Source organism: Lysinibacillus sp. FJAT-14222, assembly GCF_001278875.1.
Taxonomy (GTDB): Bacteria; Bacillota; Bacilli; order Bacillales_A; family Planococcaceae; genus Lysinibacillus; species Lysinibacillus agricola.
The window spans coordinates 1-213,830 of sequence record NZ_LIYL01000034.1; the positions used below are offsets into that span (position 1 = coordinate 1).

Consider the following 213,830-nt stretch of genomic DNA (forward strand, 5'->3'; position numbering starts at 1 on the left):
GCCTCATCAATGGATAGGTGCAAGCGTACTTGATCCTTTTTGACCTCTAATACCTTACCCTCAATCGCTGTGCCTGATAAGGAAGGAATGTTTAGTCTTTCTTGACGAATACCTGCCTTGGACAGTAGATGATATTCATATGTAAGGACACCTTGTTGCATGCGGGCGATGGACTTTGCCACAACTAGCTCCTTCTTTTGGAGTTGGACACGGTCACCGAGTGCTAATGTTTTTTTGGACTCGATCACATAGGATACTGTATCCCGCTCCTCCATTGGTCGCTCCATGTCATTGAGCAGCGTATGTAAATACTTGGAGCGATCCTTGGTGATTGTATAGCTAGTAGCTGACAGTTTCTCTAATCGACCTTCTGGGAGACCGAACCATAGCTTAGGTTTATCGACATCTACTGCTGGTACAAGCACTGTTCGAAAATGCGAGGCCATGCGCTTTAGAAATTGCCAGTCTGTCTCCCTATATTGTAATATAAATTGCTTTAGAGGAGTAGCCTTTGATGCAGTGTCAATAACGTCTGCACCCGGATAGTTAGCGAGTACTTGCTTGAGCATGGCATTATACGTCATCTTGTCGTGCTGGAAAGAGCGAGCATTGCGTTTACAATCCAAGGTAAATGTAGATGACACCGCTTCTAACTCAATTTGGTACACGCCTCTCACCATACGAACGGCTACTTCGGATACTTGCCCCTTAAAAAGCGATCGCACACGCTGTCCATTGCGTTTTTGATAGAGTTCTATCCGATCTGAACTGCTGGCAATCTGCATACAGCGATCTTTTTTCTCCTCTGGGATGAATCCCGTAATTGATAACCTTGCATGGTCATTCATAGTTTGGGTCAAGCTGAGATCATGCAACGTCTGAACTTCATAGGGGGATACGAGTTCAAGCTCTCCGTATCCAATCACTTCCTCATACGTGTTCACATGAATACCCTTCTTTCCTCAGTGGATGATGGATTATTCTTGACCATCATCTTCTACCTTTATCGTCCCGCAATATATGCACATATTAGTAGATTGATTGATAAGCGCGGGAGAATTCTCAATCAACTGATCAGACTTTCCGTTAATCCATGGCATCGTGACCACTGGTGTACACGGCATCGGTTTCAAAACACCATTATTAGCCGCTGTTGCAGCTGCCACCGTAGGATTAGATAATGTTTGACATAAACCGAAGGGCTGAATATTGACATAGGGCTTATAATCCATCGTGTTCATCTTTGCCTTGTTTTTTGAGTAAACCCCATGGCTTACAGGCATTTTTAATATGCTTGTTTGATCACCTTGGGAGCACGATAATTTGGCACCAGCAACTACATAACTGTGCTGCTCATCACCTTTTGTCTGCATTTCATCCGCCATCGAAAACCACCCTTTCTAACAGAAACGTGCATTCACATCGCTTCACTTTGGCACACTCAAAAGCGAAAAAATACGTTACTATTTCCACTATTGAGAATTTTTATCGCGATACGTAAATGCCTAGATATCACTTAAAAACTAATCACTTTAGGTAATAATGATTTCGTCTTTTTTATCTTTGCCTTCTTCAAACAACTCTTTATGTTTTTCTTGCTATCGCTACTTACCTATGAATTTAGGGTCTCGTTCCATTTTCCTTCTGTTTGCACTTTGCGTAATCGAATACCTCGAAATGCTCGGCGCAACATACTTTCTGCTAGCTCTATATTGACAATGATATAATTCTCTTTAATACCTTCAATTTGAAAGAAGGTGTATGGTGCGGCTAAAGTCTCATCAATAACGAGCTTTTTCAGCGTTCCATCTAGATGGAATTCGGTTTGTGCTGAAAGACAGGCCACTTTTGGCGGAATGGAGAGCCAATATAACGTTTGTTTTAATTTCGGCATATCTACGAGAACAACTGGTTTAAATGGTAAGCGCGACTCATATTTCTCCACTAGCTGCTTCACTGGATCAGCTAAAAGAGCAATGGGCTTTTCGATAAAATCGATATAGTCATTTTCACTTTTATCTAAAACAGGAAATTGACGCTCGAGCTCCTCTAGCTCCTCCATTCTTTCCACTGTTAATAGTTCTTTTTTAATAATTTTTGATAGTCCAACTGGTTCTACAGCATTCGAGATACGCTCATCCTGAGATAGAATAAAATAGTTCATCTTTTAATCTCCTTTTTCACGACATCTATTTCCAAATGACACTCGCTGTTTGGAATGGATCTAGCTTCAAATATTCCCGTGCTTCCTTCGAGAACACAGCTTTTTCTAAATTGGCTCCTTCAAAATGAGCATTCTTGACGTTAGCCCCGATAAAGCAAGCACCTCGTAAATTAGCTAGTTCAAAATCAGCTCCCTCTAAATTAGCGCCGGTAAAGCGCACTGGGTGGTAGCCTGGCATTTCCCACTTCTGTCGATCAGTTAGTCCGCTTGCTCCCTGAGCTCGTTGGAACTTAGCACCTTGTAATTGACTATTGCTAAAATCCGCCTCATGGATTGTACTAAAGCTCAAATCAGCGTCCATTAGTTGACTATTCCTAAGATTGGCTCCAATAAGCAAGCAATTACGCATTTTGCTCTGTGCTAAATTCGTTTTCTGGAAAAAGGCATAGCGAATATCTAAGTCTTCATAGTTGCCACCAGATAGATTTAATTTGCTAAATACTTCATACGGATATTCATCCTCTAATTTTTGATCTAGCCAAGCCTTGATTTCTTCGATATCCTTCGAGGAGAAGTCCTCGCTATAGACAACTTCATTAACATCCATAAATTCACCTATACGAATTTCTACAACAGCATCTCGATCAAGTGCTAAATATTCTGGACATCTTATAATGTCTGGCAATGCATATCTAGCAAGGCTAATAACATATTGATGAAAATGAGATGCTTCCTTAAGCTTGATGTGCTCAATATCCGCTTGGGTAATGGCTCCCATGAATGTTTTGCTGTATAAATATAATTCCTCAGCAAATTGCTCTAAAAAGCTTAACGCCCAACTTGCATCATAGGTAGTTAAAATAGGACGCAGATCAAAGAACCATTCCTCATCTGTCCCCTCTACTAGATAGTGATGACGTCCCTCCAGTAGCTCTGTGCGTAGCATAGAAAATGTGATATGTCCTATTGGGCCTTTTTGTTGAAGAGATTGTTGCTGCTGTAGCTGATGACAAATGGTTTGAAAGGATTTTCTAAATTCCTCAGCAAGCTCATCCTTTGAAGCTTGGAAGAAATCCTCTAACGCCAAGAGATACTTCAACCGTCTTTTCTCAACTTCCGTTTCATAAAAATGCTGTAAAACTCCCTCTGCTTGCATATGTGTCTCCTTCTTTCTCTTCATTAAGAAACCCATCTATAGGGCTTTTAATTGGCCTTTACTTCTTTCCCGAAAATTTGCACACTGCCATCCATCATTATTTTACTTTCCTTGCATTTTAGTGAAATTTCTTCTTCCGCAGACAACAGAATTTTCTTGCTTGCATTGACTGAAATATCTGCCTCGGAAATAAGCTTAATTTCCTTTTTACTAAAAATTTCGATGCCGCTCGCTTCATTTAAACGGATAAAAATATCGTTATCTTGTGCTGTAATGACAATTTCCGTTGGACTCATCTTAATTTCTTTGCCAAAGGCTGTTCTGTAATATTTCGTCGAAGGATCATCTAGTTTATTGGTTGCGGTGCTGGCTAAATTTGTTCGAATCGAGCTACTAGCAATTCCCTCCTCCTCACGATGTGAAGGGAAATTCACTTGTACGAAGTCGTTAATTTCAGGCATACAGTACCAACCACTATGCCCCTCAGCCGTGTAAGGCGTTGCATAAAGGAACCAATGTGCCTTTCCTTTATCCTGTTTTTCATCAATATTTAAATGGACCTTTATATGATCCTTGGCTACCTCTAACACTTTACCGATAATGGAGACACCAGAAATTTCATCATTATATATTTCACTCTTGTTCATGCCATTCTTCGTTGAAAGTGTATAACGATGCTTAAGTAAGCCATCCTTCATTGACGTAGAGGCCTCACAAACATAGAGTGTTTGCTTATGAAATGTTACGTGGTCGCCTATGGCAAGTACCTGATCGGTTTCCACTTCATAGTACAAAAAGTCATGCTCCCCCATACCTTGATTGCCGTTATATGTATAGAGGAGATAGTCTGCTAGTTTTTTTCTTGTCGTGTAATGATAGTCTTCTAGCTTTCCTTTTGCTTTGCCAGCAGGGACACCAAAATGGAACTTTGGCTTATCAAAAGTAGCTGCAGGAACTAGTCCAGTGTTATAGCGGGAGGCAAGACGTTTTAAAAATTGCCAATCGGTTTCTCGGTACTGTAGGGTAAACTTGCCTAATTTCCCACCCTTTGTAGCCTCATCGATAATATCGAGACCAGGGTAATATGGACTCATGAGCTTGAATAGAGACGAATAGGTCAGCTCTTTATCTTGATAGGAGCGATTTTTCTTCTGAATATCGAGGAAGTAGGTGTTGGAGGCAGCCTCGACTTCGATGTAGTAAATACCCCGAATTGAATGTACCTTGACACCTAATATAACACCCTTAAATAACGGAGTAGGCGCACCTAAATGATCCAGCTGATTCACTTCAATGGCTGAATAGACCTCTGTCATTTCAACGTACTGATCTCGAACTTCCTCAGGTACGATACCCGTAAAGCGTAATGTCGCGTGCTCATTCATTTTCTTCGTGAGTGTAAGCTCTTGAATACTCACTAGTTTAAATGGCAGTACTTGAAGATTATGATAGGCAGTTACTACTCCACTCATCGTAATACTCCTCCTATCCTTCCGTTAGGAGCAAATTGCATCGTTTCCATCATCGCCCTTGCGATAGGACGCCAAGACTCGGTATCCTCCTCCATACAATTGAACGTACCGATAAGCGCTTGCCCATCAATCGATACAAAGAACATTAAATTAAAAATCTCACCATCAATAGCAGGTGTCATGACCTCGATAAAGCCAACTGTTTTGTTATCTATTTTGATAACATCTGTATCAAACCATTCTGCTGAAGGCTGTGCTTGCTCAAGAACGTCAATCATATTTTCCTGAAACTCAGCTACACCCTCATCAGGTAAAGAATGTGATGTCTTGTTGAAGGCTAAATTGATAGTAGATGATTCATCCGTATAAATAATATTTGGTCTTCGTTCTGACGGATATTTTAATGCGGCTAACTCAGCGGGCATGATCGAAAATATTTTCGGCATTCGGAACGAAATTTTCCCTTCCAGGACATGCTGATCAATGACCGGCACTTCCTGCTCGTCTATATTGACAAAGTCCTTGTAAAGGTCAATTGCTTCTAGCTCAGACTGTTCCTCCTGTAAAGGCTCCTCAGGCGGCGCTTGCTCCTCTTTTAAAGCTGCCTCCTTTTGAGCTAATTCATGTTGTTCCTGCTCTCGCATTTCATTTCTAAGAGCGATAATTTGTTCATCTAAAAATTTCAACCCATTCACCTTCCATTTCTTGAACGTTTTTTCATCAGTAGACCATCAGCTAGTCAACAATCATGCGCTTTGGTCGCCCTTGACTGTGCCCTGTCATACGACCACCGCGCTTTGATTCCACTAAAATACGGTTCAAGTATTTATGAATCTGACTATTAGAAAATGTTTGGTAATCAAGCTCTAGCCGATTACAAATATAGAAATCGATTGCATCTCGTTGAACCCGCTCCTGATTTATGCACTCTAAAGCAAAAGCTATATCATACGGATTCGCTGGGCGATTTTTTAACAGCTCTCGTGCAAAATAGTGCAAAATGATTGGATGGTAAGTGCTTTTTTGAAAACCTGCATACTGACTATGAAGATAATTAACCGTATTATATTCAGTCGCAAAATCGGAAAAATCAATATACTCTGAGCGCAGTTTGGCACCCGATTTTAATTTGAAGCGTGCTAACTCTAGCTCATTGTTTGCAAGCTCTATCGAATCATCTAGAACAATCTCTGTTGTGAGATTCCTAAAATCTAATTCATTCACTTCTTCAGCAAATCGTACTTTTAGAATCGTTTCACTTCCTGTTGCCTCATAAGGAAACTCATAGCTACTAGGCAGCGTATAGAGCTTTCCATTATGCTTGATAATGCCTTTTGTAATGATGAGGCTTGTATCTGCTACAATGATATTGGCACCCGCAATGATGCCATTAGAATAATCTTGGAAATATAAATCTAAAAATTCTCTTGGGTAATCTCGCAAATTTTCCAGCATTTCTCGCTTTAAAATGCGGCCCTTTTGAAAATGTGGATATTGATTGGCAAACAAGCTGTCACCCACCTCTTTTCTTGTTTTTCACTGTTTTACTTTAATCCATCAAAGAAATCCAGCTCAGACAAATCGGTTTCGAAGGCAAAGAATTCCTTGCTTCCGATAAACAGCTGTTCGTCTTTTCTTGCTACTGGAACTACGTGGAAGCCCCAATGGTCTTCGCCTGCAAAGACAAAGAACTTCACTTCTCCATTCGTGATGGAATCCGTCTCGTCCTGCGGAATTTTATCTTGATAGTGCATTGCAATATTGTCATAAAGAACAGGTGCATAATCCTCCTGACGATTTAAGTAAGTGTATTTATACGATGAGTGATCGTCGTTGCCTGTGAGGAAAAACTCCACCTCTTTTACACCCCATGGGCGAGAAATCGTACCGTGAATTTGATTCAATCTTTCTAAGCTACTAATCAGTAATTTTTCCTGACGATTATGTGTAAAGGCACTGACAGCATAAGGGACAACCGGTGCATGGTTCGTCACTTCTGTTTCAATCATGCCGATTTTCTTGGCATTTAAATAACGAAGCGCTCCCCTTAAACAAGCAAGCTTTAACTCTGGAACTTTACCGATATTTTCAGCCTTTTGTCTAAATTCAATGCTGCGTCCTGGTACAAATTCCTTTAAAGCCTCGCGAAATGCGTCTATTTTACAGGATTGTCCCGTCAATTTAATGATGGAATAGTCACTCAGTATGCCACTCTCATAAAATTCCTCTAAAAACTCTCGCACGATATCATAAATATCCGCCTTAATGAGATGATTGATTTCTTTAATGTTGAAAAAGACATTTGGAAAGTCGTAAACTTCCTTAAATTGATTGTTTTCTACCAACGACAGGCACCAGCGATCTACTGCTGTGACATTTAAATCACTATCGTGCTGCATATCGTTATCCGCATAAAAACGACTTCTTAATATACCTGTTTTGCGGAAAAATTCCTTCTTCATCTCTTCTGCCATTTCCCATAAGAAATAATAATTATTGCGAACACGTAGGTACTCATCACGTGTGCGATTTTCATATTCCTTAAAACGTGTAGGGATAATATATTCGGCATCTACAAAGGCTTTTTCGAATTGCTCGTACACTGCTTCAACGCCATGATCGTCTACATGTCGATAAATATCCTTACCTGGAATATCTATTAATGCATCGATATCATAATCATTTTTTCCTCGACTATAATAGTTGGCAAAAACGATTTTCATAAATTGGAAAATGCGATAGGTAATATTGTTACCACCAAAATTCGTATCTCCATTTTCATAGGTAGTATGAATATCAATTTTGTAAGAAATATGTCCGTCCTCTATTCGAAACTTACAAGAAGAAAGGTCTGTTGTTCCGCCTCCACAATCGATCACGAGCGCTTTATATTCCTTGCCATCGAGAAAACTATCATTCTCTATTTGATTGGCAATCGTATTATAAAGCACCGACATCCCTTCATCGAGAGCATGCTCAGTTTCGATTTGGTATTCGGGTAAAATCGCACGAAACATATCTAAAAATTGTGTTTTCAGCTTAACGGGACTGGAAATATGTAAATGCTTGAAACGACATTTAAATTGATGCTCCGCCATTCGAATAATATAAAGCATAAACTCTCTTAAAATTTGGCTACGTGGAACAAGTGCAGTATTCCCGTTAGCATCCATCACCTCTTCCAACTTGGCATAGTTACTAACCCATCGCTTAATACCTTGGAATTTCGTAGCCAATGATGTATAGCTATTTTTTTTCATCATTTTTAACGCTTCATAGCCGTAGTGATAGCCTACTTGGTCTGCATTTGAGCAATCTGCGACAGTCATGACCGTCGGCACTACTTCTATCCATTCGTTTTGATGAAGTGGGTCTGGAAATTGCACAAAATTGATGCTATTTAGCTGAATTCTGTTATTTAATAGATCATGACTACAAGGAGAGGTTACATAATCACTCTCTAAATAGACACCAGCCGTAGTATTTGTTGTTCCAAAATCAATGGCAAGAATGGCATTCGTTGTTTCCAGCTGTTTCATCTCTAAATCTGGTATTGGAACCTTATAGTAATGAAGATTTGTTGGCGGAAGTGGGGTCTCCTGATAATACGTCTTACAGATATACTCAGAATCTTGCTTTCTTAAAAAAATAAAGCTGTAGTTTTTATTGTTTGTCTTCCGTATACCAATTGCTTGGTCAGCAGCGAAATAGTATTGATTTGGGACTTCGTCGTCTTTAAGGATATTAAGGATGCCGCAAAGTTCCAGCTGCTCATTGACTAGCAGTACATTAGATTCAACAAGAAAACCGCCTGTTTCCACGAAATACTGATCGGGTTTATCAATCTTCATCCCGCTATATAAGCTCATTTTGGCAGGAATTTTAATGTCACCATTGTCAGACATCTGCGTTTTTAAATACTCTTGCATGGCCGCTTCTACTCGTTCAAAGCCCCCATCCTTTTTTTCTCTAATGAGAGGGTTTTCTTCAGAGCCACGGTATCTTAAAATCTTGTCGATTAACTCGTCTCTTGTCAGTGTATTAATAAGCCCAGTCACAAGCTTTTCCTTATAGCAAATATTTCTAAGCTGGAAGGTTGTCATTTCCATTAGTTCTACTCGTGTATAGGTCATATATTTCTTTTCTGTATTACGCTTATTGGCATACAGCTTATATGAATAGTTAGTTGTCATTGGAATCCCTCCTCTTCCCTATTTAGTAAAGAGCTATTCGATCTAGCTTCATCGTTTCCTCTGCATCAATAATGCCAAAATGATATTGCCAATAAACCTCCATATGAAAACCTATTGGCAGAAACATTTCTTGTACAAGCTGTACCTTTCGCTCATTCTGTGCTGTCTGCTTTTGACGGATGTATAAAAGCAGCTCATCCTGGTCCTCCGATTTCACATAAATCATGCAATTTTTAAAGAGCCTTTTCAGCGTATCCTTTAATAAGTAAATTTCTTCACCTGTCCGGTACAGTCTTAGCATGTTGAGTGCAACTATTTCTTGCTCCTTTTTCGTAAAGGCATGAATATTGTCACGCACCAATGTACCAAATACATCGGCCTTGATTTCCCTTAAGATAAAACGAATATAGAACTCTCTCTTATTCATGCCCTGCATACGATCAATTTCAGCTAAAAAATGCAATCCAGTATCTAAAAGATAATTCCTAAACTCTATATCTGAAGTATGATCAGGATGGAAAAGACCATTAAAAATTCCGTAATAGCGATAATACGGATTTACTTCAACGTGCTGGTCAACATACTGTGCATTTAATAGTTGTGGACTTAGTTCCATATAAGGTGAATAGGCTTCGGCAAGATGAAAATAAATATCCTTTTTAGAAAGTCCTTCATCCTCAGCTTTAATGAGCAAATCCCAAATATAGTTCATAGCCACACACCTACACATTCATATTCGAAGAAATGTCGTTGCACTTCTGATACGAGGAAGCTTAAAATATCGTTTGCGATAAAGTTTCTCTCCTCATTCGCCTTAAACTTTAATAGCATCGTTTTTTTATGATTATTTTCTCCTATCACTTCCGTTAAGAATGTGTTCACAGAGTGCGTAAAGCTTGTTCCTGAGAAAGAGTCCACTATTTCGACATCTACAAGCTCAAATCGAATAGCTGCCTCAAAGGAGTTAATCATACGAGTAATTTCGCCCTTCGTTTTAACAGTAGCCGTATGCTTGTTAGCGAATTTGTGTATAAAATGCTCGATTCTTCGATTTGATACAAGCTCGTAATTTAATTTTCCGATCTTTTCATCTTCCATTTTTGCAATTTTGATTAGCTGCCAAACCCCTGACTTATCCTGGGGTGAAACAATGGTTAATTCATTGTCTGAATGTTTAACGTAACGAACATTATCCTCTTCGGCCTCAACAAGATAGCCATGCTCATTTCCAATTTTACGTACGGAAAGGACATGTTCAAAATTCACCTTATCGATAGCAGGAATGGGAAACCCGACATTTTTGACCTCATGGCGTTCAATATTCCATAGCGGAACCATATTTAGGCGTTTTTTGTCCTCATACTCTTCTAAATCAACGATTATTTCAGTAATTTCAGCATCCTCATGTAAAGATGGGCAATCTACTAAATTGACATTAAAAAATTTATAGACGAATGGATGATTAATGGTTTTCCAAGGTAAGCCGTTTATTTGGAAGAGAGGATATAGCTTGTTCATCTCTTGTAAATAGGCCGTATTTTGAGTAAGGCTAACTTTAATCTCTACTTGTCCTTCTGTCGTTACTAGCTTTCCATTAAAGAGTCTCTGCTCAGCAAGCAACTGTTGAATTTGTAAGGAATCACATGCTAAAAATAAAGTGAACAGTACTGCTGGTTCATTGTATTTAAGTGATTCAAGCAGTTTTTTTATATGGATTGATTTACTTTCTAAATCAGCTGGTCGCATCGGGAATAAGCATTCATGAATAGGGTCAACATCCTCCTTAGAACTTAACGTCACAAAAATATCAAACCTATTCTCAGCATCATCTATTTCATTGAATACGCGGTCTTCAAGCCTTTTGTTCATTTCATCCTGATAGTCGATTAAATTTACAAAAACGCCACTTACAATATCCTTTAGCAGTTGACGTTGCTCTAAATCCTCTATTTTGCGTAACCGTTCAATCATGAGCTCTTTCATCAATTTATTTTCCCTCTTTCATCACTTCAGCATCAGTTGGCTCACTAGCAGCTGTCCCTTCATTCGTAGGCGGAGCTGCCTGATCAGATGGCGCTGTATCGGCAGCTGGTGCTTGAGGAGGCGGATTTAATTTATCATTGGCGTTCATAACCTTTCGCTCAAGACCTAAAACCTTCGACAGCAGCTCTGTCTCCTGATAAATTTCCTGTGCAAGTGTATAATATTCAATTGCTTTTCCAAACTCTTGGCGTGCATAGCTCTGATCTCCGCTTTTTTCTAAGCCTTCAGCCTTTAATTCCTTCTGGGCCTTTTTCAATTCAGCAATTTTAGCCTCTGTATCTTCTATTTTTGTCTTTATTTCAGGTTCGCCAGTATAGGCAATTGTCAGGGCTTTTTTTCTTGCCTTTTGATACGTTTCAAGTGCCCCATTGTAATCCTCTGCCTCAAATTGAAAATCTCCATCTTTCACAGCTTCAGCAATTTGTACAATGGTATCCATATTTGCGATTCTTTGTTCAACTACTGCTTTCCCAAAGTCTTTTATAAGCTTTCCTTCTTTTTTAGCCTTTTCATATGACTCTAGGGCATCGTTAAATTTACCTTCTTCCGCTGCTTTATCTCCACTGATAATCAGATCGGTAACTCTTAATTTTTTAGCTAGTACATTTCTATGTATTGGATCCTTCAATTTTTTGGCCGCATTTCTGCCTTCACTATATTCCAGCAGTGCCTTATCATAAGTTCCATCTTGAAAATAAAGGTTTCCGCTCTTTTCATGATCTTTCATCTCGACGGTCAATTCAGCCATTTTTTTGGCTTGCTTTGCCTGATAAAAAATCGTGCCTCCACCTACGACCAAAGCTAGCACTAATGCAGCTGCAATCATTTTGATGTATTTCATTTTTTTCTTATTTGTTTCCTGATAAACCTTATTAGCAAATATAGCTGCGATTGTGTAATTATTGACAACCTTCTTTTGCCTGCTTAGCAGTACCTCTTCTAATACATCAATGTATTTCTCAGGCTCTTTTGCATCTTCCAACGCATCTGCCATTTCAATTTCATTGACATCCTCCCAAAAGCCGGCTGTACAAAGCACTAGTACATCGTCATCCATTAACTTTATTTTCTTTGAAACAAAAGGCTGGAAATCTTTTGGTTTGCCAAGATAATTTAATAAATTAGTTCTTTCCTCGTGCTGGCTAATATCGAGCGAACGGTTCCTATCATTCACTAGCTCTTGCGCCAAGCTTTGATCCGTGCTTTTAAACGTTAAAGTCCCATTACGGAAATGATATAATCTCGAATTTCCTGCAACGGCAACAATCATCTTTGAGTAATCTGAGACGACAATGACAATACTAGCCTTCAATCTCACCCTTAAGCTTTGAGCTTGAAGAATATCTTGTGCATATTTTAAGTAATGTTTAATTCTCCGTCTGGACATGGATGGCTTTTCCATAAATTTTTCTAAAATTGCCTTTACAGCAAGCTCAGCACTACTGATTTCCTGATCTGAATCTAGCCCTTTTACAGCTACCCAGCAGGCTACATCATCCAGCTCTGTATAGGCAAAGTAATCTTTATTTTGCAAAAATGAGCCCGCTTCGGATAAAAAGCTTGTTTTAAAGTTGCTATTTTCCTTTCTCATGATTACTCCTCCTTATTTACTGACTCATTTATAGACACACGTAAAATGATTACCATGTTTTTTCTAAAATAACGATGGTTGCATTATCTTGATTTTTTAAGCGTTTTTGTTCAACGGCTTTTATCATGTCTTGAGCAATATCATAGGGAGTAGCTTGCTGAGAAAGAATTTTCTCCATTTCAACCTCTGTTAAAGTATCATAGACGCCATCACTAAATAGACATACTTTATCCCCTCTATTTAGCTGAATCGGACTTTTTCCTATATCCATATTTTTAAAGCCTTCATACCCTAAATAATTGATAAGTCTCTTTTTCAAAGGATTTTCCTGCACCTCAAGCTGAGATATTTCACCAGATATATATCGCTCAGTTAACACTGATTCAAAAATATGCTTTTGATTGATGGCCTTAAATTCTCCATTTCGAAAAATGGTAATGACACTATCTCCAACGGCTCCCCAGTGAAGAAATCCGTTATCATCAATAACGGCTGCCACTAATGTAGTACCGCCATTCGAGCCATTTAAATTTTCGACAATCATATGATTACTTGCTAAAGCGGACTCATTAAAAAATTTTTCTAGAGTATTTAGACCGCTCAGCTTTTTAAATTCTTCAATAAATGTATTGACAGCTACCGTACTTGCCATCCTACCGTTTGCTAAACCACTGATACCATCTGCTAGGACAGCAATTATCCCATCACTCGTTTCTGCTGTAGAGAAATAATCATCTTGCTCATCACGTCTGCCAATCGTTTGACCATTTCCGATTTCTATTTTGTTTTTTTCATTTTGTTGCGCAAGCATGTTTCGAATGATTAATAATGCAATGAGTACAACGATAAATATTACCGTAATTATGTATGGCAGTAGTTTCTGATCCATTTGTCATCATTCCTCACTGTTGTTGTTTTCCCATTCAAAATGAACACCACATAAGGGAATAAAAAGAAACATACTTCTGCCTAACTGAATGACATCATACGCTGCTAACTCTGTTGGTGTATAAATCGCTTCATTATTAAGATAAGCTAACCCTGATGCATCTCCAGGAAGTAGATAAAAATTCCTTTTTTTAGGATCATAAACAATGACTGCATGGTTACGCTGAGAAATCGAATTATCACCAACAATACGAATGTGCATATCCTCAGCTCGACCAATAAAGTTTTTTTCCGATAAAATTCGATAGTCTCGACCCATTTGAGGCCCTTCAATACAAACTAACCATCCCGTTACTGGATCAATTCCATCCATTTCTCCGAGATATGGCATTGTTTTATCATCTACCTCTGCTACAGCTGTTTGCTGACCACTAGGTCTTTGCTCCTGTTCCACCATTACATTGCAATATGGACAAACATTTCTATGTCTTCTAGAACTAAACATGTGACCATTTGTACATCTAATCAAACTCATTTTCGCTATCCCCCGTCTATGTACGAATTTACTTGTCTCTCTATTTCACTAAAATTCGCGTATTTGCTATGTATATCGTGTCTCCATTACCGATTGGGTAAGGGCTTTCGTGTTTTATTCTATTTTTAACGCGCTTATGAGCTTTTTTTATACCAACACCATTGACCGAATCAATATCCTCTATGTACCATACTCCAGAAACATTATTTAATACGGCATGTTCATAGTTGATAAGCGATTCATATTCTGTACCGTTTAAATCGATATCTGCCTTATTGTCAGCTGAACTTTTCCCAATAAGTAATGATGTTTGGTCACCTATCTCCCATTCATCTATTTCAACTCCTCGTTCATTGAGGAGAACTAATTTTCGAATTTGCTTGTTTGTCACATCGTAATTTTTATCTCTTGCTTCATACTTAACAGAGCCATAAATAATTGCTAGTATGACCAGCATTAGTCCAATAATTGTTTTCAAAATAAAATCCTGATTCATGACAAATACGTATAGAATGAAAAAGAAGGCGATTGTGACAATAATGATATCCATAACTTTTATAATCATTTGTTTCTTTGCGTTTTCAGTGTATGCATCCATTGAATTTTGACCATACATGGTATCACACTCCTTCATACTAGCTATGGCTTCGTTTTACTTATTAAAAAAACGTTCAAATAAATCAGTTGTATCTAGTGGATTCTTCTTTGCATTCTTGTTAAGGGCTGATGACATTTCCTTTGTTTTAGGATTAAAGCCAAAAAAATGTTCAAAATTCTTTTCAATATTGTCCATATTAAAATCTGGCTTTTTTTCAGTAGACTGTTGGCGTGAAGATTGTTTTTCATGTGTCTGTCTATCATTCCAACTTTGACCAGCTCCATCTAGTCGAGCATCATATGCCTCTCTGGAAGCTTGATCCTTCAGTACTTTGTATGCCTCTGTCACTTCTAAAAAAATCTTTTCAGATTCTTTGTTTCCACCGCTCACGTCTGGATGATGTTTTTTTGATAGTTTTCGATAAGCGAGCTTTATTTGTTCTTGCGTGGCGTCTCTACTGACACCTAAAGTTTCATAATGCGTTTTCATAGTTTTCATCCCCAGTATTAGGATTATTCAAAATTATCTAAGGAACTATAAAAGTCCCTTAGATAATGTGGTGTGTCTATCAAGCAGTAATCTTAGACAGCGTAGCCGCCTTCGATTTTCGCCAAGTCTGTTTTGTCTTTCTTTTGCTTAACGAATAAGTAGAATTCACCAATACCTTCTGTATCACCATACTTTTCTGTATAGTCAACGACAAAAGCATTTGGGAAATGAATTTTTCTTACTACTTGATCAGCAGAAACAACCTCTAAAGTTACTTTACGGTAACAATCAGCCTTTTCAGCTGGTACTAATGACCATAATCCTAATTTCATCGTATCATCAGAATTATCACCATCAGTTGCAGTAAGGATTTTACCTCTTATTTTTAAAGTTGCTCCTACATCTGTAGAACGTGCGTTAGAGTCATCTGGAGTGTCTGTTTCATACTCAACAGCCATAATGCTATCTAACCCTAGTTCAATTGCTTCTGATCCTTCTACTTTTAATACAAAACCCATTTTTAGTACCTCCTAATATTTGTTGAATCGTCTCAAAAAACTGCTTTAGGTGAAAATTATAACTAGCTGTATACATTCCTCCATGCTTCATGCAAATACATCAAGCATGAAGAAATATGTAATTTTTTCACCTTGCAATTTATGGAAGATTCTTATTTATGTTAAAAGATTTATGAATAAATCTTAAACATACTACTTAAAAAGTTTTTGATTGTATGTGTAAACTTGTTAGGCCTTAACAGCACTACTTGCCTTTGTAATCATGACTTCAAGATTCTTCACATTACCGTTAAACACTAGGTCAATCTGACATGTGCTTGTTTTTTCATCGATAATGTAGCCGATGTCATCTCCATCGTGAATAATAGAGTTTACAAAGCCTTTATCATTAAGCCATTTGCTTTTTTGACTACTTGGATTATTACTAAAGAATCGAACGATATTTTCGTGCTTAAAGTCACCTGATTGGAATCGTAGAATTCTTTCAATATACGTACTAACTTGAGTTTTGTAGACTGAATCAAATCCGTCTTCTTCCATTGCTAGACTTCTAGCTTTATACACCGTAATACGTTTAATGTCTTTATCTTGAAGCTGCGCATTTTCCGAAGAGAATACAAAGCCGAAGCTTCTGCTGTTAATAGCATCTTTAATATTATTAGTAAATCCTGAGATTTCTTTTGCCATTGTTGTAACGGCTCGAAGTGAATTATCACCAGCTTCGATATCGAAGCGTACACCAGGATAATTTCTTTGAACTTTCTTGAATGAATCTTTCAAATATTCTGGACATTGATAAGCTGAAACAATACCTGCTGCTACATAGCTGGCACCAACATAGACGCCCTCTATCCAAAGCTTTAAAATATCCTCTTTTTCTTTAGATAATCGTGCTCCATTTTCTGTTGTCTGCATTCTTGTATCAATGATCACACCTGATTTATCTTTAGGAATAATAGTGAAGTTCGGTAAACATGGTATCGCAAACTCACTATATTCTTTTCGAACAAGCACTGAGCATTTATCGATAAGACGATCAATACCTGCTGTTGCAATTCCACTGAATGTTGTTTCTTCTTCTGCCATGAAGTTGAAGAAAACTTGTACTTTATAATCTTTCACAGTATCTAGAAGGGTAGTTAACGATTCCATTGTATTGCCTTCTTGCTTAGCAACTTTATCGTTCCCTTTAAATCTAGATCTGCTTACTTTCATTTTTCCGGATGCCTCTAGTTCTAGGGCAGGGACAATTCCATACCATACCGTATCTGTAAAGTCATTTTTGGAGTTAACCGTATTTAAATACGTGCGTAATCGTGGTAGATTATTACTTTTAACGAGCATATCCAACTTTGTGTTCGTTACAAGTAACGAGGGCTGCATACCTTTGTTTTTAGTTGCATACTGATCAAAGTACATTTTTACACCTAATAGTTTTTCAACTAATGGCTTTACTGTTTTGACAAATTCATCCTTAGCATCCTTATAGAATTCTAAGTATGTATTATAGTTTTGCACCTCTGTCTCTACATCAAATTCAGCCTTCACAGCTGGCAATGGAGAGAAGGTTCTTACGACTAAATCTTTGACGTAGGAAGATGGTGATTCTGTAATCTCTTCATAATCCTCTTCAAAAACTGTGCTTAAACCATAGTTACTATTTTCTTCAATAACCATCAGTTCCGAGCTATTATTTTGAGGCGCCTCAATGATTTTTAATTCACCATTGTCACCAATAGAAAGTGTCCCAATTTGTAATTTTTCGGATTCATCTTCATCCTGATTAGCACCCAATAATAATCTTGTTTTAATATCTTCGATTGCTAAAGGGAGCATCGCCATGACATTGTTGTAATTTTTACTTGCTACTTCGAACATCAGGTTTAGCTTATCCCCTGTATCCAATTTTTTTGGATCGCCGTCATCTAATTTGTCATATTCACCGTATAGGTAATGGATTTCTTTTCTTACTTGTCGAATGTCGTCCATAACCTTTTTAGGAGAGATCATATCGAGCAGATTTTCAAATTTAAAATCTACATTCGCAATGCCCTGACTTCTTTTTGTATCGATGAGGGTGAATAACATCTTTAAAAAATCATTATTTTGGTCAATTGCTATTTCAGAAATACAGTCCTCTTGAATTCCTTCAGGTTTTTTTAATGTATACATTACCTTTTGGTTAGCAGCATTATAGAATGAATAAACCGTTGGAGAAAACTTATCTAAAAATTCGTCGAAGCTTTTGACAAGTAAATATTGATTAATCTCTTTAATCTTTTCATCACTAAGACTGTCAATCCCTTTTACATCTCCAACAAGCGTAATTAAATCCATTTTTTCCGGATTAATTTCCTCAAAGAGCATGGTTCTGTTTGTTTGACTAATAATCTCCATTCAGTCGGCTGTATGATTATACAGCCATCCCTCCTTTTATAACGAATTTCGTATAAGCATAATCATTAGTGAGCAGTAAATAGAAATTAACTATTGAGTTATAAAATGGTAATAAAAGATAAAAAATTTACAGTTGTTATAACTAAAATTGTATTCTAAGCGTCTTACTTCTACATCACTGATGACATTATGTATCACAAAAGTAACTATACAATATCTAATTTTATTGTCAATATTTTCATTAGAATATTTTGGCAAATTATATGTATGCAACTGGGTGAATGGTAAAAAATATACATTAATATTTTCGTGCTATTTTAATCAAAAATGTGTATGCATTCATTCTTTTTTATTAAAAAAACAGCTTATGGTGTATTTTTCATACCCTATAAGCTGCTTCGTAAGCTCTTACCTTTAACTGTAAAATGATAACATAGAATTACTTTACCTAAATTATTGGTTAGTTGGAATCATTTTACTTAAAATAGTTCTTTATCCTATTGACACTACCCTCAATAGTAATTACCAATTTCATATATTTTAGTGAAGAGCAGCGTTTCTTTGCTTGTACTGCCAGCCCCCACATGATGGTTTTGGATAAAAGAATACTCACCTTTTTATTATACGTTCTTACATCTCCAATTTTATCCTCTATTAACCGCTGCGATACATCAGGTGGAATAACATTTGTCAAAGAAAAATAAAATGTTGCTGCTAAACTATAAATATCAGTATATACACCTTGCTCAGATATAGTCGAATATTGCTCAAGAGGGGAATATCCTGGACTCGTAAATATTTGATAATCTTCAGCAGTTTTATAATAAATTGCGGAACCAAAATCTAGTAGATATGGATTACCTTTAGAATCAATCATAATATTATTTGGTTTAATGTCACGATGGAGTATGCCTTTTTCGTGTAAATAACACAAAGCATTCATTAATGGAAGTAATATGCTAGCGTATAAATGGTCTCTATCATTAATAGGAAAATCCTTTAAGTATTGATCTAATAAAGTTCCTTCATAATACTCCATACTTATATAAATCGACCCATTTTCCTCAAAGTGGTCAATATATTTGACGATATTATGATGATTTATTTGCTGCATAATTAACGCTTCATTTAGAGAAATGGCTTTTAATTCCTCGAATTTCTGCTTTGTTGAAGGCAAACGATTAATAACTGTTTTATTATCTAAATCCCGCAAAGCAATGTCATTTGGAAAAAACTCTTTAATGATTAGCTGATTCCCTTCATGCGTATTTTCTGCAATATAAACAAAGGATAATTTACTAGTAGCAATCACTTCTTTTATTTTATATGTATCGTTCAGAACACTGTTTGCCGGTAAGCTCAATTCAACTTGAGTCGCTTGCATTTTTAATCTATCATCCCTTTCAACACAATTTGTTCCATTTTTAGCACGAAAAATTTAATTTTTTAGACCATCACCATAACGTGTAGTTGAGTTCCGTTCCGATTGGGCGCTTTGTCGCTGACGCTTCGCTTTCGCGCAGAGCAAAGCTTCCTGGGGGCGTCCGACGAGCCGCTTCGCTCCAGGGTCTCGGGCCAACAGATGTTTTTTGCGCGAAAGCGAAGCGGCAGCAGCACCGATGTTGGTCACGAAGGCGTTATCACAGGACGTGATGTTTTTAGCCTTCGTTCCTCTATCGCTAATCCCCAAGGAGTCGCCGAGTCGTAACGAAGATCAACTTATATCAATTTCGCCTTAGCGTAATTGCCGCTGTCGCACAGATAAATTGCCACAGGTCATGGCGTTCTTAGATTGAGTTCCTCTATTTCAGTAGGTGTTTGGACACCCACTGAAAGGAAACCACATCCGCATTCATCTCACCACCTTTAGAGGTAGGAGTCTTCTACAGAATGAAGATAAATGGCACACTTTTTAATAAATGACAATCCGCAACTTTTGGCTATGTCCATTATTTTAACAAAATACAAATTAATGTAAGTATATCAATATACACCCTTATATTAAATAGTTATCTTATAGTATTTCTACATTGAATGGCGAGGTTAAGCACAATGTGAAGCCATTGCATTGTTTTTTCCTGGCATTTTGACATTCCTATTCGTAACTCTGAAGCTTCTATCCGTCGCTTTGGCTCTTCTTTCCGCCGCTTTCGGCTTTCTTTCCGTCGCTTGGACCATTCTTTCCGTCTCTTCGACTCTTCTTTCCGTCGCTCTGTTTTCTTTCTGTCGCTTTGGCTCTTCTATCCGTCGCTTTCGGCTCTCTTTCCGTCGCTTGGATCATTCTTTCCGTCTCTTCGACTCTTCTTTCCGTCGCTTTGTTTTCTATCCTTCGCCTTGGATCTTCTTTCCGTCGCTTGGACCATTCTTTCCGTCTCTTCGTCTCTTCTTTCCGTCGCTCTGTTTCCTTTCCGTCACCTTGGCTCTTCCTTCCGTCGCTTTCGGCTTTCTTTCCGTCGCTTGGACCATTCTTTCCGTCGCTTCAACTCTTCTTTCCGTCGCTCTGTTTTCTTTCCGTCACCTTGACTCTTCTTTCCGTCGCTCTCGACTTTCTTTCCGTCGCTTCAACTCTTCTTTCCGTCGCTCTGTTTTCTTTCCGTCGCCTTGGCTCTTCTTTCCGTCGCTTTCGACTTTCTTTCTGTCGCTTGGACTCTTCTTTCCGTCGCTCTGTTTCCTTTCCGTCACCTTGGCTCTTCCTTCCGTCGCTTGGACTCTTCTTTCCGTCGCCCTGTTTTCTTTCCGTCACCTTGCTAATGTCTATCAAAATTAAGATTGAAAAAAACGTCCAACAAGTATGAAAAATACTCATTGGACGCCTTATATAAATAATTATGCTTTTTGATAGCGAAGCACTGGTGTACGAGCAGCGCGTGTTTCGTCTAGACGAGTTACGACTGTTGTATGTGGTGCTTCTTGTACGATTGATGGGTTTTCTTCAGTTTCTTTTGCAATTTGAATCATTATATCGCAGAATGCATCTAATGTTTCTTTAGATTCTGTTTCTGTTGGCTCGATCATTAATGCCTCTTCCACATTTAATGGGAAGTAAGTTGTTGGTGGATGGTAGCCAAAGTCTAACAGACGTTTTGCGATATCTAAAGTACGAACGCCAAGTTTCTTTTGACGACGACCCGATAATACAAATTCATGTTTACAATGACGGTTATATGGTAGATCATAGAATGGCTCTAAGCGACGCATCATATAGTTTGCGTTTAGTACTGCGTATTCTGTTACAGCTTTTAAGCCATCTGGACCCATTGTACGGATATAAGTATATGCACGTACGTTGATACCAAAGTTACCATAGTAAGGTTTAACACGTCCGATTGATTGTGGACGCTCGTAATCGAAGTGATATGTTCCTTCTTCTGTTCTTACTAAAACTGGTTTTGGAAGGAATGGAATTAAATCTGCTTTCACACCTACTGGACCTGAACCTGGGCCACCGCCACCGTGAGGACCTGTAAATGTTTTGTGTAGATTTAAGTGTACGCAGTCAAAGCCCATATCGCCAGGACGTGCTTTACTCATAACTGCGTTTAAGTTTGCACCGTCATAGTATACTTTACCGCCAACAGAGTGAATAAGCTCTGCCATTTCGATAATGTTTTCTTCAAATAGACCAAGTGTATTTGGATTTGTTAGCATCAATGCAGCTGTGTCAGTACCAACTACTTTGCGTAAATCTTCAATATCTACTAAGCCATTTTCATCTGATTTAACAGTGATTGTTTCAAAACCTGCAACAGTTGCCGATGCTGGGTTTGTACCGTGAGCAGAGTCAGGAACAATAACTTTATTACGATGACCTTCACCATTTGCCTCATGGAAGGCACGAATCATCATTAATGCTGTCCATTCACCATGAGCGCCTGCTGCCGGTTGTAATGTCACTTCATCCATACCTGTAATTTCAACTAATGAAGTTTGTAGATCGTAAAGAAGCTCCATCGCACCTTGAGTAGTTGATTCATCCTGTAATGGGTGGACATTTGCAAAACCAGAAATTCGTGCAACAGCCTCGTTAATTTTAGGATTATATTTCATCGTACAAGAGCCTAGTGGGTAGAAGCCTGAGTCTACACCGTGGTTTCGACGAGAAAGTGCTGTATAGTGACGCATAATATCAAGCTCAGAAACCTCTGGTAATTCTGCCGCTTCAGCGCGTACTAAGTTCGTAGGAAGTAAATCTGCAAGATCAACCTCTGGTACATCAAGTGCTTCTAAGCCATAGCCTACGCGACCTTCTTTGGAAATTTCAAAAATGAGTGATTGATTTTCGTTATGCATTAAGAGCCCCCATTTCTGCAACAAGTGCATCAATTTCTTCCTTCGTGCGTAATTCTGTTACTGCGATTAGCACGTGATTTTTTAGAGAGTCATATGTTTGACCTAAAGGATATCCACCGATGATTCCTTTATCAATTAAGCCTTTATTAATTTCTTTCACACATTTATTTGTCTTCACAACGATTTCGTTAAAGTGAGCACCTTGGAAGGCTACTGTGAAGCCTGCCGCTTCAAAGGCATTTTTAGCATAGCGAGTTTTCGCGATATTTTGCGTCGCCATTTCACGAACGCCCTGTTTACCTAAAGCAGTCATTGCTACAGAAGCAGCAAGTGCAAGAAGCGCTTGGTTCGAACAAATATTAGACGTTGCTTTATCACGACGGATATGTTGTTCACGTGCTTGTAATGTTAAAACATAACCACGACGACCTTCACCATCTACTGTTTCACCAACAAGACGGCCAGGAACTTTACGCATTAGCTTCGTTGTTACTGCAAAGAAACCACAGTGTGGACCACCGAATGCTTCAGAAATACCGAAGACCTGTGCGTCACCTACACAAATATCAGCACCTAGCTTACCAGGTGGTGTTAAAATTCCTAGTGCAAGTGGGTTTGAAGATACGACAAATAAACTTTTTGCCTCATGTGCAATATCTCCAATTACTTGTAAATCCTCTACTTGACCAAAGAAGTTAGGATATTGTGTAATAACAGCTGCCGTATTGTCATCAATCAGCTCTTTTAATGCTTCTACATCTGTCACTCCATCTTTATGTGGAACTGTAACAATTTCAATGGATTGACCGTATGCATATGTAGCAACGACATCGCGATACTCAGGATGAACCGTTTCTGATACTAAAATTTTCTTACGGCGTGTATGGCCAGCTGCAAGCATACCTGCCTCAGCTAATGCTGTTCCTCCATCGTACATAGAAGAGTTTGCAAGATCCATGCCTGTAAGCTCTGCAATCATCGTTTGGAATTCAAAAATTGCTTGTAATTCCCCTTGTGAAATTTCTGGTTGATAAGGAGTATATGCTGTGTAAAACTCTGAACGAGAAATAACATGGTCCACAATAATTGGTTTATAGTGGTTGTATACGCCCGCACCTAAAAACGATACGTTTGCATTTGTATCTTTATTTTTCGCAGCAAGTACCGATAATTCTTTTAATAAAGCTGATTCTGATTTTGCATCTTTAATATCATATAGGCCTTTAAAACGTACTTTTTCTGGGATATCCTCAAATAACTCATCAACTGAGGATACACCAATTACGTCTAACATTTCTTGTTTATCTTGCTCCGTCATTGGTAAATAACGATGTTTCATAAATGTAGGTCCCTCTTTTCAACTATTATTTTGAACGTTTGTAAAACGGTGTTTCAACTGTTACTACCTTTAAGTACTTACCACGAATTTCGATTTCTAATTCTGTTCCGATAGTTGTGAATTGGCTGTCAATTAACGCGTTACCAACATTACGTTTAGAGGAAGGAAGCTGTGTACCCGTTGTCACTTCACCAATTTCTTTACCATCCTTAAACACTTTGTAGCCATGACGAGGAATGCCTTTATCGATCATTTCAATGCCCACAATTTTACGTGGCAGTCCATTTTCTTTTTGCGCCACTAATACTTCATGACCATTAAAGTCTTCTTTATTTAATTTCACAGCAAAGCCAATACCAGCCTCAAGAGGTGAAATTGTCGCTGATAGCTCTTGCCCATATAATGGAAGGCCTGCTTCAAAACGAAGTGTATCACGACAGCCTAAACCTGCTGGAACAACACCTTTGTCTTTTCCAGCCTCTAAGATTTTACTCCATAAAGCTTTAATATCCTCTGGGGAGCCGTATAATTCAAAACCATCTTCTCCTGTATAACCACTACGAGATACTAACGCTTTATGACCAGCAACTTCAACATTTTCTTGGAAACGGAAGTATTTAATGGCACTTACATCAGTAGCTGTTAATGATTGAAGAACCTCTTCTGCTAAGGGGCCTTGAAGAGCAATTTGAGCATAAGCGTCTGATTGGTTGTCAATAGTCACATCATATTGATGTTGATTTTCCATCATCCAATCATAATCTTTTTCAATATTTGACGCATTTACGCACAGTAAATAATGATTGTCTGCTAATTTATACGTTAATAAATCATCAACAACGCCACCATCTTCATAGCACATCGCATTATATTGCGCTTGACCTACTGCAATTTTAGAAATATCATTTGTCAAAAGATTTTGTAAAAAATCTTTTGACTCAGGGCCAGTTACTAAAATTTCACCCATATGTGATACATCAAATAAGCCTGCACGATTACGTACTGCATCATGTTCTTCTTTAATAGAAGAGAACTGTACTGGTAATTCCCATCCGCCGAAGTCAATAGTTTTACCACCATACTTTGCGTATTCGTCAAATAGAGGAGTACGTTTTAATTCGTTCGTCATTGTTTTTGCCCCCTTATTGTTAGTTACATTTTTACTAGTAGTAGTTCGTCTGTTTTTTTATACTAGTACAGTCAATGCTTGCCCTGTTTGTTCATCCAAATCAATAGGAGCGAACATTAAGCAAAACATTTTGACATAAAAAAAGACAGACGAACCCCTTTTCGGGATTCTCTGTCCTTGCACCTGAAAGTTACACCAGACTGGCTCGCATTATTGAAACAATGCCAATCAGTAGGCTTTCCCCTTTGGTGGCTGTTGTATTACAGCACTCTCCAGAGTTGCGTCTTGTACGAGTCCTTTTACCTGAGAGATTCATAACCCTTTGCTACTTGCTCCTTCGGTGACGTTTACACGTGCTCTCCCCGCACAATCATCCGCCCAAGATTCATCTTGGTACTATTTAGTATTCAATGAACATTAAGTTACTTATTTGTCTATATCCTAACATTAATTGTATTGAAAAGGCAATCATTTTTTAAATTATATTAAAACACGAACATTATAATCTTTTATATATATCATCGTTCGATTTTCAACCTTTTGACTTGGAATACTAAATACTCAAGAATTTGGCGAATCGTTCTACCCTCTGTTAACACTTGTATATGTCCTGCCTCACGATAGAACTTTCTTCTGTAATGATACAGCTTTTCTAGCTCTTCTTTCGTTGAACTCTGTACAATCGGTCTTTTTGGATCATGCTGTATTCTTTTGTAAATATCTTCGAATGTCGCATCTAAAAAAAACACAAGTCCACTGCGTCTCATTATTTTTCGATTTTCAGCATTGACTGCAACACCACCACCTGTTGAAATAATACAAGCTTCTTCTCTGAAATTTTTCAAAAATTCTGTTTCTATTTCTCGAAAGCGTGCTTCTCCGTATTTTTCAAAAATCTGTGAAATTGTCATACCCTGCTGTCTAACAATTTCATGATCCATATCATAATATGGCATCTTTAACAAATAGCTTAAACGTCTTCCTAACGCACTTTTCCCGCAGCCCATAAAGCCAACTAAATATATTTTTCGCATTCGAATCACCTTCTTATAACTACGATTCTACACTGTCTGACAAAATTTGTCCTAATAAATTTATCGTAGCTCGAACATTCATCTTTTCTAGCCCATCATATGTTCGAAACTGAATTTCATAAGACGTACAATACGTAAGAACAAAAGTAGTTACAAAAAATAATAATGCAATTGCGATTAAAAAAATAGTCCCTCTGTCATTTTTCAATAATTGGCACATAGAAGGTTCGCTCCTTTTTAATACCACTTGGAAGTTCAACAGTTACTGTTAACATATTTTTTTCATATTGAAACTGGCATTTATTAATACCATTTAGCATTGGTACATGCCCACCATTTACTTGATCGCGAATAATATTGCTATAACAATCAATATTATGAATGGCATCTGCTGCTTGGAAGGTTATTCTTTTTTGATCTTGTCGAATCGTAAATGATGAAATATCCTCTAAATACATATTCAAATCATAAGCAAATAGCTCCCATTTTGATTGTTCATCAGATAGTACCGTTGTTTTCATTTCAGCGAACCAAAGCATAATGAAAACAACAAGATGCGTAATAAGCACAAAAACAACTAATTGAAACACCGCTTCTAGTAATGTATAGCCCCGCTCATTCATCGACTTCACCTGTCAGCTGAATGCATTTTTTGCGCAATTCTCGTGTATTTTGAAAACTTACACATATCCCTTGCCCATTAATACCCCACTGAAAATATACATCTTCAATTGTTTTAGAGCCTTCCGTTTGCTGTAAATAGCGATATTGCTTTAAGCCTTCATAGGCGGTTTCAGCTGCAATAACCTCTAGCTTCTTGTTATAAAGAGATGTCTTCATAGTGTAGCTAATTGGTATTAATGTCGTGCATAATAACATAATAATGCACACTGATAAAATCGTTTCTACAAATGAATAACCAGATTCATTCAACTCTCGACCTCCCTCGACCTAACGTAATCACAACCTTTTTAACTCCCTGTGGCGTTTTAAAATAAATAGTCCCTGCAGTCATGACGTTTCCATTGTAGTTATATATAATTGTATGAACCGAACTCGAAACAGGCATGAACTCAACCCCTTTCGGAAAAGGTCGTTCATATAATTGTGTAAAAATATCTTTTTTAATGATATATCTCCTTGATGAACTCTCAAACTTCATCGAGATATATTCCCTTTGGTTCATACTATAAGTTTGTATATATTGAATATCTAATTGAATTTGTGTGAAAAATCGCTCAAGCTCCCTAGTTTCTGCTACTTTTAACGAAAACTTTATGACAATCGCTGACAAACACATGGCGATAAACAATACAATTAACATTTCGATAAACGTATAGCCACGCTCACTTTTTATATCCATCAGCTACCAGAACCAGTATTGGAAGAGGACTTCGCCAATCTTACCTCGCCATCATTAGTTATCATAATCTCTTCTTTATTAGGACAGGTCGTTTCATTCTTCTTCAAATAGCCTTTTGCTACCAAATCATCAATTGTTGGATACGCCATAAAATCTACGCGATATGCCTCTACCTGCCCCTGTACCATGCTAATATACGCTTTACAACCCTTCTCATCAATCGTGGCAAAATGTTTCGTAACATTTGGGATTGTGATTAAAATTAAAATCGAGATAATCAAAAGAACAATTAACATTTCGATTAATGTAAAACCAGCTTGCTGCTTTAGATGTTTCATTATTATCCTCCTAGACTAGTTCAATCATGTGATATATTGGTAATAATAAACTTACATATGCGGCAACTATGCACACTGCGATAATGATAAAGAAGGTTGGCTGCACAAATGCAAGGATTCTATGCAATAGTTGCTCTTGCTTTTCTGTCAATAATTCGCTATACAGTACCAGCTCTTTTCCTAAATAGCCACTTTGCTCTCCATGTTCAACAAATGTAGAGAAATCCTTCTGCCAAACTGTCATCAAATTAACAGCCTGTGTCAGCGTATCACCAAAAACAACCCGCTCCTTTATACATCGAGCCAGATGTTGCAGAAATGGTTGAAGTCGTTGCTCCTCTAAAATTTGTAAACTTGCCTGTAAAGAAAATCCGCTTTGTAGCAGACTTCCTAAATACGCAGCAAATTGTCTCGTCAAAGATATTCGTATATAAATCCGAATAAATGGGGTTTTTAGGATAATATTTAGCCGGTGAGCTATTGGTTGTCGCTTGAGATAAAGCTGAAAAATCGAAATGCTACAAATTATTGCAATACCTGCAACAATTAGTGCATCAGGAGAATGCAATAATATTTTTGATAAAGCAATGCTTGTCTCCTCTGTGCCGGTAGTTCGACTTGCCACCATTTTTTCTATATTAGGAAAGAATATGGTGCGAAATACTAAAAACAACAGCAACAAAAATAGCATGAGTACTACTGGATACAAGAGTAGCTTTATTAATTTTTTCTTCGTTGCCTCACTCAAAGCCATTTGCTTTGCCACACCTTTTAGCGTCTCAATCATATGCCCATTATTTTCTGCAACTGTAATGGCTACTAAATGCTGCTTTGAAAGCTGCATTGCTTCAAGAACGCCTGAAACACCGACACCTTGCCTAAGCTTTTCATCGATTAGCTTTTGTATTTCTTCATGCGCTTCAATATGATGGGGTAATAGAATGGAAATAGCCTGATGGAATAAATAACCTTCCTGCATTAACACGCTTAATCGACTAAAAAAATGGGCTTGCTCCCTTACTCGCCATTTGGTTGCCTTTTTGTAATCAAATTGAATCCTCTCAATAAACTTTCGTATTCGCATAGTTCTGCCTCTCTATTAATTCTCTTTGACCTGAAAGCGTTAAATCATGTGGTAGCTCATAGCTAGTTTTTTGCATAATTGCTTTAATGGCCATTTGAAGATGAACATCACTTAATATTTCAAACAATGCACGGCGTTCCTCCTGGACTATCGGTGATTGGAAAAGTGTTTGAGCAACAATTCCTACCACAGTTTGGCGAAGTTCTTCTATTGAAACACCTAAGTCTATAAAACGATAAAGGCAGTTTACCGAATCCTTGGCATGAATGGTCGTTACCACTAAATGACCTGTTAATGAAGCCTCGATTGCGATTTTTGCAGTCTCTTTATCACGTATTTCACCAATCATAATAATGTCAGGTGAGTGGCGTAAAATAGCCTTTAATCCTGTAGCATATGTAACGCCAGCTCGTTCGTTTACTTGAATCTGTAAAAGGTTTGCTTGGTTATTTTCTACAGGATCCTCCAATGAAATGACATGTCGATTTAGCTCTGTCGAACAGTAATGGATTAGAGAATATAAGGATGTTGACTTACCAGAGCCTGTTGCACCTGTGAAACATAAAAGTCCTTGTTGATGTTTCACTAGTTCCATTAACAAGTCTGCTGCATACTTGGAATAAGATAAGGAAGTAAGTGGGAATGCATGATTTTGTAGAAGTAATCGGATAATTAGGCTTTCTTTTAAAAATACCGAGGGAAGTGTAGAAACACGAAAGGCATATTGATCTTGTTCCATAGCTTTTTGGAAGGAGCCGCTTTGGGGTTTGCGACGCTCACTAATATCTAATGCCGATAAAAATTTAAAAAAGGAAATCATTCGTTCCGCAAGATCGTTTGGTAATTCACCTGCTTGGAGCAGCTTATCATATTTTCGAAAATAAATACGATATCGCACACTTTCTGGAACTAATAATAAATCTGATGCACCGAAATGATAGGCTTTTAGTAAAAGTTGCTCACACTTTTGTTCAACAACTGTTTCAAAATTCTGCATATTCGCACCCCTCTTCTGGTTCATTCGAATATGACCGCTCTATTCGTTATTTCCTAGTATAGATACGAACCTGCCACGAGAAAAGCCCTTTTCTTAAAATAAAAATTTGTCATAAAATTTCCTATCAAATATCGTTTTTGCTATAAAATTGTGGATAAGGTGCAAATTTTCATTAAAAATGAACATAAATACATGAAGAAATTAATATTTATGCCGAAAGGAACTGTATCTTTTTCAATAATACAATATAATAGAATCAACATGATTTTTTTCCTAACACTTGGTAGAAGAAATATTATTTGAAAAATTATTATAGAGGTGAAGCAAATGATCCATCCATTAAAAATTACTAGTACATTGGCCGATGAAACTAGATACTCTATTTATGAGTACATCCTGAAAGAGAAGAAAACTGTAACGGTCCAAAATATAGCTGATAAATTCGGCATACATCCAAACGTTGCACGTCTCCACTTAACAAAGCTCTCAGAAATTAATATTATTACAGCTGATTTCGCCAAAACTGGGAAGGGTGGCCGACCTGGTCGTGTTTATAAGGCCTCAGATAAAGGCGTATCATTAACGTTCCCAAGACGTGATGAAAATCGACTACTGAAATGGACAATCCAATTAATTCAGGAATTTGGACCATCTGCAGTAGAAAAATGCCAGAACATTAGCTACGAAGATGGTTACCAGCAAATGAAAAATTATGTAAATGCTGAGTTAAAATTAAATAATACTCTTTCCTTCGAACAAAAGCTTCAGCTATTAACTGACAACGCAGCATTAATTGGCTATATTCCGCAAGTACAGCAAACAGAGTATGGTAAAAAGGTGATATTCTCCATTTTTAATTGTCCTTTCCAAGAGCAGCTTACTACCCACTCAGAAATTGTTTGTTCTTTACATGAATCCTATTTAAAAGGACAATTGGATGCTTTATTTTCTAGCAATGAATTTGTACAAATTGAAAGCATGATACATAATTGCGATTTATGTAAATATGAAATAAACGTGACAGAAATCGATAGCTAATTTAAAAATCCATTTGTTTGTCACAAAGAAGAAGAAGTTCCAGTTTACAGATACCTTTCATATCATTTATAATGAGTAAGAGATTATTGTGTCGTGGGCAAAAGGAGGGGAAATCTTCATGGATAATATGTATAAAGTTATGGCATTCTGGACAGGTATTTTTGCAGTTATGTTCTACCTTGGTGGTATGAACGAGGTATCGCTATTATTCGTAGGTAATACAGGTTTATTCTTATTATTAGGCTTCTTAAACCTTTCAGAACGTATGTACATGTACATTTTCGGAGCATATTTAACTGTATTCTTCGCTGGCTTCACGTACTATACAACATTCATTCACGTACCTGGTGGCGGTCATTAATTAATACAAAGAAAAACGCGTGTCTCATCGAGTGTGAGACACGCTTTTTTATGTAATTTATTCATCAGAGGTAATAGCATAGTAAAATCCCCTTTGCAATTAAATAGGTTAGAATTTAGTTTATTCTATCTATCCTACATAATGCTAGGGGGATTTTTGCATTTTATTAAATTAATTTAGGCTTTAATTTATTAAATCATCGATAAAGACTATGATGATGACCAACATCCTATTGCCCAAGCGGCTCATCGGACGCCCCCAGGAAGCTTTGCTCTGCGCGAAAGCGAAGCGTCAGCGACAATGTTTTATCTGTGCGAAAGCGAAGCGTCAGCGACAAAGCGCCCAGCTGGAACGGAAATCAACCTACGTTATGCTGATGAGCCATTTTTAACTATCGACTAACCTTAAAAACCATTCAAAAAAGGATTTGTCTCCATTTCTGCACCGACCGTTGTATAATTACCATGGCCAGGGTAGATAATAATATCCTCAGGTAGTGTCAATAACTTATCATGAATGGATGTAAGTAATGTTTTTGTTGAGCCTCCAAGTAAATCTGTACGTCCAACACCTTGCTCAAATAGCGTATCTCCAACAATAGCAAAGCCATCATTTTCAAAAATATATGAAATACTACCTGGTGAGTGTCCTGGCGTAAAAATAGCTTTAAAACAAAAATTGCTTATTTCAAATAGCTGTTCTTCTTTAATAATATTTTCATCAGCCGGGGCAGCGACAATATAATCTGGTAATGCTGCGTATTTACTAGAGCCATTCTTTGTTGGATCTCCTAACCAGCTAACTTCTTTTTCATGAATCCATACCGGAACATTAAAAGCTTCACGGACAACATCCACGGCACCGATATGGTCGAAATGTGCATGTGTTAAAAAAATGGCTAATGGTTTTAGATTGTTACTACGTATAGTCTTGATGATTCGATCTGCTTCTTCTCCTGGATCAAATATTAAGCATTCCTTATTTTTATTCGATACGATATAACAATTCGTTTGGACAGGTCCAAGTGAATAACTTCGTACGTTCATCATTGTCATCACCTCAACTTCATATTATACAGCCTTTGCCACAATTTGACGATAAATGTTCATAGTTTACGCTATTTTTGTTCTCGACAAAAACAAGTAGAACGTTTACAATTAAGGAGGAATATTGTTTACGGCATTCATTTTCTGATGTCGAAAGGAGTGTCAATTTTTAATGAACTTATTAATGGTTATTTTTGGTCTAGTAGCGATTTTAGCTGTAGTTGGTACATTCCAAGCAATTAAAGAAAAGAATCTTTTAAGCGTTGTTTTCAACTTATTAAGTGCTGTTGTTTTCGGTTGGTTCGTAATTATGACAGTCGTTAATAGCGGATACCCACCAACATTACACTAAAATTTAGACAGAAAAAAGAGCAGTCTCAAACCGAGACTGCTCTTTTTCTATCTATTTTGGGTTTGAACCCTGCATCCAAGCTGTTTTTTAACTTTTCGAGCATCCATAAGAGGTTACTCTTTTTAACTAAACGATAACCTCTTTCCCTTGAGCTGTTTATTTGGCTTCTGAGCACCTAGAATTTCAATTTGATGTATATAACACTATGTTACATTCAAACATTTCCATATGCTCCTATTTAAGTGTAAAAAGAGGCTCTATAAAATAGGTAGAGGTGAATGATCCAACAATTGTGTCGTTGTATCCACAAAGCAGGAATGTTTGGTAGCCGGTCGGCAGAACATTTCCGTTAAGCTTCACATTGTGTCAGTAGAAACAAAAGCGACAGATAAAATATTGTGCCTCACTCCAACATTTCATGGAAAATCAAAAAAGAGATCTCACTGAACATGAGATCTCTCTTTTTGTTATTTGACTGTTTCTTGCTTCAAGTTACCAGACTTTTCGTCATAGAATCGAAGCAAATCGCCGTTAATGATGGTATCAGAATTTTCTAGTTCCATCGTAGCTCGATCAGCGTACGGCTGACATGGCTCACCATCAATTTCTTCACCAGTAGCTTTGTCATAACAAGCTTCACCAGCATAAACATATTTATCTGTTACAAAACGACCGTCGCGGAAAACAACGAAATCTTCATGCTCTGGTGAGAATAAGTCTGCACCCATTTGCATATCTTTTGAAGTTTCAATGCCAAGAAGGTGTAGAATTGTTGGACGTAAATCCACTTGTCCAGACACCTCTGTCATTTCTTTACCATCACCAGCCCCAGGGATATGGATGAATAAAGGTACTTCTTGTAGCATTGCATTATCAAATGGTGTAATGCTATCTTTTTCTAAATATTGAGCCATCGCTTTGTTGTGGTTTTCTGAAATACCGTAATGGTCACCATACATTACGATAATTGAGTTATCATAAACACCTTGATCTTTTAAACTTTGGAAGAAGTCTTTAAGTGCTTCATCCATATAACGAACTGTTTGGAAGTAACGATTCAATGTACCTGAGTTTGAAGTGTATTCAGGAATCATTACATCTTCAGGATCCAATGTGAATGGATAGTGGTTCGTTAATGTAATTAGACGAGAATAGAACGGTTGTGGCATATCTTTCATTAATGCAGCAGATTGCTCTACGAATGGGATATCTTTCATACCCCAGTTAACCGCTTGCCCTTCGCCAACATTATATGAATCTATATCATAGAATTTATTAATCTTTAATGATTGATACATCATGTCACGATTCCAGAATGATTTATTATTCGGGTGCATGACATTTGTAAAGTAACCATTGTCTCCAAGGCGTTCAGCCATTGAGTTATACGTATTTCCTCCATGTGTGAAGAATACCGCACCACGACCTAAGCCGAACAATGAATTTTCTAATATGAACTCTGAGTCAGAAGTTTTCCCTAATCCAGTTTGGTGATAGAAGTTACTGAAATAATACGTATCTTTATCTTTTGTTAAAGAGTCTAAGAATGGTGTAATTTCATGACCATCCATCTGGTTATTGATTACAAAGTTTTGTAAAGATTCCATTGAAACAACAATTAAATTACGATCCTTGTATTTACCAAACATTTCAGGGTTGACCGCTGCTTGATTAGAACGAATATAGTTGTTCACTTCTACTAATTCACTGCCATCCGCTAATGCACGTTGAGCAGAAGATTTAGATTGAATATAAATATCATACAAATGGTAGTTATAAGTACCAATGTTTTTCACAAGTAATTCGCGGTCAAAGCTACGTGTTAATAATTGCGGACGCTCTGTTTCTGCTAATCCTAAGTTTAAGAAAGACATGGCAATCGCTAATACAAAGAACGCACGACGGAATTCCACATTAACTTTCACTGCAGCTTTCATTCTAGGCACATATTTATTAGCTAAAATTAAAATAAGTACATCGATGAAATACAATAAATCCCAAGGGCTTACAATCGCTGCTACTGAAGTACCTAAATCACTAAAGTTACTTGTCTGGAATAATACTGGTAGCGTAATAAAGTCGTTGTAGAAACGATAGAACGCCACATTTCCATATAAAACGATTGATAAGAGAACACTGACAGTAATAATATAACGATTTTTAGCTTTTGATGATTTAAAGAATAACGCCAAACCATAAGCAAATAGCAAGAAGCTCAATGGATTAATAAACAAAATAAATTGTTGCATCGCATTTTCGATTTTCATATCAAAGCTTGTGTGATAAACAATGACCGTTTTTATCCAAGTTGCTACAATTGCTAGTATCATAAATGAATGTTTAGGCCACTTTATTGATTTCATTCCTAACATCCTCCTTACTTTCTTACAAAAAAAATAATAATTTTTAACAATTTGTTACTGAAACAAAATATATCTTAATCCTTTTTTTACAGATAATCAATAGATATATTTTAGCAAAACTTTTCACCCTGCTCGTCTATGCGCTGAATACTTATATATACGTCTTTGTTTGTAAAAAGTTTCACAAAATCATAAAAACAGTGGAAAGCCACTGTTTCTAAGAATATTACATACATGTTACATTATTTTTACAATACCCCAATTGTATTATATTTTAAACATTATTGATTATTTTCTTTTATGCGAAGTTTTGTTGTTTCTTGTCGAATTAGTAACAATGCCATTTGGTAATCTTTAATATCTAGTACATTTGCTTTATACAACTCGCGAATTTCATCCTCCATTAACATCAAATCACCAATGGGATCTCGTGTATAAATATAAGTGCCATATGTTTTCAATAATTCATAAATATCTAACATTTTGTCCATTTTAATTCGCTCCTCGTTGTGTTACACAGTCAATACGTTTTGTCGGTGTCACAATGATATCTACTGGGCAATCGTGCGCATCTGTAGGAACTTGTTCATATAGCTGCTCATCAAATAACAGCGACATAAGTTTACCCTTTTCATAGTTTAATACATAGCGATCGTAATAACCACCACCGTAGCCAATTCGATAGCCGAACTCATCAAAAACAACGCCTGGAACAAGGATGACATCCATTTCATTTGCGTCAACAAACTCACACTTTTCTGGAATTGGCTCACGCAAATGCATATAAACAGTTTCAAGCTGGGTAAACGATTCAATGGCGTAAAATGACATTTCTCTTGTTTTTGGATTACATTTAGGAACAGCTACTTTTTTACCAAGTTTCCACAGTTCTTTCATTAAATGAATTGTGTCGACTTCTGGCTTATTAGAAATAGTGATGCCGATAGTATTTGCTTCTATTATATATGGTTCCTGTAGCACTTTTTTTGCTACAGTAAAAGATTGGTCACGGTAAGCTACTTCACTCATTTTAGCAAGAATTTCTCTTACCTCGTTCCGTAAAGTTGTTTTATCCATGCTAAGCTACCTCCTAATCAATTTCGCCTTGGCGTAATTGCGTCCGGATTTTGAATTGTGCCCGGGCCTGCACGAGGGCCGACACGATGTCGGTCATTTCGGTAATGCCACAGGACGTGGCGTTTTTACCGACGCAGGTCAGTTAGCTGTTTTCGCAGGATGCGAAGGTTTTAGGCTAACATCCTTTAATCATTCCTTTGAAAATCCGTGACATCCGCCGGAGGCTTTATCGAAGATAAAATGTAGAAAGCCAAAACCACTTGTGGTTTTGGCTTAATGAGCGATTACTTAGTTTCACGGTGAAGAGTGTATTTCTTCTCGCGAGAGCAATATTTTTTAAGTTCAAGACGCTCTGGATTGTTACGCTTGTTCTTTTTTGAAATGTAGTTACGTTCGCCGCAATCTGTGCAAGCTAAAGTAATGTTTACGCGCATTATTAACCCTCCCACTCTATATCAAGAATTAAAATTTGAGCATGATTTATACGACTAACCTATTATAACACAAATTGAAAAAAAATCTACCTTCATTTCATATTAAGTTTGGCTATGGTAAAATATCTTATAATTACATAACTTAATGAGGTGAAACTAATGGATTTATCCATCATACTTATGATTATTGGGATCCTTCTAATCATTGTGTCGTTCTTTGTCAAAAATAGCTCTAAAAAAGTCGAACAAGATTTAGAAGAGCTATCTATCTCTATTTTTCAAGAAACAAATAATCTAAAACGTCGTCTAAAAATTGTCGAGGAGGAGCTGTTATTAGAGCCAGAATTCCAAGTTAAATCACCGTCAGCTCAAAATAACGCGGTACCAGATCCGAAAGTCCAACAGGTTATGCATGCTGTTCAACAGGCTGCTCAGACATCGAAAGCAGGACAAACTGCTTTAAAAGCGAAACCTATACATCAAATTATTATAAGTCAGGTGCTTGAACTAAATAAGCAGGGTCTTTCTGTAGCCGATATAAGCCTTCGCTCAAATTTAACAGAAGAGCAAGTTCGACAAGTGATTGCAAATGGAGGTCAGTAATTCATGAATAAATCCGCTATCCGTGCATTTGGCATTGCACTTTTTCTTGTCGGTGCTTTGCTAGCTTTAGCAACTCGTTTTGATCTCAATATCGGTCTACCAACTGAAGCTTCCTCAAGTGCGGAAAATACAGGGGAGCTGCAAAAACAACTTGAACAGGCAAATAAAGAAATTACTTTGTTAAAAGAACAAGCTAAGCAATCTCCAAAGGAAAAAACTCAGAAGACTGATGAATCTGAAACAAAGGCTAAAGACAATCATGAGTCGGTAGATGCCCCGGCCGATGTTACCACTATGACACTCCAAATTTACAGCGGTATTACACCATATATAGTGGCGCAAAAGCTTGAAGATGGTGGCATCATCGAAAATAGTGTTGAAATGGAACTTTTACTTGCTAACCCTAAATACGCTCGAAGCTTACAAATTGGCTCCTATGAAATCAATTCTTCGATGTCCTTAGAGGAAATTGCTAACTTGATTACAGGGAAAAAGCAATAAATTTTTGAAAATATCCCGTATAAAAATGGCTGTCACCAAAAATCGCACAACTGATTTTTGATGACAGCCTATTTTGTTTAGTTTACGAAACTAGTTCTAAAAAGGCTTGCATCATTAGACTGCCCTTTTCCGTACCAATGGATTCTGGATGAAATTGTAGTCCAAAAAGTGGGTACTCCTTATGTTGAATCGCCATAATTTCACCATCATCAGTGGAGGTTGCTAAAATATTGAAATCCTCATGTAATGTGCTTTGCTCAATGACGAGGGAATGATAGCGCATTACTTCGATTTTACCGTCTAACTGAGCAAATAAGGCTGTTTTTTCATATTGAAGCGTAGATAATTTTCCATGCATAATATTTTTAGCTTGAACGATGCTACTCCCAAAAGCCTGACCTATCGATTGGTGTCCAAGACAAATGCCTAAAATCGGAAATTTCGTATAAAGTTCTTTAACAACATCCACCGTTATCCCTGCATCAGTTGGCGTACCTGGGCCAGGCGATAAAACAATGGCTTCTGGTTGCATTTTCTTAATGTCTTCTATTGTCATTTCGTCATTACGCACTACTTTTACGTCTTTCTCAAGCATGCTTATTTGTTGAAATAAATTATATGTGAATGAATCATAATTATCGATCAATAAAATCATTGTTTCACCTCCAATAGCGCGCGAGCTTTATTGAGTGTTTCCTCGTATTCAGACAATGACACAGAATCGTACACAATACCAGCCCCTGCCTGAACATGGGCACGATGGTCCTTAATGATCATTGTACGAATGGCTAGAGCTAAATCTATATCCCCTGTCGTGGAAATATAGCCTACTGCACCTGCGTAGACACCACGCTTTACGGGCTCTAGCTCATTGATTAGCTGCATAGCACGAATTTTCGGTGCTCCTGATACTGTACCAGCAGGCAAGCATGCTTGAAGAACATCCACAACATGTACATCATCACGTAATTCGCCGATAACCTCTGATACAATATGCATAACATATTTATAGCGATCAATATTCATATATTTCACAAGCTTCACAGAACCGACTTTTGCAATTCGCCCAAGATCATTTCGGCCTAAATCCACTAACATTCGATGTTCAGCGATTTCTTTTTCATCTTTTAGTAGCGCTTCAGCAATCGCTTTATCCTGCTCCTCTGTTTTGCCTCTAGGTTTCGTTCCTGCGATAGGATTTGTCGTTACCTTTCGATCCTTTACCTTGACGAGACTTTCAGGAGATGTTCCTAAAATGGTATAGTCTCCAAAATCCATATAAAACATATATGGTGAAGGATTAGAAGTACGCAACTGACGATATAAAGCAAAAGGATTACCTGTATAGGATGAAGTGAAACGTTGTGATAAGACAATTTGGAAAATGTCACCCTTACAAATATGCTGTTTAGCGCGGTCAACCATTGCTACAAAATTTTCTTTTGCAATTATTGGCTGGAAATTTAGTTCTCCTAGTGTCATCACGTCAAACGTTGCTCCAGCATAAAGCTGCTCCTCCATTGTAGAGATAGCCAACTCCATCGCTTCAAGAGAACGCCCTTCATCAAATAAATCAATCGCTGCTAATGTAAGTTCTTGCTTCAGATGATCAAAAACAATAAATGTATCATAGAAAAAGACATGAACATCTGGCATTTCTAAATCATCATGCAAATATTCACCAATTTTTTCTGCATAAAATGCTGTTTCGTAGCCAAAGAAACCAATGGCTCCTCCAAAAAAGGCAAAAGGGTATTGTGCTTCATGGAAAGGCATAACTTGCTTTAATTTTGCTAATACATTATCGCTCGCTTTTTCCATTTCTCCGCCTTTAGTAAAAGAATAACCATCTCTATCCCCAATCAGTTCTGCAACTGGGTTAACGGCGATAAACGAGTAACGCCCACTTTCCTCATGCTTGGCAGATGATTCGAAAAGCATTTTATGCTTCCCTTCAAGTGATTGATAAACGGAAATCGGCGTCATCATATCACCCTGCAATGCCTTCATGGCAAACTTTCTAAGCTCAACTGTCATACTCTTTTCTCTCCTTCTCTACGCTCTGCTCTTCTACACCAAAATTTATCAATTATGCATTGGCGTAATGGACGCTGTCATTTCATTAGCACTTCCCTTTCGCTTATATAAACATTGCGTCCGGATTTTGAACTGTGTAAACACTATTCATTTCGCCAAAACATATAAAAAGGCCCTTCCATCACAAAAGGACGGAAAAGCCGTGGTGCCACCTTCATTGATCTTTTAATAAATTATGCTCCGGCATAATTGCGTCCACAATCGGCTTTGTACTTGCACAAAGAACTCCTTTCCGATTACATGACACCCGCTGACAGAGGTTAAAAGATCCACTCTATGCCCTATAACGTAGGCAAACGCTAATCCATACTTTATTCAGGATTAGAGCTCCGAAGTCCATTCACCATTCATTTGTACTAGTTTCCACCAGCCACTAGCTCTCTACAACAAATAATAATAGCTACTACTCTTCATCAAAGCTGATTACTAGTTTTCATTGTAAAACAAAAAAACTAACAATTCAAATTATTTTTTACTACGAAGCCATTCATCTTCAGCTGCATTAGCTAGCTCAATATTTAGCTCCTCAAATATTTGACGAATAGCAAATAAAATATCCTGTCGTACATTTAGCATCACTGCCGTATCATTTGTCGCCACAAAAAAACGCACAAGGATACGATAAGAGGTTGGATAAAATTCATCTATAAATACATGAATCATTTCTTTTTCTGTTTTGGCATGCAAATAAATTTCCTTTTGAATGGCACTTAAAGCACTGCGTAATTTTTCTTCTTCATTTTCAGCATTTACGAACAAAAATTGCTCACATTTTCGTTTTTCTCGCTTCGATAAATTATAGATTGGTCGATTTACTAAATAGGAGTTCGGGACATAGACAAGTCCTTTATCAACAGTTTGAATTAAGGTACTTCGAAGATTAATATCCTCAATTGTTCCTTCAATTTTTTGATCCTCTGTCGCTATCCAATCACCAATTTGAAATGGGTTATCTAATGCAACTGACATTCCACCAAAAACATGTGCCAATGTATCTCGAATTCCAAAGGCAATAGCTACACCAGTTAAACCGATACCCGTTAAAAAGCCATTCAAGTTAAAATCCCAGAATGAAGCGATTGTAAACATCGCCAATATCATGATAAGCACTTTTCCTATACGAAGAAAAAAAGGTAAAAGGACATTTGTTTCCTCTTCATTATTCAACGGTAATGGCTGTTTTGTATAAAAATGTAATACATCGTATACTCCTTTAAAGGCAAAAAACACCATGATGGACAACACAAAATTTTTAGTTGCTACATGTGTAAACAAAAAGATTTGTAATAGGATCGACAAGCTGAGAACAATCACTGCAGACATAAATGCATAGCGAATCGCTTTATTAAATTGTGCAAGAACTGTTGCCTGAAAGTCTCGCTGATGATTTCTCAAAAATACAACTATACGATTAATAATTTTCTTTATAACAAAATGTTGAAAAAGCCAGCCAACGACAAAAAGAGAGATGGCAATAATAACGTCCATCCACGTCGGTGCTGTAATATTCGGTAATAACCATTTCAATGAATCCATGTCATTCTCCTCTAACTACTATGTATTTCACAGAAAAGAAGCCGATCCACAATAATAACGATCAGCTCCTTTTTTTATTGAATAGCATCATCCGCAAAAAAAGCCTTTTTGGCAAACCAAAATTGCTGCTCATTAAAATTATGTTCCTGCATGGCGACAACTGAAAATTCAGCATAATACTTACGCTTCATTTCCTCTAGAATAGTTTTCGCTTGCTTTCCAACAAGATGCTGCCCATCAATAGGAGTACCTTCAGTAAAAATAATAATATCTGCTTCTGTACAATCTTGATTTTCCTGGAGTAAGCCCTTCACAAAATGTAACACAGGCAGAATTGCTGCTTCTCCCTTTGCCTTATATTCAATAAAATCCTTAAAATCGGATAAATTTAAATGACCATTTTCAAATCGATAATGTACATGAATTTGACAGTCATAAGGGACGATATATAAGTCTCGTCGTTCCCGATGTGCATTCATAAATAACGATAAAATCATACTTTTACAAAGCTCAGAATATGCCACCATACCAGTTGTTTGTTCAAGACAGATAATAAGTGGACCCGAGTCTTTTTTGTACTCTTCAAACGGAACATATAGGATATTTCCTTTTTTTGTTGTTTGATGCTTTAGCTTTTGACGCCTAGCTTCCTGGGACTTTTGCTCATAATACAAGCGCTGTTCTTTTCCATTAGCTAATCGTTCTGCTTGTTCAATAGCTGGTATATTTTCACGAATTTCATGCATGATATCTGCCAATTCGAGTGCAAATGCTGCCATATTTCGTAATGTTTCACTCTTGTAAAAATAGTCAATAAAAAAATGTTGTTCCTTGTCACTTAATTCCTCAAGATGTAAGTTTTCATATAAAAAACGTAAAAAGTCACGTTGTTCTGATGTAATTTCCAGATTAAATTTCTCTATGAGTGATTCTACAGCGTCTTTCACGAAGCAGCACCTCCTAAGCACATTTTTTTGGATAATGTCTATAGTATAACCAAAATAATTTTTTGACAATACAATAACGTTTGCCGTATTTTGACGCTATTTTGATTAACAATGTTGCTGTTACTTAATAATGTCTTGAGCAGTTTATTCGGATTAAGCGTTCTCACTTCTATTTATTCCTGTAGCTCTACTTGTATTTAATAAAGAAGAGGCGATCATAATTCGCTCTTCTCCTCATAGTGTTGGATAACAAAATGGCAAGGAAATCTTTGTGAATATTGTGGCGCTTTAAATGAGGATGATTTGCCGCCTAGGCGACTCACTTTCGCACAGATACATTGCTGAAGTTGTGTTTTATCGCTACAAGTTAGAGTGATATGCCAGAAAGATACATACTAAGTGAAGTAGTTGATCTTCGTTCCGACTGGGCGACTCCTTGGGGATTAGCGTCACAGATGACCCTGGAGCGAAGCGGATGTTTTCTGTGCGAAAGCGAAGCAGCAGCAACAATGTTTTATCTGTGCGAAAGCGAAGCGACAGCAACAATGTTTTATCTGTGCGAAAGCGAAGCGACAGCAACAATGTTTTATCTGTGCGAAAGCGAAGCGGCAGCAACAAAGCGCTCAGTCGAAACGGAAATCAACCCCTCGTTTTTGCCGAGGAGTTATACACGATTAAGATGACACCTTAATTTCATTGACAAAATAGTTATTCAACACCATGAAAAAAAGAGCCTATAATTGGCTCTTTGTTTACTAATTATTTAATTCATAATGTTTGCCTTTGACTAAGTAAAATAAGTGTTCAGCAATATTTGTTGCATGGTCAGCTGAGCGCTCTAAATATCGACAAACAAATGTTAAATGTGTGATTTGAGAAATATATGCTGGATTTTCTGCTCCTGCACGCATCAATAAAGTTATTGTCGCTCCATATAAATCATCGACATAATCATCTAGTTCCGCAATTTCCTTGGCACGAACAGTATCTTCCTCCGTAAAGGCTTTTATAATACTCTCCAACATTTCTACTGTTTTGTTACACATCGTTTGCAAATTTGTTGTAGGAAAGACAAGTGGCTCTTTTCCAATACGAATCGTCTCTTTGGCAATATTAACCGCATAGTCTCCTACTCTTTCCATATCCGATGCCGCTTTGACAAGCACCATGAGACGACGTAAATCAGTAGCTACAGGCTGTTGCTTAGCAATCATTAAAATAACATGATCATTGATTTCTTCCTCAAGTCGATTGATAACTAGATCGTCCTCAAGAATTTTTAAGGATTTCTCTAAATCCTGCTCTAATAATGCTTCAAATGCTAATTTAAGAGCGTTGATACTACTATTGGCAATTTCGATAAATTGCGCTTGGACTTCTTTTAACTCCTGCTCAAAACGTTCACGTACGACCATCTTTTGCTCCTCCTTAGCCGAAACGACCTGAAATATAATCTTCAGTACGTTGATCTGCCGGTGTTTGGAAGATAACGTCTGTCTTATCGTATTCAATGACCTCGCCACTTAGGAAAAATGCTGTACGATCGGAAATTCGCGCTGCTTGTTGCATATTATGTGTCACGATAATAATGGAATAATCTTTTTTCAGCTCTTGTACAAGCTCCTCTACTTTTAATGTAGAAATAGGATCAAGTGCAGATGTTGGCTCATCCATTAAAATAACATCTGGTTCAATCGCTAAACAACGCGCAATACAGATTCGTTGTTGCTGACCACCTGATAAACCATATGCATTTTGGTTTAAGCGATCTTTTACCTCATCCCAAATTGCCGCACCACGTAAAGATTTTTCAACTATCTCATCAAGAATTTTCTTATTTTTTATGCCATGGATACGTGGACCATAAGCAATATTGTCATAGATAGACTTCGGGAATGGATTTGGCTTCTGGAATACCATCCCAACACGAGTGCGCAATTCCTCAACAGTATAGTTTTTATCTAAAATATTGCGCTCACGATATACTATTTCCCCTGATGTTCGAACACTTGGTACAAGTTCTACCATTCGATTTAAAGTTTTTAAATAGGTAGATTTCCCACATCCTGAAGGGCCAATTATAGCTGTTACTTCATTTTCATAGATGCTTAAATTGATATCTTTTAAACCATGATGATCGCCGTACCATAAATTTAAATTACGTGTATCATATACTACTTTTTTGGCAACATCAGCAGAAGGCTTTGTAGCCGTATGAATTGGTTTGACAACAGATTTTTCCTCTTTAACACCTAGTACCATAAGGTCACCTCATTAATAACGTTTTTGGAATTTATTTCGAATAAAGATGGCAATAGAGTTCATCAGTAAAAGCACTATCATAAGTACTAAAATACCGGCTGCCGCTACATATTGAAATGCCTCTTGCGGACGTTTTGCCCAATCGTAAATTTGCATCGGTAAAGCTGTGAATTGACTTAATAAACCATTAGGTAAAAATTGTAAAATAACAGGGATTCCAATAACAACAAGTGGTGCTGTTTCACCAATCGCACGAGACATCGCTAATATACTTCCTGTTAAAATTCCCGGAATGGCTGCTGGTAGCACAACATGCAATATCGTTTGCCATTTTGTCGCACCCATACCATAAGAAGCTTCCCGTTGTTCATTCGGTACTGCACGAATAGCCTCCTGCGCCGCAACAATGATCACTGGTAAAATTAATAAACTCATTGTTAAACCGGCTGCTAAAACACTCTTCCCTAGTCCCAACATTCGAACAAAAATGGTTAACCCAAGTAAACCAAATACAATGGAAGGTACACCTGCTAAGTTAGAGATATTCATACGAATAAAGTCGTTTAGTCTATTTTTCTTTGCATATTCCTCTAAATAAATCGCAGTCCCAACACCTAAAATAATCGACACGGGAGCAACAACTACCATCAGCCAAAGTGAACCTATTAAAGCTGCTTTAATGCCCGCTTTATCTGCAAAACGTGAAGCAAAATTTGTTAAAAAATCGATTGTTAAATAGTCGGCACCTTGTGTCACAATACGGTAAAGCAAAATAGCTAGTGTTACTAATGCAAAGGTCGTTGCTAAGAAGAATAATGACTTCCAAACTTTATTGAATATAATACGCTTTGTCATTCGTTTCATAACGACCGTGTCATCAATATAGCGCATGCTAGTAAACCTCCCTGAAGCGTTTCGAAATATAGTGAGCGAGTAAATTCATCACTAAAGTAAAGATAAATAATGTGAATCCGACTGAATAAATAGAATAATAAATTGTCGTCCCATAACCAGCATCACCTGTTGCAACTTGTACAATATACGCAGTCATCGTTTGAATCGAGTCTGTCACATCTAAATCAAATTTAGGTGTAGATCCGCCTGCAAGTGATACGATCATCGTTTCACCAATTGCCCGGGAAATGGCAAGAACAATTGAAGCAATAATGCCTGATAATCCGGCTGGTAGTACTACTTTGATAGCTACTTCAAACTTTGTTGCTCCAAGAGCTAAAGCTCCTTCACGCATACTATTTGGAACAGATGACATCGCATCCTCAGAAAGTGACGTAATCATCGGTAAAATCATAATCCCGACAACAATCCCTGGACTAAGTGCATTAAAAAGTTTAAGTCCTGGAATAATTTGCTGTAACATTGGCGTTACAAATGTTAATGCAAAGAAGCCATAAACGATTGTTGGTACACCTGCTAGCACTTCTAAAATAGGCTTAACAATACGTCTTGTTTTTTCACTTGCATATTCACTTAAATATATTGCTGAAGCAATCCCGAATGGTACTGCTACAACAACAGCAATAAGTGTAACTTTCAATGTTCCAGCGATTAAAGGTAATATCCCAAATAACGGTTCCTTTCCCGAAAACGGTAGCCACTGTGTACCAAATAGGAAATCCGTGATTGAAACTCGTTTAAAGAATTCAAACGTTTCAAAAATAAGGGTGAAAACAATGCCAAATGTCGTCAATATAGAGATAAGTGCTGCAGAAAATAATAGAGCTGGCATTGCTTTTTCCACTATTTTCTTCATTTTATGATTGCGCGAATTTGCAATTAATTGTTGCACAGATGATGTCTTGTTTTCTTTTTGAGAAACCATTGGGTGCTCCTTTCAAATAAGAGAGGGAAAGAGCATACATCTCTTTCCCTCTATGCATGTCTACTTATTTTAAGCCTTCTAAAGTTTTTAAAGCTTTACTATATTCATCTTCAGGTAGACTGACATAACCAACTGCATCTGCCATGTCTCCCCCGTTTTCAAGTGTAAATTTGATGAAATCATATGCAGCTTCATTATCTTTCATAGCACTATTTTTCACATATACAAATAGTGGTCGTGAAAGAGGTGCGTATTCACCAGATTCAATTGTTTTATTTGTTGGCTCAACGCCATCTACATTCACAATGCTTAATTTATCTTTATTTTCTAAGTAGTAAGCGTAGCCAAAGAATCCGATTGCGTTTTTATCACCTGCAACGCCTTGAACTAGCATGTTATCATCCTCTGATAATGTTGCTGAGCTTGCTAGATCAGCACCGTCTAAAATAACTTCATCAAAGTAATCGTACGTACCTGAGTCAGTACCTGGTGAGTAATACACGATTTTTTCATCTGGCCAAGATGGATCGATATCAGACCATTTTTTAGCTTTACCATCTTCAACCCAAATTTTCTTTAATTGCTCAACTGTTAAATCCTTCGCCCAATCATTTTCAGGATTCACGACAACTGATATGCCATCATATGCTAAAGGAAGCTCTGTAAAAGCAATTCCTGCCTGCTCTAGTTTTGCTTTCTCTTCATCTTTTATATGACGAGATGCATTAGAAAAGTCTGTCTCACCTGCGATGAATTTTTCAAAGCCACCGCCAGTACCAGAAACACCTACCGATACTTTTACATCCGGTTGAGTCCCTGCATACTCTTCAACAACTGCTTCAATAATTGGTGCAACAGTTGATGAACCATCTCCAGCTACAGCTCCTTGCAGTTTTTCGTCAGCAGCGTCTTGTCCTGAGCTCGATGGTGCGTTTGTTTCTGTATTGTTACCATTTTGCGCAGAGTCGCTACCACATGCACCTAGCATTAAAGCTGAACCCATTACCGCTGTCATCGTTAAGTACTTCCACTTTTTCATTTCATTTGCCTCCGTCATTAACATTTTTATAGTTATTTGTCTTACAATCTTTACTATAATGACTTATTGTTGAAGTCGTATAAACGGTTCGTAAAAGAGTTGTAAATGTATGTAATGCTTTGTAAACGATTGTAAAGAGGCATTTACAATTGCAAGAATTTGCTTCCTATTGGAAAGATGCTATAATAAGCAATTGTGTCAGGAAATATTCTACGAGGAGTTTGACTTTGTGATTAAGCATGCAAAAGTACAAAATGCCGATTACTTTAAAACGTATTTAGCACTTGTTATGGAACATCGAGAATTTACTCTACAGGAAGCCATCGATTTTATGGTAGAGTCTTATTTCTGTAATAATATAGAGCTTTATGGAAAAAAACCGAAGCAACAATTTGAATTAGCTATTCAACAACTATCTGTATAATAGAAATAAAACACGGTATGAAATTGATTTTTCATACCGTGTTTTTTGTTTCGCGGGTAAAGGTGGCTGAATCGCGGGTATTTGTCTTTTTCGCGCGAGTATTCTATCTCGAATCGCGGGTATCTGAAGACTTTCCACGAGTAATACTCTGAAACTATAAAAAAACCGCTAGGCATCAAAATGCACTAGCGGTTTCTCTTATTCTTGTTCATCTTCACCAATTTTGTCTTTAGTAATAGCCGGTAAAATTGGTTGCTTCACATCACTATCAGTCACTTTTTCATCTTCATATTTTGCTTTTAATTCATAATATTTATCTACAGCACGTCGAGCAATAACGTTATTATTTGTCAAATGCGCACGCGTGGTTGTTGCCCACGGAATGACAACAGCATAGGCAATTTCAGGATTTTCATAAGGAGCAAAACCAACATGTGTAAAAGTAAGTGTTTCCGTACCATAATGCTCTTTTAAAGGTCCGAAATACACTACCTCAGCTGTTCCTGTTTTCCCTGCCGCTGTATATGGAGCATTTGCAAATTCTTGTTGAGCAGTACCTTTTGAACCTGTATAAACACGGCGTAATCCTTTTTTTACATAATCGATTTCATCTGCAGAATTATCAATCCGATTTAAAATCGTCGGTCCCATTTCTGTGACTAGTTGACCAAGCTGTTGTCCATCTTCTGTTGGTTCACGTACTTCCTTTACAACATGTGGCTGAATACGATAACCACCATTTGCTACAGTCGAAATATATTGTGCCAATTGTAATGGTGTATACGTATCATATTGTCCAATCGCTAAGTCGAGTACTTTACCACCCATCGTTGGACCAGAAGGACCTTCCACACCGCTAAATTCATTTGGTAAATCGATCCCTGTATTTACACCTAGCCCGAATTGCGCATAAGAATTTCGCATTTTCGGGAATGTTTGGTCATTTAAACGCAATGGCATCATGTAGCTATATGGTGTTTCATTAATAAGCAAAGCTGTTTTAAACATATAAACGTTTGAAGAACGTTCAAGTGCACTTAAACCATCCATTGACATATAGCCACCACTATTGAAAATTGATCTTTTTACTGGTGTTTGCAGTAAATGGATTGGTTCATCTCCTAATACAGTTTTCGGTGTAATGGCTCCTAGATTGTAACCAGTTAGTAACGTTGCTGCCTTAATTGCAGAACCAGCCTCATAAGCTGTTGTAAAGTTCCCATACGAATAATCGACAACTTCAGTTTTCCCTGTTTCAGGATCTTTTTCAATCTTCTTACCAACCATTGATAAAATATCACCTGTATTTGGGTCCATCATTACTAAAAAGGCACGATCTAATAAGTACGAGCCAGGAAGTGCTTTTAATTTAAGCAATTCTTCCTCGACAATTTTTTCTGTTTCGGCCGTTAACTCACTATCTAGTGTTAAGACTAAATCTTTACCAGGCTCACCTTCATAGGTCGTAACGGTATCAACTACCTGCCCTTTTTTATTGGTAATATTTTTAACAACTGTTTTTTGCCCTTGCAGTAATTCTTCATATTGAGCTTCAATATAACTTTCACCTACACGGTCATTTCGTGAATAATCACGAGCTAAATAATAATTCAGCTTTTCTTTTGGAATCCCTTTTGTTGGTACGGTTGTACGTCCTAAAATAGAGAGTGATGATAATTTCACACGCTTCCAGTCAGTTGTTGTGTTGACGCCAGTTAATTCAGTTAAACGCTCAGAGACACGTGCAAATTCGTCGGCTGACACATTTTCACTCTTAATAATTTGCGGTGATAAATTGTAGCCTGATGCCATCTCTCGATAGATTGCTAATACTTCTAAATCAGCATCTGTCAATTGCATTATTTCTTCGTGTGTAATGCGTTCACGTACAAGCTTATCAATCTGGGAATTGATTTGACTTGTCGTAATATTTTCTTGTGCTCTAATTTTCTTTTCCTCTGCATTTGTTACCTTTGCATAGGCAGCGTCATGATTTTTTAATATCCAAAAATCCTGTTTATCACGTAAAGTGACACGATTTGTTGGCTGCTCAATCAATTGTGCCAGCTTTTCAGCTATTTCCAGCATTTCCTCCGTTGATGTCGTCTGCATTTTCGTATACGTAATCGCATTTTCTGGTTGGTTATCCACTAGAATACGCCCGTATCGATCATACATTCGTCCTCTTGGCACACTTGTATTAACAGGTACTTCCTCTTTACGCTCTAAATCGCGTACATAATCTTCCCCTTTTACGATTTGCATATAGCCAAGCCTAAAAATTAACATCGAAAATACGATAAATATAGCAAAGAAAAGGACATTCATACGAAATGTTAAATTAGAGTGATGTTTTGCTTTAACACTCGCCGCGCGATTTTTTCCCGGTGCTTTGCGCATATGTATCCCCCTCCTCATCTAATTACAATTTAAATACACGATACTTAGTATACCATTCGAAGGTACGACAGGAAAGCATGCACTTGTGAATTTATGATTGAAAACATCATTTATTTGACGGCACTTTAAGGTGAAAAGTTTCTGTTTTTTATCGATAGTTCGAAAAAGAGTTTCTACAAATGTTGGATTGGTTGAGGCATCCTTCATCTTAAATAGTAGTATGGATACCCAATAGAACCTAAAAAGACAGCAAAAAAGGCTATGTCTCGGTGATTCATCACCTTTGACATAGCCTTTTATTAAACAATAATTATTTTGCAGCTTGGAATTTAGCTTCCACTACATCCCAGTTTACTACGTTCCAGAATGCACCGATGTAATCTGGACGACGGTTTTGGTAGTTTAAGTAGTAAGCATGCTCCCAAACGTCTAAACCTAGGATTGGAGTTTTACCTTCCATAACTGGTGAGTCTTGGTTTGGAGTAGATGTAACAGCAACTGAGTCACCATCAACGATTAACCAAGCCCAACCTGAACCGAAGCGAGTTGTAGCAGCTTTTGCAAATTCTTCTTTGAATGCATCGAAAGAACCGAATTTAGCATCGATTGCTTTTGCAACTTCGCCAACTGGAGTGTTTGAACCGCCTGGAGCGATTAGTTCCCAGAATAATGAATGGTTAGCATGTCCGCCACCGTTGTTACGTACAGCAGTTTGTTTGTCAGCTGGAAGAGCATCAATGTTTGCGATAAGATCGTTAATGTCTTTTTCAGCAAATTCAGTACCTTCTACTGCTGCGTTTAAATTTGTTACATAAGTATTGTGGTGTTTAGAATGGTGAATTTCCATTGTTTTTGCATCGATATGTGGTTCTAATGCGTCATAAGCGTAAGTTAATTGTGGTAATTCATAAGCCATTGTTAAGTTCCTCCCTAAAATAAAGAAATAATTAGTACATCCTTAGATTATCAAAATTGGTCAAACCATTCAACGAAAAATACTTCAAAATGAATATTTCAGCCTTTTGACTGAAAAACCAATATGATTACTACCCTTCCTCTTTTATCAATTATGCCTCGGCATAATTGCGTCCGGATTCGGCTTTGTGCTTGCATAAAGAACTGCTGAAAATCAAATTGCTATAAAGAACACAACAATCATGACGATTTGAATCACTGCTTTGGCAAATGTTGATGCTAAAAATCCAACGAGAGAGCCAACACCGCTTTTCACAGCTTCTCCAAATGTACGGCGCTCTACGATTAACTCTGCAATCACCGCTCCTAAAAATGGTCCAGCTAATATACCTGCAACTGGAATGACGAACGGGCCAATTAATAAACCAATGGTACTGCCCCACATCCCAGCATTTGAGCCACCGAATTTTTTAATACCAAAGGCGTTTGCTACAGTATCAGCACCAAATAAAATGACAACAAAGATAATCTCACTCGCCCAGAACCACCAGCTTAACTCTGTAAATGAGAAAAATAATCCATATACTAAAAAACCACCGAGTAAAAAAAGCACACCTGGAATGATTGGGTACACCAAGCCAATAAACGAAATGATAAAGCAGGCAATCACTAAGATCCAGCCAACAAATTCCATAAAATTCTCTCCTTTTGTCGTGCATCAGGTTAGTTAATTAGAAGACGCTGATTTCCGCTACGGGCTACTCGATTTCCTGTAGGCGAGCACCGAGCTGCTTCCTCAGCTTGGTTGTGGCTGTCGCTTCGCTTTCGCACAGATAAAACATGTTGTGGCTGTCGCTTCGCTTTCGCACAGAAAACATTCGCTCCGTGCCTTTTATCAGTCAATAATCCTAATCAACACGCCTGGTCGTGCATTGCCTTTCATACGGATTCACAAAGCTAAAAGTTTCGTTCTTTTAATGTCGAATTCCTAAAATAGAGTCAGCTATATTAACAGCATGATCTCCTATACGCTCTAAATTGCTAACGATATCTGTATAGACGATTCCTGCAGCTCCATTACATTCATTTTTATTTAAGCGTGCAATATGCTTTTGTCTTAGCTTATCTTCCATGTCATCTATCAAGCTTTCGAGCTCAGTTACTTCTTGTGCCAAGCTCAAACTTGCCGTATCCAGAGCCTCTATGCTCTTACGAACAGCTTCAATTGCTAAGCTAAACATGCCTATTAAATCTTGTCGTGCTGACTTACTTAAATTTACCTCATGATGATCTTTATATTGAAGAAGCTCTAAAATATTTTCAAAATGATCGCCTATACGTTCAATGTCTCGTACATTTGTTAAAAGTGTATGGTGTCTTACTGAGTCTGCACGAGAGAGTGGTTGCTTAGACACCATCACTAAATAATTCGTAATTTCCTTATCTAAATGATTGAGAGCCACTTCTAACTGTAAAACTGTAGGAATATGAGTAGCTTCACCTGTTTTCATATATAAAAATGTTTCTTCTAAACCATGGAGTGCATGCTCACCCATGCGTAACACTTCCTCCTTCGCTTGACCAAGTGCAATCGCCGGAGAGGAATCAATGAATGATGGATCTAAATGCTTCGTTGTCACATCAATATTTCCATCATGTCCAGGAACTAACTTCGTGACGAGTGTAGCCAATCCTGCGATAAATGGTAGCTGAATCATCATGTTAATAACATTAAATGAGCCATGCGCTATCGCTATTTGCATTTTCGCTTCTAAATGGAGTAACCCACTAATCCACTGAACATACTGCATAAATGGTGTGAAAAACACCATGAAAATGATAGTACCTATAACATTGAATAGCACATGGGCCGCCGCTGCACGTTTAGCATATATAGAAGCACCGAGTGAAGCTAAAACTGCTGTAATAGTCGTGCCTATATTTTCGCCAAATAAAATAGGTAATGCACTATCTAAACCAATTAAATGCTCAGCATACAAGCCCTGTAGCACGCCAACAGTTGCTGTTGAGCTTTGAACAAGCAATGTAAAAACGGTTCCTAGAAAAATCCCTACAATGGGCTGACTACTTAGATGAAGCGTTAATGATGTTAAATCTGCTAATTGATGAAGTGACTGCATGCTTGCACTCATTAGCTCTAATCCTAAAAATAATCCCCCAAAGCCAAATACTATTTGCCCAATATGCTGGTACGTCGCTTTCTTAAAGAAAAATAACAATCCAGCTCCAATCGCCAATAATGGATAAAAATAAATGCCGATATTAATACCAATAATAAATGCGGTTATTGTCGTGCCAATATTTGCTCCCATGATGACGCCAATTGCTTGACGCAATGTTAAAAAGCCTGCACTCACTAGCCCAACCGTAATCACTGTCGTGGCAGAGCTCGACTGGATACAAATCGTCACAATTATGCCCACTAACACACCCATTAAAGGATTTGTTGTAAAACGATTCAACCATTCACGCAGTCGATCATCTGCTGATTTTTGGAGCCCATCCCCCATAAATTTAATGGAAAATAAAAAGACTCCTAAACCACCTAAAAATTGAAACAGTATGCTTTGCCAATCTATTGTCAATTGTATTCGCTCCAATTCTTACGTCTCTACTACTCTATTCCTAATCTTTAAATGATAGTGTACAAAAAGTAAAGAAAACCTTTAACTTCTTTACATAATGTTAACATTTCATTATCGTATCCTCCGTTATTATTACTTATTTCATATCTTGTGAAAGTTGAACATGGTAAAATAGCGATTGGAGGAGATATGTTATGAAACACTCACAACTATTTATCGATAGCTTAATTCATCCCAAAAAACTAGCTGCCTATCGTTTATTACCTATCGGAAAAGTCATCCAATATACCTTTCTTCTAATTACTGTTGTTACAGTTTTCTCTTTTGGTCGTTTTACGGCTGGTATGTCTGTCGATACATTTGATATGGATAGTTTAAATGGCATAACAGAATACATAGAAGGCATTAAATGGTTATTGTATCCCGTGACATTCATCATGCTTTTTGTTTTTACAACGATGCTTATTTTTGCACAAATTGCTCTCTATGCATTGGCAGGTCTATTTATCTTAAAAATCATGAAGCGTCGCGGTGAATATCGTCATATTTGGCGTACTACAACATTTGCTATGACTTGGGCAATTCTTATAAGTATGCTTTCAGATTATCTACCGATTAACAGTACAATTATCTCTGTTTTTTCATTACTGTTAACGATGACTCTATTAATCGTAGCCTTGACAAAATATCCAAAACAACCAATCTCAAAATAATGTGCATGAATCCCCTCTCTTCTAAATATAGTGTAGAAAAGGAGGGGATTTTTTGCGTGCATTAGTGTTAACAGCTATCATCATTATTTTTGCCTTTGTCATAAAAGTAGATTTAACAGAAGGGTCATTACATCTCGCAGCCTTTTATCCGAAAAATACAGAAAACGCCCTTTGTGAAAAACAGCGAGAGCCCAATTATATCACTGTACAGACTATTCAAGGCGATACCCTTCACAGCTTATTCGCACTACATCCTGCAAAAGTACCCATGACCTTTCCTGAACGATTACAGCTATTTTATGAATTAAACCCACACTTACAATTACAGGCACTTATTCCTGGTGAAAATATTAAGCTTCCTCTGTCATTTGAATTTGAAAACAAATGTGGAAAATGAAAAGTTAGCGTTTCTTCCTTGTCCTTATTTTCTTACACTGCTAAAATAAATGTCAGTGACGGTCGAAAGTATGGCCCGAAAAGGAGAGAAAGTTAATGAGTGAAATTTGTCACCGTTCAAATACACGTCCCGTGCGTGTCGGTAACTTAACAATTGGTGGTAGTAATGAATTATTCATTCAAAGTATGTGTACAACAAAAACACATGATGTCGAAGCAACAGTAGCAGAAATTCTTCGTCTTGAGGAAGCGGGCTGTCAAATTGTTCGTGTCGCAGTACCAGATGAGCGTGCAGCGGATGCGATTGCAGAAATAAAAAAACGTATCCATATTCCATTAGTAGCTGATATTCACTTTGACTATAAATTAGCATTAAAAGCAATTGAAAATGGTATCGATAAAGTTCGTATTAACCCAGGTAATATTGGGCGTAAAGAAAAAGTAGAGGCTGTTGTTAATGCAGCTAAGGCTAAAGGTATTCCAATTCGTATCGGGGTAAACGCTGGTTCATTAGAGCGTCATATTTTAGAAAAATATGGTTACCCTACTGCAGACGGTATGGTAGAATCTGCCCTTCACCACATTAAAATTTTAGAAGACTTGGACTTCCACGATATTATCGTATCCATGAAGGCATCAGACGTAAATCTAGCGATTGAAGCCTATGAGAAAGCGTCTAAAGCTTTTAATTACCCTCTACACTTAGGGATTACAGAATCAGGTACATTATTTGCTGGTACTGTAAAATCTGCGGCTGGCCTTGGTGCAATCCTATCAAAAGGAATTGGTAATACATTACGTATTTCTCTATCTGCTGATCCTGTTGAAGAGATAAAAGTAGCACGTGAGCTATTAAAATCATTCGGTCTTGCTTCTAATATGGCAACCCTGATTTCATGCCCAACATGTGGTCGCATCGAAATTGACTTAATTTCAATTGCCAATGAAGTAGAAGAATATATTTCTAAACTTAATGTACCGTTAAAAGTAGCTGTTCTTGGCTGTGCGGTAAACGGTCCTGGTGAAGCACGCGAAGCCGATATCGGTATTGCTGGTGCTCGTGGTGAAGGTTTACTATTTATGAAAGGCAAAACAGTTCGTAAAGTGCCTGAAGAAACAATGGTAGAAGAGTTGAAAAAGGAAATCGATAAATTAGCAGCTGAAATGGCAGAAAAACGTGCGGCAGAAGAAGCAGAAAAAGCGAACGCCTAGGAGGTGCTAGCATGAAAAAGCCCCGCTTTGGTATTGATATCGATGGAACGGTGACATGTCCTAGTACACTCATTCCACATATCAATAAACAATACAATGTAAATATTACACTGGACGATGTGTGCGAATATGATTTTTTATCAGCATTTCCCCACCCTGTTGATCGTGTAGCATTTAATACATGGTTTAAAGAAAATGAGCCATTTATGTACGAAGTATCTGAAGCAGCTAAAGATGTGAAAGATATTTTAAATACGTGGAAAGAAAACTACGAACTTTATTACATCTCTGCTCGTGGTGAGAACGTATCAGATGTTACGGTAAATTGGTTTAAATCACAATCTATTCCGTACGATCATATCGAGCTCATCGGTAGTCACGATAAGGTTTCCGTTGCAAAAAGACATGGTGTTGAGGCATTTTTTGAGGATAAGCATGATAATGCGGTCATGCTTGCGGAGGAATTAAAAATACCTGTCGTATTATTTGACACTCCGTATAATCGTCTTGCTGTTCCGGACAATGTCGTACGAGTTTATAATTGGCAAGAAGCCAACCAATTTATCACCAACTATTTTAAATAAACAAAAGAGTCGTGTTCATGTATTGAACACGACTCTACTTCTTTTATATCTCAAGTATCCCCCGCAACCAACGCTCAACAAAATTTTCAAAGGTAATACCATAGTTTTCGTAAACAGCATGATACACAAAATAAGTCCCTAATCGTTCAAGTAATTCATCATTAATCTTCATCACAAACCGCTCCCTTTCTTTTATGAATTTACTAAATTTTCAGACACTTAAACTTCCAATTTCTTGAACATTCAAGTGGAGGTCGCATCGTTGCAAAACCGTCACAATCTGCCGCCATCATGCCCTTTCTTCACATTTTTCTTTTCGTTAATATAGTAGTAACAACTTGCAATACTGGAGGGACTACTTGTGAAATGGATGACAAAGGTAGCTTGTATAACATGTTTTTGTGCCTTGCTAGCTGGCTGCGGGGATCGACTATCCGAAATTAAAGAAGCGGCTACAGGCATAAATTCAGCAGCAGACTCCGCAGCTAGTGCAGTTAGTCGTGATGTACATGCTATACGAGCAATTGCCATTAACTATAAAGACACATCTTTTACGGTTAATGACCTATTTAAAACTATTTTACGTGACACACGCATGGATTATGACGCTGAAAAAAGAGAGCTTCATGTGAGAGGCACATGGCAAGCACCACTATTTTATGAGCAGACGTGGGATGATACCATGAAAAAACAACTCGCTGAAACAGGTGTAGTAACTGTTACATGTACGATAATGAACAATAAAATTGATAGCTCTTCTACAAATGTAACACTTGTATTTAATGATGAAACAATTCTAGAAATGACTGGCGAAGATGCACTTCATCACCTATACAATACATATTTACAAAAATAAACTTCGTAGCTTTTCTAACATTTAGTCGTTAGAAAAGCTATATATTTTTGAAAAAAATTATAGTGTCATATTAATTAAAGTATGGTTCTTCGGCAAAACGAGGGGTTGATTTCCGTTCCAGGTACTCCCCAAAAGGGAATCTTACAATTTTGAAATATTGTACCCTATTATTTGAAAACTATTAAACCATCACGTTATAATCAAAGTATCACGTGATGGTTCGGAGGTGTTTGTATTGGGACAGAGAAATTAAAAATTGGTGAACTTGCAGAAATAACAGGCATTACAAAAAGAACAATCGATTATTATACAAACATTGGCCTGTTGGAAGCAGAACGTTCTACATCAAATTATCGCTACTATACCCCTGCAATGATTGAACGACTTCATTTTATTGAGCAACGCAAACAGGAGGGTCTTTCACTCATAGAAATACAACATGAACTAAACATCACTCCGTATGAAGAAATCGATGTACAAATGCTGCGTTTAAAAATGCAAGACTTAGAGCAGGATGTAACTTCTCTACTTGAACAAATGAACAAACAAGACAATAAAAATATTGAAAAGATTAAAAAAAATGTTTCACCCGAAAGTGTTGCACTCATGCAATCTTTGCTTTTACTTATTCATAATTAGGAGGTGACGTTCTGTTCATACAGAACGACTATTTGGAGACCATACTTAACTTATCGATTTTTACCATTTTATTAGCTTTTACTGGTTTTTTCGTGGCAACAGAATTTGCCATTGTCAAAGTACGTTCCTCAAGGCTTGACCAATTGATTGCGGAGGGCAATAAAAGAGCCATCTCTGCAAAGCATGTTGTCAGTCATTTAGACGAATACCTATCTGCCTGTCAGCTTGGAATCACTGTAACAGCACTTGGTATCGGGATGGTCGGTGAAAAAACCTTTGAATTTATGCTACACCCTCTTTTTGCAATGATCGGCATTTCAGATAAATATATGACGATTTTCACAATTGGTAGCGCTTTTGCCATTGCAACATTTTTACACGTTGTTATCGGCGAGTTAGCACCAAAAACTGCTGCGATTCAAAAGGCTGAAACGATTACACTTCGTTTTGCCAAACCTATTATGTTGTTCTATAAAGTGATGTATCCATTTATCTGGTTCTTGAACGGTTCAGCTCGAGTATTAGTTGGCCTATTTGGTATGAAGCCTGCTTCTGAGCATGAATTATCACATACAGAGGAAGAATTACGATTACTGCTATCTGAAAGCTTTAAAAGTGGTGAAATCAATAAGACAGAGCTGAAGTTTGTGAATAATGTCTTTGAATTTGATGAACGTATCGCTCGTGAAATAATGGTTCCTCGAACAGAAATTGCTGGCATCGAAAAAAATGAATCTTTTACAAATATCATTCATTTTATAGACGCTGAAAAATATACTCGTTATCCTGTTTATGATGGTGATCGTGATAATATTTTAGGCTTCATCAACGCGAAGGAATTGTTTACACACGGTTTGCTTGAGCAGCTAACAGACGATTCTTTAGTCCTTGAAGATTTCATTAATCCTGTAATTCGAGTAATTGAAACGATTCCAATTCAAAAATTACTTGTGCGTATGCAAAAAGAGCGAATTCATATGGCTATTTTAATGGATGAATACGGCGGGACATCCGGCCTTGTTACAGTCGAGGATATTTTAGAAGAAATTGTAGGTGAGATTCGCGATGAATTTGACGATGATGAAATTGCAGAAATCCGAAAAGTAAGTGATAATCACTATATTTTAAATGCAAAAATGCTTATTGAAGATGTTGAAAATCTATTAAATGTAACACTTGATGCAGAGGAAGTTGAAACATTGGGCGGTTGGTTTTTAACAGTGAATAATGGCATTAAAGCAACTAAAAATATCGAGTTAGCCTCATATGTTTTTAGCATATATGAGCAGCAAGGCCATCAAATTCATTACATCGAGGTTCGTCCCCTTCGCAAAACTGTACCCACTGTAATAGAAGCATAATACGATTTTCTTGATAGTTTATAACAACTTTAGCTTTACAATTATCATTCAAATAGGGCTATTTTAGTTTTTCCAAATACTTTTGCCTTATTCCATTAATAGGCATATCCATATATAATGAATATATGGATATGATTCTATTTTCAGGGGGCATCACAAATGAAATTGTTTAAACTTTATCATTCGGACGGTATTCACATCATTACCGACGTCAAAAAACACAAAACTAACATTGAATTAAAAACGATTACAGGTGAAGTATTATATATTATCGTTGTAACTGATGAAAACTATACAGTGTACGATGATCGCTTTGCTGGAGCTTCAAAGCAATTAAATTCTGTAGAGGCATTTGATATTGACGGAAATTTCCGTAGTCTAGATTTTGATAATATGCGTTCACTCTTCAAAGAGGCATTTACGAAGCTACTACAAGAGATCGCAGAATGTGTCAATGATAAAGATGAGCTAGTAGATATTGATACACTACGTCATAAAGTAAGCGCTCAAATTAAAGGAATCCATTTCCGCGTTATTTCTGATACGAAAAAATACGAACTTTAAATATCTAACAGACTGTCCAATGAATAGATTTCTGGGCAGTCTGTTTTTTTTCGTTGCAATTATTAATTGCATACCTACGTTTTAACGACAAATACTTGTGAAACAGAAACGCCACTTACTACTTTCATGTATAATTGTATGTAACTATCTGAAAGAAAGGGTGTTTGGATGAACCGTGAACAATTAATCACACTTATTTCAGAAAAACTGAAATTAATCCGTACTGAAAAAGATTTAACACAGGATCAGATGAGTGATTTACTAGGAATCTCTAAAAAAACACTTGTTCAAATTGAAAAAGGACGCATTCAAACTGGCTGGACCACAACGGTTGCGGTTTGCGCATTATGCCGAGAAAGCTCAATTTTACAGCATGAGCTCGGTGGTGACCCACTTGAGGTTGTCGACTTAATCGCTAATAATGGAACGTTACATCCTAGGGAAAAAACGATGGGCGGATACATATGGTGGAAATGCCTTAGCGAGTACAATGGTTATCGCCTACAACAAAACGTCATTAGTCAACATTTTCGAATTTTAGATAAAGACAACTATCGACTACTATCAACATTTGACGAGTCAATAGCCAAGCAAGCATGGGAAGAGCTTAATGAATAATTAAATATTATCTCGCGCTTTATAGTAGAATTATTATATCCAAAATCTTCTACTTTCAGCGCGATTAATACTACAGTCCGTACCTCCTATAATGCAAAAAATATCAGGCGTGTTAATCAGGCTCATCACCATAACATGTGGTTTTCTGTTCCGACTGGGCGCTTTGTTGCTGTCGCTTCGCTTTCGCACAGATAAAACATTGTTGCTGTCGCTTCGCTTTCGCACAGGTAAAATATTGTTGCTGTCGCTTCGCTTTCGCACAGGTAAAACATTGTTGCTGTCGCTTCGCTTTCGCACAGGTAAAATATTGTTGCTGTCGCTTCGCTTTCGCACAGATAAAACATTGTTGCTGTCGCTTCGCTTTCGCACAGATAAAACATTGTTGCTGTCGCTTCGCTTTCGCACAGATAAAACATTGTTGCTGTCGCTTCGCTTTCGCACAGATAAAACATTGTTGCTGTCGCTTCGCTTTCGCACAGATAAAACATTGTTGCTGTCGCTTCGCTTTCGCACAGATAAAACATTGTTGCTGTCGCTTCGCTTTCGCACAGATAAAACATTGTTGCTGTCGCTTCGCTTTCGCACAGATAAAACATTGTTGCTGTCGCTTCGCTTTCGCACAGATAAAACATTGTTGCTGTCGCTTCGCTTTCGCACAGATAAAACATTGTTGCTGTCGCTTCGCTTTCGCACAGATAAAACATTGTTGCTGTCGCTTCGCTTTCGCACAGATAAAACATTGTTGCTGTCGCTTCGCTTTCGCACAGATAAAACATTGTTGCTGTCGCTTCGCTTTCGCACAGATAAAACATTGTTGCTGTCGCTTCGCTTTCGCACAGATAAAACATTGTTGCTGTCGCTTCGCTTTCGCACAGATAAAACATTGTTGCTGTCGCTTCGCTTTCGCACAGATAAAACATTGTTGCTGTCGCTTCGCTTTCGCACAGTTAAAATATTGTTGCTGTCGCTTCGCTTTCGCACAGATAAAACATTGTTGCTGTCGCTTCGCTTTCGCACAGAGCAAAGCTTCCTGGGGGCGTCCGATGAGCCACTTGTGCCAATACGAGGTTGGTCACGAAGGCGTTATCACAGGACGTGATGCTTTTAGACAGACGAGACCCTGCACGGAGCGAATGTTTTCTGTGCGACAGCGATACTGTTTTATCTGCACGAAAACGAATGTCAGCGGCAACGCAGCGGCTCGACGCTCTCCCGCAGGAAAGCGAGTAGTCCGTAGCGGAAATCAGAGCCTTCTAATTAATTAAAATGGATAAAAATGGTTAATTTTTACACCTGGTAGCAAATAATTCTCTCCCCTCGCTATCCAAAACTATAGACAAATGAATAAGGAAATGGATTCACCTCGTCATATGATAAAGTGTAACTAGAAACTAGTGGGATGGAGTGATAACTTTACAATCAATCTTTTGGTGTAAAGTTAGATCAGTCGAATTTTATAGAACTATTCTCTATACTTAAAATAACTGCTCTAATACTGGAAAGGATGCTATTGGATGGATCGAATACTAGCAATTAGTGATATACATGGGGAATTAGAACTTTTTGAAGGATTATTATTAAAAGCTAATTATGATACTATGCAAGATCAGCTATTTTTACTTGGCGATTATATTGATCGAGGGCATGCATCTTGTGGTGTTTTAAACTTGGTCGGAGAATTGCAAGCAAAAGGGGCACGTGTTCTACTAGGAAATCATGAAGCGATTATGCTAAAAGCCTGTCGCTCTGGCCATCCTAAGCCTTGGAATCATTGGGTGGGACTTTGCGGTGGTGATGCAACACTTGCAAGCTATGGCTATCAATTAGACGATTTTAATGAAGCCATTGAAAACGATACATTACCTAGCTTTATTCAGACCTTACCAAAGCTCGAAGAACATTTACAACTTATCGAAACATTTGATACTTACATCGAATTAGAGGATGCCATTTTTGTACATGGCGGGGTCGTTCCTGGAGTAGCTATGGCAGAGACAGATCCTATGCAATTTTTATGGATTCGCGAAGAATTTCATGCAGGTTATCAAGGAGAGAAAACTGTAATCTTTGGACATACACCTACCTACAGGCTTCACCAAAATCCAACAGATTACAATGTCTATTTTGGTGAAAATAATATAATTGGTATTGATGGTGGAGCTGTTTTTGGAGGTCAATTACACGCATTAGAATGGCCAAGTCGTCAAATAATCTCGGTGGAAAAGGAAAAGCCAACAAGTGTAGATGAACTGCCCCCCAATTGTTAGACACTAACTAACAATTGGAGGCGCGTTCAGAATAACCTGTTGGCTTTTTGTGCTGAATGAAAGCATTAATATAATTTAAAAATAACGCCTACTAAAGAGTACACAATGACTGTTGAAAATAAAATTGTCATATGGATAAGTGAGAAAACAAACATTTTTGTCGCCCACTTTGTTTGATCTTTATTACTATGATAACCGTAAATACTCATAACAAGCCATGCAATACTTAGCAATAGCGCAACAAGCATAATGCCAACACTTAAAGTGCCAAATAAGAAGCTTGATAATATCAATAAGATTAAATAAAAGTTCGTTTGATAATAAGTACGGCGCATCCCTTTTACAACTGGAAGCATTGGAACTTTGGCCGCTTCATAATCGGCATGCTTACGGATGGCAATGGCATAAAAATGAGGCATTTGCCAAATGACTAAAACAAAAAATAGCCCAAGTATCGCAGGGTGTGTAATATCAGAAGAAACCGCAGCCCAACCAATTAAAGGTGGTATTGCTCCTCCTATACTACCGATTTCTGTATTATAAATTGTGCGTCGTTTTGTCCACATTGTATAGGGTACTACATATAAAAATAATCCTAGGAAGCCAAATGCCGCAGCTAATGGTGAAGCAAGCGCCAGCACAGCTACTCCGATAACGAGCATGGCAAAAGCTAAAGTCAACGTGAATTTCGCTGACATTTCACCAGTTACGGTTGGTCGACTTTGCGTACGAGGCATAAGAGCGTCAATGTCTCGATCATACACATTATTAAATGCCCCAGCAGCACCGATAACAAGTGCAGAACCAATCGTTGCAAAAATGATTTCAGGTATATTCTCTACAAAGGACATTTTATTTTTGTACATCCCTAAAGTTAAACCAGCCCACATAGGAATTAAATTTGATTTAATAATTCCTGTTTTTATAGTCTGCGCTAAAATAGTAGAGCGTGAGGACTTTCCTAATGATTTTTCGGAAGATTGAGGATTATGCTCCGTTTTTAGATTTTGTTCCATTCATCTTAATTCCTTTTCTCTCTAAATTTCTACACGCTTTACTCGATAGAAAGCGACAAAATTTGCAATCAATTATGCCTCGGCATAATTCCGTGACATCCGCCGGAGGCTTTAACTTCTTTCAGCGGGTGTTTGGACACCTGCTGAAAGAAGTTAAACATATCAAATTATAATTTTACCTCTTTTAGATAGAGTCTGTCTCCATGTTCACATAAAGTACATGATTTTCCTTATGTCTTTGTTTTCTGCTGAATAAACATCAATTACTTGCCGTTGTCGCTTTCACGTTTGGACACCTTGGAGTTAACAATCGCATTCATCTCCCCAACTAGTCTTCTACCGAAGGAAAATAAAGATACACGTTCATACACAACATCTTCTATAATACCACCGACTGACGTGAATTTGAACCTAATTGGCTTGATTCTTTGCATATTACTATTCAAGTAAAACAATCTACTCTATACTAATATGTATGTGTTAAGTAAATGAAGGAGTGTCTATTACGTGAAATACGGATTTATCGGCCTTGGAAATATGACTACAGCCATTATTAAAGGAATGTGCAAGAGTGGAGATTTCGATCCCACTTTTATTTATGGCTATAATCGTACCAAAGCAAAAACAACAAAATTAGCAACCTCTTACGGTATTCAAGCCGCAAGCTCTATTGAAGACATTATGTCAAATTGTGACGTCATTATCCTTGGTGTCAAACCCCAAATGCTACCAGATGTTTTACCAGAAGTGAAAAAGCATTTACAAGACAATCATGTTATTGTTTCCATTGCTGCAGGAAAAAATATTACATACTTCCAAGGTAATCTATCTGAAGTTACCCCTATTATTCGTGTAATGCCAAATATTAATGCTCTTATTGGTGCCTCCACAAGCTGCTATTCAGTAAGTGAACAAGTATCAGATGTACAGCTTCAGCATGTCATTTCACTTTTTGAAACAGTTGGCACAATTATCGAGGTGCCTGAACACTTATTTTCCATTTTCACAACAATTGGTGGTGCTTCACCCGCATTTACCTATATGTATATTGACGCTTTAGCACGTGCTGCTGTACGTGAAGGGATGCCAAAAAGCATGGCACTTGATATTGCAGCAAATGCAGTACTCGGCAGTGCAAAAATGATTTTACAATCGCAAGAACATCCATGGTCACTTGTAGATCAAGTATGCTCGCCTGGCGGGACAACAATTCAAGGTGTATCCTCATTACAAAGCAACCATTTTGAAACAACGATTCACGATGCAGTAGCTGCCGTGACTAGCAAAGATCGAAACTTATCAAAATAATTATTGATTGATACACTAAAAAATAAAACGAAACCGAGACATCCTTAAATGTCTCGGTTTTCTTTTTGTTGAAAAACTAATTATATCAATGGAATTAAGGGTAATTTTAAATAAAGTATAGCTCTTCGGCAAAGCGAGGGGTTGATTTCCGTTCCGACTGAGCGCTTTGTTGTTGCTGTCGCTTCGCTTTCGCACAGATAAAACATTGTTGCTGTCGCTTCGCTTTCGCACAGATAAAACTGCTGTCGCTTCGCTTTCGCACAGATAAAGCATTTGCCGCTGACGCTTCGCTTTCGCGCAGAGCAGAGCTTCCTGGGGGCGTCCGATGAGCCGCAAGGAGTCGCTCAGTCTCCACTCCAATCAACCACTGCACAAAACATGTACTTACTGTCATGTAACTTTAATTTATAGTGATAAAAACGAAACTTTAACATCACTGTTTTGCCTGCATAAAAGCGAAGCGTCAACAACATAAACGTAGGAACGGCTCAACATAACCCCTTAGGAGAATAGCCTTGAACGGAAATCAACTCATTTTAAGGATTTCCTTGACTATTTTATTTGTCATTGAATATTATCTTGTAATTCCTGTGCTAAAAATGCAGTTAAATCACGTAAATTTTCTGGTGTAACACCGTGACCATCTGGATACTGTTTAAATGTCACAGTAGCACCAAATTGCTCAAACATTTCTTTACTTTCAGCACCCCATTGCGAAGGGATAACATAATCATATTCACCATGAGAAATAAATGCATGCAAATGATTGACTGAGCGAATTGCATATTCCTCTGTCACGAATTTTGGTGTGTAGCCGCTTAATGCCACTATTCCTGTAATTAAATTCCCCATTGCAAAGGCAAGTGATTGTGCCAAAACAGCCCCTTGGCTAAATCCAAGCACGTACACTTTATGTGGATCAATTTGATATTCGTCAATTGCCTCTAGCACAAATCGTTGTAATGCAACTAACACTTTGTCAAAAATTTCACGGTCTGGTTTACCGACCTCTTGGATGGTGAAAAAAGCATAACCAGGCTTTTGTGTAATGGGTCCACGTAAGCTAAACACATGGCATTGCTCTTTAAAATCCTGCACTAATTGTGGTAAATCCTCTTCATTACTACCCATTCCATGCAATAAAAAGATCGCTGGATATTTTTTATTTGGATCCATATTCGTTGGTTGTGTATGTTTAAATGTAAATGGTGTATTCATCGATAAAATTCCTTTCAGGTGAGCTTAGTATCACCTTATTATACTGCATAACATATTAGCTATCATTTTTAATAAACTATAGGCTCCTCACCATAACGTGGCGTTGATTTCCGTTCCGACTGGGCTTTGCCGCTGACGCTTCGCTTTCGCGCAGATAAAACATTGTTGCTGTCCCTTCGCTTTCGCACAGATAAAACATTGTTGCTTTCGCACAGAGCAAAGCTTCCTGGGGGCGTCCGATGAGCCCCAAGGAGTCGCCCAGTCTCCACTCCAATCAACTTATATACATGACATACGTTTTAACAAATGTCACCCCAACTTGTAGTGATGAGTTAAACTATATTAATTTTGTTTTATTAATAATCCCGTCCGTGTGATAAGCTATATAACCGTTAATAATGCGAATAGTTTCTTGTGGATCTGCGTTAAATAGTACTTTTGATTCCTCTGGAGTTGAGACAAGTACCGTTAATAAATCTATGCGCATTGAGTGTCCAGCAGAGCTATAAGCATAATCGTATATTATATCTTCCTCTGTCATGCCTTCTGCCTCATACTGCTTGTGGAACAATTCTTTAGCAGCATCCATTTGGTCCGCGACCTGTTGACGAACTCGCATTTGATGCATCAAAAGCTCTTCTTCAAGTGCAACGGGCTTTAACCACTCTTTCTTTTCGAGCATTTTCAAAAATTCTTTTTCCCAAGCTTGCTCATTTTCAGTAAAATACAGCATATTCATCATTAACATATCCCAAAAGTCAATTTGAGATTGTGCTGATTTACGCTGTATCGCGATTGTCTCTTTAAAGTGCTCCTCAATCTTCGTAATATTCATATTGCGCACTAAATGATTACATACATTTTCAATAAATTTATTTACCACTTCTTGTGCCATCAAAAAACCCGTCCTTTATATCACAAATCATTTCCCCACTATCATACCATGATTGTAGAATATAAAGAAACGGGCATCGTATAGGCCTTCTTTGTAGGAAGTTGAAATAACTAATGATAAATTCTTTACATAGCTTCATACTACAACAGCCTCGTCATATGATGAGGCTGTTGTAGTGTCACTTTATACTTCAAATGCAGTAATTGAATCTAAAATACTCTTTGCATCCTTATGTAGCATTTGATAGTTTTCTTGTAATATATTTGGAGGTATCGGTTTACTGAATAGGAAGCCTTGTACAGTGTCACATTTGCTTGCTACTAGATATGATAACTGGTCTATCTCTTCTATTCCTTCTGCAACTACCTTTAACCGTAGATGCTTTGCCATAGAGAGAATCATGTCTACTAATGCCTTGTCTGTGGAATCCGATTGTATTTTTTGAACAAAAGATCGATCAATTTTTAAACAATCAATTGGGAAATCCTTTAAATAAGATAATGACGAATAGCCTGTCCCAAAATCATCTACTGCGATTGTAACCCCAAGTACCTTCAATTGGTGTAAAATCGTTGTCATATGATCGATATTGATGGTCATACTTTCTGTTATCTCTAGCTGCAAATATTGTGGATCTAATTGTGTTTTCTCAAGAACATTATGAATCATTTCAACTAAATTTTGCTGAAAAAGTTGGCCTAATGACAGATTGACCGCTACTTTAATCGGTGGTAATCCTGCAGCTTCCCAACCCTTTACTTGTTTACAGGCTGTTTCTAGCACCCATTGTCCTATAGGAATAATTAATCCCGATTCCTCAGCAATTGGAATGAAGACTCCCGGCGAAATCCAACCCTTTTTTGGATGCTGCCATCTGACTAAAGCCTCTACTGACCTAATTTGGCCCGATTGTAAATCAAGTTGCGGTTGATATTCTAAAAAAAGCTCTTGATTGACTAATGCATCGTGTAAATCATTTTCTAATAAAAGTCGTTCAGTCGTTCCGCTAGATATTGAAGACTCATAAAAACGTATACGCGTTGGTATTTTATGTGCTTCATGCATAGCATATAATGCAAATCTAACAAGTTCCTCTTCCCTATTAGAATCCGTTGGAAATAAAGCAATCCCAATATTTAATTGACTATTAAGTGAAAAATGTTGTATTTGGAATGATTCTTCCATGACAAATTGAAGCTGTTGACTTAGCTTGGTTAGTTGATCTGTATTATTCACCTCATCAATAAAAACGACGAAATAATCTTCTCTCAGTAAGCATAGTAGATACTCCTCTGGTAAAACATTTTTCAGCCTTTGCGCTATTAGATTTATCATTTGGTCCGCATATGTACTGCCTAAAGATGCTTTAATAGCCGAAATTCTTTCTATACCGATAGCAAGAATTGCCTTTTGTGATTTCGATATGTATAAATCTCTTTTTAATGATTCCATCAAAAAACGTTCATTTGGTAAATTCGTAATCTCATTATGATATGCCATATAATGCATCTTTTCACGAGATTTCTCTAAATGCTCTTGTGTATCAACTAACTGCTGAAAAGGTTTTTCAATAGAAGAAAAATAAATTGCTCTAAATAAAAGGTAAAATGCACTTAACTGAAAAATATGTCCAATAAAATTTTTAATATCATAGACATCTCGATAAATGGTAAATAGATAATCACTCATAATTAAATAAATCGCACTACCAAACAATAAAAATGCAGTTTTAGGTGCTTTTTCAAAATTTTTAAGCAACAGGACCATAATAAACAAATGCATCGCTACAGCTATATATTGCAAAGTATTTTTTAAAATAGTAGGGCCTTCACCTTCTATCATAATTGGTGGCAATATAGGCGTTGGAGCATAGATGACGACAAAACAACCTATGATTATTACAAACGGCAAACTATAAATAAACCAACGATAATTTGATTTGAGTTCCTTTTCCCTTATAAAAAAAATGATGAGAAAACCAATCGATAATAGTGATCGACTAAGCATGTAAAACCATGTTGATGCATACGGCGTACTCTCAATAATGAAAAATGGCATTCCTTTATAGGAGAGTGCATGAGCCATTTCTAATAAGCTAATGGTTAAAAATAAAGCCCCTGTATAGAGAACTCTATTAGATAAAATATAGGGCGTAATTAACCATGCCTGAATAGAAATCGACATTGTCACTACAGTAATAAGCATTTCCATCATTAAATGAATTGTTACATAATTGTTCTCTCCAAATATCCCGTAAAATTTATCACTACCCAAACCAATTACGATTAATAAAATCATTGATAATAGGATGAATTGAATGCTCTGCTTCACAAATGAAAAATCCTCATTAAATTTCCACATCATAACTCCCCTTCTTAATCTCAAATAATTTCAAACTTAGGATAATTATACTACAAAATTATCACGAAGTATCGACTTTTCAACTAAAAAAAGAGTAAAAATTAGGACTAAATATTAAAAAAATTTATCATTTTGGTTTTCTTCATCCTCCTCGAATTAGTTTTCACCAATTGGGTTTTTACGGACAGTTAAATTTTACACCTTACTTCTTTGTTTTTGTTGAAATGTTGAGATGGGAATCTTACTGCCCGTTAATGCAGGATAATCAGTATCACTGCAAAAAACGCTAAATAAAGATAAAAAAGATGCCTCAGCTTTAGAGACATCTTCTATCTACTATGAAAATACATAGCTATCCATATTATCTATTGTATTTTGGATAGCCTCTTTTAATGATCGCTGATGCTCGCCACAAACAGCCAGCGCCTCCTCTAATGTTATCGCTGCATTTGCCATAAACGGTGCCATCTGTAAATCCTTCGCTAATTGAATAAGGACAAGCGCTTTATTCCATTTCCATCGTGCATTTTTTGCATCTAAATAAATAGCTTGCTCCAAATAGCCAAGGGCATCGAATGGCATCCACCCAAAGCGATGCATCGTTTGACCTGTGATCCCCCAATATAAAGCTTTATTTGGGTTTTCTTTTACTGCTTGTTTAAAACAATGGACACTCTCATTGTAATGATGTGCAAACAAAAACAATTCACCCTGTGTAAAAAATGATTGTGCCTTTTCATTTGGCGTACCTGTTTTCGCTATATCCTCTAGTTCTTTAATACGCTTAGAAAACTCTTCTTCATCTTTTATCGCACGAATTTCGACGACGGCATCTGATTCAGGATAGCTTTCATCTGCTCGTTCTGTATGCTGACTTTCCACAGACAGCCTAGGCTTTGGATAGCTAGAAAAATCATACTCTTCCAATAATTTAATATATTTATCAGCTAACGCTTTCTCTTTTTCATCTGTAACTTGCTTAGCCATCTCATAGCATTTCATTAACTCTCCGTTATAAAAATAATCATCCATAGTCATTCAATATTCCTCCAATATACAGCACCTCAGTATATTTAGTATACACTACAAAAATCAAAAAAGACTGATCAAAATAACTTTTGATACAGTCTCAGCTTTTCTTATTTTTTTAATACTATTGTATTTAAAAATGCACGTAAATCTTTTTCTGCTAATGCACCTTCAAAACGGGTAACCTCTTTGCCACCTTCGAAGCGAATAAATGTTGGTGTCGCATTAATTTTGTATTTATCCCATAAATCATTGTATTCATAAACATTTAGTTGGGCAATATCAACACCAAGCTCATCAGCAATTGGCATTAACTTAGGTGTAAAAGCTTGGCAGTGCACGCAAGTTGGACTGAAGAAATAAGCATTTACATCTTCACCGGCTTCCAATTTTTTTTCGAGCTCATCAGGAAGCATAATGTTTTGATAATTTTTGTCATCCAATTGATCAATTGTTTCTTGTTTTAGTTCTTTGTCGCCATAAGGATTATTTGCACTTGCTAACTTACTTTTGTTCGATACATTTGTTAGCACAATAATTGCTGCAAATAGCAAAACAATAACTGAGCCAATAATTAGTAGTTTTTTCACGAGAATATGTTCCTCCTTTTTCACACTAAAAAACCCTAGTTTCAGTGTATTCGCGATTGATTATAAAGTGTTTTTAAATCCTAGTAAACTAATTTGTCTTTAAAAATAAGTATTTCTATAATTCAAACATAATTTGGCCCAATTTTGGGAACATACATATATAATGCTCAATACGAATGTGGAGTGGTTAATATGAAACACACTATCCGAAATGTTTTTCAAATTTATAAAAGTGATATCCATAATATTTTAACAAACTGGGTAGTTGCTGTCATTATTGGTGGGCTAATTTTTCTACCTTCTCTTTATGCGTGGCTCAATATTTATGCCTCTATGGATCCCTATGCCCACACAGCCAACATGAAAATTGCTATTGTCAATGAAGACACAGGAACGAATGTCAGGGGTGAGGATATAAATGTTGGTAACGAGGTAGTAGACAATTTAGGTGCCAATCAAAACTTTACTTGGGAATTTACATCTCATGAAAAAGCGATTGATTATTTAAAAAACGGTGACTATTTTGCGGTTATTGTTGTCCCTAGTGATTTTTCTCAAAAACTAACCTCCATACTGTCAAATCAGCCTACTAAAGCGCATATCGATTATTATGTAAATGAAAAAATAAATCCAATTGCACCCAAAATTACAAGTAAAGGTGCTAGTGTTTTGACTCAGCAAGTTTCTAGTGAATTTATCTCAACTGTCAATGGAACACTTTTCTCTATTTTTAATACGATCGGTGTTGAGATGGAACGAGAAATTCCAGACTTTAGGAAGTTTGAAAATTATATTTTTACGATTGAACAGCATCTTCCGGATATCGAAACATTTTTAGCGAAAACTGCTAAAGATGGGAAAGAAGCCGAGACATTACTGAACCATACAATTACCCAAATTCCTGAGGTTGAAAAATTAACAAATGATGGTCTAACCACTATTCAGAAAGGTTTAACATTGATTAATGAAGCAGATACATTGTTCAACCAACTATCCCCTATCATTAAAAAGGATTTAACAGCTGTACAAAATATTACTCAACGATTTACAGAGCTATTAGGGAAGCTACAAAATGCTAATGTGGATACAGCTACCATTGCTCAAACAAAGGATACGATTAAGAAACAGCTGGATGCATCTCGCGAGAAAGTAAATAATAGCATCCAAACACTTGAAGCACTACAAAACTTAACACAAGCTGATGCTTCGTCTCGTAAACAGCTAGAAAACAAGCTGCAAACTATCCTGACGGCGCTACAACAAAGCAATGCTGAAGATGTTAAGACTTTGCTAAGTAATAAGAAAATTCTTGAACAACTTGAAGCAATACGTGGAGATTTACAAGCAAATCCTAGTTTAACTGATTATTCTTTAAGCTCGCTAACAGCATTAAATCAGCTAAATACTTTGCTAACTGACGTCTCAACTAAAGTACAGCAGTTAAATAACATGGATAGTGAAACGATAAAAAAAGATCTCGCTGATGTTCAAAGTGTTGCACAAAATGCTTCTAACAATCTGAATCAATTCCTTACTCATTATAACGATAATCTAGAACCACAAATTCATACGACCTTGTCTTCTGCCAAAAATACATTAACAAATGCATCATCTATGTTAACGAATGTGAAAAATTTTCTTCCTCAAGCAACAGATCGTTTAACAAATGCCAAAAATACGTTAGCAACAGCTAATAAGACACTTAATACAGTACAATCAGATTTCCCTACCCTAAGTACAAAAATTAAGGATCTTGCAGATAAGCTGAGAACATTAGAAAGTGAAGCAGATATTTCCGAAATCGTTCAATTATTGAAAAATGACGTTAATGCTGAGCGAGATTTCTTTGAGGAGCCTATTAAGCTTGAAGAACATAGAATGTTTCCGATTGCTAATTATGGAACAGGGATGACACCGTTTTACACTGTGCTTTCCATATGGGTTGGTTGTTTATTATTAATTTCACTTTTATCTGTAGATATTCACGATAATAATCAATACAGCATTCGCCAAATATACTTTGGACGTTTATTAACATTTGCAACTTTTTCATTTATACAAACACTCATTATTACAATAGGAGATATTGTTCTTTTAGATGGATCAATTAGTGCTCCTTATTACTTTATACCATTTGGGCTATTTATTAGCCTAGTGTTTATTACGGTTGTCTATACACTGGTATCGGTGTTTGGAAATGTTGGGAAAGCCTTAGCCATTGTCATGTTAGTGCTACAAATTGCAGGTTCTGGTGGCACATACCCGGTAGAATTACTACCTAAGTTCTTCCAAATAATAAATCCATTTTTACCTTTTACTTATGCAATTGAAATGATGCGAGAGGCAGTTGGTGGTATTATTTGGACAAAGGTTTGGGGTGATCTCGCCTTTTTATCTTGCTTCTGGCTCATTTTTATTCTATTTGGTTTCTTCTTGAAAAAATTACTAAGTGAGAAAATGGAACTTTTAATGAACAAAACGCGTGGATTAGATATATTTCATTGATTTTCACATGCGCTTCCTGTAAATGTTTAAGCGAACGATGTTATAATGGAAGTATTGTAAACATGTAGGAGGCGCATTTGTTGAAAAAACTTCTATCTATTTTTGTTTTGTCTTTATTAGTGTTAAGTGCTTGTGGTGTAGATAAACAGGTTGTTGAAAAAAATCCGAATGAAGGACAAAAAGAAGCTTCACATGAAGGACATGCACATGCTTCTGGAGATATTCAGGAGGAAACTACATCTGCTGATGTTCTTCCATCCTTTTTAGATAATCAAACAGAAAATATTCGCTTAGTGTATCAAATTGCTGGTCAATCTACAGAAATTCTTGAGTGGATGCCATGCTATTGTGGATGTGGCGAATCAGCTGGACATAAAAGCAATTTAAACTGCTTTATTGAGGAAAAGCGTGAGGATGGAACCATTGTCTGGGATGATCACGGTACTCGTTGTCTCGTTTGCCTAGAAATCGCTGTACAGTCTGCAAAAATGCATAAAGATGGCATGAGCCTCAAAGAAATTCGTCAAGCAATTGATGACACGTATAAAGAAGGCTACGCAAAACCAACACCGACTGACATGCCTGCTTAATAAACAAATGCGCTAAAGCGCTCGTTTACATCCGACAAGCGCTGGAGAGCCCGAAGCAAAAGTAAACGCTCCACCACTTTTGCCCGAGGGATCGAAGCGACCTCGAGGATGTAGCACTTTAGCCTAGACGCCGACTATGCTCTAGGTTTTACACATGCAAAAAATCTATAGTTTCCTTAATAGCAAAAAACTCATCGTTATGATGAGTTTTTTTGGTTATTTAACAAGCTGTAACACCGTTTTAAAATGTGGATGATCTGCATGTTGTAGTAGCTCGTATAAAATCATCTCTGTGCTTGTTGGTAAAATTCCAAGTGCCTTCATCTTCTCAAGCCCAATCTCTTTATTGGCCTTTGTACGAGACGACACGGCATCAACAACAACTTCGACCTCAAGTCCTTGCTCTTTTAGCTGTCGCGCTGTTTGGTAGACACAAATATGTGTTTCGATACCTGTTACGATAAATTGAGTACGACCACTCGCTTTCAATGCATCAACAAACTCTTGCTCCTGGCAAGCACTAAATGCCATTTTAGCAATAGCTTGCCCTTGAAGATGCTGAGCAATATCTAACGCAGTCCCACCTAAACGATTAGGATTTTGTTCAAGCCATAAAATGGGTATCTCCAATGCTTGCATAGCTTGTACCAGCTTTGCCACATTTTCAATCACCGCTTCACTTTCATCAACAATTGTCGCTAACTTGCCTTGTACATCGACGACAACTAAACACGCTTCTTCTGTTGTAAACATTCAAAACACCCCTTATATCCATATTCACCATTCATTATACCGAAAGTTCTTAGTTTATGTGGAAGGTTAGACATATTTCGTCCATTTTAATACCTTTTTGTTTTCGTTCAAAGTTTTTTCGTTTAGAAACATATAACCATTAATCAATGCCCTTAATGAGCCCAGACTACATCCGCGGAATGTGTCCTTCCCTAGAGGAATGTGCAGGTAAGTACATATTTGGGTAGTAGCCATTCCACATAAACAAACACGAACATTTTATAATTCAACTGATTATGGAATATGTAAATCACGAAATATTAACTCATATATCCATTCTATGTTTCGATTCGTTCGTATTTAAACCTCAAAAGCTATTATAAATTTAACTCAATTGTGTACATTTTGTTGCGAGCCTGTCATTATTCTGCTCGAATAGTGAGAATTTTATTTTTTCTCTTGAAAATTGAGTTATAATCCAGTAAAGTGCTTTTATCCCGCTTTAACGGTCAGTATTGTGCTCAATCTATAAATGCAAAAAGTTTGCTAGATGATTTTGAACTTGCCGTAAAAGCCTGATAGATTCATCAACCAATTAGTAGGAACTAAAAAACTATGAATAAGGTTTAACCTTATAAAACCAAACAAGGAGTGTACCACTTTGACACAACGTGCATACAATTTTAACGCAGGCCCATCTGCCCTACCACTAGAAGTATTAGAAAAAGCCCAACAACAATTAGTAAACTTCCGTGACTCAGGCATGTCAATTATGGAAATGAGCCATCGCAGTGCCATTTTCGATGAAGTACATAATGAAGCAATTGCTTTATTGAAAAAGCTTTATGCTATCCCGGAAAACTATGAAGTCCTTTTCCTACAAGGCGGCGCTAGTCTTCAATTTACAATGATACCGATGAACTTCCTACAGGCCGATCAAAAAGCAAGCTACGTATTATCAGGTTCATGGTCTGAAAAAGCATTCAAAGAGGCTAAATTCTTTGGTACGCCCGTAGAAGCTGCTAGTACAAAAGAAAATCAATACCGTAATATCCCAGCTTTAGCAAACATTCAATTTAACGAAGAGGATGCATATGTGCATATCACTTCAAATAATACAATTTACGGCACACAATGGAAGGAATTCCCTGAAACAAAAAATGTACCGTTAGTTGCGGATATGTCTAGTGATATTCTTTCTAAACCAATTGATGTAAGTAAATTTGGTCTTATTTATGCAGGGGCTCAAAAAAATCTTGGTCCATCTGGTGTAACAGTAGTCATTATTCGCAAAGATTTGTTAGAGAAAGCGAATAAAAACATTCCTACAATGTTAAAATATTCAACGCATGCCGATAGTAACTCTTTATACAATACACCTCCAACTTTTGGTATTTATATGTTAGGTGAAGTATTAAAATGGGTAGAATCAAAAGGCGGCGTTGCTGCAATTGCCAAGCATAACGAGTTGAAAGCAAAAGTAATTTATGATGCCATTGACAATAGCAACGGATTCTATAAAGGCCATGCAACAACTGAAAGCCGTTCTTTAATGAACATTACTTTCCGTGTTGCTGATGAAGAGCTTGAAAAACAATTCCTTGCTGAAGCAAAAGCAGCAGGATTTGTTGGACTAAATGGACACCGTTCTGTAGGCGGCTGCCGTGCTTCTACTTATAACGCTGTACCTTTAGAGGCTTGTGAAGCATTACGTGACTTTATGGTAGCTTTCCAACAAAAACATCAATAATTAGAAGAAAAAGACGAATGATTCCTTATCGTAATCATTCGTCTTTTTTATTAGATATAACCTTTAGCAACACTGGAAGCTCCTCTGCATAAAATTGACGCTATTCGTAGAGTAGCTTAGTTATTATAAAAGGGATAGTCCCAGGTGAAACTTCACTTGGAGCTACCCCTTTTTCTAGTATTGTCATTGAAAATTTACAATAGTAAAAACTCAAACGAAATTAATTTACAAAGCTTCATGCTTACAATCTGGACACTTACCATAAATCTCAAATTTATGATTTTCAATTTCATAGTCTGGCAGCTTTTCTCCAAGCATTTCCATAGGGCAGAGATTTAGCTCCTTAACATTGCCACAGTCCATACAAATAAAATGATGGTGATGATGTTCAGATTCGCAATGCATACGGAAATTCCGTTCCCCAGATAACTCAGTTTCTTCTAGTATTCCAAGCTTCACAAACGTTGCTAGGTTGCGATAGATTGTATCAAAACTCATACCTGGAAAATCTTTTTTCAAAACATCTAATAAATCTCGAGCCGTTAAATATTTATCTGTTGCTGCAAACATATCTAATATTAATTCCCGCTTATCTGTTTTTTTAAAGCCGTTCTCTTTTAAAATTTCCCACGCTCTTGAAACATTCACTGTGCTACCTCCTCTTGCTTTGCAGCCATTCTAAATACTAATTTTTTTCCTAGTATTACAAGTAACAAAATTAAGATAGAAGTGACGACAATTGTACCACCAGGTGCTAAATCTAAATAAAAAGCACTGACTAGACCGATCAACACAGCCGTTTCGCCAAAGACAATTGCATAGATGATTGTTTGCTTAAAGCCCTTTGCAAGTCGCATTGCAGCAGCTACTGGTAACGTCATCAGTGAGGACACTAGTAAAATACCTACGATACGCATACTTGCAGCAATAACAAGTGCTGTCACAATCATAAATAAGAGATGAATCCAACGTGCAGGTAAACCGCTAGCTTTTGCATATTCCTCGTCAAAAGATAAAACAAAAAGCTCCTTAAAAAATAACAACAAAAAGATAATGACAACGGCAGCAATTCCCACCACTACCCATAAATCCTGACGTGACACAGCTGACACTGAACCAAATAAATAGCTCATTAAATCCGTGCTAAAGCCACTTGCAAGTGAGATAAAAATAGCACTAATACCAATCCCACCTGACATAATAATTGGAATAGCAAGCTCTTCATAGTGCTTATATAAACGTCTAAGACGCTCAATTAAAATCGAACCACTGACAGAGGCAAGTATGCCTAAATAAATTGGATTTAGCATTGCCAAGGCTGTAACAGATTGGCTGATATATAAGCTTCCCGCTATACCTGCGAGTGTCACATGTGACAAGGCATCTGCAATAAGCGAAAGCCTGCGAACGACAATAAAAACACCTAGCAGCGGTGCCAATATGCCAATTAATAGCCCAGAGAAAAAGGCATTTTGTAAAAATTCATAGTTAAAAATTGCTTCAATCATTGCGCCTTCTCCTTCTAGTGAATCTTTCTCACAGAATGGCCATACCAAGCATCGAGCGCATCCTGAGAAATTGTATCAAATTCATTTTTGTAACCATGGAAGTGTATAGTTTGATTTAAACATGCTACATGACTGATGCGGTTCGACACTGTATCAACATCATGTGTAACAAGAATCATTGTAATTCCCTGTTCCCGATTCAATTTCGCCAGCATATCATAAAATGACTGCACATTCTCATGATCAATGCCGACAGTTGGTTCATCTAATATTAGTAGCATCGGTTCACTGACTAAGGCTCTTGCAATAAAGACACGTTGCTGTTGCCCACCGGATAATTCACCAATATTACGATTCATAAAGGCTTCCATTCCAACAGCTTTTAATGCTTCTTGTACTTTTCCTTTGGCATCTCGTCCAGGTCTTTTAAATAGTCCTATTTTTTTTGATAATCCACTTTTCACTACCTCTTGGACGGTTGCTGGAAATCCTGAATTGAAGGCATTGGATTTTTGTGACACATACCCTATCCATTCACGATGCTTGAAAGTTGAACTTGGTTCACCAAATAGCTTTATTTCTCCAGACATTGGTTTTAATAACCCTAATATAATTTTTAATAATGTAGATTTCCCTGAACCGTTCGGACCGAGAAGTGCTAAAAAATCTCCCTCTTCTACACGAAAAGAGATATTTTTTAATACTTGCGTATAGTCATATTGAAATGACACGTTTTCAATGTTAATTAATGATTTTTTCATGCATCATCGCTTCTTTCTAATTCAAAATCATTACGATTTACAAGTTGTAAGTATAAATGAAAGTACCGTTTTTGTAAAGAGAATAAAATTGCTATTCTACTGTTTAATGTTCTAATAACAAGTTTCGAACCATTTAGATGTCTCTTTTGGCTGATCATAGTCTACACAAAGATTTTTATTTGAATCACGCTGTTTGTCATAGGCATTGATTCTAACACTTTTAAAGTAAGGGTTTTCATAGCTGTCACGGCGTTCACAAGAAGGGTTTCGTTTCAAGAAACTAAACAACTTTAAAAGGGGGATTGGCTTTGAGTATTCAATTTTTGCAGCAATTAGCACAAAGTAGTGATAAGGAAGTTGTTGCAATTGCTCGTGCTGAAGGATTTGAAATTACTACTTCTGAAGTAAAAAAACTTCGGCCTTATTTAGAGCAGTTCTCATTTTCTTGGCTCTTTTTAGGTATTCCGAAAGATATACTTGTAGAGGTTGAAGCTGTTTTAGGTAGAAAGCGTTCTAGACAACTAATCGCATTGTTTACTAAATAGAAAAAAGCCCGAAAATCAGTACTTATGCTAGCTGATTTCGGGCTATTTATTTCTATCCTCTTAGAGCATCGATTAACTCAGGTTTAAACTCTCCGTTATGGAGCATCTCAATCTCATGTTTATATGGAGCCGATTTTGATTTGGCATCACTATTTAATGCGACATATGGTGTTTCTAGGATTTTAGGAATCTCCATTAATTGTGGATGATGAACAACATAGTTTAATGCGTCAAAGCCAATATGGCCGAATCCTATATTTTCGTGACGGTCTTTTCCTGCACCACGAACATTTTTTGAATCATTGATATGCAAGACTTTGATACGATCAACACCTATTAATTTATCAAACTCATTTAATACGCCATCAAAATCTTCTACAATATTGTAGCCAGCATCATGAGTATGGCATGTATCAAAGCATACTGAAAGACGCTCATTATGTGTTACGCCATCTATAATTTTAGCAAGCTCTTCAAAGGAACGACCACATTCAGTTCCCTTCCCCGCCATTGTCTCTAATGCGATTTGTACAGGATAATCCTGTGATAGCACTTCATTTAAACCTTCAATAATCTTGGCAATGCCTGCGTCTGCTCCCGCACCTACATGGGCACCTGGATGCAAAACAATTTGTGTTGCTTCCAACGCCGCAGTACGTTCGATTTCAGTCTGTAAAAAATCTACACCAAGACGGAAAGTTTCAGGCTTTTCCGTATTCGCAATATTGATAATGTATGGAGCATGGACAACAATATTTGTCATGCCATGCTCTTTCATGTGTAGTAAACCGTTCATAATATTGAGGTCAGCAATTGCCTTACGACGAGTGTTTTGTGGTGCTCCTGTATAAATCATAAAGGTATTTGCCCCATATGAAAGGGCCTCTTTACTTGATCCGAGCAGCATTTCTTTTCCGCTCATTGAAACATGTGATCCAAGTAGCATTTGAATGCCTCCTTATTTTTTACCGCGAGCTTTTAAGCGACGTTCACGTTTTTTAATTTTTTCCATTTCCCATTTCATATTACGCTTGTAGCCTGGTTTTACTTTTTTCGGCTTACGAACTAATGCTTTTGCTTTCACATCGATTTCATTTTCATGCTTCACACGATTTTTACGTGCATGGCGATCTTTTAGTTCAGACCACTCGCCATCTTTTACATCTTTTTGAACCAATGGAATGCCCATTTTTTCAATACGTACTACTGCATCCTCATCTGATGGTTCAAACAATGTAATTGCAGTTCCTTTATTTCCTGCACGCGCTGTACGTCCTACACGATGGATAAAGAATTCTAAGTCCTCTGGAATTTCATAGTTGATGACGTGTGAAATTCCTTGAATATCAATACCACGTGCTGCAAGATCTGTTGCAACGATATATTGATAGTCCAAATCACGAATTTGTTTCATCATCTTCTTACGATCACGTGGACTTAAATCACCGTGTATTTGACCACAGCGAATCCCGTTTTCATTTAAAAAGCCCGCTACGTGCTCAGCTGTTTTACGTGTATTGGTAAAAATCACAGCTAAAAACGGGTTTATCCCTTCAATAACATCCAATAAACGTTTGTTTCGTGATTTAGAACGCACTGGTACAAGAACAAAGTCAATTCCTTCTGCGACTGGGCGTTTATCATTCATTTGGATATGAACAGGTGCGTCCATATATTTTTTTAAGAAAGGCTGAAGTTTTTCTGGAATTGTTGCTGAGAATACATACATTTCAAGCTTTTCTGGCATTTGGGAGGCGAAACCATCGATTTCCTCTATAAAGCCCATATCGAAGGCTAAATCTGCCTCGTCGACAACTAAAATTGGCGCAGTATGCACAAATAACGCTTGCGCTGAAACGAGATCACGAATACGTCCTGGCGTTCCAACAACAATTTGTGGTTGCGTTTTTAACTTATCAATGGAGCGTTGTTTGTCCGTACCCCCAATAAATAGTTTCGCTTGAATAGTTGTTCCTTCTATTAATTGATTTAACGCATCAAAAATTTGCTGAGCAAGCTCACGTGTAGGTGACGTAATAACAGCTTGTACTTCCTGCTTGTCAGGATTAATGCGTTGCACAATTGGAATTAAAAAACTATGTGTTTTTCCCGTCCCTGTATGTGCTTGTCCGATTGCACTCTTCCCTTTTAGTATTAGCGGAATAATTTCCTTTTGAATCGGCGTTGGTTCTGTGAAGCCAAGTTTTACAATTGCGTCCTGCAAAAATGGCTGAAAATTATAATCAGTATATTTTGACATAATTCGTTCCTCCTAACATCTTTCCCATTGTATCATGATTCGAACTTAAGGTATATTAACGTCCTATTATCTCAAGTTTGAACATTATTTTATACTTTAATCATATCTGTAGCGAAGCACTTATCAAAGTTACTCGAAATACTGTTAATATGCAATAAAAAAAGCGCTGCAATATCGTAGAAAAAAGCTAAGTATTAGTATTTTTTATGTCAATTTATTGATAACTAATGATTTGAAGAATTACCACATGTTATGATGAAAAATGTAAGATACTATAGGAGGTTGATTTATCATGAAAGCAGCAAGATGGTATAAAGCAAAAGACATCCGTGTTGAAAACATTGAAGAACCTGTAATTGCACCTGGAAAAGTGAAAATTAAAGTACATTGGACAGGGATTTGTGGTAGTGATTTACATGAATACGCAGCTGGACCAATCTTTATTCCCGTGGAACAACCTCATTATGTAAGTAAAGATATTGCGCCAATTGTTATGGGACATGAGTTCTCAGGTGAAATAGTAGAAGTTGGCGAAGGAGTTACAAAAGTACAAGTTGGAGATCCTGTTGTTGTTGAACCAATACTTGCATGTGGCGAATGTGCTGCTTGTAAAAAAGGTAAGTACAATATTTGTAAGCATTTAGGATTCCACGGTCTTTCTGGTGGTGGCGGAGGATTCTCTGAATATACAATGGTAGATGAAAAAATGGTACACAAAATGCCAGAGGGTCTTTCCTATGAACAAGGTGCACTTGTTGAACCTGCAGCAGTAGCATTACATGCAGTTCGTCAAAGTAAACTAAAAGCTGGTGATAAAGCAGCTGTCTTTGGAGTTGGGCCAATCGGGCTTCTTGTTATCGAAGCATTGCGTGCAGCTGGAGCAGCTGAAATTTATGCAGTAGAGCTTTCAGAAGAACGTGCTGCCAAAGCTTTAGAGTTAGGCGCAACAGCAGTTATTAACCCTAAAAATGAAGATGCAGTAGCCCGCCTACATGAATTAACAGATGGTGGAGTAGATGTTGCATTTGAAGTAACAGGTGTCCCTGTAGTATTACAGCAAGCAATTGATTCTACAACATTTGAAGGTGAAACAATTATTGTCTCTATTTGGGAATCTGAGGCTTCTATTCTGCCTAACAATCTCGTACTAACAGAGCGTTCTGTAAAAGGTATTATTGCTTATCGCGATATTTTCCCTGCCGTTATGGAATTAATGAAACAAGGCTACTTCTCTGCTGAGAAACTTGTTACAAAACGTATTGTACTGGATGAAGTGGTAACAGAAGGCTTTGAAGCATTAATGAAAGAACGAAATCATATTAAAATCCTTGTAAATTCACAAGCATAATTGATTATATAGAGACAGGTAGAGAAAATAGTTTCTCTACCTGTTTTTGATTTGTTATCGCACACGTGTTAATTAACTAAAATTATACAGTTTCTGGACAATTGAGGTCTCTATGACACATCAGGATTTCTTTCCCACTGCACATTGTCTTTTAAACGAAACACTCACAAACGTAGTTGTTGTTAATGATTCCACTACAGTCCACTATCTTAAATTTTAAATTTATTGATTTCTTCCTTCACGGACACCGCTTCTTCACTTAATGACTTTGCAACTGCATTTATTTCTTGAATAGTTGCAGCTTGCTCCTCTATTGTCGATGCAATTGTTTCAGATTGCTGTGCAGCTTGAATAGCAGAAGAAGACATTTCATTGACCGATGCTGCCATTTCTTCCGTACTCGCAGAAATTTGTTGTGTAGAAGCAGACACATCCTCGATTTGAGATGCCATATCACCAATCGCTTTTAAAATTCCATCGAAGGCATTTTGCGCATTTTGAATAAATGTGACACCCTCATCCACATTCAATACAGTTACACTTACTGCCTTTTCTACTTCCATCGTTTCTTGCTGAATAAGTGCGATTACATCCACTATTTGGTTGGCAGATGCTTTAGATTCCTCTGCTAATTTGCGTACTTCATCAGCCACGACTGCGAAGCCTTTACCATGCTCTCCTGCACGAGCCGCCTCAATTGCAGCATTTAGTGCTAGAAGATTTGTTTGCTATTAACGACTTCAGCCGATTGTGTGCTTAGCTTCTTAATACGTTCATTTGTTGTATTTGAAGATTGTTGGATAGTCGACATTTGGTTTTCTGCGACATGCAACGTTTTTTCACCATCATTTGCAATAGATTGTGTGTCTACTGCCTTAGAAAGAAGCATTTGAGTAGCCTCTGCAATACGTTGAACACCTTGGGCTGTTTCATCCATTGCTATCGAACTTTCACGACCAGTAGTAGCTGCTTGATTATCACTGGTTGCCATTCCCTCTACAAGGTTTGCAATATCATGAGAAGAATGTGAAATTTCGTCTGTACTTGCTGCTAATTGTTCAGCTGCTGATGTTGTATGCTCAACATTTGCGGTCATGCTATGTATAAGTGAATGTAAATTAGACTTCATCAAATTAAAAGAATCTGCTAAATCTTTAATTTCATCCTTTGTTCTGACTTCAATATCCTTTTGACATAAATCTCCTTTAGCAATTACCTTTGCTGCTGAAGTTAGCTTATTGACAGGAACAACGATGGAACGTGCGAATACAATCCCAACTACTATACAAATAATTAAAATAATGCAGAACATCCATAAGAACCACTGCTTATTATCATCAATAAGCTTTTCAACATTTGTTAATGAATTTTGTATTTCTGTAATGTTTTCTTGCTGGAACATATCTACTTTTTCATTAATCTCAACTGATGTAGTATCAAATTTTAGCATAATTTTATTCCCTAGCTCTGGTCCACCTTGAATATAGCTATTAGCCATTTTCTGGCCAGTGCTATAATACTCATCAAACGCTACTTTAATCCCATCTAATCTTTCCTGATATTTCGGATGCAAATTTTTCAGTTGCTCCAAATCCTGATAAAAAATTTTGCTATATTTTTCTGCTTGCTCAAATCCATCATCTAAATTATTGAGTGCTCTTGTGGCTCTAATATCCGTCAAATATTGCTGAACCTGTACAACCGACAACTTCATCTCATCTGCTAGTAACGTCGTTTGAAGTGTTTTTTCTTTTATTAAATGTACTTGCTCTTGTTGGGATTTGGCATTTTGTTGTTGAAGAATCCCCATAATTAAAACTAATAATACAATAAGACCAAATGACACTATACTTCTAACTTTAATTGTCACAGTATCCCCCCTATTTTTAACCTCTGCTATTTTAGTCTAACAAAAGGATCATCACCATAACGTGTGGTTGATTTCCGTTCCGACTGGGCGCTTTGTTGCTGTCGCTTCGCTTTCGCACAGATAAAATATTGTTGCTGTCGCTTCGCTTTCGCACAGATAAAATATTGTTGCTGTCGCTTCGCTTTCGCACAGNTATTGTTGCTTTCGCTTTCGCACAGAGCAAAGCTTCCTGGGGGCGTCCGATGAGCCGCTTCACTCGCGTTGCTCTCGCTCCAAGGTCTCATCTGTGACGCTAATCCCCAAGGAGTCGCCCAGCCTCCACTCCAATCAACTTATATATATGGCATACGTTTTCATCCACAACTTTTGGTGATGAGCCTAACAAAAACATATTAACAATTTATTTACATAAATGTAATACATATTAATTTGCTAACTTCAAAAATCACCATTTTCTATGGTGCATACACAACATTATACCTTTGCAAAGAGTAGGAAAAGTGAAAAATATATGTAGTTTTTAAGAATTTTCCCTACTTATTGACTACATCTGAAATGAGTAATAATTACGTGGATATAAAGGGATACCTTCACAATCGCCTTAGTTGTTTAATTGTGTGTGTCGAACGCTAACATAACCCTCTGCATATCATATCTATAATCAGGTATGTCATCAATGTCAAACAACTATTGAAAGGAGATCGTTATGGTATTTCGACCAACTTATCCGTTCTCAATGTATCCTGGTGGCATGAGGATGCCCATGCAAATGCCCATGCAACAAATGCCAATGCAACAAATGCCGATGCAAATGCCAACACCACAGATGTCACCGCAGTCCTTTTTACCGCCTGGAGGCTTCCAAAATCAACCACGAATTCCGGGTGGTTTTCCAATGTCCAGTGGAATAGGATCATTTGGAGGACAAATGCCAATGCCCATGCAGGAGCCTTCAAAAATCGGTTCATTTTTACAGCAGGCGAATAACTTATTTAACTCAGCGAAAACATATACACCTTACATTCAACAAGCAATGCCAATGGTAAAGAATATTCCGTCACTTTTAAAATTGTATAAAGGATTTCAAGGTCTCCCTGCTGCTGGAGCTGCAGCAGGAGCTGCCGCAGGGGCTGGAGCAGTAGCAGCTGAGGCAGCAGCTAGTGAAGGAGCACGTTCTACTAAAAGCCGAAAAGCGTCGCGGCAAAATGCATCATTCACTCCTCCTGATCCACTTCCATCTAAGCCACGTATTTTCCAGCCACCTATGTAGATGAACGTTTCTTTGTATTCGCCGCCCCTGTCCGTTATAATGTAGATAGGTAAGCTTGAAAGGAGTCACAACCATGCAAGTATTAAAAATTAATCCACGTGGCTATTGCTACGGTGTTGTTGATGCGATGGTTATCGCTCGAAACGCCGCACTTGATAAAACATTACCAAGACCTATCTACATTTTAGGTATGATCGTGCATAATAAACATGTCACAGATGCCTTTGAAGAGGATGGCATCATCACATTAGATGGCGAGAATCGTTTAGAAATTATTCAACAAGTTGAAACAGGCACTGTTATTTTTACAGCGCATGGTGTTTCACCTGAAATTCGTGAAATTGCAAAGCGAAAAGGCTTAGTATCCATTGATGCTACATGTCCTGACGTTACAGTTACACACGATTTAATTCGTGAAAAATCAGCAGATGGCTATGATATTATTTATATCGGTAAAAAAGGCCATCCCGAGCCAGAGGGAGCAATTGGTGTTGCACCAAATCATGTGCATTTAGTGCAATCATCCACTGATATTGATGCATTAAATTTAACAAATGATAAATTACTAGTAACGAATCAAACGACTATGAGTCAATGGGATGTCGCTCATTTAATGGATAGTTTAAAAGAGAAATTCCCACATATTGAAGTGCATAAAGAGATTTGTTTGGCAACACAGGTACGTCAAGAGGCAGTTGCTAAGCAAGCTGGGGAAGCCGATTTACTAATTGTTGTTGGTGACCCTAAATCCAATAACTCGAATCGTTTAACGCAAGTGTCTGTTGAAGTAGCAGGGACACCATCATATCGTATTGCAGACGTTTCCGAGCTAAAAATTGAATGGTTAAAAGGAATTAATTACGTCGCTGTTACAGCAGGTGCTTCAACGCCAACGCCTATTGTAAAAGAGGTTATTTCATTCCTTGAACAATTCGATGAAAATGATGAATCAACACAAATCATTAAGCGTACAGTTACAATAGACAAAATTTTACCTAAAATTAAAACGCCAAAGCCAGTCGAAAAAATTATGCCTTACTAACTAAAAAAACCTGATTGCCTATTTTTTGACAATCAGGTTTTTTTCACTGTAGAGGAAACTATAGATTTTAAGTTGTAGATAATCAAAGGCATCGTTTTCGTCTAGGCTAAAGCGCCACATCCTCGAGGTTGCTTCGATCCCCCGGGCAAAAGTGGTAGAGCGCTTACTTTTATTTCGGACTCTCCAGCGCTTGTCGGATGTAAACGAGCGCTTTAGCGCATTTGTTCTTATTTACTAAAATAATAATTGACTGGACGACCAATACCACCATAATGCACATCCATCGTAATTTCCTCTTGTTTTTCTAAATAGTCTAAATATCTTCTTGCTGTTACGCGTGCAATGCCTACACCACTGGCAACTTCTTCTGCCGATGCTCCTTCTACAGATTGCAAATAGTGCACAACTTTCTCAAGTGTTGCACGATTAAAGCCCTTAGGTAAACTTTTTTCTGACCGTAAGACATTTGATTGCTGAACCTCATTATGCCCGCCATGATAATGGAATAACTGATCAAGCTCCCCTTGTGTTAGCTCATGCTCTGTTTGCATTTGCTTTTTGAAGCGCAAATAATTTTCAAGTGTTCCTTGCACTCGTTCAAATGAAAAAGGCTTCATAATATAATCAAAGACACCAAGATGCAGGACTTGTTTTACAGTTTCCATATCATTAGCAGCTGTTACCGTAATTACATCTATGGGTAATTTGAGTTCACGGATTTTTCGTAAGCTTGTCACTCCATCCTGCTCTGGCATGAAAATATCCATAAATACTAGTTCTGGTTTAAGCTTACGAATTTGAGCAATCCCCTCAACACCATTTGAGGCTTGTCCAATGACTTCGAATCCAGCTACCTTTTCAATAAATTGGCGATTAACCTCTCGCACCATCGGATCATCCTCTATTAATAAAACCTTCATCTGTGCCACTGTTAGCCCTCCATACACTCTGTTCTATCTCTATATGTGCAAATTTCCACCTAAGGAAGCGTCAAACTGTTCCCATAGAGTTTCTCGCTTCTACTTCAAAATCAACTATTAATATTAAATCTCTTCATCACATGGGGTTGATTTCCGTTCTGACTGGGCGCTTTGTTGCTGTCGCTTCGCTTTCGCACAGATGCTGTCGCGCAGAGCAGAGCTTCTTGGGGGTGTCTGATGAGCCGATTCACTTGCGTTCCAAGGTCTCATCTGTGACGCTAACACACAAGGAATCGCCCAGCCGTAACGAAAATCAACTTATAAAAATGGCCTTGTGGTGACGAGCCCATTAAGTATGATAAAAAGTTATTAAAAAGCTTGTTCCCTTTTTCGGTTCACTTATGACCTCTATTTCACCCTGCCCTTTTTGTACAATTTCTTTTATTAAATAAAGTCCAAAACCTCGACCTTTTTTCTCTTTTGTTGAATAGCCATTATCAAAAATATGTGCCTTTACCTCATCTGTCATGCCTATACCATTATCCGTTACTAAGATTGCCAACACATCCTCATCCTCATCAACAGAAACGTGGATAATTTTTTCTTCCATCTGTACATCCCTTAATGCATCAAAAGCATTTTCAATTAAGTTACCAAATAAAATGACGAAATCATGATGATCTAAATTGTTAGGAAATGCTGTCAGACGACTTTCTCGGTCAATCTCCAATCGAATTCCCTGTTCTTTTGCATAGGAAATTTTACTAAGCAATAATCCTGAAATATTTTCATTTTTAATCCGTTCATTTAAAAAGTTTGTAATTTCATCATGTTCTTCTTTCACTTGTGTTAAGTAAGATAGTGCCTGTTCATGATGTCCAAGCTGTAAAAGACCAGCAATTGTGTGCAATTTATTTTTATGTTCATGTGTTTGTACGCGTAATGCTTGTACAAATGCCTTAACACCTGTTAATTCCTCTGCAAGCTTTTTCACTTCTGTACGATCCTTAAACATTGCCACAGCTCCGACTGTTTTTCCATTTACTTGTATAGGAATACGATTACTCATAATACTGTGATCATTAATATAGAGCTCTCGATTGAAAATGGGTTTATCCAGCTCCAAAATTTCAGGTAATCGTGTATCAGGTAACACGTCCATAATTTTCTTCCCTATTAATGTTGACGGTTGTTTGCGAACACATAATATTTCACATGCTTTTTCATTAAATATTGTAATTGTCAATTCATTATCAATGGCAATAATTCCTTCATGCATCGCGTTAAAGGTTTCTGTTCGCTCTACGTACATTTTAGCAATTTCATGGGGCTCTAGCCCAAACATTTGCTTTTTCATATGAAGTCCCAAGGTATGAGCACCCCATGCACTAAAGAAAATAGACAACAAAATTGTCATCATTAATTCTGTTTGAATAGATTGTAGTAATTCAGCAACAGTTAAAACACTATAGCCCACTACTACTACCCCTATTTGTTTTCCTTCATTATTCATGATTGGGACGAATGCTCGTACCATATCTCCATGTTCACCATGTGCAATCGATGTATAATAATGCTCAGCAAACGCTGCGTTTAGATCACCTGACTGCGAAACTTGACCGATTTCTTCTGTATTTGGATGTGAATACTTGCGTCTTTGCATATCAAGTACAACAATATATTGTGCGCCATTTATATCACGTATTTCTTCCACTACAGGATTAATGTGTTTAGTAGCCTCGTTAAAATTATTATTTGTAATGTAGGTTTTCAGTTCAGGGAGCTGTGATACGGTTTTTGCTACAAGCAAAGCCTGATTTCCAAGCTTATCCTTCTGCTCATTCATTACAAACCCTAGCAAAAATGTACCACCTATACTAAAGGAAAGCATGAGAATAAAAAAAGTCAGAGACATGATCTTTCTCTTCATCGATAATTTTTGAAATTTCAAGATGTACGCCTCCCTCTACTATATTTTAGCTTACTCCATATGTTAGAATAACAAAAACATCAGAAAATACGAATTAATTGGGTGTAATAGATGAAAAAATTTATTATTGGAACAATAGCAACCGTTTTACTGTTAACAATAGCGATTGGCGTTCAACAAGGCTTACTACTCAGCAAGCCTCTTCCTTATGATGATGAGCAAAAAGGCTTGGACACACAAATTACGATTCATTTAAGTCACGTTGTAGCTGAGAATACGCCAAAAGGACAGGCTGCAAGTAAATTCGCCGAGCTTGTTGAGGAAAAAACAAATGGTGAGGTAAAGGTACATGTGTACCCAAACTCCTCCTTGTTTAATGATGAAAATGAGTTTCAGGCTTTGCAAAATGGAGAAGTAGAAATGATTATCCCTACTTTTTCAAAGATGACTTCCTATCTACCAAATTGGCAGGTTCTTGATTTACCCTATCTTTTTAATACGGATGATGAAGTTCATGAGGTTCTTACAGGATCGATTGGAGAACAATTGTTAAATGAGCTTGAGCCTTTTCAAATAAAGGGTCTGGGCTTTTGGCATAATGGCTTTAAACATTTAACCTCTGTCGATCATCCTATTTATTCATTTGAGGATTTAAAAGGCTTACGTGTCCGTACAATGCCAAGTAAAGCTCTTGAAAAGCAATTCGAGGCTGTTGAGGCAACACCAATCCCGATTTCCTTTAGCGAGGTTTTTACTGATTTAGAGTCACATGCCATTGATGCTCAGGAAAACACAGCGTCAAATATTTATTCTAAAGGTTTTTACAAAGTGCAGAAGCATATGACATTAACAAAGCATGGGATTTTAGGATATGCTGTTTTAATGAATGAAAAATTTTGGAAATCCTTACCTTTAAAAATTCAAAAGCAAATTATGGCCGCTATGAAAGAAACAACAGACTGGCAATTTGAGCAAGCTGTACAAATGAACGAAAAAGATTTGCAAAAACTAGAACAACAAGATAACTTTGAAATTTATACAATGAGCAATCAGGAACGCCAACGCTTTAAAGAAAAGCTAAAACCTGTCTATGATTTTTATAGAAACAATGTACAAAACAATGATGCTTTATCGGAAATTGAAAAAATAGTTTCCCCTTAAAGTAAAATTTTGATTAGTGGGGTTTTCTTCATCCCCACTGATTATTGGCTGTCGCTACAAAAACATTTGCTGAATGAAGATAAATATTTTTGTTCATTAATGATAAATCCTCATGGTCGTGGGGGTTTTTTTCTTTTGTATTATAATAGATTCTAAAATTACGAAACTACTATAAAACAGCTTAGAACCCTTGATATCACTATGTTTACTTCCCTTCCAACTAAAAATGAACAAAATGAACAATAGAAACTTTACGGTCATAAAAACTATTGTCGGAAAATTTCAGCTATGATAACCACATGAAAGCGTTCACACAATATTCATAAATAGTGTAAGGGGAGAACTTTATGCGTATAAATTTTAAAAACTTAACAGTACAAGTCCTGATTGCCATTGTACTTGGTATTATTGTCGGTGCTGTGTTCCCAGAATTCGGAGCAAAGTTAAAAATATTGGCAGATATTTTTATTAAATTAATTAAAATGTTAATAGCACCTATCATTTTCTTAACGGTTGTTATTGGAATTGGTAGTATGGGCGATGTAAAAAAAGTTGGTAAAATTGGCGGGAAGGCATTAATTTATTTTGAAATTGTCTCTACTTTCGCACTAGCAATCGGCTTAATCGTTGTCAATATTGTACAGCCTGGTAAAGGCTTTAACACAGAGGCTGCAAACGGTGCAGATGTTTCCCAATATACAGAGGCAGCAGCCGCTACAGAGCATGGCATTGGTGCATTTATTATGCAAATTATACCTGATAATGTTGTCGGGGCACTTGCCAATGGAGAGTTATTACCTGTTTTATTCTCAGCTGTTTTATTTGGCATAGCTGCTGCTGCTATTGGTGAACCAGCTAAACCAGTTATTACATTTTTCGAACAAGTAGCAGATATTTTCTTTAAAATTGTTAATATGGTCATGAAGGTTTCCCCGATTGGTGCGTTTGGTGCTATGAGCTACACAATCGGAAATTTCGGTCTTAAATCACTTGGAAACTTAGGATTTTTAATGCTATCCGTTTATATTACAATGTTTATCTTTATCGTAGTAATCATTGGCCTTATTACACGTTACTTTGGATTCAGTATTTTTAAATTTATTAAATATATTAAAGATGAAATTTTTATCGTTATTGGAACATCATCATCAGAATCTGCACTCCCTTCGATGATGCGCAAATTAGAAAACTATGGTTGCTCGAAACAAGTAGTTGGTCTTGTTGTGCCGACAGGGTATTCCTTTAACTTAGATGGTACGTCTATTTACTTATCGATGGCAGCTATTTTTATCGCACAGGCTTATGGAGTTGATTTAGATATTTGGCACCAAATTACATTGCTTGCTATTTTAATGCTGACATCAAAAGGGGCAGCCGGTGTAACAGGCTCAGGCTTCATTACGCTTGCGGCAACGTTAGCAGCATTCCCTATGATTCCAGTTGAAGGAATTGCTCTTTTAATTGGGGTCGACCGCTTTATGTCAGAGGCTCGCGCCGTTACAAACTTAATTGGTAATGGTGTAGCAACAGTTGTCGTTTCAAAAATGGAAAAAGAATTCGATCCAGAACAAGAAAAACGTGCTCTTGCAGGGGAAGTCACAACCCAACAATAACAATTTCCCCTTGACGTTATTGCGTTCGGATTTTGAATTGTGCCGATGCACAATTCAAAATCCGTGACATCCGCTGGAGGTTTATCTTCATTCAGTGGGTGTGGAACTTATCAAGAGTAAATTATTAAAAATCCATTAACATCAATGCTTTTACTATAAGGACATGTATTTAATGCATTAAAATCAAACGGTGTTAAAATAATGTAAATAAAAAGCCTAATTCCTCTCTCTTTTTTAGCGAGGAATTAGGCTTTTGATCTACAATAATTGCGTCCGATAATGGATTAACTAGGGAGTCTAAAACAAGTTTTCACAAACCTCATTGACCTATGTCTAATTATTCAATAAGCATTGTCATTTTTCTACTGATGGTTTCCATTCCAAAAATCACATAGTGGCAACTTCCAAACATTTAAATCTAGATCAAATGAATTACTCTCTTTATTTTTAATGGTCCCGCCCAAATGCTTTTGTTTTAATATTTTCCTTATCAAGAAATTCTTCTATTTTTTTCTGTTCTCTGCCATTCACTACTTTACCTTTGTCAATTATTGATTTAATGTTTACTTTTGGGAGGAGCTCATTTCACTTCCCTTGAACAGCTCGCTCTTGAACTTGTTGATTATGTTCATTGGTTCAATAACATTCGAATTCACGGAACTTTATCGCCCTTTGATTAAAGGTTGCTAGACATTCTTTTATTTAATATGAACAAGCATATAATTAGAATTAAATTAACAACTAAAACGATGATACTACCTTCAATTTTATAGATGCCACCTGATATTAATGGATTTCCTTGAAACGTACTGTTTAAGAGATTCGGATAATCACTTGCCAAAGAAACACCCCCAAATATAATCGCTCCAATTGTATTCCAAGCAAAATGAGCAATTATTGGTGCTACTATTGTGCCCGTGTATTCTAATAGTAATGTTACAAGTATACTCATTGAAACAACATTAAGCACTGGGATAATACCTGCTTCAAATGCTCCACCGTGCATTGCAGAGAATAAAATAGTAGTTAAAGCGGTTGCCACAATTACATTATATTTTTGCTTCCATAATTGATATAGATAACCTCTCATCAACAATTCTTGCATTATAACATTCAATAGTGATGCCAAAATCCAAATCCATATGTAATCAATATTGTTTTGGCCTTGTATATTTATTGTCTTTGTAAGTAAAAGGACAGATACCACGCTACCCAACCATAAGACACCTATTACAACACCTATTAGAGAATTTTTAAAGAATCTTGAAGCTATGGGGATCTTAATTTTACCCTTTTCTATTACTGAAACAAAAATAATAGAAAATAAAACTACTAAAGCAAGTGGTACGAATTCCCACCATAATCGTAATAATGCCTGATTATTTGTTTCAATATCAGGCGTAAAAGAAATTAAAATTGCCCATCCAATAAAAAAGATAACTGTTTTTAAAATTGTACTTATTAACTTTTTCATTATTGATTCCTCTCCAATTACTGTGTATATTATTGAGTTTATATATTTTGCAAAATGGCCATTTTACGGAATTTTTTTTGTTATTTTCAACAAAAAATCTCCGTCATAATGCGAATTAAGGCGATGTCTTCTGCTTGTTCTTGTGTCATAATACTAAACTTATAGTTCATGGTCCCCCCTCGTCAAACTGTTTTACAAAATTTTTGTTGAAGGGTGAAACCTGGAGTAAAGCTTCCTCGTATAGTAAGTAGATTGGAGGCTATTTATGACTACATTTACCCTTACCTACCCAAAAGCTTTCGAGAGCTTTTCAAATATTCCTATTGTGAATGAACAAGATGAGATGGTTTGTGTGCTAGAAAAAGTTGAACGTTCATCTGTTGGAAAAATAATGAATGCTGTAATGCTAGTAGCTTCACAGCAATCATTACCACATCGTTATGAAACACGTACTACTTTAGGTGCACCTCTTTTTCAAGTGCAATTTACACCATTAACAAAGGGTGTTAGCCATCAGCTTATTATGCCAGATGGAACAATCTTACCTATACAACGGAAGACGGTTCAATTACTTGAATCTTCCTACTCTTTTACAATGGATGGACTCGCTTTTCGCTTTGAAAAGGATTTTACTTCAACCGCCTATTTATATTGCAATGATGAAAAAATAGCAAGTGCTACTAATATAGAAAATGAACTAGTGCGTACTGGTGTATCTTTTAAACTCTTTAACTCGGATGATACGCTTTTTGTCGCTTTACTTGCAACTCTGTATCAGGCAATATTCTCAATGAGTAATTAAAATATCACCATAACGTGGGGTTGATTTCCGTTCCGACTGGGCGCTTTCCTGGATGGTCCAGTTTCCACTCCAATCAACATATATACATGACATATGGTTTAATAAATGTCATCTCCGATTTTGGATGATGAACCATAAAACTCCTATTGTAAGGAGTTTTTTTGATATTAAAAATTATTAAGTAGCTTATTTACTGCTTCTACCACTACTGAAGGTGCATCATTAGACTTCATCGAATAAAAAAAAGCTGGTTCCACTACTGCTAGAATCATTCAATATATTCCGGGACACGAAATAAATTCGCTTTGTTTTGACTATTTTATGCCGTCCTTCTAATAAAGGAGTACACTAAAGAGGTAGAAATACTTTACTTTCGGAGGCATTTATATGGATACTAAAGCAGCAGAAATTAAAAATTTAATGACATTAAATCTACTTGTTCAAATTTTAGAGGAACGTGGTATTATGACCGATAGGGAATTAAAAGAACGTCTCACAAATAACGTTAAGCTTTCCTCTATGGATGCAGATTTAAAAGAAAAGGTTCTTGAAGAAATCAAACATTAATGGATGACATTTCGAAAAAAGGGGCCGCTTCCTAAGTGATGAAAATACTTTAAGCGGCCCTTTTTTTATATTTGCACCTTTAATTCCTTCACACGTACAGCAGTTCCTGTAATCGAAATATTTAATTTCCCTTTTTCACTTTTTACATGTACATGCACACGTCCATCTTTTCCAAGCTCTTGACCTTGTTCTACGATAAGTGTTTTTGGCAATTGTGCTTCTCTATCAATGTAATTTGCAAAATATGCTCCCATGACACCAGAGGCAGTTCCTGTAACAACATCTTCAATTGTTCCAGAATAAGGAGATGAAAAATGTCTTGCATGCATATCAGCGTTCTTATCAAATGCCTCTAAGCAAAAAGGATGCAAGGATGCTTTTGGCATTTCTTCTAGGATAGCTGGAAAATCTGCAGTTTGCGGGGTCATTTTTTCAAAGTATGTTAAATTTTTAATAGGTATTAGCAATGTCCAAATTCCTGTACTTCCATAAACTATCGGTAAACCAGGATGTATCGCTTCTTCTGTCAGTCCAATTGATTGTGCAAGCTTTGATTTTGAACCATTAAAGGCTTCAAACTGAGGCGCTGCATGTTGCATGGTGATATAAATTTGTCTTGTTTGTTGTTCTTTTATCTCAATTGGGAGAATTCCTGCTTTCGTTTCAATGGTTAGCTTTGACTTATCCTTTAGTAAACCTTTTGTTTTTAGAGCATATATCGTTGCCATTGTTGCATGTCCACATAAATTCATCTCATGCCCTGGCGTGAAATAACGTATACGTAAATCTGCTTTATCCGATTTTAGCGCAAAGGCTGTTTCATTAAAGCCTACTTGCTTAGCAATAGCCTGCATTTCTATTTCACTATATTGATCTCCCTCTACTACGACACCTGCTGGATTCCCCTTACTAGGTATCGTACTAAACGCATCACAATGATGAACGGTAACAATTTTCATATGCTTTTCCTTTCTCTTTATAAGCTCTATAGTAAGGCAGATTCATAAAAGCTAATTCAACTAATGTGTACTACCAAGCCTTTCAAAAGGCCACAATACAAAGCCTGCTGTTCCTAAAATTGTATCCTGCGAAACAAATCCAACTTCCGAACTTCGACTGTCTATACTTCCTCGGCGATTATCCCCGAGAACGAAAAAATGGCCCTCTGGTACTGTCATTTCTCCTAATTGCTCCTCTAGGATAAAATCATATGTAAAATCACCTTTATCCAGTAATGCTTCTTTATATTCAGTTAAATAGGGCTCATCATAAGCCTTTCCATTTATATATAAAACATCATCTTTATAGGCTATATGATCTCCTGGTAAACCGATGATTCTTTTAATATAATTCTCATCTTCTTTTGCTTCAAAGACAATAATATCGAAGCGGTCATAATTGGAAATTCGTGGTCCCACTTTATTAACAATTACTTTGTCTCCATTTTCAAAAGTCGGCTCCATTGAAGCACCTTTTACAGCTATAGGAGATAGAAAAAAATAACGTATACCCATTGTAAAAATGATTGCTAGTCCAATCGTTTTAAACCATGCCCAAAATTCATTCTTAGTTTGTTTTTGTGTCACACTTTACACTCCAATCCTTCTTCTCTAGTATCCAATTCTCTTACATTAATGGATACGAATTTCCTGTAAAAAGGTTTCATAACTTCTAATAATATAGCTCATCACCATAACCTGTGTTTGATTTCCGTTCCGACTGGGCGCTTTCCTGGGGCGTCCGATGAGCCGCTTCGCTCTAGGGTCTCGGGCCAACACGAGATTGGTCACGAAGGCGTTATCACAGGATGTGATGCTTTTAGCCTTTGTTCCTCTATTGCTGATCCCCAAGGAATCGCCCAACCTTGACTCCAATCAATTTATATAAATGGCATACGTTTTAACAAATGTCATCCACAACTTTTGGTGATGAGCCAATAATATTTAGATACTCTAGTATATTTCCCCTATAATAAAAAGAATTAGCACAAAGGCTTTTTGCCACAACGCTAATACTTAGTTTATAGGACATAATACTGCGATAGGATGGTGTTTTTTTACTCTGCTTGCCTTACATCTTGTTCAGTTAAGAGACCTGTAAATTCATCTGGTGCGACTTGCTTTTTCACTTTCATAGCTATTAAATAAACAATTATTGATACAATTAACGATTGAACTGCAGGTAGTCCTATTTGGTTTACGTATTGGGTGTAGTAGCCTACTGCCACAGCTGTAACTACAGCAATCGTAGCCATCCAGTTCCAGCCCTTAATTTCTATCCATTGCTTATTACGGATAAAAAAGAAGTCAGCAAACATAACACCTGCAATTGCTGGATATAGTAATGCGGTTAAGTATAGGAAATCTGTGAAGTAATCTAGAATTCCCATCAGCGCGATAATAATCGCTATAACCGTACCAATAAATGTAAGTAAGGCTCGTCCTTTACCAGAAGTAACATTTAAAACGTTTGCTAATGCTAAGCCCATACTATAATTATTAACAAGCTGCGATGTCCAAGTAGCTAACCATAAAATGAGGAAACCCCAAACTGGGAAACCTAGATTCATCATGACATTAACGATATCAGCATCGCCTACACCAACAGACATGATTGCACCTACGATAAATAACGGGAATCCGATTAAAACGATACCACTTGGAATTAATAAATTATCTTTCCATAATGGCTTTGCATATCGTGTATAATCGGATGCAATGACCCATTGCGAGACATTAACACCAATTACAAGACTAATTGCTGCCGCTATAGTCATCGACTGCTCAGGATTCCAGGATGAAATTGTTTCCCAACCTGTATTTTTTAACGCTAAGTAAATGCCACCAACAATTAATAATAACCCTGATGGAACGGCTAAATAATCTGTCCATTTCATAGAACCGTAACCGATAATTGAAGGTGCTGCAAAAAGAAGACCTGCTATTGTTGTTACTACTGCCCAAGCTATCCAATTATGCTTATAGTCGATTCCAAACATGGCGGCCATTGCATTACCAGCAACAGCCGTTTGTAATGCCCACCATCCAAGAGAAACGACAAATATCGTTATGCCAACAATTAATTTAGCTTGAATAGTACCAAAACTTGTTTTCGCTATTACCGAAGATGGAAGTCCTGTTTTAGCCCCGATATAGCCTTGTAATGTATTGCCTAACCATTGAAAACCAAATAATGCGATGATCAAAATTAGCAGAATTTTGCTTAATCCAAAGCTTGCTGTTAAACTAGCTCCTACCATTAAAACTGGAATTGTAAACTCAAGGCCACCAAAAATCATAGTTGGTGTAATCCAATGCTGTCGGTCACTTTCTGGTATTGCTGTTAATGCTGGATCTTTACCAAGCATTGATGTTTTTTCTGTATTGACTTCATTTCCCATTTCTTAACCTCCTTACTGTATCCAATGATATTATTTTTAGTTTGTTAGATTCCTTTAATAATAGTCTGAGTTTTCAATCTATTTTATATCTAATAATGCATAAACAATCTCCACTATTTCTTCACTATCATTCATACACCAATGCGCCTCCCCAGCTGGAATAAAGGATGCCTCCCCTTGGGTAATTCGATAGCTTTTTCCTCCAGATTCTCCTGTTAGGGAACCTCTCACAATAAAGGAATACTCATTTTCATTATGTGAGGTAGTTCCCGTTAAAGGTAATCGCTCACCAGGTTTTATTTTGACGAAGCCAAACTTAATTTCACTTTCTTTATATTGATCTTGAAATAAATTTTGCTGAACAATATCTTCTTGCGTAATTTCTTTAATAATCATGGCCAGTTCTCCTTTTACTGCGCATTTCGTTTTGGCAGTTCCTCGTAACTATAGTCCATTTCATCTACTCGAACATAAAAGAATGTTTCCGCCTCCTCCTTCGAAAAATAGCCATTTTTGACATCGCGCACTACTTGTTCAGCTGGTCGATTACGCGGATCTCCATAGCCTCCACCAGTACCAGTTATTAATTGAACAACATCGTTTTTATTTAACTTATATCTGGGGTATACACCGTATGGGCCATCAATTTCACCAGATGCCTTTTTAATGTAAAACTCATTTGGTGAACCATAATTGCCATTATCAATGCCCCATGGTAAAAATTTATTGCGTCCAAATGTTACAGTCACAGCTTGATTATCTGTCATTGCTCTATAGGAACGAATAACCCCTTTACCACCGATATATTCTCCAGCACCTGCTCCATTTCTATCCTCTCTTAAACTATATTCATCAATTAAGACACCATATCGTGTTTCTGCTACTTCTATTGGTACGTTGTATGTTTCACCATCTGAAAAACAGAATTGACCAGATGCACCATCTGCATCATTTCCGCCACCCCATCCACCTACAGATGGCTCAACGATTAAAAACGGTTCTCCTGTATCATGATGTGTACCGCTTAATGTCACTGCACAAACCGATAAAAATTGACCAGCTGTTAATCGACTAGGAATGTGTGGCGCTAACGCTTTCCATACTAAATCTAAGCTACCAAGCAATGTTTCAAAGTAATTGGAAACAGGCACCGGTCTTTCGGCAGACATAATTGATCGTGGATCAACGATAATTTTTAACGGCTTAAATACACCATCATTAACATCTTGAGCTGGATTTGTAATAGCTAAAAAGATGGCACGTACAGCTGATACTAATCCAGTGTAGGAACAATTGACTGGACCCGGCACTTGTGGCGAGCTTCCTCTAAAATCACAAATAAATTCATCATCTGTAATGGTTACCTTAACTTTAATAGGAAACGGTCCATTTCCGATGCCATCAGTATCGATAAAATCCTCTGCATAAAATTCACCCTTTGGAAGCTTTGCGAGCTCTTGTTTGGCCATCGCTTCTCCATGCGCTAAATGATAGTCAATCGCTGCTAAAATAGTTGCGACTGAATGTTTATCACATAATTCTTTGACACGTTTTTCGCCTGTTCTAAGAGCAGCAACCTGCGCAAACATATCTCCTAACGACAAATCTGGAAAGCGCACATTAGAACGGATAATCTCAACAATTGCCTCGTTTAATTTACCTTCGTCATAGAGTTTAAGACATGAGAATTGAAGCCCTTCTTGGAAAATATCTACTGAGTCATTCGTAAACGAACCTGGGTCCTTACCTCCAACTTCTGTCCAATGTGCTTTATTTGCGGAAAAAGCAATCAATTTTCCTTGATAAAAAATCGGCATAACGAGTCCAACATCTGATAAATGGGATCCCCCTCCTTGGTAAGGGTCATTGATGATCATAATATCCCCTTCCTTTAACTTATCACCTGGATATTTTTTTAGCGTTTCCTTGACCATAAAAGTCAGCATACCAATGAAGCCTGTTACACCATTACCCTGTGTTAGTAAATTACCTTCCGCATCAGTTAAGCCACTCGCATAGTCTAAAACTTCATAGATGATCGGACTCATAGAAGTTCGAGCCAAAGCAACGAACATCTCATCTCCAGCAGATAACAGCGCATCTTTCACAATTTCTAGCGTAAATGGATCAATTTGCGTGTTCAATGTCGTCATTATATTTCCTCCTTTTCAATAACGATGTTTCCGTAGGCATCTACATAGAGTGACTGATTTTTATAAATCACAGTAGCGGCAGCTTTTTCTTCTACGATGACAGGACCTTTTACTTTTTCTTCAATCGGCAATAACTCACGATTATAAATATTTGTTTTCACCCATCCATCCTGCTCATAATACACAGCACGTTGTTCTAGCCATGCATCTTGTAAACTGCTTTGACGACTAATTGTCTTCAGCTTTGGCTTACTTACCTTACCAAAAGCTGTCACATGAATATTAACAATTTCCGTCTCTGCGTCTGGCAATTTAAATGTAAAATTTTTCTCGTGTAAATGATTAAAATTTGCAATCGCCTTGTCTATGGTTGCTTGATTCCACTGGCCTCCATCTACAGGCACCTTAACGGTATGCTCTTGACCTAAATAGCGCATATCGGCATAGCGTTGGAAAAATACATTGTCTTCTCCCATGCTTTCAGCTTTAAAATGTTGAATAGCATTGCTTTCAATCTCCGCCCATACTCTATTCATTTCAACTAAATCAAGTTCATGCATTCGTTTAATATATGTTTGAATATAATCGTGGCGTAAATCTGTCATAAGCATTCCCCATGCAGAAAATACGGGTGATGCAATCGGAATAATGACTTTTTTAACACCTAATTCAAGTGCTAAAGCAGGGGCATGCATCGAACCACCGCCACCAAAAGCAATCAATGTGAAATCTCGAGGGTTATGACCTTTACGAATTGAAATTAACTTTAGTGCATTTAACATATTAGAATTTGCAATTCGAATTATGCCAAGTGCTGCTTCTTCTGCAGACATGTTAAACGGATTTCCTATTTTCTCCGCAATTACATTTTTAACATTGTCGAGATTGACATTAAAATCAAAATTTTTCGGTGACAATCTACCTGTTAATAAATTAGCATCTGTTGTTGTTGGTTCTGTTCCACCTTGTCCATATGCAACTGGTCCAGGACGAGCACCTGCGGATTGTGGTCCAACTTTTAAAGAGCCTGCACTATCAATCCAAGCGATAGAACCTCCACCGTTACCAATCTCTACAATATCAACAACAGGCGTTTTAATCGGATAACCTGCATGACGATTATCTTTTTCAATATAATAATCTGTTGAAACCTTTACCTCGCCATTTTCAATTAAAGAGCACTTCGCTGTTGTACCCCCAATATCAAAGGCAATAATATTTTTTTCACCTAATATTTCACCAAGTACAGCTGCACCTAAAATGCCAGCAACCGGACCAGACTCCACCATATTTATTGGGGAACGTTTTGCATTATCAAACTTTGTTGTCCCTCCATTTGATTGCATAATATAGCTTTGTTCAATATTGACAGTATCCTGTAATTTTTGCTCAAGACGATCAATGTATGTTGTGGCAGCTGGCTGCACATAAGCATTCAATACTGCCGTATTTGTTCGTTCATATTCACGCCATTCTTGTGTAATTTCACTAGAAGCGGTTACTTGTATCTCTGGCCACAATTTCTTAATCTTTTGCACAGCCGCTTTTTCGTGCTCATTATTAACGTAAGAATGTAAAAAGGAGACAGCAATCGCCTCTACCTGTTCCTTCTTAAAGTAGTCCACTATTTCTTCAAGCTCATTAACATTTATCGCTTCTAATACTTGTCCTTTATAATTAAGCCTTTCAGTAATTTCTCTACGTAAATAACGCTCTACGAATGGCTGTGGTTTTTGGTACTTGACATTAAACAAATCTGGTCGATTTCCACGTGCAATTTCTAATACATCTCTAAAACCTTTTGTTGTAATTAACCCAGTTTTAGCTCCCTTACGCTCTGTCAATGCATTGATAATTACCGTAGTACCGTGGATAAACATTTCTAATTGTGTTTGATCAACACCACCCTTTTTAATGACATCGATAACTCCCTGCTCAAAATTTGGCGGAGTTGTATTACTTTTCTCATAGCCAAAGTTTCCTTGTCCATCCACATATACTAAATCAGTAAATGTACCTCCGATATCTGTTGCAACTCTCATTTCATACACCTAACCTTCCTTATTAATTTTTTAGAAAATTACTGGCGTTAAAACAGATAAGACAACACTTTCTTCATTCAAAGGATTTTCCCATGTATGTGGTACTTCAGAGGGATAGTGAATCGTTTCGCCCTCTCGAAGAAAATATTCCTGTCCACCTACTTTAAAAAGCACTGCACCTTTTAAGACATAATAAAATTCTTCACCGGGGTGAGTTGATTCTTGATTTTTTTCTATTTGACCTGGTGCAAGCTTTACTAGTAATGGCTCAAGATTTCTACCACTAAAATTACCATTGAGGCGCGTATACTCTACTGAAGATCCTTCTAGTTTAAAAGGTTTGCGATCATCCTCCTTTACAACATATGTATTATTTGAAACCGACTCAAAAAAATAAGTGATAGGTACTGAGAAAGCATCGGCTACTTTTTTGAGAGATGTAATAGCCAATGACGAAGAGCCTCTTTCTATTTGGGATAGAAAGCTAATCGATAAATTAGTCTTTTCGCTTAAGTTTTTTAACGTCATGCCTTGCTCGATTCTCGTTCTTTTAATGATTTGATGGATCTCTTCCATTAGTCACCTCTTTTAATCACACTGTAATTATTAAAGTATTAGTGTAATTTTTTAAATAATATCATATTGTTTTTTAAATAGAAAGAAAATTTAGATTATTTATTATGTTTTTCAACAAAATTAGACTAACTCTCTTAATTTATTGATTAAGCTAAGCGGAGATTCGATCAGCGCACCATTTATTGCCACAGTGCAAGCCTTAAGTTAGCTAGCACTTTCTCAATGTTTTTAAGACATACAATAACAACCAATGTGTTAACTGCATAAAAAAAGCAATATGCACTTTTTACTGTACATACTGCTTAAAGTTCTTATCGAATTGTTTTTAATGCTGTTGACCAAGGGATAAGCTGATCTAACATTTGATTTACTGAATCGGCTTGCACATCCTTTGGTTTAAATACCGTGCCGTTTTCGAAGTCTGTAAATAATGATAAAGCAGGATGTACGCGAACATCCGCTACTAATAATTCACCAAGAATACCACGTAAATGCTCAGCTGCTCTTGCACCACCAACAGAACCGTAAGAAACAATACCTGCCGCCTTATTATTCCATTCCTCACGTAAGTAGTCTAATGCATTTTTTAGTGCACCAGTAATGGAATGGTTATATTCTGCAACGATAAATACAAAACCATCACATGCAGCGACTTTCTGTGACCATGTAGCTGCTCCTGAAGCATCTCCACCTGGCTCACCTAAAAATGGCAATTTAAAATCTGCGATATCAATAATTTCATATTCCGCATCGCCGCGTTTTTCAGCTACTTCCTTCACCCATTCTCCCACTTGTGGACTTAAACGACCTTCACGCGTACTACCTAAAATTACCCCTATTTTCAACATATTATTCCTCCTTGTTTTATCCCTCAAAGTGTGACCGTATCATTACGTTCATCAAATTGAATAAAATCGGCTCTCTTAGCCATGTTGTACAAGAGACCGTTCCTTTATTCAATGGATAGATGATTAATTAAAACCTTTTTATTTCAATTTAATTTATCTTCAATCCAAGATAAAAATATCATGTATTTATAAAAATTGTCAATTTTTCAATTGTTTTTCCTACTAACTATTTAAACTTGCAAATATAATTATTTTATTTTTATTGGTCTTTCTAATGCTGCAAGCTCATCCTCAATCGATGCATATTGTCTTTCTACAACATATTTTGCATCTGAAATAGCCGCATTATAAATATGTGGAGCAATGTTTTCCTTGATAAAATCCAACATTCTCTCTGCTTCAAATTCTGTAATATCCTCATCACGATTATTATAGAAAAATCGTTGAATATCAGCTATTATCGTTTCCTGTTGTTCTTTTGTTAATCGAATAAACAATCCAAAACTCTCCTTCCATCCCAATTTATACTTACCTATCATAACACTCTAAAATTAATCTATGCATACACAAAAAGGCTGAATTATAGTAACAATAGCCTTTGTATAGTGTTGAAAAACAAAATGCAAAAAAAATTGGTGAATGTGAATGTTATGGCACTTTTAGTGAGGGTGATTTAATAGGACACCTTAATTTTTTTGACACAATAGTTTTTCGACAACATGAAAAGACTGAATTATAGTAAATACTATAATTCAGCCTTGTAATTTTCACTATTGACATTTAAATGAATAGTTTGTTGATAGAAAATTCTTTTCCTTTGAGACAATGGCTTCTCCACCATCTTTTTCACATTGCTCGGTCATAGTATCAATTTTTTTTGCATTCATCGTATTCGTCATGAATGTCATACCTACCCCAAACACAGCAATCAGCAAACCAATCATAATCCATAACTTGCCGGCTTTATTGCCAGCAGGTCTTTCACTCGCCACATCTATTCCCCTCTCTTATACGAATAAAAACGGTTCTGTATGAATAGTAGATTGTATAAATTCAACAGAATATTTTTTATCCTCACACATTTTTGCCATCTTTTTAGCTACTCCTGTAATCATCACTTTCTCCACATGATGACCTGGATCTACGATTTGCAGACCAATTGCCTGAGCATCTTGTGCAGTATGGAAATACATATCTCCTGTTAAAAATACATCTGCTCCAGCACGCTTTGCCGAATAGATATATTTATTTCCATCGCCACCGACAAGCGCAACTTTTTTCACCTTCGACTGTAAATCGCCAACAACTCGGACAACAGGTACATCTAGCTGCTGCTTTACAAATTGAGTAAATTCATGAAGAGTCATTTCTTGTGGTAAGAGGCCAACTCGTCCTAAGCCCATTACATTTGTTTGCTGGTCTAGGCGAATGATATCATAGGCAGGTTCTTCATACGGATGTGCGTTTAACATTGCCTTTAATACACGATTTTTTATGGATTCCGGAAATACTACTTCTAGCTTCACTTCTTCTTCCACATGTAATTCACCGATGGAGCCTACATGTGGATTTGCACCTGATAGTGCACGGAAACGTCCTTCTCCCAATGTAGTATAGCTACACGCTTCATAATCGCCAATGCGACCTGCTCCCGCCTTTGCTAATGCCTCTCGTAAATCATTGGCATTTGCAGTCGGTATAAAAATAGCTAGCTTCAACATATTTTCAGCATATGTTTCTTCTAAAATAGAACGATTTTCAAGCTGAAGAGCATCTGCTAGTAGATCGTTGACACCACCTTCAGCCACATCTAGATTCGTATGTGCTGCATAAACGGCAATATCATTTTTTATAAGCTTTTCATATAAACGCCCAGCTGGATTGTCTGTACGAATATTCGAAAGTCGTCTAAAAATCGGTGGATGATGCGCTATTATTAGCTCGCATCCTTGAGCAATAGCCTCTTCTGCTACTGCTTCATTAACATCTAATGTGACTAATACTTTACTTACAGCTTTGTTTAATGTGCCAATCGCAAGACCGATTGGGTCATTTTCCATACAGGCTAACTTTTTAGGTGACCATGATTCGAATAATTGTATAATTTCTTGACCATTTACTGTTTTCATCTCACAAAACCCCTTCCACTAAATCGAGTAGAGCGACTAACTCTGCACGTTTTTCTTCAATTTCAGGTGTTTGATCTGCCCCTTCAATGGACTGTAATACACGCTGCCAATTTTCTTTTTCACGCGACCATTTTTTAATAAATGCTGGTGATTTTCGTTGCATTAATTTCGGTCCAAATAAAATTTCCGGTTCCGTTAACGTCATTGGGCTTCTTTGCAATACAAGAATTTCATAAATTTTATCGTCTTCCTCTAAAATCTCTTCATCCTGTATTGCCCAATTATGCGCTAAAGCCCATTCGCGAATCACCTTGGCATGGATATTCGGTTGCAAAATAAGACGTGTTACCCCTTCAAGTTTTTCTGGATGTTTCTCTAAAATGGAAACAATAAGAGGTCCACCCATCCCCGCAATAGTAACTGTATCTACGTGGTCTGCTGCTTCTACTGCCGCTAAGCCATTCGCAAGTCGCACCGTAATTTTTTCTGTTAACCCTTCTTTTTGCACTTGTCCAACTGCTGATTCAAATGGCCCTTTCACAACTTCTCCTGCTATTGCATAAGAAGCAATACCTTTATGAATTAAGTAACATGGTAAATATGCATGGTCGCTGCCAATATCTGCTACAACCGCACCCGAGGGAACAAATTTTGCTACTGTTTCTAATCGTTTTGATAATTTTTGTGCGTTCATTTTTTACCGCCTACCTTAAATAGTGTCAATCCTTAGTATGTATGATGTCGTGCAAAAAAACAAATGGAGTTGCCTCAAATTTTGAGCAACTCCATCTTTCATTAACTGAATGAAGATAAAAAAAATTGTAGCTGTACCAATCACGATTAAACGCTTTCAGTACAGCTACCTTTTCATACTATTTTAGAGTAGCAATGTACTCTGCGATTGCTTTTGCTTCCGCTTCGTTTTTCATGCCAGGTGTCATTGGTGTACCTTCGATACCGTTAGTTAAAACGTCTACGATACGAGCTTCATCTAAGCCATGTAAGTTTGGCCCGACAGAACCAGTTAAGTCAGCAGCGTGACAGCCAATACAAGATTGTACTAGAGCTGAGCCGTCATCAGTAGCTTCTGTTTTTTCGCCACCGTCCTCTTTCTCAGCAGTAATTTCTTTTTTGTTCTCTGCGCCTGTTAAAGACATGAAGAAAATAAGACCAATACCAAATGCCAGAATTAAAATGTAAGGAACGACTGGATTGTTTTTCATATGTTTCCCCTCCTCATAGTAAATCTACTTCTATTATAATATAGAATCAGTCAACATCTAATATTGTACTTCATTAACCTAGAAACGAAAAGCCCTATTCGCTAAGTTTTCCTTTGTTTGTAACAAATTCGACATTTCTGTATCTATTGGATAAAATATGTCTTGCTATCCCCAGTATTTGGACCTTCTATTATCTTTTTAACAATTAAGCCTAGCTCCCGTACATGCTGTTATCTTTCCTCTCTTTTCACATTCATATACCAAGAAAATCAAAATTCCTAATTGAAATAATCAATTAGCTAAATAGGCTATACTATTATCTCGAAATATTATTATTCTATATTTTCTAACACTCATTTCATTTAATAAGGTTATTCCAAAAAGACATACTACTTTTTTAGAAAAATAAATTTCAAACTGAAGCATAAAAAAAGAATCCGTAAGCTTTTTAAAAGCAAACAGATTCCTGTCATTGTCATCAAAACTATTTTACAAAGTCTATCTTATGATAAGTTTATGATATAGTAGCCAATTAGTGCTAGTAAACCTAGGGCACCAGAGACCGTGAAATAAAGTAGCTTCATTTTTATACCTGACCAAAGCCAAACTCCACAATTTGCTGCAATCAAGCAAAACAATGCAATATTATTTCCATTAAAATATGTAGTGTAAATTCGAATAGACATACTAAATAATAAAATCGCAGCTAATAAATGGAAAACGAGTGCTAATAAATCATTTTTTCGTACCACTCGAAACGCCGTTATAAATAATATCAAAGCAGCTATTCCAACTACAGCCGTTAAAATTAACGTTAAAGAGGATATTGTAAAATAGATAGATAGAAGAGCAATCATAGCGATGCATATGCCTATAATTAAATATATCCACTTTCTCTTTTCTAAAGGTAATACAGCTTGTTTATGATGTACTGGTTCTAACTCCTCTAGATCAGCTCCCTCTGCATAAAGAGCCGCTAAAAAGTCACAGTAATGCTCCGGTAATAACTTATTTTGCTTCCAAAACAAAATCTCATTTAAGATTATTTTTTTCCGTGGATTTGTCATAGTGTTTGCTCCAAACATTGCTTAATAATGGTTGTTATTACAATTTTATCTCAAAATCTTCAAAAACACATCTGTATAAAGTAGCAAAAATAATAAGATTGTCTCATTTTCATTACTCGATATAAGCATAATTTCGAAATAATATTTACTATGTATCAATTATGCCTCGGCATAATTGCGTCCGGAATCACCTTTGCGCTTAGGTCTGCACGATGCAGGTCAGTTAGCCGTTATCGCATGGATGCGATGATTTTAGGCTAACATCCTTTATTAACTAATTTCCGATTCCGTGACATCCGCCGGAGGCTTTAACTTCTTTCAGCAGATGTCTTTTGTGCCGAAAGCGTAGCGACAGGTACAGATGTTTGGATACACGCTGAAAAGTAACTTAAATCCGCATTCATCTCACCATCTATAGAGGTGGGAGACTTCTGCTGAAAGAAGTTAAAATGGGGTTTCATCCAGTCTAAGGTAAAACTAGTATGAATGAATATAGAAATGAGAAAATGGTGGGAAGTAGTGAAAGGTCTAAGCGAGGAGATGGAATTTTTCTTTGCATGTATCCTACTGTTTTGCGCGGGTATTCACTTCTCTTCCGCGGGTAAACTACTCTTTCGCGCGGGTATTCGCTTCTCTTCCATTGCTTGCGAATATAATAGGAGCGTAAAAAAAAGAGCTTCCCGATTAGTCATTTATTTATCACTAACCAGGTAGCCCTCATTTTATTCATATTTATTCTAAGAAATCTTTTAATCGTTTGCTGCGAGAAGGGTGGCGTAGCTTTCTAAGCGCCTTTGCTTCAATTTGGCGAATACGTTCACGTGTTACACCAAATACTTTCCCTACTTCTTCTAATGTACGTGTGCGACCATCATCTAAACCGAAACGTAAGCGAAGGACGTTTTCTTCACGGTCAGTTAATGTATCTAATACATCCTCTAATTGCTCTTTTAACAATTCATATGCTGCATGGTCAGATGGAGATTGAGCTTCAGAATCCTCAATAAAGTCTCCTAAATGTGAATCATCTTCTTCTCCAATTGGTGTTTCAAGAGATACCGGTTCTTGCGCAATTTTTAAAATTTCACGTACTTTTTCAGGTGTTAAATCCATTTCTTCCCCAATTTCTTCTGGAGATGGCTCGCGACCTAAGTCCTGTAATAATTGGCGTTGTACACGAATTAATTTATTAATTGTTTCTACCATATGCACTGGAATACGGATTGTACGTGCTTGGTCTGCAATTGCACGTGTAATTGCTTGGCGAATCCACCATGTTGCATAAGTGGAGAATTTAAAGCCTTTACGGTAGTCAAATTTTTCAACTGCCTTGATAAGCCCCATATTCCCCTCTTGAATTAAATCAAGGAATAGCATACCACGGCCAACATATCGCTTCGCAATCGATACAACAAGACGTAAGTTTGCTTCTGCTAGGCGTTTACGTGCTTCCTCGTCACCTTGCTCAATACGCTCTGCTAATGCGATTTCTTGCTCGGCAGAAAGTAAATCAACTCGACCAATTTCTTTTAAATACATTCGTACAGGATCATTTATTTTAACACCTGGTGGCACACTCAAATCATTTAAATCGAAAGTCTCTTCATTTGCTTCTTCTTTCATTAAGCTTTCTTCTTCAAATTCTTCTTTTCCGATGATTTGAATGTCTTTATTCTTTTCAAGATCCTCAGCAAAGTGGAAAATCTCTTCGTTCTCCAATTCATAAGGCGCTAGTTTCTCTGAAATTTCTTTCATTGAAATTTCACCTTCTGTTTTTGCTTTTTCTTGTAGTATTTTTTTTGCTTCATCTAATGTAATTTCTACTTCTACCTCTTTTGAACGTTCTGACTTGTCCGCCATAAACCTTCCTCCTTCTAAACAACCGAATCGGATTAAATCGCCGATAACGATTTTCTTAAATGAATAATCTGTTGGGCGATTTCAAGTGCACGCGCATACTCATGCATCTTCTCCGCTTCCTTTGACTCATGCATCTTTTGTTGAATTTCTTGCTCAATTCTATATTTTTGCAGCTGACGTATTGAGTCTATGACCTCTGCCTCTGCTTGGTCGGGATCCCGTTCCGCTAAAGCCGCTTCCATTACAATCTTACGTAATTCAGAGTCATCCAATATCTCAACAAAACGCTGATAATCAGGATGACCATATTCTTCATAAAATCCTACTAAGCGAACAAAAACTGCCATATAGGCATCTCGTGCAAATGGATCTTTTTGCTCACTACGTAATACCCTGTCCACTACATCTATATTATGAAGCATATGAGCCAGTAATAAACGTTCGGCACGTTCAGCTGCGTCCATAGGCTTTTGTTGCTGAGTGACCGGCATCGAAGGCGTTGGAACAGGCATTTCTACTTTTGCAGAACGTACCTGATTTGCCTCTAGCTTTCGGAATTGAGCATAAATCGCTTCTTCCGAGATGTTTGTTTCATTCGATAGCTGTCTTATATACAGATCTCGTTCAACAGGTGATGATCTACCTACCAGTTGTTCAAGAACCTCTTGAATATATTGAAGCGTATCATTTTCAAACTGAAAGTTCTTATTTCGTCTAGCATGCATCATCATAAAAGCAATATACGCATGAGGGTTTTCCAAAATTTGTTCTTTAAATGCTTGTCCACCTAAACTACGAATGTATTCATCGGGATCTAGCTTATCTGGTAACACCGCAATATTGACTTTCATACGTTCCGTTTGAAGTAACTGTGCCGCTCTTTTTGCCGCATCAAAACCAGCATTATCACCGTCATAGCAAATCGTAATCTGCTCTACTAAGCGCTTTAGCTTTGTGATATGCTGATTCGTAAGCGAGGTGCCCATTGTTGCTACAGCATTCGTTACGCCAACAGAGGTAGCTGCTAAAACATCCATAAACCCTTCCATCAATACTACTTGACGATTTTTTCTAATGGAGGTTCGTGCTTTATCTAGGTTATATAGCACTTCACTCTTTTGAAAAATCGGTGTTTCTGGACTATTTAAATATTTTGCCTCTTCACCAGTCGATGCAAGAATTCGTCCTGAAAATGCTATAATTTTACCGTTCTCATCACGAATAGGAAACATAATACGCCCTCTAAAACGATCAAAATAGCGTTCTTCCCCTTCACGCTTGATAACTAAACCACTTTCCGCGATTTCTTGTAAGTTATAACCTTTTCTTTCAAGCAATATCGTTAATGCATCAAAGCTAGGAAGAGACCATCCAATGCTATTAGATTCTATAAGTTCCCTTGTAAATCCTCTTTCTAGCAAATAATTTAAAGGTTCTTCACCATCTTCAGTATTTAACAGTAAATGATGAAAAAAATCTGCAGCAAAAGCGTGTGCTTCTTTCATCCTTTCTTCCGCTTTAGATACCTTTTTCGCTACTTCAGGTAAACTTGGCCCAACATCTAAATGTATGCCAACACGTTCACCAAGTTTCACGACTGCGTCCGGAAAAGAAATACCTTCTATATCCATGACAAAAGTAATGGCATTACCGCCTGCACCACAACCAAAGCAATGAAAAATTTGTTTGTCTGAAGACACAGAAAAAGATGGCGTTTGTTCTCCATGAAATGGACAGAGACCAAACCAATTTCGCCCACGCTTTGTAAGTTGCATGTATTCGCTTATGACATCAACAATTTCCGATTGTGTGCGAATCTGTTCAATCACTTCTTCTGGAATCTTTCCTGCCAAATTCATCACCATCTTTAAATTACGTTCTAGAACACAATTCGCTATTCGTTTTAAAAATCCTTTATTTCTCGACAAAAAAATAGGATTTTTCTCTTTATAAATATTTTTACCACAATTTTATTATTATAAAACAAAAATTAGTTTTTATCTATACTATTTTCAAAACCGACTCAAAAAAACCGCCTCTTACAACCGAGGTGGTTTATCGAAATTAGTTTCTTATTTACAAGTCGAGATATGCTCAATAATGACATTTGCTGTTTCTTCAACAGCCTTGTTCGTCACATCAATAACCTTACAACCGATTGTACCGACAATTTTTTCAAAATGCTGAATCTCTTCTAATATACGATTATGCTGCGCATAGATAGCATCATCACTCAATCCAAGAGTCATTAATCTTTCTTTTCTAATTGAGTTTAATTTATCAGGAGAAATAATTAAACCAAAACATTTTTTTGGATCAATTTTTAATAGTTCTTCAGGTGGCTCCACTTCTGGTACTAAAGGTACATTTGCCACCTTATAGCGTTTATGTGCTAAATATTGTGATAACGGTGTTTTAGAGGTGCGTGAAACACCAACGAGCACAATATCAGCCTGTAATAGACCACGTGGATCTCTTCCATCATCATATTTTACTGCAAATTCAATAGCCTCAATTTTTTTAAAATAATCATCATCTAGTTGGTGAACGATTCCTGGTGCTTCTAATGGGATTTCTTCCATAAATGTTGCCATTGTCTTTAAAGCAGGTCCTAAAATATCGACAGCATGTATCTTTTCTTGCTCACACAGTTCGTGTAATAACGATCGCATCTCCTGTCGAACAAGCGTGTACACAATAAATGCCTGCTGTTTCGCTGCAAGGCAAACAATTTTTCGGATGAGTTCCTCTGATTGAATATGAGGAAAACGACGTATCACCGTTTTTTCCAAACCAGGTCGAAACTGGCTAATAACTGCTTTAGCTACTTGATCACCAGTTTCACCGACTGAATCAGATACAACAAAAACGCGTAGTCTTTTCATGCTGCTCTCCTTAAAAGTTAGGCATTTTGTACAAGTGATAAGAAAGCTCGTGTAATCGTTGTTTTTGTAAGACGACCAACGATTGTCAATCCACCATCCTGTGGCTCTACTACTGGTAGCGAATCAACTTCTCGTTCAATTAGTTTATTCGCTGCGACAACTAAAGAATCTGATCTCTCACAGTACGAAATATTTGGCATACGTGTCATAATGATATGTACAGGAATTTTGTTTAAATCCTGCGTGCCTATACTTGTACGTAGCAAATCCTTGCGAGAAAGTACCCCTGTCAAAAACTCATTCTTATCCACGACAAAGAGTGTTCCAACATCCTCTGAAAACATGAAGCAAATTGCGTCATAAACAGTCATTGTTTCTGGTACAACAACAGGTCCTGAATGAAAATCTTTCACTTTTAAATTGTGAATACTATCCATTAGTGTAACGGATGCTTTTTTACCTGAATAGAAATAGCCAACACGAGGTCTAGCATCTAAAAAGCCCGCCATCGTGAGTATAGCTAAATCTGGTCTTAAAGTCGCTCTTGTCAGATTGAGACGTTCTGCAATATGTTCGCCTGTAATCGGGCCGTTTTCTTTCACAATTTGTAAAATGTCTTCCTGACGTTTATTGAGTTCGATTGGACTCACCGCCTCAAATCTAATAGTGTTATACTTATGCTCAATTATTATATACTATTTTAATAATTATTGCGAAGAAAAGAACTACATGCTACAATATTGACACATACGCTTGCTCTAGATGTATTTTCGAGCGTTTTGCGTTATACAGGCGATGATGGGAAAAAAGTATCTGTTCCAATTTAAAGCGAGTAGAAGATGGTGAAAGTCTACATAGTAACAGAGAAAAGGCACTCCTTGAGCTAACTTTTTAAAAAGAGGTTTTAAACAACTCGTTTAAAACAATCAGGGTGGAACCGCGGGTTTTAGCACTCGTCCCTGGGCATTTATTGTGCCCGGAGACGGGTGCTATTTTTAATTTAGTCCGTACTAAATTAAAAAATATCTCTGGCGAATTTATATACTATCGATAGTTTGTATAAATTCGTCAAAACTCTTTATATAAACTAGAAGGAGGCTATTTTTATGGCTAACAAATCAATGGAAACAATCGTATCATTAGCGAAGCATCGCGGCTTTGTCTTTCCAGGTTCTGAAATCTATGGAGGCTTAGCAAACACTTGGGATTACGGTCCACTAGGTGTTGAATTAAAAAACAATATTAAAAAAGCATGGTGGCAAAAATTTGTCCAAGAATCAGAGCACAATGTTGGGATAGATGCTGCAATTTTAATGAATCCAAAAGCTTGGGTGGCTTCTGGTCACGTTGGCAACTTTAATGATCCAATGATTGATTGTAAGGCATGTAAAGCGCGCCATCGTGCTGACAAAATCATCGAAGACGCTGCGCTAGCTAAAGGCGATGAAATTATTGTTGATGGTATGACATTTGACCAAATGAAAGAAACGATGGTTAAGTATGACGTAGTATGTCCGGATTGTGGCAAAGCTGATTTTACAGATATTCGCCAATTCAATTTAATGTTTAAAACATTCCAAGGTGTAACAGAATCTTCTACTAACGAAATTTATTTACGCCCAGAAACAGCACAAGGTATTTTCGTGAACTTTAAAAACGTACAACGTTCTATGCGTAAACGTACACCATTCGGTATTGCACAAATTGGTAAATCATTCCGTAACGAAATTACTCCAGGTAACTTCACTTTCCGTACACGTGAATTTGAACAAATGGAACTTGAATTTTTCTGTAAGCCAGGCGAGGACCTTGAATGGCACGCATACTGGAAAGAATTTTGTAAAAATTGGTTATTAAACTTAGGCATGAACGAAGAGTCTATGCGTCTTCGCGATCATGAAGATGACGAATTGTCTCACTACTCAAATGCTACAACTGATATCGAATTTAAATTCCCATTCGGTTGGGGCGAGCTTTGGGGCGTAGCGGATCGCACAGATTACGATTTAAAACAACATATGGAGCATTCTGGTGAAGATTTCACTTACATCGATCCAGTAACAAACGAACGTTATGTTCCATATTGTATCGAGCCTTCTTTAGGTGCAGACCGTGTAACATTAGCATTCCTATGCGATGCTTATGACGAGGAAGAGCTTGAAGGCGATGATAAGCGTACAGTTTTACGCTTCCACCCTGCTCTAGCGCCATTTAAAGCTGCAGTCCTACCACTTTCTAAAAAGCTTTCAGATGAGGCTACTAATGTTTGGGCAGAGCTTCGCAAAGCATTCCCTGTTGACTTTGACGAGTCACAATCAATCGGTAAACGTTACCGTCGCCAAGATGAAATTGGTACACCATTCTGTATCACATACGACTTTGACTCACAAGAGGATGGTCAAGTAACGGTACGTCATCGCGATTCAATGTCTCAAGTTCGTATGCCAATTGCAGATGTTAAAGCATACATTGAAAAACACCTTCAATTCTAAATTATGAAGTATATAAAGAGGGAGTCGCCTTATAAGCGACTCCCTCTTGCTATGCCTTTAATGACGAAAACAAGCGCTCCTGCATCTTCTCCTCAAATGAAAACCTTTTCATACTCATACCGACTAAACTTATGAGTAATTCTTCAATATCTACAAGCGAATAAAAAAGGAATGTTCCTTCACGCATTGGGCGAACTCGTTTCCCAACTGGTAACTCATCCTCAATAAAGTAAGCGACATTTACGTCGCAATGCTCCATTAATTGTGTAATCCGCTGGTCATCATCTGGATTAATAAAGAACGGCACAATTTTGTCAATATACAAAATGCTTTGTACAAGCTTAATGAAGAAATTTTCACGAAGTGAGGTTTCTACAACTAATATAGTCGTTTGCTCATGCTGATAATCCATATATAATACATTTAGTTGCTCTTCTAATAATTTCTTAAGAATATTAATAGAATTTCTATATTTCGTCATATCCGTTTGAATTTCTTTCGTTAATAAACGTAGAATTCGAAAGGCAGGTAAGAATATTTTTAAAACAATCTCTTTTGGGTGTAAATGGTCTATTAATTTATTAAAATAGATTCTTAATTTATTTTCGTCACAGCGAATTAACTGTTCTATAAATAAGTTAAAAATTTCTTCAAAGCTGTTTGTTCGATAATCTATCATTTTCACAATTTTCACACTATAATTCAAAGGTAAAATCATAGACTTTTGTTCATCTAACAGTTTAACTTTAGGTAGCGTTGGGAATAGATCATAAACAAGCTCTACTTGAGCACTTCGATTATCAGATAACTGAACAACCGAGTTGACAGGATAAATCCCTAAGCATTCCACAAATTTGTGCATAAATTTCTCGTTATATAAATGTCGATCACGATATATAACAGCTAATGCATCTGTTGCAGCATATCCCGAATGGTACACACGTTTTGATGTCATTGCTGAATAAACATCAATTATTTGCAGTAATTGAACTCCCTCACTCATATCATCCGCACAGAGTTGATTCGGATAACCTTGACCGGCAAAGCGCTCATGATGATCTCGTGCAAAATAGGCAATCTCTTCCTCCCCATTTTCTATGAGTAGCTCATAACCTTTAGTCGTATGTGTTTTGATAATATCAAACTCATCTTCTGATAATTTTCGTTTTAGATTTAAAATTTTTTGTGGAATACATACCTTCCCAATATCATGGAACAAATAGCCCCTTGCTAGCGTTTCGATATCCGTTAAACCTAAATAACGTGCAAAAATCGTACCTAATACGAAAACATCAAATGAATGAACAAAGGAATACTCATCCCATTCTTTTAATCGCATTAATAAATCATAGCGATGTTTCTTCTCTAAAATTTTTTCAAAAACACCTCGAACATAAGCAGTATCCTGGATGCTTTTTAAAATTTGACCATAGCGCAATTCATGCACAACATTCTCTAATGTAGTCATAAAAAGTTTACTTACTGATTCTTTATACTCATCTATTACCTCATTCTTTTTGTCTATAAGTGGTGCAAATACACCCTCGTAATCCATTGTACGCTGAGCACTTAAATCATGAACAATTCGGACTGAATCAGATGGTAAATAAATAGATAATTCGTCTACTTTTCTAAGTTTAAGTAAGGCAATAATTCGCTCCGTTAAAACTAGATCTTTTTTAGCTAATAAACGATATTCAGAAAAAATATCTTCTGCTAAAATATCATTTGCTTTAACTTCTTCAATACTTAAAGTCACTTTTCTTAGCATATTTTCTGCCACATACGCAATGTTCGAGCATTATGTGACCCCCTCCTTCTTCCATAAGACTGCGTTGTTGTTCTAAAAAAATCTTTTGCTGATAGAGGCATTTTTTACATTTTATATGCATGTCAGATCTATATGAATTAGTCTAGTTTTCAATAGGTTTCAAACGTATAAGTAATACAAGAATAGTTTATCTATATCCTTTACAATATCATAGATTAAAATGCCTTTTCAACTAGTATATGGGACTCGAATGATTAGTTACTACTATGTTTATATTGAAAACATCCCAATTATTAATTATTTATACCTAATACCACCATTTAATAACAGATATTAATTTTAAATAACAAAGATATAAAGACCTATATATCCGAATATAAAAGTGTATATTTATAAAATTTTAGAAAATTTCTCTCAAAAATAATATTTCTGTAAAAAACTAAATTATTATAAATCATTAATCAATTTGTCCTAATACGATCAGCAAGAAATTAATACTACCATTAATATTTTGACAAAATAACTACTCGATTTTCACTAAGAATCATTGAAAAAATAGCGATTATTTAGCTCATCCTTATGTGGGGATTGATTTCCGTTCCGATTTTGGGCGTCCAAGAGCCGCTTGGGACAATAGGTTTTTAGTCACGAAAGCGTTATTACTGGACGTGATGCTTTTAGCCTTCGCTGCTCTACTGGCTCGCTCCGTTTATGCTAGTCAATTGATTCAGGACTATATCTTCGCTTCTTATGGCGGCATTAAGCCTGCAGAGGGTATTTTCATATGGGATGAAGAAGATTACATGATGGAGTCCAGAATTTATGGATTTCTTTTACTGAGTACATGTGAAGAACATAAATGGAAAGCTGCAAACAACACTTAAAGAAGTGAATGAAGAGGATTATGTAGAAAACTTACCGCTCAACTTATAGCCTTATCGATAATTCAGCAACACTTTCTATAATAATGGGCAATATATGGCTAACATTCACCAATGATACACAGCAACAAATGGTGGCTGCTGATGTCGACACGTATGATTTCGTGCGTAGTATTGAATTGTACCGAATTACAGATGAGTTAATGTTTTCGAGTGATGATCTATCGTTTGAGCCAGCAGCTGTAAAAGCTTCAATGAAAGAAAACAAAGTAAATGTTACATCACTAGCAGAAGGTCCCGCTATTTTACATATTACAGGTAAAAATGGTGAAACAGCATACCTATATATAAACTTTCTAAAAATCACTGATAAATGGACTACTTATTACGAATCCATGGATGATCAAGAAGAACTTTAATGTAAAATGCCAGAAGATCAATGTTAATGATCTTCTGGCATTTTTTCTTGATCAGCACTTGTTCTTAACTGTAATTCAGGCGTTCTCTCAAGCTGCTCGATAAATTTTTTTGTTTTAAAACGAATTCCTGTTTGTTCTTCGTAAATTGTTGTTATTATTTTTTTTATAAAATACTTTGTTTCTTTTTTCAATTCTAATTTCCCAATCTGGTCAATCGGCACAGTATAGAACATGCGAATAAGCTTAAGCTGGGTTGGTGTTAATCGAATGATATAAGGATCATGATGATAACAGCGATGACATAAAAAGCCTCCCTGCGTAAAAGAATATGCAAATTCACCATCTACTGAACCACAAGCAGCACAGGCATGTAATACAGGCTGCACACCTGTATAGGGTAGCATTTTCCATTCTACGAACAATGTAATGGCCTCTGGGTCATAACCTTCCTCAATTGCTTGTAATGCTTGTAGAAGTACATCAAATGCAAATGGTTCAGCTTTCCCTTCTTCTACTACACGCTCGACAAGTTCCATTATATAACTTGCATATGCCGTTGCCATTATATCCTCACGAATATGGCGCATGGAATTGAGATGCTCACCTTGTTGCAATGTCCCCATACCAGTATGTTGCTGTACCATAAACACGCCATAGGTAAATGGCTGTGTCACAGATGCTAATCTACTTGAAGGCTTCTTCGCACCTCGAGCCATCGTTGCAACCTTTCCTGCTTCTCTTGTTAGTAATGTTACAATTTTATTTGATTCTCCATAGGCCCGTACCTTTAGAACAATCCCTTCCCATTTATGAAGCATCGATTCTCCTCCTTTCTACAAGCCTCGCATGAAAATAGAGCTCTCCAAAGACTTTTGGACAGCTCCATTTCAAACTACAGACATAAATGGTTATGATGTAAAGTTGTTTCGTAACTTAACAGCATGACCTATTAATATTCATCATCACGGAAACCGAAGTCACGTAAATGTGTTGATTTATTTCGCCAATCCTTTTGCACCTTTACCCAAAGCTCTAAATACACTTTTGAACCAAGAAGCATTTCAATATCTTTTCTTGCACGTATCCCTACTTCTTTTAATAGCGCACCACGTTTACCAATGACAATCCCTTTTTGAGAATCCCTTTCCACGATAATCGTTGCTGCTACACGAATTTTATCTTCATTTTCTTCATCACGGCGAATTTTATCAATAACAACAGCAATGGAATGAGGTATTTCTTCACGCGTTAAATGTAACACTTTTTCACGAATTAACTCTGAAATAATAAAACGCTCAGGATGATCTGTTACTTGATCTGCTGGGTAATATTGTGGACCCTCTGGTAAATATTTACCTAATGTTGCTAATAAATTTTCTACATTATTCCCTTGTAATGCTGAAATCGGTACTATTTCTGCAAAGTCATAACGCTCTTTGTAGCTTTCAATAATTCCTATCAATTCATCAGGGTGAATTTGATCTATTTTATTAATCACTAGGAAGACAGGCGTTGGATTACCCGCCAGCATTTCAAGGATGAATTCGTCACCCTTCCCAAGTTTCTGTTCTGCATTCACCATGAACATAATAACATCCACTTCACGCAATGTATTTTTAGAAACCTTTAGCATAAAATCCCCTAGCTTATGTTTCGGTTTGTGGATTCCTGGTGTATCGATAAAAATCATTTGGCTATCATTTGATGTTAGTACACCTTGTACTTTATTTCGTGTTGTTTGTGGTTTATCACTCATAATCGCGATTTTTTGACCAATAACACGGTTTAAAAATGTTGATTTCCCTACATTTGGTCGACCGATTATGGAGATAAAACCTGACTTGTAGCCATTGTTAGTTTCCAGCATTCTCTAAATCCTCCGTTGTAAATGCAAACGGTAGTAATTCGCCTACAGACGTTACCGTGACATCACCTTTTAAATTTGTTAAATAAACAGGCATAGATGGCTCACAAAATTCCATCATCACTTGACGACAAGCCCCGCATGGCGCACAAGGTCCATCCGTATCAGCTACAATAGCAATCGCCTCAAAGTCATAAATACCTTCCGACACAGCTTTGAAAAATGCTGTACGCTCAGCACAATTGGTCATACTATAGCCAGCATTTTCAATGTTACAGCCATGAACAACCTCTCCATTTTTCGTTAAAAGTGCAGCGCCAACTTTAAATTTTGAATAAGGTACATACGCCTTTTCACGCGCTTTTTTTGATTCCGCTAGTAATGCTTGCATATCAATTGTCATCAATGTTCTCCTTTACATCATAAATAGCTCATCGTTATAACGTGGGGTTGATTTCTGTTCCGGCTTGTCGCTTTTCTGTGGGCGCCCGATGAGCCGCAAGGAGTCATCCAGCCACCACTACAATCAACCTATCACACGGCTTAACAAATATCCTTCGCTAATCTTTGGTGATGAGTCTAATAAATCATAATTCTCCAACACAACTGCTACTACTTCATAACCGATTAGTAATATCAAAACCATTTCGGTATAAATATGAGTAATCCGATTATAGCACTGAATATCGCAAATACAAGTACTGCGCCCGCTGCAAGATCTTTAGCCTGTTTAGCAAGTGGATGGATAGTAGGTGAAGCTAAATCCACTACTCGTTCAATTGCTGTATTAATCATTTCAAGTGCAAACATAAGAGCAATTAATAACAATACAATATACCATTCTATACGTGATAATTCCGTAAAATAGCCAGCAATCAAAGCTATTCCTGCACTTAGTAAGTGGGATTTAAAATTTTGCTCCGCGCAGGCTGTAATAATACCTTTAAAGGCATACCCAAAAGAGCGTACAAATTTGCGAACATTCATTTATTCTCGTCCTAAGCCGTAAGATTGTAAAATCTCATCCTGCTTACCGAACATCACCTTTTCATCTTCTGGAACCATATGATCATAGCCAAGTAGATGTAAGAAACCGTGGACCGCTAAAAAACCTAATTCTCGCTCAAATGAATGCCCATATTCTTCTGCTTGTTCTTTCGTACGATCCGTTGAAATAATAATATCTCCTAAAACACGTGGCATCCCTTCAAATGTTACTTCCATTTCTCCTTCGCCTAATTCCTCAAGGGCAAACGAAATAACATCTGTGGGTTGATCCTTGTCACGATATTCTCGGTTTATTTCTTGAATCACTTCATTTGTCACAAACGTCACTGACACTTCTGTTTCCGGCTCAATATTTTCTATTTTCGCAGCATGCTGTAAAAGCTTTTCAACAAGCTCCATATGCTCAGCATCTACTTCATTTGTTTCATCTGTAAAATCAATTGTTAAAATCATAGATCCTCCTACTTATCTGCCTTTGGATATTCAATACGTGAGTGGAAAATTCCATTCAACGTTTCACAAAGAACTCGCTCTATACATTTTAACTCTTTTATTGAAATATCGCATTCATCAAATTGATTGTCTTGTACTCGATCATCAATAATCGCTCGTACCAGCTTTTGAATTTTTTCTGCATTCGGTTCCTTCATTGATCGAACAGCTGCTTCAACGCTGTCTGCAACACTAATAACTGCCGCTTCCTTCGTTTGCGGTTTCGGTCCCGGATATCTGTACTTTGTATCATCTAAACATTTTCCTTCTTCCTTCGCTTTAAAGTAGAAGTATTTTAACAGACTAGATCCGTGATGCTGCAAGGCAATATCGATAATTTCCTGTGGCATCTTATAACGTCTTAGCATTTCAGCCCCGTCAGTTGTATGTGCGATTATAATTTCTGCGCTTGTTTCTGGGGCCAATGAATCATGCGGATTAATACCAGACATTTGATTCTCAATGAAAAAGGCAGGACGCTTCGTTTTGCCAATATCATGATAATAGCATCCTACACGTGCCAACAATCCATCTGCTCCAATTTCCTCACATGCTGCCTCTGCTAAGTTCGCCACCATTACACTATGATGATATGTTCCTGGAGCTTCCATTAGTAATTTTTTCAGCAATGGATGGTTTGGGTTCGATAGTTCAATTAAACGCAACGACGATAATAAACTAAATGCTGACTCAAAGAATGGTAAGAGACCCATTGTAAGAGCCCCTGATAGTAGAGCCGATATCATTGCTGCTATAAAGTAAAACATCCATTCTGACAAACCATAGGATGATTGTGTCATTAGTAAATAAAATGCGATAAACGACATATTTACTAGCCCTATGACACCTACTGCATGTAAAATATGCGAACGCTTTTCCACACTACGCAAAAAGAATAAACTCGCAAAGCCTCCAAAAATAATATACAGTGTAATTTCCATCTGCATGACAGATGAATAGCCCTCTTGAAAAATCACACCAGCAGATGAAGCTGTCATAACTGTAATTAGAACTGCAGCACGATCATCCGCTAAAAGCCGTACAAGCATCGTTGCCAACGCTGTCGGGAATAGAAAGGCAACAGTAACATCAAAGCCACTTGCCACAAGGCTAATAAATTTCATTATCAGGATGGACAAACCAAAAACAATCACTGTTACCAATAAGGCATTACGCTTCTTGTGTTCATCCGTACCCCAGCGTTCAAACAAAATAAACATGAACATCATTTGCAGAAGTATTAAAATAATAAGCCCTGCAATCGGTTTCATCGATGCTTTATTACTTACCATACCTAGAAGCTCTAATTGACGAAACGCTTCATTATCAATGATTTGCCCTTCTTGTACGATAATTTGCCCTTGGAGAATTCGAGTAGGCTCAACAGATTCCCTCGCCTGTTCCTTTCGAATCTTCGTTTGTTCCTCGTTAATCGTTTCGTTTTCGATAATACTTGTACGTCCAATTAAAACTACCGTATTGAATATTTTATCTGGATAGCCTTGTTGTCCGCGAATTTTTGTCTCAAAATCATTTTGAGACGCAAATACATTTTCTGAACGAATGGATTTTTGTAAATATTCCTTCACGAGTTTCGATAGTTGCGTACTTGTTCTTTTTAAATCTGCTTCACTTTGTATTAACAAACCTTCTAGCTGTGAATCAGTAAAAACAATTGGCATTTGATCTGAATCAATAGATTCAAATTTTTTGCGGAGTTGCGCCACTTGATCGACAATTGGAACAGGTTCTTTGCTGCTACTAACTTCCTCCTTCACGTCAAGAACATAGTCAAATAAAGATGTTACAATTGCAGCTCGCTGTTTAGCAACATCCTCAGAAAATTGATAGACTGGTCCAACTGCATTTGTTGCTTTTTCTCGTTCCTGTTGCGTTTTATAAGTATCTTCTATCGTTTTAGTAGATCGTACAGTTTCAGGCGCTAGTTGTAATGGTTTAAAATCATATGTAACACCTTTAACATTGCCATACATAAAGGCAAATTGCAGGGCTCCTGTTAAGATGAGAACGACAATTAAAAAGTAGCGGAAACCAATAAGTTCTGTAAATTTTCGAAGTTGTTTCTCCATCTGGCACCTCCTCTATCTACCTACTATCATACCAATTCAAAAAACATTTTTCCCGAAAAATGTATAAGAAAGCAAAAAAACAGCTATACAAATTGTATAGCTGTCACAAATTTTTCCATTTTCCAAGTATTTTCACGTTTGTTAAATTTTATATCCGTCGTAGTAGCTCTAAACCTGTTGCACCTGCCGCTACGTTTCACTTCGCTTTCGGTGCAGACTTTTTTAAACCCGTTGCACCTGCCGTTCCGTTTCACTCCACTTTCGGTGCAGACTTTAATATGACCGCTAAGCGGTCATATTAAAGTTGCTGTTCTTCGTAGGCTTGGATGATTTTTGCTACGATTGGGTGACGTACTACATCGCCTTGTTCTAGAGTTTGGAAATGTATAGATTTAACATACTTTAGTGTACGCTCTGCTACGATTAATCCAGATTCCGTATTTTTCGGTAGATCGATTTGTGTTTTATCGCCTGTAATGACCATTTTTGAGCCAAAGCCTAGTCGCGTTAAAAACATCTTCATTTGCTGATGCGTCGTATTTTGGGCTTCATCTAAAATAACAAAGGCATCGTCTAATGTACGGCCACGCATATACGCTAAAGGTGCAATTTCGATTGTGCCTCGTTCAATAAGTCGTTGAGTTTGTTCTGTCCCGTATATATCGTTTAGAGCGTCATAAAGAGGGCGTAAATATGGATCTACCTTTTCCTTTAAATCCCCCGGAAGAAAGCCCAGAGACTCGCCTGCCTCTACTGCAGGGCGAGTTAAAATAATACGCTTTACGTGCCCATTTTTTAGCGCCTGTGTTGCCATGACTACCGCTAAATACGTTTTCCCAGTACCAGCAGGACCGATACCAAAAACAACGTCTTTGTGACGGATTGCTTGTATGTATTCTCGTTGACCGATTGTTTTTGCACGAATAGGCTTTCCTTTCGTCGTGCGTGCTATTTCTTCATCATAAAGTTCTGCAAAATATTCAATAGTTCCTTTTTGTGTCATTTCAATAGCAGTTGCAACATCACGTTGGTCAATATTAATTCCTTTGCGAATGACCTTCAAGAGTTCATGTAAAAGAAAAGTCGCTTGTTCCTTCGCATCCTCTTCACCAGTAAGCTGAATTTGTTCACCACGTGTAATAATGTGGACTTGTAAAGCCTCTTCGATTAATTTCATATTTGCATCTGAAATTCCGAGTAGCATGACCGCTTCGTTTGGATTATCCACTTGTAATACAGTTAAATGTTCTGACATAATCATTCTCCTTGTAGGCCTTGTATTGGACTGGCAATGTTTTCATTGACTAAAAATAGAACTTTCCCTTCAACTGTACCATTCCCCCACTTTACCTGTAAAAGGTTTTCTTTTTTTATAACCGTTTTCGCAGGTAATGAACGTAGCACCTTTTCATGTAGTAATGGTATGAGCAATGAATCTATTTTGGATTCATTAAGCTCTACCTGCATTTTTTTAGTGTACTGTTCCTCAACAATTGAAACATATGGATCGAGCCAATTAGGTAAATCTTTCTTTTGTACATAATCAACCTTTTCATTATGAATGCCCTTAACTAATACACGCCATTGCTTCTGTTGTAGCGTTTCCATCCTTAGCTTTGTTGGAATTTTAAATGAACATTCAAGCCAATAATCAGCATAGACCTCTCCCTTTGCACCAACAAAGACTTGATCTTCCCCACTTTCAATTACACCACTTACGAGAATATCACCTTCGTATGCAGTATCATTCACTGAAATTTTCCGCTCACCATTTTGAATATTAAAATGAGTAATAACACCGCTTTTCGTTGCTACTAAATGGGTCGCAAGCTTTTCATTCGTTGCCTTAGTTTGTTTTGGTGACTCCTGAGGTCGTAAAATCACACGTCCGCCATACTTTTCAATATGCACCCAAGAAAGATCTCGATGCTCTTCTAATAGCTTCTGACGAATGACAGCATCTGAAGGTAAAACTTTTTTAGACATAGGTGTTTCTAATTGAAATGTATCTTGAAAGGTCTTTCCTAAACGTTGCTCTAATTCTGGTGAAGCTGCTTCAATGTCGACACGCCAAATAACTTGTGCACATAGCAATGGTATTAATACCATCATCGCTAGGCCAAGCAAAGTCCAAATCTGTGCTCGAAAAACTTGAAGCTCATCAGCATAATAAACAGCCATTTTAAGTCGGTAACGCCTACGTACACGGCGAATTTTTGATAGATAGTGCATAGTTGTTTCAAAGGCAACCTCTTGCTCACGAAAGACAACACGCTTTAATGGCACATGTTGTGCATGCAATGCTTGAATAAAAGGATGAACATTTTCATGGCGCTTTATACGTATGATTATTGGCCGATTATTCCACATCATTGCTCACACCCATATCCTTTGTCATTTTCATATGGAGCTCCTGTAAATCCTCTACAGAAAGATGAAGCATTTCTTCTTTAAGAGCATTAATTTCCACTGATTTTCCACGCACGGTAATATGATAATCTGCATAGATAAAAGAGCATGACGAAGCATCAGCATGTAGAAAACGATATGGGCCAATGATTTTCAATGTTTCATATTGTAATAATTCAAGTAGTGGCGTTAATTGAAATAGTTTTCTCATAAAAAAATGCCTCCTTCTTCGGCAATATATGCATCGAAAAAGGAGGACATGCTGATTATTTTCTTTTTGCTTTTGGTGGACCTAAAACCTCTGCCATTACAATTGCCTGCATTAATGATTTTTTTGACGTTGGTAATTGAAAAGCCGAATGGGATTCAGCTACTTCCACGTCTTTTTTTTCCGCTGCCAAACGACCAATACTCTCTCTTTTTGTGGTACGACTGACTGTCTCAGTTGGGATTAACGGTGGTGCTGCATAGCTTGGCACTTCCTCTTTTACTGTTTCTTCGACAATTTTCTTCGACTCTTCTACTTTAGGCTGTTCATTGTTCCATTCACCTAAAAATTCACGTGCAAAATCCTCAAAGCTTTGCGGTTTAGCAGTTGGACGTTGTTGTGGAATTTCCTCAGCTTTATGAATGACAGGAGGCTCAACATGCGAACCCTTATTAAAAGGCGGCATTGTTTTTTGTTCTTTTTTATTTTTTGATTTCCCGAAAATAGAGCTGACTATGGCAATTATCGCTATTATAATTAATTGTTCCATTTATTAGTACCGCTCCTTTCCGTTTTTTTATGCATTAGGTTCATTTGTTTCAGACTTATCTGAGCTTACTTTTGAAATGGAGTCTCGCATAGCTGTATCCGCTTGAATGTTGCGGTAGTTCATGTAATCCATTATACCAAGATTACCCGAGCGCAGAGCTTCTGCCATTGCCTGTGGTACCTCAGCTTCTGCTTCTACTACTTTTGCTTTCATCTCTTGTACACGGGCAATCATTTCTTGCTCGTTTGCTACGGCCATTGCACGACGTTCCTCTGCTTTTGCTTGGGCAATGTTTTTATCTGCCTGTGCTTGTTCAATTTGTAATTCTGCACCAATGTTTTTGCCGATATCAACGTCAGCAATATCGATCGATAAGATTTCAAACGCTGTACCAGAATCTAAGCCTTTTGCTAATACAGTTTGAGAAATCATATCAGGATTTTCAAGAACTGTCGTATGACTAGAGGCGCTACCAATTGTAGAAACGATCCCTTCACCTACACGGGCAATAACCGTTTCTTCACCCGCACCACCGACTAAACGTTCAATGTTTGCGCGCACTGTAATACGTGCCTTCGCTTTTACTTCAATCCCGTTCATAGCAACACCTGCAATAAATGGTGTTTCAATAACTTTCGGGTTAACAGACATTTGTACAGCTTCTAATACATCACGACCCGCTAAATCAATGGCTGCACAGCGTTCAAATGTTAATTCGATATTCGCACGGTGCGCCGCGATTAGTGCATTGACTACTCGGTCAACATTACCACCTGCTAAATAATGACTTTCTAGTTGGTTAATCGTAACAGGTAAACCTGCTTTATGTGCTTTAATTAACGGGTTCACAATTCGTGACGGAATTACACGACGTAAACGCATCCCGATTAATGTGAAAATACTAACACGGACACCTGCTGCAAGCGCAGAAATCCACAATGCCACTGGTACAAAGGTAAAGAATACCACGACAACAATAAATAATAAGACTAGACCGGCAATTGGACCTATTAAAGCTAAATCAAATCCCATTTGCTATTCCTCCAACTCTTTTTCTGTTTGTCTCACAACAATTCGTGAGCCTTCTACTTTAATAATTTCTACATGTTTCTCTGCATCAACATAGCCACCTTCCGATACTACATCAATGCGTTCACTACCAAATTGTATTGTACCCGCTGGACGAAGTGGTGTAATCGTTTTACCCACTTTTCCAAGTAACTCTGTGCGATTAACGTTAGACACATAGCCTTCTTCCGACGTTGTCGCATCCATCAAGACTAGCTTGTTTAAAACATGCAATTTTTTACCGAAAAATTTCATCAGGATCACCATTCCTATTATCGCTACAACAAGCGCAACGAAAATCGCTATAATCATTTGCATCATGTTTGCACCTGCCAGTATTAGACTTAGTAATATTAACACGCCACCTAAAATACCAACAATACCTCCGGGGACAAAAAATTCCGCAACAATCAGCGCTAAGCCTACAATGAATAAAAGTAATGCTTCATAACCTGCCAGGCCCGCCACCATATGACCGAAGAAAAATAATCCAAGTGCTGACAATCCCATTATACCCGGAACGCCGAAACCTGGCGAATATAGCTCAACTACAAGTCCCAAGCTTGCAATCGACAATAAAATCGGAACTATAATCGGATTCGTAATAAAACGAGCAAGTTTTTCAGCAAAAGTAGGTTCAATTGGAACGATTTCACTACCATTTAATTGCGTTACTTTTAAAAGATCTTGGAAATTCGAAACCGTCCCCTTAGAATAACCAACCTTTTCTGCCTCCGAAGCAGATAAAGTTAATAATTTCCCTTTTTCTGCTCGAAATTCTGGTAAATCAACAGATGCATCAGCCATTGCTCGTGCATATTTTGGAATGCGGTTTTTCGATTCTGCAGCTGCCTCCATTTGAGCAACCCATGCACTGTGAGCCTTTAAGTCTGCTGCATTTCCTGCAGAGTCAATAACTGCAGCCGCCCCGATCGTTCCATTTGGCACCATATAGATTTCATCCGCATGTAAGGCTAAAAAGGCACCTGCAGAATGCGCGTCTTTGTTAATATACGCAATCGTACGTATATCCGTCGCATCCATAAGCATAGCAATGTCACCCGCTGCATTCACGAAACCGCCAGGCGTATGAATGTCTAAAATAATCGCCTCTGCATAGTTTTCTTCCGCCTCTTTAAAAGCTCGTTCTAAAAATGCGTGAAGTCCTCGTTCTACTTCGTTATGAATAGGTATGTGGTAGACCTTGCTACTTGCAAAAGCCGACGTTAATGGAAACGCTAACAAAAATGTCATCCAAATAACTAATAAATAGCTGAGGATTCTCCGTCTCCGCATCTTTTTCCCTCCCTTCTAACATGCTTCTCTTCTGTATATACGACTGACCATGCAAAAAGTTTCACAAATCTTAATAATTTTATTATACAGTGAATTTTTAATCTGTGGGACTTTTAATAGCAATTAGTATGTAACATAAAAAGCCGAATGAATCGCAGTGATCACATTCGGCTTCTCCAATATGTACGTATATTTGAGCAGAATGTAAAATACCTGAAATTAATCGAAATGGATTAATTTCAGGTATATTTTTGTCTGCTCAGTGAATCATACAATTGCGTGTTATGAACGTAGGGATTTTTAATGGGAAATTAAATTACCACTTACGTTTACGTGCAGCTTCTGATTTCTTTTTACGTTTAACGCTAGGTTTTTCGTAGAACTCGCGCTTTCTAACTTCTTGAATTGTACCACTTTTTGATACAGTACGTTTGAAGCGGCGAAGAGCATCTTCAAGCGATTCGTTTTTGCGAACGACAGTTTTTGACATCTCTCTTTCCCTCCCTCCGAACACACGTCAATACACAAATAGGCAAATAACCATCTGCTGTGTACTAAAGAATTATAACGTATTGTCTAAAAATGGTCAATAGAAAGTGTACGAAATAATATGGTGAATTTTTTGGTTTGATTACCGTAAGAATTTTCAGCTTGCTTTTGGACAACAATAAACAAACATAATTTAAAATTAATCGTTCAATGAGGAGAAAAAATGAAAACATTAAAAAATAAATTAAATCCTCCAAAAATTCTTGTGCTAGGCTTTGCCACTATCATTTTAATCGGAACATTTTTGTTAACACTCCCCATTGCAACGGCTGATGGTAAAGGTCTTTCATTTTTAGATGCTTTATTTACTGCTACCTCTGCTACCTGTGTAACAGGATTGGTTGTTGTAGATACCGGTGATACATTTTCGATATTTGGAGAATTAATTATTCTTTTTCTTATCCAAATTGGTGGATTAGGCTTTATGACGTTCGCGACGTTATTATTTTTGCTATTAGGAAAAAAGATTTCTTTAAAAGAAAGGCTTTTGTTAAAGGAGGCATTTAATAACGTTACAATAGCTGGTCTAGTTAGATTGGTTAAAAGGATACTGCTATTTACTGCACTAATTGAAATGATAGGTGGCCTAATATTATCTATTCGATTTTCTTTCGATATGCCTATAGGTAAAGCCTTTTATTTCGGATTTTTCCATGCCATATCGAATTTTAATAATGCCGGATTTGATTTAATGGGTGGCTTTAAGGGCTTAACAGAATACGTTGATGATCCTTTCGTCGTATTAACTATTTGCGCACTTATTACGATTGGAGGCTTAGGGTTTATTGTTATAAATGAACTATATGAATACCGCGGAACAAAACGACTTTCAGTGCATACAAAAATTGTATTATCTACAACGCTTATTTTAACAGTCGGTTCGACGCTTTTAATTTTCTTATTTGAATACGGAAATAGTAAAACCCTTGGACCATTATCTGAATGGGGCAAATTTCTTGGTTCATTATACCAGGCTGTTACACCAAGAACTGCTGGCTCTAATACCCTTCCTATTAGTGATTTAACACATTCAACACTAATTTTAATAATTTGGCTAATGTTTATCGGAGGCGGTTCTGGATCGACTGCTGGGGGTATTAAAATAACGACTTTCGCTGTTTTAGTTGCTACGATGTGGTGTCAAATAAAAGGAAAAGAAGATGTTGTACTTTTTAAACGTAGAATTGTTAATGACACGATTCTAAAAGCTTTAACAGTCACAATGTGTGGAATGATGATTGTCGTACTTGTTACCATTGTCTTAAGTATTATTGAGCAACGTCATAGTTTTATGATGTATTTATTTGAGGCTACCTCTGCATTTGGAACCGCTGGACTTTCAATGGGGCTAACTCCCGAGCTATCAACTGGCGGCCGTCTTCTTATCATATTAACAATGTTTGCAGGAAGATTAGGCCCCTTAACAATTGCCTTTGCCATCACAAATCGTCGGAAAACAGAGGCTTTCCGTCATCCAAAAGGAAAGATTATGATTGGGTAACCATGATAAAGGAGCGATGAGTACAATGACTATCAAACAATATGCTGTCATAGGTCTTGGTAGGTTTGGAGTAAGCGTAGCCCGCAAATTGTATGAAGCTGGTCATGAAGTTTTAGGAATCGATATTAATGAGGAAAGAGTCGAAGATGCCGAACCTTATGTTACACATGCAGTAGTTGCTGATACGACAGAAGAAAAAGCACTAAACTCCATAGGGATAAGAAATTTCGATTGTGTCATTGTCGCCATAGGTATAGATATGCAATCAAGTATTTTAACTGTCTCATTATTAAAAGAGCTAGGAATCAAAAAGATAATTGCAAAGGCTCTTGGAAAAAGACATGGGCAAGTGTTAGACAAAGTTGGTGCCGAATGGATTATTTACCCTGAAAGAGATATGGGGGAACGAGTAGCCAATCAGCTTCTTTCACCAAATATGCTAAATTATATTGAATTGTCAAAAGAATACAGTATAGAGGAAATTATGATTCCTGCTAAAATGGCCGGTCAAAATCTACGAGATTTAGACATTCGAGCAAAATATAATGTCAGTGTAATTGCCATAGTTCGAGATGGCAATATTACCATTTTGCCCTCTACTGAACAGATTTTAGAAGAAAGAGATATATTAGTTATGATCGGTCACAGAAAAGATCTTACTGTATTTTCAAATATTGAATAGAAAAAGGATTAGATTAAAATAGGCTGTGTCAAAAGGAAATTTTCCCTCGAAACAGCCAGCTACCTTTTTTAAAAGACTTTCTTGCTATCTCTATCGTCTTTTAAAATCTCTACAGCCTCTCTGAAACGTAGAGAATGGACAATTTCTCGTTCACGTAAAAATTTCAGGCTATCATTCAAATCAGTGTCATCAGATAAATCAATAATCCACTGATAGGTCGCTCGTGCTTTTTCTTCAGCTGCAATATCCTCATACAAATCAGCAATCGGATCCCCTTTAGCCTGAATATAAGTTGCCGTAAACGGTGATCCAGCTGCATTCTGATAAAATAATGCCCTGTCATGATTGGCATAGTGTTCTCCAAGACCTGCCTCTTTTAGCATCTCTGGAGTGGCATCCTTCGTAAGTTTATAAATCATCGTGGCAATCATTTCTAAGTGTGAAAATTCCTCTGTTGCTATATCGGTTAACAATCCCACTACTTTATCAGGAATAGTATAGCGCTGATTCATATACCGAAGTGCTGCTGCTAATTCTCCATCTGCACCACCATACTGCTCGATTAAATACTTAGCTAGCATAGGGTTACATGTACTCACCCTTACAGGATACTGGAGCTTCTTTTCATAATACCACAAAAATAATTCCTCCTAGGTACTCATAATCAATGATGCCTCGGCATCATTGCGTCCGGAATAGGCTTCGTGCTTGCACAAAGAACTCCTTTTTTTCAGCAGATGTTTCGCTACTAAAACATTTGTAGCTGACGCTTTGCTTTCGCTACCAAAACAATTGTAGCTGACGCCTTGCTTTCGCTACTAAAACATTTGCTGAAAGAAGTTAGACTTGCCATGGCCAAGGTGTATCAATCCAATTAAAAGGATAATTTGAATAACTTCTCCCAAAATTCATAAGCGGACCAAATTTTTGCTCAAATTCAACCTTCAGTCGCATACTTATTTCAGTGTTTTCGTTAAATTGTTGAATAGCATCATAATCGTGAGGATGAGTATCTAAATAAAGATTTAATTCCACTATGACAAAATCAATGGCTTGTATTTCTTCAAGTAATTTATAAAATTCTGGTGGCATTTCTTTACTCATTCTTCATCCCTCCTTCTTGGGGATTCGGATAGGGGCTAAATAATTGAGGCCATAACGTGCCAGATCTGAGAGCTTCTTTAGGGGTTTGATATTGTGGTAGCCCAGGCGGTTGAAAACCCATATATAATTGAGGCGGTGTAGAAAAACTTTTAACCCTTATAGGTGGACATGGATCGAATGGGCTAATAAAAGGCTTCCAATATTTATATTGCGTAAACATTGTATCCTCCCTTCTGTAATCAATTACATCAGTGGAGTATATGAGGTAAATTAAATCTTTATTCAAATATGAAGATCATTGCAGAACATTTAAGGAACGCACCTTATATGATTTACGTATCTTTGGCATGTTCTTATGGGAATGGAAGCAGCATTCGGACCGGTATTTAGTCAAAATTCAAATAAAAAAGGGCTAGTTCATAACGAACAGCCCCTTAACAATTGCTATATAAAGATTTTTTATTACTCTTAATAATTAGAATCTGTAGTTTTACTTCATTGCAAACTCAATAGATAATGGGTTGTAATCCCTTTATTTTAAAGCTTTATACCTTCTTTATGTACTTTTTAATAATGCAAAGTAAAGCATAAAATTGTATTGCTTTGGGGCTAAGTGGGGCTAGATTGGGGCTAATAAAAAATACGGCGAGCGTGTGTACAGGGATGCGTGAGTATGGAAGATTGAAGCAAATTAGCTTCAATCTTTTTTATTTATGATGATATCAAATATAATATACCCTATACAGTTAACTGATGTATCAATATTTATAGAGGGAGGAAACTGTTTGAAAAAGATCATGGGTGAGTATGCTTATCCAATAATAATTATTATTGGCTTTAGCATTCTCGTATTAATTAGCTGGTTGTACAATCAATTAAAAATAGAAGATGCTTCGATATTTTGGGCATCGGTTTTACCAAGTGCGTTTGTTGATGTAATAAGCTTGGTTGTAAGTACAATTTTAATTACTAAAATTATTGATAGGAAGAAAATCTTTAATGAAAAAAGTAAGCTATATAGAATTATTAAACGCCCGCATAAAAGGCTTATTAATTTAATATTGCAGAAATACAAGTATTTAATTATGAACAAGCATGATACCCATTTCACTAAGGATCTTCCAGAAAATAATTTTATGTTTCAAGACTTAGCCCCATACTTTAAAGAAAATGTTCATAAGGATTTTCAAAAAGATATCATTATTATTAAAAAAAATTACTTTGAACAAACAGAAGATGGTGTAATGTGTGAATATGTAAAAGATGAAGAAGTTATGAGACTTACACTGATGATTGAATATCAACAACAAATTAAAGATGTAATTAATAAGTTTATGAACGAATATTCTTCTATACTAACTACTGAATACTTAGTTATCTTAGTTGAGATAAAAGAAGAATTGAATTCTAATCCTTTGGGGGTATACAGCTTTTTTGGAGATGATGAGTTTTCACCAATTATTATTAATGTTGAAGAGTACATAATTAATAACCAGACGTATTTAGATTCTGTACTAAAACTAAAAAGATACTTCGATGACATAGATGTTCAAGCGGCATGGGACGACGAAAACGATAAAAATAATGAATGGGGAATTATAGGGATTGGCATTAGTATTTTTTTTATAGCATTTATTTTAATAAAACTAGGAAAATTTTTAATTAGTTTATAAAACGATTTCATTGAAGGCACACACAAGAAAAACCAGCAAGGCTATTTAGCTTTGCTGGTAATTTTAGATAATACGGGATACTAAGCTTTCAAATAGTTGAGAAATATACGAAATACGATAATTTTTAACAATAAAGAATCTTAGGATGAATAATTTTTTTTAAAGAAAATAACGTTATCTTTGCCTGTATATTGACTGAAATACCCTTGTGGAAGCGTAGCTATTGCTTCAATATCATCGGCACTTAGTTTAGCTTCGTCACGTAGCTCTACTTTTGTTTTCACATTATGTGTATTGATTAATTCAATAGCCTCTTTCAATAAAATGGGCCTTTCTTTTAATAATACATCATCATAGGGCTCTTTTGTTCTCCATCCTCTTTTAGAAATTTGTTTCCACAAATAAGATGCTTGATAATCGTTTATAAGGTTAAGTTCCTTAGAACGATAAATCATGGCTTGGATAGAAACTTGCCATCTTCTTTTTAATAATAAATAGTAATCCATTGTATGGGTAACCAATTCAGTTGAAAATACTTCTGCAGGTAAAAGGAATGCAGAGGCAAAATGATTAGCTTCTTCTTCCATGCGTTTATAGATGTTTTTAGTATTAAATTCTTCTTTTGTAATATTATGATGTAATAGGTAATGCCCTAATTCATGCGCTAATGTAAATTTAATTTTAGAAGGTGATGCTTTTTCATTTCCAACAAGAATAAATAACCGATTTCCAACCCACTTTGAACATGCATCAACATAATAGTCATTTGAATCAATAGTACTTACTACTATTCCATGTTTTTCAAACAAATGAGTTAAATCTGTTATAGGTCCATTACTTAAATTCCATCTCTTCCTCATATTTAAAGCAATTTCTTCGATCTCTTCAAAATCTCTAGGTTTAAAAAAGCTCGGCTCTTTTTCTTCGATTTGTGGCAAATCAGATTGTGGGAAATCGACGATACTTTCAAGATAATTAAAAATTCTTATAACCCATTCTATTTTAATTTCATGCATCTTTTTTAATTTAGCCGTGGTACTTGCTTTACTTCTAAAAAAAACAATATTATTCATGTCATCATAATTTTCTTTTTCAAAAAAATAATTAAATGGGAAATCTAATGTATTCATTATTTTATATAAAACTTCAGCAGGTGGAATAGCCTTACCATTTTCATATTTGGAAAGAGTCTGATGATTATTTAATTCTATCTTCTCTGTCAATTCTCTTATCGTATAACCTCTTGCTTCTCTTGCTTCTTTCAATCTCTCTCCTTGGAAAACTTTATCTGTATTAACTTTTCCCTCCATCCTCAAGCACTCCTTGAGCAAAATTTTTAAATCTAATTAGTTGTTCTTTTTCAATTTCATTTTCTTTCTCTTTATCAGAACCGTCAAGAGCATATAGTTCTTTAGTAAGATTAATTCTTTCTACCCATCTTCCTTTTCCATTAGGTACACCGATATTAATAAAACTAACCTCACCTTCAACATGATTATGAGTTAATTCTAAATATCCCGGCTCCTCCTGTATTTCCTGTTTGTCAAAATGGTAATACAGTTGATTTTTTGTTTGTAAAAAAGAGCGATATATGGCTTTTCTTGCAGTAGTATGTTCATCCTTAGCTCTATTGATACATATAATTACATTTGATGTGCGTAGTTCTACATGATAGGCTGACTTAATAGAGTTAGGCATAATTTGGGCAGTAATGTTCCCTAGCGTTCCTTTTTTACATGCCTCATATAAAACAAATTGAACCGCTAAGTGATCTAAATGCCCCCTGTGCATCTTGCCTAAAGCCCATTTTAAAAAGGACACCTCTTGTATGCTAGCTTCAACAAGTTCATAAGCTTGTTGAATCATTGGCACAATAAATCTTCTAACTGATTTCGGAACTTGTGAATCAATAAACTTATTTAAATCGATTGGTACCTTAATTTCATCCACGAACATTACCCCCATTCTCTTTGCACTCATTTTACCCAAAAAATCATTTTTTGGCAACTTCAATACTTCTCAATTTTAAATCAAAGTAGAGGTTTGTTCTAATTTACTAATATATATCTAACTATTTAACACTTACAGTTTTAATTATGTTAAAGAGTAAACTCCTTCTAGTTAAAAACTTACTTCCAACTTAATCTTGGTTTGTATCAATGGAAGCAGTCACAATAATAGTTGAAGCTGCTCTCTGTTTTTGATAAAGTCAATTTGCAATGTTTTCATTAGTCGATGTTAGCGCATCGGCTTTTTTATTTTCCTCGTTTTTATCCATAACCTTATTTACGGTTTCAGTTATATACGTTAACACTTCCTCAAAGCTTTCTGGTTCCCTACCAAATTCTTTTGTGAATGTTTTTATGTTTCCTTCCATGGCAAAAGCATTCCAACCTTCTACGCTGTTTATATCAAGCTTAGGAGTTGCCCTACTTGATTGCTCAGATTCATTTTCAATCACTGTCTCAAATAGTTCCTGGGCGTGAATGTTAAGGGTATCAACCTCTTGTGACATTTCTTTAAACAATGGATAGAAAGCCATATCAATTAAACGTACTGAATCTTGAATTTGTAAAATAGATATACATGCTAGGCCCCGATCTTCATGCCAACCTTTATGTGTAATGTCATCAAGTTTATTTAGTAAACGAGCTACTTCATTCTGTACAGTTTTTAATTGAATCATTTGCGCTGATAATCCATAAACACTGTGGCTATTTTCTTGTACGACTGTTTCTAATATGTGTTGTGTATGTTGCTGCATGCTCTTATTCCCCTTTTCATCTATGTTTTATTTAGTTGCGACTGCCTTCAAAAGTAATTGTTTGTTACAATCAGACATTACACGCCATTCTTTAACCGTTACTTTCATTTGCATTCACTTCCTTTCTTATTAAAATGTTTCTGTTGGTCCATCTTTATCAGTTAGCCAGTTGTAGAAAGGCACTGTATGCACATTTAAAGGTTTTTGACCTATAGATGATGTATTTGTGGGATGACTCTCTCTACGTTGTAATGCCTTCTTATGAGCTCCTACGAATATGGCACGTATTGTTTTAGTGACTGTCAGTACACCTTCTTTAATATCTTGAGCCATTTTAAAAATGGTGTTCTTGGCCAATATGAATTCCTGAATGTTACTTACATTAGATGCTAGTACCACTTTATGTAGATCATCCTTAAAGTTATCTGGGATAGGTAATGAATGCATAAATTCAAATAGCATTTGTTGATACTCATTCATGAACTCTTTGCATGCTTCCCTATCGGCATGAGCCATGTTATAGGCTTCTTGTAATGGAACAACCTCACATTCCTCGATAGGCTCAGCAGGATCTTCGCATGTTTCAGATTGGCTGGGCAAAATAATATATATGTTTGCACCACGACCTCCCTTTTCCTTCGTAGTTTTCTGTTTCTTGATAATACCTAGTGATTCCAGTTTTGAAATAGCACGATAAACTGTCTTCGTGCTTATCTCCAATGATGTAGCAATTGTTGCAGCTTTTAAATGACATGCTCCTGGGTATTCCAAAGCATGACTAGCAAGTTTGAAAACGATGGCACGTTCTGATTCAGTCAAATCGTAGTAGTGTGTTGCCATGTGGTTCTCAACAGCCGAATCCATGTCGGCTATTGAATCAAATGTTTTGTAAGTTGCTAAGTATTCAAATGCCACCGTTTTCACCTCACTTTCTACTACCTAAGAAATTAATAAACTACATGGACCGAACCATCTTCACCGATTTGTACTGGTTGTCCGTCTACATCGTCAAAATAAACCTTTCCTACAAAATCAACATACTCCCAATCACCCAAATGGTAATTGTCACCATAGCGCTTTTGGAAATAAGCACGTGCCTCTGTTACATTCGAGAATTGAGGAAAATTCGCTTCATCCTCACGCGTAATTGTAAAACCAAAATATGTCATAGTGTTTCACCTCTCTTCCCTGCAGCATGTCGGCTATTTCTTGTCCATTCACCGACTAATCTTTGATGGTCTTCCGAAATTGACTATGTTTTATTGTCACAAATATACCATTGACTATATTTTGTTGTCAACTATATTTTGTTGTCATTTGTATTTTTATTTTATATACTTAAACTATCAATTAAGTGAGGTGTCTTAATGGGGATACGTGCAAAATCGAATTTGAAGAAAATTTTAGACGAAAAAGGAATGTCCATTCGCAAATGCGCCGAAATATCTGGATTAAAATTTGAAACTGTTCGTAAAATGTATAACGATGATGCTAAACAGTACCAACGTGATTCGTTAGGTGCGTTATGTAAGGCGCTTGAATGTGAGATTAGTGATTTATTGGAATTAATCGAGGAATGACAAAAAACACTCTCGGCTGATCATGCAGCTGAAAGTGTTTTTCTTTTGGGCAATATAAAAAGCAACTACATTTCTGCAGCTGCTTAATTTATATATTAATTATTAAGAGCATGTTTTAAAAGATTTAAAGATAAATGATTAAGATTATAATTTCATAGCTTCACGCTTACTCGCCCAATGGATTTCGTGATTTAAACAATAAGACATTGCGGTGGGACATTTTATAAATGTGGAAGAAGATAACAATTAATGTTGTCTGTTTTTTTATGTGTACTTCCAACTCATAGTTTCCTAAAATGGAAATATAGAGGGAGGTTGTAAGATGAAGATTTTAGATTGTGAAAATGATAATACTATGTTTGGGTCAATTAAGGTGATAACAGGTATTCAGAAAAAAGATCTGATAGATATGTTTAATCGATTCGACTTAGACGATTATTATGAAGATAATACTTGGATTGATGCTGACGCACTTTTTTTAAAAAAAATAAAAGAGATGAGCAATTTCTCTCAATTCCAATATGATAAAACTTTTTGGTTCCATCTATCCAGAACCACCCCATTCAACAATTTTAAAGAAGGACTACTTTCACTTAATGATAATTTAGAAAACCTTTGGGATTTGCTGTTTACTTTACAGGAAGGATTTTTACCTAAAGATGAATGGAATATTTTCAGAAAGTCATTGGAATCAGATTGTCCTAGCCATTTTGCTTCTTTATACAGAATGAAGGCCTCTGATAAGATACATGGCGGGCCCTTTGCGATGCTTATACGTGAAGTGGCATTCCACTCAGAAGAAATAGGGAATCACAATTATTTAGGTGTTCCAGAGATTATTGAAGATATTTGTTTTCCATTCCAAGAAAAGTATGGTTTTGATTTGTTAACAAAATTTAAGAAAGTTACTTTACCTTGTATTGTTAAATTTGAAACTACAGACGTAGAAGAGTATCACTTAGGAGTTGTAATTAATTTTCTATATCACAAATATCATAGTCTTGAGTTGAATCTAGACTGCAATACTTGTTTTGACGGCTATGGGAAAAGCATTCCAAATAAAGCTTTATTACAAATTGAATATCTATGAATAAACAAAACAGGATCTTATTTAAATATGGTTATTCATATAGAAAGTCACACTTATTGATCAATATATTTGATAACTAACAATAAAAGGGGATTTATTTTATGACTGAAGTCGACTCACCTTTCTTGAAAAAACATCCTAATTACGGACTATATAAATCAAATAAATATAAAACTAACGAAATACCTATAGAATTAATCGAACTTTTAATCACCTTATTCAGTGAAAAGAATGAACATCTAGAAGATATAAAACAAAAATTATCTTCTCTAACAACTATGCGTACTGATAAAAGTAACTCTAATAATGATTTACTAATAAAAATGTATTTTGAAAAGATAAAAAAAGAAAAGCCATTTTATTATTTTTTAGATTTAATATTGGAAATAATTAATTCTTTTTATTCCGAAAATGTGTTTTTAGACAAATTAAATGCAATTTTCGAACAAACAAATTTAGCATACTATTTAAACAGAAGTGATTTAGGAAATTTAGAATGGGAATTATTCACCGGAGCTTCGGTAAGTTACCAATTTAACAAACAAAAATTAGAAAGATTTGAAGAAGCTATACGTATTTCTAAGGTTTTCGGAATAATAAGTTTAGCTATGCTAGTCATACTATCCCTTTCCTATTTAACAACATATTCTTTTTTATATGGATATTACTTTGGAGGGAATTCCGATTCTTATAGTTCTAACTTTGAAATAATACGATGGTTTATTCCGTTTCACTACAAGACTATAGCTTATACAGGAATTATAATATCTGGTTCTTCAGCATTATTAATGTATATAATTTACCTAATAACGGAAAAAGAATGGATAAAAAAAATTATAGCTATTGTAGCGCTTTGTGTTTTTCATGTCCTTCTTACATATTTTTTTGTTGCTAAATTAAACTTCGATTCAATATTAAATTTTTCAATTATCTGGACTTTACCTTTATCAATAGCTGGGTCAGTATTAATTGCTAAAACACTTATAGAGAACCCGTTTAAAATTATTAGTGGTTTTTCAGTTAGTATTATAGTTTCATTTTTAGTATTTATTTTTTTCCTGACGAAAATTAATGATCAAGAAGAAACTTTAGAGATATTATTGATTGTATCCTTTATTCTTTCTTGTTTGATTGTTGGAAAAATACCATATAAGAATACATTTTTAAAATTATTATTTATTATTCCACCAACCACACTTTTTGTAATAATGTTATTGGGTATGTTTAATATATATTTTCCATTAAAAAATTCTGTGACAATTACTATTTGGATAAGTGGTACTGTAATAATTAGCGGTATATCAACATTTTGTTTTAAAGATAAAATGATTGATTCTAAAATTCAATTCCCTAAATTAAGTGATTTTTTAGAAATTGGGCAAAAAATGATTCCTCTATTGTTTCTTAAGAATACACAAAAAATAACATTGGTTCCAATAGGTTTATTAGTAATTGGTACATATATTTTAATTCCTAGAATAAGTGTCTACGTTGCAGAAAACATAAGAGAACTAACTGAAAATAATAAACGTGGAATTGAAAAAATAGTTATTAAAGACGCATTGGATAATGAGTTAGTTATTAACGGTAATGTAGTCTCTGAACAAAATGGAGTTCTTTATATTTCTAACGAAAGATGGGAGTTAGAACAAATTAAAGCAAGTTATTACTATGTAAAATAATAACAAAAAGACTGCCCTCCACAATAATCAGTGGATAAGGCGGTCTTTACTTTTACTTAATTCGTCTTTGCAGAATTGTAATATAAAGACTAACAAGCAATCCGTTGTCATCGTACGATTCTTTAAATCATTTATATGACTTGCTAAATAACACTCTCTTTAACAGCCTGTGTTAAAAATGCTTTTGCCTCTATAAACATTGCTGGTGTACCTGATTCCAATTTGCCATGTTTACTTACACTTTTCACATTTTATAATTGACCACAATAAAAGAACACCTACCGAAGTAAGTGTTTTGATAAAAGCTATTCTATTGCCCACCCATCACGGGGTGGGCTATTTATGATTTATTTAAAAAAGAGCTCCAATTTACTAGACAAAGAAGCTTAAGCTAATTGATTTGCTTCGTGTTTTATATTAGAAATTAACTCTTCTTCTGATAAATCACCACTCACATAGTCACGATAGAATGAGCGTCCTGTTTCCACGTGCATATACCAGGCTTCCAGTAACGCTAAGTAAGTTTGATCTAAATGATTCAAATTACTTTGAACTCCAACATAACCATTTCCCGCATTAAATGTTTCAAAACGAACAGGATATTCTATAACTTCTAATGGTGCTATAGAAATAAGAGGTATTAACTTTGGGGTACCTTCATAATCGATTACGAGGGAATTTGAATAATTATCATTACCGTTAATAAGAACTTCTTTTAATTGTTCCCTAGAAAAAATCGGATTTTTTATTTTCGTAATACGGTGCGCAACAATTTCAAACGAATAATTATCATTTAATAGATCGGTTACAGTTTCATCGTTTTCAACGTTTTCGCCATTGATAGTTAAGGGTCTATTAATTCTTAACCAATTATCAGCCGCTTGAAAACTTTCAAAAAACATATCTTTTTCTTTGTCAAATAATTTAAAATCCTCTTGTTTTCTCCACTCTCCGTTTTTAGTTAAACGAAAAGTATCTTCAAGACCAAGTAAATACTTATAAGCGTTAATTGAAAAATACATATTATTTTCTCCTATTCCTTAGTTTCATGCGTCATTAATTAAATATGCATTTGGAAATTTGAACAGTTATTGTATTTATAGATATTCCATAATTCCCAAAAAACCTCCTTTAAATTAATAATACCTTACATTCTATTTATTCGGTAATATTTTCCTATCTCTATTTCCTCTCCTACCATTCCAGCCAATTATCTAACGATGGTTCACATTGAACTATTGATTGTAGAAGACTATCACGGTCATTAAGTCAGTTGTAAAACGGCACCGAACGCTATCTCTGTGTTTTGTTCTCCACAGATAATAAATTTGGTCGACTTATTCTTCAAACGCTCTACAGCCTTACTATATGTCCCTACAAATACGGTTCTTTTGATACTTTTAGCAAATTTCAATATTATTAATCTTGGAGATAAACAAAAATTAAATGAGGATAATTAAATGAACAGACTAGAACAAACTACTCAGGAATTACTTGAAGCTGGTTATACGCTTGAAGAAATTAAAGCAGCCTTTGAGGAAGTAATTGAAAAAACTAATCAATCAAAAACTATTGATGAGACAGATAACTAATCACAGTTGTCTGTTTTTTTGCATGTACTTTTTACTCTCATTTACCTAAAATAGGATATAAATGGAGGTCGTTAATGTGAATTGGTTTAAAAAATTATTCTCTAAAAAGCAAACAATTGATACACCTATTGAAAAGCAAGAGCCAGAAAGAAAAGATTCTGCTGTTAAGTTAAAAGTAGACGTATCTACAATCAACCATAATCAAGCGTCAGTTGAACACACTTTATTTACCTTTAATGTTGCTGGTGTAACAATGAAAAACGATAAAAATAAAGATATACAGCGTTCATTAACACGATATGGGAAATTGTATTGTGAAGAAAATAGTATAGATCTTTATGGAGGATATTCTAATAAAGATATTTTAGATTATGTATTTGAAATTCGTGAATTTGAAGATTTAGAGTTTGCCAATGATGAAATACAATTCATCCCAGAACCAACTAACGAATATGACGAAAATGCGATAAAAATATTGATTGATTACGGCAACGATGATGTAATCCATGTTGGTTATGTTCCGAAAAAGTGTACAAAAAAACTTAAAAATATATTAGAGAATAAAGAGATTTCTAATATAGTAGCTCAATACGTCGGAGGGAAAACCAAAGAAATTGAGTATGATTTTGAAAAAGACAAGGAGAAGGTAGTAACTAACTCTAATTTATCATTAGGTGTACAAATAGATATTCGTTATAATTAAAAGTCCTCAAAAAGCCACTCAAAAGAGTGGCTTTTTCAATAGAAATTTTTAGCAAAACAGTGATCGATTAAAGCATCTGATAGCAGCACGAGAAAAGGAATTACAAAGTGAATAAACACAAAAAAACAGGTACTCGATCTAACGAGTGCCTGGTCACTTGTTTATATGTGTTAAAATTAATTAGAATTTAAAACGAAGTACATTTCATTATTATCTTATTAGATTAGTTTTGCTCATATTCTTTACGAATATCTTCATTAGTTATTCCTTTTTTACTTTGAATATCTGCAGAAATTTTTGGGATTATCAAATCTCTCATATCACGAATTTCATATAACTGTTTTTCTATAGTACATGGGTGTCCAGTTAATTTTGAATAGTCTTCTTTCATTGTTTCAAAAATAATCTTATACCCTTCCAAACTATTTAAACTACTCTGATACATATCTATTAACCAAGCACCATCATAATTATTAAAATGAGCAGTATATATAGGTTTTGTTAAGTCGATTGGTACATTATAAGCTTTTTGCAAAGTAGAATTAATTAATGATACTGGTACATGATTACCCCAATTCCTAGCCGTAGTAACTCTATTCAAATCTTCCCTTTGATCTTGCGATAACTCAACATATCCTAAATTAAGTTCAACAGCATTTAACTCAATATTTTTCCTATAATTTTGATATGAACAGCCAAATGCTGCATGATCACCAATCAAATTGTTTAAATAATTTGATTGGTAACCTAACATTGCTCGAAATTCTTCATAATCAATGGAAGTAATAATTTGTTGTTGGTCTCCAATCAAATTTTTCTCTTCTATATATCTACCTAGTTTATTTATTAACCTTTCATAAACCTCTAAATTATTATAAGTAAGAATTAATAAATGATTTAAATAATAAATAAAATCTGAAGCATCTTTAAATGTATATCCTTTCAAACTCAAAACCATCACCCTTTATATTTTTCCTATATTATACATTAACAGTTCAAAGCGGGTACTTGAATTCTACAATTATTTTTACCTATTTCGAGCTTCATTTCACCCTTTTTGACAATTACGCTTATATTTATACCTTTTCATCATTAAAAACGTTGTACGGGCTTCCTACTCATTAAAAACCCATATATAAACTTCATTTATAAACCTTGGCACACTTAACCATTTGAAAAGACCACTCATAAAGAGTGGCCCTGTCAAACTAAATAGAGTTACAAGCGAACCTGTCATTATCTTTCCGAGCTAATTGCACCACTTTCTACTAAACTCTCTATATCTTCTGGTTTAAATCGTTTTAAATCATATGTTGTTAATACATTGCCTATTTTGTATTGATCACCATTGTGTCGAATACCTCGATTTACATAATAGATTAATTCATTACTTGGATTTGATACTATGTGATGGTATTTCTGACAGAATTCTGTGAAAGTACCACTTTGTTCATCATTTAACCACATCGCTATAAATCGGGTTTCTGGATAATTGTGTAGTTTGTGTTGTTTAGTCTCTTTAATATATTGACGAGCTTCATAAGTAACGATGGCATCCACCAGTTGAGTATCAGTATTCACACGTTTTAGTATAGTTTCTAATTCTGGCTGTTGAGTGGCCATGTACTTTTCACGTGAGACTTGTTCTTTATAAGACGTTAACTGCTGAATTAAACTATCTAACATATCCAACCCTTTTTGCACAGGTGAAGAGTCGAACACAATATTATTAAATGAATTGACTAATGTTAAGAATTTTTGTTTTTCATCTACACTGATATCCGTTTCTTGTTTTGCTAAAACGTCTAGTTTCATTTGAACAGCCATTTTCTTTGCAGTTACATTCGTTAATTCCTCTTCTAATTCAGTAGCTCTCTTATGATCGCCTTTAATTTCTTTTACCGCTAAATCTTGCGCTAATTTTTGCTGTTGCTCTGATAATTCTTCAATATTCCCCTTAATATCATCTACTTTATTTCTAAGATGAAGCGTAGCAGATGTCGCATTTTTTAATAAATCTTTAATTTCATCAATTACTTTATTTTCAGCATTTCTATAACGCTGTTTTTCGGCGGTTATTGTATTCATAGTTTCATCAAAAAAATTGTTTAATGTGCTTTTTACAACCTCTATTGCTTCTGTTTTTTTAGACATGAGTAATCACCTTTCTTTTAAAAAAATAATTTTTTCTGAACATATCAATTAGCTTTTAATTACAAATGCTTCAATTAGACCTTGAACTTCCAAAACCTCATTTGTAGTAAGATCATTAGTGTTGATCCCTTTTGTATTCAAATTTTTCATTGTTTTCATTACATTGATTGCATACTCACCTTCTTCACGGCTATATGAAGGAGGGTTATTCTTTGGCAAAGAATTAATCACAGGTTTGTCTTTTAACATATTTTCGTGTGCCATTATCAGTTGCCTCTCTGTTGATTTAGAATCTTCTGTTGTATTGGATGCAGTGAATGAGCGCTTATTTGATAACTGATTTCTCATTTTTTCAATAACCTCTGGTGGTAATACACCATTCACTAAATGTGGTATGTTAATGCTTGCAGTAGCACTTTGTTCGTTTTCAAACATCACAGAATCGATAAAGCGTAATTCCAATGCTTGATGGGCATTCATCCAAGTTGTTTTATCCATCATGGACTTTAATTTCGCTTCATTTAAACCAGTTTTGGCAGTATAAGCATTCATAATAGACTTGTTAATATTTTTGAGAAACTCACTTGTATGATCCATTTCACGATAATCACCATGTACAGAAACACTTGCGTTATGAATCATTAATTGAGCCGTTGGGGACATTTCAACATGGCTACCGGCCATCGCAATTACACTCGCTGCAGATGCAGCCACACCCACAATTTGAACGACTACCTCTCCAGAAAATGATTTAAGTGCTGTATAAATTTCTGAGGCACTAAAAACAGAACCACCCCCGCTATTTATTAAAACGTTCACTTTCGTTGACCTTGTTTTTTTAGCAGTTTCCAGTTGTTTATTAATTACACCTGGACTAGTAGCAGGAATATTGAAGTAATCGTAAATCTGCTGCTCGCTATCTGAAATGATTGGACCGCGTATGTTAATATTCATTTTCTCAATTCCTTTCTTTACTTTCGTTTTGTATACACACCTTACTTTCGCTTTTATACTTAGATCCTTGCTTCATTTTTTAAAGCATTAGATGAAGTGCTTTTTTCAAAGTTATGACTTTTAGCTCCCACAGGCGAAAGCGAAAGTAAAATTTTTTGAATAAAAATAGACCACTTTTGGGGCTCGCAAGCCCCGCACGGATAAAAAGTCTCAGAAGGACCCATGAGCTGGCCGGACTTCTAATTGAACTCAACTACCACACCCCCTAATAAAGAAAAGCCCAATAACATACACATCGCTGTGCAGCTACTGGACTTCATGAGTCTCTAAATTATTTTCTTTTATATTTGTTCTTGGTTTTACATCGAACACAGACAATCTCAATATTAGGCGATTCTTTACACGCTTCATGTTGGACATCAGCTGCGAATAAAAGCTTACTACATGTGGTGCAACGTACTTCATTCATAATTCAATTCCCTCACTTTTTAGGTATTGCCGTTTGTTCATCACGGCTGTACCTTACATTTATTGTTGTTAGATTTCTAATCACAGCATTCCTTAAAGTCTCATAGTCTACCTTCTGAGACTGCTCAAAATAGCGTATAAACAGTTCTTTATCTTCTACACTTAATAGTTCGCATATCTCTCTAAAACGTTTGTATTGAAGCCTAATACGTTCTAGCCGTTTCTTGTAAGATGCTTTCTCGTCAATAATCATAAATGCTAGAATATCCGACCTACTCGAAATAGATTGATCGCTATCATACATAGACACGCCATAACTAAATTCGTACAGCTGAGCAAAGTGTGCTGCTTGTCTTTTCTCCAAATAGTTTGCTAGTTTGTTTGCCTGAGCATCCATCCACAATGAATACATATACTTCCTTACTTTTTGTTCTAGTTCTGAAACAAAAGTATCTGAATCACTTTCAATTGCATAAGGTGTGTCAGCTGTAATAAGTGCTAATTGTTCACCGAAATCTTCTGAAATTGTGGTTTGGTTCATGCAGCACACCCTCCTTTCAACTAAACTCAACTGGATAGTTTGTGTGAATTAAATCTTCAATTTTCACACCTGTATCAAGATTTAAAAACAATGAAATCTTTATCAGAGCTGTATCTCTAATCTTTGTGTAAGTCACTGAACTTATTGGTGGATCAAACTTTAAATTGTAGACGTTATAATCTGTCAAGTATTCACTATTAGCTGACAAATACCTTGCTTCAATTAGAAAGCGTTCTGGTGTCGGTAATCTCTCAATAGCTCGTTCAATCATTTGGTGAAAGGCAACATTATCATTATCTGAATTCTCTACAGTAAATTTTGAAAGTCGATAACGTGCCAATTCTTTTACAACAGCTTTACGAATTTTTACTTTCTCTGCTCTTGTTAAGTGTTTTAATAGTTCCATTGATATCATCCTCGCTTCTTACTTTTGATAACTTATTTTTCAATCACTCCAATCAAAATTATCTGGATCATTTCCGTCTTGCATCCATCGTTGGAATGCTATTTCTTTATCTCTTGGATCATGTTTCTGTCTAAAATCATTATTATTTTTATCCTTTTTAAAGTTGCTTAATGGATCTGCTTCTTCAACAAATTTCCTAATATCTTTGTCTCTCATAAAGTCCGCTAATGAATATTTATGTGTAAACCAATATTCATCACTAGCAAATACGATTGCATAATTATCAATCGCTTTTTTTAATTCATCAAAACTATAATCTTTCAATCTTGCATTGATTGCTCTTTGCATAGGCTCTGATAGTTTTTGATGATTTACAATATTTTTAGAACAATAATGATCGAATAGATCATGAATATGTTTATTATCATTCTTTTCTTTCTTCTCTTTCTTATTATTGTTCCATCGTTGTTCCGTTACTGTACCATCACTGTTCCATTGCTGTTCCACTGAATCGTTTTTATAGTTGCCTAAACCTTGATACAATGCGTAGTTAACGACTGTGAACAGTGTTCCATATTCTGTTGATTTCGTTGTTATTCTACCTTCTTTTTCAAGTGATTTAATTTTCCTTTGAATGGTCGTTAGAGGATACTTTTTTTCTGCATTTCCTCTACCTTCTCTATAGGCCAAATCATCCTGAAGACTCCTTAAAGAACGTAGATATTGCCCTCTTTCTAAATGAATACCAGCATGCTTTATTCCGTTTTCAGAAAAGGTGGCTTTACCAAGAATGTAGAAAAACAATCTAAACTTAACTACATCAGTCCACACATCATTTTCAAATATCGTTCGACTGACTTGGAATGCTCCTTTATTCATCACCTCACCTGCTTTTAATGATCGTCTTTTAATTCAAGCTGCAAAAATGCTTGTGTAGCTTCTTCATGAGTTATGAACCCTTGTTTAAGGGCAAACATTACTTTATTTATTTTTAGGCTCTTTTCAGTTAAAACAGCTAGTTTGTTTCCTTGAGGATCTAGTTTCACCCTAACTTGAACCCCTTCATAAATTGATGAACCGTGATTCCATACCTGATTTGAATCGTCTTCAACAAGTGTTTCTAATATATCTTTAATAGTAATAACCTTGTATTGGTCATCCTCCTTTACTTCGATAAGATCACCTTCTACTAAATCCATGTACGAAAAACGGCCATGTACTTTGTGCACTAAGGAAACAATATCTACGCTAAAATGCACAGTTATATGACCAATTAAATATTCTTCATTCATCTATTTCACCACCTTGAGTTTTATTTGTGTCAACATTTCACCATGAATGGGCTGCAATCGTTTTTACCTTCTTTCAAAGCCACATCATTTGTTAATTTCTATGCATACGCCGCCAAGCTATTTATTTACCATTCTGATGTGATTTCAGTTATTACCTCGAAAGCCTGTTGCGCCAAATACCAACGTTTGCGATTCTTTTTACGCTCGATAGCTCTCATCCGTGGATCGTTTAGTATCTCATCCTCTAACCACCGCTTTGACATGTCCGTTAACTGTGCAAGCCGCTCCACCGATACGAGCCAAAGCTGCGCTTGAATAGACTCGTCGAGTTGTTTTTCGATATGTTGTTGAATCTGCTTTTTATCTAATTGAAGTTCAATTTTTGCTGGTAACATCTCAATTCACTCCTTTCGTAATGACAATCAAATCATTAGGCGTACATTCAAAATAATTACAAAGCAAAGTAATTGTTTTAATATCCATGCGAGTAGTTTTTTCATGATAGATACTAGCAATTGCATTTCTGGATATACCTATTGCTTCTGAAAGTTGTGTAATATTTATGTGTTTCTGAGCCATTAACAAACGCAAATTATTTTTCACCCATACCCCTCCTTTAAAAGATATAACGACAACTAAACTATACATTTTATTATCAATAAAGCAATATACTAACCAAAACGATAACTTTCCTTGTCGTTTTTACTTTTAACGAATTCTACCATAGTAATTTTAAATACACAAGTTTAATTCGCGATTAGTTAAGTTAACTTGTCATTATGCTTAATTATTGATATATTTTCATTATGGAAGGTGGTATTAAAATGATTAGAAATCGTTTAGCCGCATTAATGGCAGAAAGAGGACTAAAAATAACACGTGTAGCAAAAGATACAGGAATATCGAGGAACACCATTACTTCAATAGCTCAAAACGATAGTGAAATGATGCGAATGGAGACAATTAATACTTTGTGCAAGTATCTTGGTATTACACCATGTGAATTTTATGAGTATGAGCCTTTAGACATTGATTTTTTTGTTGAAATCAATTCCTGTATGTTTTCTTTACAAGAACGCTCGACAGATAGTTTTATTACAGAAAACCATTTAAGTATTACAACTGTTGATATAGATGTAATAATGGATGTAAAAAGGAATCAACACACTCAAAGTTTTGACCTACTTGGCAAAACTATTAATAATGTAGAACTTCTTTTAGACAATCCAGATATATTTGCTGCTAATATTCCTTTGACAATTGAATTTGATAATGAAAATGAAAAATATATATTTATTAACGAAATCTACAACAAAATTAGTGCATCTTTTCATCAAGACATCTACAAAAATCTTGAAAATAAATTAAATCATGAACTACAATCCTATTTAATAAAAAAAATTAACGAAGACACTCTTGATAACGACGACATATTCCAAAAGAATCTTGAAAAAGGAATCCAGCAAAGCATAAAAGTAAATCTTCAATCAGATGTATTTAAAAAATTTTAATAGATAGTTTTTATAACTTTTAAACTCACCTATTCCTGTACATACGCCGCCAAGCATGAAAGGAATGGACAAGGTGAAATTATATAAATCAACGAAAGAACCTGAAATTTATCACTATTTCAATGCAAACAAAGAGAAATTGTGGATGTATCGCCATAAGTATTATGATGCTACAGGAAAGCGGAAAGAGAAGAAGAAAAGTGGCTTTAAAACAGAAAAAGCAGCATTGAAAGCCCTTCTGGAAGTGAAGGCTGCAACGCTGCGCGGTGAAACTAAACATATTGAAAATGAAAACTTAACTATTAATAATTATGTAGATCTATGGTTTGAGAAGAATTGTAAAAAGAAAAAATGGAGCGATAATTCAGTTCTCATCCGTGAGAAAGCTATACGCCTTCATTTTAAGCCTCTGCTAGGACGCTATAAGCTCCAAAGCCTTGATGATGTTATCTATCAAGAAAACTTTATAGACGTGTTAGCGAAACAGTACAAGCCTAGTACAGTACATCAAGCTCATAATGTCTTTAAAACGATTATAAATGCGGCCATTAAAGAAAGAATATTGCTTCATAATCCACTTGTTGATATTGTGCTACCAGCTAATTCAAAGCGGGATGAGACGGGTAAGAAACAAGAAAATTACCTCACTCCGGTTGAACTAGTAACTTTTTTGAACGATGCTAAAAAAAATGAAAACATCACAAATTACACTTTTTTACTCACAATTGCATATACAGGAATGCGCTGCGGTGAAGCATGCGGATTACAGTGGAAAAATATTAATTTTAAAGAAAATACAATAACAATTGAACGTTCCAGGGATTATGGTGGTACCCATACGCCTAAAACACTAAACAGCTATAGAACCATTCTAGTGGAAGAAGCTGTTATGAAGCAATTAGAAACCTATAAAAAATGGTGTAAGCAAAAATTGTTGTCGTATGGACTAAAACTGATGGATGAAGATGAATACGAGAATGATGATACATTTGTTTTTATCTCACATTTGTCAGGGGAGCCTATAGCACCTAACAACACAGCCAAAATCATGTATAAGATTATTCAAAGAACCAGGCTTCCAAAAATAACTTTACATGGTTTAAGACACACGCATTGTACTATTTTATTGAATCGTGGGCTGAATGTGAAGGTCATAGCAGAACGTTTAGGAAACACTCCTAAAATGATTTACGAAATATATGGTCATGTTCTTAAGGAAATGGAAGAGGCATCAGTAGCAGCATTTAGTCAAAGTTTAAATGAAATTGGGGCTAAAAGTGGGGCTAGTTCATAACGAACAGCCCCGTAGTCCTTATTATATAAGGATTTTCATTACTATTAATAATTAGAATCTGCAATTAATCCGTTCATAATAGCTACACCAGAGCTTGCTCCAATACGAGTTGCTCCAGCGTCAATCATCTTTTGCATATCCTCTAAGCTTCGTACACCGCCAGAAGCTTTTACACCTAAATCTGGGCCTACTGTTTTACGCATTAAGGCAATATCTTCTGCTGTCGCGCCTCCAGTAGAAAAACCTGTTGATGTTTTCACATAGTCAGTACCTGCAGCCACAGCTAGTTCACATGCTTTTACTTTTTCTTCCTCAGTTAGAAGGCAAGATTCAATAATTACTTTTACAAGTGCGTTGCCTTTTGCCGCTTCAACAACTGCAGCAATATCTGCTTGCACTAGGTCATAGTTTTTATCCTTTAATGCACCGATATTGATAACCATGTCTACCTCTTTTGCACCGTTAGCAATCGCATCTTTCGCTTCGAACGCTTTAACAGCTGGCGTATTAGCACCTAAAGGGAAGCCAATTACAGTACAAACTAAAACATCTGAGCCTTGTAAAAGCTCGCTGCTATATTTCACCCAAGTTGGATTTACACAAACAGAAGCAAAGTTAAATTGTTTTGCTTCTGCACACAATTTTTCGATTTGCTCTTTTGTAGCTTCAGCCTTTAATAATGTGTGATCAATCATACGTGCGAAATTTTGTTCCATTTTATCAGACGCTCCTTCTATCAACAAGTTGTACGTACCTCTCTGGCATCATAACATTTTTTAACGTTTCCGTCTAATTTTGAATGAAATTAGATGAATTCAAATTATTGTAGAAACTAATCCATTATGCCTCGGCAAAATTTACATCTGGAATCGGTTGTTGAAAGAAGTTAAAACAATGCAACTATAATGTTTTGATTAAAATACTAGCAATAACGACTGATCCAACTGTTACAGTTGTAAATCCACCTATTAACATTGGCGTTAATATTTCATTTAATATTTTTTCTTCTTCCTCTTTATTTCTACCTACACTTCGACTAATTTCCTCACAAACAAGATAATCACCCGGGAACCCTACTGTGGCCGTTAGTGCTACTGGAAGACCTTTTAAAGGATCCCATTTAAATAATTTTGAGCCGAAAAATCCTCCAATTGAAATACCGATAATTCCAACAATCATAATTAGAAAAGTTTCAGGGAGACGACTAATAAACATACTGAATGTAATGTCATTCATTGTGGCAAGAATTAAAAATACAAGTCCAGCCATCCCGACTGTAAAAGCATTAGCACGCTCCATGGCACGGTCTGGATACAAACCAATTAATCTCCCACCGATGCCAATTGCCAAAGCCCACAAACTATATGGTATGCCAGTTACTCGATCTAAAGCTATAGCAATAGCACCACCTATAAATAGTAAGAAAAGAAGAATCAAATTTGTTTGATATTTCTCCGGCATCCACGTGCTACTTCGTACCTCTACTTTTTCCTCATCGATAACATCTTCTACCCTCACATCCACTGTGGAAGCTACATATGTTTCGGAATCTATTGTATTCCGAAACTTTAATGCATATCGACGTAACAAATTTGCAGAGAGTGGCATACCGAATAATGACTGTAATGAAAGTATTAAAGCTGGAATTGTCACAAGACTTACCAAGCCCATTTCTTTTAGCCCTTCCGAGGTCACAAGAAAAGCAATTATTCCACCAGTTAGTGGCCCTGTTCCCGCAACAGCGGTTTCATAGTCAAAGATCATCGGAATCAAAAGAAGGATTAGACCAGCACCAACAACAATGCCCATTAAAGAAATGACTACTGCCTTCCATTGACTACGGATAGTATGAATAGGAATTAGTGTCCCCATATGAATAATGATCGGAGCTGTTCCCAATACAGCACCAATTTCAATAAATTTAGAATCACTGATAAGACTCTTCGGTATAATTCCCGTCCAAATTAACACAAGATAACCAATAATAGCGACTAGAAACATAGAAACTCTGGCTCTTGTCAAAATAGAAATAATTTCCCCCAATGCGATTAGCGAGAAGATTATCATAGTTGCTATAACAGGTTCATGAATCATTCCTTTATCCCCCTTTGTTTATCTATTTATCAATGAAAGTAGATTGGATTTTTATTCAGCTTTTTTGAACTCTCTATCCCTAATAATTTAAAAGATGATTGAACAAACAGTTCCACACCAATTTCTAATGCATCTTCATCAAATGTAAAGCGTGGATGATGGTGCGGATAAATAATCCCCTTATTTTGATTTCCAGCACCAACAAAGATGAAGCAACTTGATCGTTCATCTGAGAATGCAGAAAAATCTTCACCGCTCATCAATGCAGGTAGTCTTAGTAAATGATTCTTTCCCCATATCTCAACTATCGTTTCTTCAATCAACTCTCTTACCCTATCGTTATTAATTACTGAACTGTAGCCAAAATGATAATCTACCTCAAATGACGCATTATGTGCCTCTGTAACTCCCTTAACGACATTTTTAATTAAAGATGGAACCTGTTGACGAATGTCAGGATTAAGGCTTCGCACCGATCCGCCAATAATAGCAGTATCAGGAATGACATTGTAAGCACTTCCGCTATGAAACTTCGTTATAGATACAACTAATTTCTCAAGTGGATTAAGGTTTCTTGAGACAATATGCTGAAGATTGTTAATTACTTGTGCCCCAATTGCAATTGGATCAACCGTTAAATGAGGTTCTGAAGAATGCCCCCCTCTTCCTTTAATTTTCAAATCAAAGGTATCGCTTCCTGATGTAGCTGGCCCATCACAAATCCCAATTTTACCAATCTCAACAGTGGACACAAGATGGATTCCGATTACTTCATCCACCCCCTCTAATACACCTGCTTTTACCATTTCTTGTGCACCGCCTGGGAATAACTCTTCAGCATGTTGAAATAAAAAGCGTATCTCCCCCTCGATTAGATTCTTTAACTGTGTAAGAATCTTTGCTGCTCCGAGTAGCATCGCTGTATGCCCGTCATGTCCACAAGCATGCATCACGCCTGGATGCGTTGATACAAAGTCAAAGTCATTTTCTTCTTCAATTGGAAGCGCATCCATATCTGCCCGTAGTGCAATAACTTTTCCTGGTTTTGAACCAATTAAACGGGCCATAACACTTGTTTTTGTTGGACGTGAAATTTCTAAATCTCCAAAAGTCCGTAATGTTTCATAAACAAATTGTGCTGTTTTATCTTCTTGAAAAGATAACTCCGGATATTTATGTAAATACCTTCGCCATTCAATCACCTCATCTTTAGCAATCCCAACTAATTCTTGAATCAACATCATTAAAGACATACTTCTCAACCTCTTTTCAATTTCTTATTTAAGGACTATTTAAAGAAAAAATTCCTTAAATGAAGTATAAGAGCTCGAGTGTTTAATTACAACATTTTTTTGAAAATTCTAAATAAAAATATTGGATTTTTTCAGTTTAAATTAAATTAACGAACAAAATAAAAAAGCACCAAAAATAATAGGTGCTTATAACAATCTATAAATTTTACTTGGTCTTCCACGAGTGGCATAAGTCTCTTGACCAACGCATTGTGCCAAATCAACTTTGCACATATCGGTAACAATACGTCTAACATTACGCTCCGTCATCTCAAGGTGTGTCGCTAAGTCCTTTGTTGTAAAATCCGCCCATCCCATCTTTTGTATGAGGGCTACTATTTTTTTATATGTTTTCACACTAATGTTACCATTTTTTAACTTTCCAACAAGAATTTCATTTTGTGTACGGCTTGAATAATGTAGTTCCCCTTGCTTTCCTGGAGACTCTACGATTAGTCCATCCTCTTGTACAATGACAATTTCACGTTTTTTCATTGCTTTTGAATGCTGAATAGCACGAAAAGCATTAATTTCTGCCGAATAAGCCGTTTCTCCAAATCCAATACCGACTGCAACTGTAGTATCTGCTTCAAACGCTAATTTTTGAACAGTCTCTTCAAGTGTCATGATTTCCCGCTCAATAGCACCACGTGAACTAAAAATCATATATCTCCCGTTTCCTTTATCAGAAAAAGAGCCATTTATTTTCTCACCAAGTTGAATTAACATTTCTTTTAGTCGAAGTTCTAAATACTGTAAATTATAAGGTGTTTTCATTTCCTCCGCCACTTTGTTAAAATATTCAACTTCAATGATTTCAACTCCTATTTGAGTATCTTTAAAATAAGAGGTCTTGACTTTTTCTGAAAGAACCCGAAGTGATTGTCGTATTTCCATCGTACTCATTGACATTTTGTATGCTGGAATTCCCTGTTCTCTTAGTGCTTCACACACAGATGGAAAACAAGTGAGAGCGCCGTCTGTCTTTTCCTCATTCCATAGGTTCAAGTGAAAATTTAACAACTCATTTGTATCTACATCTAAGTCAAACATTTTCGTATAAATCTTCGGGATATTCATCGTTAATTGTGACATTGCTTCTTTACTAATATTATTTGCTGTCATAGTATCAATACTTAACTTCTCAATGATTTGACCCTGATCATAGACCATCTCTAAGAATGCTTTATAAAGACCTGATTCTGTGGCAGGAACATACACCATTATTTTATCTGTTCCTAATTTTCTTTTGGCAATTTCATATGGAATGGGACCAGAAAAAAACCAAGCATGCATATGAAAATTGTGTTCCTCAATAATTTTCTCTACTTCTTTTATTTCTACATACGGAAGGGATATAAATTCTAACTCATGTTTATATTCATCTGCTAAGGCTACTATTTGTTCGATAGAAGTTTTTAATCCAACTAATCCAATTTTATACATGCTGTTACCAACTTCCTTTATGAGCTGACATAAGTTCAAGTCATTTAATTACACTTATATAGTATTTTAGCATGTTATTTGTAGGAAAAATAAGTGATATATTTAATCAAAAATAGAGCAAAGCAAAACACCGTCCAAAGTTTGAACGGTGTTTCTCTACATAGTTACCCTATTTTATTTTACAGTTTCTAATACACGAACAAATTGCCCTTTAGAATGAGGATATCCAGCTTGCGTAATTTTCACCTTCACAAGCTGACCGATAAGGCTTTCAGGACCTTCAAAGACTACTTTTAAGTAATTATCTGTATAACCCGTTAAAAGCCCTGCCTCATCGCTTCCATCATGCACGAATTCTTCAGGAATTACCTCTAGCACTTGATTTTCAAAGCGAGAAGCATATTCCTTTGCTAATTGATCATTTAAAGCGATTAAACGGTGAACACGTTCGTTTTTAATGTTCTCGTCAATTTGGTCCTCCATACGCGCGGCTGGTGTACCTGTACGTGGAGAGAATGGGAATACGTGTAATTCAGAAAACTTATGATCACGAATAAAGTTATATGTTTCCATGAACTCTTCCTCAGTTTCTCCTGGGAAACCTACGATTACGTCAGAAGTGACAGCCAAGTCTGGTAAAGCTTCATGTAGTTTTGTTAAGCGTTCACCGAAGAACTCCATTGTATACTTACGACGCATACGTTTTAAAACTGTATCAGAGCCCGATTGGATTGGAATGTGTAAGTGGTTAACAACGATTTTTGATTCACGTAAAACTTCAATCACTTCATCTGTTAATTGACTTGCCTCAATTGAAGAAATACGAAGACGTTTTAAGCCTTTCACATTTGCCTCTAAATCACGTAGTAGCTGGGCTAAATTGTAATCTTTTAAGTCTTGTCCATAGCCACCTGTGTGAATACCAGTTAGAACAATTTCAAGATACCCGGCATCCACTAATTGTTGGGCTTGGTTCAATACTTCTTGAGGATCTCGAGAGCGCATTAACCCACGTGCCCACGGAATTATACAAAACGTACAGAAGTTATTACAACCTTCTTGTATTTTTAAAGATGCGCGTGTACGGTCTGTAAATGCAGGCACGTCTAATTCCTCATACACACGATTTTTCATAATGTTGCGTACAGCATTAATTGGTTGGCGTTCAGTAAGATATTGGTCTATGTAGCCAAGTAATTTTGTACGATCCTGTGTTCCAACAACAATGTCAACACCAGGAATCGCCATAATTTCTGCAGGAGAGGTTTGAGCGTAACATCCTGTAACACAAATAACAGCGTCTGGGTTTTGACGAATAGCTCGACGGATAACTTGACGTGATTTTTTATCCCCTGTATTTGTTACTGTACATGTATTAATGACATAGACGTCTGCTTGACGATCAAACTCCGTACGTTCATAGCCTTCTTCTTTAAATAACTGCCAAATTGCTTCTGTTTCATAATGATTTACTTTACAACCTAGAGTATGGAAACTCACGATTTTCGGTCGCTCGTTACTCATAATATATATCATCCTTTCAAGAGTACACTACAATAAATTAAATTATCAACGTGTCTTATAATAGCACAAATAAATGTAATGAGCCTAGTTTTTTAGCTAGGCTCATTTTACTGCGTATCTGATTAACAGCAACTAATCATAGTTGTTTGTTTTTCCTACTTTCCTAAATCATCAAAATACCCATTAAAGTTGTCGTATCAACTTAACATAAAGACAAACTTATAAAAGAACCAATGATTATAGATGCATTTCTTCTATTATATACAACAATTAAGACCACCCATCACGGAGTGATCTTTATCGTTAATTACAAAATTATTCCTATATAGGCTCTGTCAACAACATTTACTTTATTTTTTTATCCTCAGCATTATCTAATAACCTAATAACCTAATAACCTAATAACCTAATAACCTAATAACCATAGATTGTGCACTTTCTGCTTGTTCTATTGCCTTATTTGTTAGTTCCGATGATTCTTCCATTCCTTTTATCATTCTTTCAAAGGTCTCATATTGTAGCTTTTTATGATTGAGACTTAGATTTATAATAGTCAATCCTATAGCAATAATTGAAATAGCAGTTGCCAGTATATCAGAATTTATAAATTTAATGTTTAAAAAAGGGAACGTTAAAAGTGATAATATAGAAAAGGCTAGACTAATTCTTTTGAGGACTTTAAATATTTTTCCAAATGAATATACATCCAATAAATATTGAATAATATCAGAAAGTACAAAAAATATCCCCGACAATGAAATTGCAAGAACAAACATTGAATTTGTAGTAATTAAATCAAACATGCTTGATATTCCAATAATTATAAATGTTATACAAATCATAATAACTAGGAAATTTAACTCTGTTAATCTTTCAAAGGTATTTTCTGGTGTTTTGCGCATATTTAACCTCCAAAATAGTAATTTCATTTTAATTATGTATCTAAAAATAGCTTTAAGTCCTTTTATAAATTTTAGCATTTTTGTTGTCGAACTCATACATTCTAATATCCAATATATTTTTCAATCTCAATATATCTACCATTCCAGCCAATTCTCAATGTTTGACCTGCTATTTATTTGTGTACAATTATCACGTTCTTCTAACCAGTTATAAAACGGTATAGGACGTTCTCTATTCACTGTTTCTTCTACATATGATGGTTTATTCGATTGATTACTTAAACGCTCTACAGCCTTTCTATATGCTCCTACAAATACGGCTCTTAATGTACTAGCAATTGTTATGTACCGTTCGCAATATCACGGATAATGTTAGCTAAAATGTCTTTAGCGTTCACAAAATCACGAGTTTTGGAACAAATAATAATATGTTATTTCTTCAATTGAAATTTCAAATGGTCGAGCAATCATCCAATCTCTCACTTTTTTCATATCAGCATTCATATCTATCACCCCTACTTTGTTCCTGAATAATATTTATCTCTCCCGTTGTATAATCCCCATATTTAAACATAATAAAAAAGCACTCTCTCAAGAATGCTTTTATAAGCCAGAATATATTGTTGTATTGTAAAACTTTATATCTTTCTCAAAATATTGCTGATACCTGTTGAAATTAAACTTTCTTTAATCAGCTTGATTCTTACGATGAACCTCAGTAAGATCTTTTATATAAATTAATGAATAGTCATCTCTAATATCCACTTCAAAAAAGTAATGATTTTTAGTTACTATATCTTTAACTTCTATTTCAAACAACCCCATCCCTCTTCGGTAATTGTTTTCTTCAGATTTTAAATCTTCTCTACCAATGCCATAGTTAGTTTCAATATAGTTTTCCACATAGTTGTATACGATAGCGTTTCGAGATTTAGAATTAAAATAATTGTAATTAACAAAAATAACTACTATACAAAATAATAGATTAAAGATAATTATTTTTTTTTTCATTTCCCTCTCCTTCCGCCATATAAAGTATCAAGACTATATTTATTAATAATTACAATTTTTTAAACTATAAAAATTCGATTTTAGTGTCTTTACCTACCGATTTAACAATTAATAAAGAAATTTCATAATAATACAATTAATTATTAATTGAAAAACTCACCATTGATATAATTGCAGAGTTAACGTTATAGTTTATATCACGTATAGTACTATTAGTACCTAACGTTTGAACTCTTAACAGTGTACCTGTGGAAGCGTAGATATATCCAAGTCCAGGTGTCCAGTGATAATCATATGCATAATCTGCATTAGGTTCAAAAAGAGTAAAGTATTTATCAAACTTTATTGCAAGCGGTCTATTATTATCTATTTCAGTCTTATATGAGTAAAAATTATTAAAACTACTTGTTGTAGCTGAATATCCTCTTGCAATCGCTTCATTTTCTAGACCTGAACGCACGCCATTTACACTCATACCATAGGAAGTGCCACCGCGATTAGCATACATGCTATTAATAAATGCTCCTTTAGTTGAATAACCACTGTTAAAAACTTGTAATTTTGATTTAAGTTTCTTATCATGCCAGTATTGTAAAATTACTGCTATAGTAGTTGGACCACATGCAGAATTTCGGTAACTTGATTTAACATCTTTATCATATTGAGAAAATGTAGGAGATGACAATAATGCCGAACCGTATCCATCACCCGCAGCTTTACTATTCATCAATTGAATGTTTAAATCTTCTTTAATCTCATATGTCGAGAGATTTTCATCTTTCGATTTAATATAATCTATAATTTGATTTGTATCATCAGCACTAACTATACTATAACCACCAAGATAGTAGTAATTTTCATCCCCTAATTCAAAGACATCTGGAATACCTTCTCCACCTAAAAGAACGGTTGAATTTTCTTGATTATTGGAAATAACGGCAAAATATTCTTGACCACTTAAATCTTCTATAACATAATATTTCGCAATGTTTATTCCATTAATATCAAAAACTTCTCTTTCCGAAGTAATATTGAAGTCTGAAGCCTCTATAAAATATCCATTTTTCATATAATCATTCAATACAATATTCGATTCCGACGAAACTACTGACTGATTTTGTTCTTCAACATTGGTATTCTCATTTTCTTCAGCATTTGCAGTAGATACTGTTAAAATTGAAAATAATAGTACAACAAAAAATATTCCCATATACCTCTTCGAATTATGAAACATTTTGAACCCTCCACCTTATAGATTTTTTTAAACCTTAACTAAAATCGAATTTAATAGTTATAACCTTAATATTACCTATTTTACAATTAAAAGTAAATAAAACGTTTATTGTATTTATGTTCTCTTCTTTCTTCAATCACAATCTCCATTCCAACTAAAATAGACTTAAATTTACTCATATTTTAGGCGTTATTTTGCACAATCAAATTTAAAATACAACTCATAGCTTGGAGTGCTTGTATTATTAGAAAAGGCTTACTTGGAGTGCAAAATAACGCTTCAAACAGATGCAATTTATCGATTAAAGTGACAGGCTAAAGATATTGAGAAAACAGATAACTAACACAGTTGTCTGTTTTTTATTATGTACTTTTAAACTTGTAAACATTTAGTATAAATGTAAAGGAGTGATACATATGGAGTATAAGGTGAAAAAAGGATGTGGAATAGGTTGCTTTGGCTTAATAACATTAATAGTTATCGTTTTAATAATCGCTGCATCAATAGACACAAATAACAAAGGTGATAAAAAAGGAGCTGCAAAAAAATCATTAGACACTTCACTACCTATTGAGGAACGTATCGAAAATGCAGTATTAAGTGTTTTAGGCGAAAAGAACAATATGAGTAAATCAAGAGCTGTAAATGTAACCTCAAACGACAATAATGTAACGATTAGCTTCATTGCAGACGAATCAAGTAATAATTCTTCTTCTTTAGAATCAGATATTATAGATGTATTAGAAAGCATAAAAGGAATTGAAAATCTAAATACCGTTTCAATTAATGCACAAGCTATGTTCATTGACAAATATGGCAATACCTCAGCCGATAATGCTTTGACAGTCAGTATAGATATAACGAAAAAATCACTTAAAACCTCATATTTTAAGTGATTTTTCCAAGTAGTTGAACCCTTGATATTACTGTATTCCTACGCAATCATATCTATATATACTACCCCACAACCTAGAGTATGAAAACTCACGATTTTTGGTCGCTCGTTACTCATAATATATATCATCCTTTCAAGAGTACACTACAATAAATTAAATTATCAACGTGTCTTATAACAAATAAAGATAATGAGCCTAGCTTTTTGGCTAGGCTTATTTTTTTGCATAATAAAACAGGCACCATAATATTGAGTACCTGCTTGTTAATAAGTTGTTCCACCAAAACCAAAAATTCCCATTTTATCATTTTTTCTCCATTCACAGCAATTATACCTCGGTATAATTGCGTCTGGAATCGGCTTTGTGCTTAGGCCTGCAGATGTTTTTTGTGGGAAAGCGCAGTGCTAACGTAGCGGCACGTTACATAAAACACTTGTAGCTGGCGCTTCGCTTTCGCTACCAAAACACTTGCTGAAGGAAGTTAAATCCTTTGGGATATTAAAATATGTAGAGTCAATTCCCCCCTAGCTCCTCCCAATACCCCTTGTAAGAAATCTATTCCGTTAGTTATTATATTGCAAAAAGGCAGTTAAAAATTAGATTCAACTGCCTACTCAAATGTAGGATTTTTATCAGTGCCCATTAAATATTACATGTGTATTTTCATTTTACATTTTTTTTGCAAAAATGCCTTTTTATTTGTTTTACTCCTCTAAAAACTAGAGTTATTATTAACTCATAGGAGGAGTAAGCCCTAAAAGATTAGGAGTTATTACATTAGTGCCTGCTCCAAGGCGGACTTGTTGAACTTGTAATACTTTTACTGTAAGCTCAAGAACAATTTTTTCACGCAATGTGCTGAAAGTACCTTCTGGCGCTGCCATAATTGGTGAAAAATCAAGTTCAAAGAAGTTTGCAGCTACTAATTCGCCAAATGGTTGTTCATTGTATTTAACGAGATTTTGGAAGAAAGCCTTATCCAATCGAGCATCCATTTGCGTTTTTTCATTAAGGAAGTTCGCTTCAGCAAACTCGGAAATTCCTAAAATCGGAGTAGGACCTCCAGGTGTTTGTGGGAAAGTAAGGTCTGTAAAACCTGAAAACTGAACATCAGCAATTCTATCTCTAAGTGCCCCATTACATGCTGATGAAGCATATTCTATATTTTTGCGAATATGTCCCGCTACAAATAATTTTGCTCTTGTTACCTTAAAAAAGTCAGTGCCATCAATACGTGTAAAAGCAACCGGTACCAGTTTCACTTGATTTAGGAATACATTTTTTTTCACTCTTTTGATTTCAGTTGCTGCAGGAGTAAGAGTAATATCTGACTCCACAACTATTTGAAGTGTTGGTTCTGCAAGTACAACTGGAACTTTAATAGTTGGAGCCGTTACCGGTGTAGCGACTACTGGAGTAATCTCACTAGTTAATGGCATTTGTTCAGTTGATGCTACTGGACAAGGTTCCTTATGACTGACCTTATTATCTAATTGATTATCTAATTGTTCACTCAAAAAAATCCCTCTTTTCATTTTTTTTATGAGAACTCTCATATCGCTAGAATATGTAGCTATTTAACCTATACATGGACGTATATACTAGTTTTTATGTTTTTTTGTGCGAAAGCGTAGTGCTAACACAGCGGCAGCAACAGATGTTTTTTTTGCGCGAAAGCGAAGCGTCAGCGGCAGATGTTTTTTGTGCGAAAGCGCAGTGCTAACGTAGCGACAGCAACATGGTGTTTTTTTGCGCGAAAGCGAAGCGTCAGCGGCAGATGTTTTTTGTGCGAAAGCGCAGTGCTAACGTAGCGACAGCAACATGGTGTTTTTTTGCGCGAAAGCGAAGCGTCAGCGGCAGATGTTTTTTGTGCGAAAGCGCAGTGCTAACGTAGCGACAGCAACATGGTGTTTTTTTGCGCGAAAGCGAAGCGTCAGCGGCAGATGTTTTTTGTGCGAAAGCGCAGTGCTAACGTAGCGACAGCAACATGGTGTTTTTTTGCGCGAAAGCGAAGCGTCAGCGGCAGATGTTTTTTGTGCGAAAGCGCAGTGCTAACGTAGCGACAGCAACATGGTGTTTTTTTGCGCGAAAGCGAAGCGTCAGCGGCAGATGTTTTTTGTGCGAAAGCGCAGTGCTAACGTAGCGACAGCAACATGGTGTTTTTTTGCGCGAAAGCGAAGCGTCAGCGGCAGATGTTTTTTGTGCGAAAGCGCAGTGCTAACGTAGCGACAGCAACATGGTGTTTTTTTGCGCGAAAGCGAAGCGTCAGCGGCAGATGTTTTTTGTGCGAAAGCGCAGTGCTAACGTAGCGACAGCAACATGGTGTTTTTTTGCGCGAAAGCGAAGCGTCAGCGGCAGATGTTTTTTGTGCGAAAGCGCAGTGCTAACGTAGCGACAGTAACAGATGTTTTTTTGCGCGAAAGCGAAGCGTCAGCGGCAGATATTTTTTGTGCGAAAGCGCAGTGCTAACGTAGCGACAGCAACATGATGTTGGTCACTCAGTCATGTGTTGTTGTCGCTTTCGCACAGATAAATTGCTACAGGACGTGACGTTCTTAGACTGAGTTCTTCTATTTCAGCGGATGTTTGTACACCCGCTGAAAAGTAACTTAAACCCGCATTCATCTCACCACCTATAGAGGTGAGAGACTTCTGTCCTGTCGCTATGCTTACGGTATAAAAGACATTTGTAACTGCCGTTTCACTTACGTTACATAAAACACTTGTAACTGCCGTTTCACTTACGTTATATAAAACACTTGTAGCTAACGCTTTGCTTTCGCTACATAAAACATCTGTACATGTCGCTACACTTTTGATACAAAAAATTGCTAAAAAAAGTTAAAAAAGAGATTTTTGAGCAGAGAGATAAATTTCAAGTATCCTCTAGATCCTTGGCACTCGAATTTTCTGTGCTTGTAGCAGATGAATGATTAATTCTAATACTATGTTTTGACACATTTGATTTGGATGATTTAATGACTCACTTTGTGCAGGTAGTGCATTCCCAGTGTGAAATGCAGTATATTCAATACTCTGATGAATATAACCTTCAATATATAAATTCCCCTTCAGTGCTGAACATGTCCCATTACCTAATGATTGAGAAAACTGATTAGGAATGAATCTGCAATCGGTTAATACTACCTCATTCGAGATATCTTTAACTCCCACAATTCCTTTTTCAAATACGATATTCTCTTCAAGGCATATTTCTATTTTATATTCCCCTACTACAACTGGAGCTCTAATGTGTATAAAGTCGTCGGAACTGTAAGAGTGATTATTCGTTTCTCCTTGTTTAATTGATCGTGTGTTATGTAAGGGAATTCCAATTGATTTAGATGGATAACTCTTCTGATTATTCTTATCATAAGTATTAGTTCTCATTAAAAATACAATTTCATTAAATTTCGAGCGGACCAAACGACATTCAGGCAGTTCAGGATAATCTGTTGTAGTATTAAATAACTTGGTTTCAAATTGAGGAGTAGGATGATTGTCTAGATCAAGAAAATCAAATGTATTTTTAACAATCTCACCACATATAGGAGCATGAAGAAAATCATCAATTTCCACGTGAGTAGAAATTAGTATTTTTTTTGTTATAGAACATACTGTTCCTTGCACTGACCCAGTAGATGCACTTTCATGACCTGTAGAATTGGTTTTCTCCAACTCTTCTGTATCAATAGGACTCATAATTTTATCATCCTCGTTGTATTTAGAAGGACTTAAAAATTCACGATTAGAGTCTAGTTGAGATGCAAAATCCTGTTCTTCCACAAGATTGGTTCCTTCTACCTCGTCTATATCATGCGGGTCATTCATTTCATCCTCAACATCAATTTCAGAAGGGATAAGTAACCCACAGTCGGAGTCTAGATGCACTACAAGTTCCTGTTCCTCTACAGAATTGGTTTCATCCGCCGCTTCTATATTAAGGAGATTATTCTTTTCATCCTCAACATCAATTTCAGAAGGGATAAGTAGCCCACAGTCGGAGTCTAGATGCGCTACAAGTTCCTGTTCCTCTACAGAATTGGTTTCATCCCCCTCTTCTATATTAAGGAGATTATTCTTTTCATCCTCAACATCAATTTCAGATGGGATAAGTAGCCCACAGTCGGAGTCTAGATGCACTACAAGTTCCTGTTCCTCTACAGAATTGGTTTCATCCGCCTCTTCTATATTAAGGAGATTATTCTTTTCATCCTCAACATCAATTTCAGAAGGGATAAGTAGCCCACAGTCGGAGTCTAGATGCGCTGCAAGCTCCTGTTCCTCTACAGAATTGGTTTCATCCGCCTCTTCTATATCAGAGAGATTATTCATTTCATCCTCAGCATCAACTTCAGAAGGAATGAGTAACTCACGATTGGGATCTAGATGCGTTGCAAGGCTAGTTTCATCTTCTTTTTCTGTAGTTAGGAGGTTATTACAATAGACAAAAACTTTTTGCTTGGAACTTATTTCTTTCATCTCACTATAATTAATCCATGGAGTTTTCATTAGTTCACTCCCAAATAAAGTTTTGACAAATAAAGTACAACAGTTAATCCGTAAAAATTCTTACGCATTTTTCCAGCCAAGAAGTCTTTTTGGTCAATTTATTTTTTGTGATAAGATTTTATGAATTCTTCTAGAGAGACTTGTTCAAAATCTGTTTTCTTCAGGGAAAACTCACGAAGTAACCCGTTTTTCATTTTTTATTTCTTCCACTTACCTTGATGAATAGATTGGTTATAAAAACAGCGATTTCCTTTTCTTTTTCTAATATCTGATAACAACTAAACACTTTTGCTTTTATTTTGCTCGAAGATATGATGGATGTGTATAGCTCAAAATGAATACCTCTTTTTTGAAAATATTGCTAAAAAATTCAAACGATATCATTATGAGCTACTTTTATTTTGATCTAAGTGTTGCACTTATAATTACAATCCATTTTATGCATTACTTTTACTTTTGTCACCGAGTACTTTCAAAAATCTCAGTAGCAATTGAGATACTAATGCGTTTGAGAGACGATTGCTTAATAAAAACTAAAATTCATTCTTTACATTATTTTCTTTAACTAGATTATTTTTAAAGTACCTGCTAATGCATTTACGATCGATATTATAGAAAAAATGCAGTTGAAAATTCGATTTAATCGAACTTTCAACTGCAAGCTTAAATATTGGATTTTTTCAGTACCCTCAAATGTCCTTTTATATCTAATTTCCTCCTCTAAAAATTAGAGATTAACAAGATTCAGTAGGATGAATAACAGGAGGAGTTACAGTTGGACTAACTGGAGGAGTAAGTCCTGTAAGATTAGGAGTTATTACATTAGTGCCTGTTCCAAGACGGATTTGTTGAACTTGCAGTACTTTTACAGTAAGCTCTAGTACGATTTTTTCACGTAATGTGTCGAAAGTGCCTTCTGGATCTGCCATAACTGGTGAAAAATCAAGTTCAAAGAAGTTTGCAGCTACTAATTCGCCAAATGGTTGTTCATTGTATTTAACGAGATTTTGGAAGAACGCCTTATCCAATCGAGCATCCATTTGCGTAGTTTCATTAAGGAAATTCGCTTCGGCAAACTCAGAAATTCCTAAGATTGGGAAAGGACCTCCTATTGTTTGTGGGAAAGTAAGGTCTGTAAAACCAGAAAACGGAACATCGGCAATTCNAAAACGGAACCAATTCTATCTTGGAGCGCCCCGTTACATTCTGCTGAAGCATATTCTATATTTTTGCGAATATGTCCTGCTACAAATAATTTAGCCCTTGTTACCATGAAAAAGTCAGTGCCGGCAATACGTGTAAAAGCAACTGGTACTAATTTCACTTGATTTAGGAATACATGTTTTTTCACTCTTTTGATTTCAGTTGCTGCAGGAGTAAGAGTAATATCTGCTTCCACAGCTATTTGAAGTGTTGGTTCTGCAAGTACAACTGGAACTTTAATAGTTGGCGTCACAAGCGGTGTAGCGGCTAGTGGAGTAGTAGCAGTAGTTAATGGTATTTGTTCTGTTGATGTTACTGGACAAGATTGGATTGGATCTAATTGATTACTCAAAAAATTTCCCTCGTTTCATTTTGTAGTATTTGAGAGCTCTCCATATAGAATATGTAGCAATTAAATCTATGAATAGACGTGTATACTAGTTTTTTTACTGATATTAAAAAATGGGATTTTTGAGCTGAGCGAGAGATAAAAATGAATACAAAATGCCAGGTACTCTTTTTACTTGTGTTTTATTTTTTAAAGCTTTCCAATACTTGATTCTTGCTTGAATGCTGGGATGATTAGATAACTGAATTACTCGCTTATCTTTTCCCAATTAACGTTTTTATTTATTTTCCCGTAAGTGTAAAATGCCGAATCCGGCCACAATACTAAAAGCTAATCTTGAAATTGTAATTGGTATTTTACCTATTTCAAGTAAATGAATATTAAATAATTCAGGAAATGAAATAGTATTTAAACCTGTTGCTATTTTAAGTAGCACAATAGATCATAGCAGCAATTACAAAAAAGTTAATGAGAAAATTAATTTATTCATTTGCTTCCCCGTCCAAAATTTAATTATTCTGTTTTCCTCAACCTGAATTATATAAAAGGAAGATTAGAATAACATATTTTCACAGTTGGCCTGTCATATCAGGGCACGTTATGGGGATGAGCATGTAGTAAAGCCGATTCAAAATTTTTTGAATCGGCTTTTTTGATAGGATTTAATATTAACAGTCATTAAGCGGCTAGGTGTATGAAAGACCTCTTTTGACAAGGCTAAACACCTATTTCATTCAAATTCATAAGATATGGCAGACAGCGCATAAAGTGGCGCTGTTTCTGCTCGTAAAATTCGGGGGCCTAAAGACATCGTTTGGGCACCAGCTTGAAGAAGGGCATCGGCTTCTTTTCTAGCAATGCCACCTTCTGGACCAAAGATGATAAGAATTGATTTCGACTTCTTGTCATACACGTTTTTTAGCTTCTCCGCAAATCCTGTGCGTTTTTCTGCTTTTGCATCCTCTTCATCTGCTATAAAAACTGCGTCGAAATTGCCCATTTGTTCTATTAGCTGTTTAAAAGTGATTGGCTCATAAATTTCTGGGATATGTGTACGATGGGATTGCTCAGCCGCTTCTTTTGCAATTTTTTGCAGACGCTCTTGCTTTTTCGCACCCTTCTTTTTATCCCATTTAACGATGGAACGCTCCGCTTCAAACGGCAGTAGGGCAAACATTCCAAGCTCTGTTGCCTTTTGTGTAATAAGCTCTAGTTTATCGCCCTTTGGCAAACCACATGCCACTGTTACATGAACAGGCAACTCTGGAGAAGGAAGCGTCTGTCCTGTGGATTGGACAAGTACCTCATCTTCTTCAAAGGCTATGATTGTACAAATATGGGCGATATTTTGTGCAACTACAACGATTTTGTCGCCCTCTTTCATACGCATTACTCGTTCAATATGTCGTGCATCTTCTCCACTAATACGTGCTTCCTCAATGGTCGTCTCAATAAAATAACGCTGCATGTTACACACTCCTTTATAGCAAGAAGAGAAAACGCCAAATCGCAAGCACTCGGCTCACGATTTGGCGCTTCCTCAGTCAACTTATTGCGGCCGACGGGCAATGATAGCTACCCAATCTTCCATTAGTAGTACTTCTTCAATCACAAAGCCTGAAGCTTCTAGTGCTGCTTTTACATCATCACGTTTCGCGCCGATGATGCCTGAAGTGACATATAATCCACCCGGTTTGACAATTGTAAATGCATCGTCAGTAAAGGACATAATAATTTCTGCTAAAATATTAGCTACAACGACATCAGCTGGTTCCTTTACTGTATCCAGTAGGTTCCCATGGAATACAGATACTTTATCATCTACTTTGTTTAACGCAACATTTTCTTGTGCTGAACGTACAGCTACTTCATCTAAATCAAGTGCATGTACGTTCTTAGCTCCAAGCATTGCTGCACCAATTGAAAGAACACCTGACCCCGTTCCGATATCGATAACTGTATCACCATCTTTTACAACCTTCTCAAGCCCTTGTAAGCACATAACAGTTGTTGGGTGTGTTCCTGTACCAAAGGCCATACCAGGATCTAATTCAATAATCAATTCATCCGTTGATACTGGTACATATTCTTCCCATGTTGGTACAATTGTAAAGCGTTCAGAAATTTTTACAGGATGATAATATTGCTTCCATGCTGTTGCCCAGTCTTCCTCGTTTACTTCCACAATCGATACAACATTTTCACCAATATCGATGTTGAAGTTCGTTAGGTTTGTGATAGCCGCTTTTATTTCTTCGACTGTTTCATTTAAAAAACTAGACTCCGATAAGTAAGCCTTAACAATAACACCATCTTTGGGAAAATCCGCTTCATTTAGCGCATAAATTTCACCATACTGATCTTCACGTGGCTTAGCAAATTCAGCAGAATCCTCAATAACAACACCACTTGCCCCTGCTTCATGCAAAATATTCGAAATTGCTTCTACCGCTTCATTTTTTGTATGAATGGATAATTCTGACCACTTCACGTAGCTCTTCAGCTCCTCTAATTATTCACCTTGGAATTTTTTCTTAATTTTGTCGAACAGTGTACTACCTTGTTCTTCAGGGATATCTCCACTAATTTCAGCAAATTCACGTAATAATTGTTTTTGTCTTTCTGTTAATTTTTCTGGCGTTACAACTTTTACAGTTACATATTGATTCCCTGTGCCATAGCCATGTACGTTTTTGACACCTTTGTCTTTTAAACGGAATTGCGCACCTGATTGTGTTCCCGCTGGAATACGTAATTTTACTTTTCCATGAACAGTCGGAACTTCAATTTCATCACCAAGAGCTGCTTGTGGGAATGTCAGTTTCAGATCGTAATAAATATCATCGCCATCACGCTCAAACTCTTTGTGTCCTTGAACGCGGAACATAATATATAAATCTCCCGCAGGTCCTCCGTTTATACCTGGTTCACCTTGACCAGACACACGAATTTGTTGACCATCATCAACACCTGCTGGAATCGTTACTTTGATTTTTTTATTTTTTTGAACTTTTCCTTCGCCACGACAAGTTGAACATTTTTCTTTAATGATTTTACCTGTACCATGACATGTCGAACAAGTTCGACGATTCATCATACGACCAAATGGTGTATCCACTGCTTGATTTACTTGACCAGCACCTTTACATGTTGAACATGTTTCAGGTTTAGTACCTGTTTTTGCACCTGAACCATGGCAAGTATCACATAATTCATCTTTAGGAATTTCGATTTCTGTTTCTTTCCCGAAAATCGCTTCCTCAAACTTAATATTCATACGATATTGCAGGTCATCACCTTTACGTGGTGCATTCGGGTCTTGCTGACGACCTCCACCACCAAAGAACGAGCTGAAAATATCCTCGAAGCCGCCAAAGCCGCCACCTCCGAAGCCTGCATTTGGATCCTCGTGGCCAAATTGATCATAGCGTGCTTTTTTTTGATCATCACTTAATACTTCATATGCTTCAGCGATTTCTTTGAATTTTTCATCTGCACCTGGCTCTTTATTAAGGTCAGGATGGTATTGCTTTGATAATTTACGGTATGCTTTTTTAATTTCATCTTTTGAAGCCGATTTCGTTAAACCAAGCACCTCGTAATAATCGCGTTTCTCCATGATTCACACTCCGCTCTTTTTGCATAAAATCTATTGTATCACGCAGTTAAAAAAACTGCCTCTATTTTATTATTAAATATTCATTAAAAATGTTGCACATATGTTTTTTCACTTTTCTCGCAGTTAACCTATGCCACTAGACAATTTAATGTGCGAGGTTATACCTAAAAATAAAGAGAAAAGCCAAAGCCGCAAGCGGTCTTTGGCTTCTTCACTTAACTGTGTTACATGCTATTATTTATCGTCTTTTACTTCTTCAAAGTCAGCGTCTACGATACCGTCGTCTTTTTTACCAGCGTCCGCATCAGTACCTGCTTCGCCACCTTGAGCTGCTTGAGCAGCCGCTGCAGCTTGTTCATATACTTTCATTACTAGTGGCTGTAATACACCATCTAGTTTTTCTTTAGCAGATTTAATGCCTTCTAATTCGCCAACTTCAAGCGCTTTTTTCAGTTCATCACGAGCATCTTCAACAGATTTTTTCTCGTCTTCTGTAATTTGTTCGCCTAAGTCAGCAATTGTTTTGTCAACTTGGAACACTAATTGGTCAGCTTCGTTGCGAAGATCTGCTTCTTCTTTACGTTGAGCATCTGCATCGGCATTTGCTTCAGCATCTTTTACCATACGTTCAATATCTTCCTCTGATAAACCAGAATCAGATTGGATAACAATTGTTTGTTCTTTGTTTGTACCAAGATCTTTCGCTTTAACCGATACGATACCATTTTTATCAATATCGAATGTTACTTCGATTTGTGGTACACCACGTGGTGCTGGTGGAATATCTGCTAATTGGAAGCGACCTAGTGTTTTGTTGTCTGCTGCCATTGAACGTTCACCTTGCAGTACGTGAATATCTACTGCTGGTTGGTTGTCAGCTGCAGTTGAGAATACTTGTGATTTAGATGTTGGGATCGTAGTGTTACGGTCAATTAATTTTGTGAATACACCACCCATAGTTTCGATACCTAATGAAAGTGGAGTTACGTCAAGTAGAACTACGTCTTTTACATCACCAGTTAATACGCCACCTTGAACAGCAGCACCCATTGCTACAACTTCGTCAGGGTTTACACCACGGTGTGGCTCTTTAGCAGTTTCTTTACGTACAGCTTCTTGTACAGCTGGAATACGAGTAGAACCACCAACTAAGATTACTTGGTCAATTTCAGATGTTGATAGACCTGCATCAGATAATGCTTGACGTACTGGACCTACTGTACGGTTTACTAATGGTAATGTAATTTCGTCAAATTTTGCACGAGTTAAAGAAATTTCTAAGTGTAATGGACCCGCTTCACCCGCAGTGATGAATGGTAAAGAAATTTGAGTAGATGTTACACCTGATAAGTCTTTTTTCGCTTTTTCAGCTGCATCTTTTAGACGTTGCATAGCCATTTTATCTTGAGAAAGGTCAATGCCGTTTTCTTTTTTGAATTCTGCTACAAGATACTCGATGATAGCGTCGTCGAAATCGTCTCCACCTAGTTTGTTATCACCAGCTGTTGCTAATACTTCAAATACACCGTCACCTAATTCAAGAATAGATACGTCAAACGTACCACCACCAAGGTCAAATACTAATACTTTTTGATCTTGATCTTGTTTATCTAAACCATAAGCAAGTGCAGCAGCTGTTGGTTCGTTGATAATACGCTCTACTTCTAGACCAGCGATTTTACCAGCATCTTTTGTAGCTTGACGTTGCGCGTCGTTGAAGTAAGCAGGTACTGTAATAACTGCTTTTGTTACTTTTTCTCCTAAGTAATCTTCAGCATAGCCTTTTAAGTATTGAAGAATCATTGCAGAAACTTCTTGTGGAGTGTAGTCTTTATCTTCAACTTTCACCTTTTCAGATGTACCCATTTTAGACTTAATAGAAATAATTGTGTTAGGGTTTGTTACTGATTGACGTTTTGCTACTTCACCAACTTGACGTTCGCCATTTTTAAATGCGACAACAGATGGTGTTGTACGGTTTCCTTCTGGGTTTGGAATTACTTTTGGTTCTCCACCTTCAAGTACAGAAACACAAGAGTTTGTTGTTCCTAAGTCAATACCGATAATTTTGCTCATTAAAATTTCCTCCTATTATTTAAACGCTAAGGATGCGTTTCATAACTAAATGTAATTGACTAAATAGTACTATAACTATTCGTTCACTGATACCATTGTTGGGCGTAATACACGATCCTTTAACAGATAGCCTTTTTGAAGCTCGCGTAAGACAACACCCGTCTCTTTTTCACTATCCTGCTCTTGCATGACAGCTTGGTGAACATTTGGATCAAATTGCTCACCCTCAGCTTTAATAATCTGTAAGCCTTCCTTCTCAGTCGCTTCTAACAGAGAACGGTACACCATTTCAATACCTTTTACGATTGAAGCAGCTTCTTCTGAAGTCGACTCAACTTGTAAGGCACGCTCAAAATTATCGATTACAGGCAGTAAATCTGATAGTAAGCTCTGAGCGCGGTACTTTTCAGCTGCCTCACGATCAAGTTGATTGCGACGACGTATATTGTCGACATCAGCTCGTAAGCGTAGATGACGACTTTCCTCGTCGTCAAGCTTTGCTTGTAACTCAGCTAGCTTTGCTTCGTACTGTTCTTCGATTGTTAATTCAACTTCTTGTCCTTTTACTTCTTCTTTAGCTTCTGTTTTTTCTACTGATGCATTTTCAGCTTGTACATTTTTTTCTTCTTGTACAAGGTCTTTGTTTTCAGTTGTTTCCGTCACTTGAATCCTCCTCATTATCAATCACTACGATTCTTCGTAAAGGCCTGTGTTAAATCCATGCGCATTACGTCTAGTAAAGCAACTACACGCTTATAATCCATACGTGTTGGACCAATAATTGCTATAGCTCCTTGCTGATCTTCACCAATAGAATAAGTGGTCGTAATGACACTACAGTTTTCCATTTCCAGCTGTTTATTTTCCGAGCCAATACGAATATGAATGCCCGATTCATTGGGATGGAAGAGCGATTGCACTTGGCTAGTCGTTTCCATTAAGTCCAAAATCATACGGACTTTATTTAAATCGTGGAATTCCGGTTGGTTAAACATATTTGTTTTTCCACCATAGAAAATTTTACTTTCCGAATTATGCATCGTCGCTGTCACGAGAGCGTGAATAAAATCATCCGCCGATCGAACATGCTGCTGTAATACTGCTAGCACTTCAGCTTCGATTTTTTTATGAATATCTTCTAATGACACACCAACTAGGCGATCATTTAAGATATTAACCATTTTCTCTAAATCAGAAGCGATAAAATTAGGAGGTAAACTAAACATGCGATTTTCAACATGGCCGTTATTCGTTACGATAATCGCTACTGCTGTATCGCTAGAGAGTGGCACAATTGAAAATCGTTTAATACGATGTCTTTGAACATCAGGTCCTAAAAGAATCGATGTGTACGATGTCAGCTCTGATAAAATATTGGCTGACTTTCGGATAATATGCTCTACTTCTACTAAACGATCGTTGAAAATGGATTGAATTTGCTGAATGTCCCTTGAATTAATGCCTTGTGGGTTCAACAAATGATCTACATAAAATCTATACCCCTTTTCCGAAGGCACTCGACCAGAGGAAGTGTGCGTTTTTTCTAAGAAGCCTAATTCCTCTAAATCCGCCATTTCATTTCGAATTGTGGCTGGACTAAATGTAATCTCTTGCTTTTTGGAGATTTGGCGAGAACCTACCGGCTGTGCAAACATAATAAAGTCATCTACAATAGCTTGCAATATTTGTAATTGCCGATTTGTTATCATGATTATCACCTCTGTTAGCACTCAACCAAGAGGAGTGCTAATACTATTAATAAGTTATCAAATCCCACATTTTATGTCAACGATATCGCTCAATCTTCTAGTAAAAATTGTTGAAATACTTCATTACCTACAAAACGACCTTTTCGCGTAAGACGAATTCCTATAGGATCATGTTCTAAAAGATCTTCTAAAACTAATTTTTCAATGACATGTCGGTAATGCGCATGCATCGATTCATTAAATTTCCCTTCATATATACTGTGTGTAATTCCTTCCGTTTTACGCAGACCTAAAAACATTTGTTCTTCTCGTTTCTCATTCTCTGTTACAACATGTTCATACACAATTGGTAATTCCCCTGCATTCACTGACTCCATATACTTTTTCAATGGTCCATGATTTGAATAACGCACTCCAGCTAAATATCCATGAGCACCAGCACCAAAGCCTGCATATTCATCGTTTTCCCAGTATATTTTGTTATGACTAGAGCTGAAACCAGCTTGTGCAAAGTTACTAATTTCGTATTGTTGAAGTCCATGTACCTCCATCTGGTTCATCAGCACATCGTACATATCCGCTTCAAGATCTTCAGTTGGTAAATGTAGCTTACCTTTTGTGTATTGATTATAAAAAATCGTTTTTGGCTCCACTATTAGTGAATACGCTGAAAAATGTGGTAAATCAAGCGCTAACGCTTTTTCTAAGGAATCCTTCCATTGTGCCATCGTCTGCCCCGGCAAACCATACATTAAATCTAGACTAATATTTCTGAAACCTATCTTTTTCGCCAAAGCAATTGTTTCATAGACGTGATTGTTGCTATGTGTACGACCAATTTTCTTTAACAACTCTTGATCAAAGGATTGTACACCCATGCTTAAGCGATTTATTCCCCCATCAAACAATGCCTGTAATTTTGCTTCTGACAGCTCGTCCGGATTAGCCTCTGTTGTAAATTCTGTCACACTATCCATCGGAATATACGTACGAATAAGCTCAAGTAGTTTCTCTAATTGTTGAGGCGATAATGCTGTTGGTGTACCGCCGCCAAGAAATATCGTTTCGATTTGTTTAAAACTCTCAGGATATTTTTTTGTAGCAAGCTCCATCTCCTTGCCAAGCATTTCTATATATTCATCAACTGGTTGATTTTTAAAATAAAATTTATTGAAATCACAATAGTTACAAATTTGATGACAAAAAGGAATATGAATGTAAACACCTCGTGCCATAGCTATCCCTTCTTTCACATTAGTCTTTTTCCATTTCCTCATTATAAACAATCGAGGCAGGGAACGCCATGAATCCAACCAGGAAAAATAACTACATCAACACTATTTAGTATTAACACAATTTATCTATTAATTATCTGAAAATTCTCATTTTTATGTTATGCTAATAAAAAGCAATAAATGGAGGGATCATGATGGACATGATTTTAAAGCAACAACAGCAGCAGAAAATGATAATGACACCTCAATTACAGCAATCTATTGAATTACTACAATATACAACACTTGAACTTGAGCAATTTCTGTATGAACAGCAATTAGAGAATCCGTTAATCGACTTTCAACCACCATCATTTCAAGAGCGTATTTTCAGAAATTCTCATTCTTCCTTTCAAACGACAGAGAATGATTTACATACAATAACTGCAAAACCAAACTACCGGGAGGAATTGTTACAACTAGCTTCACTCACTTTTACAGGTGACGATTTACAAATTGTACAGTTTCTAATTGAACATCTAGATAACAAGGGCTATTCCCCACCATACCTTTCTAATGTTGCAGATGACCGACATTATTATGGTATTCAGCTTTTACAACAAATCGGTCCAGCGGGAATTGGTGCGCGTAATTTGCAAGAATGTCTTTTGTTACAAATCGAAGAAAATAATGATGATTTACAGCGGCTTATTCAAAAAGGACTGTACCTACTGGCTGAACGTAAATTTCCTGAATTGATGAAATCTCTTAAACTTTCTAAAGAACAGTTATTAGCACTAATTAATCAGCTTCAGCAACTAACACCAATACCTTGCACTTTGAGCTCAGTAGATGACATCGAGTATGTTACACCAGATATTGTCGTTGTTATCGAAGATGGCGCATTACAATTCAGCTTAAATGATCGCTCACTGCCATCTATTCAACTTCAGGATAGCTATAAAAATATCGCATCTTTACTACCTAAAGTTGAACAAATATATGTAAAACAACAATATAAGCATTATGAATGGCTCGTACATAGCTTACATCGACGCCGTCAAACAATTATTCGTATCATGTCAGTTGTCTTACAGCATCAGCAACAATTTTTTTACCACGGGTTATCTTATTTAAAACCTTTATCTTTAAGGGATGTCGCAACCCAAATCGAGATGCACGAATCAACAGTAAGTCGAGCAATTCGGAATAAAACAATACTGACACCTGTTGGAACATATTTATGGAAGGATTTATTTTCTTCTAAAATTGAAAACACTCAAACAGAGCATTCCCAAACTTCAATTTTAGAAATGATTAAAAACCTAATCATCTTTGAAAATAAACAAAAGCCTTTATCCGATCAAAAGATTGCTGAAACACTAGCTAGCTCCTTTCAAATCCATTTGGCCCGTCGTACCATTAGCAAATATCGAGAAGAGTTAGGAATACCAGCAGCAAGCAAACGAAAGGAATTATGAAAACGATTTTCCTATATAATGGCTCAGTTCCATAACGTGTAGTTGATTTCCGTTCCAACTGGGCGCTTTCCTGGGGGCGTCCGATGAGCCGCTTCACTCGCGTTGCTCGCTCCAGGGTCTCATCTGTGACGCTGATCCCCAAGGAGTCGCCCAGTCTCCACTCCAATCAATCTATATTAATTTCGCCTTGGCGTAATTGTTGCTGTCGCTTCACTTTCGCACAGATAAACAATGCGTCCGGATTTTCATTCAGTAGGTGTTTGGACACCTTTTCAAAAGGGAACCACATCCGCATTCATCTCTCCACCTTCAGAGGTGGGAGTTTTCTACTGATTGAAGATAAATGGCATACTTTTTACCAAATGTCATCCACAACTTTTGGTGATGAGCCTATATTATGAGGCTTTGACTATACTTCCATTTGCGAGAATAACAAGCTTCCAGACTATTTTCTAGGTAGCAAAAAAGTATGCTAGAAGACACCTTCAAGCATACTTTTTCTCTTTTGTCTTGTTTTATTTAACACTTAAAATATCGTTACTACTTAATAAATAATTAGCAAGTGTTTCGATCTCTTCACCAATAGCCTTATCACCTTCTAATGGCGGACAGAATGAACGTACTATTTCTAAAAATTCACGTGTTGTTTGGGCTAAGTGTTGCTCAGCTTTTTCTAAAAAAATCGCTTGAGAAGCAGCAATTAACTCAATGGCAAGCACTCGTGCACTATTATGCACAATTTGTCGTGCTTGTCTCGCCGCAGTTGTTCCCATGCTCACATGATCCTCTTGATTACCTGAAGTCGGAATAGAATCCACACTTGATGGATGGGCAAGGACCTTATTTTCAGAAACGAGCGAAGCTGCGACGTATTGAACAACCATTAATCCACATTCAAGACCTGGATCTGTTGCTAGAAATGGTGATAATCCACTTAATTGCGGATTCACTAGGCGTTCCGTTCTCCGTTCTGAAATATTCGCCCATTCTGCTACACCGACCTTTAAGAAATCCATAGCAAGTGCAATTGGTTGTCCATGAAAATGCCCTCCTGATAATACCTCACCATTTTCTAAAACTATCGGGTTATCTGTTGTGGCATTAGTCTCTGTTTGCAAGCACTGTTCTACATAATTAAAACATTGCCAAGAAGCTCCGTGAACTTGTGGCACACAGCGCAACGAATAGGCATCTTGCATATGTGTTTCTCCTTGTGTTGTTATACGCTCGCTTCCTTCTAACCACTTTCGTATACGTTCACCTACAGATGCTATTTCAGCATGAGGTCGTACTGCTAATAAATCTTCATCAAAGGCTGAAATAATTCCTTTTAATGCCTCCATCGTCAGACATGCTGCCATATCTGCCACATATCCAAGACGTTCGACCTCATTAATTGTAATAATCCCAATACCTGTCATAGCTTGTGTTCCATTAATTAATGCAAGACCCTCTTTAGCTTGTAATCGAACTGCTGTGAGTCCTGCACGAGCTAATGCTTGCTGTCCTGATATGACCTCTCCTTGATACTCTGCCTTACCTTCTCCGACAAGTACTAATGCAATATGTGCCAAGGGTGCTAAATCACCGCTAGCACCAACAGAACCTTGCGATGGCACAAGAGGATGTACATTTTTGTTGATGAACTCAACTAATAATTGAAGTGTCTCTTCGCGAATGCCCGAATAACCTTTTACTAAAGCATTAGCTCGTAAAACCATCATCGTGCGTACAATTGATGTTTCTAATGGTGTGCCCACTCCAACTGCATCAGAGCGTAGCAAATTAAGTTGCAATAGTTCATTATCTTGTTCAGCAATTTGCACATCACTTAGTTTACCGAAGCCCGTATTCACCCCATATATAGCTTGGCCCTCCGCTAATCTTGTTTCAATCCGAGAGCGACTCTCTCTTACTCGATCTAACGCATTCGGTGCTAGTGAAACCTGTGCATGACCTTTAGCAATTCTATCAATTTGTGCTCTAGTTAATGTATAACCATCCAACTGAATGACTTCCATTTAAAAATTTCACCCCTATTTGTTCGATTTCTACAAAACCATTGCTGCTACAATACCAAATATAAATAAAGGAATATTATAATGAATAAATGTTGGTACACATGTATCCCAAATATGGCTGTGTTGTCCATCCGCATTCAAACCAGATGTAGGGCCTAACGTACTATCTGAAGCAGGAGAGCCAGCATCGCCTAGAGCACCCGCAGTTCCAATAAGCGCAGCTGTGGCGAACGGACTAAATCCAACTGCCGCACATAACGGCACAAACACAACAGCTAAAATCGGTATCGTCCCAAATGATGTACCAATCCCCATTGTGACCAGTAAACCGATAAACAATAATAAAGTGGCGGTAATCAGCTTACTTTGTCCTGTCATACCCGTCATTGCTTCTACTAGCTCTGTAATTGCATTAGTTTCTTTTAAAATCGTTGCATAGCCCGATGCAATTAGCATAATAAATGCGATAGCCCCCATCAGCTTCACACCATTCTGTACAACTTCTTCACTGTCTTTAAGGAAGACAACTCGACCAACAAACATAATAATAATCCCTGATAATGCGCCTAAGACAAGCGAACTTAAAGATAATTGGATAACAAGCGCTGCAAATATTGCTATGAGCGCTATCCAACCTTTGCGATCCAATTTTGCCTCTATATTTTCTGTCTTCGGATTCTCGTAATCATGGAGATCATCTTCAAGTTGTTGATATTCTCTAGGCTTTTTATAAGAAATAAATACTGCAATGGCTAAGCCCACAAACATTCCAATTGCCGGAATTGCCATAGCTTTTGGAATTTGACTCTGTACCATCGCCATACCATTTGCTGTCATCTCTTGTGCGATAATACCTTGGAATATTAATCCATATCCGATTGGAATCCATAGGTAGGGCATTTTCAAACCAAATGTTAAGGCAGATGCTAAGGCACGACGATCTATTTTCAATTTATTAAAGAAAAATAATAGTGGCGGTACCAATATTGGAATGAAAGCAATATGTACCGGGATAAGCGTACCTGATAAACACGCAATAATTACCAAAGAGAAGATTAAAATATATCGATTTGGCTTTTCCAATGAAAGAAGTTTTTGAATGAGAATATTAGCCAAACCTGACTGTGCAATTAGAGCGGCAAATATTCCTAACAATAGATAACTCAAAGCAGTTTCTGACTGCCCTCCCATGCCACCTATAAATATAGAAACTGTTTCAGTTAACGATAGATCCGCTACAAGCCCTGCTACGATTGCTGCGATTATTAATGCAAATAAAACATGAACCCCACATAAACTTAAAATAGACAAAACAATAACTGAGATTAAAACAGGATTATCTAACAAATATTTCCCCACCCTCTGTTTTATATTGTTTTGATTAAAATACTTGCAATAATAACGCTTCCCAATGTTACAGTCGTAAATCCTCCTACGAGCATTGGTGTTAAAATTTCATTGAAGATTTTTTTCTGTTCATCATCCGTTTTTCCAATACTTCTACTTACTTCCTCACAGACAATGTAATCGCCTGGGAAGCCAAATGTAGATGTTAATGCTACTGGAATCGCTAAATAATGATCCAATTTAAATAGTTTCGACCCTATAAAACCACCTAAAAGAATACCTAGTACTCCTACAACAAGAATTGTCGCAACCGCAGGCAATTGATCGATAAACATATTAAACGTAATATCATTCATCATTCCTATAACGATGAAAATAATCCCCGCCATTCCGACTGTGAAACTATTTGATTTCTCCATTACTCGCTCAGGGTAGAATTTCACTAAGCGACCAATAACCCCTATTGCTAAAGCCCACAAGCTATAAGGAATACCTGTCACTTTGGCTAAAGCAACCGCAATCGCACCTCCAATAAACAGCATAAACAATAATACTAAGGGCGTTCTGTATTTTTTAGGAATGATTAATTGATCATCTTCCTCTTCAAAACTGGCATTATTGGATGCAACAAAAGAGCCACTATGGATTTTTTCACGAATTTTCACAGCATGTTTCCGTAACAAAAGATTTGCTACAGGAATACCTATAAATGATTGTAAAGCCATTATTAGCGCAGGGATTGTTAGTAAGCTGACAAACCCTAACTCTTTTAATCCTTCTGAAGTAATTAAAACAGCAATAATTCCGCCATTTAAAGGACCAGTTCCAGCAACAGCTGTTTTATAGTCAAAAAGGGAAGTAACAATGGTTAAAATAAAGAGTGTGGCAAAAGACATGCCAAGTATCGCAATAATGACAGCCCTCCATTGCGAGCGAATCATTTTTAACGGTATTAATGTTCCCATGTGAACTAAGATTGGTGCTGTGCCTAATACTGCTCCTACTGTTAAAAATGTCGAATTAGCAAGTAAATCCTTCGGAAAAATCCCTAGCCATAATAAGACTAAATAGCCCATCATTGCTACAAAAAGCATTGGTACTCTAGCATTACTAATAACTGAAATAATTTCTCCCAGTGCGACTAACCCTAGTATGATCATTGCTGCAATAACAGGTTCTTGAAGCATTTATTCCCCCCCTTTAGAATTCATTGTTAAAGCAGTATGCACTAAAACTTTCAAGCCTACTGCTAAAGAATCCTCATCAATTGCAAATTTTGGATGATGATGTGGATAATTTAATGATTCATCCTCAAAAGCTGCACCAATCCCTATGAATACGCCAGGAACTTGCGTCAAAAATGCCGAGAAATCTTCACCGCCCATAATTGGCTCAATGTGTAATAGATATTCCGGCCCAAGATTTTCTCTAACAATATTTTCAATTAATGAAGTCATTTGCTCATCATTTACGACTGAAGAATAACCATAGTTGTACTCAAATTTATAATCAGCACCATGTACTGCAGTGAAATTTTTCACTTGAATTTCAATCTGTTTCGCAATCAATTCTCGGACATCCTGCGAAAATGTTCTTACACTTCCGCCTAAAAACGATCGTTCAGGGATAATATTTTTAGCACTCCCCGCACTGAACTCTGTTACAGCAATAACCGCACGCTCTTTCGCGTCAACCTTTTGTGGTACAATTTGATGTAATAGATTAGTAATTTGTGACCCAATTAAAATAGGATTAATAGAGTCCTGCGGTTGAGAAGAATGTCCACCCTTTCCAACGATTTCGAGATCGAACGTATCAGAATTTGCTGTAATAGGACCTGAACAAATACCTATTTTCCCTGTAGGAAGCATGGAGAATAAATGTAATCCTACGATTTGATCGACACCTTCAATAACCCCAGCTGCTACCATTTCTTTGGCTCCACCTGGAAATACTTCCTCTGCATGCTGAAAAATAAAGCGAATTTCCCCTTGCAGAACATGTTTCAACTCAGATAAAATTTTCGCCGCACCTAGTAGCATTGACGTATGCCCATCATGACCACAGGCGTGCATCACATTCGGTACTTTAGATGCAAATGGTAAATTCGTTTCTTCCTGTATAGGTAAAGCATCCATATCCGCTCTTAAAGCCAAGCACTTTCCAGGTAAATCCCCTTTTAAAATGGCTAAAACGCTAGTCTTTGTCGGTCTAGTAACCTCTAAATTCCCAAAAGACATTAACTGGCTATAGACATAATCAGACGTAGCGTATTCCTTATACGACAATTCAGGATTTTCATGTAAATATCTTCTCCACTGTTGTACTTGCGGAACCATTTTCTCTATTTCTTTTGTAATGTTTAATGTAGTTGACATTTCTATTCCTCCTAAACTTATTGAGATTTATGTCGCTCATACCACTGTTCAATTAGCGCAGCTGTTAATCTACCTGTATTCACTAAGTTTTCAATACTAATATTCTCTCTAAAAGAGTGAATATTCTGAAAACCATTCCCAAGCGTAATACAAGTCAATCCATTTTCATTTAGAACATTCGTATCTGCTCCACCTAATGTTTTTGTTAAATAGGAGGATACTTGAATGTTATCTGTTGCTTTTGTTACTGTTTGAACTAGTATATTTTCCTCAGAAATATTGAACCCCAGATATTTCTCATCAATTCTCACTTCTACAGTTCCTTGGTATTTTTTAGCGGCTACTTCCATCGTCTCCTGCATATGTTTCAATTGAGCCTCTAATTTCTCTTTAGAAAAACTTCTTACCTCTCCTCCTAATGTTACTGAGCCTGGTATAATCGATGTCAGCTCTCCACCATGAATAATGCCTATATTCGCTAGTGTTTCACTATCAATCTCACCTAATTTCATATTTAACAGCCCTTTAGCAGCAATGAGAAAAGCATTTCTTCCCTCTTCAGCGTTTAATGCAATATGTGCTGCGTTTCCATTAATCATGAACCAAATTCTGCTGCTATATGGACCTTGCAAAATAATTTGCCCTACATCACCACTACTATCAAAAATATAGCCTTTTTTACTTTTAATTTTTGGATAATCCATATATTTTGCACCGACTAAGCCTGCTTGTTCATTTACTGTTAATATCAGTTCAATCGGCCCATGTGGAACACCACTTTCAATGATGGCACGCATCGCCTCGATATAGGACGCAAGTGCCGCTCGATCATCAGCCCCTAAAATCGTAGTACCATCCGAGTAAATGACCCCATCCTTTATAATTGGCTTGAGATGCTCCGTCGGTAATACTGTATCCATATGGGTAGAAAAGAAGAGAGGCGGAATAGTGTCATCCGTTCCTTTATGCCAGGCTATTAAGTTACCTACCTCTCCATTAAAATTTGTATGTGCCTCATCAAACGTTAATTGAAAACCTAACTTCGGTAATTCATCCGTTAAAAATGCTGCAACTAAGCTTTCCTTGCCACTTGGACCATTAATTTTTGCCATTTCTAAAAATAACTTTACTAATCTTTCTTCATTCACTTTTTCTGCTGCCTTTGACGTTAACTCAACCTTCATTCGTACCTCTCCCTTCTAAATGAATGTATTCTCCTTTACCCAAGTCCCTTCATTTATCACGACACGACCACGCTTAATAACCGTTTCTACAATATTCGTTCCAAGCTCATATGCTACATGCTTATAGTTTGGTACATCCCATATTTGAATATCTGCAATTTTGCCAATTTCTAACGTTCCGCGATCTGTTAAATTCAATGCTCTAGCGGCTACTTTTGTCGAGGCTTTAATCGCTTCCTCTACTGTAAATTGATAGAGTCGACAAGCCAGGTTGATGACAAAAGACATAGAACTTGTATAGCAAGCTGGACACATATCTGTCGCTAAAGCTATTTGCATACCGCTATCTAACATTTTACGGGCAGCAAAAGGGCGCTTATGAGCAACAGCAAAGTCTAAAGCCGGCATCAATACACCGATGACACCCGCTTCCGCTAATTGTGTCATTAATGATTCTGGTGTGTAATTTAAATGATCAATCGAAACCATCTTCATTCGCACTGCTAAATCTGAACCTCCAATATAGGAATAGGCATCAGCATGGATTTTGGGTAATAATCCGTACGCTAATCCAGCTTGTAAAATACGCTCGGATTCTTGCTCAGTGAAATAGCCTTCGTCACACCAAACATCACAGAATTCCGCTAAGTTGTGTTGTGCTACCTGTGGGATCATGACGTCAACAATTTCATTGATATATTGTTCCTTCGTTAAATGATCCGGAATACCATGTGCTCCTAAAAATGTATTCACAACATCAAGAGGGCTGCTATCGTGTAATTGACGACCTATACGTAAAATTTTTAACTCACTTTCAGGTGTTAAGCCATAGCCGCTTTTACTCTCAACTGTAGTTGTGCCATGTTTAAGCATTGTCATAATACGTTTTTTGGATTGCTCTAAAAGTACATCTTCAGGGGTATCTCGTGTAAGCTCAATCGTACGATTTGGCCCTATTGTCATCGCAATCTTTTTCAGATTTCCCTCTATATTGCCGGATAATTTAGCAGCATACTCCTCGACCCTACTACCATAAAAAACTAAGTGTGTATGCGCATCGACATAGCCTGGAGCAACAACTTTCCCTTCTGCATCAATACTGTTTGTATCATCCATTACATAGCGTTGCTTCAGTTCCTTATCCGAACAAATATCAATAATTCGTTCACCCTCAATAACGATTGCTGTATCAGTCAAAACTTGAAAATCCTGCATCTCATCACCTGTACAAGGCAAAATTTGTGCTGCATTTTTAATAATATAGTCAGGTCTTTTTAGCACACGATCACTCCCTTTACAGTAATAAATAGGCGATTGGTGTAACGATAATTAGGGTTAAAATGCTACGTACAAACCATATTCCAATCATTTTGCCTAAAGAAATCGGAATTTCTGTTGATAAAATACATGGAATAAGTGCCGAGAAAAAGAGAATAGCAGAAATAGATAAAGTACCAACAATAAAACGTGTTTCTATAGCACTCTCAACAGCGACGAGTGATGGTAAAAACATATCGATTAAATTGACGACTGCTGCCTTTGCAACGATTAACGGCTCAGCCATTTGTAATACATACGTTAAAGGTACAAACAAATAAGCTGCATAATCGAAAATAGGTGTGTGATTGACAAGCCATAAACCAATCAGACCAATCGACATAATCGTCGGCAAAATCCCCATAGCCATCACTAAGCCATCTTTAACATTCTCTTTTATGCTTTGCCACAGATTTGGAGCTTTCTCAGCGGTCTGCATTGCTTCCTTCCATGCATGCTGTAAACGATTTTCTTTTACGATTTTCTCCTTATCGCCATCCATATTGTTGTAGTAGTCATTACTAATATTGCGAATTGGCCAAATGCGCACACTAATCGCTGTTACTAAAAACGTCACTAGGAAAGTAACCCAAAAATAAAGATTCCAAATATCCATCAGGTCTAAAGTTTTTGCTACAACAATCATAAATGTTACAGAAACAGTGGAAAACCCTGTAGCAATAATGACAGCCTCTTTTGTGGTGTACTTCCCTTCCTTATAAATACGATTTGTAATTAATAACCCAATTGAATAACTACCGACAAAGGAAGCTACAGCGTCAATGGCAGATCTACCAGGTGTTTTCCAAATTGGTCGCATAATAGGCTGCACTAAAATCCCTATAAATTCTAGTAAGCCATAACCGACAAGCATAGCTAAAAAAATAGCGCCAATCGGAACCAAAACGCCAATCGGAGTAAGGAGCGACTTATACCAATAAGGTCCCATATCTTCAGCCAATAACCAACTCGGTCCAATATTAAAAACAACAAGAACAGAAGCAATAGCACCAATTATTTTCAACGCTGAAATAACCATCTCTACTATCGATTTATTCCAAGTTTTTTGATAAAGAGGATAAATAGCCCCAGCAATAACGATTATCAAAATGTAATAGACAATCACTGATGAAAACTGTGTACGGATAAACGTCACTAAGTGATCAAGTGGTATTGTCTTTTTTCCATTTAACGTAATAGAGATAAAAAACATGAAAATGCCAAATAAGCTAAAGCCAAAAAATTTATAGACCGCTGATTTCGGATAAATATGAGGTACTTTTTCTAGCACATTGTCAAAATCCAAATGCGTTGTTTCAGCTTTTTTCATGTAATGCCTCCTTTTTTATACGAAAAGAGGCCAGATACGTTCATATTGCACCGGCCTCTGATCAATTATGCCTCGGCATAATTGCGTCCGGATTCGGCTTTGTGTTTGCACAAAGAACTCCTTTCCGAATTCCGTGACATCCGCGGGGGCTTTGAGCCAACAAGATGTTGGTCACTCAGTCGTTGCCACAGGACGTGGCGTTCTTAGACTGAGTTCCTCTATTTCAGCAGGTGTTTGGACACCCGCTGAAAAGTAACTTAAATCTGCATTCATCTCACCACCTATAGAGGTAGGAGACTTCTGCTAAAAGTAGTTAATTCATCACTTTACACTTGTTCTTTGACTAAATCTTTAGGGCCAAAGGTTGCTGTTGGCTCCCACCATAATGGGATTTTAATGCTTTCATCCGTTAATTTCCCTTTACCATTCGCTACATCTTTGGCAGTCTCATAGCCCGCCTGAGCATGACGCACAACACCAATTCCTGAATCCACTGTCATCGCTATTTCCAAACGCATATCAGATTCATCTGTACCATCCGCAATCATCGTTACACCTGTATGAACAGCCTCCCCCATTGAATAGTTGGCTTGCAGGGCAATCAAATCGCACATTCCAACTGCATTGAGTAAACCATTCAATACTGGCCAGTCTGAAATTAAATCCCCACCATCCTTCATATTTTCAGATTCAAATGTTGGATTAACGATAGAACCCGAGTCCAAATTATCGCGAGAGAACGCAACAGGGCCACTGAGTTCTCCTCGACGAATCATATCATTGACTTCTAATGCAAACTTTTTACGTTGTCCGAAGCCCATATAACAAATCCGGGCAGGCAAAGCTTCAATTGGAATATGCTCTTTCGCAAGCTTAATCCAGCGTGTTACTAGTAAATCATCACTAAATTTTTCTAAAATCATATCGTCAATTTTACGTAAATCCTCTGGATCTCCTGACATACAAATCCAACGGAATGGTCCACGCCCCTCGCAGAATAGCGGACGTATATATTCTGCTACAAAGCCTGGTAAACGCTTCGCCTCTTTTTCGTCAAATCCAGCGTCAATGCATTCTTTACGAATACTTGTGCCATATTCAAATGAATGCACACCTTTATCGAGGAAGGCAATTAATGCTTTTAACTCGCGAATCATTGTTTGACGCGCTTTTTCTAAGTATTCAAGACGATCTCGATCACGTAGTTCCTCAGCTTCTTTAACCGTATAGCCTGCTGGTAGATAGGCGATCGGGTCATGTGCAGGTGTCATTGATGTCGCGATATCTGGTAAAAATCCAATTTCTAAGGCTTTCTCAAATACATCAGCGGCATTTCCAACTACAGCAATACCAAGCGCTTCACCTGCCGCCGCTTTTTCCTTAGCAAGCGCGATTGCCTCCTCTAATGAATCTACCACTACATCTATAAAGCTCTTTTCAATTCGTCGATTGATAATTTCAATATTGGAGTCACATAAAATTGCAACACCACCATGCATTGTCATTGCACGTGTTTGGTTGCCACCCATCCCCCCAGCACCAGCTGTTAATAAAATTTTTCCAACAAGGGAATCATTATAATGCAACCTCGCGATAGCCGATAATGTTTCAAATGTTCCTTGAATAACACCTTGTGTACCGATATATTCCCAAGGCGCCGCAGTATAGTTGGCATACATCGTTAAATTTTTCTCTTGTAAATCGTAAAATGTTGGCCAATCTGCCTTCATAATATTTGTTGTTGCCATGACAACAGTAGGTGCGTATTTATGTGTTTTAAAGACAGCCACAGGCATCCCTGACTGCACAACTAATGTTTCATTATCTTCTAAATTTTTTAAGGAATCTACAATCGCATGATATGACTCCCAGTTACGAGCTGCTTTACCAATTCCACCGTAAATCACTAGCTCTTCAGGCTTTTCAGCATTTTCCATATTATTTTCTAACATGCGTAAAATTACTTCTTGGCGCCACCCTTTGCATCGCAATGTGTTTCCTCGTTGAGCTTTTACTGAATATAAGATTTCTGGTTTTGTCATTTACAATTCCTCCTTTTTATATCTACACTTTAATAATGCAAATAGCATGCCAACTTTTAAAAATCCTTTAAATATTCTTATGAAAAGTGATAAGGAGAGTGTTTACTTAATGAATTACGAAAATATGGAGAGTCGCTAATTGTAATCACAACCTAAAAATGTGCAGATAAATTTTGCACCCGCTACATTTTCTGTATTTTGCTTCTATTCAGAAAATAATTGTGGTACGCTTTAGGACAAAGCAGAAATTTTTTGCATGCAAAATAACGAGGAAGAGGGTTTTTTTGTGAATGAGGAATTAAGACGCTTTGCAACAAAATTGGGAGCTAATATCATTGCATTAGATAGTTCTTTTCAAGTGAAATGGTGGCATCTCAACGATAGTATCTCATTAGATTTAAAAAATAATATGCCTATAGATGCAATCGCTGACATTGACGTCATGTTATTTCATCATCCACAACAACTATTAACTCAGGAGCAACATTTATCTTTTACTATCGAACCATTCTATTTTACGGAGCAATATTATTTTGTTTTAGTAGATAATTTAGTAGATTTTCAGTACTCAATACAAAATAAAGTTTTTTTATTAGAGGAAATTATAGAGCATTTAGATGAAGGAATTATTGTCAGTAACGAAGATGGAGATATTGTCTATTACAACGAGGCACTTGCTAAAATGGAGGAGCATAACAAGGAAGACATGATTGGAAAGAAGCTTTGGGATGCTTACAATTATCAAGATCGTCGTTTATCGGAGCATAATCATATTTTAAAAACAGCGAAGCCAATCTATACGAAATATCGAGCCCATGCTTATTCGGAAAATGAGCCAAAATTTGTTGGCTATAGCTCTTTCCCTATTCAAAAGGATAATAAAACAATAGGTGTATTTTCTATTACCCATACTGAAACAAGCCTTCGGAATCAATTACGTCAAACGATGAATTCAAAACATGCATCTATGGAATTACCAGTAATTGTAAAAAGAAATAATGGCACTATTTATACATTTCAAGATATAAAAGGGAACAGTCAAGAGCTCCTACAAACTATTGCTGAGGCTAAAAATATTGCGAGTTATAATACTGATACACTTATTATTGGTGAAACAGGCACAGGCAAAGAATTATTTGCACAGAGCATGCATAATTTAAGCCCTCGAGTGGCAAAGCCATTTGTAGCAATAAACTGTGCCGCTATTCCATCCACACTATTAGAAAGTACACTCTTTGGCTCTGTAAAAGGTGCATTCACTGGAGCTACAAATCAAGAAGGGCTTTTTGAATATGCAAAAGATGGCACACTTTTCCTTGATGAAATCAACTCTTTGCCAATGGAACTTCAACCTAAATTAATGCGTGTTTTACAAGAACGAGCAGTTAGACGTGTAGGAAGTAATACACTCATTCCTATAGAATGTACAGTCATTAGTGCATCTAATGAAGATCCTGAGCTACTAACAGCTGGGGGACGAATGCGACTTGATTTATTTTACCGTATCGCACATTCGAGTGTATACATCCCTCCTTTACGTGAGAGACCAAATGATATACTTTTCTTTATCCAACATTTTTTGCATAAAAATGTTCTTAAGTACATGAAAGCAGATATTACAATAAAGCCTGAGCTCTACCAGCTACTTATAGATTATGATTGGCCTGGCAATGTTCGTGAACTAGAACATTTGATTGAAAACCTTGTGATTCAATCAAGCTCAGAAAGTTGGATTATAGAAGATATGCTACCACGCTATTTAAAAAATAAATTATCAATGAAAGCCGTCCCACCTAAAAAACGTCCACTAAAAGCACTTATGCATACAAATGAGGAGCAATTCATCCGCAAAGTTTTAAAGCAGTGTGGCGGAAATATTTCAGCCGCTGCTAAACAATTAAATATTTCTCGTCAATCTCTGCAGTATCATATGAAGAAACTATCCATTCGAAAAGAAGAGTTTATCTAAGCAGCCCATTCATTTCACAAAAAAGAGGCTGGGACAGAACTCATTTATTTAGAAAAATAGCGAAAAGAGATAATAACTTTTCTGCTTCATCAAAGTGAATTTCCCCATTTAAAATCAAAAAAATGTTAGATCAATTATATCTTGGTCTAACATTTTTCTTTTTGTCCCAGCCTCTGTGTGTACTTAATAACAGACAATTCCTACGCAAATGCCAGCTAGCACAAGCAGATAAGGTTGAATTTTCCAACGCATCAAACACCATAAAAAAACAGCTGCAATTACTATGTCTAGCCCATTTTGAATTGTCTGCGTGACAATCGGATGAATAAAAGCTGCAGCTAATATTCCAACAACTGCTGCATTTGTACCAGCCATCGCTCCTCTTAATCCGGCAAATCGGTTAAGTGCTAGCCAAAAAGGCATTGCCCCTACTATCAGTAAAAAAGCCGGTAAAAAAATCGCTACTGTAGCGATGATAGCCCCTGGTACTCCAGCAATGACCATCCCTATATAGGAAGCAAACGTAAATAATGGACCAGGGACTGCCTGTGTCATACCGTAGCCTGCTAAAAAATCTGAAGAACTCATTAATCCACTTTGGACAAACTGTGTCTCTAGTAAAGGCAACACGACATGACCTCCACCAAACACTAATGCACCTGATAGATAAAACTTTTCAATCATCGTAAACCATTCATTTTGAATAAGTGGGCTAGTAACTGGTAAACCAATAAGCAATATAGCAAACAGCACTAAAAAACATACACCTGTCGTTTTTGAAATAGGTACAACCGTTTCTTTTGAGTCATCCTTTTCAATGGTCTTCTTAAAAAATTGATAACCTATGAAAGAAGCAACGATAATAGCAGTTACCTGTGCTAGTGGATGAATCCATAAAAGTACTACTGCTAGTGCCAACAAAGCGATTATAAAATGGCGAATACTAGGGATTAATTTTTTGGACATATCAAAAATAGCTTGTGCGACAATCGCAACTGCCACTAATTTTAAGCCATGAATCCAGCCCATCTCCATTTCTGTCTGTGTAGAAAAATAGGCAAATGCCATAAGCAGCAAAACTGAAGGTAATGTAAATCCAAGAAATGACACAATACTCCCAAATAATCCGCCTCTTAATAAACCAACACCCATCCCTACCTGGCTTGATGCTGGTCCAGGTAAAAATTGACTGAGTGCAACAAGCTGACTGTAGTCATTATCAGATAACCATTTACGCTTTTGAACATATTCATTTTGAAAATACCCCAAATGTGCAGTGGGACCTCCAAAGGATGTACAGCCTAATTTAAAGGAAACTAAAAAAATCTCCCACAACCTTCGCAATTTCTTCAACTACTTTCCATGTCATTTACATTCATATTACATGGGGCAATCATCTCTTTGGATTAAATTATTGTAAAGTTTTTAATAAATTACGATTATCGAGTATATTTATTTTCCTCCAATTTTAACAGCAGAACCAAGCTCACTTCCATTTGCAGCAGTCGGAATTAGCTTATAGCTCTTCCCCGTTAAATATAGTGCATCGAGCCGGACACCCCACTTCGTATAATCTTCATTTAAAGGATAAGCAAAGTCGAAATTCCAGGATTCCCCAGATGCTGATTGGATTTTAAAATGTATCGCTTCATTTAATAAGCTATTCTCGGAATGAAAGTAAATCGTTGTTGATATTGGTGTAGAAACAATCTTTTCTATCGTTATCTCCTGACCATCTAAAAGCTTTACTTTTTTCTCAACAGAGAAGGCCTTTCTATCTTCTTGTAATTGCTTTTGTGAGGCTTCCACTTGAAATTCCCACGGCTCATCAATCTTTTTTTCTCCGTTCCAATCGTTATAGCGAATATCTAAATCTATTATTTCATCCTTTGGTAATTCTCTCAATTTCACACTACTGTAAATTGTATAGGTCTTATCAGAGTGTGCGATGGACTGTCCTCCATTTCTAACCGTGAATTCTTTCCCATTCACAAAAACCTGTGGAAAGAAAAAAATTTGATAATCGACGTTTAAATCCTTTACTGGCTTAAACGTCGCATTCAATAATATTTGATTATCGTCAATTATTATTTCATTTAACGTAAAACGTCCGAGGCTATTTTCAGTAGTTTTACCGACAACTGTTTTGTAGGCTTCAAAATTCAAGTCCTTATTAAATAAAAAATAAAAAACAAGTACACAAGTAGCTATCAATAAAAGCAATACTACAATAAACCAAGTTTTACGTCCTCGATTTCCCTTAGGCTGGCCTTCGACTAGTAGCATTTCATTGGACATCATGTACACCTCATTTTAAGAAAGTATGTATACACAAATGCTTTTTATTTATTGTAGTTTTTAGTTGAACATTATATAACCTCTAACGATGTCAAGGTTTGGCTGATTTCATTATGTATCTAAAGGAATAGTTTATATTCCTTTAATGTTGTTGCAAAACTTGAAGAACAAAATGGTCAAGGAAATATTTATGATTGTTGCAACGCATTAAATTAGAATGACTACTCATGCGTGAAGTGGTTGATCCTCGTTTTGCAGAAGAGCTATATCCCTTACTCTTGATGACGAACCTTTTTGGCCTCTTCCATTAAATAATCTACAAATAACTCATCCTTAACTAACCATGCTTGATAATTTCTCTTTAAAAACCATTCTGCTTCATAAAAGCTTGTAAAGATTTGATCTAACGGAAGTTTATTTTTTTCAATGATCCAATCAAAATCACTTATTGAATATAGAAGAAAAATTTCTTCCTTTAGATTTTTATACAATGTTCCAAAAGAAGAAAATCTTAAATTATAGCGATTTCGTTTCGCATCCTCCGGTATTGGCTCTATATGAAATGTTTGTGCCACATACTGCTCGTAAGCTTCCTCTGTTAAGGAGCAACCAGCTGCTTTTTGATGCCCCCCTCCTCCGAATTCTCCTGCAATTGCCGAAACATCTACGTGATCATGAATCGTACGAAAGGAAATTTTTTTGCCACCCATATTTAATATAGCTATAAAATCAAGATGTACATTTTCTTTTCCTAATTCATTACCGAGTTCTGAATGATAAGATTCTGCATAAACTACGCCTGTAAAGTATTCTCCTATTGCTGTTTGCACTAGTTCCCTTTTTTTTCGGCGAATGTAACGTTCTATTTTCACTTCTTCCATATTTAAAATTTTCTTTTCAAATTCATCAAAGTCAAAATGTTCGCCTGTCTTTAAACGTTCAAGCATTTTTCCCTCAAATTCCTCGATCGACACTAAAAAAAAGAGAGTATTTAGTTGACGCGCTTGCTGATTTTCATTCTTTTCCCATTCCCATGTATCGTACTGTCTAACCAACTCTACAAATTCTGTGATGGAATTCGTTTGTTCTAAAAATCCATTTGTAACAAGATACTGATAGAATAAGTACGTTGCTGATGTTAAATGTCCATTTTCATCTTCTACTAATACCTTACCCCATTCATAATCGTTCAAATGATGAGCTGTTTTATGATGATCAAGCAGTTGAACATTGCCAGTTGCGGAATAGAAATCATTCAATCTCTTTTCATTTTTCTCGTTTGGAGATAAATCGGTAATAAACAAAAATGTATCTTGTTGATTATTATCTAAAAAGTACTCAATCTCGCGGTCAAGCGACGAAATTGAATTGTATCTTACCTTTACTTGGTCATGAAAGGCAAGCTTGGCTAAAATCCCGCAACCTACTCCATCTAAATCGTTGTGTGATAGCAATTTATACATTTTTTCACCTCAACATTAGTATGGTTTATCATTGAAAAAATTATCGGTAATTTTGGAGCAAGAAAAATCTTTATGCAAGTTGAAAGGATTTTGAGAATGTCTCACACTTCATTTCAACTTGTTTTGAATTCTACAATTGTTAGGGGCGTTTAAGTTGAAAAAGAAAATTGCTTATTCAGGACTTGGTCTATTATTCATTTTTGCTTTAACGTTTGGTACATATAAGTTAATGAACGCTAGGTCCTATCAACTATTTGGCAGCATTATCTCTCATATTGAAACACAAGCGAAAGTTGTTGCATTAACATTCGATGGTGGCCCTACTAAAAATGTTAATGCCATTATTAACTTTATTAGATGACTACAACGCTAAAGCAACCTTTTTTTAAATTGGGAAGGAGATTGAGGGAAATCCAGATGAAGCTAAAAAAATTGTCCAAGCAGGTCACCAAATTGGAAATCATACGTATTCACATAAGGGAATGGTGTTTAAAAGCCCTCCATTTTACAAAAATGAAATCGAGAAAACCGATGAGTTAATTAGAAGTATTGGCTATATAGAAACTCCCCCTGTCCGACCACCATATAGTAAAAAAATAATTGGATTTCCATTTTACTTAAGCAAAAATAATCGCGATACGATCACGTGAATTTGGAGCCTGATTCGTATTTCTCAACAGCCAATGAGAAAATCAATTATGTTAAAGAAAATATTCAACTAGGCTCCATTATTTTGATGCATCCAATGTATGATGCTACTGGAGATGAATTACAGGCGATTGAAGGTATTTTAAGGGCACTTATTGAAGATGGTTATACATTTGTCACTATTGAAGATCTTCAAAATTTATTAAAACGTCTAAATCAATGAAACAACAGCAAAATTATCTATTTCTCCACTTAATAGTCATAAAGCATTAAACAATTTACCATTTAAGCTAAATTATAAATTATCCATTACATAATATTTAATATAAAATTATTATTTTCCACATATCGCTTAACCATCTTATTTTTTACAATAATTCTCTTGGAAAAGTCATTACAATACCATATCCACAAAAAAATATTACTATTTTTCTTCCTATTAACATAAATTAGATTATTTAGAAATGTCGAAAATTTCTTTTCTAGAAAAATATAAATTCATTTTCTGTTATAATATGTTATTATTATTTTAGTAAAACGACCTATTTTTATGGAACAAAAAAATAGAGGAAAAATGAACTATAAAGGAAGCTGAAAATGAAAAAAATCCAACAATTATTCCAAAGTGAAGATGGAAATATCGAACAAAGAGAGAATTTTTTATCCCTATTAGAGAAAATTGTTTCCTCGTTAGATGAGTTAAAGAATCCAAAAACAACAACTCTTGGACCAATGAAAGAGCGCTCTGACAATTTCTATAAAGAGTTAATGCAAGAAAATCAAGTACCAACTTCAGGTGTCGGACTTGATCAGGTTGTGGATGAATTAACACAATTGATGCAAGGACATCCTTACCATACACACAACTTTGTCACAAATGTTTTGCCAATGGCTAGCATTCCCGGCATATTAGGCCAATTTACTAATGCTCTGCTTAACGGTAACAATCTATGGGATGTATACGGACCGGCTGCCGCAGAATGTGAGGTAAAGGTAGTAGCAATGATGTCCAAGTTAGTTGGCTACGACTATACACAAAGCTTTGGTTATACAACATGGGGAGGACAAGGGGCTGTTTTCAGTGGGCTTCGTCTTGCGATCGCTAAACAATTCCCGAACGCAAAGGAAGATGGCGTACCAAATAATTTATATTGCTTCGCTTCAGAAAATGCTCATTACAGTTTATTAAAATCCATTGAAGCAGTCGGTATCGGTAGTAAGCATTTAATTCGTATTAAAGCTGGAAAAGACCATTCTATGGATATCGAAGACTTACGTATGCGTATGACTGAAGTTATCGAAAATGGTGGTATTCCAGTGTATGTAGTTGCAACAACAGGCGCTACAGATCAATTTGCCATTGATGATGTACAAGCAATCAAAAAAGTTACAACTGACCTTGAACAAAAACATTCCTTAAAACCTATACATATTCATGCTGATTCAGCTTTAGGTGGTTTTTACGCCTTTTTCAACGATTATGACTTTAAGGCAAATCCACTTCAATTAGAGACTGATGTTTTACAAGGACTAGAACAAATTAAAGAACGTATGCAATATCTACCTATTGCAGATAGCCTTTGCTTCGACTTCCAAAAGCTTGGTCAAACACCGTATTTAACAAGCTTATTCTTAATAAAAGAAGGAAAACACTTACAGCTATTAGATATTGAGGACTTCGACACACCTTATGTAGGCAATCGAGGTTATGGTTCTTATCATACAGGCTATACACTAGAGTGCTCTCGTATGGGTAGTTCAATTGCTATTTATGCTGCATTACAGGCGTTTGGTAAAGAAGGCTACCAACAAATATTAGCAAATTATGTGCGTGTAAATTTAGCATTCCGTGCGCAGTTAGCTGAGAAAACTCCTATGTTACAAGTAGTCAATGAGTCTAATATTGGGCCAGTCACAGCCTTTCGTTTGTATCCTGAAGGTTTTAATTGGAAATCTGAACAGTCAGGTAGCTATACACAAGATCAAATTGAATATATTAATGGTATAAACGCTTCTTTATTTGAAATTATAGGAGAAGGTCGCGACGAAGTATTTTTCGGTGATACAACACGTGTTTGCACTGTCAGCACAAGTGATACAAAACAACAACTTCCAGTCGCTGCTGCAAAATTCTTTTCTATATCTCCATATACTGAAACAGAGCATATTGGAGATATGATTCAATTTTTACAACAAAAGGTTAAAGTATTGGAGGATGCTAAAGTTGAGTATAGTCACTAAATTAAAGAGTTCTTTACTCTATAAATATATTGCAAGTTTTACTATTCCTATTGCCATTATTTCGTTATTATTTAGTGTGGTATTATTCGTTACGTCTTATCGGATTATCGATAATAATGTTATCACACAATTTGAGTCATCCTTAGAGGTTATATCTAAAACTATTTTTGAAGATATAGACAAAAATGACATCAAAGCTGCAGATAACGGCGAAAAAGATAAATATGAAGAAATATTAAATCAATTAGATGAAACACTTAAAAAGTTTGATATTGAAAATGCCTACGTACTTTCACGTGCAAATGGCAAAGAACATATTGTTGCATTAAGCAATGAAGATAATCATCTAGAGGACTATGTTTTCAGTGATGATATGCATGAAGCACTAGATTCTGGAACCGTTCAAACAAGTGATATTTATAAAGATGAATACGGTACTCATAAATCGATTTTTATACCATTTAAAGATACTGATATTCTTTTTGGTTTAGATATGGACGCTTCCTTCATTTCTAAACTTCAAACAGAGACTCTTTGGATTTGTATTGTTATGACCGTGATTTTTGTGATATTTGGTATTATTGTGGCTTATTTCATAAGTAAAGGCATTATTAAACCAATTAAAAATATGACTAGTTATGTTGGCAAGGTGGCAAAAGGTGACTTAGCTGTTGAGCCACTTCAAATACAGGGTTCTAATGAAATTGCACAGCTTTCAAATGGTATTGAAAATATGACAGAAGATTTACGCTCACTTATTCAGCAAATTGCTGAAAATGCTGAACAAGTAGCTGCCATGTCAGAGGAGTTAACGGCAAGCTCTGAGCAAACAAGTGCATCTATTCAACAAATTACATCTTCAATGCAAGAAGTCGCTGCAGGTTCAGAGAAACAAACTTCCTCTATTGATGAAGTAGAAAATCATATTACAACAATCTCCACTAAGATGTCAGAAGTTGTATCGAGTGTTAGTGATGTCACTGCTAAGGCATTTAGTGCATCCTCTATTTCAGAAAAAGGCAATACGACGATTCAAAGTGCAACTGAAAAAATGGTTGTAACTTCTAATGCTATTCAAGAGACTTCAGAGGTTGTTAAACGTTTAAGCACATACTCAAATGAGATAGGCGACATTGTAACTTTAATTAATGAGATTACTGATCAAACTAATTTACTCGCTTTAAATGCATCTATTGAAGCAGCACGTGCTGGTGAGCACGGTAAAGGCTTCGCGGTTGTAGCCGAAGAAGTGCGTAAACTTGCTGACCAATCATTAGCAGCTACGAATAGTATTCGAACACGTATTGAAACAATTAAGGAAGAGTCTGCCCAAGCTGTAAAATCCATGGAAGTTAGTAGTAGTAACCTTGCAGAAAGCTCTACTACCTTTAATGAATCAGGTGAAGCCTTTGGAGAAATCTATTCGCATGTTACTGCTTTAACTCAAGAAATGGATCATGTCAATAATATTATTACAAATATTAATGAAGGTGTTGGCAGCATTGCAATTTCTGTAGAAGAGGTTGGCGTAGTAGCCGTTCAAGCATCTGGAAACATTCAAAATGTAGCAGCTGCTTCTGAGGAACAATCCGCAAGTATCGAGGAAATCACTGCATCTTCAAATAATTTAGCTGAGATGGCACAGGAACTTCGTAATATCACACAAAAATTTCAGTTATAAAATAAACTAAGGTTCATTACCAAAAGTTGTGGATGACATTTGTTAAAACATATGTCATGTATATAGGTTGATTGGAGTGGAGGCTGGGCGACTCCTTGGGGATTAGCGTCCAGGGCACTGAAAAACTAAAGAAATTCATTTTTTATATTATAAATCTGTCTTTTATTGGATTTAGAAACTCAAAAAAGTCGATTAGCATCACATTTTTGTGGCAAATCGACTTTTTCAGTGCCCTCGATTAGCGTCACAGATGAGACCCTGGAGCGAGTGAAGCGGGGAGGGGAACGAAGGCTAAAAGCATCACGTCCTGTGATAACGCCTTCGTGACCAACATCCTGTTGCTGCCGCTACGTTGCACTACGCTTTCGCACAGAACACATTTGTTGCCCCGACGCCCCCAGGAAGCTCTGCTCTGCGCGAAAGCGTAGCGACAGCAACAATGTTTTATCTGTGCGAAAGCGTAGCGACAGCAACAACAAATGTTTTCTGTAGCGAAAGCAAAGCGGCAGCTACAATTGTTTTATCTGTGCGAAAGCGAAGCGTCAGCAACAAAGCGCCCAGTCGGAACGGAAATCAACCACACGTTATGGTGATGAGCCAAAACTAAGCAATACTATTCTTCTTTCTGATAACAAAATCCGCTATACTTTTTATGGGTAAGTTTCTCCCAACAGAAGTCTATGCGGATTTTTTATTGGCTTTTAAAAGTGCTCCTATTTTAGTGCTCTCTTGTTCATCCATAAAATCGTTTCTTCTAGTCCTACTCTATATGAAGTACGTGGTAAAGCTCCTATTTCCTTTTCGTATTTTTCCCCACTTAAAATGACCGGTTCTTCTGTTAAATACAATATTTCAACCACTTCTCTCATAGAAGGAGAAAATATTCCAATCATTTGTACCATCCCTTTAGAGACTGTACGAATACCTTTTTTGTAGTCTGTAATTTCGCGCAAAATTTTTATTAGTTGCTCCCCTGCAATTGGATGAACGGCTGGCACGTTCCAATTCTGATTATAAGTGTCATCTCGTAAAGCAAGCTCAACCATAGCCTTTGCAGCATCTACAGTATAAAGGAATTCCCTTTCCACCTGCATATTTCCTACAAAATTAGCTTTTTTACCTTGTGTAACATTTTTTAATGTTTCATAGAGTATTGTATTCTCTGCATTTGGTCCATACAAATCAGGGAAATGAACGATTAACGAGGGTACATTACTGTCTTTTAATTTATTTTCCATCGTTAAACGAATTTTCCCTTTTTTCGTTTGTGGTTCCTTTCTAGCCTGCTCTATTACAGGGTTTGTTGATTGTCTTCCATATGCATAAATATTATCTACAAGTGCAATTTTCGCTCCTTGCCTTTCGGCTATGTTAATCACCATATCTAAGCATCGAATATGCAGCTTTTCCCAATTCTCATACGGAAAACTAATAGCATGAAAAATAACATCCACACCATTTGAAGCTCTCATCATTTCCTGTTCATTAAAGGCATCACCCGAAATGATTTCGACATTTTTATGATGCTGAAAAAGTGCATCTAATTTTTCTTTATTTCTAGCAAATGCCTTCACCTGTATATTTCGTCCAACTAATTCATTAACAAGAGCATAGCCCATACCACCAGATGCCCCAATAACTAATGCTGTTTTCAAACTCTATTCCCCCTTTTATTAACCACTGGTCAAATAACTATTAAAAGCTAGCTCTAGATTTTTTTCTAGAGCTACTCTCTTTATATTAAAGCTTTGACAAGAAATTTTGCATGTACATCTACCGCTTCTTTTACTTCCTCATAATTTTTTACATAATGTCGATAATGTGCAACAAATCCATGAAGAGCAATAAATGTAGAATGTATATCTGAAAGCAACAGTTCAGTCTTTGATAAGAACTGTACAGATTGAGCAAATTTTTGATAACTAAGGTTCGCTGCCTCTTGTGAAAGTCCATCAACTTCACTATCTCTCATCATAAACATTAATTCATATTGGCTTTGATTATTTAAACCAAACGCCATATAGCCCACAAAAACGTTTAGCAATTTAGTGTTATTATCCCCAGGGCCATTCACTGTTTCATCTAAAGTATTATTTAATTCAGAAAAATAATCACCTAAAATTGCGTAAAAAATTTCTGCTTTATTTTTAAAATGATAGTAAATTGCCCCATGACTACAGCCAACCTCTTTAGCAATACTTCGCATCGATACTTGATGAAAATCCTTCGTGATAAATTGCTTATGTGCTTCATTTATAATCATTTCTTTCGTCAAATCTTTTGTTGACGGCTTACGTGGTGACATATTACCCTCCTTATTTGACCAGTGGTTAATAAATAGTATATTTAAATTTTCACTATTTGGCAATAGTTACACAAGCATGGATCAAAAAATAATGTATGACTAAAAAAACGAACCCCTACTGCTTGAGTGGGAGATTCGTTTTTAATGATATTAAATAAGACCCTTCACAATTTTTGAAATGACAGCACCATCTGCTTGGCCAGTTAACAGAGGTTTTGCAATTTTCATCGCTTCACCCATGTTCATCCCTTTTACAACGCCAGCTGTCACTAATTTTTCTGCAATTTCTTCTTCAGTTAATTGCTTCGGTAAAAAAGATTTTAATAGGACTAATTTTGCTTCCTCTTTTTCAATTAAATCATCTCGCCCTGCATTTTGAGCACCGTCTAAAGCCTGATTTGTTTGCTTTACCTCACGATTAACGATAGCAATCTCTTCTTCAGACGATAATGCCTCTCCCTTTTCCTTCTCAGCTAAATCTAGGGCAGATTTCAAAAGCGATAGTACGCCTTTTGCTAATACATCCTTTTCTTTCATTGCCTTTTTTAATTGTTCAAATACCTCTATTTTTAACAATATTTTCACTCCTTATAGCCATTTATTTCAAATAAGATTATACCATCAATTGCGCCTTAGGGTAATGCGTCCGGATTTTGAATTGTGCTTGCACCATTGACTCCTTCCAAAATCCGTGACAACCGCCAGAAGGTTTTATCTTCTTTCAGTTGGTGTTTGGCTGGAGTCTTCTCTGATTGACGCTCCGCTTTCGCCTATAAAACATTGCTGAATGAAGATAAAAAAATACCGTAACCTCAAGGGATACGGTATTTTAATATCAATTATGTCTCGGCATAATTGATATTAACTTCTTTCAGCAGATGTCTTTTGTGCCGAAAGCGTAGCGACAGGTACAGGTGATCTTCTCATCTAATCTTCTCTCAACCGCTTCGATTTTCTCTTCTAATCTTCTTTCAACCGCTTCGATCTTCTCTTCTAATCTTCTTTCAACCGCTTCGATCTGTTTCTGAAGATCTAATTTCATGTCTTGCATTTGATTAGAAAGTTCCAAGATTGCTTGAAGGATGGTATGTTGATTCACTTCTTGTTCCATTATCGTCTTCCTCCTCTCTTTTATATAAATTGCACTATCTATTAATTTCACAACATTAATCACATTGACATAAATAAAACAGGTAGAGTTACATAAGCAACTCTACCTGTCATTCTATCTATGATTTATTTCAAAGTCAAAATATTAATAGATGGAATTTGTCAAGTATTCATCCGTTAATTTTACTTCATATAATCGCATGGCATTTAACTTTTCTTTATATGTATCAATATAAATAAGCCTTTTACAAACTTCTATTGCACATAGTATTTTTACTAGTTGTCCAACTATGGAAATAATGCTAACTGCAATTGCAATTGTCAGAAATATTACTCTCTGCCATTTACCCAATAGACAAAACCAATAACGGCTCCCCCAATAATATTACCTAGCGTTACGGGTAATAAATTTGAAATGGCTCCAGCAAACGATACGAGTTCACCATGAGGTAATAAGAGCGCAAGGGAAAACAATGTCATATTTGCTATACAATGCTCAAATCCAATTGTAACAAAAGGGAAAATACAGCAGAAAATCATCACTAATTTCCCAGTCTCAGTTTTTAATTTATAGGTACACCATACGGCCAAGCATACAAGCAAATTACATAAAATACCTCGACATAAAAGTTCAACGAAGCTACCACTCATCTTAGCTGTTGCCAGTTTTTCAATGTAAGCTGCTATGTCTCCACCTGCTAGCCCCGAGTAAAAAAATAATGCGGCTGCTAAAAGAGAACCAAAGAAGTTTCCTATGTAACTAAACGTCCAAATGCCCAACATCTCTAATGGTGATGATTTTTTTGATAGTGTACTAACCGTCAATACTAGATTATCACCGGTAAATAAATTGGCACCAGCCATCATGACCATACTAAGTGCCACACCAAATGCTAGTCCTTGTACGATCTTCATACTCGGTACCCCAGTTGGACTTAATAAGCCGCCAATAGTAGTGATGAGCAAAATTCCAAATCCGATAAAAAGTCCTCCAAAAATAGCTAACAATAAATAATTAGCAGGCTTTTGCTTCATCATGTTGATTTTTGTCTCAGCTGTTGTACAAACAGCAGAAATTGTCTCTTTCATTCTTTCATCTCCCAAACAACATCAAACTAATTTAATAACTCATTTATAACGCTGATCCCAAGTAGTCACCCAATTTCCACTCTAATTAACTTATAAACAAGGCTTACATTTTAACAAATATTATTCTAAAATATCGTTAATTAGCAAATTTAAAGTAAATTTCACCAAATAAACATATATTCATGTATTTTAAAGATTACTTTTGTTTTTCTTTAAATTTATTAGGGTTAAAAATGGGGTAGTTGAGAAGACGTTGATTTCTGCTACGTACTACTCGCTAACAAGTGGCAATACAGGGATTGCCCTAGTAGCAATTGCAGCTTTCGAATTTGCATGCGGGAGGTGTCAGTGAAAAGCGTACAAAGGTTGTTAAGGCATATGGAACGGAGGTTGTACCTTTTTCAGATGTCCCAGAAATGGTAGCTGCCTTTGAGGAAATCGAGGGTGACTTTGTTAAAACGAATCAATTATGCCTCGGCATAATTGCGTCCAGAGGCTTTAGGCCAATAGATGTTTTTTGTGCGAAAGCGCAGATAAATTGCCACAGGACGTGGCGTTCTTAGACTGAGTTCCTCTATTTCAGCGGATGTTTGGACACCCGCTGAAAAGTGACTTAAAATCGCATTTATCTCACCACCTTTAGAGGTGGGAGACTTCTGTACCTGCTTTGCTTTCGCGAATTTAGAAGTGAGAGTTTTACTTTCGGTTAATGCGGAATAAACAACATCATTCCTGGAGCATCGGGATCACGTTCTGTAAATCCAAGTTTTTGATAAAAATGCTGCTTGCCCTTTGCACATGAAAGCTGAATCCATTTGATATTTTCTTTTTGACAATGCTCTAACAAGACCTCCATAACCATTGTGCCAACCCCTTGTCGTTGATAAGTAGGGTGCACCATCACATCACAAATAAAAGTTTGATAAATGCCATCTGAAATAATTCTCCCATAGCCAATTAATGTCATATCATCATAAATAGAAGCACTATACCAACTGTTAGAAATTGCTTGATATAGTTGATCATACGTATAAAGCCCTTTCGCATTCCAGCCTGTTGTTTGATGTAAAGCTTTATATGCCTCAATCGATGGGTTTGATTCTCTAATTACGTAAGCCATAAATATCCCCCTTATCATTTATGAATAAATATACAACATTTAGTTTATTTATTCAAACATAACTATAAGGAGATTTTATGATTTAATAGACTAACACTAACTTTTTTATAGTTGCGAAATGGTAAAATCACCATTCTCGGTCATACATAGTTGCAAGTTTTTATTGATCTCCATCTTAATAGGACTAACAATTGCTTTTTTATTAGAAAAATACCAAACACGTTCACTTGGTCCTAAAAGCAAATTTGCACCATCCTCATAATTCCCCATAAACGTGAGAGCATCTGAACAAATTTCGTTATTATTCATTGGAGTTATACCATATTCTCTTAAACTATTGGCTACTGAATAAATAGCATCCGTCGTTAAATTCATTTCACCAATATTTAGTACATGCTTGGCTGAAAAAGACTCGGCATCCTGTTTTTGATTTACTTCCTGTCTTGAAATGAGCTCAATAATATTTCCTTCTGGATCATAAAAATAACATGAATGAGCCTTTAATGTATCAAAATATACTTCATCCTGACCCTCCGAAAATAATAATTCCGCATGTTTTTTTCCCCAGCTTTTCGCTTGTTGAAATAAATTACATGGAATATTTAATGCAAAATGATATTGTTTTTTAACAGAAGAGGGTATTTTTTTAAAAGTGATAATACTTTCACCAGCTGCCATCTCAAAAAAATTATCGGAATTCTTTATTAATACAAATCCTAAATGATCGCAGTAAAATTCCTTCATTTTATGTACATCATACGCGTATAGTTTCACCTTTGTAATCTTCATCGTATAGCATCTCCTTTGCAATTTATAGTATTTACTATATTAACTAAAGTAAATGAATACCTCATGCAAAAGAATGAAGAATACAGATTATGCATTTCAAAATGAAAAAATTACTTTATAGTTGTATACGATTGCCTCTACTATTTGGTTCTGAAATGACCAAAAACTCTACGTCTTCCTTTGAATCATTTCGCATCTGATGTGGTTTATGGGGTGGCACTTCAATTCCTTCATTCTTCTGTAGGACGATACGTTTTCCATCAATTTCAATTGTTGCTGTTCCAGATAGCACAAAGAAAAATTGTTATGCGTGATGATGATAATGATTTATCTCTGCTGTCTTAGCGAGCATACGCACATGAATGATACTGAGATCATTATTCTTAACTAAATGCCAACCATCACATTGATCTCCCCATAAATAATGATCTGCATACTGTTTGCTAATTTTCAAAATTAATGTCCACCTTTCTTTATTTTGATTCTTATGGATATTTACCTAATATTTCTATAAAATATTAATAAGGAATATTAACTTTCAAAAATTTCACATAGTAAGGAGTGAGAACGTTGAATATCAAAAAACAATTGCTGGGCACTGTACTCGGCTATATGCTAGCAATATTAATTGCATACATCTTTTTCGATTATTTTTCCTGGTCGTTTACTCTAGGTTCTTTAATAGGTATTTGTTTATTTGCTCTAATTTTAAAGTTCATGAGAAGGAGTTAAATTCCCTCCCCTATTTATAATGAATTTAATAACTTTTCAAACTTGTTTGCACTCATAATTTCATGTGTAATGAACTGACCATTGTAAAATAGTCCAAAGGTAGTCCATACGATAGGTGCACTCTGCGCTTCATCTTTCGTCATTAGTTGATATGCATGAAAAGGAATGCCCCTTTTCTCTGCTATATTTTTTAAATCATCTATAACACCTACTGCAAACGGGCATTGGGAAGTGAAGTATATCACAATGCCATTGTTATTGGATAAAGAATTTTTCACCTGTAATTTAAATGAAGGATCCTCTGCACAATCATTAAATTTATAGACAATTAGCTCAAAATAAGGTGCTACTTGATCTACAACTTTAAATCCTAAATGTTCAAAAAAACGCTTATCACTCAAAAATGGAAGCTTTTTCTTCCCTACTATATGTACAATGCCATCCATCCCTTGCGCTAGTGCATCTTCCTTACACTTTTCAAACAGTCTTCTAGCATGATTTTGATTTTTGTATTTACCTGAAACCCATAGGCAATTAATATACATATAATTTGGTGCATCAATAGGAACCCACGCTTTAGTTGCAGGTAAATATTCAATAAACACCTTTGCCCGATCATTTAAACGATAAAAAACTAACCCCTCATCCATGCGGTTAATTAGCCATTTTTTCTTTTCCTTTACAGCTTGCTCGTATTGCTTCGCACCAAGTGCACAACATATATGCTCCTGTTCAATATTGTTCCTAGTAATTTGAATATAATCCACTTTACCATCCACCTCTTTATTTACCCAAATTAGGGCTCATTACCATAACGTGTGGTTGATTTCCGTTCCGACTGAGGGCGTCCAGCGTTCACTCCAATTAACTTATATACAAGGCATACGTCTTAACAAATGTCATCCACAACTTTTGGCGATGAGCTAAAATTAGCAACACTATTTACCTAATTTTACATTTGCATTTTTTCAAGATTATTCCTTACAGTTTTTAAATTCCAAAGTTTTCATTAATCTTTGAAAAAATTGATCTTTAGCTTCTCTATAATCATCCATTGACTTATTTTCGTATTCTTTTTTTAGGCTATTATATTCTTCAAGATAATTTTTATTTTTCAATAGAACCTCTCTAAATTTCCAAAAGAAATCAAATTCGGATTCAATGACAGTTAACTGTACACCTAAAGGTGGATTACTGGTATCATCTTTAAATGCTCTAAATGTATCCGTTTTAATACTTTCATCATTTCCTTCGTATAAACTTGACAGTAATTCTTCAGCTTTTGAAAATTGCTCAGCACTAACACGTACCTGAATGTCTACATCACCTTTAGTAATACTATTTGGGATAGCTGTACTTCCAACATGCTGGACATCAGCAGCTGGCAATAATTTTTTAATTTTAGTTTTGTGAATTAGAAAAAATTGTTCATTTTTTGTAGTGAACAATTCGTTATCAAAAAAATTAACCTTTTCCACATTATCGCCCCTTCTTATTTTTGAAACTTTTCTATTTAAGGTTCGAATCCTGAATGTCTACTAAATACTTCATCTTTCGAAAAAATTTTTAATTGACGATATAATCCACACTCTTTTCCCTAATTATACCATTTATTTAACTATAGTTCTTGATGTATGGCTTCTTATCCATCTGTTTAGTTCTTTTCACATCACTTTCATCTCCTAAGAACTAGTATATGAAATTTTGCAGACTGTTTATATAAATTTTTCCTTATGCAACTTTTTTTCACACTAGTTATTTAATAGTAATGAGGAAAAAACGTTGCCATAGACCCACACAAAGTTTACTTGGTATCATAAATCTATATTTAATTGGAGGTGATTTAAGGTGAATTCATCAAAGATTGCATTTTTATCTGTTATTAGTAATTCTACTGTTGTCACTTTAAAAATTATCGTTGGATTGTTCACTGGATCGGTAGCAATTTTATCTGAAGCAATCCATTCTTTTCTAGATTTACTCGCTTCTTTAATTGCCTTTTTCTCCGTACGAATCTCCGGTAAACCAGCTGATAAAGAGCATCCCTACGGACATGGCAAGATTGAAAATATTTCTGGGACAATTGAAACACTGTTAATTTTTGTTGCTGGGATTTGGATTATTTATGAATGTATTCATAAAATTATCACTCCTACCCCTATCAAACTCCCAATTCTAGGAATACTGGTCATGTTATTTGGCGCTTTAATTAATTTTGTTGTATCAAGGATTGTTTATAGAACTGCAAAGAATACCAACTCTGTTGCCATGAAATCAAATGCACTCCATCTACTTACGGATGTCTATACATCATTAGGTGTTGCCTTGAGTTTATTGATTGTCCATTTAACCGGCTGGTATATTTTGGATCCGATCATCGGTATTATATTAGCATGTTATATTATGGTGGAAGCTTTCCAACTAATGAAAGAAGCATTTCCTCCATTATTGGATGCACGATTATCAAAGGAAGAGGAACTACAAATTATTCAAATTATTGAATCCTTTGAAGATGAATACATTGAGTATCACGATTTTCGAACTAGACGTTCCGGCGCAGAAGAATATATCGATTTCCATTTAGTCGTAGCATCAAATAAAAGCATTGAAACCGTTCATGATTTATGTGATCGTATTGAAGAAAAAATTAATAGTATCTTTCATCAAGCCAATATTCTTATTCACTTAGAACCAGAGAATGAAAAAATAAATGAATGATTTGCAAAATGACCAGGTCTTTATTATAGTACCTGGTCATTTGTTTATTCGCTGAATACACTTGATTTTTTCACGAAACAACATTTACATTTATTCTAAAATAAGGATATTATGGTATGTAGCAACTGCCATCATATGATTTTAATTTCCCATTATAAGGAGGAAAAATTTATGCAATACAACATCTCACAAGAGCAAAATGATCGTAAAAAATCTTTAGTTAATAACAAGCTTTACGAATACAATTTAAAACATTTTCCGAACGATTTAAGAGGCCGCTATCAAGAAATCAATCTCTTCCTGACAGATGAAAATGATCAAATCTGTGGTGGTATATTGGGGGAAATTTGTTGGAATTGGTTAGAGATACATACCCTTATGATTGATGAGGATATTCGCGGTTTAGGCTATGGATCGAAATTATTAGTAGAAATCGAACAAATTGCTTTACATAACAAATGCGATTTCATAAAAGTAGATACTTTAAGTTTTCAAGCATTAGATTTTTATCAAAATCACGGATATCAAGTCTACGGTACATTGGACAATGTCGGAAGGGATCATCAGCACCACTATTAAAAAAAGAATCTTTCATAAAATTCCCCTTAACAAAAGATAGATAGGAACTTCCTATCTATCTAAATAATGTATTGTGCTTAATTCAATAATCATCTATATAAAGTATCAAAAAGTTGTAGTTGTAATCACTTGGTCTTCATTATGCTTCACAATTGCAACTTATTCTTTTGTAATGAATATATATCATGAATTTTATTAAAGATAAACGACTCCTTTTCCTTCATAAAACCATTTTTTTCAGCCACACGAATGGATGGTCCATTTTTAGAATCAATAATACTTATTAATTTTTCTTGTCCCAAATATGAAAATCCATATTCCACACAACCTTTAGCTGCTTCAGTTGCATATCCTTTAGACCAATATTTTTTATGAATATGGTAGCCCACTTCCACTTCAGTTTTTCCATCTACTATTTGTTTAACGAGGCCGCAATCTCCAATTAATTCTTTCGACTCTTTTAAACAGACAGCCCATAAACCATAACCATCTTCTCGATATCTTTGTTTATTTTTCTCAATCCAATTTTTAGTTTGTTCTAAATTAAATGGTGCCGGATAATATTTCATTGTTTCAGCATCTGAAAAAATTGTGTAAAGGACAGAAATATCCTCATCATTAAATTCTCGTAATTCTAACCTTTCTGTTTCCATAATTATCATTATAGTCCCTCCTTGTATGTGTTACTTGCAAATGAATGTAATTTCCTTTTAATTTAGATGTACAATTAGCCATATTTTCAAGATTTGTATACGAATTAAGTAAAAAGGATGTAATTTCAAAAATCTATGCTAACATATAGGAGCTTAAATAAAAAAACACAGCCCTAAATTGCAATTACAAGTTGAACACTTTTTTTTAAAAACACCCCAGAGGTTCCTTTGTCTTCTGTTTGTCGGTCG

Annotated in this window: 213 protein-coding genes, 4 pseudogenes, 1 riboswitch and 1 other annotated feature; of the genes and pseudogenes, 53 read left to right on the forward strand and 164 right to left on the reverse strand. The window is 36.4% G+C overall.

Annotated features, from left to right (window positions below; translation table 11 throughout):
* The 18 genes from AN161_RS14810 to AN161_RS14895 form a co-directional block, all read right to left on the reverse strand.
* Positions 1–944, reverse strand: a 944-nt coding sequence (locus AN161_RS14810; RefSeq protein ID WP_277815950.1) for a contractile injection system protein, VgrG/Pvc8 family, incomplete at its 3' end; no start/stop codon positions are given.
* A gap of 33 nt (positions 945–977) precedes the next feature.
* A complete protein-coding gene (locus tag AN161_RS14815; protein WP_053595117.1) occupies positions 978–1,385 on the reverse strand; it encodes a DUF4280 domain-containing protein in 408 nt (135 codons plus the stop codon).
* Between the two features lie 227 nt (positions 1,386–1,612).
* Positions 1,613–2,164: a hypothetical protein gene (locus tag AN161_RS14820; protein ID WP_053595118.1), complete on the reverse strand. Its 552-nt coding sequence runs from the start codon at positions 2,162–2,164 to the stop codon at positions 1,613–1,615.
* Positions 2,165–2,189: 25 nt separating this feature from the next.
* On the reverse strand, positions 2,190–3,344 hold the full coding sequence (locus tag AN161_RS14825) for a pentapeptide repeat-containing protein (protein WP_241774573.1): 1,155 nt from the start codon (positions 3,342–3,344) through the stop codon (positions 2,190–2,192).
* Between the two features lie 23 nt (positions 3,345–3,367).
* Entirely contained in the window at positions 3,368–4,792 is a 1,425-nt protein-coding gene (locus AN161_RS14830) for a hypothetical protein (protein ID WP_053595120.1), read from the reverse strand.
* The gene (locus tag AN161_RS14835; protein WP_053595121.1) at positions 4,789–5,487 is read right to left on the reverse strand and encodes a hypothetical protein; all 699 of its coding nucleotides are present in this window, start codon (positions 5,485–5,487) and stop codon (positions 4,789–4,791) included. Before AN161_RS14835 ends, AN161_RS14830 begins: the two co-directional genes overlap by 4 nt.
* A 40-nt stretch (positions 5,488–5,527) precedes the next feature.
* Positions 5,528–6,301: a hypothetical protein gene (locus AN161_RS14840; RefSeq protein ID WP_053595122.1), complete on the reverse strand. Its 774-nt coding sequence runs from the start codon at positions 6,299–6,301 to the stop codon at positions 5,528–5,530.
* A gap of 35 nt (positions 6,302–6,336) precedes the next feature.
* On the reverse strand, positions 6,337–8,985 hold the full coding sequence (locus AN161_RS14845; protein WP_053595123.1) for a molecular chaperone: 2,649 nt from the start codon (positions 8,983–8,985) through the stop codon (positions 6,337–6,339).
* A 22-nt stretch (positions 8,986–9,007) separates the two neighbouring features.
* On the reverse strand, positions 9,008–9,703 hold the full coding sequence (locus tag AN161_RS14850) for an iron-dependent peroxidase (RefSeq protein WP_082340115.1): 696 nt from the start codon (positions 9,701–9,703) through the stop codon (positions 9,008–9,010).
* Entirely contained in the window at positions 9,694–10,968 is a 1,275-nt protein-coding gene (locus AN161_RS14855; protein WP_053595304.1) for a hypothetical protein, read from the reverse strand. The genes AN161_RS14850 and AN161_RS14855 overlap by 10 nt, the downstream gene beginning before the upstream one ends.
* A gap of 4 nt (positions 10,969–10,972) precedes the next feature.
* Positions 10,973–12,619 carry a serine/threonine protein phosphatase gene (locus AN161_RS14860; RefSeq protein WP_143114817.1) on the reverse strand — a complete coding sequence of 549 codons (1,647 nt, stop codon included), beginning with the start codon at positions 12,617–12,619 and terminating at the stop codon, positions 10,973–10,975.
* 49 nt (positions 12,620–12,668) lie between these two features.
* The gene (locus AN161_RS14865) at positions 12,669–13,508 is read right to left on the reverse strand and encodes a protein phosphatase 2C domain-containing protein (RefSeq protein WP_053595125.1); all 840 of its coding nucleotides are present in this window, start codon (positions 13,506–13,508) and stop codon (positions 12,669–12,671) included.
* Between the two features lie 6 nt (positions 13,509–13,514).
* Positions 13,515–14,042: an FHA domain-containing protein gene (locus AN161_RS14870; RefSeq protein ID WP_053595126.1), complete on the reverse strand. Its 528-nt coding sequence runs from the start codon at positions 14,040–14,042 to the stop codon at positions 13,515–13,517.
* 40 nt (positions 14,043–14,082) lie between these two features.
* Positions 14,083–14,658 (reverse strand): FHA domain-containing protein, encoded by a 576-nt coding sequence (locus AN161_RS14875; RefSeq protein WP_053595127.1) that lies wholly within the window; start codon positions 14,656–14,658, stop codon positions 14,083–14,085.
* Positions 14,659–14,694: 36 nt separating this feature from the next.
* A complete protein-coding gene (locus tag AN161_RS14880) occupies positions 14,695–15,129 on the reverse strand; it encodes a DnaJ domain-containing protein (protein WP_053595128.1) in 435 nt (144 codons plus the stop codon).
* A 92-nt stretch (positions 15,130–15,221) separates the two neighbouring features.
* Positions 15,222–15,647, reverse strand: coding sequence for a hypothetical protein (locus AN161_RS14885; protein WP_053595129.1), 426 nt, complete (start codon positions 15,645–15,647; stop codon positions 15,222–15,224).
* Between the two features lie 228 nt (positions 15,648–15,875).
* A complete protein-coding gene (locus AN161_RS14890; protein ID WP_053595130.1) occupies positions 15,876–18,044 on the reverse strand; it encodes a hypothetical protein in 2,169 nt (722 codons plus the stop codon).
* 475 nt (positions 18,045–18,519) lie between these two features.
* A complete protein-coding gene (locus AN161_RS14895) occupies positions 18,520–19,428 on the reverse strand; it encodes a serine/threonine-protein kinase (protein ID WP_053595131.1) in 909 nt (302 codons plus the stop codon).
* 684 nt (positions 19,429–20,112) lie between these two features.
* Here AN161_RS14895 and AN161_RS30350 point away from each other — a divergent pair.
* On the forward strand, positions 20,113–20,811 hold the full coding sequence (locus AN161_RS30350) for a hypothetical protein (protein WP_143114820.1): 699 nt from the start codon (positions 20,113–20,115) through the stop codon (positions 20,809–20,811).
* Positions 20,812–20,870: 59 nt separating this feature from the next.
* Here AN161_RS30350 and gcvPB read toward each other — a convergent pair whose 3' ends face one another.
* The 11 genes from gcvPB to comGA all read right to left on the reverse strand — a co-directional run bounded on the left by gcvPB (position 20,871) and on the right by comGA (position 29,618).
* Positions 20,871–22,334 carry an aminomethyl-transferring glycine dehydrogenase subunit GcvPB gene (gcvPB, locus tag AN161_RS14905; protein ID WP_053595133.1) on the reverse strand — a complete coding sequence of 488 codons (1,464 nt, stop codon included), beginning with the start codon at positions 22,332–22,334 and terminating at the stop codon, positions 20,871–20,873.
* Positions 22,327–23,673 (reverse strand): aminomethyl-transferring glycine dehydrogenase subunit GcvPA, encoded by a 1,347-nt coding sequence (gene gcvPA / locus AN161_RS14910; RefSeq protein ID WP_053595134.1) that lies wholly within the window; start codon positions 23,671–23,673, stop codon positions 22,327–22,329. The genes gcvPB and gcvPA overlap by 8 nt, the downstream gene beginning before the upstream one ends.
* A gap of 25 nt (positions 23,674–23,698) precedes the next feature.
* A complete protein-coding gene (gene gcvT / locus AN161_RS14915) occupies positions 23,699–24,802 on the reverse strand; it encodes a glycine cleavage system aminomethyltransferase GcvT (RefSeq protein WP_053595135.1) in 1,104 nt (367 codons plus the stop codon).
* Between the two features lie 281 nt (positions 24,803–25,083).
* A riboswitch (glycine riboswitch) is annotated at positions 25,084–25,176 on the reverse strand.
* 144 nt (positions 25,177–25,320) lie between these two features.
* Positions 25,321–25,836, reverse strand: a complete 516-nt coding sequence (locus AN161_RS14920; protein ID WP_053595136.1) for a shikimate kinase — start codon at positions 25,834–25,836, stop codon at positions 25,321–25,323.
* Between the two features lie 19 nt (positions 25,837–25,855).
* Positions 25,856–26,056 (reverse strand): hypothetical protein, encoded by a 201-nt coding sequence (locus AN161_RS14925; RefSeq protein ID WP_053595137.1) that lies wholly within the window; start codon positions 26,054–26,056, stop codon positions 25,856–25,858.
* Positions 26,034–26,459 carry a competence type IV pilus minor pilin ComGF gene (gene comGF / locus AN161_RS14930; RefSeq protein WP_053595138.1) on the reverse strand — a complete coding sequence of 142 codons (426 nt, stop codon included), beginning with the start codon at positions 26,457–26,459 and terminating at the stop codon, positions 26,034–26,036. The genes AN161_RS14925 and comGF overlap by 23 nt, the downstream gene beginning before the upstream one ends.
* On the reverse strand, positions 26,452–26,769 hold the full coding sequence (locus tag AN161_RS14935; protein ID WP_053595139.1) for a hypothetical protein: 318 nt from the start codon (positions 26,767–26,769) through the stop codon (positions 26,452–26,454). The genes comGF and AN161_RS14935 overlap by 8 nt, the downstream gene beginning before the upstream one ends.
* Positions 26,762–27,199: a competence type IV pilus minor pilin ComGD gene (gene comGD, locus AN161_RS14940; RefSeq protein WP_053595140.1), complete on the reverse strand. Its 438-nt coding sequence runs from the start codon at positions 27,197–27,199 to the stop codon at positions 26,762–26,764. Before comGD ends, AN161_RS14935 begins: the two co-directional genes overlap by 8 nt.
* Positions 27,199–27,537, reverse strand: a complete 339-nt coding sequence (comGC, locus tag AN161_RS14945; protein WP_053595141.1) for a competence type IV pilus major pilin ComGC — start codon at positions 27,535–27,537, stop codon at positions 27,199–27,201. The genes comGD and comGC overlap by 1 nt, the downstream gene beginning before the upstream one ends.
* 10 nt (positions 27,538–27,547) lie before the next feature.
* A complete protein-coding gene (comGB, locus tag AN161_RS14950; protein WP_053595142.1) occupies positions 27,548–28,621 on the reverse strand; it encodes a competence type IV pilus assembly protein ComGB in 1,074 nt (357 codons plus the stop codon).
* Positions 28,599–29,618, reverse strand: coding sequence for a competence type IV pilus ATPase ComGA (comGA, locus tag AN161_RS14955; protein WP_053595143.1), 1,020 nt, complete (start codon positions 29,616–29,618; stop codon positions 28,599–28,601). The genes comGB and comGA overlap by 23 nt, the downstream gene beginning before the upstream one ends.
* A gap of 327 nt (positions 29,619–29,945) precedes the next feature.
* Here comGA and AN161_RS14960 point away from each other — a divergent pair, with 327 nt between their 5' ends.
* Together AN161_RS14960 and AN161_RS14965 are read left to right on the forward strand one after the other, a co-directional pair.
* Positions 29,946–30,656, forward strand: coding sequence for a helix-turn-helix domain-containing protein (locus tag AN161_RS14960; protein WP_053595144.1), 711 nt, complete (start codon positions 29,946–29,948; stop codon positions 30,654–30,656).
* A 118-nt stretch (positions 30,657–30,774) separates the two neighbouring features.
* A complete protein-coding gene (locus tag AN161_RS14965) occupies positions 30,775–31,017 on the forward strand; it encodes a DUF2626 family protein (RefSeq protein WP_024361272.1) in 243 nt (80 codons plus the stop codon).
* 404 nt (positions 31,018–31,421) lie between these two features.
* On the opposite strand, the gene AN161_RS14970 is transcribed toward AN161_RS14965, so the two are convergent.
* Entirely contained in the window at positions 31,422–32,066 is a 645-nt protein-coding gene (locus tag AN161_RS14970) for an MBL fold metallo-hydrolase (protein ID WP_053595145.1), read from the reverse strand.
* A 169-nt stretch (positions 32,067–32,235) separates the two neighbouring features.
* On the opposite strand from AN161_RS14970, the gene AN161_RS14975 reads away from it, so the two are divergent.
* Positions 32,236–32,415, forward strand: coding sequence for a DUF2759 domain-containing protein (locus tag AN161_RS14975; RefSeq protein WP_053595146.1), 180 nt, complete (start codon positions 32,236–32,238; stop codon positions 32,413–32,415).
* 467 nt (positions 32,416–32,882) lie between these two features.
* On the opposite strand, the gene AN161_RS14980 is transcribed toward AN161_RS14975, so the two are convergent.
* The 4 genes from AN161_RS14980 to rpmG all read right to left on the reverse strand — a co-directional run bounded on the left by AN161_RS14980 (position 32,883) and on the right by rpmG (position 36,289).
* Positions 32,883–34,778 carry an LTA synthase family protein gene (locus AN161_RS14980; RefSeq protein WP_053595147.1) on the reverse strand — a complete coding sequence of 632 codons (1,896 nt, stop codon included), beginning with the start codon at positions 34,776–34,778 and terminating at the stop codon, positions 32,883–32,885.
* 281 nt (positions 34,779–35,059) lie between these two features.
* On the reverse strand, positions 35,060–35,269 hold the full coding sequence (locus AN161_RS14985; RefSeq protein WP_053595148.1) for a YqgQ family protein: 210 nt from the start codon (positions 35,267–35,269) through the stop codon (positions 35,060–35,062).
* Position 35,270: 1 nt separating this feature from the next.
* Positions 35,271–35,855, reverse strand: coding sequence for a 5-formyltetrahydrofolate cyclo-ligase (locus tag AN161_RS14990; RefSeq protein ID WP_053595149.1), 585 nt, complete (start codon positions 35,853–35,855; stop codon positions 35,271–35,273).
* A 284-nt stretch (positions 35,856–36,139) separates the two neighbouring features.
* On the reverse strand, positions 36,140–36,289 hold the full coding sequence (gene rpmG, locus AN161_RS27620; protein ID WP_008408521.1) for a 50S ribosomal protein L33: 150 nt from the start codon (positions 36,287–36,289) through the stop codon (positions 36,140–36,142).
* Between the two features lie 159 nt (positions 36,290–36,448).
* Here rpmG and AN161_RS14995 point away from each other — a divergent pair, with 159 nt between their 5' ends.
* Together AN161_RS14995 and AN161_RS15000 are read left to right on the forward strand one after the other, a co-directional pair.
* Positions 36,449–36,892: a hypothetical protein gene (locus AN161_RS14995; protein ID WP_053595150.1), complete on the forward strand. Its 444-nt coding sequence runs from the start codon at positions 36,449–36,451 to the stop codon at positions 36,890–36,892.
* A 3-nt stretch (positions 36,893–36,895) separates the two neighbouring features.
* The gene (locus AN161_RS15000; RefSeq protein WP_053595151.1) at positions 36,896–37,393 is read left to right on the forward strand and encodes a hypothetical protein; all 498 of its coding nucleotides are present in this window, start codon (positions 36,896–36,898) and stop codon (positions 37,391–37,393) included.
* Between the two features lie 82 nt (positions 37,394–37,475).
* On the opposite strand, the gene AN161_RS15005 is transcribed toward AN161_RS15000, so the two are convergent.
* The 4 genes from AN161_RS15005 to AN161_RS15020 form a co-directional block, all read right to left on the reverse strand.
* Positions 37,476–38,048, reverse strand: a complete 573-nt coding sequence (locus AN161_RS15005) for an aminodeoxychorismate/anthranilate synthase component II (protein WP_053595152.1) — start codon at positions 38,046–38,048, stop codon at positions 37,476–37,478.
* On the reverse strand, positions 38,045–39,430 hold the full coding sequence (trpE, locus tag AN161_RS15010) for an anthranilate synthase component I (protein ID WP_053595153.1): 1,386 nt from the start codon (positions 39,428–39,430) through the stop codon (positions 38,045–38,047). The genes AN161_RS15005 and trpE overlap by 4 nt, the downstream gene beginning before the upstream one ends.
* Positions 39,431–39,614: 184 nt before the next feature.
* Positions 39,615–39,916: a binding site (T-box leader), on the reverse strand.
* A 39-nt stretch (positions 39,917–39,955) separates the two neighbouring features.
* Entirely contained in the window at positions 39,956–41,026 is a 1,071-nt protein-coding gene (locus AN161_RS15015; protein ID WP_053595154.1) for a mechanosensitive ion channel domain-containing protein, read from the reverse strand.
* Positions 41,027–41,100: 74 nt separating this feature from the next.
* Positions 41,101–41,973 (reverse strand): hypothetical protein, encoded by an 873-nt coding sequence (locus tag AN161_RS15020; protein WP_053595155.1) that lies wholly within the window; start codon positions 41,971–41,973, stop codon positions 41,101–41,103.
* Positions 41,974–42,350: 377 nt separating this feature from the next.
* On the opposite strand from AN161_RS15020, the gene AN161_RS28905 reads away from it, so the two are divergent.
* The gene (locus tag AN161_RS28905) at positions 42,351–42,656 is read left to right on the forward strand and encodes a hypothetical protein (protein WP_143114823.1); all 306 of its coding nucleotides are present in this window, start codon (positions 42,351–42,353) and stop codon (positions 42,654–42,656) included.
* Between the two features lie 72 nt (positions 42,657–42,728).
* Here AN161_RS28905 and phoU read toward each other — a convergent pair whose 3' ends face one another.
* The 5 genes from phoU to AN161_RS15045 all read right to left on the reverse strand — a co-directional run bounded on the left by phoU (position 42,729) and on the right by AN161_RS15045 (position 47,114).
* Positions 42,729–43,388, reverse strand: coding sequence for a phosphate signaling complex protein PhoU (gene phoU / locus AN161_RS15025; protein WP_053595156.1), 660 nt, complete (start codon positions 43,386–43,388; stop codon positions 42,729–42,731).
* A gap of 13 nt (positions 43,389–43,401) precedes the next feature.
* Entirely contained in the window at positions 43,402–44,235 is an 834-nt protein-coding gene (gene pstB / locus AN161_RS15030) for a phosphate ABC transporter ATP-binding protein PstB (RefSeq protein WP_053595157.1), read from the reverse strand.
* A 12-nt stretch (positions 44,236–44,247) separates the two neighbouring features.
* Positions 44,248–45,126: a phosphate ABC transporter permease PstA gene (gene pstA / locus AN161_RS15035; protein ID WP_053595158.1), complete on the reverse strand. Its 879-nt coding sequence runs from the start codon at positions 45,124–45,126 to the stop codon at positions 44,248–44,250.
* Position 45,127: 1 nt separating this feature from the next.
* Positions 45,128–46,075: a phosphate ABC transporter permease subunit PstC gene (pstC, locus tag AN161_RS15040; RefSeq protein ID WP_053595159.1), complete on the reverse strand. Its 948-nt coding sequence runs from the start codon at positions 46,073–46,075 to the stop codon at positions 45,128–45,130.
* 64 nt (positions 46,076–46,139) lie between these two features.
* A complete protein-coding gene (locus AN161_RS15045) occupies positions 46,140–47,114 on the reverse strand; it encodes a PstS family phosphate ABC transporter substrate-binding protein (RefSeq protein WP_053595160.1) in 975 nt (324 codons plus the stop codon).
* Positions 47,115–47,343: 229 nt separating this feature from the next.
* On the opposite strand from AN161_RS15045, the gene AN161_RS15050 reads away from it, so the two are divergent.
* Complete coding sequence (locus AN161_RS15050; RefSeq protein WP_241774574.1) at positions 47,344–47,538, forward strand: hypothetical protein; 195 nt, start codon at positions 47,344–47,346, stop codon at positions 47,536–47,538.
* A 198-nt stretch (positions 47,539–47,736) separates the two neighbouring features.
* Here AN161_RS15050 and AN161_RS15055 read toward each other — a convergent pair whose 3' ends face one another.
* The 4 genes from AN161_RS15055 to AN161_RS15070 form a co-directional block, all read right to left on the reverse strand.
* Entirely contained in the window at positions 47,737–49,938 is a 2,202-nt protein-coding gene (locus AN161_RS15055; RefSeq protein WP_053595161.1) for a penicillin-binding protein 2, read from the reverse strand.
* A 310-nt stretch (positions 49,939–50,248) separates the two neighbouring features.
* On the reverse strand, positions 50,249–50,854 hold the full coding sequence (locus AN161_RS15060) for a superoxide dismutase (RefSeq protein WP_053595162.1): 606 nt from the start codon (positions 50,852–50,854) through the stop codon (positions 50,249–50,251).
* Between the two features lie 213 nt (positions 50,855–51,067).
* On the reverse strand, positions 51,068–51,547 hold the full coding sequence (locus tag AN161_RS15065) for a DUF456 domain-containing protein (RefSeq protein ID WP_053595163.1): 480 nt from the start codon (positions 51,545–51,547) through the stop codon (positions 51,068–51,070).
* Between the two features lie 280 nt (positions 51,548–51,827).
* Positions 51,828–53,459, reverse strand: coding sequence for a Na/Pi cotransporter family protein (locus AN161_RS15070; RefSeq protein ID WP_053595164.1), 1,632 nt, complete (start codon positions 53,457–53,459; stop codon positions 51,828–51,830).
* 194 nt (positions 53,460–53,653) lie between these two features.
* Between AN161_RS15070 and AN161_RS15075 the strand changes: the two genes are divergently transcribed.
* The 4 genes from AN161_RS15075 to AN161_RS15090 all read left to right on the forward strand — a co-directional run bounded on the left by AN161_RS15075 (position 53,654) and on the right by AN161_RS15090 (position 56,364).
* Positions 53,654–54,172, forward strand: a complete 519-nt coding sequence (locus AN161_RS15075) for a DUF1189 family protein (protein ID WP_053595165.1) — start codon at positions 53,654–53,656, stop codon at positions 54,170–54,172.
* 52 nt (positions 54,173–54,224) lie between these two features.
* Complete coding sequence (locus AN161_RS15080) at positions 54,225–54,569, forward strand: hypothetical protein (protein WP_053595166.1); 345 nt, start codon at positions 54,225–54,227, stop codon at positions 54,567–54,569.
* Positions 54,570–54,664: 95 nt separating this feature from the next.
* Complete coding sequence (gene ispG, locus AN161_RS15085; RefSeq protein ID WP_053595167.1) at positions 54,665–55,780, forward strand: flavodoxin-dependent (E)-4-hydroxy-3-methylbut-2-enyl-diphosphate synthase; 1,116 nt, start codon at positions 54,665–54,667, stop codon at positions 55,778–55,780.
* Between the two features lie 11 nt (positions 55,781–55,791).
* A complete protein-coding gene (locus tag AN161_RS15090; protein WP_053595168.1) occupies positions 55,792–56,364 on the forward strand; it encodes a nucleotidase in 573 nt (190 codons plus the stop codon).
* A 43-nt stretch (positions 56,365–56,407) separates the two neighbouring features.
* Here the strand turns inward: AN161_RS15090 and AN161_RS31065 are convergent, their stop codons facing one another.
* Positions 56,408–56,536 carry a hypothetical protein gene (locus AN161_RS31065; RefSeq protein ID WP_277815951.1) on the reverse strand — a complete coding sequence of 43 codons (129 nt, stop codon included), beginning with the start codon at positions 56,534–56,536 and terminating at the stop codon, positions 56,408–56,410.
* A gap of 198 nt (positions 56,537–56,734) precedes the next feature.
* On the opposite strand from AN161_RS31065, the gene AN161_RS15095 reads away from it, so the two are divergent.
* The 5 genes from AN161_RS15095 to AN161_RS15115 all read left to right on the forward strand — a co-directional run bounded on the left by AN161_RS15095 (position 56,735) and on the right by AN161_RS15115 (position 60,402).
* Positions 56,735–57,220 carry a hypothetical protein gene (locus tag AN161_RS15095; RefSeq protein WP_241774579.1) on the forward strand — a complete coding sequence of 162 codons (486 nt, stop codon included), beginning with the start codon at positions 56,735–56,737 and terminating at the stop codon, positions 57,218–57,220.
* A 297-nt stretch (positions 57,221–57,517) separates the two neighbouring features.
* A complete protein-coding gene (locus AN161_RS15100) occupies positions 57,518–57,859 on the forward strand; it encodes a MerR family transcriptional regulator (RefSeq protein ID WP_241774580.1) in 342 nt (113 codons plus the stop codon).
* Positions 57,860–57,891: 32 nt separating this feature from the next.
* Entirely contained in the window at positions 57,892–59,220 is a 1,329-nt protein-coding gene (locus AN161_RS15105) for a hemolysin family protein (protein WP_053595171.1), read from the forward strand.
* A 159-nt stretch (positions 59,221–59,379) separates the two neighbouring features.
* Positions 59,380–59,784 (forward strand): hypothetical protein, encoded by a 405-nt coding sequence (locus tag AN161_RS15110; protein WP_053595172.1) that lies wholly within the window; start codon positions 59,380–59,382, stop codon positions 59,782–59,784.
* Between the two features lie 168 nt (positions 59,785–59,952).
* Positions 59,953–60,402: a helix-turn-helix transcriptional regulator gene (locus tag AN161_RS15115; RefSeq protein ID WP_053595173.1), complete on the forward strand. Its 450-nt coding sequence runs from the start codon at positions 59,953–59,955 to the stop codon at positions 60,400–60,402.
* A gap of 125 nt (positions 60,403–60,527) precedes the next feature.
* Here AN161_RS15115 and AN161_RS15120 read toward each other — a convergent pair whose 3' ends face one another.
* Together AN161_RS15120 and AN161_RS31070 are read right to left on the reverse strand one after the other, a co-directional pair.
* The gene (locus AN161_RS15120) at positions 60,528–61,322 is read right to left on the reverse strand and encodes a hypothetical protein (RefSeq protein WP_143114826.1); all 795 of its coding nucleotides are present in this window, start codon (positions 61,320–61,322) and stop codon (positions 60,528–60,530) included.
* A 27-nt stretch (positions 61,323–61,349) separates the two neighbouring features.
* Complete coding sequence (locus tag AN161_RS31070) at positions 61,350–61,478, reverse strand: hypothetical protein (protein WP_277815952.1); 129 nt, start codon at positions 61,476–61,478, stop codon at positions 61,350–61,352.
* 438 nt (positions 61,479–61,916) lie between these two features.
* Here AN161_RS31070 and AN161_RS15125 point away from each other — a divergent pair, with 438 nt between their 5' ends.
* A complete protein-coding gene (locus AN161_RS15125; RefSeq protein ID WP_053595175.1) occupies positions 61,917–62,669 on the forward strand; it encodes a metallophosphoesterase in 753 nt (250 codons plus the stop codon).
* A gap of 65 nt (positions 62,670–62,734) precedes the next feature.
* On the opposite strand, the gene cyoE is transcribed toward AN161_RS15125, so the two are convergent.
* Positions 62,735–63,685: a heme o synthase gene (gene cyoE / locus AN161_RS15130; protein WP_053595176.1), complete on the reverse strand. Its 951-nt coding sequence runs from the start codon at positions 63,683–63,685 to the stop codon at positions 62,735–62,737.
* A gap of 263 nt (positions 63,686–63,948) precedes the next feature.
* A complete protein-coding gene (locus AN161_RS28910) occupies positions 63,949–64,131 on the reverse strand; it encodes a hypothetical protein (RefSeq protein WP_143114829.1) in 183 nt (60 codons plus the stop codon).
* 61 nt (positions 64,132–64,192) lie between these two features.
* On the opposite strand from AN161_RS28910, the gene proC reads away from it, so the two are divergent.
* Positions 64,193–64,993, forward strand: a complete 801-nt coding sequence (gene proC / locus AN161_RS15135; RefSeq protein ID WP_053595177.1) for a pyrroline-5-carboxylate reductase — start codon at positions 64,193–64,195, stop codon at positions 64,991–64,993.
* Between the two features lie 106 nt (positions 64,994–65,099).
* Here the strand turns inward: proC and AN161_RS28915 are convergent, their stop codons facing one another.
* The 7 genes from AN161_RS28915 to AN161_RS15160 all read right to left on the reverse strand — a co-directional run bounded on the left by AN161_RS28915 (position 65,100) and on the right by AN161_RS15160 (position 71,086).
* Positions 65,100–65,348, reverse strand: a complete 249-nt coding sequence (locus AN161_RS28915; RefSeq protein WP_143114832.1) for a hypothetical protein — start codon at positions 65,346–65,348, stop codon at positions 65,100–65,102.
* A gap of 209 nt (positions 65,349–65,557) precedes the next feature.
* Positions 65,558–66,211 (reverse strand): alpha/beta fold hydrolase, encoded by a 654-nt coding sequence (locus tag AN161_RS15140; protein WP_053595178.1) that lies wholly within the window; start codon positions 66,209–66,211, stop codon positions 65,558–65,560.
* Positions 66,212–66,287: 76 nt separating this feature from the next.
* Positions 66,288–66,461 (reverse strand): hypothetical protein, encoded by a 174-nt coding sequence (locus AN161_RS29710; RefSeq protein WP_158003034.1) that lies wholly within the window; start codon positions 66,459–66,461, stop codon positions 66,288–66,290.
* Positions 66,462–66,548: 87 nt separating this feature from the next.
* Entirely contained in the window at positions 66,549–67,106 is a 558-nt protein-coding gene (locus AN161_RS15145; RefSeq protein WP_053595179.1) for a hypothetical protein, read from the reverse strand.
* 183 nt (positions 67,107–67,289) lie between these two features.
* Positions 67,290–69,470 (reverse strand): EAL domain-containing protein, encoded by a 2,181-nt coding sequence (locus AN161_RS15150; protein WP_143114835.1) that lies wholly within the window; start codon positions 69,468–69,470, stop codon positions 67,290–67,292.
* 333 nt (positions 69,471–69,803) lie between these two features.
* Positions 69,804–70,505 carry an O-linked GlcNAc transferase gene (locus AN161_RS15155; RefSeq protein ID WP_053595180.1) on the reverse strand — a complete coding sequence of 234 codons (702 nt, stop codon included), beginning with the start codon at positions 70,503–70,505 and terminating at the stop codon, positions 69,804–69,806.
* Positions 70,506–70,606: 101 nt separating this feature from the next.
* On the reverse strand, positions 70,607–71,086 hold the full coding sequence (locus AN161_RS15160) for a thioredoxin family protein (protein ID WP_053595181.1): 480 nt from the start codon (positions 71,084–71,086) through the stop codon (positions 70,607–70,609).
* Between the two features lie 192 nt (positions 71,087–71,278).
* On the opposite strand from AN161_RS15160, the gene AN161_RS15165 reads away from it, so the two are divergent.
* Together AN161_RS15165 and AN161_RS15170 are read left to right on the forward strand one after the other, a co-directional pair.
* On the forward strand, positions 71,279–73,591 hold the full coding sequence (locus AN161_RS15165) for a YhgE/Pip domain-containing protein (protein WP_053595182.1): 2,313 nt from the start codon (positions 71,279–71,281) through the stop codon (positions 73,589–73,591).
* 80 nt (positions 73,592–73,671) lie between these two features.
* On the forward strand, positions 73,672–74,181 hold the full coding sequence (locus AN161_RS15170; protein ID WP_053595183.1) for a PCYCGC motif-containing (lipo)protein: 510 nt from the start codon (positions 73,672–73,674) through the stop codon (positions 74,179–74,181).
* Positions 74,182–74,397: 216 nt separating this feature from the next.
* On the opposite strand, the gene AN161_RS15175 is transcribed toward AN161_RS15170, so the two are convergent.
* Entirely contained in the window at positions 74,398–74,934 is a 537-nt protein-coding gene (locus tag AN161_RS15175; RefSeq protein WP_053595184.1) for an isochorismatase family protein, read from the reverse strand.
* Positions 74,935–75,574: 640 nt separating this feature from the next.
* Here AN161_RS15175 and serC point away from each other — a divergent pair.
* Positions 75,575–76,663 (forward strand): 3-phosphoserine/phosphohydroxythreonine transaminase, encoded by a 1,089-nt coding sequence (gene serC / locus AN161_RS15180; protein WP_053595185.1) that lies wholly within the window; start codon positions 75,575–75,577, stop codon positions 76,661–76,663.
* 225 nt (positions 76,664–76,888) lie between these two features.
* On the opposite strand, the gene AN161_RS15185 is transcribed toward serC, so the two are convergent.
* The 3 genes from AN161_RS15185 to AN161_RS15195 are packed head-to-tail and all read right to left on the reverse strand — an operon-like array spanning position 76,889 to position 78,932.
* A complete protein-coding gene (locus AN161_RS15185) occupies positions 76,889–77,311 on the reverse strand; it encodes a Fur family transcriptional regulator (protein ID WP_053595186.1) in 423 nt (140 codons plus the stop codon).
* A complete protein-coding gene (locus AN161_RS15190; protein ID WP_053595187.1) occupies positions 77,308–78,171 on the reverse strand; it encodes a metal ABC transporter permease in 864 nt (287 codons plus the stop codon). The genes AN161_RS15185 and AN161_RS15190 overlap by 4 nt, the downstream gene beginning before the upstream one ends.
* A gap of 14 nt (positions 78,172–78,185) precedes the next feature.
* On the reverse strand, positions 78,186–78,932 hold the full coding sequence (locus tag AN161_RS15195) for a metal ABC transporter ATP-binding protein (protein ID WP_053595188.1): 747 nt from the start codon (positions 78,930–78,932) through the stop codon (positions 78,186–78,188).
* A 308-nt stretch (positions 78,933–79,240) separates the two neighbouring features.
* Between AN161_RS15195 and AN161_RS15200 the strand changes: the two genes are divergently transcribed.
* Positions 79,241–79,477, forward strand: coding sequence for a Nif11 family protein (locus tag AN161_RS15200; protein ID WP_053595189.1), 237 nt, complete (start codon positions 79,241–79,243; stop codon positions 79,475–79,477).
* Positions 79,478–79,529: 52 nt separating this feature from the next.
* Here AN161_RS15200 and AN161_RS15205 read toward each other — a convergent pair whose 3' ends face one another.
* Both AN161_RS15205 and AN161_RS15210 read right to left on the reverse strand, forming a co-directional pair.
* Positions 79,530–80,423 carry a deoxyribonuclease IV gene (locus AN161_RS15205; protein WP_053595190.1) on the reverse strand — a complete coding sequence of 298 codons (894 nt, stop codon included), beginning with the start codon at positions 80,421–80,423 and terminating at the stop codon, positions 79,530–79,532.
* Positions 80,424–80,435: 12 nt separating this feature from the next.
* Positions 80,436–81,737 (reverse strand): DEAD/DEAH box helicase, encoded by a 1,302-nt coding sequence (locus AN161_RS15210; protein ID WP_053595191.1) that lies wholly within the window; start codon positions 81,735–81,737, stop codon positions 80,436–80,438.
* 292 nt (positions 81,738–82,029) lie between these two features.
* Here AN161_RS15210 and AN161_RS15215 point away from each other — a divergent pair, with 292 nt between their 5' ends.
* The gene (locus AN161_RS15215; RefSeq protein ID WP_053595192.1) at positions 82,030–83,085 is read left to right on the forward strand and encodes a 2,3-butanediol dehydrogenase; all 1,056 of its coding nucleotides are present in this window, start codon (positions 82,030–82,032) and stop codon (positions 83,083–83,085) included.
* A 209-nt stretch (positions 83,086–83,294) separates the two neighbouring features.
* On the opposite strand, the gene AN161_RS30620 is transcribed toward AN161_RS15215, so the two are convergent.
* Together AN161_RS30620 and AN161_RS30625 are read right to left on the reverse strand one after the other, a co-directional pair.
* Positions 83,295–83,783, reverse strand: coding sequence for a methyl-accepting chemotaxis protein (locus tag AN161_RS30620; protein ID WP_082340118.1), 489 nt, complete (start codon positions 83,781–83,783; stop codon positions 83,295–83,297).
* Between the two features lie 14 nt (positions 83,784–83,797).
* Positions 83,798–84,955 carry a methyl-accepting chemotaxis protein gene (locus AN161_RS30625; protein ID WP_053595194.1) on the reverse strand — a complete coding sequence of 386 codons (1,158 nt, stop codon included), beginning with the start codon at positions 84,953–84,955 and terminating at the stop codon, positions 83,798–83,800.
* Between the two features lie 706 nt (positions 84,956–85,661).
* Between AN161_RS30625 and vrrA the strand changes: the two genes are divergently transcribed.
* On the forward strand, positions 85,662–86,225 hold the full coding sequence (gene vrrA / locus AN161_RS15235) for a VrrA/YqfQ family protein (protein ID WP_053595196.1): 564 nt from the start codon (positions 85,662–85,664) through the stop codon (positions 86,223–86,225).
* Between the two features lie 73 nt (positions 86,226–86,298).
* Positions 86,299–87,267 (forward strand): 4-hydroxy-3-methylbut-2-enyl diphosphate reductase, encoded by a 969-nt coding sequence (locus AN161_RS15240; RefSeq protein ID WP_053595197.1) that lies wholly within the window; start codon positions 86,299–86,301, stop codon positions 87,265–87,267.
* A 227-nt stretch (positions 87,268–87,494) separates the two neighbouring features.
* Here the strand turns inward: AN161_RS15240 and AN161_RS15245 are convergent, their stop codons facing one another.
* The 3 genes from AN161_RS15245 to AN161_RS15250 all read right to left on the reverse strand — a co-directional run bounded on the left by AN161_RS15245 (position 87,495) and on the right by AN161_RS15250 (position 90,078).
* Positions 87,495–88,196 carry a response regulator gene (locus tag AN161_RS15245; RefSeq protein ID WP_082340120.1) on the reverse strand — a complete coding sequence of 234 codons (702 nt, stop codon included), beginning with the start codon at positions 88,194–88,196 and terminating at the stop codon, positions 87,495–87,497.
* A gap of 114 nt (positions 88,197–88,310) precedes the next feature.
* The gene (locus AN161_RS29720) at positions 88,311–88,472 is read right to left on the reverse strand and encodes a hypothetical protein (protein WP_158003036.1); all 162 of its coding nucleotides are present in this window, start codon (positions 88,470–88,472) and stop codon (positions 88,311–88,313) included.
* A 64-nt stretch (positions 88,473–88,536) separates the two neighbouring features.
* Positions 88,537–90,078, reverse strand: coding sequence for a sensor histidine kinase (locus tag AN161_RS15250; protein WP_198926895.1), 1,542 nt, complete (start codon positions 90,076–90,078; stop codon positions 88,537–88,539).
* A 150-nt stretch (positions 90,079–90,228) separates the two neighbouring features.
* Here AN161_RS15250 and AN161_RS15255 point away from each other — a divergent pair, with 150 nt between their 5' ends.
* Both AN161_RS15255 and AN161_RS15260 read left to right on the forward strand, forming a co-directional pair.
* A complete protein-coding gene (locus AN161_RS15255) occupies positions 90,229–91,278 on the forward strand; it encodes a TRAP transporter substrate-binding protein (protein ID WP_053595198.1) in 1,050 nt (349 codons plus the stop codon).
* A gap of 347 nt (positions 91,279–91,625) precedes the next feature.
* On the forward strand, positions 91,626–92,891 hold the full coding sequence (locus AN161_RS15260) for a dicarboxylate/amino acid:cation symporter (RefSeq protein WP_053595199.1): 1,266 nt from the start codon (positions 91,626–91,628) through the stop codon (positions 92,889–92,891).
* Between the two features lie 676 nt (positions 92,892–93,567).
* Here the strand turns inward: AN161_RS15260 and AN161_RS15265 are convergent.
* A complete protein-coding gene (locus tag AN161_RS15265) occupies positions 93,568–94,365 on the reverse strand; it encodes a type II CAAX endopeptidase family protein (RefSeq protein WP_053595200.1) in 798 nt (265 codons plus the stop codon).
* Positions 94,366–94,630: 265 nt separating this feature from the next.
* Between AN161_RS15265 and AN161_RS15270 the strand changes: the two genes are divergently transcribed.
* Positions 94,631–95,167 (forward strand): hypothetical protein, encoded by a 537-nt coding sequence (locus AN161_RS15270; protein WP_053595201.1) that lies wholly within the window; start codon positions 94,631–94,633, stop codon positions 95,165–95,167.
* A 387-nt stretch (positions 95,168–95,554) separates the two neighbouring features.
* Positions 95,555–95,734, forward strand: coding sequence for a hypothetical protein (locus tag AN161_RS15275; protein ID WP_053595202.1), 180 nt, complete (start codon positions 95,555–95,557; stop codon positions 95,732–95,734).
* A gap of 65 nt (positions 95,735–95,799) precedes the next feature.
* Here AN161_RS15275 and AN161_RS15280 read toward each other — a convergent pair whose 3' ends face one another.
* The 18 genes from AN161_RS15280 to AN161_RS15365 all read right to left on the reverse strand — a co-directional run bounded on the left by AN161_RS15280 (position 95,800) and on the right by AN161_RS15365 (position 114,567).
* The gene (locus AN161_RS15280) at positions 95,800–96,693 is read right to left on the reverse strand and encodes a PhzF family phenazine biosynthesis isomerase (RefSeq protein ID WP_053595203.1); all 894 of its coding nucleotides are present in this window, start codon (positions 96,691–96,693) and stop codon (positions 95,800–95,802) included.
* 60 nt (positions 96,694–96,753) lie between these two features.
* On the reverse strand, positions 96,754–97,320 hold the full coding sequence (gene lepB, locus AN161_RS15285; protein WP_053595204.1) for a signal peptidase I: 567 nt from the start codon (positions 97,318–97,320) through the stop codon (positions 96,754–96,756).
* 470 nt (positions 97,321–97,790) lie between these two features.
* On the reverse strand, positions 97,791–99,134 hold the full coding sequence (locus tag AN161_RS15290) for a cytosine permease (protein ID WP_053595205.1): 1,344 nt from the start codon (positions 99,132–99,134) through the stop codon (positions 97,791–97,793).
* 78 nt (positions 99,135–99,212) lie between these two features.
* The gene (locus AN161_RS15295) at positions 99,213–99,530 is read right to left on the reverse strand and encodes a cupin domain-containing protein (protein WP_053595206.1); all 318 of its coding nucleotides are present in this window, start codon (positions 99,528–99,530) and stop codon (positions 99,213–99,215) included.
* 14 nt (positions 99,531–99,544) lie between these two features.
* Positions 99,545–101,287 (reverse strand): hydantoinase B/oxoprolinase family protein, encoded by a 1,743-nt coding sequence (locus AN161_RS15300; RefSeq protein WP_053595207.1) that lies wholly within the window; start codon positions 101,285–101,287, stop codon positions 99,545–99,547.
* Positions 101,287–103,329, reverse strand: coding sequence for a hydantoinase/oxoprolinase family protein (locus tag AN161_RS15305; protein WP_053595310.1), 2,043 nt, complete (start codon positions 103,327–103,329; stop codon positions 101,287–101,289). Before AN161_RS15305 ends, AN161_RS15300 begins: the two co-directional genes overlap by 1 nt.
* 30 nt (positions 103,330–103,359) lie before the next feature.
* The gene (locus AN161_RS15310; protein ID WP_053595208.1) at positions 103,360–103,905 is read right to left on the reverse strand and encodes an XRE family transcriptional regulator; all 546 of its coding nucleotides are present in this window, start codon (positions 103,903–103,905) and stop codon (positions 103,360–103,362) included.
* A gap of 311 nt (positions 103,906–104,216) precedes the next feature.
* Positions 104,217–104,753, reverse strand: coding sequence for an NADPH-dependent FMN reductase (locus tag AN161_RS15315; RefSeq protein WP_053595209.1), 537 nt, complete (start codon positions 104,751–104,753; stop codon positions 104,217–104,219).
* Between the two features lie 248 nt (positions 104,754–105,001).
* On the reverse strand, positions 105,002–105,250 hold the full coding sequence (locus AN161_RS15320; protein WP_053595210.1) for a DUF2164 domain-containing protein: 249 nt from the start codon (positions 105,248–105,250) through the stop codon (positions 105,002–105,004).
* 273 nt (positions 105,251–105,523) lie between these two features.
* Positions 105,524–105,745 (reverse strand): hypothetical protein, encoded by a 222-nt coding sequence (locus tag AN161_RS15325; RefSeq protein ID WP_053595211.1) that lies wholly within the window; start codon positions 105,743–105,745, stop codon positions 105,524–105,526.
* Between the two features lie 15 nt (positions 105,746–105,760).
* A complete protein-coding gene (locus AN161_RS15330) occupies positions 105,761–106,882 on the reverse strand; it encodes a Nif3-like dinuclear metal center hexameric protein (RefSeq protein ID WP_053595212.1) in 1,122 nt (373 codons plus the stop codon).
* Between the two features lies 1 nt (position 106,883).
* Positions 106,884–107,576 (reverse strand): tRNA (adenine(22)-N(1))-methyltransferase TrmK, encoded by a 693-nt coding sequence (locus tag AN161_RS15335; RefSeq protein ID WP_053595213.1) that lies wholly within the window; start codon positions 107,574–107,576, stop codon positions 106,884–106,886.
* 178 nt (positions 107,577–107,754) lie between these two features.
* Positions 107,755–108,105 carry a cytochrome c gene (locus AN161_RS15340; RefSeq protein WP_053595214.1) on the reverse strand — a complete coding sequence of 117 codons (351 nt, stop codon included), beginning with the start codon at positions 108,103–108,105 and terminating at the stop codon, positions 107,755–107,757.
* Positions 108,106–108,608: 503 nt separating this feature from the next.
* Positions 108,609–109,172: a hypothetical protein gene (locus AN161_RS15345; RefSeq protein WP_053595215.1), complete on the reverse strand. Its 564-nt coding sequence runs from the start codon at positions 109,170–109,172 to the stop codon at positions 108,609–108,611.
* 732 nt (positions 109,173–109,904) lie between these two features.
* Positions 109,905–111,032, reverse strand: coding sequence for an RNA polymerase sigma factor RpoD (gene rpoD, locus AN161_RS15350; protein WP_053595216.1), 1,128 nt, complete (start codon positions 111,030–111,032; stop codon positions 109,905–109,907).
* Between the two features lie 32 nt (positions 111,033–111,064).
* Complete coding sequence (gene dnaG / locus AN161_RS15355) at positions 111,065–112,897, reverse strand: DNA primase (protein WP_082340141.1); 1,833 nt, start codon at positions 112,895–112,897, stop codon at positions 111,065–111,067.
* Between the two features lie 207 nt (positions 112,898–113,104).
* On the reverse strand, positions 113,105–113,917 hold the full coding sequence (locus AN161_RS15360; protein WP_053595218.1) for a pyruvate, water dikinase regulatory protein: 813 nt from the start codon (positions 113,915–113,917) through the stop codon (positions 113,105–113,107).
* Positions 113,918–113,934: 17 nt separating this feature from the next.
* Positions 113,935–114,567: a helix-turn-helix transcriptional regulator gene (locus tag AN161_RS15365; protein WP_053595219.1), complete on the reverse strand. Its 633-nt coding sequence runs from the start codon at positions 114,565–114,567 to the stop codon at positions 113,935–113,937.
* A 456-nt stretch (positions 114,568–115,023) separates the two neighbouring features.
* On the opposite strand from AN161_RS15365, the gene AN161_RS15370 reads away from it, so the two are divergent.
* Positions 115,024–116,409: a glycine--tRNA ligase gene (locus tag AN161_RS15370; RefSeq protein ID WP_053595220.1), complete on the forward strand. Its 1,386-nt coding sequence runs from the start codon at positions 115,024–115,026 to the stop codon at positions 116,407–116,409.
* Positions 116,410–116,458: 49 nt separating this feature from the next.
* Here the strand turns inward: AN161_RS15370 and AN161_RS15375 are convergent, their stop codons facing one another.
* Positions 116,459–118,180, reverse strand: a complete 1,722-nt coding sequence (locus AN161_RS15375; RefSeq protein ID WP_053595311.1) for an HD domain-containing phosphohydrolase — start codon at positions 118,178–118,180, stop codon at positions 116,459–116,461.
* Between the two features lie 581 nt (positions 118,181–118,761).
* Between AN161_RS15375 and AN161_RS15380 the strand changes: the two genes are divergently transcribed.
* Both AN161_RS15380 and AN161_RS15385 read left to right on the forward strand, forming a co-directional pair.
* A complete protein-coding gene (locus AN161_RS15380) occupies positions 118,762–119,064 on the forward strand; it encodes a hypothetical protein (RefSeq protein ID WP_053595221.1) in 303 nt (100 codons plus the stop codon).
* An 83-nt stretch (positions 119,065–119,147) separates the two neighbouring features.
* Complete coding sequence (locus AN161_RS15385) at positions 119,148–119,480, forward strand: hypothetical protein (protein WP_143114837.1); 333 nt, start codon at positions 119,148–119,150, stop codon at positions 119,478–119,480.
* Between the two features lie 23 nt (positions 119,481–119,503).
* Here the strand turns inward: AN161_RS15385 and recO are convergent, their stop codons facing one another.
* The 13 genes from recO to rpsU form a co-directional block, all read right to left on the reverse strand.
* Positions 119,504–120,298, reverse strand: a complete 795-nt coding sequence (gene recO / locus AN161_RS15390) for a DNA repair protein RecO (protein ID WP_053595223.1) — start codon at positions 120,296–120,298, stop codon at positions 119,504–119,506.
* A gap of 131 nt (positions 120,299–120,429) precedes the next feature.
* On the reverse strand, positions 120,430–121,347 hold the full coding sequence (gene era, locus AN161_RS15395) for a GTPase Era (protein ID WP_053595224.1): 918 nt from the start codon (positions 121,345–121,347) through the stop codon (positions 120,430–120,432).
* Entirely contained in the window at positions 121,334–121,747 is a 414-nt protein-coding gene (locus AN161_RS15400; RefSeq protein WP_082340130.1) for a cytidine deaminase, read from the reverse strand. The genes era and AN161_RS15400 overlap by 14 nt, the downstream gene beginning before the upstream one ends.
* A gap of 233 nt (positions 121,748–121,980) precedes the next feature.
* Complete coding sequence (locus AN161_RS15405) at positions 121,981–122,331, reverse strand: diacylglycerol kinase family protein (RefSeq protein WP_053595225.1); 351 nt, start codon at positions 122,329–122,331, stop codon at positions 121,981–121,983.
* Positions 122,332–122,805, reverse strand: a complete 474-nt coding sequence (gene ybeY / locus AN161_RS15410) for an rRNA maturation RNase YbeY (RefSeq protein WP_053595226.1) — start codon at positions 122,803–122,805, stop codon at positions 122,332–122,334.
* 8 nt (positions 122,806–122,813) lie between these two features.
* Entirely contained in the window at positions 122,814–124,934 is a 2,121-nt protein-coding gene (locus tag AN161_RS15415) for an HD family phosphohydrolase (RefSeq protein ID WP_053595227.1), read from the reverse strand.
* A gap of 298 nt (positions 124,935–125,232) precedes the next feature.
* Complete coding sequence (locus AN161_RS15420; protein WP_053595228.1) at positions 125,233–126,189, reverse strand: PhoH family protein; 957 nt, start codon at positions 126,187–126,189, stop codon at positions 125,233–125,235.
* 2 nt (positions 126,190–126,191) lie between these two features.
* Positions 126,192–127,307 carry a sporulation protein YqfD gene (locus AN161_RS15425; protein ID WP_241774575.1) on the reverse strand — a complete coding sequence of 372 codons (1,116 nt, stop codon included), beginning with the start codon at positions 127,305–127,307 and terminating at the stop codon, positions 126,192–126,194.
* Complete coding sequence (locus AN161_RS15430) at positions 127,294–127,554, reverse strand: hypothetical protein (protein WP_053595230.1); 261 nt, start codon at positions 127,552–127,554, stop codon at positions 127,294–127,296. Before AN161_RS15430 ends, AN161_RS15425 begins: the two co-directional genes overlap by 14 nt.
* 55 nt (positions 127,555–127,609) lie before the next feature.
* Positions 127,610–128,101, reverse strand: a complete 492-nt coding sequence (locus AN161_RS15435) for a hypothetical protein (RefSeq protein ID WP_053595231.1) — start codon at positions 128,099–128,101, stop codon at positions 127,610–127,612.
* A 27-nt stretch (positions 128,102–128,128) separates the two neighbouring features.
* Positions 128,129–129,133: a flotillin-like protein FloA gene (gene floA, locus AN161_RS15440; protein ID WP_053595232.1), complete on the reverse strand. Its 1,005-nt coding sequence runs from the start codon at positions 129,131–129,133 to the stop codon at positions 128,129–128,131.
* Positions 129,134–129,136: 3 nt separating this feature from the next.
* Positions 129,137–130,465: a nodulation protein NfeD gene (locus AN161_RS15445; RefSeq protein ID WP_053595233.1), complete on the reverse strand. Its 1,329-nt coding sequence runs from the start codon at positions 130,463–130,465 to the stop codon at positions 129,137–129,139.
* A 316-nt stretch (positions 130,466–130,781) separates the two neighbouring features.
* Positions 130,782–130,955 (reverse strand): 30S ribosomal protein S21, encoded by a 174-nt coding sequence (gene rpsU / locus AN161_RS15450; protein WP_004227078.1) that lies wholly within the window; start codon positions 130,953–130,955, stop codon positions 130,782–130,784.
* 222 nt (positions 130,956–131,177) lie between these two features.
* Between rpsU and AN161_RS15455 the strand changes: the two genes are divergently transcribed.
* Positions 131,178–132,515, forward strand: coding sequence for a TrkH family potassium uptake protein (locus AN161_RS15455; RefSeq protein ID WP_053595234.1), 1,338 nt, complete (start codon positions 131,178–131,180; stop codon positions 132,513–132,515).
* Between the two features lie 25 nt (positions 132,516–132,540).
* Positions 132,541–133,197, forward strand: a complete 657-nt coding sequence (locus AN161_RS15460; RefSeq protein WP_053595313.1) for a TrkA family potassium uptake protein — start codon at positions 132,541–132,543, stop codon at positions 133,195–133,197.
* 68 nt (positions 133,198–133,265) lie between these two features.
* Here the strand turns inward: AN161_RS15460 and AN161_RS15465 are convergent, their stop codons facing one another.
* From AN161_RS15465 to AN161_RS15475, 3 genes are all read right to left on the reverse strand, one after another.
* The gene (locus AN161_RS15465) at positions 133,266–133,835 is read right to left on the reverse strand and encodes a manganese catalase family protein (RefSeq protein ID WP_053595235.1); all 570 of its coding nucleotides are present in this window, start codon (positions 133,833–133,835) and stop codon (positions 133,266–133,268) included.
* A gap of 202 nt (positions 133,836–134,037) precedes the next feature.
* Positions 134,038–134,301, reverse strand: a complete 264-nt coding sequence (locus tag AN161_RS15470; RefSeq protein ID WP_053595236.1) for a spore coat protein CotJB — start codon at positions 134,299–134,301, stop codon at positions 134,038–134,040.
* Positions 134,294–134,521, reverse strand: coding sequence for a spore coat associated protein CotJA (locus AN161_RS15475; protein ID WP_053595237.1), 228 nt, complete (start codon positions 134,519–134,521; stop codon positions 134,294–134,296). The genes AN161_RS15470 and AN161_RS15475 overlap by 8 nt, the downstream gene beginning before the upstream one ends.
* Positions 134,522–135,086: 565 nt before the next feature.
* Between AN161_RS15475 and AN161_RS15480 the strand changes: the two genes are divergently transcribed.
* Positions 135,087–135,974 carry a hypothetical protein gene (locus AN161_RS15480; RefSeq protein WP_053595238.1) on the forward strand — a complete coding sequence of 296 codons (888 nt, stop codon included), beginning with the start codon at positions 135,087–135,089 and terminating at the stop codon, positions 135,972–135,974.
* Positions 135,975–136,114: 140 nt separating this feature from the next.
* Here the strand turns inward: AN161_RS15480 and AN161_RS15485 are convergent, their stop codons facing one another.
* From AN161_RS15485 to AN161_RS15505, 5 genes are all read right to left on the reverse strand, one after another.
* On the reverse strand, positions 136,115–137,284 hold the full coding sequence (locus tag AN161_RS15485) for an XRE family transcriptional regulator (protein WP_053595239.1): 1,170 nt from the start codon (positions 137,282–137,284) through the stop codon (positions 136,115–136,117).
* Positions 137,268–137,924, reverse strand: a complete 657-nt coding sequence (locus AN161_RS15490) for a hypothetical protein (RefSeq protein ID WP_241774576.1) — start codon at positions 137,922–137,924, stop codon at positions 137,268–137,270. The genes AN161_RS15485 and AN161_RS15490 overlap by 17 nt, the downstream gene beginning before the upstream one ends.
* 259 nt (positions 137,925–138,183) lie before the next feature.
* The gene (locus tag AN161_RS15495; protein WP_053595240.1) at positions 138,184–138,738 is read right to left on the reverse strand and encodes a hypothetical protein; all 555 of its coding nucleotides are present in this window, start codon (positions 138,736–138,738) and stop codon (positions 138,184–138,186) included.
* Between the two features lie 129 nt (positions 138,739–138,867).
* Positions 138,868–139,653, reverse strand: coding sequence for a helix-turn-helix domain-containing protein (locus AN161_RS15500; protein WP_053595241.1), 786 nt, complete (start codon positions 139,651–139,653; stop codon positions 138,868–138,870).
* A 32-nt stretch (positions 139,654–139,685) separates the two neighbouring features.
* A complete protein-coding gene (locus AN161_RS15505) occupies positions 139,686–139,907 on the reverse strand; it encodes a hypothetical protein (RefSeq protein ID WP_053595242.1) in 222 nt (73 codons plus the stop codon).
* Positions 139,908–140,105: 198 nt separating this feature from the next.
* Here AN161_RS15505 and AN161_RS15510 point away from each other — a divergent pair, with 198 nt between their 5' ends.
* From AN161_RS15510 to AN161_RS15520, 3 genes are all read left to right on the forward strand, one after another.
* Entirely contained in the window at positions 140,106–140,318 is a 213-nt protein-coding gene (locus tag AN161_RS15510; protein WP_053595243.1) for a helix-turn-helix transcriptional regulator, read from the forward strand.
* A gap of 322 nt (positions 140,319–140,640) precedes the next feature.
* The gene (locus tag AN161_RS28245; RefSeq protein WP_053595244.1) at positions 140,641–141,408 is read left to right on the forward strand and encodes a hypothetical protein; all 768 of its coding nucleotides are present in this window, start codon (positions 140,641–140,643) and stop codon (positions 141,406–141,408) included.
* A gap of 101 nt (positions 141,409–141,509) precedes the next feature.
* Entirely contained in the window at positions 141,510–143,090 is a 1,581-nt protein-coding gene (locus AN161_RS15520) for a hypothetical protein (protein ID WP_053595245.1), read from the forward strand.
* A 386-nt stretch (positions 143,091–143,476) separates the two neighbouring features.
* Here AN161_RS15520 and AN161_RS28920 read toward each other — a convergent pair whose 3' ends face one another.
* On the reverse strand, positions 143,477–144,112 hold the full coding sequence (locus AN161_RS28920) for a hypothetical protein (RefSeq protein WP_075807263.1): 636 nt from the start codon (positions 144,110–144,112) through the stop codon (positions 143,477–143,479).
* Between the two features lie 438 nt (positions 144,113–144,550).
* On the opposite strand from AN161_RS28920, the gene AN161_RS31075 reads away from it, so the two are divergent.
* Together AN161_RS31075 and AN161_RS15530 are read left to right on the forward strand one after the other, a co-directional pair.
* Complete coding sequence (locus AN161_RS31075; RefSeq protein WP_277815953.1) at positions 144,551–144,682, forward strand: hypothetical protein; 132 nt, start codon at positions 144,551–144,553, stop codon at positions 144,680–144,682.
* 76 nt (positions 144,683–144,758) lie between these two features.
* Positions 144,759–145,385 (forward strand): HIRAN domain-containing protein, encoded by a 627-nt coding sequence (locus tag AN161_RS15530; RefSeq protein ID WP_053595246.1) that lies wholly within the window; start codon positions 144,759–144,761, stop codon positions 145,383–145,385.
* A 223-nt stretch (positions 145,386–145,608) separates the two neighbouring features.
* On the opposite strand, the gene AN161_RS15535 is transcribed toward AN161_RS15530, so the two are convergent.
* From AN161_RS15535 to AN161_RS15575, 9 genes are all read right to left on the reverse strand, one after another.
* Positions 145,609–146,337, reverse strand: a complete 729-nt coding sequence (locus AN161_RS15535; RefSeq protein WP_053595247.1) for a hypothetical protein — start codon at positions 146,335–146,337, stop codon at positions 145,609–145,611.
* A 284-nt stretch (positions 146,338–146,621) separates the two neighbouring features.
* Positions 146,622–147,539: a hypothetical protein gene (locus AN161_RS15540; RefSeq protein ID WP_053595248.1), complete on the reverse strand. Its 918-nt coding sequence runs from the start codon at positions 147,537–147,539 to the stop codon at positions 146,622–146,624.
* Between the two features lie 48 nt (positions 147,540–147,587).
* Entirely contained in the window at positions 147,588–148,493 is a 906-nt protein-coding gene (locus AN161_RS15545; RefSeq protein ID WP_053595249.1) for a head maturation protease, ClpP-related, read from the reverse strand.
* 481 nt (positions 148,494–148,974) lie between these two features.
* Complete coding sequence (locus AN161_RS15550) at positions 148,975–149,502, reverse strand: hypothetical protein (RefSeq protein ID WP_053595250.1); 528 nt, start codon at positions 149,500–149,502, stop codon at positions 148,975–148,977.
* A gap of 16 nt (positions 149,503–149,518) precedes the next feature.
* Complete coding sequence (locus AN161_RS15555; RefSeq protein ID WP_053595251.1) at positions 149,519–149,908, reverse strand: hypothetical protein; 390 nt, start codon at positions 149,906–149,908, stop codon at positions 149,519–149,521.
* Positions 149,909–149,947: 39 nt separating this feature from the next.
* Positions 149,948–150,787, reverse strand: a complete 840-nt coding sequence (locus AN161_RS15560; RefSeq protein ID WP_053595252.1) for a hypothetical protein — start codon at positions 150,785–150,787, stop codon at positions 149,948–149,950.
* A gap of 14 nt (positions 150,788–150,801) precedes the next feature.
* The gene (locus AN161_RS15565; RefSeq protein ID WP_053595253.1) at positions 150,802–151,200 is read right to left on the reverse strand and encodes a hypothetical protein; all 399 of its coding nucleotides are present in this window, start codon (positions 151,198–151,200) and stop codon (positions 150,802–150,804) included.
* Between the two features lie 125 nt (positions 151,201–151,325).
* Positions 151,326–151,595, reverse strand: a complete 270-nt coding sequence (locus AN161_RS15570; protein WP_053595254.1) for a hypothetical protein — start codon at positions 151,593–151,595, stop codon at positions 151,326–151,328.
* Position 151,596: 1 nt separating this feature from the next.
* The gene (locus AN161_RS15575) at positions 151,597–151,803 is read right to left on the reverse strand and encodes a helix-turn-helix transcriptional regulator (RefSeq protein WP_053595255.1); all 207 of its coding nucleotides are present in this window, start codon (positions 151,801–151,803) and stop codon (positions 151,597–151,599) included.
* 221 nt (positions 151,804–152,024) lie between these two features.
* Between AN161_RS15575 and AN161_RS15580 the strand changes: the two genes are divergently transcribed.
* Together AN161_RS15580 and AN161_RS15585 are read left to right on the forward strand one after the other, a co-directional pair.
* On the forward strand, positions 152,025–152,711 hold the full coding sequence (locus AN161_RS15580) for a helix-turn-helix transcriptional regulator (RefSeq protein WP_053595256.1): 687 nt from the start codon (positions 152,025–152,027) through the stop codon (positions 152,709–152,711).
* A gap of 64 nt (positions 152,712–152,775) precedes the next feature.
* The gene (locus AN161_RS15585; RefSeq protein WP_053595257.1) at positions 152,776–154,005 is read left to right on the forward strand and encodes a tyrosine-type recombinase/integrase; all 1,230 of its coding nucleotides are present in this window, start codon (positions 152,776–152,778) and stop codon (positions 154,003–154,005) included.
* Between the two features lie 44 nt (positions 154,006–154,049).
* Here the strand turns inward: AN161_RS15585 and deoC are convergent, their stop codons facing one another.
* The 8 genes from deoC to AN161_RS15625 all read right to left on the reverse strand — a co-directional run bounded on the left by deoC (position 154,050) and on the right by AN161_RS15625 (position 163,508).
* Complete coding sequence (deoC, locus tag AN161_RS15590; protein ID WP_053595258.1) at positions 154,050–154,721, reverse strand: deoxyribose-phosphate aldolase; 672 nt, start codon at positions 154,719–154,721, stop codon at positions 154,050–154,052.
* Positions 154,722–154,905: 184 nt separating this feature from the next.
* The gene (locus AN161_RS15595) at positions 154,906–156,099 is read right to left on the reverse strand and encodes a hypothetical protein (protein ID WP_053595259.1); all 1,194 of its coding nucleotides are present in this window, start codon (positions 156,097–156,099) and stop codon (positions 154,906–154,908) included.
* 29 nt (positions 156,100–156,128) lie between these two features.
* Complete coding sequence (locus tag AN161_RS15600) at positions 156,129–157,343, reverse strand: M20 family metallopeptidase (protein ID WP_143114843.1); 1,215 nt, start codon at positions 157,341–157,343, stop codon at positions 156,129–156,131.
* 195 nt (positions 157,344–157,538) lie between these two features.
* Positions 157,539–158,837, reverse strand: coding sequence for a hypothetical protein (locus tag AN161_RS15605; protein WP_053595261.1), 1,299 nt, complete (start codon positions 158,835–158,837; stop codon positions 157,539–157,541).
* Between the two features lie 174 nt (positions 158,838–159,011).
* Entirely contained in the window at positions 159,012–160,361 is a 1,350-nt protein-coding gene (gene mtaB / locus AN161_RS15610; protein WP_053595262.1) for a tRNA (N(6)-L-threonylcarbamoyladenosine(37)-C(2))-methylthiotransferase MtaB, read from the reverse strand.
* Between the two features lie 398 nt (positions 160,362–160,759).
* A complete protein-coding gene (locus AN161_RS15615) occupies positions 160,760–161,263 on the reverse strand; it encodes a hypothetical protein (RefSeq protein WP_053595263.1) in 504 nt (167 codons plus the stop codon).
* A gap of 687 nt (positions 161,264–161,950) precedes the next feature.
* Positions 161,951–162,274, reverse strand: a complete 324-nt coding sequence (locus AN161_RS15620) for a histidine kinase (RefSeq protein WP_053595264.1) — start codon at positions 162,272–162,274, stop codon at positions 161,951–161,953.
* Between the two features lie 136 nt (positions 162,275–162,410).
* Positions 162,411–163,508, reverse strand: coding sequence for a C39 family peptidase (locus AN161_RS15625; protein ID WP_053595265.1), 1,098 nt, complete (start codon positions 163,506–163,508; stop codon positions 162,411–162,413).
* A 416-nt stretch (positions 163,509–163,924) separates the two neighbouring features.
* On the opposite strand from AN161_RS15625, the gene AN161_RS15630 reads away from it, so the two are divergent.
* Positions 163,925–164,404, forward strand: a complete 480-nt coding sequence (locus tag AN161_RS15630; protein WP_053595266.1) for a hypothetical protein — start codon at positions 163,925–163,927, stop codon at positions 164,402–164,404.
* Between the two features lie 731 nt (positions 164,405–165,135).
* Here the strand turns inward: AN161_RS15630 and AN161_RS15640 are convergent.
* The gene (locus AN161_RS15640; protein WP_198926891.1) at positions 165,136–165,921 is read right to left on the reverse strand and encodes a CsxC family protein; all 786 of its coding nucleotides are present in this window, start codon (positions 165,919–165,921) and stop codon (positions 165,136–165,138) included.
* A gap of 802 nt (positions 165,922–166,723) precedes the next feature.
* Between AN161_RS15640 and AN161_RS29740 the strand changes: the two genes are divergently transcribed.
* Positions 166,724–166,873, forward strand: a complete 150-nt coding sequence (locus tag AN161_RS29740; RefSeq protein ID WP_158003039.1) for a hypothetical protein — start codon at positions 166,724–166,726, stop codon at positions 166,871–166,873.
* Between the two features lie 33 nt (positions 166,874–166,906).
* Here AN161_RS29740 and AN161_RS31080 read toward each other — a convergent pair whose 3' ends face one another.
* The 11 genes and pseudogenes from AN161_RS31080 to hemW all read right to left on the reverse strand — a co-directional run bounded on the left by AN161_RS31080 (position 166,907) and on the right by hemW (position 179,107).
* On the reverse strand, positions 166,907–167,029 hold the full coding sequence (locus AN161_RS31080; protein WP_277815954.1) for a hypothetical protein: 123 nt from the start codon (positions 167,027–167,029) through the stop codon (positions 166,907–166,909).
* A gap of 261 nt (positions 167,030–167,290) precedes the next feature.
* The gene (locus AN161_RS15645) at positions 167,291–168,916 is read right to left on the reverse strand and encodes a BC_2427 family protein (RefSeq protein WP_053595268.1); all 1,626 of its coding nucleotides are present in this window, start codon (positions 168,914–168,916) and stop codon (positions 167,291–167,293) included.
* 734 nt (positions 168,917–169,650) lie between these two features.
* A pseudogene (locus AN161_RS30630) lies at positions 169,651–170,081 on the reverse strand (Uracil permease); the annotation flags it as partial.
* Between the two features lies 1 nt (position 170,082).
* Positions 170,083–170,471 (reverse strand): annotated as a pseudogene (locus AN161_RS30635) (Uracil permease); the annotation flags it as partial.
* A 727-nt stretch (positions 170,472–171,198) separates the two neighbouring features.
* A complete protein-coding gene (locus tag AN161_RS15655) occupies positions 171,199–171,936 on the reverse strand; it encodes a 16S rRNA (uracil(1498)-N(3))-methyltransferase (RefSeq protein ID WP_053595269.1) in 738 nt (245 codons plus the stop codon).
* Between the two features lie 81 nt (positions 171,937–172,017).
* The gene (gene prmA / locus AN161_RS15660; protein ID WP_053595270.1) at positions 172,018–172,959 is read right to left on the reverse strand and encodes a 50S ribosomal protein L11 methyltransferase; all 942 of its coding nucleotides are present in this window, start codon (positions 172,957–172,959) and stop codon (positions 172,018–172,020) included.
* Positions 172,960–172,980: 21 nt separating this feature from the next.
* Positions 172,981–174,087, reverse strand: a complete 1,107-nt coding sequence (gene dnaJ, locus AN161_RS15665; RefSeq protein ID WP_053595271.1) for a molecular chaperone DnaJ — start codon at positions 174,085–174,087, stop codon at positions 172,981–172,983.
* Positions 174,088–174,321: 234 nt separating this feature from the next.
* Positions 174,322–176,163, reverse strand: coding sequence for a molecular chaperone DnaK (gene dnaK, locus AN161_RS15670; protein WP_053595272.1), 1,842 nt, complete (start codon positions 176,161–176,163; stop codon positions 174,322–174,324).
* A gap of 75 nt (positions 176,164–176,238) precedes the next feature.
* Positions 176,239–176,826, reverse strand: coding sequence for a nucleotide exchange factor GrpE (gene grpE / locus AN161_RS15675; RefSeq protein WP_053595273.1), 588 nt, complete (start codon positions 176,824–176,826; stop codon positions 176,239–176,241).
* A gap of 17 nt (positions 176,827–176,843) precedes the next feature.
* Positions 176,844–177,872 (reverse strand): heat-inducible transcriptional repressor HrcA, encoded by a 1,029-nt coding sequence (gene hrcA, locus AN161_RS15680; RefSeq protein WP_053595274.1) that lies wholly within the window; start codon positions 177,870–177,872, stop codon positions 176,844–176,846.
* Positions 177,873–177,961: 89 nt separating this feature from the next.
* Positions 177,962–179,107, reverse strand: coding sequence for a radical SAM family heme chaperone HemW (hemW, locus tag AN161_RS15685; protein ID WP_053595275.1), 1,146 nt, complete (start codon positions 179,105–179,107; stop codon positions 177,962–177,964).
* A gap of 191 nt (positions 179,108–179,298) precedes the next feature.
* Here hemW and rpoN point away from each other — a divergent pair, with 191 nt between their 5' ends.
* Positions 179,299–180,567, forward strand: a complete 1,269-nt coding sequence (gene rpoN, locus AN161_RS15690; RefSeq protein ID WP_082340136.1) for an RNA polymerase factor sigma-54 — start codon at positions 179,299–179,301, stop codon at positions 180,565–180,567.
* Between the two features lie 166 nt (positions 180,568–180,733).
* Here rpoN and AN161_RS31085 read toward each other — a convergent pair whose 3' ends face one another.
* The 9 genes from AN161_RS31085 to hutU form a co-directional block, all read right to left on the reverse strand.
* The gene (locus tag AN161_RS31085) at positions 180,734–180,862 is read right to left on the reverse strand and encodes a hypothetical protein (RefSeq protein ID WP_277815955.1); all 129 of its coding nucleotides are present in this window, start codon (positions 180,860–180,862) and stop codon (positions 180,734–180,736) included.
* 220 nt (positions 180,863–181,082) lie between these two features.
* A complete protein-coding gene (gene hutH, locus AN161_RS15695) occupies positions 181,083–182,588 on the reverse strand; it encodes a histidine ammonia-lyase (RefSeq protein WP_053595277.1) in 1,506 nt (501 codons plus the stop codon).
* A gap of 30 nt (positions 182,589–182,618) precedes the next feature.
* Positions 182,619–183,935: a Na+/H+ antiporter family protein gene (locus AN161_RS15700; protein WP_053595278.1), complete on the reverse strand. Its 1,317-nt coding sequence runs from the start codon at positions 183,933–183,935 to the stop codon at positions 182,619–182,621.
* Positions 183,936–183,955: 20 nt separating this feature from the next.
* Complete coding sequence (locus AN161_RS15705) at positions 183,956–185,122, reverse strand: hypothetical protein (RefSeq protein WP_053595279.1); 1,167 nt, start codon at positions 185,120–185,122, stop codon at positions 183,956–183,958.
* A complete protein-coding gene (locus tag AN161_RS15710) occupies positions 185,123–186,313 on the reverse strand; it encodes an amidohydrolase (protein WP_053595280.1) in 1,191 nt (396 codons plus the stop codon). It lies immediately after the preceding gene.
* A 17-nt stretch (positions 186,314–186,330) separates the two neighbouring features.
* On the reverse strand, positions 186,331–187,497 hold the full coding sequence (locus tag AN161_RS15715; protein WP_053595281.1) for a M20/M25/M40 family metallo-hydrolase: 1,167 nt from the start codon (positions 187,495–187,497) through the stop codon (positions 186,331–186,333).
* Between the two features lie 15 nt (positions 187,498–187,512).
* On the reverse strand, positions 187,513–188,778 hold the full coding sequence (hutI, locus tag AN161_RS15720) for an imidazolonepropionase (protein ID WP_075807264.1): 1,266 nt from the start codon (positions 188,776–188,778) through the stop codon (positions 187,513–187,515).
* Between the two features lie 13 nt (positions 188,779–188,791).
* Positions 188,792–190,144, reverse strand: a complete 1,353-nt coding sequence (locus AN161_RS15725; protein WP_053595283.1) for a YjiH family protein — start codon at positions 190,142–190,144, stop codon at positions 188,792–188,794.
* Between the two features lie 326 nt (positions 190,145–190,470).
* Positions 190,471–192,186: a urocanate hydratase gene (hutU, locus tag AN161_RS15730; RefSeq protein WP_053595284.1), complete on the reverse strand. Its 1,716-nt coding sequence runs from the start codon at positions 192,184–192,186 to the stop codon at positions 190,471–190,473.
* Positions 192,187–192,472: 286 nt separating this feature from the next.
* Between hutU and AN161_RS15735 the strand changes: the two genes are divergently transcribed.
* Entirely contained in the window at positions 192,473–194,155 is a 1,683-nt protein-coding gene (locus tag AN161_RS15735; RefSeq protein ID WP_053595285.1) for a sigma-54-dependent Fis family transcriptional regulator, read from the forward strand.
* A gap of 183 nt (positions 194,156–194,338) precedes the next feature.
* Here AN161_RS15735 and chrA read toward each other — a convergent pair whose 3' ends face one another.
* From chrA to AN161_RS15750, 3 genes are all read right to left on the reverse strand, one after another.
* Entirely contained in the window at positions 194,339–195,499 is a 1,161-nt protein-coding gene (gene chrA / locus AN161_RS15740) for a chromate efflux transporter (protein WP_053595286.1), read from the reverse strand.
* 108 nt (positions 195,500–195,607) lie between these two features.
* Positions 195,608–196,456, reverse strand: coding sequence for a DUF4179 domain-containing protein (locus AN161_RS15745; protein ID WP_241774577.1), 849 nt, complete (start codon positions 196,454–196,456; stop codon positions 195,608–195,610).
* Between the two features lie 269 nt (positions 196,457–196,725).
* A complete protein-coding gene (locus tag AN161_RS15750; RefSeq protein WP_053595288.1) occupies positions 196,726–197,916 on the reverse strand; it encodes an oligoribonuclease in 1,191 nt (396 codons plus the stop codon).
* A gap of 154 nt (positions 197,917–198,070) precedes the next feature.
* On the opposite strand from AN161_RS15750, the pseudogene AN161_RS15755 reads away from it, so the two are divergent.
* The 4 genes and pseudogenes from AN161_RS15755 to AN161_RS28925 all read left to right on the forward strand — a co-directional run bounded on the left by AN161_RS15755 (position 198,071) and on the right by AN161_RS28925 (position 203,093).
* Positions 198,071–198,787, forward strand: a pseudogene (locus tag AN161_RS15755) (polysaccharide deacetylase family protein).
* A gap of 374 nt (positions 198,788–199,161) precedes the next feature.
* Positions 199,162–200,805 carry a pyridoxal-dependent decarboxylase gene (locus AN161_RS15760; RefSeq protein WP_053595289.1) on the forward strand — a complete coding sequence of 548 codons (1,644 nt, stop codon included), beginning with the start codon at positions 199,162–199,164 and terminating at the stop codon, positions 200,803–200,805.
* Positions 200,780–202,486 carry a HAMP domain-containing methyl-accepting chemotaxis protein gene (locus AN161_RS15765; protein WP_241774578.1) on the forward strand — a complete coding sequence of 569 codons (1,707 nt, stop codon included), beginning with the start codon at positions 200,780–200,782 and terminating at the stop codon, positions 202,484–202,486. Before AN161_RS15760 ends, AN161_RS15765 begins: the two co-directional genes overlap by 26 nt.
* Positions 202,487–202,838: 352 nt before the next feature.
* Positions 202,839–203,093, forward strand: a complete 255-nt coding sequence (locus AN161_RS28925; RefSeq protein ID WP_143114840.1) for a hypothetical protein — start codon at positions 202,839–202,841, stop codon at positions 203,091–203,093.
* Between the two features lie 106 nt (positions 203,094–203,199).
* Here AN161_RS28925 and AN161_RS15770 read toward each other — a convergent pair whose 3' ends face one another.
* The 10 genes and pseudogenes from AN161_RS15770 to AN161_RS15820 form a co-directional block, all read right to left on the reverse strand.
* A complete protein-coding gene (locus AN161_RS15770) occupies positions 203,200–204,141 on the reverse strand; it encodes an SDR family NAD(P)-dependent oxidoreductase (protein ID WP_053595291.1) in 942 nt (313 codons plus the stop codon).
* Between the two features lie 80 nt (positions 204,142–204,221).
* Entirely contained in the window at positions 204,222–204,791 is a 570-nt protein-coding gene (locus AN161_RS15775; RefSeq protein ID WP_053595292.1) for a TetR/AcrR family transcriptional regulator, read from the reverse strand.
* A 150-nt stretch (positions 204,792–204,941) separates the two neighbouring features.
* Positions 204,942–205,367: a GatB/YqeY domain-containing protein gene (locus AN161_RS15780; RefSeq protein ID WP_053595293.1), complete on the reverse strand. Its 426-nt coding sequence runs from the start codon at positions 205,365–205,367 to the stop codon at positions 204,942–204,944.
* Positions 205,368–205,662: 295 nt separating this feature from the next.
* Complete coding sequence (locus tag AN161_RS15785) at positions 205,663–205,902, reverse strand: hypothetical protein (protein WP_053595294.1); 240 nt, start codon at positions 205,900–205,902, stop codon at positions 205,663–205,665.
* A gap of 329 nt (positions 205,903–206,231) precedes the next feature.
* The gene (locus tag AN161_RS15790) at positions 206,232–206,990 is read right to left on the reverse strand and encodes a formate/nitrite transporter family protein (protein ID WP_053595295.1); all 759 of its coding nucleotides are present in this window, start codon (positions 206,988–206,990) and stop codon (positions 206,232–206,234) included.
* Positions 206,991–207,696: 706 nt separating this feature from the next.
* Positions 207,697–208,110, reverse strand: coding sequence for a GNAT family N-acetyltransferase (locus AN161_RS15800; RefSeq protein WP_053595297.1), 414 nt, complete (start codon positions 208,108–208,110; stop codon positions 207,697–207,699).
* 105 nt (positions 208,111–208,215) lie between these two features.
* Positions 208,216–208,899 carry a VOC family protein gene (locus AN161_RS15805; protein ID WP_053595298.1) on the reverse strand — a complete coding sequence of 228 codons (684 nt, stop codon included), beginning with the start codon at positions 208,897–208,899 and terminating at the stop codon, positions 208,216–208,218.
* Between the two features lie 115 nt (positions 208,900–209,014).
* Positions 209,015–209,353: pseudogene (locus tag AN161_RS15810) on the reverse strand (cupin domain-containing protein).
* A gap of 292 nt (positions 209,354–209,645) precedes the next feature.
* Positions 209,646–210,398, reverse strand: coding sequence for a GNAT family N-acetyltransferase (locus AN161_RS15815; RefSeq protein WP_053595299.1), 753 nt, complete (start codon positions 210,396–210,398; stop codon positions 209,646–209,648).
* Between the two features lie 207 nt (positions 210,399–210,605).
* Positions 210,606–211,109, reverse strand: a complete 504-nt coding sequence (locus tag AN161_RS15820) for a GrpB family protein (RefSeq protein ID WP_053595300.1) — start codon at positions 211,107–211,109, stop codon at positions 210,606–210,608.
* 370 nt (positions 211,110–211,479) lie between these two features.
* Here AN161_RS15820 and AN161_RS15825 point away from each other — a divergent pair, with 370 nt between their 5' ends.
* Both AN161_RS15825 and AN161_RS15830 read left to right on the forward strand, forming a co-directional pair.
* Entirely contained in the window at positions 211,480–212,349 is an 870-nt protein-coding gene (locus AN161_RS15825) for a cation diffusion facilitator family transporter (RefSeq protein WP_053595301.1), read from the forward strand.
* Between the two features lie 171 nt (positions 212,350–212,520).
* A complete protein-coding gene (locus AN161_RS15830) occupies positions 212,521–212,928 on the forward strand; it encodes a GNAT family N-acetyltransferase (protein WP_053595302.1) in 408 nt (135 codons plus the stop codon).
* A 146-nt stretch (positions 212,929–213,074) separates the two neighbouring features.
* Here AN161_RS15830 and AN161_RS15835 read toward each other — a convergent pair whose 3' ends face one another.
* Entirely contained in the window at positions 213,075–213,590 is a 516-nt protein-coding gene (locus AN161_RS15835) for a GNAT family N-acetyltransferase (RefSeq protein WP_053595303.1), read from the reverse strand.
* Positions 213,591–213,830 lie beyond the last annotated feature (240 nt).

Bases quoted from the DNA above. Each gene is read 5' to 3' on its own strand.
- AN161_RS14815 (WP_053595117.1), bottom strand. From the start codon at position 1,385: ATGGCGGATGAAATGCAGACAAAAGGTGATGAGCAGCACAGTTATGTA.
- AN161_RS14820 (WP_053595118.1), bottom strand. From the start codon at position 2,164: ATGAACTATTTTATTCTATCTCAGGATGAGCGTATCTCGAATGCTGTA.
- AN161_RS14825 (WP_241774573.1), bottom strand. From the start codon at position 3,344: ATGAAGAGAAAGAAGGAGACACATATGCAAGCAGAGGGAGTTTTACAG.
- AN161_RS14830 (WP_053595120.1), bottom strand. From the start codon at position 4,792: ATGAGTGGAGTAGTAACTGCCTATCATAATCTTCAAGTACTGCCATTT.
- AN161_RS14845 (WP_053595123.1), bottom strand. From the start codon at position 8,985: ATGACAACTAACTATTCATATAAGCTGTATGCCAATAAGCGTAATACA.
- AN161_RS14855 (WP_053595304.1), bottom strand. From the start codon at position 10,968: ATGAAAGAGCTCATGATTGAACGGTTACGCAAAATAGAGGATTTAGAG.
- AN161_RS14860 (WP_143114817.1), bottom strand. From the start codon at position 12,619: ATGAGAAAGGAAAATAGCAACTTTAAAACAAGCTTTTTATCCGAAGCG.
- AN161_RS14865 (WP_053595125.1), bottom strand. From the start codon at position 13,508: ATGGATCAGAAACTACTGCCATACATAATTACGGTAATATTTATCGTT.
- AN161_RS14870 (WP_053595126.1), bottom strand. From the start codon at position 14,042: ATGAGTTTGATTAGATGTACAAATGGTCACATGTTTAGTTCTAGAAGA.
- AN161_RS14875 (WP_053595127.1), bottom strand. From the start codon at position 14,658: ATGTATGGTCAAAATTCAATGGATGCATACACTGAAAACGCAAAGAAA.
- AN161_RS14880 (WP_053595128.1), bottom strand. From the start codon at position 15,129: ATGAAAACGCATTATGAAACTTTAGGTGTCAGTAGAGACGCCACGCAA.
- AN161_RS14885 (WP_053595129.1), bottom strand. From the start codon at position 15,647: ATGGGTTTTGTATTAAAAGTAGAAGGATCAGAAGCAATTGAACTAGGG.
- AN161_RS14890 (WP_053595130.1), bottom strand. From the start codon at position 18,044: ATGGAGATTATTAGTCAAACAAACAGAACCATGCTCTTTGAGGAAATT.
- AN161_RS14895 (WP_053595131.1), bottom strand. From the start codon at position 19,428: ATGCAAGCGACTCAAGTTGAATTGAGCTTACCGGCAAACAGTGTTCTG.
- gcvPB (WP_053595133.1), bottom strand. From the start codon at position 22,334: ATGCATAACGAAAATCAATCACTCATTTTTGAAATTTCCAAAGAAGGT.
- gcvPA (WP_053595134.1), bottom strand. From the start codon at position 23,673: ATGAAACATCGTTATTTACCAATGACGGAGCAAGATAAACAAGAAATG.
- gcvT (WP_053595135.1), bottom strand. From the start codon at position 24,802: ATGACGAACGAATTAAAACGTACTCCTCTATTTGACGAATACGCAAAG.
- AN161_RS14920 (WP_053595136.1), bottom strand. From the start codon at position 25,836: ATGCGAAAAATATATTTAGTTGGCTTTATGGGCTGCGGGAAAAGTGCG.
- AN161_RS14925 (WP_053595137.1), bottom strand. From the start codon at position 26,056: ATGTGCCAATTATTGAAAAATGACAGAGGGACTATTTTTTTAATCGCA.
- comGF (WP_053595138.1), bottom strand. From the start codon at position 26,459: ATGAATGAGCGGGGCTATACATTACTAGAAGCGGTGTTTCAATTAGTT.
- comGD (WP_053595140.1), bottom strand. From the start codon at position 27,199: ATGGATATAAAAAGTGAGCGTGGCTATACGTTTATCGAAATGTTAATT.
- comGC (WP_053595141.1), bottom strand. From the start codon at position 27,537: ATGAAACATCTAAAGCAGCAAGCTGGTTTTACATTAATCGAAATGTTA.
- comGB (WP_053595142.1), bottom strand. From the start codon at position 28,621: ATGCGAATACGAAAGTTTATTGAGAGGATTCAATTTGATTACAAAAAG.
- comGA (WP_053595143.1), bottom strand. From the start codon at position 29,618: ATGCAGAATTTTGAAACAGTTGTTGAACAAAAGTGTGAGCAACTTTTA.
- AN161_RS14960 (WP_053595144.1), top strand. From the start codon at position 29,946: ATGATCCATCCATTAAAAATTACTAGTACATTGGCCGATGAAACTAGA.
- AN161_RS14965 (WP_024361272.1), top strand. From the start codon at position 30,775: ATGGATAATATGTATAAAGTTATGGCATTCTGGACAGGTATTTTTGCA.
- AN161_RS14970 (WP_053595145.1), bottom strand. From the start codon at position 32,066: ATGATGAACGTACGAAGTTATTCACTTGGACCTGTCCAAACGAATTGT.
- AN161_RS14975 (WP_053595146.1), top strand. From the start codon at position 32,236: ATGAACTTATTAATGGTTATTTTTGGTCTAGTAGCGATTTTAGCTGTA.
- AN161_RS14980 (WP_053595147.1), bottom strand. From the start codon at position 34,778: ATGAAATCAATAAAGTGGCCTAAACATTCATTTATGATACTAGCAATT.
- AN161_RS14985 (WP_053595148.1), bottom strand. From the start codon at position 35,269: ATGGACAAAATGTTAGATATTTATGAATTATTGAAAACATATGGCACT.
- AN161_RS14990 (WP_053595149.1), bottom strand. From the start codon at position 35,855: ATGGATAAAACAACTTTACGGAACGAGGTAAGAGAAATTCTTGCTAAA.
- rpmG (WP_008408521.1), bottom strand. From the start codon at position 36,289: ATGCGCGTAAACATTACTTTAGCTTGCACAGATTGCGGCGAACGTAAC.
- AN161_RS14995 (WP_053595150.1), top strand. From the start codon at position 36,449: ATGGATTTATCCATCATACTTATGATTATTGGGATCCTTCTAATCATT.
- AN161_RS15000 (WP_053595151.1), top strand. From the start codon at position 36,896: ATGAATAAATCCGCTATCCGTGCATTTGGCATTGCACTTTTTCTTGTC.
- AN161_RS15005 (WP_053595152.1), bottom strand. From the start codon at position 38,048: ATGATTTTATTGATCGATAATTATGATTCATTCACATATAATTTATTT.
- trpE (WP_053595153.1), bottom strand. From the start codon at position 39,430: ATGACAGTTGAGCTTAGAAAGTTTGCCATGAAGGCATTGCAGGGTGAT.
- AN161_RS15015 (WP_053595154.1), bottom strand. From the start codon at position 41,026: ATGGATTCATTGAAATGGTTATTACCGAATATTACAGCACCGACGTGG.
- AN161_RS28905 (WP_143114823.1), top strand. From the start codon at position 42,351: ATGCCAGAAAGATACATACTAAGTGAAGTAGTTGATCTTCGTTCCGAC.
- phoU (WP_053595156.1), bottom strand. From the start codon at position 43,388: ATGGTCGTACGTGAACGTTTTGAGCAGGAGTTAAAAGAAGTCCAAGCG.
- pstB (WP_053595157.1), bottom strand. From the start codon at position 44,235: ATGGTACTAGGTGTTAAAGAGGAAAAATCTGTTGTCAAACCAATTCAT.
- pstA (WP_053595158.1), bottom strand. From the start codon at position 45,126: ATGCGCTATATTGATGACACGGTCGTTATGAAACGAATGACAAAGCGT.
- pstC (WP_053595159.1), bottom strand. From the start codon at position 46,075: ATGGTTTCTCAAAAAGAAAACAAGACATCATCTGTGCAACAATTAATT.
- AN161_RS15045 (WP_053595160.1), bottom strand. From the start codon at position 47,114: ATGAAAAAGTGGAAGTACTTAACGATGACAGCGGTAATGGGTTCAGCT.
- AN161_RS15055 (WP_053595161.1), bottom strand. From the start codon at position 49,938: ATGCGCAAAGCACCGGGAAAAAATCGCGCGGCGAGTGTTAAAGCAAAA.
- AN161_RS15060 (WP_053595162.1), bottom strand. From the start codon at position 50,854: ATGGCTTATGAATTACCACAATTAACTTACGCTTATGACGCATTAGAA.
- AN161_RS15065 (WP_053595163.1), bottom strand. From the start codon at position 51,547: ATGGAATTTGTTGGCTGGATCTTAGTGATTGCCTGCTTTATCATTTCG.
- AN161_RS15075 (WP_053595165.1), top strand. From the start codon at position 53,654: ATGAAACACTCACAACTATTTATCGATAGCTTAATTCATCCCAAAAAA.
- ispG (WP_053595167.1), top strand. From the start codon at position 54,665: ATGAGTGAAATTTGTCACCGTTCAAATACACGTCCCGTGCGTGTCGGT.
- AN161_RS15090 (WP_053595168.1), top strand. From the start codon at position 55,792: ATGAAAAAGCCCCGCTTTGGTATTGATATCGATGGAACGGTGACATGT.
- AN161_RS31065 (WP_277815951.1), bottom strand. From the start codon at position 56,536: ATGAAGATTAATGATGAATTACTTGAACGATTAGGGACTTATTTTGTG.
- AN161_RS15095 (WP_241774579.1), top strand. From the start codon at position 56,735: ATGACAAAGGTAGCTTGTATAACATGTTTTTGTGCCTTGCTAGCTGGC.
- AN161_RS15110 (WP_053595172.1), top strand. From the start codon at position 59,380: ATGAAATTGTTTAAACTTTATCATTCGGACGGTATTCACATCATTACC.
- AN161_RS15115 (WP_053595173.1), top strand. From the start codon at position 59,953: ATGAACCGTGAACAATTAATCACACTTATTTCAGAAAAACTGAAATTA.
- AN161_RS15120 (WP_143114826.1), bottom strand. From the start codon at position 61,322: ATGTTTTATCTGTGCGAAAGCGAAGCGACAGCAACAATGTTTTATCTG.
- AN161_RS15125 (WP_053595175.1), top strand. From the start codon at position 61,917: ATGGATCGAATACTAGCAATTAGTGATATACATGGGGAATTAGAACTT.
- cyoE (WP_053595176.1), bottom strand. From the start codon at position 63,685: ATGGAACAAAATCTAAAAACGGAGCATAATCCTCAATCTTCCGAAAAA.
- AN161_RS15140 (WP_053595178.1), bottom strand. From the start codon at position 66,211: ATGAATACACCATTTACATTTAAACATACACAACCAACGAATATGGAT.
- AN161_RS15145 (WP_053595179.1), bottom strand. From the start codon at position 67,106: ATGGCACAAGAAGTGGTAAATAAATTTATTGAAAATGTATGTAATCAT.
- AN161_RS15150 (WP_143114835.1), bottom strand. From the start codon at position 69,470: ATGATGTGGAAATTTAATGAGGATTTTTCATTTGTGAAGCAGAGCATT.
- AN161_RS15155 (WP_053595180.1), bottom strand. From the start codon at position 70,505: ATGACTATGGATGATTATTTTTATAACGGAGAGTTAATGAAATGCTAT.
- AN161_RS15165 (WP_053595182.1), top strand. From the start codon at position 71,279: ATGAAACACACTATCCGAAATGTTTTTCAAATTTATAAAAGTGATATC.
- AN161_RS15175 (WP_053595184.1), bottom strand. From the start codon at position 74,934: ATGTTTACAACAGAAGAAGCGTGTTTAGTTGTCGTCGATGTACAAGGC.
- AN161_RS15190 (WP_053595187.1), bottom strand. From the start codon at position 78,171: ATGATTGAAGCAATTTTTAACTATGAATTTTTACAAAATGCCTTTTTC.
- AN161_RS15195 (WP_053595188.1), bottom strand. From the start codon at position 78,932: ATGAAAAAATCATTAATTAACATTGAAAACGTGTCATTTCAATATGAC.
- AN161_RS15205 (WP_053595190.1), bottom strand. From the start codon at position 80,423: ATGCTACTTGGATCACATGTTTCAATGAGCGGAAAAGAAATGCTGCTC.
- AN161_RS15210 (WP_053595191.1), bottom strand. From the start codon at position 81,737: ATGTCAAAATATACTGATTATAATTTTCAGCCATTTTTGCAGGACGCA.
- AN161_RS15215 (WP_053595192.1), top strand. From the start codon at position 82,030: ATGAAAGCAGCAAGATGGTATAAAGCAAAAGACATCCGTGTTGAAAAC.
- vrrA (WP_053595196.1), top strand. From the start codon at position 85,662: ATGGTATTTCGACCAACTTATCCGTTCTCAATGTATCCTGGTGGCATG.
- AN161_RS15240 (WP_053595197.1), top strand. From the start codon at position 86,299: ATGCAAGTATTAAAAATTAATCCACGTGGCTATTGCTACGGTGTTGTT.
- AN161_RS15250 (WP_198926895.1), bottom strand. From the start codon at position 90,078: ATGCTTTCCTTTAGTATAGGTGGTACATTTTTGCTAGGGTTTGTAATG.
- AN161_RS15255 (WP_053595198.1), top strand. From the start codon at position 90,229: ATGAAAAAATTTATTATTGGAACAATAGCAACCGTTTTACTGTTAACA.
- AN161_RS15260 (WP_053595199.1), top strand. From the start codon at position 91,626: ATGCGTATAAATTTTAAAAACTTAACAGTACAAGTCCTGATTGCCATT.
- AN161_RS15265 (WP_053595200.1), bottom strand. From the start codon at position 94,365: ATGAAAAAGTTAATAAGTACAATTTTAAAAACAGTTATCTTTTTTATT.
- AN161_RS15270 (WP_053595201.1), top strand. From the start codon at position 94,631: ATGACTACATTTACCCTTACCTACCCAAAAGCTTTCGAGAGCTTTTCA.
- AN161_RS15275 (WP_053595202.1), top strand. From the start codon at position 95,555: ATGGATACTAAAGCAGCAGAAATTAAAAATTTAATGACATTAAATCTA.
- AN161_RS15280 (WP_053595203.1), bottom strand. From the start codon at position 96,693: ATGAAAATTGTTACCGTTCATCATTGTGATGCGTTTAGTACGATACCT.
- AN161_RS15290 (WP_053595205.1), bottom strand. From the start codon at position 99,134: ATGGGAAATGAAGTCAATACAGAAAAAACATCAATGCTTGGTAAAGAT.
- AN161_RS15295 (WP_053595206.1), bottom strand. From the start codon at position 99,530: ATGATTATTAAAGAAATTACGCAAGAAGATATTGTTCAGCAAAATTTA.
- AN161_RS15300 (WP_053595207.1), bottom strand. From the start codon at position 101,287: ATGACGACATTGAACACGCAAATTGATCCATTTACGCTAGAAATTGTG.
- AN161_RS15305 (WP_053595310.1), bottom strand. From the start codon at position 103,329: ATGAGAGTTGCAACAGATATCGGAGGTACATTTACTGATTTAGTATAT.
- AN161_RS15310 (WP_053595208.1), bottom strand. From the start codon at position 103,905: ATGGAAGAGATCCATCAAATCATTAAAAGAACGAGAATCGAGCAAGGC.
- AN161_RS15315 (WP_053595209.1), bottom strand. From the start codon at position 104,753: ATGTTGAAAATAGGGGTAATTTTAGGTAGTACGCGTGAAGGTCGTTTA.
- AN161_RS15330 (WP_053595212.1), bottom strand. From the start codon at position 106,882: ATGAAAACAGTAAATGGTCAAGAAATTATACAATTATTCGAATCATGG.
- AN161_RS15335 (WP_053595213.1), bottom strand. From the start codon at position 107,576: ATGAACGCACAAAAATTATCAAAACGATTAGAAACAGTAGCAAAATTT.
- AN161_RS15340 (WP_053595214.1), bottom strand. From the start codon at position 108,105: ATGAAAAACAATCCAGTCGTTCCTTACATTTTAATTCTGGCATTTGGT.
- AN161_RS15345 (WP_053595215.1), bottom strand. From the start codon at position 109,172: ATGACAAATCCACGGAAAAAAATAATCTTAAATGAGATTTTGTTTTGG.
- rpoD (WP_053595216.1), bottom strand. From the start codon at position 111,032: ATGGCGGACAAGTCAGAACGTTCAAAAGAGGTAGAAGTAGAAATTACA.
- dnaG (WP_082340141.1), bottom strand. From the start codon at position 112,897: ATGGTGATGAATTTGGCAGGAAAGATTCCAGAAGAAGTGATTGAACAG.
- AN161_RS15360 (WP_053595218.1), bottom strand. From the start codon at position 113,917: ATGAAAAGACTACGCGTTTTTGTTGTATCTGATTCAGTCGGTGAAACT.
- AN161_RS15370 (WP_053595220.1), top strand. From the start codon at position 115,024: ATGGCTAACAAATCAATGGAAACAATCGTATCATTAGCGAAGCATCGC.
- AN161_RS15375 (WP_053595311.1), bottom strand. From the start codon at position 118,180: ATGCTAAGAAAAGTGACTTTAAGTATTGAAGAAGTTAAAGCAAATGAT.
- AN161_RS15385 (WP_143114837.1), top strand. From the start codon at position 119,148: ATGGGCAATATATGGCTAACATTCACCAATGATACACAGCAACAAATG.
- recO (WP_053595223.1), bottom strand. From the start codon at position 120,298: ATGCTTCATAAATGGGAAGGGATTGTTCTAAAGGTACGGGCCTATGGA.
- era (WP_053595224.1), bottom strand. From the start codon at position 121,347: ATGCTGGAAACTAACAATGGCTACAAGTCAGGTTTTATCTCCATAATC.
- AN161_RS15400 (WP_082340130.1), bottom strand. From the start codon at position 121,747: ATGACAATTGATATGCAAGCATTACTAGCGGAATCAAAAAAAGCGCGT.
- AN161_RS15405 (WP_053595225.1), bottom strand. From the start codon at position 122,331: ATGAATGTTCGCAAATTTGTACGCTCTTTTGGGTATGCCTTTAAAGGT.
- ybeY (WP_053595226.1), bottom strand. From the start codon at position 122,805: ATGATTTTAACAATTGATTTTACAGATGAAACAAATGAAGTAGATGCT.
- AN161_RS15415 (WP_053595227.1), bottom strand. From the start codon at position 124,934: ATGGAGAAACAACTTCGAAAATTTACAGAACTTATTGGTTTCCGCTAC.
- AN161_RS15420 (WP_053595228.1), bottom strand. From the start codon at position 126,189: ATGTCAGAACATTTAACTGTATTACAAGTGGATAATCCAAACGAAGCG.
- AN161_RS15425 (WP_241774575.1), bottom strand. From the start codon at position 127,307: ATGATGTGGAATAATCGGCCAATAATCATACGTATAAAGCGCCATGAA.
- AN161_RS15430 (WP_053595230.1), bottom strand. From the start codon at position 127,554: ATGAGAAAACTATTTCAATTAACGCCACTACTTGAATTATTACAATAT.
- AN161_RS15435 (WP_053595231.1), bottom strand. From the start codon at position 128,101: ATGGAACAATTAATTATAATAGCGATAATTGCCATAGTCAGCTCTATT.
- floA (WP_053595232.1), bottom strand. From the start codon at position 129,133: ATGGGATTTGATTTAGCTTTAATAGGTCCAATTGCCGGTCTAGTCTTA.
- AN161_RS15445 (WP_053595233.1), bottom strand. From the start codon at position 130,465: ATGCGGAGACGGAGAATCCTCAGCTATTTATTAGTTATTTGGATGACA.
- rpsU (WP_004227078.1), bottom strand. From the start codon at position 130,955: ATGTCAAAAACTGTCGTTCGCAAAAACGAATCGCTTGAAGATGCTCTT.
- AN161_RS15455 (WP_053595234.1), top strand. From the start codon at position 131,178: ATGAAAACATTAAAAAATAAATTAAATCCTCCAAAAATTCTTGTGCTA.
- AN161_RS15460 (WP_053595313.1), top strand. From the start codon at position 132,541: ATGACTATCAAACAATATGCTGTCATAGGTCTTGGTAGGTTTGGAGTA.
- AN161_RS15470 (WP_053595236.1), bottom strand. From the start codon at position 134,301: ATGAGTAAAGAAATGCCACCAGAATTTTATAAATTACTTGAAGAAATA.
- AN161_RS15475 (WP_053595237.1), bottom strand. From the start codon at position 134,521: ATGTTTACGCAATATAAATATTGGAAGCCTTTTATTAGCCCATTCGAT.
- AN161_RS15485 (WP_053595239.1), bottom strand. From the start codon at position 137,284: ATGGAGGGAAAAGTTAATACAGATAAAGTTTTCCAAGGAGAGAGATTG.
- AN161_RS15495 (WP_053595240.1), bottom strand. From the start codon at position 138,738: ATGCAGCAACATACACAACACATATTAGAAACAGTCGTACAAGAAAAT.
- AN161_RS15505 (WP_053595242.1), bottom strand. From the start codon at position 139,907: ATGACATATTTTGGTTTTACAATTACGCGTGAGGATGAAGCGAATTTT.
- AN161_RS15510 (WP_053595243.1), top strand. From the start codon at position 140,106: ATGGGGATACGTGCAAAATCGAATTTGAAGAAAATTTTAGACGAAAAA.
- AN161_RS28245 (WP_053595244.1), top strand. From the start codon at position 140,641: ATGAAGATTTTAGATTGTGAAAATGATAATACTATGTTTGGGTCAATT.
- AN161_RS15520 (WP_053595245.1), top strand. From the start codon at position 141,510: ATGACTGAAGTCGACTCACCTTTCTTGAAAAAACATCCTAATTACGGA.
- AN161_RS28920 (WP_075807263.1), bottom strand. From the start codon at position 144,112: ATGTATTTTTCAATTAACGCTTATAAGTATTTACTTGGTCTTGAAGAT.
- AN161_RS31075 (WP_277815953.1), top strand. From the start codon at position 144,551: ATGAACAGACTAGAACAAACTACTCAGGAATTACTTGAAGCTGGTTAT.
- AN161_RS15540 (WP_053595248.1), bottom strand. From the start codon at position 147,539: ATGTCTAAAAAAACAGAAGCAATAGAGGTTGTAAAAAGCACATTAAAC.
- AN161_RS15545 (WP_053595249.1), bottom strand. From the start codon at position 148,493: ATGAATATTAACATACGCGGTCCAATCATTTCAGATAGCGAGCAGCAG.
- AN161_RS15550 (WP_053595250.1), bottom strand. From the start codon at position 149,502: ATGAACCAAACCACAATTTCAGAAGATTTCGGTGAACAATTAGCACTT.
- AN161_RS15555 (WP_053595251.1), bottom strand. From the start codon at position 149,908: ATGGAACTATTAAAACACTTAACAAGAGCAGAGAAAGTAAAAATTCGT.
- AN161_RS15560 (WP_053595252.1), bottom strand. From the start codon at position 150,787: ATGAATAAAGGAGCATTCCAAGTCAGTCGAACGATATTTGAAAATGAT.
- AN161_RS15565 (WP_053595253.1), bottom strand. From the start codon at position 151,200: ATGAATGAAGAATATTTAATTGGTCATATAACTGTGCATTTTAGCGTA.
- AN161_RS15570 (WP_053595254.1), bottom strand. From the start codon at position 151,595: ATGTTACCAGCAAAAATTGAACTTCAATTAGATAAAAAGCAGATTCAA.
- AN161_RS15580 (WP_053595256.1), top strand. From the start codon at position 152,025: ATGATTAGAAATCGTTTAGCCGCATTAATGGCAGAAAGAGGACTAAAA.
- AN161_RS15585 (WP_053595257.1), top strand. From the start codon at position 152,776: ATGGACAAGGTGAAATTATATAAATCAACGAAAGAACCTGAAATTTAT.
- deoC (WP_053595258.1), bottom strand. From the start codon at position 154,721: ATGGAACAAAATTTCGCACGTATGATTGATCACACATTATTAAAGGCT.
- AN161_RS15595 (WP_053595259.1), bottom strand. From the start codon at position 156,099: ATGATTCATGAACCTGTTATAGCAACTATGATAATCTTCTCGCTAATC.
- AN161_RS15600 (WP_143114843.1), bottom strand. From the start codon at position 157,343: ATGATGTTGATTCAAGAATTAGTTGGGATTGCTAAAGATGAGGTGATT.
- AN161_RS15605 (WP_053595261.1), bottom strand. From the start codon at position 158,837: ATGTATAAAATTGGATTAGTTGGATTAAAAACTTCTATCGAACAAATA.
- mtaB (WP_053595262.1), bottom strand. From the start codon at position 160,361: ATGAGTAACGAGCGACCGAAAATCGTGAGTTTCCATACTCTAGGTTGT.
- AN161_RS15615 (WP_053595263.1), bottom strand. From the start codon at position 161,263: ATGCGCAAAACACCAGAAAATACCTTTGAAAGATTAACAGAGTTAAAT.
- AN161_RS15620 (WP_053595264.1), bottom strand. From the start codon at position 162,274: ATGAAAAAAAAAATAATTATCTTTAATCTATTATTTTGTATAGTAGTT.
- AN161_RS15625 (WP_053595265.1), bottom strand. From the start codon at position 163,508: ATGTTTCATAATTCGAAGAGGTATATGGGAATATTTTTTGTTGTACTA.
- AN161_RS15630 (WP_053595266.1), top strand. From the start codon at position 163,925: ATGGAGTATAAGGTGAAAAAAGGATGTGGAATAGGTTGCTTTGGCTTA.
- AN161_RS29740 (WP_158003039.1), top strand. From the start codon at position 166,724: ATGGTGTTTTTTTGCGCGAAAGCGAAGCGTCAGCGGCAGATGTTTTTT.
- AN161_RS31080 (WP_277815954.1), bottom strand. From the start codon at position 167,029: ATGAATGCGGGTTTAAGTTACTTTTCAGCGGGTGTACAAACATCCGCT.
- AN161_RS15645 (WP_053595268.1), bottom strand. From the start codon at position 168,916: ATGAAAACTCCATGGATTAATTATAGTGAGATGAAAGAAATAAGTTCC.
- AN161_RS15655 (WP_053595269.1), bottom strand. From the start codon at position 171,936: ATGCAGCGTTATTTTATTGAGACGACCATTGAGGAAGCACGTATTAGT.
- dnaJ (WP_053595271.1), bottom strand. From the start codon at position 174,087: ATGGAGAAACGCGATTATTACGAGGTGCTTGGTTTAACGAAATCGGCT.
- dnaK (WP_053595272.1), bottom strand. From the start codon at position 176,163: ATGAGCAAAATTATCGGTATTGACTTAGGAACAACAAACTCTTGTGTT.
- hrcA (WP_053595274.1), bottom strand. From the start codon at position 177,872: ATGATAACAAATCGGCAATTACAAATATTGCAAGCTATTGTAGATGAC.
- hemW (WP_053595275.1), bottom strand. From the start codon at position 179,107: ATGGCACGAGGTGTTTACATTCATATTCCTTTTTGTCATCAAATTTGT.
- rpoN (WP_082340136.1), top strand. From the start codon at position 179,299: ATGATGGACATGATTTTAAAGCAACAACAGCAGCAGAAAATGATAATG.
- AN161_RS31085 (WP_277815955.1), bottom strand. From the start codon at position 180,862: ATGCGGATGTGGTTCCCTTTTGAAAAGGTGTCCAAACACCTACTGAAT.
- hutH (WP_053595277.1), bottom strand. From the start codon at position 182,588: ATGGAAGTCATTCAGTTGGATGGTTATACATTAACTAGAGCACAAATT.
- AN161_RS15705 (WP_053595279.1), bottom strand. From the start codon at position 185,122: ATGCTTCAAGAACCTGTTATTGCAGCAATGATCATACTAGGGTTAGTC.
- AN161_RS15710 (WP_053595280.1), bottom strand. From the start codon at position 186,313: ATGTCAACTACATTAAACATTACAAAAGAAATAGAGAAAATGGTTCCG.
- AN161_RS15715 (WP_053595281.1), bottom strand. From the start codon at position 187,497: ATGAAGGTTGAGTTAACGTCAAAGGCAGCAGAAAAAGTGAATGAAGAA.
- AN161_RS15725 (WP_053595283.1), bottom strand. From the start codon at position 190,144: ATGAAAAAAGCTGAAACAACGCATTTGGATTTTGACAATGTGCTAGAA.
- hutU (WP_053595284.1), bottom strand. From the start codon at position 192,186: ATGACAAAACCAGAAATCTTATATTCAGTAAAAGCTCAACGAGGAAAC.
- AN161_RS15745 (WP_241774577.1), bottom strand. From the start codon at position 196,456: ATGATGTCCAATGAAATGCTACTAGTCGAAGGCCAGCCTAAGGGAAAT.
- AN161_RS15750 (WP_053595288.1), bottom strand. From the start codon at position 197,916: ATGTATAAATTGCTATCACACAACGATTTAGATGGAGTAGGTTGCGGG.
- AN161_RS15760 (WP_053595289.1), top strand. From the start codon at position 199,162: ATGAAAAAAATCCAACAATTATTCCAAAGTGAAGATGGAAATATCGAA.
- AN161_RS15765 (WP_241774578.1), top strand. From the start codon at position 200,780: ATGCTAAAGTTGAGTATAGTCACTAAATTAAAGAGTTCTTTACTCTAT.
- AN161_RS15775 (WP_053595292.1), bottom strand. From the start codon at position 204,791: ATGTCACCACGTAAGCCGTCAACAAAAGATTTGACGAAAGAAATGATT.
- AN161_RS15785 (WP_053595294.1), bottom strand. From the start codon at position 205,902: ATGGAACAAGAAGTGAATCAACATACCATCCTTCAAGCAATCTTGGAA.
- AN161_RS15790 (WP_053595295.1), bottom strand. From the start codon at position 206,990: ATGAAAGAGACAATTTCTGCTGTTTGTACAACAGCTGAGACAAAAATC.
- AN161_RS15800 (WP_053595297.1), bottom strand. From the start codon at position 208,110: ATGGCTTACGTAATTAGAGAATCAAACCCATCGATTGAGGCATATAAA.
- AN161_RS15805 (WP_053595298.1), bottom strand. From the start codon at position 208,899: ATGAAGATTACAAAGGTGAAACTATACGCGTATGATGTACATAAAATG.
- AN161_RS15830 (WP_053595302.1), top strand. From the start codon at position 212,521: ATGCAATACAACATCTCACAAGAGCAAAATGATCGTAAAAAATCTTTA.
- AN161_RS15835 (WP_053595303.1), bottom strand. From the start codon at position 213,590: ATGATAATTATGGAAACAGAAAGGTTAGAATTACGAGAATTTAATGAT.